Source organism: Lentibacillus sediminis, from assembly GCF_002763455.1.
In the GTDB taxonomy this organism is placed as follows: Bacteria; Bacillota; Bacilli; order Bacillales; family Amphibacillaceae; genus Lentibacillus_D; species Lentibacillus_D sediminis_A.
The window spans coordinates 57672-254457 of sequence record NZ_NIXK01000007.1 but is presented as its reverse complement, the minus strand read 5'-3'; the positions used below and the strand labels follow the sequence as shown (position 1 = coordinate 254457).

Genomic DNA, 196786 nt, shown 5'->3' with positions numbered 1-196786 from the left:
CCCACACCTTTAAGACTTCCATCTTATATTCTGGAGTAAAAGCTCTTTTAGACACAAAAATCCCCCTAAGATAAACAAGTTTTATTTTTTAACCTGTCTACCTTAAGGGGAGCATATCAATCTTTTATTGTTATTAAGTCGAAGAAGCATAACTGATTGGCAACTCTTGGAGGGATCTAGTTGGTACAATACTTCTATGACACGAGTTTAAATGGTAATACAACAAAGCCCTTAGATATTTATCGCGGTACTGAAAAAATAGGCGTTGTTCGTGGTTCTTACGACAATATAATTAAAAAATTTATTGATGAATTCGGTGATAGTAAGTTTTCACCTTCATTTCTCAAATATGAACTAAAGGATAATCCTGGACTGGTGCGGATTATCACAAAACCGTTGGGCTTCATGAAGGGTAAGATTGCCGTGTCATACTTGGATAGTGACGACAATAAACATGAAATTCTTATGAAGGATATGAAGAATGTTAGCTTTGGTTCAAAACAAGTGGAGTTTGAGTACAGGGAAACCAATTGTTTGATATATAAAGAGCGTTCAACTAATCCCCTAAATCCAAAGCCGGCTGAAATGTATATTGGCGAAAGATTAATTGCCGATTGGAAAATAGATGTTAGTAATAAACAAGTTGTTGTAAATATACTTGATCTAGATTTTATGGGAGAAGAGTATTTAATACTGGGGCTCTTCCATGCTTATCTGTATGCTACAAAAGGGTGAGGATGGTACTTGGAATAGAGCAATTAAAACAAGGAGTAAACATGAATCTATATGCAAATTTATTGAGTTTCCTTATTTTGTTAACCACGATTATATTGTTTTTCATTTTTTGCGTCAGGCTATTATACTCTTAAATTAAAAAAACATCTTTTCCGAAGAAGCTCTTGGTCGCCACTCTGGCAGGTACGGTTTTGTCTATGGGCCTCTTTGTAATTCGATTGTGGCCCCTCAAGAAGAACTTTAAAGAAAAGACCATATGGACGAAATAAAAAGGGGGATAGAACAAAAAGGTCGAAATCCCCAACCCAGTGCGCGGGAGGTGCAAAATAAAATTTGATAGGGGACATACATATGGAATTTATGGGTTTTTTCGAGGGGCTTTTAATGGGGCCGGACTTGTTGTGGTCTATATTAACTGCTGAGCCTTTATTAACTGTATCTCTTTTCATTTTCTTTGGAGGAGGAGTCTTATTTGCACTGGCGGTAAGAGCCTATAGGGAATACAGATTAAGAAAGTCGGGTATGCCAGAAGTGGACAAAATGTCTGGTGCTGCATTTGAAAGATACCTTCAAGTTCTTTTTAAAGCAAGGGGTTACAAGGCAAATCTCACACCAGCGACAGGCGATTATGGTGCAGATCTTGTATTATCATTTCAAGGGAAAAAGATTGTTGTTCAGGCGAAGCGCTATAAGAAAAAAGTTGGTGTAAGAGCCATTCAAGAGATATCATCTGCCAAAAGTTATTATAAAGCGGATGAATGCTGGTTGATTACTAATAATTATTACACCTCTCAGGCTATTAAGCTGGCGAGTTCAAACACAATCAGATTAATAGATAGAGACGAATTAATGAAGTGGATGATCCAACAGAAGAAAAGTGCATAACGGAGGAGTATATGTATGATCAAAGCAATCATTTTCGATTTCGATGGGACATTAGCGGATACGCTGCCGATTTGTTATCATGCGTTTCAGCAAGTTTTCAAGACATTTGATAAAAGGGAGCTTTCCGATGAGGAAGTGAAAGCGATGTTCGGGCCTTCTGAGACTGGGATTATTCGGGAGAACCTTCGTCATAAGGATAAAGCAGCGGCTATTGAATTGTTTTACAAAAGCTACACCGAAAACCACGAGGAGTTTGTGAAGCCGAACAAACAAATAGCTGATATGATTGCGGGCTTGAAGGAGAAAGGGTTTCAAGTAGGGATAGTTACTGGGAAGGCGAGAAGGAGTCTGGATATTTCATTAGAGGCGCTTGGGATTGATCTTCCTTTTGATGTGGTGCTCACGGGGGATGATGTAACGGAACCAAAGCCGCATCCGGAGGGGATAAAGAAGGCTTTGACGATTCTGGGCGTTTCGAGCGAGGAAGCGATGTATCTTGGCGACAGTGATGCGGATATCGAGGCAGGTAAGCAGTCTAATGTCCGGACAGCGGGCGTGCAATGGCTGCCTGAATTTCAGACTAGTGAATTCACTGTTAAGCCGGATGCTATTTTTGCCAGTGTTTCGGAGTTTTTGGAATCGATAAAATGAGTGGAGTTGAGATAGCGTATTTTTAGACCCGTAATGTGGCGATCGCTTCAGCGGTTTGGGGAGGACTCTATTGGACAAAACTACTAGATGAAGCGCTCCAAATGTCCAGTAGAACGTCTCTACTGGACAAAACAGCCAGTCGGAGCGTTCGAAATGTCTAGTAGAAGGGCGCTACTCGACAAAACAGTCAGCCGGAGCGCCAGAAATGTCCAGTAGAAGGCTGCTACTAGACAAAACAGCTAGGCGAAACGTCTGAAATGTCTAGTAGGCTGTACCAGTGATCAGAGAGAAAACTTCAGCGCGATCGGATCCCTGCCCACTAAAGCTGGAGCCCCGGTCATCGCTCCCCGCGCCTAGAAGCTAATTCATCCCTAACCCTGCGCACCTGCACCTCCAACTCCCTCACTTCCTGATCGCTCACATCCTCATCCCCATACCTGACTTTTTGATAGACTTCCGAATCCAGCTCCAATGGAATCCGCTTTATCCAATCTTCTAATGTTTCAAATGGATGCCTGCCTTTATTTTGCCTGGCAGCCTGTTGTTCCAATTCCATAATACTCCTGCGTACTGGATGATCGGGCTTCTTTCGCCAGTTTTTCATGAGTCTGCCGGCGAGGGATGGTTTCTTTCCATTTTCTTTGTCCAAATCCACATGGGGAGTCTCGGTATCCTGCTTTTTGTCTACCTGATCAAACGTTTGTTTGAACTTTCGTATGATGAGGAAGACAATAATCCCCAAAAGAATAGCAGCTATCACGATTGCTACATATGGAGGGGAACTTTCATTTAATGTATTCACTTGCTGGGCCATTTGATCCTGATCGGGAGGAGGGGCCCCCTCTTCCAGCTCCATCGTCCCGTCTGTCCCGTTCAGTCCTTTCAGCTGGTCAAAGGGCAACAAAGAGAAAAGTCCACCTAACACCATTCCAAGTAATTGTGCGAATCCTTGCCAGATAATCGTGATCAAATAGCGTCCTTCTTCAAAAAAGTAGAGAAAGATAGCGGAAGCAGCGGCAAAGATTCCAGCCGCGCCCAGCCACATAGCGGAATTTGCCTTCTTTCGTTCCTGTTTTTCCATCACCGCAAAAAGGCTGATATAATACCCTGTGAGCAAGAGAAGTGCTTGGGCTATCACCAAAAGAAAAATTTCCGTATCCTGAATGAGAAGAGACATAAGGGCGCCTAACAGGATGGTATAGAAAAGGTAGTTATTTTCTGTTCCTCTGTCATCCGCCCCGCGTATCTTTATATAACGCCATGTCAGCAGCAAGGTGAAGACCAGTCCTGCCTCCATAGGGAATCCAGCCATATAAAACAGGACAAACAGAAAAGGAATAAATAAAAAATACCAGGAATAGTTGGCCGTGACTTTAGTAAACAGCGAAAATATCAAACCGGCAGCCCCAACAATCGCCAAATAACTCCAATAGGGGATCCATTGATAGAAAAAATGGAACACAGGAATGGCCAGCAGAAAAAGGATAATAGCTTCACTCAGAAAATAGTAGGTGAACGTGACCTTTGGATGTTTAATTAGCATAATCCATCGCCTCCGCCTCCTGCACCCATCGCTTTAAGACAGCACCTTCATCTGTATGCATCACATGGTAAACAGTCTTTTGCTCACTTTTCCATTTCCTCATCATGTTATCTGAGCTTGCTGGCATTTCCCCGATGATGATAATCGTCGCAGGCTTGTGAACCTGCTTGCCGAGTGAATAAAGCATGTGGGGAAATGGCAGGATTGAAGGGTTTTGAATACGTGCCAGTACCTCCAGCGTAGACCTAAGATGATCCTTGCCTACCCCTTCCGGCAGATGGATATAGGGTGCCCCTCCTGTCTTCTGAACATTAATAAATAATTCAAATGGACGCCCTTTTTCCGTCAGATAGTGGCTGAGATATGCCGTATAGGATAGGAACGCCTCCAGATCTTCACTGAATTTCCCTTTGGACGGTCCAGATTCTCCCCCAAATTCACTACCAAAATAAATGACATATCAGTGACTTTCTCATACACATTGGTCTGCAGCTGCTGGGTCTTAGCTGAGGCCTTCCAGTTGATATGGTGGAACGGATCGCTGTATTGGTAATCTCGTGTGCCGCGAGTGCTCAGAATATCCTCAAACGGCGAAAAGTTTGTCCGGTTTTGTCCCGGTACTGGATGGACGATTGTTTCTATTCCATTTACAGGGAGGAGCCTCGGAAAGATAAGAAATTCACCGCGAACCGCTGGAGCATATTTTAAAAATACCGTATCAAAATTGAAAAGGTGCGGCAGGTCCAGAACGATTTTATCCAGTCTTGATGTTCCGCGATGCTTGGCGACCACCGAAAATTCGATAAAGGTTTTTCTTTTGCCCATTAATGTTAGTGGCACACGGCTCAGGTTCCAAATTTTCCCGGTTGTTATCAGGTACTTCTGTTCTCTTAACACGGGAGCAGTTTGGAACTCGAACCTGCTGCTGAAAATGGGTATGATCGATCGGTTTTCCAGTTGGAATGTTAATTTGACTTCTTCATCGGGAAACGCTTTTATTTTGGTGGCAGGCGTATGTAAGGTTAATTTATTGCCGAGGTACTTATTGTACAGTTGATTCAGGATGAAATAAGCGGTGAATATACCAGCCACAACAAACCCGGCAGGCTGTTGAAAAAACGTGCCAATCGCCAGGAACGCAATGATTGCTACCCACAGGTGATTCGCATGTTCTTTGAGGTCTGTTTTGAATTCTTTACGCCAGATGGCCGCCACTCCTTCCCATGGTCAAGCAATTGATTAAGCAAATTTTACCAAAATGTATTGGAATAGTCAAAATTGGATGGGAAGTTTTATTTAAAACATAAATACCTTGTAATACGATGTACATAGTGATAAGCTATATTCAATTATTGAGGTGGAGGTTTCCAATGGATAAAGAGATCATGAAAGGCAGCATTGATATTCTGCTGTTATCGTTAATGAACCAAAGGGATATGTACGGTTATGAAATGGTAAAGATCTTAAAGGAAAACAGCAGAGAACTGTACAGCATGAGTGAGGGGACCCTTTACCCGGCTTTGAAACGGCTGGAAAATAAGAATCTATTAGAGTCCTACTGGGGAAGTTCGGAACTGGGTGGCAGACGAAAGTATTACAGAATTACGCTTGATGGCAAAAAGGAACTCAGCAGAAAACTTCAGGAATGGGATCAAATTAACAATCTAATAAAGGTATGTTCGGAGGGAGCAGCATGGATCAAAAAATGGAATCCTATGTCCGCCAAATCGTAGACGGACTGACCGGAAGCGAAAAGGATAAAAAGGAAATAGCAGATGAAATGAAAGATCATTTGAATCTGCTGAAACAGGAGTATTTGGAACAAGGATTTACGGAGAGGGAAGCAACTGATAAGGCTTTGGAGGGTTTTGGAGAGCAAAAACAATTAAAGAGCGGTTATCAGGCATCGCTATTTCCTTATTACAGGGAAATGAATCGTATGGCGTGGGTATTTTTCTCTCTTTACTCCTCTGTCATTTTATTTCAATTGCTTGGTCAGCGCATCATCATACGAATTAGAGATTACATATTTACAGACCAATTTGATGAACAGATTTTTAATCGTTATTTTTTCTATCCCTCTGATTCACACAGTTTCTTTGATTTAGAGGTTTGGCAGATGAATACAAATATCATTCCGTTTCAAAACACGTTTGGATACCTGACTGGGTGGGATCGGTACAACACAGACATCATCCTCCATAACACATTGGGGAATGTGCTCATTTTCCTGCCTTTAGGAATTTTTCTGCCCCACTTGTTTAAAAGGTATCAACGCTTACTGCATATCATGCGGAGTGGATTGGTGATCAGTTTATCGATTGAAGTCCTGCAATTCGTCTGGCAGGTCGGTCAGTTTGATATAGATGATGTACTGCTGAATACGATAGGTGCCGTTTTAGGTTATGGGATTCTGAAGTTTTGTTATAAAATATCTGGCTTGGCGGAGCGATATCAGATGCGGGATTTGGTTGAGTAAAAGATTGAGTAAAAACAGGTGGAGAGAAAATGAGAAAAATATTAAAGGTGCTTTTTGGTGTCAGTTTCATCATATATTTATTAGCCTTGGTAATGCTGTTATTCTTGGGGAGTAATAGAGGTCATATATGGACAGATCTTTCGCTGCTAGAATATATAAGAAACTCTTCAAATTTTGTGCCATTTAAAACGATCAGTACATATTTGCAGGCAATTTTTGATGGCAGTATGAATTTTGGTATACCTTTAAGAAACCTTGTTGGCAATTTAGTAATGTTTTTACCAATGGGTATTTATCTGCCGTTTTTCATTAACAAAATAAATAAAAAAAGCACGTTTAATATTACAATGGTTGTCGTGTTATTCCTTATCGAAGCTATACAATTGGTTACTAGAAGAGGAATTTTTGACATAGATGATTTCATCCTTAATATGCTTGGTGCTTTGATAGGTTTTGGTATCTGGGAAACGAGGCTTGTTCAGAGATTACTTGAATAACAATTGGCTGCTGTCTTCAGTTAGTAATCTGCTATAATAAAAGTACAGATTTTTGGCAAGGAAATATAAAATTTCAACACCACCAAGGAGGCGTATGTATTGACCAGTCCAATCAAAAACCAAATTAACACCATTTTTGTGCATGTGAGTGATTTGCAGCGGTCGGTTGCATGGTATTCCGAGTTGCTAGGTCAGGAAGTGAGCCCGCAGGATGTGAGGAGGCCGGTGTATAATGTGAAGATTAATGATCATACCGGGCTGACGCTTGATGCAGGGCCTGAGGGAAGTTCCAAACCAAAAAAGGTTTCCTCCCATCCGTTGTTTAATTTCCATACGGATGACATTGAACTGGCTTATCAGTATGTGAAAGAGCAGGGATTTTCCATTGATTCGGAAATTGTACGGTTTGAGGATTTTGCTTTTTTTACGATCAGTGATCCGGATGGGCATGTGGTTATGATTTGTACGGGATGAGAGGCGAGCTGTAGGCTGAAAAGGAGTGATCGAATTGGCGATAGTGGAGAGAATAGATACGATCTGTCTTAAGGTTGCAGATATCGAACAATCGAGCAGGTGGTATCAGAACGTGCTGGGGTTTAAAGAAGCTTTTCGAGGAGAGGATCACTGCATTCTTAACATCGGGGACAGCGCAGTTCCGCTGACAATTGAAAAAGACAAGGAACAAGCAGGGGAACCTCGGCAGAGTCAGGTCTATCCAATTTTTTACACAAAAGATATAGAAAAAACCTGCAGGCAGTTGCAGAAGCAAGAGGTCAAAACCGGAGAAATTCAGTACGACGGGGTAAATAAATTCGTTGATTTCTTTGATTTGGATGGCAATAGGCTGCAGGCTTGTTTTTGGGAGTAGAGGGTTACATATGTAAAATGGAGGGATACATTGCATATTTCAGATCCGATTTACGGAGCATTTAAGGTGGAGCCTGTGCTGGAAGAATTAATCGGCAGCAAGCCTGTGCAAAGGCTTCGGGGAATCCATCAGGGAGGTGCCAGCTATCTCGTTAATGAAAAGTGGAACGTCACCCGGTTCGACCATTCCATTGGCGTCATCCTGCTAATCAGAAAGCTTGGTGGTACGGTGGAGGAGCAGATTGCGGGCCTCTTGCATGATGTCTCCCACACCGCTTTTTCCCATGTGGCTGATTATGTTTTCGATAATCAAAAAGAGGATTATCATGAGGAAATATACCGTTCCGTCGTGGCAGACTCGGAGATACCTTGGGTTCTGGACAATCACGGGTATGACTACCAAACTATTTTGTATGATGAGGCAAGATGGACATTGCTGGAGCGGCCAGCGCCTGAATTATGTGCCGACAGAATCGATTACACATTGCGGGATATGTATGTATATGGGCATATTTCGCTGGAGGATGCGCATCAGTTTTTACTGGATCTGATCGTGGTCGATGGGAAAATTTGTCTTCAGCATGTAACAGTTGCTGAATGGTTTGCCAATACCTATTATAAAGAGGTTATTGGCTTGTTTATGGATCCGCTGAACATTTATGGCAATGAAATGCTGGCGAGGACATTAAAACATGCGCTGGAAAAGCAGGTACTTGATCGAAGCGATTTTCTTGGCGAAGATGAGGAAGTGATTAGTAAATTGAAATCATCACAGGACTCAGAAACTCATCGTTTTCTCAAAAGGCTGCACCCAGACGTGCGATTAGAGGAAGACCAAAACGGCTACGACTTTCACCGCAAAAGCAAGGTGCGGCTGATCGATCCATTGGTTATTAATGGCCAGAAGGTAGTCAGCGCTTCCTCGTTGTCCAATGAGGTGAAGCGGATAAAGCATGAGACGTATGAGAGGGCGATGGCTGGTGTTTATGTAAAACATGAATAGTTTATAGGTTGGCAGCCGCATTTTTCTAAAAGGAAAAATACGGCTGCTTTCTTTTTATGGAATTTTTCACATTCATTTAAGAAAATTTTTTAAAGTAATTATTGACGTAAATACTGCGTATATATATACTTAGTAAATAGTTACTGAGTATATATAAAAGTGAGGTTCATCCAATGATCAATTTGCTCGTCCAATATCAATGGGAATTGTTTATTTTCGCGGAAGTATTGTCCGTGATCTCTCTCTTCCTTTTTGGCATCGTGCGCTATCTTTTTGGAAAACAGCGGCTTAGTTTATTTTTCCTTCTTGCTTTTCTAGTTTTGTTGGTATTCGAGGCATTACTGGCCATGTTAATTTACCAGGAAACCGGGGAGATTTCCACGTTTCAGATAGTTATTACCATTTTTGTGATTTATGCATGCACATTTGGTATTGCTGACTTTCGAAAGCTGGATCGCTGGATGCGCAGCAAAATTGGAAAGTGGCGCGGGGTGAAGCTTCTCACGGACAAGGATATAGCAATAATGTCCAAGCAAAAAGACCCAGGATACATAGCGAAAAAGTATCGACGAAGTGCCATGTTGCATTTGGCTATTTTCACTGCAGTTCAGCTGGGGATATGGCTGTACACCTCAAATAGTACAGAGCAATTTATGCAATACATTACGGATTTATCGTGGGTGAGCATGGAAGGAACGGAAAATTTGGCGGAAACACCTTATCCAAATGAATTATTGTATGGATTATCGCAATTATGGGCGCTGGTGTTTGTGATAGATTTTCTTTACTCCTGGTCCTACACCGTGTTTCCAGCAAATCGAAAGGGTGAAAAGGCATGATTAAGGTAGCTGATGTGACAAAAGAGTTCAAAAATGGAAAAGAAGTAACTACTGTTTTGAAAGGGATTGATTTCTCCGTTAAAGAGGGGGAATTTGTGGCGATCATGGGGCCAAGCGGATCCGGGAAAAGCACCCTCCTTCAATTGATCGGAGGGATGGATATTCCATCAACTGGCCGGATAGAACTGGACGGGGAAGAGCTGCAAACAAAATCAGAGAAACAGCGAACCATCATCAGAAGAAAAGATATAGGTTTTGTTTTTCAAAATTATCAGCTCCTGCCGACACTCACTGTCTATGAGAATATTACGTTTCCTCTGCATGCGGATCGGCAGAAAGTAAATCCGGATGAGGTTCAGGAACTGTTGAAGGCTGTGGCTCTCACAGACTATGAAAAGCGATTTCCTCATGAACTGAGTGGCGGACAGCAGCAGCGTGTGGCGATAGCGCGTGCACTGATCCATAAGCCGGCGATTCTGCTTGCAGATGAACCAACCGGAAACCTGGACAGAGAACGTTCCAGTGACATTTTGGATTTATTGTCTTCTTTTCATCAGGAAAGGGGGCAGACGATTGTCATGGTAACACATGATATGTTTGCGGCAGGGCATGCGGACCGGATTGTGTTGTTTAAAGATGGCGTTATAGAGACGGAAGTGCAAAGAGAGGATGAGGACTATGCAGAATTCCTTTCTCGTTTCATGGCGTAATATTACGTGTCATAAAAAACGTTTCTTTTTTACGCTGGCTGCTCTTGTTCTTGGTGTCGCTGTAATGACGAGTATGCTCATTTCAAAGTCTACTTTTTCCAATTTAATTGATGAACAGGAACAGTTAAATGCAGGCGATGCCGATTTTTGGGTTCAAAGTAATGATGGCACTTTTTTTGAAAATGACCTGGCTTGGCTGCAGGAGCATGAAGAAGTGGAAGAGCAGGTGTCGCTACTTAACCAAAAAGGCTTTGCGGAGATGGAAACAGATCATCCAATGCAATCCTCTGTCCGGTTCACGGGGGTTTCTGATTTTGATAATGATCTAATTAAATTATCTGTAAGCGAGGGAGATGTTACAAAAGAAGGGCTCATTATAACGGAAAATACAGCAGCGCTTTTCGAAAAAGAAATAGGGGATCAAATTTCTTTTCAGGATATGGGAAGCTTAGAAATTACAGCTATAGTTCATGAAGGAAGCATGTTAAACAGTCCCGAAACGTTAGAGTCTGCAATGTTTCAGGATATTCAAGTAATGGTTCCTTTAGACAAACTTCAACAATCGACAGGGATGGAAAACCAGATTTCCAATTTAAGATTTAAAGTAAATGAAGACACAGGTGAGGATCAACTTTTAGCAATTTATCAATCAGAATTGGAAGGTTCGAATTTATTTGTTCAGCCGATTGTTGCGGATAGTCAGCAAAATAATGATGTGGAAGGACTTTATTATGTGTTCGACCTGATTGCCATACTGTCCATCTTCATCAGCTCATTTATCGCTTTTAATATGATCAATACGAGTATTATTGAGAGAAAAAGAGAAATCGGGATCATGAAAAGCCTCGGATACACAGGCGGAAATGTCGTGGGACTTATTGTGAAGGAAATTGGGTTTCTGGCTGTGATCGGAACTGTTGTAGGTTTGGGTCTTGGAATTTGGTTCGGGCTATACTTCCAGGAAATGCTGGTTTCCTCTATTGTCACCCAAAATATTGATTATGATGTCATCATCACGGGACCGGTAATCATCTCTATCATCGTCGGAATCCTATTTCCATTTTTGGCAGCAGCATGGCCGATGTACAAAGCAGGGAAAACGCCGATTTTAAAAGCGATGCTCGGCACAAGTGCAGCACAAAGCAGTTTTAACAAACTCAATAAATGGAGAATCATACTGGGAGTTGTTTTTACTGGAATTGGATTGATTGATAATGTGTGGGCATTTTTGTTTTTATTCGTCGGGCTTGTGTTATTATTCCCATTGTGGGTAAGAGGTATGCAAATCATTGTCCGCCCTGTATTGACATTCATCTTTCGTTTTTCCGGAAAACAAGCGCTTCGCTCCATCAAACAATTTGAAAGAAGAAATGCAAATACGGCAGCAATGCTCGCGATTGGTGTGAGTCTGGCCTTGTTTATGAGTGCAGCACTGACATCATTACCTGAAGGCATGGAGGATGAAATCGATGCAACCTTTGGCGGGGATATCATTGTTGAAAAAGAAACACCATGGACGGACACGGCTCTGGAAGTCGTAAGGAGTCTGGAAGGTGTGGAGAATGTAAATCCGTATACAGAAATCCCCAATGTAACATGGCATACAAAGTCCGGGGAACTGCGGGAGTTTTCCATCATGTCTTTTCCCGATATAAGCAGTGCTGAGACATTTGCAGTTGTAGAGGAAGCGGAAGGAAACAGTGACCATCCTTATATTTATGTTGGGGAACGGGCGCTCATGGAATGGGGCGGCGGTGCAGGTGATATCCTGACGCTGAATACGCCAGCCGGTGAGCAAAACTTTTTTGTGAAAGGGAGTGTCCAAACCTCCCATAATACAAGTTATGTTGCCTTCGCGGAGGAAAATGTAGTGAAAAATGAACTCAATTGGCCACATGACTATCATCTTGCATTGGATGTAGTGGATGAGGATACAATTTCTGCTGCGGTATTGGCTTTGGAAAGTACTTTCGGCCTGGAAATTAACAGGATAAATACGATTACTTTAACCAAAGAACAATATACAAGCGGGGTATCAGGAATGGAAGAATTGATGCAAGGTCTGTTACTATTAATCATTGCCATTTCAGCCATTGGTACTAGCAACACATTATTTATGAATACCATGGAACGGGTGAAAGAAATAGGGACAATGCGGGCGATTGGTTTTACAAAAAGGCAAGTCCAATTTATGATTATAGCGGAAGGTTTATTTATCGGTATTGCTGGTGTGATTGTTGGGGTGCTATATGGAATTTTAGTTATTTATTTGAATTCCATTTCAGCTGATGCGCTGGGTTTACTAAGCTTTATCATTCCTTGGAATAGCTTACTTATAGCAATTGCGGGTGGAATTTTGTTTACACTACTTGCTTCCTGGCTGCCAGGCAATTCAGCATCACGTATTTCGATAAAGGAAGCGATATCCTATGAATAAGCGGGGATCTTTATGTCAGTAAAACACTCACTACTTGCATTGCTATATGAAAGACCAAGACATGGTTATGAGCTGAAAACCGGATTCGACGAGCTTGTCCAGAGTATGTGGCCGCTGAATGCCGGGCAGGTATACACGACACTAGACAGGCTGGAGAGGGATGACCTGATTGAATCCCCGGGAAATGACCAGAAGGACCGAAAACTATATACGATTACGGAAAAAGGTGTGGAAACGCTTTGGTCCTGGTTGGAAGAGCCAGTCGAGCGTTCGTTGCTCAAAGATGAATTTTACTTTAAATACCTTTGTGCGAGCCATGTTGACTATGAAGATAAACAGCAAATGATCCAAGCTCAAAAGCAAACGATGATAAAGGACGTCCTCCACCTCACCCAGATGAAACAGCAAATGAATCGATCCGGGAATGATACCATGCGGATGCTGGTAGAGGGGGCTTTGCTTCATCTGGAGGCAGATATTAAGTGGCTGGATATGATCGCAAAGGATTAATGTTTTGTTTATGGAGGTACCTAATGATTTATATAGGAGTAACAGGCTGGGGGGATCACTATTCCCTGTACCCTCCGCAAATCAAAGCGGGGGATAAGCTAGAAGAATACGGCAGTCATTTTCCTGTGGTGGAAGTGGACGCATCCTTTTATGCGGTGCAGCCGGTACGCAATGCGGCCAAGTGGGTCAGGGAGACGCCGGAGAATTTCCGTTTTGTCGTAAAGGCCTATCAGGGAATGACGGGTCATCAGCGCGGCGAGATTTCTTTTGAGACAAAAGAGGAGATGTTTGCAGCATTCAAGGAGTCGCTGAAACCGTATCAGGATGCGGGGAAACTGGCGATGGTGCTGTTTCAATTTCCACCATGGTTTGATTGCAAGAAAGAGAATGTGGATTACTTAAGATACTGCAAGAAAATGATAGGTGATATCCCGGCAGCGCTGGAATTCAGGAATCAGTCCTGGTTCAGCAGCAAATTCCGCGAGAGCACGCTTTCCTTCATGAAGGAGGAAGGATGGATTCATGCTATTTGCGATGAGCCGCAAGCGGGCGATGGCTCGGTCCCGATCGTGCCGGAAGCTACGAATCAGAGTTTGACGCTGGTTCGCATGCATGGCCGGAATGTACATGGATGGACGAAACCAAATAGCGCCGATACCAATTGGCGGGAAGTTCGTTATTTGTATAAGTATAATAAGGAAGAGTTGCTGGAGTGGAAAGAGCGGGTTCTTAAGCTGGCGGAAGCATCAAAAGATGTTATTGTGCTATTTAATAATAATTCTGGCGGGGACGCAGCCGGGAATGCCAAGGATTTTCAGGAGCTGCTTGGAATTGAGTATGAAGGGCTCGCGCCGAGGCAGTTGGGTTTGTTTTAGCTCTTCGGGGTGAATTCTGCACTCTGCAACTTTGAAGTTTACAAATTCTGAAAACGTGGTATACTCATAGTAAGCTGGCTGGCGAAAGCGTTTTAGAGGTTAGTTTTTGTTTATCTTGGAAACGACAAATGCAATTAACATGCCGAAAACGATCATCAGCATCATTGCATGGAGTAGTAAATTTTCATTTGTTACTCCATACAAAAACATGGTATACTATCAGAAGAAACCCATAAAATAGTAAAAACCGTCCCATGCTGGTAACATGGAACGGTTGCAATAGACCGAACCCCATCAAGAGGGGCTAGGCACATTAGGACAATAATCCCTCAGTAGCCTTCCTAAGCATATGAGGGGTTATTTTTTGTTTTGATCAGAAACGACAAATGCAATTAACATGCCGAATGATATCATCAGCATCAATACATCATTAGTTTCCATGAACAACACCTCCTCCTTGGGAAGAATCCCAGAAGGTAAAACAGTGTGCCCAACCCCTCATGCGAAGCCAGTCTATTATTCTCCCATTATATCACAATCGATCACACATTCCTTTAGACTTTTAATATATTTCTGATTTCTTCTTTGCTAGCAGACCGACTGAAAAGAAAATTCTGATTGAGTTCCTCTCGCTCTAATGGTACTATTTTCTCAAGGGGGAGTCGATGTGATAGAAGAGAGAACCATGCCAGAAACAAGGAAGAGAAGGAAAATCAGCAAAAAGAAGATAGCGTTATACAGTCTGGGGGCGACCATTCTCCTGGTACTTTTTTTGCTTTTTCTTGGAAACGCATACATAAACAAATCGCTGCCGGAACTTGAGGGAACGCTGACTTTGCCGGTACTGGAAAATGAAGTGACGGTGGTGACCGATGCGAACGGGGTTCCGCATATTAAAGCGGAAAATGAGCATGATCTATATGTTGCTCAGGGTTATGTGCAGGCACAGCACCGGTTGTTTCAGATGGAGCTTTCCCGGAGACAGGCGTCGGGGACATTGAGTGAAGTGGTTGGCGAGGGAATGGTGGAGCAGGATAAATATTTTCGCTCGCTCGGTTTGCGGCGAGCGGCAGAGGAATCCTATGATACGTATTCAGAGGAAAGTAAAGATGTATTGCAGGCCTTTGCCGATGGGGTGAATACCTATATCCAAGAGGCGAAGGAAACGGACAGTCTGCCGGTTGAGTTTACCCTGATGGGAACAGAGCCGGCAGATTGGACGCCACTTGATTCCCTTACCATTGGGAAGTACATGGCATTTGACCTTGGCGGGCATTGGGAGCGGCAGGCGTTCAATTATTATCTGCTGAATCGCTACGACGAGGAAAAGGCGTATGAGCTGTTTCCGAGCTATCCGGAAAATAAACCGACCATCATCGGCGAGGAAGAGGTGGATGTGGCCAGCAGCTTTGAACATGCGGTGATTCCACATTCGTTTAATGGAAGCAATAACTGGGTGGTCAGCGGGGAGAAAACTGAATCAGGACTGCCACTGCTGGCAGATGATCCACATTTGGGACTGGCGACGCCCTCCATCTGGCTGCAGATGGATCTGGAAGCGCCGGATGTGCAGGTGAGCGGGGTTATTTTTGCCGGAGTGCCTGGGATAATTTTGGGGCATAATCAGGACATCGCATGGGGTGTGACCAATACCGGTCCGGATGTGCAGCAGCTCTATTTGGAAAAGCGCAATCCGGATAACCCGGAGGAATTTTTGTTTGAAGGAGAATGGGAGCAGGCCGAAATTATTGATGAACCGATCCACGTAAAAGACGGCGAGACCATCGATTATCAGGTAGTAGAAACCCGGCATGGTCCGGTGATTTCCGAATTCGCCGGGGACAGCGGGCAGGGTACTGTCATGTCTTTAAGATGGACGGCATTGGAGGCCACGACAGAGCTTGAAGCCATTTTAGAGATGAATAAAGCAGGCAACTGGAATGAGTTCGAAGAAGCCTTGGAAAAATTTCACGTCCCGGCACAGAATTTTGTCTTCGCTTCAAAGGATGGAACCATTGCTTATAAGGCCAACGGGAAAATCCCAATCTATGAAAATGGTGATAATGCATTGCTGCCGCTTGAAGGCTGGGAAGCGGAAAATGAGTGGGATGGATATATTCCGTTTGATGAATTGCCAACCGTTGTCAATCCGGAGAAAGGGTTTATTGCCACCGCGAATAATAAAATTGCCGGGGAGGACTACCCGTATCACATCAGTAATGTGTGGGCACAGCCTTACCGATATGAACGGATAGCGGAAGTGCTGGAAGCTGGCAGTGATTTGACCATAGAGGATATGCAAGCATTGCAAATGGATCAGATGAATCTGCAGGCGCGGGAGTTTGTCCCTGTTTTTATTGAAGCATTGCAGGGGGTGGAACTTGCTCACGGAGAAGCAGAAGCACTTGAGTTACTGGGAGAGTGGGATTATCAGGATGCGGTGGGTAAGGCCCAACCGTTAATTTTCCACCACTGGATGGATGAGATTGAGAAATTAATGTATCAGGGAGGAATTGGCATCCCCCCAGATGTGATGGAGCTATTTAGCGGTCGGGCGCAAACGACAGATCAACTTTTACGTGAGGCGATCAGCGGGGAAGGATCAATTTGGGTGGAAGAAAGAGGCGGATTGCAGGAATTGCTGCTAACATCGTTGAGCGAAACTGTGGATCATCTCGCTGAAGAGTATGGAGAGGAACTGACAGCCTGGCAATGGGGCAACTATCATCAGGTACAGTTCTACCATCCATTATCAGGCATTCATCCGGTATTGGCTTACTTCTTTAACAATGAGGATCCGATTCCGGTTGGGGGAAGCAGTGTCACCCCGATGGCAGCCAGCTATGATCAGGAAACCGGAGAAGTCGATCATGGGGCGTCCTGGCGATTTGTCATTGATGCAAGCAATATGGAAACGGGTTACCATATTGTTGCTCCCGGGCAATCTGGTCATTTTAAAAGTGATTGGTACCATGACCAGATGGATGACTGGGTGGAAGGGAATCATCATGAAACCAGGATGGGAGCGGATGAAGGGATGGAATTGCTGCTGGTTCCCGGGGAGTGATGATGGCGGCTGCTCCTTGATATTGAACCAAGGAGCGGCTGTTTTTCATATAAAATAACTAATCAATTATTTCCATAAATACTGAAACCTTTTGCTTAGTCAATCGGTATTACATATATAACCGCCTATTTTACATATAGTGATTGTGGAATGGGATGGATAATATTAGAGGGGGAATTTTACTTATGCAGGAAACGTTATTATTTATTATTCTTGGAGTTGTTGGAGCGGTGGTGCTCCTTGGCGGGATTGTTACGCTGATTATTTTCCGGATGCGCTATAAGACGGCCAGCTCCAATGAGGCGCTGGTGGTTACAGGGCCGAAGCTTGGCGATCCGCAGAAGGAAAAGAATGTGTTCGAGGATAACAATGGCCGCTCGGTGAAGATCATCCGCGGCGGCGGGTATCGTCTGCGCATGTTTCAGACTTCCACGCCGATTGATCTGACTTCTTTTCAGCTGAATGTCAACTCGGAGAAGGCTTATACAAAAGAGGGTATTCCGGTTCGGGTAGCAAGTACGGCTGTTATCAGTATTGGCAGTGAGCTGGAGATTATGGCCAATTTTGCTGAGAAATTTCTGGGGAAAGAACAGCGCGAACGGGAATCGGAGCTGAAGGATGTGCTGAACGGGCATTTGCGCTCGATCATTGCGTCCCTGCCGATTGAGAAGATTTACAATGATTTCAAGGAAGTCAACACACAGGTGAAGCGGATTGCCGAGTCTGATTTAAAAGGCATGGGCTTTGAAATCACTTCGTTTGCCCTGAATGATGTGGAAGATGTCGATAAAGAGAATGGCTACATTGATGCCCTTGGGCGGCCGCATATTGCGGAGGTTCAGAAGAAGGCGAATAAGGCGGAGTCCGATGCTGACAGGGAAACGCGGATTTATCATGCGAGAAATGATCAGGAGGCAAAGGACGAAGAAATCCAACGCCTCACAGAGGTTGCCGAATCGAGAAAAAATAAAGACATTAAGGAAGCGGCATTTGAAGAAGAAACGAACCGGGCAAGAGCGAAAGCGGACCAAGCAGGAGAATTGGAACGCCATCGTCTTGCCCAGCAGGTGAAAGAAGAAGAGCTGCAAGTCCAGTATATTGAGAAGCAGCGCGCTGTTGAACTGGAAGAAGAGGAAAACAAACGGCGCCGCTCCATTGCTGATGCCGAGGCATACGAAACAACCAGAAGGGCCCAGGCCGAAGCGGAAAATGAGCGGATCAAGGGTGAGTCCGAGGCAGAAGTTATCCGCCAGCGCGGTCTGGCCGAAGCCGAATCCAAAGAGCGCATGGCCAAGGCAATGGAGCAATACGGCGAAGCGGCTGTTTTGGAAATGCTGCTCAATGTGCTGCCTGATTATGCGGAAAAAGTCTCTGCGCCAATTTCACAAATTAAAGATATGAAGGTAATCGATATGGGTGGAGAAAATTCCCGAGGCGGCTCGGCGAAAATAGCTGGCAGTGTGACCTCGACGATGCTCGGTATTCAGGAATCCCTAAAAGAGGCGACAGGTATGGATTTGAAAGCAATGCTGGAAAGCTATGTATCGCGCGGGACGGTCAATAGCTTTGATTCCGGGCAGGAGCAGGTAGGCCATTATCAGGAGGCTTCGGCGGAGGAAGCGGCTGAGGACGTTGAGTCGCTGGCAGAAGAATCTCAGCAGTATACAGATGAGGTTGAAAAGCCTGACAGCAAGACACAGGAGACAGAGGAAGAATAGTTGGATTATGACGGATGTGTAACTGTAATAACATTGAACCCCTTTAGGTGAAATTTGTCTAAAGGGGTTCTTATGATAATAGTAAAATAAGGTTATACTGCAAGTTGGATTTTCCATGTCAGCTTTTTTACCTTTTGGAGGATGTTCAAAAAGCTCCGGTGAAAATGACACATCGAATTTCTTCGTTGGCTTGCTTTTCCGCTACTCACGTATTTAAAAGCATATGCTCCGCCCGTCAAAACTATGCCGCGATCTGGACTTCTCGGTCCTTTTCATCCTCGTTTTTGACACACACTTTTAGATATTTTGATCAAACTTTATTTTAAAGCTACAATATGTATGAAAGATACATAATATAGGGAGTAGAATATGAAACGTATATCGATTTTAATAGCCGATGATGAGAAGGAGATTGCAGATCTTGTTGCAATCCATTTGGAAAAAGAAGGTTTTAGTGTGATAAAAGTAGCTGATGGTCAAGAAGCTATTCATTATATCAAGACTCAGCCAATTGAGTTGCTGATTTTGGATATTATGATGCCAAAAATGGATGGATATGAGGTAGCCCGTCATGTTCGGGAACAACATAATATGCCCATTATTTTTTTGAGCGCCAAAACATCTGATTTCGATAAGGTACATGGATTAGCGATCGGAGCAGATGATTATGTAACCAAACCGTTCATCCCTATTGAATTGGTTGCTCGTGTAAATGCTCAATTGAGACGCTTTATAAAGCTGAATCATCGTGAAACAGATAGTGAAACAACCTTGGAATATGGAGGGTTGGTTATTTCTCCTGATCAACGTATCGTTACTGTATATGGCGAAAACATTGAACTAACGCCGAAGGAATTTGATATCCTGTATTTATTAGCCAGTCATCCAAAGAAAGTTTATAGTGTCGAGAACATTTTTCAGAAGGTATGGGGAGAAGCATACTTTGAAGGTGGTAATACTGTTATGGTCCACATTCGTACGATACGGAAAAAACTGAAAGAAGATAAACAAAAGAATAAATGGATTAAAACGGTGTGGGGTGTCGGGTATGCCTTTTATGGGTAAAATAGCTGGAAGTTTTCGCACAAAAATGGTCCTGTTATTTGGGTTAAGCATGCTTTGCTCTGGTGTTATAACATTTCTAATCTATAAGGGCCTTCAATTTTATTATCGAACAATGGTTAGTTATGGGGATCCGTTAGCTCAGTTCCGATTATTCATAGGCAATATTGGTGAAATCAACTTTTTTTTACTGCTATTTATCCCACTTTCGATATTGTTCTTCTTTTTACTGACGAAGCGTTATTCGGTATATTTTAAAGAGATTTCAAACGGAATTCATAATCTTGCTCATGGTGACTTTAATCACCGGGTACATATCCAATCAAACGATGAACTTAGTGATATTGCACAGGATATTAATTTAGCAAGTGAAAAATTGAAAGAAGCAATAGAGAGAGGAGATTTTTCAGAAAGCAGTAAAGATCAGTTAGTCGTAAATCTGGCTCATGATTTGCGAACACCACTTTCTTCTGTTTTGGGTTATTTAGATTTAATCTTAAAAGATGAAAATCTGACGAGAGAACAGACCAGACATTATTTAAAAATTGCCTTTACCAAATCACAGCGGTTGGAAGGACTTATTAATGAATTATTCGAAATTACGAGGATGAACTATGGTATGCTGCCAGTGGAAGAAAAGCATATTAATTTAAGTGATCTGTTAAAACAACTAAAAGAAGAATTATATCCTGTCTTTGAGCAAAATAGTCTAAAAGCTCGAATGAATATGACTCCCGATTTACCTATTTTGGGTGATGGAGAGTTATTGGCACGTGTATTCGAAAATATTCTGATTAATGCAAATAGATATGGAGGCGATGGTGAGTTTGTAGATATTAATGGATTTAATGATCCAGGGGAAGTGGTTGTTCAAATTATCAATTATGGAAATAGCATTTCTTCGGATGATCTCCCATATATCTTTGATATGTATTATACCGATGACAAAGCAAGAACGTATCAGGATGATGGTACAGGTCTTGGCCTGTTCATTGCAAAAAATATAGTGGAACAGCATAATGGAACAATTACTGCTGACAGCAGCATAATACGTACGATATTTGAAGTTCGTTTACCTCAGGATAAAAATAAAATGGACAATGTTTAAATCCAGGCTTAGGATTTAAGAAAAATTTAAAGTTTGCCCCACTCTTTTTTTAAAAAGTTTTTCCTATCCTTTAGATAAGTCAGGAAAAGGAGGAAACTAAAAAATGAAGAAGTGGTTTTTTTATTGTTTTTTACTATTGGCCCTGGGTTTTGCCGTTTATCATATCACACCTTTTTTCGAAGATCCAAGGGATATTAAAATAAATCAGGGAGAGCAAAAAGAAGGTGAATTGATCGAGGGGGACTCGGAAAACACTCAAAAGATTAAAATCACAGAAAAACAAATATATAAAGGAAAATTGTTGTTGGTTAACAGGGAGTATCCCGTTCGAAAAGAAAGTGTTAAAACAGATATTATAAATTTATTTAACCATAGAGAATTGACGAAGGGATATGGGTTACTAGATGATACTATTCACTTGTCAAAGGTGATGGCGCAAAAGTTTTCAAAGATGGTTGATGCCGCCAGAGAAGATGGGGTTAATAATTTTTTGATCAGCAGCGGTTTTCGGAGTTTTGAAAGACAAAATGAGCTTTACGAAGAAAAGGGAGCTGACTATGCCTTGCCAGCAGGTCATAGTGAACACAATCTTGGGTTGGCGGTTGATGTAGGGTCCACCACCCAAATGTCCATGTACAACGCACCTGAAGCAGAGTGGATTGATAAAAACGCCTGGAAATACGGTTTTATTTTACGCTATCCAGCGAATAAAGTTGACATCACAGGAATCGAATACGAGCCTTGGCATATTCGATATGTTGGTTTACCGCATAGTGCGATTATGAAGGAAAAGAATTTTGCTTTAGAAGAGTATTTGGATTATCTTAAAGAGGAAAAGGAGGTTTCTGCTGAGGTGGAAGGTGAAAAATTTACTGTTACTTATTACCCTTTTTCCGAAAACATGACTATTAATATACCGGAGGATCTTGACTATGAGATTTCAGGAGACAATATAGATGGTGTAATTGTGACCGTACACGAATGATAGATGCATAAGAGGAGGGAACAATCGAAATGTCAATGACCAGCCAAAAGAATTATTGTAAGAGAAAAAACAAATTAAATAGTTTCTGCAATAACAGGGAGTTTCGAAATTTGTGTTAAATTAGGACATAATTTGAGATATAATCCTACTGATTGGAGGGTTAAACATTGAAACAAAACAAGTATGATGACCCTGAATTTTTCAAACAATACAGTCAGATGAATCGATCCGTGGAAGGCTTAAGTGCAGCTGGAGAGTGGTCGGCCTTTCGTAAAATGTTTCCCAATCTTAAGGACAAGCTTGTGCTCGACTTGGGCTGCGGCTTTGGCTGGCATTGCCGCTATGCGCGACAGCAGCAGGCCCGCTCGGTGGTGGGGGTGGATATTTCTGAAAAGATGCTGGCGCGTGCCAGAGAATTGACCGATGATTCGGCTATTGAATACTACCGGCTGGCGATGGAGGAGGTTGATTTTCCGGCAGATGAATTTGATGTGGTGGTCAGCTCGCTTGCGCTTCATTATGTGGAGGATTTTCAAAGCATTTGCCAGAAAGTCTATCGTTATCTGATGCCAGGCGGCAGTTTCGTCCTCTCGGTGGAACATCCAATTTTCACAGCACGTGCCGCTCAGGACTGGTATTACAGTGCGGAAGGGGAGCGGCTTTATTGGCCGGTTGATGATTATCAGAAGGAAGGACTGCGGCAGACACAGTTTCTCGGAATGGATGTGGAGAAATACCATCGCTCGATTGCCACCTATTTTAATACAGTAATTCGGGCAGGTTTTCGCGTGACAGAGGTTTCTGAACCCGAGCCAACTCCGGAGGCCATGGCGAAATATCCGGAAATGCAGGATGAATACCGGCGACCGATGTTTTTGATGATGGTGGCGGTGAAAGATTGAAGGGATTTTTCTGAATTTCGGATCGTTGTTCAGTCAATATCTGTTATACTATAGTTGAATACGTCTGCCATAGACGCAACAGGAGGAAAAAGTTTGACTAAAAAACTGTTCACCGCTCGTGCCGGATAGGGGACGGATGCCATTGTCAGTGATTGCGGAGGAGCACGTACCAGTGGAAGGTGGAGCCGCTCCGTCTTACAGTGGTTGGCACATTAACATAAAACCAATCGGGGTCCGGATCTTGAGATGAAACAAGTTCAAGTGAAGCAGGAACTTGAAGTAATCGCCGGGCAGAACCTGGCGGTGAATGAGTAAAATCGCCGCAAAAGCCTGAAACTGCATCTGCAGGAAAACAAAACGGAACCCTGCCTCCAAGATAGATAAATTCATCTTGGAGGAGTGGCACGTGAGCAGAAAAACAGAAAATACACCGTTTCAATGTCGGCAATGCGCCTCGCATGTTCAACCAGTAACAAATGGAAGTTTTCGCAACCATTGTCCATATTGCTTGTATTCCAAGCACATGGATCAGCAGCCCGGTGACCGCGCCAGTGCGTGCGGCGGGTTGATGAAACCGATTGGAATCGATTACAGCAGCAAAAAAGGATATCAGCTTATCCACCAATGTGGTAAGTGTGGCAAGGTCGGTAAAAATAAAGCAGCTGTTGATACAGAGCAGCCTGATCAGTTAATTGATTTGATGAAATTGCTTAGTTTATAGGTTTGTGTTAGACGTATTCGATTTGAGGAGAAGAGAGTCTATAGCAGGGCTCTCTTTTAGTTATCATTAAATTGTTGTTTTTGTTGGATTTGTTGACTTTTTGTGATATAATTTAAACATCAAAGGGAGGTGGCGAAAGTGATGTACATGTCTAAGCAGGAACGCGCTCAAATGTGGGAAAGTGTAGAAATTCTTTCGCAGATTGATGAGGATAAAGCAAAAACGATATTTAAAGTTACCATTGAGCAAACTATCCAGCGCTTTCATATAGACTCTCCCATATTTTCAAACGTGCCATTACGTTTTCCCGACTTGAAGCATCTTGCCTTGCTCCGGGAGACGGAAGAAAAAATGGAGCAGGCTTTTGCCAAGCAGGAAAGGGAAAGAGCTTATGAATATTTGATTGAATATGTTGAACTGATCAGCCAATTGGCAGAAGGGGACCCAGTGATGTGGCAGAAAAAAATACTGGCCTCCTTATTGGCTGCCAGTAAAAAATCCAACTGGTCGATTACTGATGAACAAATAAGAGAAAGTCCTGTACTGTATGGGCAACGAGAAACGAGGTTTTATACGACAAACCAAACCGCGAAGAAATTGGGGCTGAGTGATCAGACGATTCGCCGGATGTGTGAAAATGGCAAATTTACCGGGGCTTATAAAACGGAAGGCGGACATTGGCGCATACCCGGTAGTGAATTTATTACTTCAGATGCACAGGATAAGGAAGCTGAAGAAATATTAAAGCAAATAGATAAGAAGAACCGGGAAGCGGGGGATGTAGATGAATTTAATCTTTGATTCCCCGAGGCCTCCCGTAGTGTTTATTGATACAACCGTTTTGTGTGGAGCCTTACGCAAGAACGGCATCAACCGCAAGATTCTAAAAGCAGCCCGGAAACCTTATTTGTTTCACCCGGTTGTATCAACTGTCTGCTTGTTTGAATTTGTCAGAAATGCCTCACAGGGGCTGGGGAGAGGAAAAAGTTTGTTGAAATATAATCACCAGGAAATTGAAGCATTTTTAAATAAATTTGTATATCCAATTCTGGAATACTACCAAGGTTTGCCTGCTAACAGTAAGATTGGTCGATACAATGTGGAAACAATTCTACGGGAGCATCGTCCTATTGGAGAAGTTTTAATAGAATTAAGCGGGTGTGATAATGAAATGGCACAGCAAATTGCTTCGACACAAGAGATGGAGGAGCCACTTTATCATTTCGATCAGGATGACTTCCATGTTTGGATAACTGCAATTCAAGAAGACTGTGATTACATACTTACTACTAATGATCGACGCTTCCCTTCTTCGATCGGTCTGATCCAGCGCATTCACCCAAGAGATTTCTATACCCACTTAACGTAAAGTGGAGAATATCGAGCATCTCGAGCTGATTCTTGAGTACTACCGGAAGCACGGCTTCAGATATGCGTGGATGATGTCGGAAATCAGATATAATAAAATAGAAATGCGAGGGGAACTGGAACCTAATTTTATGATTTGTTTCAGGGATATTATTTTCCAAGCCGGTGGCAGAGCCACTGAAGGTTATTTCGTAATAAATAGCGGTTAATCCTTTTCTGTTGCAGGAGAGGGTATATTTGCGATATATTATATCGCGAAATAAGATATATTCGCTTTAAACGATGTAAAGGAGCGGGTTTCTGTGTCATCAGAATGGAAAAACATGAATATATATTGGACCGATATTTATTATCATTTACACTACCCTCATCAAGAAAAAATTACTCACCAAGTAATCCGCATTTTGCAACACGTGGAAAAGCGGGACAAGGTGGGAGTAAATGATATTGCGAGTTATTTAAAAGTCTCGCAAAATACCGCATCGGAACATATTAAACGGGTTATCCAGAAAGGACTATTAATTAAAAACAGAGATACAGAAGATGAAAGGAAAATCATACTTCAATTAACGGATGAAGGGAAGAAAGTGGTTTATAGAAATACCAGTCTTGATGAAAATAAGCTGGATAAACTGTTTGCTGCTTTGACGAAAAAAGAACAAGAGCAGGTTCATGATGCATTCCAATTAGTAAGTGAGCGTGCAAAGCAATGTATGTTGTAATGAAAATCTTGGTGTCTGCAACTGTAATTGCCATTGTAACAGAAATTGCAAGGAGATTTCCTGCTTATGGTGGAATTATAGCGGCCTTGCCCTTAGTCAGTTTACTGAGCATTATTTGGCTTTATGTGCAAGGAGAGGGGTCAGGAACATTAAGCCAGTTTGCGTTAGGTGTACTGTGGGGATTCCCGGCCACAGCTGTCTTGATTTTAATTGTGTGTTTATCATTAAAGAATGGTTTTGCTTTACTGTTGTCCATTGGATTGGGAATAGGGGGCTGGCTGTTATTATTAATGCTTCAGGATTATGTAGTGAAGTTATTTAGGGTGTGATTAAAATGAAAAAGCAAAAAGAAATAGCTGCGGAATATATGCATAGGTTTGAATCCATTTTTCGCTGTCCCGTTTGCTCACGTCCAATGCAGGTGGCTGGCAAGGGAAGTGTGGTTTGTGAAAAGCGGCATACATTTGATATCGCGAAGCAGGGGTATGTCAACTTCCTGACGAGTCCGGCTAATTCCAAATATGACAAAGCATTATTTGACGCGCGGCGAACAGTGATACAGGCAGGAATTTATCAGCCGCTTCATGAGCGAATCGCTGACTGGGTGACTCAAGAAAAGCATGAGCATGAATTGGTGAGAATGCTTGATATGGGGAGTGGGGAAGGATCTCATTTGGCCCGCATCCAGCAGACTGCCGCTTCGCTTTTCGACGGGGAAATTGCAGCAGCAGGAATGGATATCGCAAAAGACGGTGTGTTGGCCGCTACCAAACAATACAAAGAGATGATCTGGTGTGTCGGTGATTTGGCGCGACATCCGTTTGCCGCAGATGCATTTGATGTAGTGCTCAATATCTTTTCTCCAGCAAATTACGTGGAATTTAAGAAGATCTGCAAGCCGGATGGCATGGTGGTGAAAGTTCTTCCTCACGCGGGATATTTGCAGGAACTAAGAAATTTATTTTATGAGGATGAAGAGAAACAGCACTACACCAACGAGCTTACGGTGGAGCGGTTTATGGAAAGCTTTGCGAAAGTGGAGAAACAGCGGCTGACGTATAAAGCCGAGGTGGATCCATCTTTTTTACCAGCACTTTTACAGATGAGTCCGTTGTCCTGGCATCAGGATGAGAATACGCTTCGAGATATACATTTGCCGGAGATTACGATTGATGTGGAGATTTTGCTGGGTCAGGGGTGAAGTGGCAATGACTAATATTTCGACCCAATCGTAAAGGAGCAACCCAGTCGAGACTGCTCTATTGCTGCTCTAAGAATTATTGTACACCTGAGAAATCTCTTTTTTCGCAATAACTTCATTGGCGGACTCCAGCTTTTTGTGCTGATCGACCGAGTTGCCAGCTGTGTTATCTTCCGCATGGAAAGGGTGATTTGCCTTCACTTCATCTTGTACGCCTAAAGTCCCGTTCTGATTAGCTTCCATTGGAAGAGGGGATTTTTTCTTGGGCTGATTTTGCATGTGGATCACCTCCATGCTTAGTCTGTGACTGGTGGCGTATTTTATCCGAGGGGTTATGAGTGTGGCAGTCAAAGTTCACAGCCATCTATAAAAAAAGAAAGACTTCTGCCAGACCTCACCGGCAAAAGTCTTCTCTTTCCATCACGATATGTAACTCAACACCTGGTTAATCGACTGCTCGCCAGCCTCTTCCCATTGGTTCTTGCGATGAATTTGCCCGTCTTTATCCAGCGGATCCTGAAATTGATTGACTAATCCAGATCCAGTAGAGAATAGGGAATCTTCATCTCGGTCCAGCCCGATATGGACGACATGCTTGATCACAAAAGGGATGCCGAATTCCAGCAGAGCATTTGGGCTATCGAGTCCACCCTCCACGACATGAAAAGGGATCCTTACATAGATGCTCTCCCCATTTTCCCGCCAAAGCAGCGAGTCATAGAAGCCGCCGTCATATTCCCAACTGCCGCATAGTGTGTACCCGCACGGCTTGCAGAGCTTTTGCATCTGTCCAAAATACGCGCGCTTTCCCTCAATTTCGCTTTTTAGTTTAATCATCATCTTCCTCCTTGTTTCGATGAGATATCTGCTTTTGGTTAGTATGCTCGGAAAATCGGATGAGAATACGTGGGAAGGGGTGTTTTTGTAGATGGCATGAACGCTTAAGACGCGATGAAATCACGAACGCCGAAGAAAACACCTCATTCGTGCCCTCATCAAGGGTATGAAGACACGAACGCGCAAGAAAACCACTCATTCGTGCCTTCATCAAGGGTATGAAGCCACGAACGCGCAAGAAAACCATTCATTCGTGCCCTCATCAAGGGTATGAGGACACGAACGCGCAAGAAAACTTCTCATCCGTGCATTCATCCACGAAAGCAGATGAAAGCAACCCATTCATGCACTCATCACATGCACGACAGCCCTTGAAAGCCATTTCATTGTCAGTACTCACAACCAATGGTATATTTATAGAATCATTAAAAAAATCCCTACATCTTCTACGCCAGCTTTCCGCTTCAACAACATGATGGGGGTGAATGTTTGAAAGGAAATCGCGTTTTTCAGAAGTTTTACTACGGATGGGTCATCGTATTTATTGGCGGCCTTGGGGTTTTCTTTTCAGGGCCTGGCCAAACGTATTCGAATTCAATTTTTATCGATCAATACATAAATGATTTTGGTTGGTCACGCACGGAGGTGTCCAGTATTTATTCAGGGGCGACGCTGATTGCGGGGCTTTTGATGATGCTGGTCGGGCGTTTTATTGACCGGTTTGGACAGCGGACGATGATGGTGGCAGTGGGGTCTCTGTTTGCGCTGGCCTGTTTCTTCAATAGTATGGTTTCGACGATTTGGATGCTTGCTGTTGGTTTCTTTCTGGTACGGCTGCTGGGTCAGGGAAGCATGTCGCTGATCCCGAATACTCTGGTGGCGCAATGGTTTGTGGAAAAAAGGGGGCGGGCGATCAGCATCAAGACATTGGGCAGTTTTGCCAGTGCGATGCTGTTCCCGATTATTAACATCTGGCTGATCAGTAATTGGGGCTGGCAATTCGCCTGGCAGTTCTGGGGCATTTTGCTGCTGATTATCTTTGTCCCGGCTGCGCTCTTTTTTGTACGTAACAAACCAGAGGATATGGGACTTGTTCCCGACGGCCTAAAGCAAAAGAAAGCCTCGAACACCAAGCCGGTAATGGGAGCAGCCGTTCAGGCAGCAGAACAGAACTGGACGTTGGAGGAAGCGAGGAAAACACGTGCTTTTTGGGCGATCCTTGTATGTGTAGGAATTCCAGCCATGGTTAATACAGGCATCACGTTTCACATTATATCGATTTTCGGTTCCAATCAGCTGTCAGCGGGAACAGCCGCGATGGTATTGAGTTTGATGGCGGTCGTTGGTATTCCGATGTCGCTTGTATCTGGGTATATTACCGATAAAATTCAAACCAATTATTTGCTGTTTGCGATCTTTTTCATCGAAATCATTTTACTTTTGATGCTCTTGGTCACGACCAGTTTTTGGGTGGCCGTGCTGTTTGGCACCATTTGGGGAATTGCCAACGGGCTGGAGCGGATCAGTATTAATGTAATTTGGCCAAACTATTTTGGCAGAAAGTATATTGGCAGCATAAATGGGGTGGGGGTTACGATGACTGTCATTGGCTCTTCCCTGGGACCACTGCCGTTCGGGGTAGGGTTTGATTTGTTTAACAGTTATACACCGGTGCTTTTGGCAACGCTGATTTTCCCATTGATTGGCATGGTTTGTGCTATAATTGCTAAAAAGCCGGATAAAGCCGAGGTGTTTGGCACGGAGAATTAGTTCCTCTAACTTGTGCATCGAAAAAACGCTTATAAACGTGCATCATTTTTATTATCAAAAAGGACCCCTGATCGTACCGGCCGTAATTACGGAAAATAGACGATATCTGCAGGACCCCTTAATAAACATGAAAAGCTGATCTTTCCTAATACGGAGGTCAGCTTTTTACGTAAAAACAGAAGCAGCATACACGCTGCTCCTGCAATTAAGATGGGATATTTTCCTCCAGATAAGGTTCTTTAGAGGGTTCGAGAAATTGTATAAGTGCGGTGTGTTTCTTTTCGGCATCCTGATAGCCTTGGAGGTAGAGCTGCTGCAGTTTATCGCCGTTTCGCTCGATTCTGCTGGCGGTTAAAGGATGCTCTGGCTGAATGATAAAAACTTTACCCTTTTTTTCCAACTGCCGAAGCTCAAGCATCGTTTTGTTATACAGCTCATGGCGGGTCCTAAGCAGGTCCGCAAATTGGGGATGTTGTTTAAATGTACGTTTAAACAGCCAATTGAGCCTTGTCGGTTTCTTAATATACCCTTTGTCTCGCGTTAAGACAACGACATGTTTTTTATTGCCGCTTTCGACGGACGGTTTCAAAGGAATTGCCTCGCCGATTCCGCCATCCATCAGTTCATTTCCCTGAAAAGGAATGCTCGGGGCAAGAACAGGCAGCGAACAGGAGGCACGAATCAGCTGCAGTAAATCCTGCTTTGTCTCAAAGGACTGATGGTAAACGGTCTGCCCGCTTTTTAAATCGGTGGTGCCGATGAAAAAAGTGGCCGGGGACTTACTGAACGCATCAAAATCGAGCGGTATCAATTCATTTGGCAATTTATCAAAAATGAAGTCCATGCTGAACAGTTCCCGTTGCTTGAGCATACGCATAAACGAGATGGCGTCGCGTCTCTTTCCCAATTCGGTTAAGATTTGATGATTACGGCCGCGCTGCATGGCGATATAGGAACTTCCAATAATGGCGGCTGAAGATGCCGAGGTGACCAGTGGAAACTGGATTCCCTTGTCATGAAAGAAATCCAGCACGCCCGCGGTGTACGCGCCCCGCATGCCGCCGCCTTCCAGCACAAGTCCAATATTGTCTTCCAATACTTCCACTTCCCTTGCTTTCTCTATTCTGCACGAGGATATTCAGCGATTATGTGAACACCTGTTATTAGTATAACATTTTCTTTAGGTTTATCACAGGTCACGTTTCTATCCCGCGTGGTAAAAATTAGGCAGTTTTGCATACTCTTGGCATTTGTAGCAGTTTATTCAGGGTGGCGGGAAAAGTTGCAGCGGAAAACGTGCTTTGTTTGATGCAAAGCGGGTTTGACCGTTAAGTTCAGCGATTCCTGTCCGACTTCAGCTTCCCCGGCTATAAACCTCTCACAAAAAGAAATTCCTATGCTGCCAAGAAACCATCTAATCCACATGCCTCGGATACCCAGTAAACTTAAAATCAGGCCCGATTTTCACCATATCCGTATCATCGAGCTCAACAGCGTCCTCCATCAATTCTATCCCTGTTCCCTCAAGAAAGGTGGGGGCATCCCGGCCACCTATCAGTTTTGGTGCCATATACAGTACCACTTTGTCGACTAATCTTTGCTCCAAGAAGGAAGCATTCACGTTACCCCCGCCCTCAATAAAAACAGAAGAAATGCCTTTTTCCCCAAGTACCTGGACCACTTGATCAGGATCCACAACACTGGAACCACTCGTCTCAAAAACCGATACGCCGGCTGTTTCCAGAGCACGCCGTTTCTCTTTATCATGCTCTGCAGTTGTAAAAATCCAGGTATCTGCCTGTTTATCAGTGACCAGCTGTGCATCCAGCGGTATTTTTAACGATGAATCAAGGACGATGCGGAGCGGATTCCGACCATTGGGAATCCTTGCCGTCAGTGCCGGGTCGTCCTGTAAAACCGTGTTGCTGCCAACAAGGATCCCCATGTGCTCAGACCGGAGCTGATGGACATCCTTTCTTGCTTCTTCTGAGGTAATCCATTTGCTGCTTAATGTGTGGGAAGCAACTTTGCCGTCGAGGGTGATCCCGGCCTTTACTGTCACAAACGGCGTTTTGCGTACAATAAAAGCATTGAACACCTCATTCATTCGCCGCGCTGTTTCCTCGCGCACGCCGATCATCACCTCAACGCCTGCTTCCTTCAATATTTGAACGCCATTTCCTGCGACAATCGGATTGGGATCAAGCGTAGCGATCACGACCCGGTGGATTCCTGCCTCAGCAATTGCCATGGCGCAAGGACCTGTCCGCCCATAGTGCGAACAAGGTTCCAATGTGACATAGATCGTGCCGCCTCTTGCCTGTTCCCCGGCCATTCTCAGGGCGTGGATTTCCGCATGCGGCTCCCCGGCTTTCAGGTGGCTGCCCACTCCGACAATCCGGTTGTGGTTCACAATGACAGCACCTACCAGCGGGTTGGGGTCTGTCTGCCCTTTCATTGCCTGTGCGTTGGCCAGTGCCAGGTCCATGTAAAATTCGTGGCTAGTCATTCAGGCAATCACCTGCCTCGAGATGCCCCGACTTGTTGACTTTTGTCTGCAGGTACTTTCGGTTGTATTCAGAAATGTCGCCCCAAAGCGGCGTTCTCCCTGCCACAGCCAAACCAGCTTTTTCCACAGCCTCCAGCTTTTTCGGATTATTGGTGATCAGTGTCACCGGTTTGGTGCGCAATGTCCTTAGTACATGAATCGCATCTTCATAATTCCGCGAATCATTGACGAAGCCAAGTCGTTCATTTGCTTCGACCGTATCGTAGCCATTTTCCTGCAACAGGTAGGCCATTGCTTTACTGAACAGCCCAATGCCGCGGCCTTCATGATTGGCCAGGTAAAAAAGCGCTCCTGTTCCATGCTCAGTGATTTTCTTCAGTGATTCTTTGAGCTGAAAGCCGCAGTCACAGCGTTTGCTGCCGAAAATATCCCCGGTGTGACAAATGGAATGCATGCGGATCAGTGCATCCTCTGCTTCGGCAAAATCACCATAAACGAGTACACTGGACTGCTGGTATTCCGCCAGGTTGGAAGACGATAATTTTTCAATGATCTTTTCATAATCCTCTGTGACCTCGTCATAATTCAGCCAGCAGTACCATTGGAAAACAACCGTTTCTCCATATAAATTAACAGGGAGCTGGACCGGCCCCACTAGGTATATTGCGCGATCCTGATTTTCGATCAGCCGGATTTTATCTTTTAAAACAGAAAATACCTCGGATTGAAGCTTCATTTCCATCGGATGATTCTCCTTTCGATAAACTTAAGTATAAGCAAAAAGAATCCTGTCATCAATTTATCTTTCTCGGGGAGCGGGGGAGATGTTTTCTTAGTGTATGAAGATTTTCGAAAATCGTTTGGATGGGGCTCCGACCACTGGACATGATGCCACGCATCATTTTATACTATTAGGGATTAACAAAACAGGAGGACAACCATGGGAAAACGCGCATTTGGACAATTTCGAGTGATGGGCCTCATAGAAGGTGCCTCACTAATCATTCTGGTATTCATTGCTATGCCGCTAAAATATATGTGGAACATCCCCGAAGCGGTCTCTATCGTTGGCGCGGTGCACGGCGGTTTATTTTTGCTTTATTTGCTTTTTATTGTGTATGCCCAAATTGTCGTCAGGTGGCCGTTCCGCTTTTCTATTGGCGCATTCCTTGCTGCCTTCGTGCAATTCGGGAACCTGATCCTGGACTACCGGCTGAAAAACTGGAAACAATATGGCGGTACAGAGCCGGCTTTGGCAAAGTGATATTCGTACGGAATCAGCCATCTTCTACTTCATTACTCCCCGCCCCAAACCGGGGAGTTGCTTAATTCCCCTACTCTACTCCTGCAATCGTCAAAAAACAGCCATAGGTGGCATGATTTCTTCAAAAAACCATCCCACCTTTTCCCCACTTCTTTCGATTATAGAAAAAACTCTGAGGTGTAGGACAGCTATAGTCAGGGTATAAGCTAAAAAGGAGGAATGTCATTGTATTGTCAATCCCTAAAGGCGTAAATCATGCTAAAATAGACATATACACTGCATAGTATCCTCACCGGAAGTCAGACTATGAAAGGAAACACATAGCTGATTCATCCTAAGCAATTTTCCGCTTGCTCAGTATTGAACTTTCGGATAGTGAAGTGTAAAGATAATACAAGTCTTCTTAAAAAGGGGAGGTTGACTCAGGTGGAATTAGATACAGTCCTGATGAGCAGACTGCTAACCGCATTGACCCTCGGATTTCATATTATATTTGCGACCATTGGGGTAGGGGTTCCGTTAATGATATCGATTGCCGAATTCATTGGCATCCGAAAAAAGGACCCGCATTATACCATGCTGGCCAGGCGCTGGACGCGTGGATTTATCATTACTGTTGCCATTGGTGTGGTAACAGGAACAGCAATCGGGCTGCAGTTATCCCTGGTATGGCCGAATTTCATGCAGGTCGCCGGGAATGTGATTGCCCTGCCGCTCTTTATGGAAGTATTCGCGTTTTTCTTTGAAGCTATCTTTTTGGGTATTTATTTATACACATGGGACCGGTTTAAGCCGTTTACCCACTGGCTGATGTCGCTGCCGATTGTACTCGGAGCTGGGATGTCCGCTGTATTCATCACAACCGTCAACGGATTTATGAACACACCGGACGGTTTCGAGGTTGAAAATGGTCAATTTGTCGCGGTCAATCCGATTGAAGCAATGCTGAATGCTGCCACGCCAACGAAGGTTTTCCATGTGCTGAGTTCGGCGTATTTAACAGCTGCCGCGCTCCTCGCAGCAATTGCCGCGTTCATGATTTTGAAGAAAAAGGCTTCCGATTATCATAAAAAATCCTTGAAGCTGATGATGACAATGGTCTTTCTGTTTGGTGCGTTGAACGTACTTGCCGGCGATGTGTCGGCGAAGTTTTTGGCAGAGCATCAGCCGGAGAAACTTGCTGCGGCGGAATGGCATTTTGAAACAGAAGAAGGGGCAGACCTGATTTTGTTCGGCTGGCTGAATGATGCCCATGAAGTGAGGGGGGAGATACGTATTCCGAATTTCCTCAGCTTCCTCGCTCATGGTGATTTCAATGCCGAAGTGACAGGGCTTGAGGAAACTCCACAAGAATATTGGCCACCGCTCTGGGTGCATTATATGTTTGACTTAATGGTAATGATCGGATTTGCCCTTGTCGGTATTTCGCTGCTGTTCCTTGTTTTTTCCTGGTTCAAACGATGGAACGAGCATAATCGGCCGCTGCTGTGGCTGATTGTGGCGAGTGGTCCGCTGGCATTTCTGGCGATTGAGTTTGGCTGGATTTATGCAGAGGAAGGGAGGCAGCCATGGATTATCCGCGGCTACATGACGGTGGAAGAAGCAGCCACCACTTCGCCGTATATCGGATGGATGCTGCTCTTGTTTCTTGGTTTATATATCGTACTGGGGACAGCGTGTGTTGTGGTTCTCAGGAAGCTGTTCCGCAACAATCCGGCAGAGGATGAACTGGAAAAACACTACCCAGGCATAGAAAAGGGTGATCATTCATGAGCTATGAGTTAATCGGAATTGCCGTGCTGTGGATTTTTCTATATGGGTACCTAATCGTTGCTTCGATTGACTTCGGTGCCGGGTTCTTTGCTTTTTATGCCAAAATCACCAAAAAGGATCACATTGTCAGCCAGCTGATTTCCCGGTATCTGTCGCCAGTGTGGGAGATCACCAATGTATTTTTCGTTTTCTTCTTTGTCGGGGTGGTTGGTTTCTTCCCGGACACGGCCTATTATTACGGGTCTGCATTGCTGGTGCCGGCAAGCTTTGCCATTGTGCTCCTGGCGATCCGCGGGTCGTTTTATGCATTTGAAAATTACGGTTCTAAACAAAGTACGGTCTATCTGTTTTTGTATGGTGCGACTGGGCTTCTGATTCCTGCGTCGCTGTCCGTGGCACTGACCCTATCGGAAGGCGGCTTTATTGTGGAGGAAAATGGCGCGGTTCGCCTGCAGTATCTGGAACTGTTCACCAGCCCGCTTTCCTGGAGTATTGTAGCGCTGGCACTGGTGTCTGTCCTGTTTATCAGTGCGACCTTCCTGACGTTTTATGCCAACCGGGCAAATGACCAGCCGGCACTGAATCTGGTTCGGAACTATGCGCTGTTTTGGAGCACACCGACTATCATTGCGGCACTCACGGCATTTATTTTTCTGAGCCAGCACAATGAGCGTCATTTCAATAACATGATGGACCTGTGGTGGATGCTCGGATTGTCGGTCGGATTCTTTATGGTCGCAATGTGGCTGCTTTATTCCGAGCGAAATTACGGACTGGCCTTTGTCAGTGTGATGCTGCAGTTCTTTTTCGCCTTCTTCGCGTACGGAATCGGACATTATCCATACATTCTGGATCCGTATATCACGATTCAAGAGGGGGCGACGAATCCGGCGATGGGAATAGCCTTGGTAGTAGCATTTCTCGGCGGTCTGGTACTCTTGATCCCGTCCTTGATCCTCGTGTTCCGGCTATTTCTGTTTGATGCCGATTATGTAAAAGGAAAAAAATAAGCATCTCCACAAGGCTTTGGGAGGAATTGCGATGAATGAATTACGGAATCGACTGAGGGAACAGAAGGGAAGCATGCTTTGGCTGCTTCTCTCTTCTGTGTTTGCAGGTGCTGCGGTCATTGGCCAGGCTTATTTTCTGGTAGCAGCGGTTGATGGCGTGTTTTTGCAAGGGGAAACGTTTGCCGAAGTTCTCCCGCTGCTGGGTGGTCTGCTTTTGATGCTTGCGGCTCGTGTCTTTTTTCAATATACAAGTGGCCGGACTGGGGTGAGAATGGCGGCCCGGGCAAAGCGGGGTCTCCGCCGTTCGCTGCTGGAGCGGTTTACCAGCCAGCCGGTCCAGGCATCAATGCGCGGGCAATCCGGGCAAAAGGTGAGTGTGATGATGGATGCGGTTGATGAGGTGGACAGCTATTTCAGTGAGTATCTGCCACAGCTTGTCAAAACCTCATTTCTTCCGCTGGTGGTGCTGATTGTGGTCTTTACACAGCATGTCAATTCTGGCCTCATTATGCTGATTACTGCACCGTTCCTCCCCATCTTTATGATCATCATCGGCATGCAGACACAGAAAAAATCGGAGGAACAGCTGGAGAAGCTGGGTGCTTTTTCAGGAACATTTCTTGATACATTGCAAGGTTTGGTAACGCTGAAGCTGTTCGGGCGCGCCAGGCAGCAAAAGGAAAAAATTGAATCGAGCAGTCTGGGCTTTCGCGATGCGACGATGGAGATTCTCAAAGTGGCATTTACCCAGTCGTTTATGCTGGAAGTCGTGACCATGCTCAGTATTGGGATTATTGCCCTGGAGCTGGCGATTCAGCTGATTATCTATGAAAGTATTTCTTTCTTTACGGCGTTCCTGGTGCTGGTGCTTGTGCCGGAGTTTTATACCTCGCTGAAGGAGTTGGGCAGTGCTTTCCACAATGGACGGAGCAGTATGGGGGCTGCGAAGAAAGTGGAGGAAGAACTGCAAGAGCCGGAGGAAGGAATTAACTGGGGCGATCAGTCGTTAACTTCTGCTCCCCCGGAAATTCGGATGAAGGACGCAAGCTATAGCTATGGAGAGGACCGGTTTCAGCTTGGCCCGCTTACGATGGAGATCCCGCCATACAGCCAGGCAGCGATTGTCGGCCATAGCGGCTCGGGAAAATCAACGCTGCTTCATTTGCTTGCAGGGCTGGTGGAAGCGGGCCGCGGTGAAATGCTAGTTAATGGCAGTCCGCGTCAGACCTATAAGGAAGTGGGCTGGTTTGCCCAGTTGAGCTACATCTCCCAGCATCCGTATATTTTCTCCGGGACGATTGCGGAAAACATCGCGATTGGTAAGAGCTCTGCTGTGAGTCGGGAAGAGATCACCCGAGCGGCGGAGAAAGCCGGACTCGATAGCATGATCCGGGAACTGTCTCATGGGTATGACACACCGGTTGGTGAAGCAGGGAGAGGGCTTTCCGGAGGCGAACAGCAGCGCCTTGCCCTGGCCCGTGCTTTTCTCAAACAACCGTCTGTGGTGTTATTTGACGAGCCGACGACAGGGCTTGATCTGGGGACAGAGCGAATGTTGCAGGAATCAATCCGGGAACTTGGGAAAACGGCTACGATTATTACGGTGGCGCACCGTTTGCATACGATCAGAGGTGCTGACCAAATCTTTTTACTGAGCGACGGGAAGCTCCAAGCTAGCGGAACACATGAAGAGCTTCTTGAAAGCACTGCGGATTATCGTGCAATGGTGGGCACGCAGAAGGGAGGCGACGTGTCATGAAGGAATTGGCGGCAGTTACAAAGGTAATGATGGCCGAAAAAAGAGATATTCTTTTGTCCATTCTCGCCGGTTTTATTGCCGGGATCGCGGCAGTCGGTCTGTTTGCGGCAAGTGGCTACCTGATTTCAAAATCAGCCTTGGTCCCTCCGTTGTATGCGTTGATCGCACTTACCTCCACGGTGAAGCTGCTCGGTTTTGTCCGGGCGCTCAGCAGATATGGGGAGCGGTATTTTTCTCACCGGGCAACCTTTACGATTTTAAGCAATCTGCGTGTCTCCTTTTTTGAACGGCTTGAACCGCTCGCACCAAGGATTTTTCAACGCTACCGGAGTGGTGACTTGCTTGCCCGTATTGTCGGGGACGTCGAGAGCCTGCAGGATTATTTCCTTCGGGTCTTTTACCCGCCGATTGTGCTGGTGATGGTCTTTTTGGCGACGATTCTGTTTACGATGTTTTTCTCGGTATATACTGCGCTGGTGCTGCTCGTGGGCCTCGTGTTGACGGTGTTTGTCGTTCCGGCTTTGTTTTCATTGAGGCAAGCCAGGATTGACAGCCGTGTGCGGGAAGGCCGCGGGGCGTTGTCGACAGATGTGACGGAGTTGTTCCAGGGCTTTCGCGACTTGAAAATTTACCGGCAGCTGGGAGAGAAGGAAGAGGCTTTGCTGCGATCATCCGATGACTATGTTGCTGAACAGGAGCGGGAAGGTGTGCAGAAGCTTTTCAGTCAGTCTGTCAATACCTTTGTGACATTTATTGTGACATGGTTTGTCCTGGCATTGGGCGCTTATCTTGTGTCAGACGGCCAGCTTGAGGGTATTTTTCTGGCGATGCTGCTGATGATTTCCTTGACTGTGTTTGAAGATGCCGGCCCCATGGCGGTTTTCCCGATCCATATGCAAAACACAAGACGTGCTGCTTCCCGGCTTTTCTCCGTGGTAGAAGAGGATGGAGCGGATCGTGAAGTCGAAGGGACAGAAAAACTTTCACAAGAATTGCCACCAGCCATTGAAATGGAAGATGTAACGTTTCGCTTTGCAGAGGAAGACAGGGCAGCGGTAAAAGAGCTTAACTTGAAACTTGCCCCCGGCACGAAAACGGCGATCGTCGGTCCAAGCGGTTCCGGGAAATCCACTGTTCTGCAGCTGATATTGTCAATGGGTACTGCTGCAGAGGGGGAGATTCACTTGAGTGGTGTGTCTGTGAGGAAGCTGCAGCCACAGAGTATCTGGCAGGCAGCCAATGTTGTGCTGCAGGAGAATCACTTCTTTTATGGAACAATTCGGGAAAACCTGCAGCTGGCTGGTAACGACCTGACCGATGAACAAATGGAGGCAGCGCTGGATCAGGTCGAGCTCGCTCATTTTGCTTTGGGTGATTCGGTGTTTGAAAAAGGAGAAAACCTCTCCGGCGGCGAAAAACAACGCCTCGCCATCGCCAGGGCGATGCTGAAAGGCGGACGGCTCTGGCTGCTGGATGAGCCAACTTCTTCTGTGGACGCGGTAACGGAAAAGGCGATCTATGAGCGTTTGTTTGAGCAAGCGAAGGCGGATACGCTGGTGCTGATCAGCCATCGTTTGCAAGGGTTGGAGAAGATGGATCAGATTGTTGTTATGGAGCGTGGAACGGTTGTGGAAGCTGGGACGTACTCGGAGCTGATGGCGCGGAAAGGGTATTTTTATGGGATGAAGGAGATTGAGAAGGGGATGTTGTAGTGAGAGTTTGCTGTGTGTGGTCTGGTCGCGCGATTTGGCTGGGGTGCCGCGCGATCAGGGGCGGTGCTTGCGCGATTTGACGTCTTCAGCGCGTGATTACAGGCGATGCATGCGCGAATTGATGTGGGGTTCGCGCGTTTTGGATGATTCCACGCGCGATTTGGTCGTGAATTCGCGCGACTAGGACCGAAACACGCGCGATTCAGTCCTGGCTCCTCGCGATTTCGCCCCGCCGCTAGAATTCAGTCGCACCAATATAAAGTCTGAAGTAATCTCTAACGGGTCCTTTCCACCCATACTTCACTAAGTGTCGACTTTTTTATACTTTACTAAGTAGGGTGAAAATAAAGAACAGACAATGGGAATGATTAACAGTAACAGTAGATTTATATACAATTTATTAGAAATCAATAGTGGAGTTAAATAAAATCCAAAAATCAACATAGGTAATATAATCAAAGAGACACATATGAGCCGCGAAGTAAAGGTTATCTTGTATTTGGAATTACATTTTTCACATTGAACAGGTTCATAACCTAACCAAATTGATTTGAAGATTTTATTCCATTTAAATGGAGCGCCGCAAACACTACATTTCTGCAAATCAACCGCCTCCCGCATATTTTAAAGCCAGTTAGTTTCATCTTAAGGCAAGTATACCAACACAGCTGGAAATTTTCCAATAAACTGAAATATCCCTATTCGGTTTTTCCAACAATTCCATAAAAGAACAGCTTCGTAAGCTCTTCCGTCATCGGCAATACTGCTTTCGCTACATCATCTCGTTTCATATATTCTGTAAACATCTGGATATAAAACAAAATTGCTTCATTTGAAATTGATGGATTTATATATCCCTGTTCCTTTCCCTCATCAAACAGGTTAATCATTTCCGGGATTACTTTTTCAGCATAAAGCTTTTCTAAATAAGTGTTTCCACCCGTATATTCCTTCATAAAATGATTGAAAAAATCCCCACTTATTTCATTTGCGGCATCTGTTTTTTCAAAAATAACCTGTTTTATCTTGTCCGGAAAAGGGATGTTGCTTTTTAATAAATGCTCGTATTCTTCCCATACATTATCGATATAAAAAATTATAACCTGGTCGATTAGATGGTCTTTACTTCCATAATAATTATAGATCGTCACTTGTGAAACATTCGCTTCTTTTGCTATTTCTGCAACGGAAACTTTTTGTATGCCATATTTCATAAATAAAGCTAACGCAGCTTCAAGTATATTTGACTTTTTTTGCTCTCGGCGACGTTCAAATCCGTCCATTATTGCTCACCTCCATGTTAGTGTAATGTAAATTTTGTAATAAGACAATGATAATAGTTCATAAACTGTTGCAAAATGATCTATTTATATATATTATGAACTATATAGGTTAAAATATTTCATAAAAAGAGGAGAATGAAATATGGCTATATTAGAAACGACCAATTTAACAAAAAAGTTCGGGAAATTCACCGCATTGAATGGTGTGAACATCGAAGTGAACAAAGGGGAGGTATATGGTTTTATTGGGCCAAATGGTGCTGGGAAATCAACGACGATCCGTGTGCTCTTAGGGATGTTAAAGGCAACAGAAGGCGAAGCGACGATTTTTGGCAAGGATGTTTGGGCTGATGCAGTGGCTATTCATAAGCGCATTGCTTATGTTCCTGGGGATGTGAATTTATGGCCAAATCTGACTGGCGGGGAAGTTATTGATCTCTTTATGAAAATGAATGGAAATGTTAATGAACAAAGAAGAGATGAGCTGATTGAGAAATTTAATTTTGATCCAACGAAGAAATGCAGAACGTATTCAAAGGGGAACAGGCAAAAGGTAGCTCTTATTGCAGCATTTGCATCAGAATCAGACCTCTATATTCTGGATGAACCTACTTCAGGGCTTGATCCGTTGATGGAGAGTGTATTCCAGGAATGTGTGATGGATGCAAAAAGGGAAGGGAAAAGCGTGTTACTTTCCAGTCACATCTTATCTGAAGTTGAAAAACTGTGTGATAAAGTAGCGATCATTCGGCAAGGGGAAATCATAGAAACAGGGACATTAAGTGAGCTGAGGCATTTAACTCGTACCAATTTGACTGTAAAGACGAAGGAACCGATGCCAGATTTGAATGAAATAAAGGGAATCCATAATGTGGAAGAGAATGACGGCGAGCTTAAATTCCAAGTAGATACGGAAGAATTGGATGAGGTCATTCGTTATATCAGCCAATTTGGTATCTTAAAATTGGAGAGCGCACCTCCAACCCTGGAGGATTTATTTATGCGTCATTATCAAGGGGCAGGGCACGCTGATTCTGGGGGTGCGCTGTAATGTATGAACGATATTTCAAAGGGACTGGAACATTAATCAAGCTACTTCTCAGGCAACAGCGATTCAAAATTTTTGCCTGGCTAGGTGGGTTGGTGATCGTAACGTTGGCTGTTGCTTCGGCCTACCCAAGTATCTATAAGGATGAACAATCTAAGCAGGCTTTTGCTTTGACGATGGATAATCCTGCGATGGTGGCAATGCTTGGTCCTTTACACGAAATAGAGAATTATATCCATTCCATTGGGGCTGTGTTTGCTCATGAAATGCTGCTCTTTACGGCTGTTGCAGTTGGGATCATGAGTATTTTACTTGCTGGAAGATCCACTCGTGCAGATGAAGAAGAAGGTCTTACGGAAATGATTCATGCACTTTCTGTGGGACGCTTGTCTTATTTAAGTGCGGCAATGATTGTGCTCTTTTTAACGAATGTTCTTTTAGCTGTACTAACAGGATTTGGTTTGGCTGTATTGGGAATTGAAGAGATGGGTTTAGAAGGCTCATTGCTATATGGAGTTATCCTGGGGTCAACAGGTTTTGTTTTTTCAAGTTTTACCGTTCTGTTTGCCCAAGTTGCAGAGACTTCGAGAGGGGCTACCATGCTGTCCTTTGCCGTTTTAATTCTAGCGTATCTTGTTCGGGCAATAGGTGATGTAAGCAATGAGACGCTGTCACTTATTTCCCCACTCGGCTGGACGGTAAGAACGGAAGTATTTGTAGAGAATGACTGGTGGCCCATTCTATTAAAGATTGCAGCAGCGATTATCATCACCATTCTGGCATTCTACTTAAATACCATTCGCGATTTAGGTTCGGGATTTATTGCGTCAAAAGGCGGCAAAAAACATGCTTCTGCCTTTTTAAAAACGCCATTTGGGCTTAGCTGGAGGCTGGGAGGCACGAATATTATTGCGTGGGCTATCGGTGTCTTTGCCTTAGGTGCTTCGTTTGGTGCGATTCTGGGGGATTTGGAAACCTATTACGCAGAAATGGATGTCATGCAGGCCTTTATAGCGGAGGATGCAGGAAGTTCGATGACCGAACAGTTTATTGGATTGCTGATGGCGATTATGGCTTTGATTAGCGTGATTCCAGCTGTGATGACGGTATTAAAATTAAAGGGAGAAGAAAATCGGAATCGTACGGAGAACTTGTACAGTCGTGCTGTTTCCCGTGGAAAGGTGCTTGGCAGTTATTACATTCTGGCAGTTATCGTGACGATCGTTATGCAAGCCCTCGTAGCAATTGGCTTATGGTCTGCTGGATTGGCTGTGATGGATGAGGCGCTGGAATTTGGTACCATCTTCACTTCAGCACTCGTCTATTTGCCTGCGATGTGGGTCGTGGTAGGCATAGCAGTTTTGCTGGTCGGTACGTTGCCGAAAGCAACTGGATTTGTTTGGTTTTATGTCGTCTACTTATTTATCGTACTTTATCTTAATGGGATTCTTGAGTTTCCGCAGTGGATGGTCAGTCTATCTGTTTTTGAACATGTTCCAACTATCCCGACGGAAGAAATGGACTGGGCAACGATGATCATTCTGACTGTTATTGCTATGATTATAGCTGTCATAGGGTTTATTGGTTATAATAAGCGGGATTTGGAAGGGTAGTCAATAACAGTGTAAAATTATGGTATAATTCAACATATACCAAGTAGAATTTCATCCGTTTATTAGGAGGTGGTGAGAAATGTTTGAACAGCTTGATCAAAAGAAGGCTCTTCTGGATAAAAATCGGCCTTTACCAGAATATACTTTAAGAAGTTTACGTGAAAAATTATTGCTTGAATGGACATACCACTCAAATGCTATTGAAGGTAACACATTAACCTTGAATGAAACAAAGGTAGTCCTTGAGGGTATAACAGTTGGCGGTAAAACAATGCGTGAACACCTGGAAGTAATTAATCATCGTGATGCTATAGCTTATGCTGAAGATATTGTTCAAAACAGGGAGCCTTTATCTGAATGGCAGGTGAAGAACCTGCATCGGCTCATATTAAAAGGTATTAACGATGACTATGCGGGTGTCTATCGTGACCAGCAAGTGTTTATTTCGGGTGCAGAACATATCCCGCCAGCGCCTTACTTAATTAAGGAACAAATGGAAGAATTGGTGAATTGGTATGAACAAAATACGATAGAAATGCATCCTGTTGCCCGCGGCGCCATGTTACATGCAATTTTTGTCGGCATTCACCCATTCGTCGATGGAAATGGACGTACGTCACGTTTGTTGATGAATCTGGAGTTAATGAAAGCAGGATTTCCGCCGATTGTCATCAAAGTGGAAAATCGGCTTGAGTATTATAAAGCTTTAGAGAGGGCGCATACTCAGAAAGATTATGGCGACTTTATTCAACTGGTCGCAAAAGAAGCGGAGGATTCTTTGGATCTGTATTTAAGTGCATTGAGATAAATAGCACCTGATAGCAGAAATGATAGCTTGTGGTGGTTACAAAAATAGGACGCGAATTTACAGGATTAGTTCGTGTCCTCTAATAAGAAAAAATGTTAATCCTCTTCATCATCGTATACTAGAACTGAAAAGGCACACTTGGCTTCTCCTTTAATTTCATTATCCCACGTTATACTCAATGAATAAAAATGGCGGCCAGGTTCTTCAGGTACATTGAAACGTTTACCTCTTACCTCTGGCTCATGTTCTTCATCTGTCCCCATCCTTGTGATTTGATAACCATTATGATCGAATAAGTTCTCATTATCGAAGTACTCGCTCATTGACAAAGAAAAATCAATAACCTGTTCTGGTTCCGCTCTTAAAGGTGACATTCCTAACAATCTATCCTGAATTTCTTTCAGTGAATCGCGCTCAACGTCACATGAATTCTCATCAGTTATCCAGCAAGCGGTATAAACTTTAGCTTGAAAGGAGCTTGAATTAGGACCGGAACCGGCATTTACTTGAATGTTCGGAGGGGTCAGGTTATCCGTCATTTCTTCTTCCTCAGGCGGACTTGGCTGAGCTTCCTATTTTTATTGCTGGTTCAGGAAAAAGACGAGCAATGATAGACTCCTCCAGCTAGTTCTGCTGTATATAAATATATAAAGTTGAGAAACTCCCATCCGAATTCGCCAATATTACTAGAGTTTACCCACTCATTTTCCCAACTTTACTATCTATTATTTTCTGACTTTTCATGTTACGATAAATGGAGAAGTACTTCATTTTATTGCCATTTTTGTTCGTCATATTTAAAGGAGTGAGAACATGATTGTAAAGGTGGAGAATTTAAAGAAGCGATACAAGAAGCAGATGGTGTTGAAGGGCATCGATATTACGATCGACAAGCCGCAGATTATTGCCTTGGTGGGTCCTAATGGCTCCGGGAAAACAACGCTCCTCAATTGCATGACCAACCTGATTTCCATTAATGAGGGGACAGTCGAGCTGCTCGGGAAAAAGCATACCGATACATCGCTTTTTTACGAGCTGGCGTATTTGCAGGATAACCGGATTTTGTATGGCAGTCTGACCGGATACGATCATTTGAAATTTATCTGCAAGATGCAAAAGATTCCTTTGACTGAAATCGATGCCGTCGCCCAGCGTGTAGGGATGGAAAGTTATATGAAGAAAAGGGTGAGGAGCTACTCGCTCGGGATGAAGCAGCATTTGCTGTTGGCCATGGTGATTATTAATAAGCCAAAACTGCTGCTGTTGGATGAACCGCTCACCGGTTTGGACCCGACCAGTGCGATCACCATGAGACGGATTTTGCTGGAATTGTATGAAGAGGGGACGACCATGATTGTTTCCTCCCATAACCTGGATGAGATTGACCGGCTGACCAATACAATTTACTTCATGAAAGATGGAGCCCTCTTAAAGGAATCGCTCGAGCATATTGCCACAACGCATTACTATGTCACGGTCAATGACGTGGACAAGGCAAAAGAGGTTCTGACAGAAGAAGGTCTGTCATTTTCTGTCACGGAGGAAAACCAAATCCATTTTGTCGAGTCGGATATGGAGTTGGGATCCTTTATTGAGAATATGAACCAGCACGGAGTTGGGATTGCCAATATTGAAAACGAAAAAGTGGGAGCGGAGAAACGATACCGCGAATTATTTGAAGGGACGCCTAGCTGATGAAGCTGTTGCCCTTTGAATTACGGAAGATGTTTTTCAGCAAGAAGTTCCTGTATCTGCTGCTGTTTTTAGTCATTGGTATCGTCGTTCTTTTTGGACGCAACGTTATATTTCAATCTTATATTGAAACGGAAGAGATGGAGGAGGTAGAGTCCCTTCTATCGACGGCTCAAAACAAAGCACGAATGCACCAGTATGAGGTGCTGCAGGATCCGGAAGATGAAGAAGCGAGGGAAAAGTCGGTTGTCAGCGGCGGCATTGTCGATCTTCTATATGATCTGCGGCAATCGGTAGGTTCGGATGACTGGCAGAATAGGCTGGTGACGGAAAATGCCATGTTTGCAGAGATCATGAATTATAAAGACATGGGAGAAGATTTTCCCCTAAGCTACAAGGAGATCGATCAGTCGGTTGCGTTGAATGAGAATCTGCTGGAGGAGAATATCCGGCCGGAGCATGATACATACAGCCTGGCTTTGCCAAATTTCGTGAAACAGGTGGTCGATTTATATGTGACATTTGGTGCCATTATTATCATGCTGCTGATCATCGGGGAATCCATGTCCGGCGAGTTTGAAAACCGTTCGATTAATATGCTGTACATGCAGCCGCTGAAAAAGACACATATCGTGATAAGCAAATTCTGGAGTTCAGTGCTCTTATACTTGCTGACCACAGGGGTTATTCTGGCAGGTGCTTTGCTCATTGGAGCGGTGCTCGGGGAGGACGGGACATTTGCTTATCCGCTTCTGGTGGAACAGAACGGCGCGATTGCTTTTATGACAATAACAGAATATATGGCCCAGGCATTGCTTGTTCTGTCTGTAACCATCGGGCTGGTGATCGCTTTATATTTGTTGTACAGTCTGTTTTTCAAGCACACCCTGGCGACATTGTTCGTCTTGCTGGCGACACTGGCCGCGGGATATGCGCTGTTTGGCGCGCTTCCATATGCCGGAGTGGCCTGGTTTAATCCGTTTCAATACGTGATGCCGGAGGATACCATTCTGATTCAGAATATGCGGGTTTGGTATCAGGGCATTTTGGCAGTCCTCGTGCTGACTGCTGTGCTGTATGTGATTTCACTGCAGAAAATCAAGACGAGTAAGATAGATAGTTAGGCAGGGGCCCTTCCCGGCTGTTATGTCCTGACGGAGATTAACAATGTTCATGATTAAAGTTGCAAAATTAGCCGGGAAGCGCTACACTTAAAACATCAAACAACGAAACGGAGGTGGGTAAAGATGTTTAATCAAGCTGTTTTCGTGCACGGAAATTGGATGGAATTCCTGTATTTTTGCCGTGCAAAATTTGCTGTCTCAGCTGCTGACGGGATACGTATGTCCTTTTTTAGCAGTTGAATAGCAAGCCGAAAACGGTGAAAACATCTCTTGCCCACATTATATAAAGAAGGTTTGAAGAGAGCGTTTCCTGCGCTTTTTTTTACTTTCAGCAGTCATGGGGAGTGTTTTTTCTTCATGGCTTTTTTGTGTTTTCAGAAGACTATTTTTCGGCTTGCAGGCAGATGGAGCAAAACATACACATCAGGAGGAATGACAAATGATTGCCTGCAGTGTCAATCAGATAGGAAAAATGTATGGAGGAACGTCCATTTTTGAAAAACTGACATTTGAAATTCAAGAGGGAGACCGGGTTGGCCTGATCGGACGGAATGGAAGCGGGAAAACCACCTTGCTGCAGCTGCTGGCCGGAGAAGAAAAACCGGACAGTGGGCAGATTCATTGGAAAAAAGGAACGCGAATCGGCTATCTTGCACAAATCCCTGACTTTCCCGGAGAGTATACTACAAGAAAGGTGCTGCGTACGGCTTTTTCGCAGCTGCTGGAAACCGAAGAACAGATGAAAAAAGTGGAAACAGCGATGGCGGATCCCGCAAATGGGGGCAGGATGGAGAAATTGATTGCCAATTATGGCCAGCTGCAAGAGGCTTTCTCACAAGGAGGTGGCTATGAAATCGAGTCCAGTATTGAGCGGGTTGCCAGCGGGTTGAATATCACCGGTTTATTGGAGAAGTCATTTATGCACTTGAGCGGAGGAGAAAAAACTAAGGCGGCACTGGCGCTCGTCCTCCTGCAAAACCCTGACTTTCTGGTTTTGGATGAGCCGACCAATCACCTGGATTTGCAAGCCGTGGAATGGCTGGGCGACTTTCTCAAGCATTACCAGGGAACGGTGGTCGTTGTCTCACATGACCGTTATTTTCTGGATGAAACAGTGACCAAAATTCTCAATCTGGAAGACGGGGAAATCACCAGTTATCATACAGACTTTTCCGGGTTTGTAAAAGAGAAAGAAGCACGCCTCCTCAGGGAATTTCAGGCTTATGAAGAACAGCAGAAGAAAATAAAAAAGATGAAAGAGGCGATCAAACGACTAAGGGACTGGGCAAATCGTGCCAATCCGCCGAATGAGGGGCTGCATAAGCGGGCGCGGAACATGGAGCGGGCATTGGAAAGAATGGAAAAGCTGAATCGTCCTGTTCTGAATCGCAAGAAGATGAACCTGGAAATGGAAGCTGCCAATCGGAGCGGCAAAGATGTGGTTATGCTGCGAGATGTAGAGAAAAGGTTTGGCGGCAGATCGCTGTTTAGCGACGTGAATATGCATATCCGCTACCAGCAGCGAACCGCGATAGCAGGGGAAAATGGAACAGGGAAATCCACCCTGATTAAATTGATCCTTCAGCAATTACAGCCCGATGCCGGTGAAGTAAAGGCTGGCAGCAATGTGAAGATCGGCTACTTGTCCCAGCATATTTTCCCCGATTTTCAGGAGGAGACGGTGCTGGAAGTGTTCCGCAGTGAAGTGCAAGTGACAGAAGGGAAGGCGAGACATGTACTGGCGCGGTTTATGTTTTATGGGCATATGGTCTTCCGCAAAGTCTCGCAGCTGAGCGGGGGAGAGAAGATGCGCCTACGTTTGGCCCAATTGATGTATCAGGATATCAATCTGCTGATCCTCGATGAACCGACGAATCACCTGGACATCGAATCACGCGAAATCCTGGAAGATGCACTGGAAGACTATGATGGAACGATCCTGGCTGTCTCGCATGACCGCTATTTTCTCGATAAACTGTTTGACAGAATCTATTGGATTGAGTCGCAGCGCGTACATTGCTTTGAAGGTAATTATACGTGGGCGAAGGAGAAATTGGGAGAAATGAGGTCAGAGTAATATAGGGGAGCGCCTGTGGATGGCGCTCTCTTTATTGATTATGTGCCCTTCGCTTATCAAAGCTGTATATCCTGAAAAGACTGATATATAGCATTGTGCCTAACATGAAAGTTAGCATACTCGCTGACACCTATGAAGCGAGCGCAAAATATAAGCTTGCTTCTTTTTATTACATTAACCAAATGCATTTTTGTTGAGAGCACAAAATATAAAAAGTCTGGAGGAATTAGGATGATCAGAAAAGCTGTATTAGCATCAGGATGTTGTTTTGTTTTCTTTTTATTTGGCGGGGGAGGATACTGTGGAGACGGAGTTGGATTTGGCGGAGATTATTGATGGAGAGGAAGCTCAGCCATAGATAAATAGATTGGAAATTTATTGAAACCTTTCCTGGAGCATTCCGTACTACTGGTAACAACAAAATCTAGGAGGCAAACAATGAAAAAATGGTTGATGCCGGTAATTATGCTGGCCGTGGTAATAAGTTTATCCGCTTGTGGCGATGTGGAAAGCACAGGAGACTTGGATGCAGAAGAAGTGTATCAGAATGCGGTAGCTGCTGCTGAAGAGATGGAGAGTGCCGAAGTTATTATAGAGACCACTTCGGAAATTGAGGGCGGAGGAGACACAGAAGCTCCGGCCATGACAATGGAAGCGAAGATGGAATCGAAAACAACGATGGATCCCCTTACCATGCATCAAACAGGCACAACAACGATGACGCTTGGAGAGATGCCAATCGAGACGGATGTGGAATTATACATGGCTGAAGATGAAATCTACATTTATAATGGAACCTCCGATCAGTGGATGAAGCCTGCTGAAGGGGAAGCATTGATGAATATGGCGGGCAGCATGGAGCAAGACCCGAACAAGCAATTGAGTATGCTCGAAGAATACACCGATGAGCTGGAGCTGAGTGAGAATGAAGAGGCGATTGTGCTGAACATGTCGGTGAATGGCGATGCGTTCAAAGAGCTTACCCAAGAAATGATGCCTCAGGAATTGCTGAGCGGTTTGGGCGAGGAAGGCAGTGAACTCCTTGAGAACATGACAATTCACGAGTTGAATTATGAGATTCAGCTTGATAAGGAAAGCTACCATGTTACTGCCACGGATGTTTATCTGGACATGTCCATGGGCACAGAATCGGAAGAAGTACGGATTAAACAAGAAGTGAAGACAGAAAATAAAAATATCAATAATGTTGAGCCCGTGGAGATCCCTCAGGAAGTGAAGGATGCGGCGGTGGAAGCTTGATAAAGTATGTTTGAAACCCTTTCATTGTGGAAGAATAACAGCAGACAGGTATAATATCCTGATTCAATGGACCTGCTTTGGTTATTTTTCAGGTGAAAAGGAGTTATGATAAGATGGCAAGATTAGAAGGCAATGCAGCGCTGATTACCGGTGGAGCTGGTGTAATCGGCAAGAAAACGGCAGAAGTGTTCCTCAAAGAGGGAGCAAAAGTATCACTTGTCGATATGAATGAGGACGCCCTAAATGATGCCAAGTCTGAGCTGGAGCAATACGGTGAAGTGCTCACCATTCAGGCGAATGTAACAAATGAAGAGGATGTCAAAAACTACGTGAAGCAGACCAAGGATGCGTTTGGCAGCATCGATATTTTCTTCAATAATGCCGGAATTGAGGGGAAAGTTGCCCCAATTGCGGAGCAGACAGCTGATGACTTCAGCAAAGTCTTGAATGTCAACGTGCTTGGCGCCTTCCTTGGATTAAAATACGTGATACCTGTAATGACGGAGCAGCAAAGCGGCAGCATTATCAACACATCCTCTGTCGCCGGCCTGATGGGATCACCGGGAGTTTCTCCGTATACTTCTTCCAAACACGCTCTTGTCGGGCTGACCAAATCTGCAGCGCTGGAAGTGGCAGACTCCCAAGTTCGCGTCAATTCCATCCACCCATCGCCAGTGGATTCAAGCATGATGCGTTCACTCGAAAAAGGCTTTAACCCGGATAACGCGGAACAGGCAAAACAGCAGCAAGAAAGCCAGATCCCATTGGCCCGTTACGGTGAAGCAATCGACATTGCCAATCTTGTGTTGTTTCTCGCGTCGGATGAGAGTAAATTTATTACGGGTGCACAATACCGTGTAGACGGTGGTATGGGCGCCAAATAATCGAACAGATTGGAAAGAAGGCCATGGAGTTATGGCCTTCTTTTTATGCATTTTTTTCGTCCCTATTATATAAAGTGGAAGTGGCAGGGGAAAAATCAACCATTTCGTTAAAAAATTTCGTGGGCGAGGGATCATGAGACATTTGAATATCGGCGGGTACCGCTCTCGGTATCGTATGAATCCCGGATTTCGTTAAAAACTACTTCTTACCGGGTACAGGAAGGAATAACAACGATTCGCAATGGAGGATAACATCATGAGCACCTTGATCGTTACCGACGAAATCATTATCCATGCACCGCCTGCCAGGGTATGGACTGTTCTGGCCAAGCCTGCATTTATCCGGGAATGGGATGACCTGCCGGCAGATTTTCCGGAAGACATGATGAATGTCGGGCGGGAGGTCGTGTGGCGTTTTCCGGACGGGCGCGTTACCAGGAATACTGTCATCAAGGCAGAGGCGCAAAAAGAATTGCAGCTGTCCCTGTATGTCTCGGATTGGAAGGGTTTGCCCACGGAAGAGGTCATATATGGATATGAAATCCTCATGCATGAGGATAATTCCCGGCTGCGAATGCGCCATGGTGACTTTGCCTATGTGCCGGATGGCGAAAAATATTATGCCGCATCCGCCGAATTTGCTGATGTGGCGAAACAGCGGATCAAGCGGTTGGCAGAGAGGACGTGAACTTCAAAACACGGGCTTCTTTGCCACCTGATCACAACAAAAACCCTCGTTATGCAAAAACGAGGGTTTTTAGATGAAGAGGGATGTACCTCCTATTTCCTAGTACGGATCCGCATCGTGGCCTTTCTCTACCGCTTGTTCCGGTGCTTTTTCAGCATCTTCATTTCCGAGAGGATGTCCGGTCTCGTTCTTGTCCATGCTTTTCTTCGCTTCGGACAGTCCTTCCCGGAGGCGGCGGCCGTATTCCTCATCCGCCGATTCTGCGAGTTCCGTCCATTTATCCTGGATGCGCTGATCACATTCGGACAGATCGCCGACCAGATTGGAAATCAGCTCATCCTTTTCCCAATCCTCAAACTGCCGAAATGTTTCGCCGGCCTGTTTGGTGTTGTCATTGCGGTCAATGGATTCCTGTACCAATTTTCCTTCTACATGCGGCGTATATTCTTTGCCGTTCTGCTCGGCTTCTTCATAGCCACCGAGAATCGAAGGCTCGTAATTGATGCTCGGATTTTTCTCCGAGGTGCGCTCGGTTTCATAACGCATCCCGCCGCCTTCGTGATTGGTATTTACCTTCGTTTTCGCCTTGTTGATCGGCAGCTGCAGGTAATTGGCTCCGACTCGATAACGCTGCGTATCAGAATAGGAGAAGGTCCGCCCCTGCAGCATTTTATCATCGGAAAAGTCCAGCCCGTCCACGAGTACCCCTGTACCAAAGGCGGATTGTTCAACTTCAGAGAAATAGTCATCCGGATTTTTATCCAGTACCATTTTCCCTACCGGCAGCCACGGAAATTGATCCTCCGGCCATAATTTCGTATCATCCAGCGGGTCAAAGTCAAGCTCCGGATGCTCCCCATCGCTCATGACTTGGATGAACAACTCCCATTCCGGATAATCGCCCTGCTCAATTGCTTCATAGAGATCCTCTGTCGCATGGTTGAAGTTGGTGCTCTGGATCTCATTGGCTTCTTTTTGCGTCAGGTTCTTAATGCCCTGCTTCGGCTCCCAGTGGTATTTAACCAGTACGGCCTCGCCCTCCTGGTTGACCATTTTGTACGTATTTACCCCGGACCCCTGCATCATACGGTAATTCGCCGGGATGCCCCATGGCGAATATACAAATGTTACCATATGGAAGGATTCCGGAGAGCTCGCACAGAAATCAAAAAAGCGCTGGCTGTCCTGGATGTTCGTTACCGGGTCTGGCTTAAAAGCATGGATCATATCCGGAAACTTCATCGCATCCCGGATAAAGAAAATCTTCAGGTTGTTCCCGACCAGGTCCCAGTTGCCGTCTTCTGTGTAAAATTTCACCGCAAAACCGCGCGGGTCACGCAGTGTCTCCGGCGAATGCGTCCCGTGAATAACTGTAGAAAAACGCACAAAAAGAGGTGTCCGCTTGCCTTTTTCCTGAAAAAGTTTTGCCCTGGTATACTTGGAGATCGGGTCATCACCAGCCGTGCCATAGGCTTCAAAGTAGCCATGCGCTCCGGCCCCGCGGCCATGTACCACACGCTCCGGCACGCGCTCGCGGTCAAAGTGGCTGATTTTCTCAATGTAATCGTAGTTCTCCAGTGTTCCCGGTCCGCGGTTTCCCACGGTTCGTATGTTTTGGTTTTGCGTGACCGGATGCCCCTGCCTGTTCGTCAGTTTTTCTTTGCTTTTTCCTTGCTTCCTTTGATTCTTGGATTGATCTTCCGCCATCGATTACCCTCTTTTCTAATGAGTTTTGGTATGCGCCGCTGTTATCTTCCCACAGGCACACTCTTCTTATTATCTATCGTTTCCCGTTGTTGGGAAAAATAATCAGGGAATTATGGGGTGGGAGGGGGTGAGTGATGTGAAATCCGTCCGCTTATTAGCGGAAATCCATAAAAATTTCAGGGGAATAAGTTCCGGCACTACATATTTATGGTAAAATAAAAATAATTAAAAAATTATATTAGAAAATGACAGGGGGTGAAGTCGGATGCGTAAGAGATCTTTGCTTTTTTATTTGCTGATCGTAGTGATTTTGACTGGTTGCGGGCAAAACACCATTGATTTTTCAGGGGAAGGCGAAAACTGGTCTGCGGAAATGAAGGTGACCCATCACGGTGAGGATTGGCAGGAGGAAGAATATCTTCTGCAGTACAGGGGAGATGCAGATTCAGTGGATCAATTTGAATATAAATGGGAAGCAGTCGGCAGCTCCAGTGGAACCGGGGCAACGTTAAATGAACACGGGGTGTGGAGAGGTGACGGCTCGTGCGGCGGCTGCGCGTTCACGAGGGAAGACACAGAAGTGACTGTGACGGTGGAGTGGGGTGATCAGGTGGAAACGTTTGGTTTGGAGGTAGAGTGAGGGACTGACAATCGAACGGATATTTAACAAAGGAGCAAGGTGAATATGCGTTTCTCAGTTTTTCTGCTGGTTATGATGTCCCTATTATTCGTTGGGTGTTCAGGTATACCGGGGCAAAATGAAGGGGGTCTTTTGGATAAAAACCAAGTGCTAACATTGGACCCTGATGCAGACTACTTTGAGTTAAATGGCCGTGTATATAAAACAGGAGCGGATTGGATAGAGGATGAAAAGTTAACAAAAGGGGAAAAAGCAGGGGAAATTCAACAGGGGATGGCCAACCAGTTACCGGTTGGTGCAGAGATTTTCGCTCCAAAGGGAAGAACAGACATTTTAATTGTTGAATATGAGGGCAGGGAAAAAAGGTACTTGCTGCAAGCGGGTGAATGATGGTTTATTCCTCCCATTCTTTAATTCGCAGCCCAAGCAGTCTGGCAAAACCGATAGCTTGCTCAGAAGAAACAATGCATCCTTCCAGATCGTCGGCGGAGGCCTGCAGTTGCTCGAACCGACTGTCACTCAGGTCAACGCCCGCCAGCGGAGTGTTGGCGAAATTCGTTTCATTCAGATCACAGTCTGTGAATTGTACATTTTTAAATTTGCATTCGTAAAAATCACTGTTTTCCAGAGACGTGGAGGAAAACTGAACCTGCTTCATCCGGGAGAACCCAAAGGAACTCATATTGGCAAGACAGCTGGTAAACAAAACATTCCCCAGCGTGGCTTCCGACAGATCAATGCCCAGCATTTTTGAATGGCGAAATGCCACACGGTGAATAATCCCGCCGCTGAAATCAGCATTGGACAGGTCGCATTGTTCAAATACAACATCCGTCAGCTCGATATCCTGGAAAGAAACCTCCTCAAATTGTACGTTCTGAAACTTTACCTGCTCCAGCCGTAGACGCTGAATCTCCTCCCCAGTAATCAGGCAGTCCTTGATTAAGCAATTGCTAAAGAAAGGCTCATCCGCTATATGAAATGATACCTCAGGCAGGTAGTCAGGAAGCCTTGGCTGCTGGATGGTAGGCTTTTTGGGCATAGTGATTTCCTCCTTGGTATGGGATTGCGGTGGGGGAGGTGCTTAAAATCGAGTGAGCTGGCATCGGATCGGGCGAGTGAAACTGGAAACGGGCGAGTAACAGTTCAAATCGAGCGACCACCATCGCAAGTCGGGCGAGCCTCCCGCCAAATCGGGCGGTCACCGACACAACTCGGGCGAGCACACCTCCAACTCGGGCGGGTAAACGTCCAAATAGAGCGACCAAACCTCAAGTCACCCCCGCACACCTCGAATCTCCACTAACACATCCTCTACCTCAGCCTCTTCATAACTGCTGATCAGTCCCGCATCCCTAATAGCTGCTCTCGAAACGACCCTCTGCCGGAGTTTGACAGTTACAGGCCGATCAAGAGGGTACTCCTCAACCATAACCGTCCGATCATCTTCCCACCAAAGCTGGATTTTTTCCTGGTTAAATTCTTCGACTGCCGTGGGAATAGGAATGCCTTCACGGAAAAAGGGATGCTCTTCCTCTTTTTTCGCGCCAGGTTCATTCAGACATAAATATAAAGAAAGATTATCGCCAAGCTGAACCATCGCATAATGAAAGTTAAACAAACGTTTGTTGAAATCATCGAGACTGCTGATAAGCCGCTGCTGGCGCGCCTCTTCCTGTTGGACAAAAGCCTGTGCCTCCTCGGACGTATTGTTCAGCAAAAACCGTTTGTAATGTTCACTGCATAAAAGTGCCGCATAGGGATCTTCCTTTTCCACCACGTCGATGCCGTATGTATAGAGCACAATTTTCGGCAGGGTGGGGAAGTTGGCAAATGTGTAGGGAGCCTGTTCTTCATCATTCCAAAATGGCTGCTGGTCAAACGGCTTCCATCCAATATCATGCTGGTCCACAGCATATTCCACCGATTTTCTCCACTCTGAACCAAGGAAGTTATCATGATTCCATTGTTTGATCAGTTCTCCCGACACCTTGGCATGGTCGTCCTGCTCTATCATGACGAACGCATCCGCTCGTTCCCTGACGATCATTCCTCTCGCATCCTTTCCATTGTTTCCGTAATTGTTGTATCATTCTATTATAACCAAATAGAATGGAGGAACAAAATAGAATGAGTCAATCATTGATAGTTCGTGACGAAATATTTATCCAGTCGCGGCCGGACCATGTATGGAGAGTACTGGTGAAGCCCGAGTATGTTAATCAGTGGGACGAGCTGCCGGAGGACTACCCGGAAGAAGATATGACTGTGGGAAGCGAAGTTGCCTGGGACTTGCCGAATGGGGAAGTAAGCAAAACGACAGTCACGAAGGCGGACGAGGGAAGAGAGTTACAAATTTCACTCTATGTTTCAACTTGGGACGTAACCCCGGCACCGGAGGATATTGCCTATACGTACAAACTCCAGCAGGAAGAAGCTGGCACCAGACTGACGATTGAGATCGGCGATTTTTCCATTTTGCCGGACGGAGAAAAATACTATGAGGCATCCGTGGAGTTTGCTGCGGAAGCGAAGGAAAAGATCAAGCGCCTGGCAGAATACGGTTGATTTTTTCAATCAATAAGAAATGTCACCATCGCTCGAGACAGCGATGGTGACATTTCTCTATTATAGCATCTGGTTAAATTTCACCTGTTTATTCAATGCAAATATAATTGGGATCCCGATTGCCATGACAACCAGCTCGCCAATGGCTGTGGTCTGCCAAGTCAACAGAAATGGAAATCCTAATGCCAGTTTCAATTCGAATGCAATGATAAACATATTAAATGAAAAGATGATCGTATTGGCGACAAGCAACACCCAGATATTTTTGATGTATTTTGCCAGCAAAATGATGAGTCCTAAAGAAATGGCTGAATGTCCCACACCGAAGACGATATCATATAGTCGCATCGGCGAGAATAATAAATTCGTCAGGAAAACCCCGAAGATGATCCCGAAAAAGAATTTCTTATTGAATACCACGAGATGGTTGAACATCTCCGGAATCCGGAATTGAATGCTGGAAAATCCAATTGGCTGGATAACCGCGGACACAGCGACATACAGTGCCGCCAACACACTGTTTACCACCAGCGTACGTGTTTTCATAATAAAATCTCTCCCTTAGTTTTTTTGCGTGGGATGGTTTCGAACCACGTGAAGCACGAGATTAAGTATAATAGAAAACCAGGAGAAAGGGAAGAACTTTTTTGAGTGGAAACGGCTTGAGAGCTTGTCCAATTGGAGCCGGGCGCACAAGGCACAGTTAAAAAAACTGCTCACCCAATGATCCACATTGACAAACACACCCACATCCAATATACTTACATAAAGTAACCAAGTTTCTTTTTACAATAAAACAAACGAGAAAGGTGACTATATAATGGAAGAGAAATTTTTTCAACCCCCAGCAACCTACGTAAATGAGCTCAGCTTGAAAGTAACAAACCTGGAGAGATCCGTGGTGTTTTACCAAAATATTATCGGTTTCCGTGTCTTGGAGCAAACGGACAGAAAGGCAATCCTGACCGCCGATGGCAAAACTCCCTTATTAACGCTAGAACAGCCTGAAGGTATTCAGGCAAAAGAGGAGAGGAAGACCGGCTTGTTTCATTTTGCCATTCTGCTCCCGACACGCGCAGATTTGGCGAATTTCTTGCGGCATGTCGTTCAAAAAGGCGTCCGGTTAGGCGCATCTGACCATCATGTGAGTGAGGCATTATACTTGAACGATGAGGACGGCAATGGCATTGAGGTATATCATGATCGTTCCTCCGAGCAGTGGAAATGGTCGGGTGACCAGGTTTTCATGAACACAGAACCACTTGATGCAGATGATCTGATTAAAGAAGTCAACGCGGAGTGGAGCGGGCTGCCTAGCGATACAGTGATTGGACATATCCACCTGCATGTTGCCAGCCTGCCCGAGACGGAGACATTTTACCGGACGTTGAACTTCCAAGTCGCCACTAACTATCCTGGCGCGCTATTCATGTCTACCGCCAGCTACCATCACCATCTCGGGTTGAATATTTGGAATGGAGAAGGTGCGCCTGCCCCAGCCAAGAACAGTGCTGGGCTAAATTGGTACAGTTTGAAGTTTCCTAGTGTGGCTGAAAGAGAAGAGGTCATTGCAAGATTGGAGCAGGCCGGAAATCAAGTGAGCAAAGATGGAGTGGATTATTTCGTGGAAGACCCAGCGGGGAATTTGATTCGGCTGCAATAATTTCTAGGTGAAAGAAACTGCGATAACGACTGCAGTTTCTTTTTTTATGTAAAATGCAAAGCATGCTTGACGTTAAGTGTGCTTGACATTTATAATGAATGTAACTCATGAGGGAAGTGTCTCAACTGAAAAATAACCTTAAAGAATTTCGTGATCGTAAAAGTTACTCTCAAGAACGATTAGCTAAAGAGCTGGGCGTTTCCAGGCAAACAATTATCTCAATTGAGAAGGGAAGGTATAATCCTTCGCTTCCACTTGCCTTGCAAATTGGAAAAATATTCGATGCATATGTGGAAGACATTTTCCTATTAGAAGAAAACGAGGAGCGATGATTATGTACAATCGATTAGCGTTTATTGTAATGGGCGTGTTGTTTTTGCTGATGGGGATCTTATATGCTGTTGTTGCGATTATGGCCAATAGTGCTCCTGTGCCGCAGATCTATATAATATTTGCTATGGCCGTCATGTCTTTCTGTTTAAGTTACTTATTTCCCCAATCCAATCAAAAAGACGAAAGGATGAAGTTCATTCGTCAAAAGGGAATGTTTATCTCCTTCTTTGCGTTCTTAATTTACTCACAGGTTTTTACAGGTTTAATTCAATTTGATGTGGTCCATCTGTCCGCAATGGCAGCCATAAACATGTTGACTGCTTTAATGATTAGCACTGTATTTATTTCCTGGGTGGTTTTAGCCCGAATCTATTAGAGAAAGGGGATTTGGATGCAGCCGTACATTTCCATAATTTTGCTTATTGCCGGGTACGCTGGCCTCTACCTGCTTATCCGGAAAGATGTGGATGAAGAGAAGAAGATGACGAAAAGAGGGTTTGTGAAGTTACTAGGAGGAATGGCCGTTATTTTTGTTGTCACTGTTTTATTCGTAACTATTATGGAGAACTAACTTTTTAGTTAGAATCAAAGAAGGGGAAGGAGGTGATCTGTTCAAGTGTCTCCTTCCTGTCTATGGCCTTGCCCAAATATAATCTGATAGAAAATCTCGGAAAGAAATGTAAGCTTGCTTTTTTGATTGTAGAGTATCTATTGTAACTCACCAATAATCATAGTATGATTGCCGATGAAGTCTATAACAGGAGGCCATCATCATCAGTGAACATAACAAAATCACCCTAAGCGGCACACTGACATTCAACGAATTCAAGTGGAATAATTACTATCATTTAAAGAGGTTTTTCATCTTAAGCTCTGTTCTCAACTTGTTGCTTGTATTTCTGATCATTCTACTCGTAATATCGTATAGCCACTCATTCTTTATACTTACACTTTATCTATATGAAAATACAAACTTGAGTTTGCTAATTATTGACCTCCTCACCGTAGCAGGCGCTTTAGCAATTGCATTTATTTTTGCCGGACCTGCGACGCTTGGCAGCATACTCTTAAGGAAGCGGAGGCTGCGCAGGGAATTTGAAAGCGATAAGCAGGCGCAAAATGAAGTGACTTTCACCATTAATGAAGAAAGAATTCATCAGAAAACCATTAATTCCACAACTGAAATTAATTGGTCTGATATTTTTTCAGCCTATGAACACAAGAAAATGTTTCGCCTCTATGTTTCCAGAAACAAGGTCATTGTTTTGCCGAAAAGATATTTCCATTCTCAGCAGGAAATAGAGCTATTTCGAGATATTGCCAAGCAGTATGTGAAATTAAAATAAATTAAAGCCAGTCAACGAAGGGTTGACTGGCTTTAATTTGCACGACTACTCCATAAACCTTAACAAATCCCCCAATATAATCTTATCCGACATCTCCAGTTCTTCCCTAGCTTTCTCCTGATACGGCGCACAATGTTCGCTTTCTACCGTCTCTCCCGCATCTCTGTCATAACAAGTATGATTAAAGTACATATAGTCATCCGTAATCATGCTTCCATCCCTGAAAACTACCGGTTCTTCAGGATCTCGAGTGAACAAATCATGGCTGAACGACACCCTGTCATCAGTGGATATGCCCAGCAAATGAAGCAGTGTCGCCTGGATGTCGATTTGTCCTCCCGCTGTATTAATGATACGGCCTTCCTGACCTGGGATATGGATAATCAAGGGAACCTGCTGCAGTTTGATATGGTTCAGCAGAGTATCTTCCTGCTCAAGCAGCTCATGAACACCTGCTTCGTACTGCTCGGAGATTCCATAATGATCGCCATATAACACGAAGATCGTACCCTCATACATGCCCGCTTCCTTTACCATGTCAAAAAACCGCTTCAGTGCCGCGTCCTGGTAGCGCACTGTCGTCACATATCGATCCACCACACCAACCCTGGTGTCAGCTGGTTCAATCAGTTGATCCTCTTCCTCCAGCAGGAAAGGGAAATGGTTGGTCAGTGTGATAAATTTGGCCATATACGGTTCGTTCAGCCCAGTAAGTTTATCCATCGATTGTTCAAAAAAAGGGATGTCTTTGATGCCGTAATTCACGGAATTCTCTGCGGTCACATGATAATCAGCTTTTGAAAAAAATTCTTCATAGCCGAGTGACTGATACATTTCCTCCCTGTTCCAGAACTCCCGGTCATTCCCGTGAAACGAAGCTGCGGTATAACCGGAGTCCTCGTTCAAAATATGGGGGAGGGAGTTGAACTCATTTTCCGGTCTGCGCACAAACACCGAGCCACTCGATAGCGGGTATAGCCCGGTATCAACCATAAATTCCGTATCCGATGTTTTACCCTGAGCCGTCTGGTCATAGATGTTAGGGAAATAGAAGCTCTCATGAATCAAATCATTTAAAAATGGCGTAATTTCTTCCCCGTTGACGGTTTGATTAATGACGAAATTCTGGGTCGATTCCATACTGACCATGACCACATTTTTGCCCTCAGCCAGGCCAAACACTTTACTGTTCTCCGGCTCCCTCTCTTCCATATACTGACTCACTTTTTGTGTGTCTGATGGGTCAGCCATTACTTTCTCCATTGGCGACTTTATACTGTGAGCCATATTAAGCAGCTGATAATTAAACAGCCCGAACGATGCGACCTGTTGCTCCCGGTCATATCCGGTGAGCAGGGCATGTGGGTTGGCAATAGATCCCAAGCCAATCGTTAAAGCAATGAGTGCGATACTGGTTAACCCATATTTCCTCGTGTTTGGTTTCGCCACTGTCCGCTTGCCCCTTTTAGCCGAAAAAGCAATCCAGCCAAGCAAAATGACATCGATAAAAAGCAATACATCAAAAGGGGAAATTAATTCCGCCGTGCTGGCCCCGAGACCGCCAACATTATCAAATTGCAGAAGAACAGAGACCGTAACAAAGTCTATATAGAAACGGTAATAAAGTAAATTGCCGTATAAAAGCCCTGTGCACAACACGAGGATAATGAAGACTGCAATTGGACGAACCCGCTTCCCGAAAAAGAAACTGCAGCCCAAAAACAGCATGATGATTCCGATTGGGGCGAGAATGACCAGCATCACACCCCACCAGGAACCAACTGGTAAATCAAATCCAATAAACGTAACGATCACAGTTTTCAACCATAACAACAGGGCGGCAGCAGGGATCATATGGTCAGATAAAAAGGCGGTCAGTTTTCTCATCCGATGCCAGCTCCTTGCTCCATCTGTTGAAATTGCTCCGTAATGATACGAATGGACTTCATTACTTTTTTCCTTTCCTGTTCTCCCATCAAAGCAACTTGGAACCAGTTTCTCTTTACCAGATAGTCACTTTCATAGCTGACAAATACACCAGAGGATTTCAATTGATCGCCAAATTCCCTCGATGATACATGGGCCGGCAATTGGACGGAAATAACGCCGGGAGAATAACCTTTTCCTCTTAAAACATCCATCCCCGCATCAGCTAAAGCCTGACACACCGATTCAGCCAGTTCTCCTTTGAAAGAACAGGGGTTATCCAAGGCGGTCTTCAAAGCAGATAAACCATTGGACGAATGAGTGAAGGGAACGCTGCCCGTTTTCTGGTATACCCCGACATCCAAGCTGCTGGGAAGGTGCTTGTTTGGTGAAATTTCCTGCTCATGAAAGACAATCGCAAGTCCCGGAAAGGAAGCCAGCCCCTTGCCGCTGACCGTCGTTGCTAAATAAACATCCGATAAATCAATTGGAATCACGCCAACGCTGCTGGCTGCATCGACACAGATATGCACCTGATGCTTCTGGGAAATTTCTTTTAACTGCTGTAATGGGTAAACATACCCCGTGGATGTCTCACAATGCACGGTCCAAAGCCAGGTGATATCCGGATTGGCTGCTAAAACATGATCCACTTCCTCAAGGGTGATCGGTGTATTCCATGGTTTTTCCAGTTGGTCAAACCTGAGGCCAAAGCGATTGGCATGACCAATTAAACGCTCGCCGAATTCCCCGTTTGTTAAAATTAACCCTTTTCCTGTGAAAGTAGATAGCTGTGCCGCGACCATGTCATTCGCCAGCGTTCCGGTTCCGACAACGATCTCAGCATGATTGGCTTTGGTTAATGCACACAATTTATCCTTCGCAGCTTGCATCGTGTGATGAAAGTCAGCGGAGCGGTGGGAAATCGCTGGCTGCTGCCAAGCTTTCTTTACCTCGCCGCTTATCGGCACCGGTCCTGGGAGTAAATAGGGGCAAAAAGCTTTTTCTTCCCGCTGAATCAGCTTTTGGAAAACCTTCGAGGAGGCTTCAAATTGCTGCTTTGTGATGTACATTGGCTGATAAGGAGCTTCTTCTGTTCCGACAAGCGGACCGAATGGTTGAAAGCCAACATGCCTATACAGCTTTGTCTGCCTTGGTGTTCCGGAAATCAGCGCAACGGTATATTCTTTTTCCAAACAATGGGAAACAAGCTTTTCACACAACCCATAGAAAATCCGTCCACCCCGGTAGTCCGGTTTAATCGAGAGCAGTCTTATTTCACAGGGGGTGTCCGTCTCTGACAAATAGTCATCAAGATTATCAAGCTTCTGATCCAGAGAAAATGGTCTTTTCCCCCTCACAGCAATCATGCCAACAACCTCGTCGCCCCGTTTTGCGATTACATAAATATTCTCTTCATGAAACCGGTCAATCAGCATTCCTTCCTCATTCGTCTGATGCTGCGGAATCTCCTCGACAAACGTTTCATAGTTTAAACGGTAGATTTGATCCATCTCGTCCTGACTATCTGCAATTTTATATGTAAAAGTTGTGGAATAATTCATCTTACTTCCCCTCTCTGTGTGCCAATAAGACAATGATGAGCATGATCAAGAAAATACCTGCCAGGAGAAACGCTTTCAAGATTAGCAGTGTTACTGGAATCGTTGCCAAAGCAATCAAACCAATGAGGCTGAAATTTCGTTTGATCATTCGCCCGATTAGCACCGTTATGCCGACTGCCAGTAAGGTTAAGGTCGCAAGAACCAAAGCGGTGGCCAGATAGACCACAACGCCCTTGCCACCCCGGAACTTTAGCTGAACCGGCCAAAGATGACCAAGTAAAACAGCAATCGCAGTCATTCCTGCCAGCAGTGTGGGAACATCCAGAAAATGAATAGCGACTAAAAGCGGAAGGACCGTTTTTAATGCATCGATAACAACCGTGTAAACAAACGCCGACCGGCCGAAGACTCTCCCTGCATTCCTCGCACCGGCATTGGAACTGCCATGCTCTCTAATGTCCTGATTGGACCGGAATCTTCCTATATAATAAGCCCCATTTATGCACCCGAATAAATAAGCGATTACGAGTAAAACAATTTCACCCAGTTTCCTCACCCTGCGTTCTATTAAAATTCGTGTTATTGTATGTATTTTCATATTCATATTACCAAAATATTACACACAAACCAATCCCTAAAAAAAGCTGAAATTCTATTGTTCTCTCAATAAGCCTCTGCTATTCTTAAAGAAAGATAGATAAGATATAAGGGGGAAGCAGATTGTATAGATGGTTAGCAGCGGGGGCTCTCTTTTCTGTGATTGCATTGTCGGCTTGTGGGACAAGCGAGCAGGGCACAGAGGAAGTAGTCGCCGAAAAGGAAAGCGCTGTCGCAGCAAAAACAGAAGTGAGCCAGAAGGAAGAACGGGAAAAAGAGGAAATCACCGTTGAGGAGCAAGAAGAAGAGGAAAAAGCCAAGGAAGCAGATAAAGCTGAGCAAGATACAGCAGAAACGTCAAAAGAAGTGACGGAGGAAGAAACGGCAGAAGCGCCTGTCGAGGAAACAGGACCAGCAAGCGAGCCGGCGGAAGTTCCTGTTGAGGAAGAACCAGTGAGCGAACCGGAAACCGATGAGCCTGCCAAAGAGGAACCTGTCGAGGAAGAAAAACCGGAAAGTAAGCCTGAAGAAAAAACTGTTCCAGAGAAAAATACGGAACCAAAAGCTTCTGAGAAAGAAAGCGAAGAGCCGACAGAAAACCTTAACCGCTATTCACAAGGACAGTTTGCGGTCGATGGCAGTCCCGGTCAAACAGTGGAAAACGATATAGGCGTTTTTACAATTGAAAAGGCTGCAACTCCAGGCACGGTAAATGCCGGGCCTATAAACATTCAGATTGAAAATGTCAGCCTTGTCAGCGGGGATGTGACAGCTGAGCATGTAGCCGGGATTGCAGGCGATGAGGTGCGGTTTTTGAAAATGAATGCGACATTGCAAAACACAAGTGAGCTTCCCATTATGTTCTATTTCGCGGGGACGACAATCAACGTAAATGGCCATCAGCTAATCGCACATGATATGTTCAGTGGCAGGACGAACGGTGATTATACGAGCACGACACCAAAAAATGTTACATTGGTATACATGCTGAATGAAAGTCACCCGCCTTCTGAACAGATTAGCAACATGACGATTGATATAGTACCAATTCCAAAGAACGCAGAGACAGATGAAGTATTAGGGAGTGGAACGTCAGTGAATGTTTCGTTATAAAAATTTTATTAAAAAGAGAAGCACGAATTCAGCTGGGTTCTGCCCTAGTGTGGATTCGTGTTTTTTTATAGAATATATCGGTGAATAGGAATACGCGCAATTGGGTAAAGATGAATAGAAATAATATCAAGAAAGGGAAGTTGATTATGGTTACGATTAAGCAAGGGAAAGGGAAATATTACGCAGGAGAAGATGAGGCAAACCCTTTAGCGGAGATCATCTTTAGTCAATCGGAAGAAAAAAACCTCGTGATTGAACACACCTATGTATCGGACGAATTACGCGGGGAAGGGGTTGCCGGCCAGCTTATCTCTCAAGTAGTAAATATAGCCAGGGAGGAAGATAAAAAGATCATTGCTTTATGCTCCTTTGCGAAAAGCTATTTGGAAAAGCACCCGGAATATCAGGACGTTCTTGCTGTATAACTTGGGAAGGGTTTGTCAAATAAAGTGTGTAAGTTAAAATTTACTCAAGATATTTTAAAACCCTATTTTTAAGCGTATCATGGAGGAGGAGTTGGTTCATAACCATTGCCCAGTTTTGGATATGGCCCCCTTCCCATTTTTTCTCAAGTTCCGTCACACGTAAATATAATACTTTTAAAAGGGCGTTTTCGTTGGGGAATGCCCCTTTTTTGGTTACCTTTCTAAAGCTGGAGTGAATACTCTCGACCGCATTTGTGGTGTACATAATTTTACGAATCGCACTGCCGTAGTCGAAGAGCTGCTCGACGTGATGAAAGTTTCTTGTCCAAACATCAATCGCTCCTGGATAGGCAGACCATTGCTGCTTAAAGGAGTCGAATGCACTATGGCAAGCCTTAAGGCTTGGTGCTGCATATACTTTCCTTATCGCTTGTGTGAATGGTTTGTAATCCTTGCTTGGTACATATTTAACGGAGTTTCGAATCAAGTGAACGATACAACGTTGGTTGATCACGTCAGGGAAAATAGAACGTGCTCCTTCCTCTAAGCCACTCACGCCATCCATGGAGATAAAGAAAATGTCTTCCACCCCTCTCGCTTTGATTTCATCAAATATTTGCATCCATTTATGCTTACTCTCCGTTTCATTCAGCCATAATCCCAGAATGTCCTTAGAGCCTTCTAACGTGTAGCCAAGAATGGTATAGACGGCATATTTCTTCGTCTCATATTGATTGCGGATCGTTGTGTACATGCAGTCTACAAACACAAATGGATAACAGTTACTCAGCGGTCTTGTCTGCCATTCTTCCAACTCCGGAAGTATACTGTCCGTAATGTCAGAGATCATTTCATGGGAAACCGAAAAACCGTAAATATCCTCCACCGTCGAAGAAATATCGCGTTGGGACATCCCACGGGCGTACATGGATATCACTTTATCTTCAATCGCAGAAACGTCCTTCTGGCGCTTTGGTATGAGTTTTGGATCAAAGGAGCCATCACGATCTCGAGGCACCTCAATACCTACTTCACCTGAACTGGTCTTTACTGTTTTATTACCGTATCCGTTTCGTCTGTTTTTTGTATCCTTTTCATTTTTGTCATTTGATTCATAACCTAAATGGTGATTCATTTCACCCTTAAGCATCGTTTCAAACATCGGTCCGAAAATATCCCTAAGGGCATTCTGCATGTCTTCTACAGACTCCGGTTGATATTCCTCAATGATTCGGTTCGCTAGATCAACAGATTTGGAATCTCGTTTTGGCTTGGCCAATAGAATAACCTCCCGTTTGAATTATTTTAATTGTAACAATAAAAAACTGAACTGCGAAGTAAGAGCCGTACGCTCTCTTACTTACACAGTTCAGTTTACACTCCCCTTGGGAAAGGTTTGAAGCTTCAGTTATCTAAGAGCTTCATGCGTTAAGAGAAGTTTTTGCCATGAACATAATCCGTCTTAAAACTCCCCTTTAATAAAAGAAGAGCCTGATCTAATAAAAAAAGATCAGGCTTTAATCAGATGAGATATTGGATTGGTACCATTTGACTGGCTGCGATTTGGTTGGGAGTTGTTTATGCTACAGAAGTAATTTGTTATCTTTCTTATCTCTACACTACTCGCCTTTATCTTCTTGCTCCAGCTTTTCTTTCTCTTCTTTTACGAATTCATGCAATCCCGGCACATCGTCATAGTCAACGTTATCAATCGATTTTACAATCTTCTCCATCAAGTCCTGTTTCACATCTTCCTGATACTTTTCAGGTATGGAAGAAATACGCTTATTTATCTTTGGCTGGAAATGCTGCAACAGTTGCTGATAAAAGTCCTCACTGTGTTTCATTAGGCTGCCCCCATAATTGCTCCTTTAATGATAATAACGCCCGCTTATGAAGCTTAGAGATATTCTGTTCACTTTGTCCAAAGTACTTTGCTGCTTCCTTATTCTCTTTTCCTTCTACATATATCATTTCTAACACTTTCATTTGTTTGGCTGGCAGAGTGGATAGTGCGCCGTGCAGGTTTTCATCCTCGATAGATGCAATGAGAGAAGTTTCCAATACTTCCTCCGGTTTGTGAGTGTCGCTTTCCGTAAGCAAGTCCATCAGTGGCATGCTTTCCTCATTATCGGATGAGGCTTCTTCGTCTAAAATTGATACATTCCGCTTATGAAAACGTTCATACCTGTTTTTAATTTCGATCGTATAGTAATGGATAACATTGGCTACGTAGTTGATTATTCTGACTTTGTAGAAATGATCTCTAAATGCTTGATCCAGTTTTCTTTTGCATTCAATACTCTCCTCCTCTTTTGCCTGCAATATTAGCGCCACATTTTTTTTAGAGGATAAAAAGCGGCTGATAACTGGATTATTCAAAACACGATAGCTGCAGTCAAAGTAGTCTGAAATGGCTGTACTCTGATGCATGGTAATCCCCATCGTAGAACCCTCCTTACAAATTTTATAGAACACATATTCGGGAATGTGTATTCTATTTTAATGGCTATCCTAGTATTTGTAAAGGCATCTATAAAATTAATTTCTATTGCAAAACAAAAAAGGTTAAAGCAATTTGCTTTAACCTTTGTAGGCCCCTATCTGTTATTCATTTTCTGTTCTACTATTCTTGCCATGGAATTAACCTTCTCTGTAAGCTCGCCAATCTTTTGTTCAAATCGAACAAGAAGATAGACAGAAACAAGAATAGGGAAGCCGAAGTTACCTAGCAGCATGGCAATATCATTAGCGTGTTCCATTATTTATTCCCCCCTTGTTTCCTAAAGAGAGATGAATACGGAAAAAATCAACTTTGAATTTTTTTCTTTCTATGGTTGATTTTTATCACATGAATACCTCTTTAGGGGGTGTAAGGCAAAACAAGGAGGGATGACAATGGTGCAAGCATAATAAAGCACACAGGAAGAAATTCAGGAAATTTTGGAACACGGTTGATTTTCAACTGAGTTATACCTCTTTAGAAGGTAGAAAGACATTACAAAACATTAAGGAGCTGAAGGAATGAGTGCACGAAGAGTTTTACGTTTAACTAGTCCTTATATGCAGGGAGAAAATGTAAGAGAACTGCAGGAAGCATTGGTGGCTAACAATTTTTACCCGGATGTTAATGCTCCCGATTATGGGATTGATGGGTATTATGGCCCAGCTACAGAAGATGCCGTTCGCCGTTATCAGTCCGTACATGGATTGTACGTGGATGGAATCGCAGGTGCTGCGACTTTCGCTTCTTTAGGGCTTACGGATGATACGTCCACTGGAGGCAGCAGTAAGGGTTATTTGACTGTAGGGGATACCGGTGAAGATGTGCGGAGATTGCAGCAGGCATTAGTAGATAATAATTTTTATCCCGAGATTGATTCGCCGGATAATGGCGTAGACGGAGTATTTGGCCTGGCTACAGAGGATGCTGTTCGTCGCTATCAAACAATTCATGGCTTAACTGTCGACGGTATTGCAGGTCCGGCAACACTAGCCTCTCTGGGCATTACTTTGGGAGGTGGAACTGGCGGCTCTGGCGACTATGGAGATAACGTCTTAAGCCGAGGAGACTCAGGCCCAGCTGTACGGGAACTCCAGCAAGCATTGGTAGATAATAATTTCTACCCGGATATTGATGCACCGGATAACGGGGTAGATGGCGTGTTTGGTCCAGATACAGAGGATGCGGTGCGTCGCTATCAAACGATTCATGGTTTAACGGTAGATGGTATTGCCGGTCCAGAAACACTCGCCTCTCTCGGTCTCAGTGGAGAAACAGGCGGGTCCGGTGGTTATGGAGATGGCGTACTGAGCCGCGGAGACTCCGGTCCTGCTGTAAGAGAATTGCAGCAAGCGCTGGTAGATAATAATTTCTATCCGGACATCAATGCTCCCAATAATGGTGTGGACGGTGTGTTTGGTCCAGATACAGAGGATGCAGTGCGTCGTTATCAAACCATCCATGGTTTGACGGTAGATGGTATTGCCGGTCCAGAAACATTAGCGTCACTTGGATTAAGTGGAAATAACAGCGGCGGTGGCAGTACTCCTAGTAATCCAGGCGGTTCAGATGGCTTGGTTGGTGGTGGTAATATTGGTGATCTTGTTATTAGGCAAGATTTTATCCCTATAACGAGAGCTAACCGAGTTGGTTTAATGATGGAAAAAGGTTTCCCGACTCATATTACTATTCATGAAACTGCCAATACAGACTTTGGAGCAGATGCTGCTATGCATGCACAGTATGTTAAGACGACTGATAGAGCAGTATCATGGCATTATACTGTGGATGATGGACAAATTATTTATCAGCATCTTCCAATTTACGAAGTAGGATATCATGCTGGAGACTATGAAGGTAATTATAACAGTATTGGCATTGAGTTGTGTGTGAACAGAGATGGGAACTTCGCACAAACCAGGCGCAATGCAGCTGCATTGGTTCGACAACTGATGGCTGATTACAGTATTCCTTTATCTAATGTGGTAACGCATAATTATTGGAGTGGAAAAAACTGTCCTGCCAATCTTTTAAGTGTATTTGATGATTTTAAAACACAGGTGGAGAATTCCTTTTATGAGCAAACACCTGAACCACCTATGGTAGGTGGGGTTCATGGAACTTCTCAAATTCCAGGGCATCAGCCTCCTGAAATTACTTGTTGGACTCAAAATGTTAGTCACGCAGAAGCTGAAGAAATACGAGAAGCTGCTTTTAATGACACAGTAGCTGGGATAGCTCTGGCCCTATTAGGGATTGCTTCGGTCCAAGGTTTTGTGGCACGAGGATTAGCGCGGTCTATACCTTGGGTAAGAAATAATGAAAAAACAACTGAAGTAATTGGTTATACTATTGTTGGTCTTAGTTTAAATGATGCAATTGGTAGTGATGAATCGATTATTGGACCAGCCGGTGACTATGAGGTGTGTGAGTATAAACACTTAGTAGATCCGGATAGTGATTATTGGGATCACTGGACCGACCATGCACATTATTTGGGACAGATAATGTACAAAACAACGAATAATAATACAGGACAGGTATATTATTCGGATGCCGTTAAAATTACAAGATAATAGAAATATATGTGACCCAAATGAGAATGTGTAAGGTTTTTCCTTCTAAATAAGAAGCTAGACTTCTTATTACCCATATAAAAAGCACGAACCAGCAGTAAAATCATATCTGACTGGTTCGTGTCTTTTCTTTGCATAACAATAGGAGATTTATAGAGAAACAGCTACCGAATTACCGCTTTTTCTCTATTCATGATGGAAAGGTATAGAAAAAAATCAAAGGGTAAAGAAGTTACTGGTAAGAAAACGGTCTTTTTCCAAGATATAGCACTAGATACTATTAGGCAAGTATACAATATAAATGAATTTGCGAAAACCAAAATCAAAACCAAAAATTGAAATCTAACGTCATTTGTGGTAAATTTTCAATAGAAGAATCCTTTCTGTCGTTTATTTCTCTATGCGCTTCAACTCCATCAGAAATGGATTTTTTTCATTTATTGATTAACTATTGAAATGAGATCGAACCTTGACAGTCACACATTATTAGATAATTTTCAAAGTATTTATGCATAATTCATATTACCATATATTTGGCTTATATTTGGAGGGGTTTTTAATGTTGGAGGAAGAAAGTAATATATATACAAAATTACAGAAATATATTTTTACTACAAAATTTCTGTTTGGTCTTGTAATTTTGCTTATTTGGGCTATTTTCAACCCTAGTATTACCATTATTTACTGTTTGGGTGGATTGTTGTTTATATTAATAGTTGCACAAGCGATTATAGATTTTAAATTACATAATAAATTTTTGAAAGCAAATTTAATTGAAACAGCAATATTGATAGTCTTTATGAGTATTATTGCGTCCCTTTTGCAATAATATGCTTAAATGTAGTTGATTTAGCTTTGAGTTGTATTTAATGGTGGATGAAGAGAGAACTATATACCAAATTACAGGAATATATTTTTATTACAAAATTAATGTTCGGCCCTGCAGTCTTGTTTATTTCGGCTATTTTCAATCTCAGTAATACTACTGTTTATTGTTTGGCTGGGTTGTTTTTTATGTTAATAGTCGTTCAAGCGATTCTAGATTATAAAATACATAATAAATTTTTTAAAACAACGTTAATTTGTATCACAATGTTGTTAGTCGTTAGGTATATTATTGTGTTCCATTTGCAATAAAACTTTTTAATGTGGTTGATATAGTACAAATAAAAATCCCTTTATTTAGTAACAGATTAAAGCTGAATAACTGAATAGAGGGGTTTTTTATGGCAGACCGGATTCTGTTTTTACAGATGAAAGTTCTTTATTTAATGCTAGCTAATCCGGAATATGAATACGATATTTCAATTGGAGGTTAAACGGAACTCTGACTGGAACGCTGGTCTTAGCCGGTAATGTTCCATGGTCAATTGAGGAAGTAGTAGACGAAATTGATGAAATTATGTTTTGCATGATTCCCAGTTGGGTGATGACATAAACGAGATGCTAAATATGATGAGGACTCGCAGCGAATTGGTTGCATATTGGAGGGTGAGTGAAACGCGTAATGAACTTGAAGGGATACTAAGGTGAAGTGCTGGAGCAACTAGAAATTTAGATAGTAAATTCCTGATGCTAAATTCATAATATCCTATAGTACAAATCAGTTAAATAGGACTAATTAAAATTGAAGCCATCTAAGATTTGGCCTTGTTAATTTTAATTACTATTGAATAAAAGTTTAATCCACAAATTAACAATGAAATAAGAGCTAATAGAAAAACAATATCATTAAATATAATACCCCAAACACAGCCCCGGTTAATAAACACAGTAAAGAACCCTTTTTCCACAGTGTAAGGACACTGCCCCCTTCTTTTTGTAACAGAAAAGCGGAAACGATAAAGATGAAGCACCACTCAACTCATTAAATGATAGGACAATGGCCTGTGCAAAGTTGGATCCTCCGGTAAAGTTTGCCCGGTAATTACCATGCAAAGAAATATCCCTATTACTACTACAAGGTATAGAAGTGGATGCTAACTTTTTATCTGTTATCAAAAGGGTGCGTTGATACGTTATTATGAAAATGTGAAAATCTGAAATGCTATTGCCCTTATATTTTTTGATAATGTACACACTTACTTGGAATAATCCGAGACAATACGCTAGCAGCCCTGCTGTTAATATAGAGTTCCCCCATAGAAGTTCAATCATGAAAAGTCCTCCTTTCGATTTGTATATAATTTATTTGATAATAATGTAACCGGATTTTACCATCCTAACATAAAAAATCTTAAATTGGGTTACTTTTTTGGTGGCGTTTTCTGGTTCACTAAGAGTGGTTTTCCTCTAAACTAAAACACTCAAAAGCATTACTGTTAGAATGTCTATTGTACGTCCAATCTATCACTGGTATTCTGTATAACAGATAAAATAAACAGGGAGCCCCCTCAAATAATGAAATAATCCTTAGCAATAAGGTGTCAAAGCGGATTTCATTTACACCTTCGAATGATTACTCCTAATTGGAATTAAAGCTTTCCAATATTGGAAATAGATTACAAGGGTTAAAGAAATTGAGGTGAAATGTTAGGAGAGTGGCATGATGTATAAATATTTATCAGTGTTATGTGCAGTGATAGGGATTATAGTATATATCACTTCTTTTTGGTCATTGCTAATTCTTTTATTTGGATGTGTATTCGGTGTTTTAAGCATAAAGGATAAAGGAAATATATTAGGAATAGTTTCTTTAATTGTAAATGGGATTGCGTTAATAATTGGGCTTATAATCCTCATTATTATTTTAGCAGGGGAGTTATATATACGGAATTTCTATTAAGTTAAAGTTAGAGGATATTAATTCACAAATGGATTAGCGAGGCTGAATCCAAATGAAACTCAAAATTATTTTACTTATGATCATACCTTTAATTGTTTTGGTAGGATGCCAAAACAAACCAAGTAATATAATAGAAGGAAGAAGTGTGAAAGACGTTTCTATTTATGAAATTGATAGCGGAAGCATTGTTACAACATTAAATGAAGAATTTGAAGAAGCTGTATACAATGTTAATAGAGTTCAGGTAGAGGATATTAGTGTGGTACCTACATCTAACTTTAGCATAAAATTTAAATATGCAAGCAATGATAGAGGAGTAATTGGTTTGCAGTTAAGTAATGAAGGTGAAAAAAGTTATTTTATTCGTGGTAAAGACTCCAATAGTGATCCTAGAATATATGAAATATCAGCAGAGCAAACCTCCATGTTAAGAGAATTGATTAAGGAATAAATGGAAAAATAAACAAAAGGATTAAGAAAAATTACGGCATAGTTATAACTGTCTAGAGAGCCTTGGCAGTCTTTATGTTGGTACATAAGATACAAAGAGTTTATGATAGCTGGTGTTTACTAAAATTTCCAAGGAGGATCTATGGTTCGAACAGCAGAGAAAGCAGCACTCAGAATTCTTAAGGGAAATTGGATTAGCTCAGTCATTTTTATTCTTCTATGTTATGTTGGAATGTTCTTTCTAGGGAACGTATATATGTCGTCGGTACATTTTGGAGAGGATGGACTGTCAGCAAGTCTTTTTTCCTTCTCAACCGCTGATTTTATTCGGATTATCCCAGGTTCCTTTGTTAATAGTATTTTGGTATTTGCTATTATTGATTATGTTTATGGTATCACAAACGAAGAGAAACGCTTTTTCCGGCCTTTTTTGTACAGTTTTAAACACCCGAGCCTTTTATATAAAGGGTTTATTGTTACTGGTGTGATTGGATTACTTATGTATTTTATCGGGATTGTCGGCGGGATCTTGATTTTGTCCCTAATGATAAATGGACCTGCCATTTTCATTGATTATGGGTTTGTGACTGTTTTGCTCCTTTTCGCTCTTTGTGTATGGATGTTTTTGGGATTGTCCCAGGCTATGTATATTCTTTATGAACAGCCAAAAGTGGGGATGTTCCGAAGCATCCGGCGGAGTTTTCAATTGACAAAAGGGCATAAACGGTCCCTGATGGGATTATTCGCCCTTTTTATCCTGTGGTTTATGGTTGGCTTTATTGTCGTTATTATTGGAATTACAGTAAGCTTGGCTTTTTATCATGTTACTCGAGTCGAGTATTTTAAATTACTGAACAGGCAACACGTCTGGAAGGATCAACAAGCGGAATGGCAGGATATATACAATACAACCAAATAGGTCGATGACAAAGCCGTATCTCCATAGAGGCACGGTTTCCCTCATTCCAGCAATTTTGAAACCTTCTCTCATTTGACTCGTATATATCTGGAGGAATATTCATCCAGAATTCGGGTATGGATAAGGTATGGAATTTTAACCAGAAAAGGAAGAAGTTATGATGGCATATGTGTTGTTGATTGCTGGATTTGCTTTACTTATCAAGGGAGCGGATTATTTCGTGGATGGATCCTCGAATATTGCGAGGCTCTTGCGTATTCCGCCCATCTTGATCGGGCTGACAATCGTAGCGTTTGGTACCAGTTCTCCTGAGGCTACGGTCAGTATTATTGCCGCATTGGAAGGGAATGCGGAGGTTTCACTGGGAAATGTGGTCGGCAGTAACATCTTCAACATTACCCTGGTCGTCGGGGTGGCTGCATTTTTGTATCCATTGAAAGTGGAAAACGAGACGATAAGGAAAGAGATTCCGTTTACCCTGCTTGCCAGTGTGGTGCTGCTCGTTCTGATGGGAGATATTATGCTGCAGGGTGTTGGCGAGAATCTGTTGACCCACAGTGACGGGTTGATTTTCCTGCTGTTTCTGTCGATTTTTATGTATTATGTGATCGAGATTGGTTTGCGGAGCCGGAATAACGCAGAAGAAGATACTGGCTCTAAGGATTTGAAGTGGGGGAAAAACATACTTTTTACGCTGCTGGGTCTAGCCGCGATTATTTTCGGCGGGGATCTGGTCGTGGACAATGCAACGGAAATCGCTTATTCCCTTGGGATGAGTGAGACGCTGGTCGGGCTGACGATTGTTGCCGTCGGTACATCGCTGCCGGAATTGGTGACTTCCATTTCCGCTGCACTGAAGAAAGAAAGCGAGATTGCGCTGGGAAACATTGTTGGGAGCAATATCTTTAATATCCTGTTCGTCCTTGGTGCCTCTTCGGTAATCAGTCCGCTTGCGGTGAACGGAGTAGTATTCACTGATGTCCTTATTATGATTGGGCTCACTGTGTTGCTCATGGTATTTTCCCGGACCAACTTCAAGATTGGCAAGCGGGAAGGGTTGATACTAGCAATTATCTACATCGTTTACCTGGTGTATATTATTATTCGGAATTAGAAAAAACCGTTTTGCCTGTGGGGCAGAACAGTTTTTTCGTTGAGGGGCTGTTAAGTTGGGTGAGCGCCACTCCAAGTCGGGCGAACGAAACTCCAAGTCGGCCGAGTGTCATCTAAAGTCGCGCGAGGAGTGGCCCAATTCGCGCGGCACCGCCACAAAATCGCGCGGCCACCGCTTCAAATCGCGCGACACCACCACAAATCGCGCGGCATCAACGTCCTATCGCGCGAACATCGTCCAGAGTCGCGCGCCCCGTACGACAACTCGCGCAAAAAGTTTCCGAACAAGGCTGGCTTCACCGGTCTGCTAACCCTGGAAAGCATTTTCTATTCACCTTTTGCCTTGCCCTCCTGTTTTCCAACTTGTTTCAATAGATCAATAAGCTGTTCTTTTTCGGTGTCGGAGATATCTGTGAAAATTTCCTCAATCACCTGCTGATGTTGGGGGAAGATTTCATCCATCAGCTGTGTGCCTTTATCGGTTATGTGAATATAGACAACGCGACGGTCCTCTCTGCAGTGTTTCCGCTCAAGCAGCCCCTTTGCTTCCAGCTTGTCAATTACATAGGTGATCGACCCGGTGCTGATCAGTACAGCCTCGGAGATTTGCCGGATAGTTTGCCGACCCTTATGGTACAGGGCTTCCAGCACGGCGAAATCCGAGATTTTCATGCCGTGGCTGCTGATGTCTTTTTTGACGATTTCCTGCATGTATTTCGCGGATTTCATTAAGACAACGAAGGATTTCAGGGATAAGTTTTCGCTCATACGCTCTTTCGCTCCATTTACTCCGAATTATTTTACTCTGAATTATATTAATGTTATCGGGCTGTCGGGATCATGTCAATAAATCAGCCGAGCGACCGGCTCATCAGCAGGCGCTCGGCTCCGATTTAAGAAAAAATTTCCCCGATTTGTTGGATGTCTGCCTCTGTCAGTTGAACATCCAGTGCTTTCAGATTGTTTTGCACCTGCTCCGTCCGTTTGGCGCCTGGAATGACGGTATCAATCGAACCCCGTGTTAAATACCAGGCAAGGACTACATGTGCTACCTCCGCCTGCTTAGCATCAGCAATTTCACGCAGTTGTTCCACTTTTTTCAGGTTCTTTTCAAAAGCTTCCCCTTGGAGATGCGGCATGTTGGAACGGAAATCGTGAAATTCGGTGTCTTTGGTGTATTTGCCGGCAAGCAGTCCGGATGCGAAAGGGAAGAAAGGCACAAAGGAAATCTGCTGTTCGGCGGTGTATGGCAGATAATCGTTCTCTGCTTCCCGATTGATCAGATTATATTGCCCCTGATACACATCGACATAGCCGTCCTGATTGGCCTCTTTTAACTGCTCCATGCTCAGATTGGAGACACCAATCGCGCGGATTTTTCCGGCATCCTTTAACTCCTTCAGCGCGCCGACTGCTTCATATTTCGGTGTATTTTCATCCGGCGCGTGAATGTAAAACAGGTCAATATAATCGGTTTGCAGCCGGGCGAGACTTTCATCCACGGTTTTTTTCAGGAAATCAGGGGAGTTGTTGATAACGGTGTCTTCCCCGACGAACCGCTGCGCTCCCTTTGTTGCGATGACGATCTCCTGGCGCTGACCGGTTTCTTTCAGTACTTCACCGATCAGTTCCTCGGAGCGGCCGTAGCCATAACTGAACGCCGTATCCATATAATAAACGCCAGAACGGATGGCTCCCCGTACCAGCTCGCGCCCAGCTTCATCTACGGTATTTGGATAAAGGTTGTGGCCGCCCACGGCATTAGCGCCAAGGCCAACCGGGTTTACGTATAGATCTGTTTTGCCAATTCTTGTTTTTGTTGTCATGCTGTGTGCCTCCTCGTGTTGGATTCCATATTCCTATTTTAGAAAATTCCCGTGTGCGGCACCAAATAAACGACTTTAATCTTCTTTTTCAAATCGCAAAAGCTGCATACGGTCATTGAACAGGGTCGGGTAGGATAAAAATCCAAGCATAATGCTCGTGACGACCGCAGTGGTAAGAAGCAGGAACAAAATCAGCAGCTGAAATTGCACGGCCTGCACCGGGTCGGCACCGGCGATGATTTGCCCGCTCATCATACCCGGCAGTTGCACGAGTCCGATGGTTTTCTGACTTTCAATCGTCGGGATCGTACTCGCTTTAATTGAAGCAATCAATTGATTATGAATCGCCTGCTTTGGTGTGCCGCCAAGAGAAAGGACGAGCTCGGTTTCATCCTGATGGGTCTCGATTTCCGATGTAAAGCGGTTGAGAAACAGAATGCCAAGCACCATCGAGTTGCCGATCACCATGCCGCTGATTGGAATGATGTACTGGGGCGTCGCCGGAGTGATTTGCAGGCCGAGCAAAATTCCCTGGGTGAGCACTTCAACAAAAATAAATGTAACCACGAGCTTCCAGGTGATACCTTTAATCGATGCGCCTTTTCGCCGGGCATTCTGTGTCGCAGCAGCAATCATCAAGAGGATCATCAGCACAATATAAATGAAGTTGTCGGCAGCGAATACGTATTGCAGCAAGTAGCCGACGATCAGCAGCTGGATAATCGAGCGCACCGTGGCCACGATCGTGTCCCGTTCCAGTCCAAGATTCAGGGTTTTCGACAGCACGAGTGGGATGATAACGAATATCAGAGTGATGGACAACGTGAGATAACTCATTCGATTTCCCCCTTCACAAACCGCTGCACCCTTTCTGTTTTCGGAGCGTTTAACAGCGAGCTTTCGCCGGTTTCCACTACCTCACCGGCCATCATCACCCAGGTAAAATCCCCGACGTTGAGCGCCTGATGCAAGTTGTGGGTGATCCAGATGATCGTCGTGCCGTAACTGTGATTGATTTTCGCAATCAGTGTCTCGATATCCTGCTGAGACACGCGGTCAAGCGAGGACGTGATCTCGTCCAGCAGCAGAATCTTTGGCCGGTTGACGAGTGTCCGGGCAATCGAAACTTTCTGCCGCTGCCCGCCTGATAAGTCCTTTGTGCGGTGGTGAAGAAAACTTTCTTGCAGTCCCACGTGGTAGAGCAGCTCTTTTGCCTCTGCTTCGGGAAGTTCCTCGCCTTGCAGCTGCCGGGGCATGTTGAGATTGTCCATTACTGTGCCACTCGTCATCGTGGCGCTTTGCAGGGCCAGGCCGACTTTGCGGCGCAGTTCGGTCGGCTCATAGTCGTGAATCGGTTTCCCTTTAATGAGGATTTCGCCGCTGTCCGGCGAAATGAGGCCATTGCATAATTTAATCAGCGTTGTTTTCCCGGCACCGGAAGGACCAACTAATGTGGTGATTTTTCCCTCGGGGAAGTCTCCGCTAATCGAGCGGAGGATTTGGTCGCCTTCAGCGGAAAAACTCACATCATTGAATTGAATAGCGGTTGTTGAGGCTGTTTCCATTTTGCATCACTTCCTTGTAAAACGAATAAAAGCATTTGATGACAGTAATTCCTATTGTTAATTTCCCTAGTTTTGGTCATTCCATTCTTGGTGCTTTTCTATTGTATCGGAAAGTGGGTGGGGGAGGGAAATGATTGGCAGATGTATTTGCAAAAAAAGAAAAATGGTAGTTTTGGCATATGATAATTGTCCTACTTAAGGTAAAATGATAATAATTCATACCAAAAAAGGGTTGTTATAGATGAAAAAAATAATAATTGATCCAAATGCTGTAACATATCAATTAGTTGGTGTTATTCCTGAATGTATTATAAAGTACTATGGGATTCAATGTAATTCTTATGAAGTACATATGGCACCTGGTTTACGGAAACATTTAAAAAGCGCGGGCACTGGGATGAATTTCTGCTATACTATCAAGACATACCATATATGATTTCTAATCCTGATTACGCAGGTCAAAATCCAAGAGAGCCAAATAGTGTCGAGCTATATAAAATGGTCGATGAATATGTATTGATTGCCATTAAGTTAAACCCCCGCACTGGTTTATTTCTCGGGTCATTTTTTAAACTCGATAACGGACCTCAAAAGATCAGAAAGAGACTGAGATCAAAACGTATTTATGAGTTTTCTTTTTTTACTTAAAATGTAGACAGGGATAGCAAAACGTTATTGTATGTTTACAAAAGTACAAAATTGGGGTACAATATTATTACAGAAGAATAATACAAATTCATTAACAGCATAATAATTAAAAGTAAAGGTTTTTGAGGTGGGAAAGGTGCCCCACGCGCTGCAGTTATCTGTAGTTACCAGAGATCAGGATTGCCGCCCTGCTTAAACCTTTACTGTGATCCCCCTTTCCTTGGAGAGGGGGTTTTCTATTGTATCCGAAATTGGTTAGGTTAGGGAAATGATCGGCGGAAGTGTTTCGTGCGAGGTGGGTCGCGAGCTCTTGTTACTGATCGCGCCCATCCGTCGATTCTGTTTTTTGTTGCGCCCTTCGCCGGCGGATGAATTCCAGCTGTTTCCCCTCTCATCCTTTGACTACGCTCTCCACAGTAGTCTCAAGCTGTTTCGTACGAGTGGTGACGATAAGTCGCTGAATCGGGCTATGTTCTTATTATACCACTCCTTACATATATAAATTTATGTTAAGTATTGACGTTATTTTCTTACACTTTTAAAATAGAAATATCTTCAAAGAAAGTTGATGCGTGTGGCTGATCGAGGGAATAGGCAAAAACCTTATTTTAAAAAGGATGAATAAGAGATGATTTTATTTTGGGCTCAGGTTGGCATAGTAATTGTTATTTTTTTGCTTTCTACGATGGCATCATGGTATGAAGGGAGTAATATTTTAACAGACTCATGGGAGTGGGAATATTCAACGCCATTTTCTACATGGTTAAATGGGGAAGTGACTGGGCCAAATGATATTTCTGGTCTGGATTACTTTATATATGCAGCTAAATTCTCCCCAACTTTTCCTGTTATAATGATGGTGAGTATGATATATCTGTTGATTTTAGTTGGATACTATTTCTTCAGAACAAAACCAAGATTTTTAGCTGTTTATAGTATATTGCTTGGAGTGGTCTTATTACTGGGAAGTATCGCTACAGCTATTTCCTTTACAGTAGGAGGACAGGTGTTTTTTTATCTCTTATTGGTTTTTGCTGCTCTTTGCTTTGTTGCCTCTATATTCCTTTATAAAAGAGGCTGGGACAAAACTCCAGTCAATTAAAAAATAAGCGTGGTATCTCACTAATCCATGATAGTGGGTACCACGCTTATTTTTAGTAAACAAAAGGATACCTTTTGAAAAACTTCAACCGGAGAGCGAGAACTTCAACCGGAGAGCAAGAACTTCAACCCAAGGGCGAAAAACACTCCCAGTTAATTTTGATCCATAACCCTTTACCCTCTCAGATCCCTCTTCCTCGCCAACAACTCCTGAAATTCCTCCTCCAGCTCATCCGTTGGCTCAATGCTGAGCTTCCCAAGCACCTCAGACAATCTGGTTTCAACAACCATTAATTCTTCTTCCGCAACATCCCGTTCTTCCGGCGCCCCCGCTTGTTTATAATCGGAATACGATCCTTCAAACAAACCAATCTCCTGCTGTTCAATAACCAAAACCCGCTCAGCAATATGCTCGATGAAACGCCGGTCGTGGGATACGAGTAAGATGGTTCCAGGATAACCAGCCAGCAGTTCCTCTAATGCTTCCAATGCCTCAATATCGAGGAAGTTGGTCGGTTCATCGAGAATAAGCGTATTGATGTCGCTCACAAACAGCTTGGCTAACCCCACTTTAACCCGCTCTCCACCGCTGAGCAGCTTCACTTCTTTATAAACATCTTCACGGAAAAGATGCAGCCTGGCCAGCACGGTGCGGATAAATGTTTCACTCTGGCTGGAAGTGGTACTGACATTTTCCAGGATGGTCCGCACCGGATCGAGAATGTCGAGATTCTGGCTGAAATAACCAATTTTCACAGCAGGAGAGAGCGTGAAGCCTGGTTGTTCGCTTATCATTTTTTTCAGCAGTGTCGTTTTCCCGCTGCCGTTATTGCCGATGATGGCCAGGTGGTCGCCTCCCTTAATGTGAAAAGTCGTTGGGTGCCATAGAACCCGCTCATTAATTTTCCCCTCGGCGTCTTCCGCTCGTAAAACCACCTTGCCATGAAGTGTTTCCTGATCGGGGAACGCCATTTTCACCGGAGCTGTTTCTTTTACTTTCTCGACTTTTTCCAGCTTCTCCAGCCGTGTTTCCATTGCTTTGGCCGATTGCCTTAGTTTCTTTTGTTTGTTGGCAAAATAAGGTTTGGCGCCGGTGATTTTCGCCTCAGAGGAACTCACCTTCTTCGGCTTTTTGGTGGCTCGCTGTGCTTTTTGCTCTTTCAGTTTCAGGGCCTGCTCCAGTTGCCGTTTCTTCTGGGTGTATTGCTCATAGGCTTCTTGTTGTTGGCGGATCTCCTGCTCTTTTTGCTTGGTATAATCAGTGTAATTCCCTTTGTAAGCTGTGATTTTCCCTTCGTCTATCTCCCAAATCGTGGTGCAAAGTGCGTCAAGAAATGCGCGGTCATGCGAGACGATCACCAATGCACCCTGCCAGCGCTGCAGCTGTTTTTCCAGCTTTTCAATATGGCTGGTGTCCAGGTTCGTTGTCGGCTCATCGGCAAGCAGGATATCCGTCTTTTTGGCAAGGGATTGGTTGATATAGTCCTGGGTAACCTCCCCGCCGCTTTTCGTCGTGTTGGTTTCCTTCAATTGCGGGAGCAGCTCACATGTCGCTGTGGAGCTGACGATGCCTTCACTTGGCTCCCTGACACCGGCAAGCACTTCCAAGAGCGTCGTCTTTCCGCTGCCGTTTCGCCCACCGAGCCCGATCCGGTCGCCCGCTTGAATCCGCAGCTGTTCTGCATCGATCAGCAGCCGGTCTTTCACATAGATTTTCAACTGGTTCGCTTCGAGTAAAATCATGGTTCATCCCCCGTTTCATTTGCTTTTAAGCACAGAAAAAGCCTCCCGGTCCTTTTCAGAACAGGAGGCTTGGGACGCAGCGGGCAAAGTGGGAGAGAATTCCGCTCTGCGCCAGATGCGAATGGGAAGAAACTGCTTTTTTCGGGTGAAAAAGGCTAAATACCTTCTTCAGGCAAATTCTCCCACCATCTAACCATTTTAATACCAACCCTGTTCCGAAAGATTCATCTGAAGGCACACAAAAACACGCAGATATCCCTGCCAATTTTCCGGTGCTTCATTTGAATGTTTTCTTATAAAACAGGATTAGTACTTCATTTTAGAATGGTTCACCCTTCCGTTGGTTGTTATTGCCATTATAAAGAATGGGGGAGGATTTGTCTATGGGGAGGGGCATTTTGATAAATAAGAAGGAATTTCAGGATAGCCTATAGAATTAATAATAAATTAAGGAGTTTTCCGGGGGTTATGTAAATGACAATTCCAAAGCACATTGTTTCTGCAGCAGCAATCGTTTTAAATGATAAAGGAGAAATTTTACTAATCAAGGGACCGAGACGAGGATGGGAAATGCCAGGAGGTCAGGTGGAAGAAGGGGAATCAATAAAGGATGCAGCTGTGAGGGAGACAAAAGAAGAATCAGGGATTGATATTGAGGTCATAAAGTTCTGCGGGATATTCCAGAATGTAAAGGGCGCTATTTGTAACACGTTGTTTGTAGGAAAACCGATAGGCGGAGAACCGACCACAAGTCCTGAAAGTCTGGAAGTCGGCTTTTTTCCTGTAGATGAAGCATTAAATATGGTTACTGTCGGGAATTTCAGGCAGAGGATTGAGTATTGCTTGAACGAAGAACGTCAGCCGTTTCTTATTGAGTTCTAAAAATTAATAATGGAGTTGAAGAGATGAAAAGGCTGGTAATCATCACAGTAGGTAAAACCCACAGCGGGAAAACAACATTCGCAAGAGCGTTAGAAAAAGCGCTGGACAACTCATTTGTTATGGATCAGGATAATCACGCTGAATTTATCAACACCTATTATAATAACTTACAGCCAAAATGGGGGCCTAATACGCTTAAACATGCCCTTTCAAAGCTGATTGTTGATTACGCTAAAAAGAACACGGATTTTCATTTAATAATCTGCAACTCAAATCGAACTCGACAAGGCCGTTTGTATTTGCTTGAAGAGTTGTTTCGTAAGGAAGAGTTTGTCCGTGTTCTCGTTCACTTTGATACACCGGATGATGTTTTGCGGGAGCGGGTTGCTAAAAGCAGCCGGAGTACCAATATATTTAGAGCTGCTTCTAATTTTGAAGAAGTGCTTGCTCGGCAGCAGGCTGATTCTTTGAAAGAAGATGTAATAGATCCGGCAGAGGGCGAAGCAGACTATTTATTTGTAGTCAAAGACGATGAAGGAGTTCACTCGGTTATTAAGGAAATTGCTGATATTGCTGTGGCTTATGATTAATCTCATTAATGAAATGGAGAAATAATAAATGATTATCATGATAAATGGAGCATTTGGTGTGGGGAAAACCACTGTTGCTAATGAACTCTTAAAGGAAGTTAGCAAAAGTATGATATATGATCCTGAAGAAATAGGTTTTATGTTACGAAATATTATCCCTGAAAATATAAAGCGATGTGAGGCTGAGACAGGAGATTTTCAAGATTTACAGCTTTGGAAAGTTTTTACTGTTAATGTCGCGGATTTCTTAATTGAGAAATATAGAATGAACTTAATAGTGCCAATGACTATTCGAAACCAAGATAACTTCCAATACATTGTAAATGGATTCAAGAATATCGATAAACATACTTACCATTTTTGTTTAACAGCAAGTAAAGAGGCCATTTACGAAAGACTTAGGAATCGCGGAGAGGAAGAAGGTAATTGGTGTTTTCAGCAGACGGACAAATGTTTAGATGCCTTTAAGGAAAACGATTTTGGAGAATACATAGATACCGAAAATGCAAGTGTGATCGAAATTATTGAGAACATAAAGGGTAGGATTATTTTATGACATGCCAAGGGGAGGAAGTTGCATGGCATTTCCGGAGCTGGAGACAAACCGGCTGAAATTAGTTCAAGTTAAAGAGGAGCATACCCAAAGTTTTTTTGAAATTATGTCAAAAGACGAAGTAACGAAATATTACGGGATGGATAGCTTGAAAAATATAGAAGATGCTTCAAAAGTAGTAGATTCTTTCCAAAGCGCTTATGAGAGCAAGAGAGGCATAAGATGGGGGCTTGTATTAAAAGAGACAGATGCTTTTGTTGGCACAGTGGGTTGAACAACCTCAGTAGCTGGAGTGAAAAAGCGGAGATTGGTTTTGAACTGCATCCTTCCTATTGGAGAAAAGGGTTTATGACCGAAGCGGTAAAAGAAGTATTGCGTTATTCTTTTGAAGATCTTGAGATATTCAGAATGGGTGCGATAACTTATCCGGAAAATGAGTCATCAATACAACTATTAAAACGTTTAGGTTTTATGAAAGAAGGGTTGTTAAGGGCGTACCTCTATCAAAATAAACAGTCACACGATGCGCTGATTTTTTCGTTTTTGGGAACAGAATGGAAATAGAAGAAACCAGCCCAGAAAACAAATCACTCTGAACTGGCTCTTTAAAACTACTTCTGCTTGGCGGCCTCCGTCATTTGAGCCCAGATCGATCCTTGAGCTTCTTCCCCGCCTTCAATACGGGCCAGGGCCATTTTCACCTGCATGCGGACTTCAAATTCCGGATCATCTGCTGCATTTGTCAGGGCGGGGATGGCTGTTTCGTCGCCAGTTTCGTATAAAAACATGGCGGCCCGCCAGCGGACAAGTCTGCTTGGATCGTCCAGCGTGCGGATCATTTCCGGCATGGCTTCCTTGAATCCGAGGTCGGAAATACAGTCTCCTGCCGTGCGCCGCACATTGATTGCTTTGTCTTTTAGGGCTTTGTATAAATATGGGAGAACTTCCGGCTCCTCAATCATTCCGAGAAAGGCGGTGGACAGGCGGCGGACGGATGCTTTGGAATCGTCCAATGCCTTATCCAGTACGGGCAAATCCTCGAGCGTTGGCTCGATAATCCGGTCGAGCGCTGCGTAGCGTTCTTTCCATTCCGGACTGTCCAGCATTTCTACGGTAACGCGGTCTCTTTTCTTGGTGGAAAGGGACTCTGGAGCTGGACTGCCGCTGATCGCCTGGTTGACTAATTCTTTCAACCTGTCTGGATCGTAACTGGCATCAATCTCTTCCGCTACGTCACTCCCCATTTCCTGCATATCCCCATATCGCGGGCTTTGTTCCACCCATTTTCGTTCAAACAGCATATTTTCCGAGGCGGTGGACGCTTGCATGGCCGCATCGGCAAACCGCTCCGGCAGGCCAAACCGTTTCTCCTCGTCTCCATCCTGCAACTTCACCTGCATTGGGATGCCGCGAAATTCCTGAATAAATACCTTCACCTCGCCAAATGCATCGTCTGGCTCTGTCTTTTGTGCGGTTAAGTCCACCGGTTTCTCTTCAGCGGATCCCAGCACCTCGCGCACCTGGGGTAAAATATCTTCCCAGGCGCTTTTCGGATGGCGTTCCAATGCGATAAAATCAATCACATGGTACAGTCCCTTCACGCCCTCGATGGCAAACAGTTTCTGCACATATCCCGGACTGTTGCTGTTGTCCTCTTTCAGCTTGTAATCGCGCGTTTCGCCGTCCGGAAGTTTTTCGTCCAAGTTGATTTTCATGGAGTGAGGGCTGGGTGTCGGCTCAATCGATGTGATCTTCATGGATATCCTCCTTGTGATTTTGTATGGTTTTCTGAAGCAGCTCTCTGAATTTCTCACGGTCCGCTTGGGTAAATGCTTTTGGGCCCTTGGTGCGCTTGCCGCTTTTCCGGGCCATGGCACTGGCGTAACGAGATTCCAGCAGCTGATCGATGTTGCTTGAGGTATAGGCAAATCCTTTATGATGCAGCACCAGGCATCCTTTGGCCAGCGCGAGCGAGGCGAGGCCATAATCCTGTGTAATAATGATGTCGTTTTTCCGCGCCAGCTGCATGATCCGGTAATCCGCCGCATCCGCACCACTGTCGACATACACTGTTTCCACCCCTTTTGTTTCTTCGTCATGGGAAAAATGGGAAAAGCTCATCACCAGCACGACAGGGATTTTTTTCTCTTGTGCTACCTCTGTCACGACAGCTTTTACAGGACTGGCATCTGCATCGACGTAGATTTTCATAGGGTTTCCTCCAGGTTCGTGTCACTGTTGCATTTCTTCTATTGTAAAGGGTTTTGTGATTTATATCAAAAGTGTTATCCAAAAATTGCAAGCAACAGACAGGAAGGATTATGGTAAGATGATGGAAGATATTTTACTGAAAAAGGTGATCGAATGGAAAACGGGATAATCATTGAAAACATGAAAAGTACAGACTGGGAGCAAATCCGCGAAATTTACATAGAAGGGATACATACAGGAAACGCCACGTTTGATACGGAAGCTCCTGAATGGGGAGGATGGGACAATAAATATTTGCCGGAGTGTCGGCTGGTCGCGCGGGAAGGCGATGCGGTTCTTGGCTGGGCAGCATTGCTTCCAACATCCAGCAGAGCGGCTTATGCCGGGGTGGCAGAACTAAGTATCTATCTCCGTGCTTCTGCAGCGGGAAAAGGCCTGGGCACGAGGCTGATGCAGGCGTTAATTGAGGAAAGTGAGGCAGATGGTTTCTGGACACTGCAATCTGGTATTTTTCCAGAAAATGAAACCAGCATTCGACTGCATAAGCGTGCTGGTTTCCGTGAGATTGGTGTCCGCCAGCGCGTCGGCAAATTAAACGGCGCCTGGCGGGATGTAGTTATGCTGGAGAGGAGGAGTACGGTGGTTGGGGTGGATTGAGTGGGGCGGGGACTTCAGCTGGAGAGAGCTTCCGTCCGAGAGGGAGGACTTCCGTCCGAGAGGGAAAACTTCCGTCCGAGAGGGAGGACTTCCGTCCGAGAGGGAAAACTTCCGTCCGAGAGGGAAAACTTCCGTCCGAGAGAAAAAACTTCCCGTCCAGAGGGAGAACTTCCGACCGAGCAGAGCACACATCAACTGAAGAGCCGAAAACACACCGTCCCACACCGCACACCATAACCAAACAAGCGGCATCCAAAAATGTCCCACTCCAGGGGCATTTTTATATTGCTCTCACTTAAAATATGTAGTATACTACATTACACGACTAATGCACTGGTTCAGTTGTAGGAGGTGGCAAGCTTGATTCTGAATTCCGATGGGGGAAAACCAATATACATACAAATTGCGGAGTGGCTGGAGGCGGAGATTCTGAATGGAAATTTTCAGCCGGATGAAAAAGTCTATTCTCAATATCAGCTTGCCGAGATGTTTACTATTAACCCGGCAACAGCAGCGAAGGGTTTAACCAAACTTTCCGATGAAAAAATCCTCTACAGCAAGCGGGGCCTGGGGAAATTTGTTGCCAAAGAGGCAAAAAGCATCATTACGGACAAACGAAAGAACCAGACATTAAAAGGTTTGCTACGGGAGACGGTGTTGGAAGCGGAGCGGTTGGATGTGAGCGAAGAGGAACTGATCACGATGATGCGAGCGATGAATAGTGAGCTTAACAAGGGGGATGAATCATGAAGGCGATTGAGTGTACAGATCTAGTGAAAAAGCAGGGGTGGCATCATCACGTATTTAATGGGCTTTCTTTCCATATCGAGGAAAATACCATCACAGGTCTTATTGGCCGGAATGGTGCGGGGAAAACGACCTTGATGAAAATTTTAGCCGGATTCTGGAGGGAGACGGCCGGTGAAGTGAAAGTATTTTCCGAGCGGCCATTTAATAATATTTTTGCCTCCGCCAATACCATCCTGATCGATGAGCAGGTAAATTTTCCTACCGCCTTGACGTTAACGGAAATTTTTACTGCAGCAGAGCGGTTTTATGCAAATTGGGATATGCAGCTGGCTATGCGCCTGTTCCAACATTTTAACTTTCAACCTGATCAAATTCACCAGCGGCTGTCCAAAGGGAAGAAAAGCACGTTTAATATGATTATCGGGCTGGCTTCCCGCTGCGGATTGACGATGTTTGATGAGCCGACAAATGGGATGGATGCGGCAGTAAGGAGCGACTTTTACCGGGCTTTGTTGAAAGATTACATCGCCCATCCGCGGACAATTATCGTTTCGAGTCACCATTTGGAGGAACTGGAGGATGTGCTGGAAGATATATTGCTTATCGATGAAGGGAGGCAGCTGCTGCATGCGCCGATCGATGAATTCAGGGAATATGCCGTGGGACTGACAGGTAGAAGGGAGATTTTGACTCCATGGGTGAACGGTAAACGTGTCTTATTTTCAAAAGAGATAGACAAAAATACTGCCTATGTTGTTATTCGTAATCAGGATATTTCCCTGGAAACAGCAGAACGAATAGGCCTTTCTGTTTCGCCGGTTTCAGCGAATGATGTGTGCATTTACCTGACAAATAAACAGAGGGGAGCGATAGATGATGTCTTTAAATAGTCCGGGGTTGGGCGGTCTGGTGTGGAACCAGTTTATCTATAAATTACAGGCGTATTCCGGCATATTTTTAACGATGGTGATTGTTCAGCTATTTGCGTTTCTTTTCGGTAACTCGGGTATGATGGGCATGGGGTCAGGTAATGTCAGCATTAACATCCATTTTTATTCGGCAGATACTGTTTTCATGCTTACGATGGTATGGATGTTTATCAGTTCGATCCTTCTTACAACAAGGGCTTACAAAGAGGACGATTTTGTTTTCGTCACCTCGCGGCTGAGCAGCAATTTATCGAACATCCTGTTTCTGGTGGCGGCGAGCCTCATAGGTGCCGTTACGGTGTTATTGTCAGGATTCCTGGTGCGCACAGTGACGTATCTTTTCTCAAGTGAAAACTTTGTAAGTGCGGGAATGCCTGCAGGAGCCGGAGAATTATTCAGCGGAATGGCGGCAATATTTCTGTATCTGCTGCTGTTTGGCGGAGTGGGATACCTGATCGGGTCGATTGTGCAATTGCATCGCGGGTTGATCGTTGTCGTGCCCGTTGTCCTCGTTGGTGGATTTATCTTTGGGATAGACCAAGAGAGATTTTTTGAACAAATAAGACTGTTCTTCTTCGCTGAGCACTCCTTTTTCCCATTTCTGTTAAAAACATTGCTTACCACGGGGCTGTTGTTTCTTTGTTCTATTTTAATCTCATTAAGGAAGGAGGTTAGACCATGATGGCGTTTATGCCAATTATAATTGTTCTTACTGTCTTCGTGTTAATTTATTTCGCAGCTAGCAAGATAGGAAAATATACTTATTTTTACCGTAAAGGAGCTGCTTGGGCAATCATTTGTTATTTTGCCGTTTTGGTGCTTTCGCCAGTGGTGTTTTTGTTCCTTCCTATTGATCGTGCCACGGAAAGTGCGGAGGGCAACCAATACACAGTTGAACCTACTCTTAATCAGCTTATTTCGGATGGCAGAAAGGATGAAATCAATCCGGACTATTTGCGAAATCAATGGACGTTTCCCTTGGAGCAGGAGGAACTGCAGATAACTGCCCCTGGAAACGATGTTAACGGCATTCCTATCATGGTCAAGCGTACGGATGAGCTTTCTCAGGAAGTGGAAGTGCTATTTTATCAGACGCCAATTTTTATAAATGGAGAGCGCATAACCGAACATATTAGAGAGCCAAGGGTGCAATCGGAGGAAGGCCGGCTAACGGTTATCAAGCCGGAAACTGTCGAACTGGATTTTACGTCATTTCGTCTAGAAATGCCATATCGGCAGTTCAGCGGCTCAGGTAACGAGGACACTCGGGATCCCTATAATCCATCTGGCGGTCTGGGATCTGGAAATGTTTTACATGTAGAGACAACTATCCTTGTCCGAGTGCCGGAACAGCTGGAGCTCGATATGGGAACCTATGTTAATATGATTGTGAGTCCTGAATAAGCAGGAAGAAATACTCCCCTGCCCGGGCATGATATTATGGATGCAGGAGGATGATAATAATGGAAGAAAAGGTCCTGATTAATAATAGAACTTTCCACGTGCGCAATTTACAGGAAAACCAAGGCAAACAGCTTAAAATCAGCTTTGATTTCACCGTCACAAACGAAACTTCTCACGATGTAACCACACTGCTGTATGAAAATGATTTTGTCGTACAGATACCGGGACGGCAGCTGGAGTTTCCTGCTACGATTCATCGCTATTACACCTCGATCACCAATTTATACGAGGCGGGAGCAGTTGGGGAGTTTCATCTGGAGTTAATCGAGAATAAATGAGATAGGATGATACGATGGCAAAAGTCATAACATGGCAAGTGAAGCCAAATTTCGTCAAACAGTACCAAGCAGGCTATCCGCTGATCCGCCGGGATACCATCGCGCAGGGCGCGGATTCTGCCGAGGAGGGAAGCATTGTCCATTTGCAGGATGAGCAGGGTTCCTTTATTGCTAAGGGATATTGCGGTATGCAGAATAAAGGGATTGGCTGGGTGCTCACCAATAAGGAAGGGGAAAAGATTGATTTCCTCTTTTTCAAGCAAAAAATTCTCGCTGCGATCAATAAGCGGCAGGGCTTTTACCATGACGAAAACACGGATGCGTTCCGGATTTTCAATGGGGAAGGCGACGGCATCGGCGGGTTGCAGATCGATTATTATGCAGGCTTTTACCTTATCAGCTGGTATAGTGAGGGGATTTTTCGCTTTAAGGACCAGGTAATCCGCGTGCTGGATGAGCTGGGGGATTACCGGGGAATTTATGAGAAAAAGCGCTTTGACACCAAAGGCAGCTACATAGAGGATGATGATTTTGTCAAAGGGGAACGCGGCGAATTCCCGCTCCTTGTCATGGAAAATGGCATCCACTATGCGGTGTATTTGAATGACGGGGCGATGACAGGGATTTTCCTCGACCAGCGTGAGGTCAGAAAAGCGATTCGGGATAAATATGCCAAAGGAAAACATGTGCTCAACACGTTTTCCTATACCGGCGCCTTTTCGGTCGCAGCGGCACTTGGCGGAGCGGAAAAGACGACAAGTGTGGACCTGGCAAAACGCAGCAAGAACAAGACAATTGAGCAGTTCAGTGTCAATGGGATTGATTTTGAACAGCAGGATATCCACGTGATGGATGTCTTTGATTACTTTAAATATGCCAGGAGGAAAGGCTTGAGCTTTGACATGGTGGTATTGGACCCGCCGAGTTTTGCCCGCTCCAAAAAACGCACATTCAGCACGGCCAAAGATTACCCTGCACTGATTGAGGATGCGCTCTCGGTTACTGCGAATGGAATGCTGGTGATATCGACGAATAATGCCAGCTTTGGGATGAAGAAGCTGAAAAGTTTTGTGGATAAGGGGTTTCGTGATGCAGGAGCATCTTTTCACATTCTGGAGCAGTTTTCCCTGCCGCCCGATTTTCAGACGAGCAAGGACTATCCGCCGAGTAATTATTTGAAGGTGCTGGTTGTGAAGCGGACGAGCTGAGCGTGCAATTCCCTTTCCTGTTTAACCCTGCTAACAGAGGGTAGAATAAAAGGAAATGTTTCTTTCAGGAGGGGGAATACGTATGTCAGCTAAAGTTCAGCACGCAAAGGAAAAAGGACTCGATCACAGCCTGGATGCACTAAGGGAAGGAAATTTGTACATTTTCAACCGGCGGCACAGCTTTCAATCCGATGTGTTTGAGACCCGTTTGCTTGGGCAAAAAGCGATCTGCATGGGCGGTGAAGAGGCAGCGGAGCTTTTTTATGATACGGAAAAATTTAAGCGGCATGGGGTCGCACCAGGACCGGTCAAGAAAACATTGCTTGGGAAGAACAGTGTGCAGACATTGGACGGGGAGGCGCACCGTCACCGCAAGGATATGTTCATGTCGCTGATGACGCCGGATCGGCTCAAGAAAATGGATGAGATTGTGGAGCGTCAATGGGTGACTGCGCTGGATGCGTGGGAAGGCCAGAAGCAGACAGTTCTTTATGAAGAAGCCAAACTGCTGCTGATGCGTGCGGCCTGTGAGTGGGCGGGTGTTCCGCTGTGGGCCACGGAGCTGAAGCAGCGGACGGCTGATGTCAGTGCGATGTTCGAGGGGCCCGCAACCGTTCGTCCAAAGCACTTTAAAGCCAGAAAAGCACGCGAACGGTCAGAGGATTGGATTCGCGGGCTGGTGGAGCAGGTGCGGGGCGGCGAGCTGTTTCCTGATGAGGATACTGCCCTTTTTACGATGGCCTGGCATGAGGAACTGGACGGTAATCTGATGGATACACACACGGCAGCCGTCGAGATCCTGAACATCATTCGGCCGATTGTGGCGATTTCCATTTATATCAGTTTTACTGCCCTGGCTGTCTTACATTATCCGGAGGAGCGGGAGGAGCTGCGGGCGGGAAAAGAAGGCCATCAGCAGATGTTCGTTCAGGAAGTGCGCCGTTACTATCCGTTCTTCCCATTTCAGGCGGCAAAGGTGAAAGAGAGCTTTGACTGGAAGGGGGTTTCGTTTAAGAAAGGCACCCTCGTACTGCTTGATTTTTACGGAACCAACCATGACCCAAAGTTGTGGGAAAACCCGGAGCAGTTTAACCCGGAACGTTTCGCCGACTGGGAGGAAAGCCCGTTTAGTTTTCTGCCGCAGGGTGGCGGGGATTATATGATGGGCCATCGCTGTCCCGGAGAGTGGATCACCATCCGCGTGATGAAGATTGCGCTCGATTTCCTGGTGAACCGGATGAACTATCAGGTGCCCGCACAGGAATTGAGTTACAGCATGGTGAAAGTTCCTTCGATGCCGGCAAGCAATATTGTGCTCACTGGTGTAAAACGAATATAAACAGGGAATAAAAAAGGCAGCAGCTGTGCTGTCTTTTTCCATGTAAGCAAGGAGGAACTTCGGCGGGAGAGCGCAAACATCGGCGGGAGAGCGGAAGCTTCAGCGGGAGAACGCAAACTTCGGCGGGAGAGCGGAAGCTTCAGCGGGAGAACGCAAACTTCGGCCGGAGAGCGCAAACATCGGCGGGAGAGCAGGAACTTCAACCGGAGCGGGGAAACTTCAACCGGAATGGACAAACAACATCCCATAAGCAAGGAGGGAGAGGACATGACAATTTTGACTAATGACTGGCAGCCAAGGATGGAAGCGGAATTTAACAAAGACTATTATCAGGAGCTGCGGTCATTTCTAAAGAAAGAGTATAAGACAAAAACGGTTTACCCGAAGATGGATGATATTTACAACGCACTGCACCACACAACCTATGAAAACACAAAGGCAGTTATCCTTGGGCAGGATCCCTATCACGGACCGGATCAGGCGCATGGGCTGAGTTTTTCCGTAAAGCCGGAGGTGTCTGTGCCACCTTCGCTGAAGAATATCTATAAAGAGCTTCATGATGACCTCGACATAGCGATTCCGAATCATGGCTGTCTGACAAGCTGGGCTGAGGGAGGCGTGCTTCTGTTAAATACGGTGCTGACGGTAAGAGCTGGACAGCCGGGATCTCATCAGGGGAAAGGCTGGGAGCATTTTACCAATGAAGTCATTCGCCAAGTCAATGCAAAGCATGATCCTGTTGTATTCATTTTATGGGGAAAGAAAGCGCAGGCGAAAGAGGAATTGATTACAGCCGATCACCATCTGATTATCAAGTCGCCTCATCCCAGCCCATTTTCGGCCAGCAGGGGGTTTTTCGGCAGCCGGCCATTTTCACGAGCGAACGCCTTTTTAAAAGAAGCGGGGCGCCTTGAGATCGACTGGTCGATTCCGGAAGAGCGGTAGTGAGACGGAGTGCACCAGCTTCAAAAAGGGCGGTCTGCAGCAGCCGCCCCAGCCTGTGCTCCCGCACAAAAATTCTCCCATTCAAATTCCATTAACCAAACTCGACTGCCATTAATAAACTAATAGAAATCACACAAAATGAGGAGCGGTCATCATGAGTGCTGCAGGTGCGGGGGTTTCTTTTTTCGGCAGTCTGGCGTTGGGGTTTGGCATTGGTTCATTATCCGGAAACATGGAGGTTGGCGGTGCCGTGGGTCTGGGAGCGGGGCTATTGGTTCTGGCTTTTTGCCGGGAGAAAGATGGCTAATGGTTCCTGCGGTGACCCGGCCAAGTCAGCCAATAACACCGCCCGGCGATGAATAACAGGAAATCGTCGGGAATTTTTGTTATAGTGACAGTAGGTGGGTTTTACGGAAGGGGTAACAAATGGTGAAGAATCAAGCGAAACTGCAAAAAGAAGCGATGCAGGTACTGAAAGAAACAAGCAGAACGTTTTATATCCCGATTAAGCTGCTTAAACCAACGCTGAAATTTACGGTCGGCTCCGCATATTTATGCATGCGGGCGATCGACGAAATAGAGGATCACGAACAACTCGATAATGAGACAAAGCAATATTTGCTGCGCTCCACCAGTGAACTTTTGCTTGGACCAACGTTCGACCGTGACGCCTATCAGCTGCTGATCAGCCAGTATGAACCTCTTTTGCCGGAAGTGACCAAGAGGCTTGGTGACTGGATCGATTTTTGCCCGGAAGGCATTGTGGAAAAAGTGAAGGCATCGACCAGTGAGATGGCCGGTGGAATGGCAAAATGGACGGAGCGCAACTGGCATGTCAAAAGCAAAGCCGACTTGGATGATTACACATATTATGTTGCCGGTCTGGTTGGCGTGATGCTCTCCGATATTTGGCAGTGGTATGATGGGACAAGTACGGACAGGGACCTGGCTATCGGCTATGGCCGCGGACTGCAGGCGGTCAATATTCTCCGCAATCAGGACGAAGACAAAGAGCGCGGTGTAAAATTCGTGCCGGACGGATGGACGAGGAATGACTTATTTGCCTATGCAGAAGGGAATCTGCGGCTGGCCGATCAATACATAGCAGACATCCACACCCGCAACATCCTGCTTTTCTGCAAAATCCCGCTGGCACTCGCGCATAAAACATTAAAAGCGATGGAAAGCGGCCGGGAGAAAATGTCCCGCCAGGAAGTGGAAGAAACAGTCGACGGAATCATAAACGACTAACATTTTGAATACAAATTAAAAAATGCTGAAACACCCCATGCGCATGCCGGATGAAGGCTAGCTGGCTTGCTCTAATTTTCATGAAAATTTGACGGACTAGGGAATAATTCCTATAATAAATGACTATGGGAGAAAAAATTGAGCAAGCTGGTGGTTTTGTCATTGGTTATTTTTTAGCACGATATAATAATCATTTGCCATCCAATGGTCTTTAATGACGGGCGTAAGATGATATTATAGACACTTGCTCCTAAAAAACATTAGGAGGAGAAACGTGGATTCAAACAAGAAGAAACTGGATTGGCCGGTATTCTGGATAAGTGGCGGGTTTTTAATTGCATTTATTATTCTTTCGCTGATCAACAATGAGGCAGTGGGAAATTGGGTGAGCACCCTGTTTGCCTATTCCTCTGATTTATTCGGAGCATACTGGCAGATTTTGCTGCTTGCGAACTTTTTCGTTGGCCTGGGACTGGCTTTTTCAAAGTATGGCCGGGTGAAATTAGGTAATCAGGATAAACCGAAGTACAGCTATTTCCGCTGGGTTGCTATGATTTTGGTTACCCTTTTGGCAAGCGGCGGGGTATTTTGGGCAGCATCCGAACCGATGTATCACTACATGACAACCCCTCCTGCATTAGGTGGCGGAGAATTTAATAATGTGATGGGAGCATTTGCAACATCATTTATGCATTGGGGCTTCCTGGCATGGGCAATCCTTGGTACCCTTGCTGTTGTCGTGATGATGTATGTTCATTACAGCAAAGGATTTCCGTTGAAGCCGCGCGGACTGCTGTATCCCATTTTCGGGGAAAAGATTTACGGAAAAAATAATGTACTCGGCTCATCTGCGGATATCTTTTCGATTATTGCCACGGTTGCCGGGACGCTGGGACCACTTGGTTTCCTTGGCTTGCAGATCTCTTATGGGCTGAATCATTTATTTGATGTGCCAAACACCCTCACCGTAAGTATCCTCGTGATTTTAGTCCTTAGCATGGTTGCGGCCATCTCTGCCGCAACTGGTGTTGATAGAGGAATTCTTTTACTGAGCCGCTACAATGTCAGCTTTACGATATTCCTGGCAGCTGTGGTGCTGGTGGTCGGGCCAACGATGTTTATTATTGATGGCTTTGTCGGCGGAACTGGTTACCATCTGCAAAACTTTTTCCAGATGACGATGTACCGCGGGGATGAAGCTTGGCTCTCCGGATGGACAATTTTCTTCTGGGGCTGGTTTATCGGCTATGCACCGATGCTGATTGTCTTTATCAGCCGGATTTCCCGTGGAAGGACGATTCGTGAGCTGGTTATTGCTGTATCAGTTGTTGCGCCATTAGTAAATAATTTTTGGTTTGCCGTTGTTGGCGGAACCGGTGTTCATTTTGAAATGGAAAACCCCGGCTCGATTTCGAATGCGTTGAATGAAAACGGAATGGAAGCTGCCGTGATGGCGATCACCGACCAGCTGCCGATGGGCATATTATTCGGTATCGGCTTCCTGCTGGTGTCGATTGTATTTGTGGCAACGACCGTAGATACCATGTCATATAGCGTGGCTGCGACTTTGGAGGGTCACGATCATCCGAGACGCTGGCTCCGCGTTTTCTGGGCGATGATCTTCGGTGCTACAACGACGGTAATTCTGACCATTGGCGAAAGCAGCATTACCGCAATACAGAACTCGATTGTGATAACCGCTGTTCCGGTATCGCTCTTGTTATTGCCGCCATTGTGGAATGCGCCAAAAATCGCGAAGAAAATGGCGCTCGATCAAGGTTTGATTTGGCAGCGACAAATGCAAAAGGAAATGCGTAAGAAAGTGGATAAGTAATATTAAAAAAGCTCTCTCTTCTATCTTGGAAGGGAGAGCTTCTTTATGAAACAATTCGCGGCTACTTCCAGTTCTGCAAAAGGGTTTTGAAGCCCAGGTGGATCAGCGCTACTGAGAATATAACAATAACAACGACGCCAACTACGTCAAAGAATTCCTCAATTCCTCCGTCAATAAAAGACACACCAGGAAGATGGACGAGGGCAAAGCCTGCCAAAACGGCCGTCAAATACAATAAAGCAGTATGATGCATTGGTTATCCCTCCTTGCTGCATTTTATGAAAGGAGGGCGGTAAAGTGACGGCTATGCTTGGCCTTGGTTATCTGGCCTTAATAACACTGAAAAGATTCTACCCTGTTCAGGTCGACACCGAAATAAACCCAACGGAAACCTCGCCAGCGGAAACCTGCGATGGAGTTACGGCCGACAAAGGTCGGGAAAAACCAGAATGAATCTCCCCTGAGCCAGATATAGGTGAATCGGAACAAGCAACCTCGGATGGCGCCCGGATCAACCGCAAATGTCTGGAACTGCGGTTGTTGTGGAGTAAAAGCTGGTGGCGGGGCAGTCGGGGGTCCTCCACCTGTTTGGCCACCGCCTGGCGGCTGTGGCCATCCTGGCTGTCCTGGTCCCTGCTGTCCTCCCGGGAAAAATTGTCCCCAGATGAATTCAGGGAGATTAAATTGCCTTTCATCATAAAAAGGTGGTCGATTTTGATACATTTTTTTGCCTCCTGTTCAATTTCTTCCCTTTATCCTATGGGCAAACAGGCCAGATGGCGATTCATTTTGCAAGAATGGGCGTTTGCGGAATTACATGCCCTGATAAAAGCACACAGATGCGCGCGAAAAAAAGTTTGTTTCACCCCTATAATCGAAAGAAACACGAAAAAAGTGGCAGATGTATGCCACTTTTTGTTCCTGTCTTTCGATTATTAGAATGAAGCTACTCCATTGACTGGACAGCTTGCCGGATATTGATTGCTCGACTGACAGCAGAAATGAAAGCTACACCACCTGCACCTGCCTCCAGCACCGAGGCAGCGTTTGCTGGCGTAATGCCGCCAATTCCGACAATAGGCAGGTCAGGAAACTGTTTTCTTAAGGAAGTGATCCATTCCGTGCCAACCGCTGTTTTTGCGTCCGCTTTGCTGCCTGTCGCAAATACAGGGCCTGCTCCCGCATAATCGATCAAGGAGAGGGGACTTTGGTCGACCTCATCGGGATTGGACAGGGAAAGGCCGATAAGTTTATCAGGGAATTGCCGGCGAACAGCAGCTGCCGGAGTATCGTCTTGTCCAATATGGATGCCATCTGCCTGCAAAGGTTCAGCCAGTTTAATATCATCATTAATAAAAAAGGGAATATCGTAGTGAAAACAAATCTCCCGAAGCTGTTTGCCTAATTCCAGCTTAGCTTCACCACTTAAGGAGCCTTGGCCCTTTTCCCGGAATTGAAAGGCTGTGATTCCGGCTTTTGCGGCAGCTTCTAAAATTTCCACAGGATCACTAATGCAGTCCTGGCTCCCCATAATGAAATATTTACGCAGCATCTGTCTGATGGGGATCGATGTCATTTGACTTCCTCCAATTCACCGGGATCGAGAGCGAGTGCATCAAGGAATCGCGGCAGAAAGGTGCCGGTTCCGCTGACTTCAGGGCGGGAAGCGGCATGTCCGGCAGCCAGTCCATAAAAAGCTGCAGCAGTTTGCGCCTGTTCGTTTACCGGATGATCTGTTGTTAAGCAGGCAGCCAGCACTGAACCAAGCAGACAGCCGGCACCAGTAATTCGAGTTAACAGCTGGTGGCCGCTTAGATTATAAAAGATTGCTTCTCCCGTATGGATGATATCAGTTTTTCCTGTTAACAGGGCAGTTGTTTGATAAGTCGCTGCAACCTTGCCGGCAATCTCTTCGGTGTTCCCGTCACCGACAGATTCCACCCCTTTTGTTTGCCACGGAATATCCACCAGATGAGCCAGCTCCCCGGCATTTCCTTTGATAACGGTGGGCCGGACATCCTGGAGAATCTGTTGAACTGCCTGGTCGCGAAAAGGAGTGGCAGCTACACCGACTGGGTCAAAAACCACAGGGATGTTGTTCCGGTTTGCCGCCTTTCCTGCTTCGATCATGGCACCGATATCCGGGAGAGTCAGGGTGCCGATGTTTAAGAGGAGGGCGTCTGCCTGGCCTGCCATGTGCGCTGCTTCCTCTTCCGCCTTTGCCATAACCGGGGCACCGCCAAAGGCAAGCAGCCCATTTGCCGAGAAGTTCATCACCACTTGATTGGTAATATGGTGAATCAGCGGCTGCTGTGAGCGGACTTCCTGAATGATTGTGTGATTCATGGTTGTACCCCCTGTTCTCTCAGCGCCCAGTGATTTGTTGGTCCATTTCCCGATCCGAGCGGGAAGGCATGCCGGATAGCAGAAGTTACAAATGTTTTTGCCTGTTTTACTGCTTCAGTCAGCGGCATCCCTTTGCTGAGGCAGGCGGTGATGGCGGCAGAGTAAGTGCAGCCTGTGCCATGCGTGCTGTTTGTTTGGATCCTGGCTTCGGAAAATGTATGCATGGTACTGCCGTCATATAGAAAGTCGACTGCTTCTCCTTCCCGGTGCCCTCCTTTAACCAGAGCGGCGCCTGCTCCATAAACATCGACGATTTGCGAGGCAGCCTGTTGCATATCCTCCAGGGTTTCAATTTTTTCTCCGATGATAAAAGCGGCTTCCGGGATATTGGGTGTGACAAGTGTCGTGTGCGGCAGCAAATGCTCAATTAAAAAATGCCTCGATTCCTGTTCAATCAGTGCATCACCGCTTGTCGCCACCATCACCGGGTCCATCACATAGGGGGCATCCAGCTTTGCAATATGTTCAGCGATAACCCGCATCATCTCCTTATTTGCGATCATGCCGGTTTTCCATGCATGGACAGGGATGTCGGAGCTGACGGATTCAAGCTGTTCTTTTATCATCTCGGCCGGAAGATGGTGAACCTGCTGTACACCAGTCGTGTTTTGGGCAACGACGGAAGTGATCACGGACATGCCATAACACTTTAATTCCTGAAAGGTTTTTAAATCTGCCTGGATGCCGGCACCGCCGCTGGGGTCGGTGCCAGCTATCGTCAGGGCACATGCTGGGTAGTTCATGTTAATCTTCTCCTTTTCGGTAGATTTTTTTGACGCGAGATACAACGAACCAGCCGATGAAGGCGCCGGCTATGCTGCTGATAAGAAAAGGCGGGATAAAAACTAATGCGCCTGCTTCATCTCCCATTAGCAAATTAGCGATTGGCACGGCGATGAGGGCGCCGATGACACCGCTGCCAATGACTTCTCCGACAGCGGCCCAGCCTGTTTTGCCGACCAGCCGGTACAAATAACCGGCAAGCAATGCGCCAACCATACCGCCGGGAAAAGCTAACAAGGTACCAAGCCCCAGCATATTGCGTAAGAGGCCGATCATAAACGCGATGCCGACAGCGGGACCGGGTCCGAGCAGAACAGCCGCCATGACATTCACGGCATGCTGCACCGGATAGGCTCTCGCAACTCCGGCGGGAAACCATAGTAATTGGGCGGTAACAGTTCCAATGGCAACAAAAACAGCCATCGTGGTAATCAAACGTGTTCGATTCATGGTATCCTCCTATTACAGGGGCGGGTTTTGGGCATGAAAAAAGCCAGATCCGCAAGAGAGATCTGGCTTTACATACGACAAATAAATAGACGTATTGCCTGACTACTTCCCTCCGCTGGTATCATCCAGATCAGGTTCATAAGAGTCGGAAAGCTAAAATCGGCTTTCCTCTCAGCCCACTTTCTTTGGGCACCCCTAGTAGTAATATTTGTGCTGGCAAAAGAATCTGCCAACCTATTTGTTTACTTAACTAGCATCTTAACATAAGCAAATGGATTTGTCACAAACCTTCTGGAGAGTACCCGAGCTGGAATGTTTCCGCTGAATTACGGCGCACATCCTCTGAAATAATTCTTGCTTCCAGAAAATAGCTCAGATCCCTGGTTGGGTTCGGCGTTAATGTTACGGCTTGAAAATAAACTTGATGCTGTCTTCATCTTTACGGTCAAAAGTGTCGTACGCTTGTGCCGCCTCTTCCAGTTTTACGCGGTGTGTAATAACGTCGGTTGGGTCGAATTCATTGTTTTCCACCATTTCATACAGCTTTGGCATGATATGAACGACCGGAGCCTGTCCCATGCTCAGGGTGACGTTTCTCGTAAAGAAATCGCCAAGCGGGAAGTTGTTTGCATCTGTGCCGTACACTCCGGTTAATTGGACGTTGCCAAATTTGCGAACTGCCTGGGATGCGGTGATGATTGGGCTAATTGTGCCAAACTGGTTGTCCGATTCTGAGCCAAACTCGGTATTTGGAGGCACGTTTCCATCCATGCCGACACAATCAATGACCACTTCGGCACCGCCTTTTGTTTCTTCATGCAGCAGTTTGCCGATTTCTTCTTTATCTGCAAAACTGTATGTTTCGACATTATTTGTTTTCTTGGCATGCTGCAGGCGATAATCAACATGGTCGACGGCGATAACCCGTTTCGCTCCTTTTAACCAGGCGAATTTCTGGGTCATTAAGCCAATTGGTCCGGCACCGAGCACAATGACGGTGTCACCTTCCTTCACGCCGGCTTTTTCCACGCTCCAATAGGAAGTAGGAATCACGTCAGAGAGCAAGACAACTTGTTCATCATCCAACTCGCTGGACTCCGGAACCTTGAAGGATGAAAAATCTGCATAAGGCACACGCAGATATTCCGCCTGACCGCCGGGATGATTGCCGTTTTGCTCGCCAAACCCGAATAGTCCGCCGACTTCACCGTGTGGGTTGGAGTTATCGCATTGACTTTCCATCTGATGTGTGCAGTAGAAACATTCCCCGCAGCCGACATTAAATGGAATCACAACACGGTCACCTTTTTTGCGGTTTTTTACATTGGAACCGACTTCTTCCACAATTCCCATGGGCTCATGTCCTACGACATAATCTTGCTCTGGCATGATGCCACCTTTATATAAGTGAAGATCCGAACCGCAAATGCCGCTTGCGGTAATGCGCACAATCATGTCACTCTGATCCTGAAGCTGGGGGTCTTCAACATTTTTCGTTTCCATTGCTTCTTTGCCCTGAAATGTTACTGCCTTCATTCCTTCACATCCTTTTTATTGAGTTATAAAAGGGTATTTCCGTGAAATGGCTGGGCTAAACATGAGGCAGCAGCGAAGGACAATCTATTGATTTAGACGGATGGCTTCCTGGATCAGGGCGGTGAACTTTTCCGGCTGGATATCTTTGGGGTTCTTAATGCGAATATGGCGCATCGTCTTGCCTGTTCCTTGCAGCAGACTGTCCGGGTCCTGGAGACTCGCGCCATGATAGAACCCCAGGTTGACATGAGCTTTCGCTGGCTGAAGATAGCACACATTGCCATTTTCCAAGTAGCAGGGCATGTTCCATTTAATTTCCTCTGTGATTGTTTCTGAGCTTTCCAGCAGGATTTTACGAAGACGGTTCATTAATTGCCGGGGGTGTTCCGGTTGCTCCTGAATAAACTGATCGACTTTTTCGCTTGTTTGTTGGGTCATCGGTGTTGCCCCTTTCTGCCTTTAGCGGCTGACCTTTTGTTCTCTCTAGTATATAATGGGTTTAAAAAAATTACGAATCTCGCGGGGAGGATGGCGGATGGAATTAACAGAAGCAGTGCATAAATGGGTGGAACACCAGCTTGGAGAAGGGGCAGTTATTCAGAAGGCAGAACAGTTAAAAGGCAGTACATCCTCGACGCTGCACCAGATCAGCTATCGGTCTGGCGGAGTGGAGCAGCAAGTGGTGGTTCGGCAATTTGATAACAAGGAATGGCTGGAGGAAGAGCCGGATCTGGCGGAGCATGAAGCGGAAAGTCTGCGGATGGGTGAAAAGGCAGGAGTACCGTCACCTGAAGTGATCGCATATGAGGAAGACGACAGGGCATGCGGTGTGCCGGTCGTATTGATGACGAAGCTGGATGGGCGCGTGGAACTTTCGCCACAGAATCAAAGTCGCTGGCTGAAAGAACTGGCTAGAGCCCTGGCTGCTATACATAGAGTCGAAGCACTGGAATTTGAGCGAGCATATTTTTCCTATTCCAATTTGAAGGACCCGGTGTTGCCGGCTTGGTCGAGGGTCCCAGATGTCTGGGAGCAGGTGATTCAATATGTAAAAGCTACAGATCCAGTGGAGGAAGCGTGTCTCATTCACCGGGATTTTCATCCAGCGAATGTGCTTTGGGAAAATGGCCGGGTCAGCGGTGTGGTTGATTGGGTCAATGCCTGCAGAGGGCCAGTAGGGGTGGACGTGGGACATTGCAGGGTAAATCTGGCTCTATTGTATGGAGTGGACCAGGCGGATGCGTTTCTTGAAGCCTACAGGGAGGAGAGAGGAGCGGCGTTCTCCTATACACCATACTGGGACATTGCAGCAGTATTGGACTTTCTCTGCGGTGAACGTCCGCAAGTTTACCCCGGATGGGCGGCTTTTGGGATGACTGGGCTGACAGATAGGATGATGGAGGAGCGGCTGGATGCGTATGTTTGCAGTCTGCTTAAGCGATTGGAGGAAGAATGAAAATATGATCAGTTTAATAGATAACATGTCGAGGGATTTGTGTTATAATGAACCAAATATTTGAGGGAGGTGATAGAATGGATGGTAAACTGGATTTGATTTTGGAGAAGATAGAGAAACTTTCAGCAAAACAGGAGCAACTCTCAACAAATCAAACGAAATTAATGGAAGGGCAAGCTCGGTTTGAAGGAAGGCTAAATTCTGTAGAAAAAGGACAGGAGCGACTCTCAACAAATCAGACTCAATTAATGGAAGGGCAAGTCCGATTTGAAGGAAGGCTAAACTCTGTAGAAAAAGGACAGGAGCAACTCTCAGCGAATCAGACTCAGTTAATGGAGGGGCAAGCCCGATCTGAAGAAAGATTAGATTCGTTTGAAAAAGGCCAGAAACAATTTGCAGAAAATCAGAAACAATTTGCAGCAAACCAGGAGCAATTCGCAGCAACCCAGGATCAATTACTGGAGGGACAAGCCCGGTCTGAAGGAAAATTAGATTCGTTTGAAAAAGGGCAGGAACAACTCGCAGTTACTGTGGCTCAAACAATGGAAAAGCTGGATAATTTCATCTTGGAGACCAGAGGTCAGTTTAAGGATGTGCACTCTAAGCTGGATAATTTCACCAAGGAATCCAGAAGTCAGTTTAAACATGTTCATTCCAAATTAGATGAACATACAAGATTATTTCAGCATTTGGAAAGAAGGTATCAGGAAGAAAGATACTGACCATTTGTGATGTGTTCTGCGATTACCCTCAGGAAAAACACCTCGACATCCTAGCTTCTCAGACTAAATTTCCTGCGAAAAACGTAAAAAGGTTAGCCGGACTGCGTACAGTCGGCTAACCTTTTTCTTCGTTAGATGGAGCATAGCGGGCTCGAACCGCTGACCTCTTGCATGCCATGCATCAAGAAGCAAAAAAATGATCCGGGTTCTTTTTTGAAACGTTGATTTAATAGGCTTTATTTTAAGGTGTTTAATTTCTACTGGTTTAATTTGATGAATTATTATATTTTTAGTTGAAATTTTCCCCCATTATTTCCCCCAATTCCCCCAAGAAAAAAACACCGTGATTTGGTGTTATATATAATCATCATCTAATTTTTTAGCAATTTTTTGATCGGCTTCTTCTAGATAGTGTAGATATATGTTAGTGGTTACTTTGGTGCTAGAATGACCTAATCGTGCTGAAATAGAATAAGGTTCAATCCCTTTATTAATTAGGTCAGTTGCCGCAGTATGCCTTAGGTCGTGAAAGCTAATTATTTTAAGTTTGTCTTTATTATTTTTTTCTCTTTCTTTATTTACACGGTTGAGAAACCTTTTCCACCATCTATAAGGTACATTTGGATGAAATGGCTTTCCGAATAATATATATTTATTTTTATCATTCTTGCCGTGGGTGGAAAAAACCAGATCTCCAAAAGTTTCATCCCATAACTCAGCAGCAGCCAGTTTGTCTTGCATTTTTTGAAGAATATGTTGTTTTAATTCTGCCATCAGTTTAGCTGGGGGACCAACCTTTCTTGCTTGTTTATTCTTAGTACCATCTAAAATATAACCATTTTTTTTAGTGTAGCTGAGAGAATGACGTATACGAATAGTATTAGTCGCAAAGTCCACATCATTCCATTGTAAAGCCAATATTTCCCCTTTACGCATACCGGTATTTAGTGCCAGCTTTACCATTAGTACTAGTTGTCTATTTTGTTCTTTATTAAGTAGCCTGTGTATTTCTTTAAATTCGCTGGAATTATAAACTTCCCCTTCTGCATATCGGACAATTGGTTTTTCTGCATTTTCAACTGGGTTGTTTTTTATTAAGTAATTCTTTTTTGCGAATTTAAAAATACTCATTAAAACGTTATAATGTTTCTGTATTGTTGATGTAGATGAACCGCCTTCTTTTCCATCTAATCGAGTAGTTTCAAGGTTTTTTAAATAGTCTGTGATGTGCATAGGTAGGATTGAATCTAACCGTTTGTTTATAAATACAGGTAGGATATGATCATCTAGTAAAGTATTGTACAATACAAGCGTGTTATTACTGTATTTTCCTTCAGCGAACTTAGTGCGCCATTCTTCTACAAATGAACCGAATGTCATTCTAGATGGCTCAATATATTCACCTGACAGTACTTCATTTTCCCAAGCAGTAAGTAACTTCTTTGCTTCAGTTTTGTTCTTTGCTTGAACGGTTTTACGTAGGCGTTTATAGTTATCTTTTTCATTCTTTTCCCCAAGTTGAATCTCAAGCCGCCAACTTGTTTTACCTCTTTTTTCAACAGATCCAGCCATTATATGCACCTCTATTCTAATATGGTTTCTAGCATAGTTAAGATTTTTTTCTTCTCTTCTTTTGTCAGAAGTCTGTCTTTATAATGTAAATCAATACCCATGTTCAATAATGAATGAATGTCAAAAAGAAGCTTTTTTAAATCCTCTGGTTTAGCTGAACTTCTGGTTAAGATACCGTCTTCATCTAGCTTTGTTACAAATCTAGGTAGATAGACAGTAACAGGGGTTTCATCAAATGCCCTATCTTCCTTTATTGCTTCTTCTATTTCATCAAGATTTGTTAAATATCCCGCCTCATCCATTAATTCAAGGTAACTGATATCAAGACCTTTAGATATCTTCTGTAATATCTCAGCGCTTGGTTTATTATTTTGTCCTGTTTCTAATTGTGATAAGTATGCTTGTGAAACTCCGGATTTTTCAGCTAGCTTTCTCGCAGAAAGTCCTTTTTTGCTACGGGCATTTCTAATATATACCCCAATTTCCATACCACACCATCCTTTTTTATATACTATTTTACTTGCATTTGATAGATAAGGCAATTGTTTTTCTGTAAATGATTGACATATCAATCAAATAAAATTATAATAACTATAGCAAGTCAAACAAACGATAAAGAATAGAGGTGAATAAAGCTGAAATCAATAGTTGTAGACAAATATATGACAAGCTCACAATAGTGCAAATAGGGTGGAGTTAGTAGTGGTTTCTAAGAAGAATGGAACAAGTCAACACATATTTATCAGGAAGAAATGATTGTAACCCAGTTGTTTTTTTAAAAGGAACTAACTGAAAAGGGGTTATATTTTTTTACAATATTGATTGATATATCAATCAATATTGCGAAGAGATGATCATAGTAAAAGTAATAACTATTTGGAGCAATGAGTGCCGGTTAGAAGCAAAAAACAAAAAAAGATAGGGGGAAATCAAATGAACGAACTAAAAGAACAAGCAATTGAGCTAAGAAAAGCGATCAAAAGGAAGCAAAGAGAAATTGATAATCCGGCTCTAACAATGGGGGTTTTAAACGAACTGGACTTTTTCATTGAGAACCTAATTGAAGTATGATTCCACAACTAATTTCAAGTATTTTGCACATGAATATTGTGTGGAGCAAGTATGATCCTGGAGGACAGGTATCTACTGAACAAGAGAAGTCACTTTAATTTTTGACTATTTATTTCTTAAAAACGCGAGAGAAGGGGAAGATCGAAAATGAACTTAGCTGAAGCATTACAAACTAAAAAAGAAGTGAAAAAGTCTGAATATGTGCCAATCGAAAGAAAGACTATGACGGTAGAAGAAACTGCAGGGTATCTTGGTGTGAGCAAAGACTTAATCTATAAATTGGTACGAAAAAAACAAATTCCTAATATAAAAATAGGTGGAAGAATAATGTTCAAAAAAGAAAGTATTGATCGATGGTTATCCGAAATAGAGCAGGAAAATTATTATTCAGCAGAATAAAAAAAGACTTAGGAAAGGCAATTCCTAAGTCAAATGCTTAAAAATATACTTACAATTATTATTTTATCTTTAAATGTCACAGAAAACAAGGAGTGATACTTTGACCACTATAACAGAAAGCAGATATTTAAAATCTGCTTTGATATATGCAAGTAAATTAGACTGGGAAGTATTCCCACTAGTTCCAAAATCAAAAAAACCAATTACAGAGCATGGTTTCCAGGATGCTACAAAGGACGGAAAACAAATCATTAATTGGTGGAAAAAATACCCCGACGCAAATATTGGAATAGCAACAGGGACAGCGAGTGGTTTTTTCGCTCTTGATGTAGATCCTAGACACAATGGGGATGTAACTTTAGAAGAATTATTAGACCATTACCAGGTCTTTCCAGATACAGTACAAGCCATCACAGGTAGTGGTGGGTCCCATTATCTGTTCAAATATCGGGAAGGTGTAAGAAGTAGGAATGATCTACAGCCTGGGATAGATATAAAAGGAGATGGCGGGTATATTGTGGCCCCGCCTTCCATTCACCCAGATACAGGGGAAACATACGAATGGGAGCTATCAAGCAGACCAATTGAAAATCAGATCACTGAGGCACCGGAGTGGCTTTTAAATATGGTTTTAGAGCCGAAGAAGGATGTAACATCAGTGAAGCCATCTACTTATTGGGAGGGTTTATTCAATAATACAAAAGAAGGAAATCGAACTAATGCAGCAACTTCTTTAGTAGGTCACTTATTTAGAAGGTATGTAGATCCTATATTAGTAGTTGAATTTATGAAGTTATGGAATGAGTCGAAGGTAGCCCCACCATTAGAAGAAGAGAGCCTAATAAAAGTAATAAATTCAATAGCAGGAAAAGAACTAAGAAGGCGAGGGGGTAAGGAATAGTGGATAATGTACTTGCTTTAATGAATGAAGAAAAGAAAGATCCTTCTCAGATAGAGTGGGAAAAGCCAATCAGTTTTGATGAAGATAAGCTACCGGAGTTTGACGTAAGTATCTTTCCTGAGTGGTTAAGAGATTATATAAAAGGTGTTTCAGAATCTACACAGACATCCGTAGATGTTTCCGTGATGGCGAGTATAGCCATGCTATCTACTATTCTTGCAAAGCAGTTTGAAATCAATCCGAGGGGAGATTGGCATGAAACGCTTAATACCTATACTGTTTTGGCTCTTCCTTCAGCAAATAGAAAAAGTGGTGTCTTTAAAGAATTTACTTATCCCATTATTGAGTATGAAAAAAAACAGGGCGAAGAATTAGAAATAGAAATCGCAAAGCAGCTGGGAAAGAAGAAAGCATTAGAAAAAAGGAAGGAACATTTACAAGCTAAATATGGAAAAGAAAAGAAGCAGGAGATATTGAAAGAAATTGATACAGTAACAGAAGAGATTGAATCAGAAAAAATAATCCATAAGCCAAGATATAGTACTTCAGATGCGACTCCAGAAGTATTGGCGGATTTAATGCGAAAAAACAACGAAAAAATAGCTATATTGTCAGCTGAAGGCGGAGAAGCATTTGACATGATGGCAGGAAGATATTCTAGTAGTGGGAAACCAAACATTGACATTTATTTAAAAGGGCATTCAGTCGATGATGTAGCTATTGACAGAATCGGAAGAGAGCCTATCAAACTATATAGTCCAACACTTACAATAGGATTGTTTTTACAACCTGATGTAGTGAAAAATATTCCCGAACAGTTTCAAGAGAGGGGATTAACACAAAGATTTTTATACTCTTTCCCCAGATCTTGGCTAGGATTTCGAAATAAAGAACCTGATCCAGTCTCAAGTAATGTTAGGGAAAAATTTGAATCTAGTATTCAAAAGTTACTACGATTAAAAACCGATAATCCTGTTATTTTGACTTTGTCAGAAGAAGCTAACAACTTGCGAAGGGCAAACAGCTATGAGATTGAAGAAATGTTAAAGGATGAAGATAATACCGATGCTTTTCAAGGGTGGATTGGTAAACTTGAGGGTCAAATGCTTAGGACAATTGCACTAATCCACATAGCTAAATATGCATCCAGTAACTTTTCCGATATACCAACTGTTATAGAAGTGGACATCGTTCAGTATATGAAAGGCTTGAGGGAATATTTCGTTGAACACGCCAAAAAGGCACATGGGATAATGGGTGTAGATAGTGTTGAAACTGATGCAAAACAAGTATTAAAAAAGATAAATACCATTATCCAGAAGAAGAAGGAAAAGACAAATGAATCAATAACAAAAATTGATCATCAAGAGTTATGGCAGCTGGTGAAGAAAATGGTCAAGAAATCATCCAGACTAGATGAAATTCTTATAAATTTAGAGGATAGAAATTTCATCAAAATAGATTGGCAAGGCAGAAAAAAGATAATTCTTATTAATCCAATGTTGATGAGCACAACAGAAAAAAATAACCCTAAAACCCCTAATACTAACTGAACTCAATAGGGATTAGGCTCTTAAATCATTACTTATAATCCGGAAAGGCATGGCTTATAAATGATCGGATGATTTTCAGGAAAGAGTTTGCTTTTGCAAATAGCATGGTATAATGGAGGAAAGGTCTAAAGGGGTTGAGTTTTATAGCTTCCTCGGATTTTTCTTTCTTATCCAATATTAAGCAGGAGAAAGAAGGAATGAATATGATTAAAGCAGTTCAAGGACAAGCCGAGAAAAATCACTTTGAGTGCAGGGAATGTGGCTTGAAAATGGCAGTCACATATCAAACATACAACATATCCTATCATGTAGAGAGTAAGAGGAAAAAGTTCACTATTTTAAACGCACCTGTTTACAAATGCGACAGCTGCCATAATGAAATATTCAGCGTCCTCTTGTATGCAGGTGTGGAAAGCGCAGTCGAAAAGGAAATTTTCATTAGGTTGAACAACAAGCAAGAGATACCTGATGAAATGGACTTTTCCGAACTTGTAACAGAATAAAATTGAATTAATTCATTGATAACCAATATTAGAGCGGAGAGAATTACTGATGCCACAACTCAATGAAAAAGAATCGGGATTAGTTAAATTCCAGGCTCAGGAGGACATAAACAAGAAAAATCGTGAAGAGCGTCGTCGAAAAAAGGAATTGATCTTAGCAAAAATAACGGACATTCTGAATGAGAAAAATAATAAAACCAGGGAGGAATAAATTTACTTCCTGGTTTTTAATGGTTGCATATATTAAGGATGATGTGATCTATATGGAAAAAAACGATAAGACCGCCTTATCTAAGAACAGTGAACTTATAAGTTGCCGATCAATGGAAGAAATTATAGAAGAGTAAATATTGCCATTGGGGTGTTCCACTTGCGGAATTTTTCAGACTAATCAATGACAAGAAATTAACCTACCTATGACTAAGGTGATCCACTTTCTCAGGGACGAATGCATAACCACAGCGGAGCTGCTTGCCCTGCCACTTCTTAGTGATCATTGGGAGGTGTCAGGGCGCCGTCAGCGGGACTTATAAGTGATTGTCCGTGGTACGCTGGTGATGCGGATGGAGCCATAAAGGCTGTTTTTCTCAATCCGCCATAAAAGACACTACCACGGACACAAACAAGTGTTAAATAATAAAAAAGTTGTTTAAGAATCAAGGTGCTTTCGAGAGAAATGTGATATTGTTTTAGCAAATGGTTATTCAGCAATACGATCGGGCCATATCGTATTATGAGGTCAATCGGAATTTATTTTTCCGGTTGACCATTTTAATGGTTTAATAGAGGTAGCCGGAGGAGAACGAACGGGCCAGTGGGACTTGAATTGATCCCGTCCACAAAAATGTTCCCCCTCTACCCGAATATAAAAACGTATTTGGATCGATTTATTCCAATGTTTCATTGCATATGCTTCTGGATTTCCCAACACCGGGCTTCGTATTAAGTGCAAGCATTGAAAAATTGGCGGAATCCATTAAATCTTACTGCCATACGAGATCCTATTCATGGGCATTTAAGAAGGCAACACGATTACATGAAGCAGCTTTAATGGATCCTTTCCAAGAAACGCTTTATCATAGTCCGATTATTAGCCTGAAAATGTACATCAAACTGTTATTTGAATATCAAGAGCACCTTTCCGTCCTGAAACACGAGATAGATGATCAGGCAAAAAAATTGGATGACTATAATCTAATTCAATCCATTCCGGGTATTGGAGACAAGATTGCCGCTACAATTTTGTCTGAAATCGGTGAGATTGAACGATTTTGTCATCCGAAGAAATTAGCTGCATTTTCTGGGATTGATCCCAGGGTTCATGAATCAGGCAAATTCAAAGCAACGCAAAACCGTATGACTAAACGCGGATCAAGCAAGCTTCGTCAAGCCTTATATACCGCTGTATTATGTGGATTGCGCAAATCACGTAACACCAAACTTATCGCTTATTATCAGAGCAAGCGAGAAGAAGGAAAACCACATAAAGTCGTGATGGGAGCCTGCATGAATAAACTGATTCATTGGATTTTTTACATGCTTAAACGAAAAGAAGCATTTGTAGAAACATAAAACGACACGAACAATAGTTCTATTTCACCTTCCGATTAGGAAGGCTATTCGTCGTGGCAAATTTATTGTATCATGTTTTTAGAAACTTTTTTAGTCCTATGGGTTGACTTCTTATTAGCTGGGATTGTGGAGCAAGGATTTTGCGAAGGTATGGTATATTTGATGAATCTACAATTAATAGGAGTAGTTTAATGAATGATGGAAATGAGCAATTGAAAAAGATAATAGAACAATATTTGCAGGAAAAGGAAGAAGAAAGGAGGCAATACTTAGAAAAATACCCTCAAGATATACCGAATAAAAGTTGTCATCATGCTATCATCTCAGGAATTAAAACAGATAATAGCACAGGGTTTAACGTGGGTGACTATACTCCATTATTGAAGTCAGAATTTGAAAAAATATTTATATGGACTCATACAAAAAATAACTATTCATCAATAGTATCAGAAGTTTCAACTGATATTAAAAACATCAGTTATTGGAAGAATATGGGTTACATATTAGAACTAACTTTAACTTATTATTACGCCTTTGAGCATGCTTCAAATATGAAGTATCACTGGATTTATTATTTTAATAGCCTAAAAACAATCGAAGAGAGTGAATTTAAAGTAAGTGATCACTTATATGAAGGGACCTTTAATGGTTCAATTCAAAAGGTTTCTTTTTTTAAAGAAATAATTCCTTTAATAGAATTGCTTTTAAGAGATGATAAATTTTATACTGCATTGAGTATATTTAAAAACTCAGTAGATCATCACTGGTTTTGTTTTGTTTGTGAACTAAGTAGGTCGGGAACTAAAAAACACCCTAGTCATGAACCAATGTTATGGGAAGAGGCGGAAATGATACCCAAAATGGAAGCTGCATTGGTACAAAGCTGTAGAGCTGTGGAAGCAATACTGGGAAAGCCGGGAAAAAAAGATGATAAAGCTAAAGTTATAAGAGCTAAAGAAAGATGGCGGTCTTTGATAAACTTAGAACCAAATGATGCCTTTTATAAAAAAAACATAAGTTATTTTGATTATTATTATGAACTTTTTGAACTTAGAAATATCAGTGCACATAGTTTTGGGGAACTTCCTTTCTCTGTATCCCGAAAATTGACTATTGAAGCTCAGTGCTTTTCTTATCAAGTATTAGAAGCTTATATGGATAAACATATGAAAAGTGTTGAAGAAGCAAGTAAAGAATTACAATTAAATGAAGGATTAATTAATAGAGATCCAAACGACTATTCAACAAAGTTAACTGAGTGATTGGCCAACCAAGGATAAACTTATAAACAGATGGGAGGGGAAGTTATTTGCGTGTACTAGATTGTTCAACAGTTGACACAACTTCAAAGTCTTTATCGGAATTGCTTAGAACTGACGAAGAAACTGTAAATATGTTTATTGAGAGTAATAAGTACAGAGTAACTAATAAAGATAAATGCTGGTATTATGATAATCTCTATATTGAAGACGTTTTAGACTTTTTTAATTTAAGTAAAGATCAGATTCTTCCTGAAAAATTTCTTATGTTCCATCTTACTTCTGGAATAGATGATAGTAGTTTTCGACAGAATGGAATCCTAAATTTACAATCTATAATTAAAAATGATATTTTGTCTTCTTTCCTTACTGCTTCTGGGGTTAAAATTCATTATGAGGAAGGTTCGCCACCATTAATTCATTTTAAGGGAAAAGTTTTCGAGGATGAGATGCTTTTTCATCGTTTTAACTCAGATAAATGTATCAACGGTTTTTTGATTAAGGAAGATGCTGAAAATAATTCAAATGTAAGACATATTAGAGAATGCCCTGAATTTATATGGGATATTAGCAAACTTATTCATATGCCTGGTTTGATAGGAAAGTGGAAAGAAAATGCTAAATCAATGAAACTGACACTCCTAGTAAACTTTGAAGATATCAATTTTTATGAACCTGCGGAGTATGTATTAAAGGCCGTGGAGTATGTTCTATTTAAGAAGACAAATTATTGGGACCCTGATAAAAATTTTATGGTTTTCTTAAATGAAGAAGTTTGTATTTCACCTGAAAATATAACCCAGATAGATGAATTCTAAAATAGTAAATGCATTTTTGGAGGCTATAACGTAAAACCTCGTGGAATGTATTTTAATTTCAAGTAATCTGTAATACGATACCGGCTAAGACTATTCGATAAACTAGTGATTAATTAATATGTTGTTATAATTTAGGGGGCAATTATGAAATTTAATTTAGATCACTTCAGTGTGTTTTATCTCAATTTTGACAAGGTATTTGAAATAGCAATGTTACTTGATAACAAAGTTCCCACTCAAGAAGATCAAAATGAGCAAAACATACATACAACTAAACTAACTGCTAGATTAAAAGCAATGCTTTCTACTATATTTACAGCTGAAGGCGAGGGAGGCTATGAATTTTCGAAGGCTACTGGTTTAAATAAAACTGTAGAAATCAAAACTACAAATGCTGTTATTTTAAGAAGTTTAATTTCTGCAATAAAAATATCCGATAAAGACATAGATAAAGCCAATGTAGGCCAATTAGTCCTAATCGATGATACTGAATTATTTCTATCTAATGAAGAAGAGACACGACAAATGAAACTAGTTAAACAAGGGGTTTTGGATCGCTTTAAACATGAAGATATATCAGTAGGAGAACTAATGAAAACAGTAGGTGAGGATCATTCGTATTTAATTACTGCCAATAAAAATAATGAACAATATCTTTTTAAAATCCCTTCTGAGGTGCAGAATGAATTTGAAAATAACTACACAATCGACGATTTGTTTATCGGAAATGTTTCTCTTATAGGAATTTACAAAGGAAAAAGGCGGAAAAAGGAGTTAAAAAGCACATTCGGTTATTTGACTCAAAACGATAAAAATATTGAAGATGAAATAGAAGACTCAAGTGAAGATGAATCCGGGAAGAGTGATGATAATAACACGAAGTATAGATATTTAGATTTATTAGCAATTGTCCAAAGGCTTGAATTTTAGTCAGAAAGGACCTTTATCGTGAGTGAAGAAACTATTTACGTTTACAAGAAAGATGAATACCAATATTACATAAAAAATAGAGAAGAAGCTGGAATCCCTGTTTTTAGCTTAGCGAAATTCGGTATTGGTCTTGAAATATCAGACGTCGACTTTCAATGTGATATTGACCTTACCAGTACTATAGCCGCACTTACTAATAAGAATTTTGAAACCATAAAATATAATGTTGAGCAAGCGCTTTATCAGATTATAGAAAACTGTGACGGGGTTCGTTTTTTGGTAGAGTCCAAGTACAATCAAATTGTCCTTCAAGAGCTTGGTCTGTTCTTTAGGTACCGTGAGTTCATTAATATGAATAAAAGTTACGACTTAGATACGGTTGAAAAAATACAACCACTTTCCAAATCAATTAATAAAGTAGTTGATTTAAATAAAACTAGACTTAATAGCCTTTTTAAGACCATTGAAAAAGATTTGGTTGGTCATCATAAGTTCAAAGGTATTCTCAACAGAGAAATTAGTATGTTTAAGTTCTTCAATACAAAAGTAAATGATTTACCTATTTTGTCGGTATTTTTACTTGGCCCTTCAGGAGTAGGTAAGACTGAGATTGCACGTATTTTACATAGTTTTCTTGATCAAAAAAATCCCTTAGCGAAAATAAACTTTGCTAACTACAAAAGTGAAAATTCACTAGCAAGCTTAATTGGTAGCCCCCCTGGATACGTGAATAGTGAAGCTGAAAGTGACCTTGTACAAAAGATAAATAAAAGCAATGCAGGGGTGCTATTAGTAGATGAATTTGAAAAGGCTGATCCTGCAGCCCACAATTTTTTCCTTCAATTATTAGAGGAAGGTAAATTTGACGATGCAATGGGACGTGTTCACAACCTAAATGGATACATTATTATATTTACCTCAAATTTAGACAAACACAATTACAAGGAGAAAATCCCACCAGAATTACGATCTAGATTCAATGTAGTAAATCGATTTAACGCTTTGAATTTTGAGGACAAAAAAGAATTTACTAAAAATATCTTAAAGATTTATCAACGGAAGAGTGGTAAAAGAATGACCGATAGTGACAGAGAAGAAATTCTTTCTAAAATAAATATTAAAGGTGAAGATAACCTCAGAAATATACAAAAAAATATTAGGATTACATTTTACCTTTTTCTTAAGGAGAAAGGTAAAATATAAATGAACGTTACTAAGAATAGCGTACCTTGATATACTTTTTCAAAGGAATTTCAACAATACCAGCTAATAGCAAAAAGACTATTCAAGAATACGATCGGGCGCAATTGTTGAGCAAAAGTAAACATCTTTTTAATCACAAATTACGTATGTAATAGCCAGACGAATATATAAAGTAAACAACTATTTCTTGAGACAGCCGCATTTTTCAACGGAATAATGCGGCTTTAGGTCGACAATATTAAACATCTTTATTTTCACTTAACAACAAGCTCAAGGGTGGTGATTTCAGTCGATTTAACAGATAATGATTATGACAGCTGGTGAAGAAAATAGTCAAGAAATCATCTACGCTAGATGAAATTCTTAAACATTTAAAGGATAGAAATTTCATCAAAACAGATTGCAAGGTAGAAAAAAGATAATTCTCATCAATCCAACGCTGATGAACACACCAGAAAAGTAACCCTAATAACCCTAATGCTAATTTACCCCAATAGGGACAAGGCTTTCAACTAGGGCAACCTACTTGCCCTAGTTTACCCTAATACCCCTAAACAGTGATCCTAATAATGCTGGGATAGGGTAATTAGGGGAGACTAGGAAAAAAGAGTTCCTAGATTAAGACCATGTGGGAGTGAATGTTACTGGGGACTAGGGTAACTAGGGTACTGAGTTCAATAATATAAGGGTATTAGTATACTTGAGCAGGTTTGCTACCTACCCCCAAAATCAACGATTAATAGCAAATAGCTCTTATTTACGAATGATGTTCCTATAAGATCTATATAGTTGTAATACATGACACCCCTCTCTTATCGGAATGTAAGTTCCGTTTATGGTTGAAAGAGAAGGTGCACAGAGGTGCACCCAATCCTTATTCGCAAGTAGCAGCTCTTATTTAAACAATGAAAGAAATCCTTTTTTCTTCTTTTTGGAAAGTGGTTTCCCTAACGCTTTTTTCTTAATGTATTTTTTCGGGTCACTTATAGCTGTCGCTCCACCTTTACCGTAGCCAGGTGTAACGGATTTTTTTACTTTTCTTTTCATGTTAGATTTGGCCTTTGATATTGGGGATCTTGGCTTTTTTATCTTCATTCTTATCACCCACTTTTAGTTTTTGCTCACGCACACCCAACATTATTGCAAACTGTCACACGCGATTCCGTCCGTGTCTCGGTTTAGATCGTGCGGATCGCTGGCCGGACCTCCAGCGGCTTCAAAGAATGCCTGCGCTACCGAATGAGAACTAAAGTCTCCACAGTCTCTGTCGGGGCCGAACGGATCAAACGGAAGATCGGTGGCTGGCGTTTCTGTCTCCGTCTCTGGCTCTGGTTCTGTCTCTGGCTCCGGTTCAGGTTCTGGATCTGGTTCTTCCTGATAATTATATCCGCCTTCATCGACCGGATCGGCATAACCGGGAATCGACCATACCCCGATCCCTGCATCAATAGCCGGCTGCTGAGCCGCGTGGAATTCTTCCAGCATGGTCAGATCGTTGTATAAATACGCTGTTTTCGCTAAACCCTCTTCCAGCAGCATTTCTTGTATGGTTTCGCCGTCATGGTAGACGTAGGCCAACAGCCGGCCATAGTTGTCTCTTTCCTCAATACCTACCTGCACCCGGACTTCCTCACCCTGCAACGTATCTTTCACAAATTGGGAGGCCTCTGGCCCAAATGGCTGCACCGGCTCACTCGGGTGCACTGTCTCCGGCGTGTCAATCAGCAATAGTCGCACATCCTCTGTGGTGCCATTCATGTTGATTTCTAGCGTGTCGCCGTCTATAACTTTGGTAACGGTAGCAACTTCGCCGTATTGTTCCTGTTCGGCTTCTTCCGCTTCCTGCTCGGCCTTTTCCTTAGCAACAGCTTCATCCTTCGCTTTCTGCTCGGCAGCAGCTTTTTCTTCTGCTTCCTGGCGTTCTTGTTCCTCACGCTCTTTGCGTTCTTCCTCCGCCTTTGTAGCAGCTTCTTCTTTTTCACGCTGTTCTTGTTCTTTTTGAGCCTGTTCTTCTTCTTGCTCATCGTCTGTTTCGTTATCTACCTTCGCGGTTGCTTCGGTGGTTTCAATATTGCTAGATTTCGTTTGATTGTCACTCGCCACTTGATCTTTCGGCATTGGCACAAACCCTAAGAGCAAAATCGTTACAAACAACACCGCGCTTGCAATTTGTCGATTTGGTATGCTTAATATCGCTAGCTTTCCTTTTATGAGTGCAACAATAGCGGCGATGAAACCTACGCCAGCGATTGTGTTTACTAAGGATAAAATGTTATCTGGGAATGGCCTGGTTGCTTCCGATAAAATATAGAAGGCAAGAAACAGGTAAATAAACCAAGCCAAGATTTTTTTCCAGGTTGTATTCGACCGGAAACCCGGTATTTTGTTCATATTTTCACCCCTCTAATATTTTCTTTTTCTCTGCAGCAAACTCGTCCTCAGTAAGGGTGCCATCATCTTTAAGTTTGGCAATTTGCTCTAGCAGCTTGTATTTATTTTGTGTGGGCTTATTCGATTTCTTAGGAACTTCTGGATTATCGATTTTATTCTGCAATACCTTTATAAAGGTATTGAACTGATCCTTCTTTTTAATTCGATGAAAAATAACCTTTGATTTTCCGACTTCAATTTGTAGTTGATGTGGCTTCAACGGGAATACACCATCTTTTATTCCGTTTATTTTATTGTGCTTCCAGGACTGTTTAAAACTGCTTTTTTTATCTTTTTGAGCGAACAGCAAACGGTCATCTGTTATAATTAGTACGCCGAATATTTTTTTGTTTTGGACATCGCCATAATCAGCACCAACGAACCCTAAAACGCTTTCATATTCTTTTAAAACCTCTTTATCAGCATACAATATAGAGTTTTTATTGCCATAAAGCTGCCTTTCTAGTTTACTGGTATCACTATCCCCGGACCATTTTGCCAAAATGTCATGAATTTTTTTCTCTCGTTCCTGTTTTGCGAGGTATTTTGGCTCATTATTTAGTTCTTCTTCCCTTTTCTCCATAGCTTCCCTGATTTGCCTTTTATTTTCTTTCCACTTTTCCCGCAAGCCCATCTAATCATCCCCTTTTTTAATTTGAATATATCTTATCATATTAATAGCTTCACTTCTCTCTTCGGCGGACATATTTTTCCATTTATTGAACATTGATTCTGTTGGATCGACCAATAACTTATGCAAAATAACCTTCAGTGGTTTGTTTTGGTTTATTAATTTAACCAAGTATATAATCTGCAAAAGGTGCTGCACAATATGAGCATACCAGACCTACAGGGTTTCCCGCTCATAGAAATTTTAAGATAAAACTCTAATATTATGAGCTTAATATTTGATATTTTATTGTCCCCATTGTATGTAATGATAGATATGATTTGATAACTCGATAGCATGCTCTTCTAACATTGGTAAAGATAATGCTTTTAAACACTCCTGCTTAGCTTCATTATCATTTTTTATCATGTTCCACAAGTAGCTAAAATTCCATACTGGGATTGATACTAAAATTTGGTCTTCCATATCTGTGTAATAAACATCTACATTGCCAAAATGCTTTTTTAATACTTCGTAGTTTTTAATATTTAGCTGACAATCCAAGTAACTCCCCTCCTACAGTACAAAACTTTTCATATTATTTTCTATCTGTTCATCAGTAATCCCTATATAGTCAAGTGTAATTCTTGGGTGAGAATGATTTAAGATCATCTGCAATTCGGCTACATCTTTAAACTGTTTATAGTGCCAGTAACCAAATGTTTTACGCATGGTATGAGTCCCAATGCCATCGGGCATATCGACCATATCGGATGCTTTGTTAAGCTGTCTATACGCTTGTATTCTGCTTATCGGCTTGTCCCCTTTACGACTAGGAAAAAGCCATTTTGCACATCCCAATGTCTTTATATATTTGTTTAATTCTTCATATATGTTACTAAGGTGAATAGTCCGGGGCTTTTCTGTTTTTCCTTCCTTAACAATCAACTTCTTTTTACCTTTTATGTCACTAACCTTTAGCTGTAATAAGTCGGTGACACGTAAGCCCGTATTGATTCCTAATAGGAACATTATGTAATCACGTTCGCTGCACCATTTTTTCAGTGACCATTTCATATCATTTAATTTTTCTAGTGATCTGATAGGCTGTACATCTTTAATTTCTTCTTTTTTATTCGGCTTACTTACCATCCCTACAACCCCTTTAAAAACAGCATTTTGAATGTAACATATTTTCAATTAAACTTAATGTACCCTGATTTAAGTTAAAAGTCAATGGATCAAACAAAATGAATGTAACCTTTTAAGTATTTTGTTACATTATTATTCATAGGAAAAGAATGAAATTTCTATAGGTAAGGGTATGAAATTTTTCCATATGTGGATTTATCCACAGTTTTATGGATGTTTTCCCACCTATGGAAATTTCATGGGTGGAGTATGGAATTTCTATACCCACTATAATACGGTATATCCCCGCTATGTCCTGTTATAGAATATTTAATTATTAATTTTCGTTACAGTCGCTTTATCTGCTGATTACGGCCAAGTAAATGTACCAATAAATGACAGGTGGTAATAAAATGTTATACTTGTTGTACTAGTTTGATCGATTTTCAATAAGAACTATATTCGACCAGCGGGTCATATTGTTGGTGCGAAACGTTCCTGACTTAAATGAAATGTGGTCACACAAATTCGGTAAAGGTCAGGCAGTTTAGTTCTTTTTACTGAAGGATTATGTCGAAGGGTCGAATGAAGAGGTAACGTTCTGAAAGGCTCTCCCTGCGTCGAATAGCACACTGTTTAGTAAGAAATAGTGTGTTATAAGCTCGGCCAATAGGCGTGAGAATTTACCGTAACAGTTTGGCTGACGAAACCCTACCCGATGGGGTGGTGTAAATCATGATGCTTGGGTTGAATAGATATGGTGAGAATGCAGTGAAATATAATAAGAAAGTATATTGCTGACGAACTTCTGAATGTACGGGCCTAGACTGGCATGATATAGAAATGTATTTACTACCAAATGTAGGGTTAGCTGTGGATGAGTAAGAATCCGCAATATGAAAATCCACCTTGTGTTATAGGCACATGCAACGCTAACAGGCTCATAGGAAGCACCTAAGTCGGTTCCATAATAGACATAATTCAACGTTGTAAGCTGATAACGCGGAGAGCTTACTCTTGATGAAACGTTGGAAAGGAAAACAGTTGTGAGATTAGCGACTGTATAACTCTTCTTCATATCAGTGAAAGTGGTGGCACAGTACCATTGAAGCGTGTAACGAACGTGGAGGGATAGCCACTAGACTAATAAAAGATTCATTCAACCATGCAAGACAGTTCTTCAACGATTAATAAGGTTCTTGTAAGACTAATAGAGGTTCAGCTCCAAAAGGAGCTACCGACTTGTTAAAACGAAAGAAGCTGAGGCACAACGAGTATTATGATATGCAATATCATTTTGATTCTTTATATGCTCAAAGTGCTAATGGTCAAAATTTTTATGGATTAATTGATTTGATGCAATCTGATGATAATATTCGATTAGCTTACCGCAATATTAAACGAAATACTGGCAGTAAAACCGCTGGTTATGATGGATTAACAATTGAAGATATAAAGCATTTTTCTGTGTCAGAAGTTGTATCTACGATACAACGAATGTTTGAACACTATACCCCAAAAGCTGTTCGACGGGTATTCATTCCGAAGGCAAATGGAAAAACACGTCCATTGGGGATTCCGACTATTTGGGATAGGTTGTTCCAACAGTGTATCCTACAAGTGCTTGAACCGATTTGTGAAGCTAAGTTTTATAAACATAGTTATGGTTTTAGACCGAATCGCAATACACATCATGCGAAAGCTAGGTTTGAGACGCTCATCAATCGTGCATGCTTATATCATTGTGTAGATGTTGACATCAAGGGATTCTTTGACAATGTGGACCACGCCAAATTAATAAAACAAATGTGGTCACTGGGCATTCGTGACAAGGCGCTACTCTCTATTATCTCACGACTTTTAAAAGCTGAAATTATTGGAGAAGGTTTCCCAACGAAAGGTACACCACAAGGGGGTATTTTATCTCCCATTCTATCTAACATTGTATTAAATGAACTAGATTGGTGGGTTAGTAATCAATGGGAAAGCTTTGAAACTCAAAAGCCATATAAAACGAAGCTCGGTAGATATAATGCATTAAAACAATCGAATTTAAAACATTGCTATATCGTAAGATATGCAGATGATTTTAAGATCCTTTGTCGAACTCGTTCACAAGCAATTAAGATGTATTATGCAGTAAAAGATTTTCTTAAAACAAGGCTTCACCTTGAAATTAGTAAAGAAAAATCAAAAGTAGTCAATTTAAAGAAAAACTCATCGGAGTTTTTAGGTTTCCGTCTTAAAGCACATTTGAAAAGTACGAATACAAGGACTCTGTATGTCGCTCGCTCACATATGACAAAGAAAGCACTTAAAAATGCACAGATAAAGTTAAAGCAGGCAATAAAGGTAATTCAAAAACACCAATCACCTGAGAATGTTTGGCGCTTTAATACAGTTATAATGGGAATCCAAAATTATTATTCTGCAGCGTCACGTATTACAGATGACTTAATTACGCTGAACCATCGTCTTCATAAAACATTATACAATCGTTTAAATGAAATGAAAAAAGAAGCTACGCTTCAGGATCTTACCAAATCCTTACAGAAAAGGTATAAGGGATATGAGTGTAAACTCTATAAAATAAAGGGAATGGTTCTTGTCCCAATCCACGCACAACGCTGTAAGGTGAATCTTAATTTTTCTCAAACTATCTGTAATTACACCATTGAAGGTAGAAATAAAATTCATCAAAATCTGCGAGCGATTAATAAGCAAACGCTCACTCATGTGATGAAGCAATTTATTCCTAACCGTTCCATAGAATATAACGATAATCGGATTAGCCGTTTTATCGCACAATATGGAAAATGTGCAGTCACAGGAATTGAATTAGGATTGAACGATTGGCATTGTCATCATAAAACGCCATACCATCTCACAAGGGATGATTCGTACGGGAATTTAATGATACTGCATCAATCTGTTCACCGCCTTATTCATATGAGAAATCAAGAGAAGATACAAGCGCTTTTAAGCGCACTCAAGTTAGATGAAAAGCAACTCAAAAAGGTCAATAAATTGCGTGAGCAATGTCTGAACGAAGCTATCTGATTCTACATTTCATCCTTGCATATACATAAAAACATTGAATGAATTGGATTAGTTGGAACGCCGTATGCGATGAAAGTCGCACGTACGGTGTGAAGTGGGGGAAAAGCTGGCGATAATTTCAAAAGCTTACCTATCACTATAATAAATCAATGGACAGGTTATAGGAGATGTAGTATGGAGATAATTAAAAAGCCACAACTTATAGAAAAGATTAGAGAATATAAGTTAATTCCAGTAGAAGTAAAGGTTCTAGATATATCTAATCGAATTTTTTTAGGTATGGAGGAAATTGAGGAATTCCTGAAGTTTGTAAGTAATTCTAATCTTGGATGTGTCTATTACTATTATACTTACTATAGTTCAGAAAAATATATAATTCCTGAAGATGATTATAATGATAAGTATGAAAAAAAATTAAAAAACGAGGTTCGTCGATATAATAAACAAATAGAAACATTAGATTTTGATTCGCCAAAGAGTTTGATATTATTTGTTCTTCAGAATGGCAGCCTTGTAGGAATTGAATTGTATTATCCTTGGATAGAAAACAAAGGAATCGAAGCAGCAGAATATGCGAGTGATGAAATTGAAAATAAATTCCCTTTTGAAGTTAAAAGAGCGAAAATTCGTCGAAAAGACAATAAAAAAGAAGATGAAAATAAGCTAAGGGAAATTATTTTTGACGATCCCGAGTTTGCTATGCATAGTAAAAACCAAGATCTTAGATACTGGTACTTAGCTGATTTGCTTGATAAAGAAGATATGAAGCAATATAGGTATTTGGTGCATCCGTATGGTATACCAAGTTCCGGTAAAGCAAAGGTGTTTATGGATATCACCTTGATGCTTTATAAGGAAAGAAAAAAGGAATAATCCTTCATAAACGGGTGCTGATCAAGAATAAGTATTAACGCCTTAAACTGGATATAAGGACCATATTGCAGAAGATCAGATTGGTTTCAGGGATATAATTGGAGGGGTTGTTATGGATTATAATTATAGTAAAATGTCACAAGAACAAGCAGAAAATATTGCTTCAAATTGGCACTATGATGGTAAATATTCTTTTTATGATGTTTAGGCAGATGAAGAAGATTTAGTTGAATTTTTGGATTCAAAAAACGGGGAGACTCTCATTACATGTTAAAGAAGACGAAGAAGAAATTGGGTCCTTTAGTTTTAATGACAAGAGTCAGTTGATATTGGGTTAGGAATGAAACCTGAATTGACTGAGAAGGTCTTGGTATGAGCTTTTTAAAGCTGGACTCAGATTTGCGATATCCAAATATAACCCTAAGGAAATAACGCTTTCCGTTGCCACTTTTAATGAAAGAGCCTATAAAAGTCTATGAAAAAGCAGGGTTTGAATCTGTTGAGACCTTTTTGCAACATACAAATGGCAGCGTTTTGAGTTTTGAAAATGAAGTATGAATGCGTAAAGTAAACAGCTATAGTATGTTAAAGTTTCTTACGAACGGGCGCAAGAATTGAATAAGCAAACACCGACTCTATGGGTTTATCAAATAAAAGAGTATAAGTCAAAAAATCACTAAGGAAATTTTTAAGTTCAAGCTCTATTGGTCTATATGCTTATTCAGCATAGGTGAAAATGTATTTATAGAGTCATATAATGTTATAATACTCTTAAATTTAAAAAGAAAGGGGTAAATCCTGTGCCGTTTTTTATACCTGATGAAGATGAGAGTAAGTATAATGATACAATCGATTTATTTAACAAGTTAGGCAAGCTGGAAAGACTTTCTCATGAACAAGGTGAATCATTAAAAGAATATGAACTTAATAGAGATAATAAAACGGACTTTGCAATTGAAATGCCATCTGGACATGGTAAGACTCTTGTTGGTGGACTTATATCTGAATACAATCGAATAAATAATAACTGGAGGGTAGTTTATGCATGTGCTACTAGACAGTTAGCTAATCAAACTCACCAATTACTTGATTTATATGGTATTTCTTCTGTCCTTTTAACTGGAAAGGGAGATAATTTCTCACAAATTGATTTGGGTAAGTACCAAAGGTCAGAAGCAATATGTGTAACAACTTATGGACATATTTTCAATATTAATCCAAAGTTTAATGACTCAAATTTAATAATTTTTGATGATGCACATGCAACTGAGTATGCAATAAATGATTTTTGGTCAGTTGATATTAATAGGCATGAAAATAGTGATATTTTCGAAGCTCTTGTTTCAACATTAGGAGATAGTCTTTCGCCTAATGTGTATGACAAACTAATACACGGTACATATGATCCTATGACTGATGGAGTAGATATTGTTTCTTTTCCACAATGGTACAAAAAAACAGATTCTATTAGAAGTTTGTTAGATTCACGCACCGATGATACCAAGCTTTATTATCCATGGAGTAGAATCAGAAACAGTCTCCATTCATGCCAAATATTCGTTAATCACTCAAATATAGTTATTAAACCTATAATACCACCAAATAAAGTACATCAAGCATTTGTTAATCCTCAAGAAAGAATATATATGTCAGCTACTATTGGTAAATCTGGAGAACTAGAAAGAATGTTTGGTGTGCAGGATATTCATTACATTAATAAATTTTCCAATCATTCAAATAAAGTATCTGGCAGAAGACTCATAATGTTTCCTGAGGATCATTTTGAGGGAGAGGAATTGGAAAGAGTATTAAAAGAAACTGCTATTAAAAGCAACAGAGCTCTCATATTGACTCCTTCAAGAAAAAGCATGAGAAAAGTAAAGGAGAAAAAAGAAAATTTATTACCTGAATTTACTCTTTTCGAGAATAGTGATATTGAAGATGATTTAACTAAATTTACCGATGAAAATAATGCAATATTAGCTCTGACAGGTAGATATGAAGGAATAGATTTAAAAGGCGATGAATGTAAGTTAGAAATCATTCATGACTTACCTGTTGCTATTAGTATTGAAGAAAAGTTTCTTCAAGACCGACTGAACGCCACGGAACTATTAAATAGTAAATTATCCACAAGAATTATACAAGGTTTAGGTAGATGCACTAGAAGTAAGAATGACTCTTCGGTAGTTTTATTTACCGGAAAATACGTTGGCTATTACTTGTATAAAGATGAATTTATAAACCTGCTACCTGCTGATGTTCACGCTGAAATGAACCTTGGTTTTAATCAGATTGATTTTATTAAAGATGTTGAATCATGGCATACTTCAATAGAAGAATTTAATAACGGATCAGAAAATTGGAAAAGGGTTGAAAATCACCTTGAAAGACAAGAAAGTAAGCTGATGGAAGAAAAACAAATGGATCCTTCGAATGAAAATGCTGTCCAATTATATAATTCTACTAACCATGAGATTGAATTTATTTATAACTTGTGGAATGAAGATTATTCAAAAGCTCACATTTCTGCTAATGAAACACTTACAAAACTAGGGAGAAATGAAACCTTAAAAGGTTATAGAGCATGGTGGAATTATCTTATAGCATGTGTATCTACACTGCAACGTGATGAAGACAAGACTAGAAAATATCTAACCAATAGCTTAAATGCATCTGATAATAAAGTATGGTTAGACAAAAGGGATATAAGTTTTAATGATGAAATTCAGGATGAGATTTATTCAGAGGATTTAGAGCTTCAAATTGAGCGAATGAGTAATTACTTAAAATCATTTGGTGATAGGGAGAAAAAATTTGACAAAGAATGGGCAAAGGTAATAGATGGATTGCGAAAAAAAGAAGCTCAATTTTATGAACCTGCACTTAAATCTTTAGGTACTATACTAGGTTTTTATGCAGAAAAACCTCCTAATGAAGAAGGAGTACCAGACGGAGTGTGGAACATTAATAACACATGGATATCTTTAGAAGCTAAGACAAATATAGAAGATGAAGATGCCTATATTCCATTAGATGATATAAGACAAGTGTTTGTGCATAAGAAATGGGTGAAAGAGAAATATAATTTGGAGAATGAAGAGAAGGTTACACTTGTTATGGTATGCCCTAAATATAAGATCAAGGATACATCACAACATGCTGCAGAAGGTATTTACTTAGTTAGTACAGAAGACATTATAGAATTAGCTACTAAATTAGAGGGTGTACTTCGTAGTGGATTAAATGAGTTAAAATACGGAGTTAAATCAAATCTAAGACGCTTACTCATAAGTAGCCTTTATGAGAAACATTTAACATCCGAACACATCTTAAATAATTTTACTAGAAAAGAATTGGCTCAGCTAGTTGATTAAAAGCCTTTAGATAAATATGTTGAGTAAGGTTGAGAAAAGTAACCACCGTTATTTGCTTATACTAGCGGTAGTTACTTTTTTATTATGGCGATAATTCAGTAACAAGAAAAGTACGAGGCGTTAACCTGTAGAGCTTAGAAAAGGATACAGGAAAAGGAACTTATGATAAGAACTTGATTCACTTTTGCTAATCTGTACAGCAGAGATAAAATTGAGTTGCTGAGGACATAAAATATATTGATAAATGTTAAGCCAAAATTTAGCCTCGAAAAGTGTTCACTCTTGTCTAGGATTAATGGTATTATTTAGTAAATAAACTTTTTTTATGGGAAGGTTGCTGCTTAAATTGTATACTTCCCTGAAAAGGCAAAATCTTTTTAGGAGGCTAATTCTTAATGAGTAAATTCGAAGATAGTTACACACAGCTTTCAGTATACATTGAAAAATCATTAGTCGATAAACTCCAGCAAGTTCAAAAAAAGAAAGAGGATAATAGGAATATCTTTAGTGATGCTCTAAAAATGTACTTCAATCGTAATGAGCAAATTCAACCTTTATTTAATTTATTGGATGAGTTGGTTTATAAGCAACTTGATTTAAATCGAGTTACTGAGGTTTTAGGTGCTGATGAAAATCATTATTTGCTGAATGAAGCTATTGTACAAGTTGAATTACTGATTGTTAAGGCATATGGAGGAAATGAAGAGCACTATAGACATATTAGTAGCACAGAGCTTTTTCATAACTATGAATGGTATGCAGGTGAAGAACATAGAAAAGAATTAGTTGAATACATAAAACTAACAGTTGAAAATAATTGGACTAACGAGGTTGGTATTACGATATTATAATGTAACTCCAAATAATCTTCTGCGTGGAAAAAAGATAACTCTGGCTACTTTTTAATATGTTTGATATACTATACTCGTATAAATTTAATTTTAAGTTTTTTGGCGATCATTTTTTAATGATCGAGGTGAAGTCTTAAAAACAATGCAGCCTTTGGGTTGATTTTTACAGTAGGGAAGAAAAATGGGATAATATGCCCTTTTTCGAACGAATGTAAAAATCAGCCGATGGGCTGCATTTTTATTTTCTAAAAGGAAGGAGGTACTAAGATGTTTTTTATTGATGGAGAACATGAGAATAAGAGATGCTATTAAAATTACCAAATGCGAGGAGATTATCAGTATCGGGTTGGATGTTACGTAACGGCTCATCCAGAGCTGTACAATAAGACAAATTCCTATATCGAGGTTAGTCCTGTTGGTTAGGCTTATGATGTACTCAAGGGAGAGATTAAAATAGATCTTACTAGTGGTGAAAAGCTATTGGATGAAGCTATTATTGATCCTTTTGTATGGAACTTCTGGTTTCGATATAAATCATGCTCTAAGAGTGTATGGGATGAATCAAACTACAAGGTGTTTTTAGAATCTCTGCGAATTGTAAGAGAATAAATAAAAAACTACATATGTAGTTAAAGGGTAAGCGAAGTGTTCCCCTGGACCTTCGCTTTTTGCTTGCTCAAAAACAGGGTTTATATATATTAAAATCCATGGAAGTCTGAAAGAGAGAAAATGGTAGACATGGTACTGGATTGTTAGAGAGAAAGAAAAATCTGGTAGTAATTATTACTGAATCCTTGGGACACATTCAGTTCGGTTCCAAAAATAGGCTTGGTAAGACAAGTTCAAAATCTAAGAAACTGACACTGTTTAATATATGACGTGACAGTGAGGAAATAAAACGTCAAATACACTTCGTTTCTAAAACATCAGTAATTACTGGATTAAGTGTATTGCACCTATCACCTGTGGTGATAACAAGCGAAGCTTGAAGTGTGCACATTCATACTTAACAATTTAAATTTAAATGGACGCTGACACTGTAGCCGCTGTCTATATGGTGATTGCAAAATCACCATATAGACAGCGGCTACAGGGAGAGTCTCCATCCTTGGTAAATAAGGGTTTGTAACGCTGATATCAGGGTGGGTAATAAAAATTGCGTAAAAACACAGCAATTTGCCAATGGGATAACTATGTTCTTTTATAAAAATAAAAACAAAAAAAGGTGAAGATTAAATGAGTGGAAAGCGTGGATGGATCAGAACTCCCCAAGAACTTAAAAAACATTTAGTTAGTGATCCAGAACTTGTGAACAACAAAGGAACTTATATGAATTTAATGAAACAAACCAATAAAATAGCAAAACATGCAAAAGGTATTTCTATAACTTCGCAACGTCAATATTACAACCACTTTGACCAGTTTTGCCGTTTTATTGCTGACAATTACAACTTAAAAAACATAAAAAACATACAAGATAAGCATCTTGCGGCATTTGTACAGGAAAGGCAGAACGAAGCAAAATCTGCAGCATCTATTAAGCAAGATCTAGCCGCCGTCCGATATTACCATGACCAGATACCGAATACAAAATATTTTCTAAGTGACAATAAGACATTGGGGAAAAAGTTTGAAGGATTTTCATTAGAAAAAAGACAATTTGGTGGGATTAACCGGCGCGCAACTGAGTTTGAATACAAATCGTTGCTAAATATAGCAAACCAACGAAATCAACCTCAAATAGCTCAAATAATTCAACTTGCACGTGAGCAAGGGTTAAGAGTGCATGAAATAGTTAGGTTAAATCGTGCAGATGCTGAAAAAGCATTCAGAGAAAACCAGTTGACCGTTAAGGGGAAGGGGGGACTAATTCGTACTATCCCACTTCATGAAAAGTCCAAAGAAGTTTTAAAAGCAGCAATGTCTCATGTGAATAGGGGTGATAAATTATTTGTTAAAAGAGATGAGAAAGCTCATACGGTCATTCAAAGAACAAAAGACTTTATACGTTACCACCGATCCAAGGTACATGATCCAGCGAACAATCGGCTTCCAGGTGTCCATATCACTATGCACTCCTTCAGGCATGCTTATGCTAAAGAGCAATATGATCGCTTTATTGCTTTGGGGATGCAAGTAAAAGATGCACGTCTAGCAGTAAGTAAATTGATTGGACATTCTCGCGAAGACGTCACTAAAATTTATTTAGGAGAGTAAAGGATAATGCTAGAGCATGAAAATACATTAAAAATTAGAGTTAAAAAATCACCACATTAATAAAAACTGCCTAGTTATAGGTGTTAAATTTCTAATGTGTAGTGGTTTGTAAGTATACAACCTATGGCATATACCCAGATTTTGTAATGGATGGAAAAATCGTGGGAGTTGCAAACACAACCTATCTCTCGTATAATTTAGAAACAGGTTAAATTATCTTCTGTTAAAGAAACAGGTGTGATCCTTCCAATAGACTAACCACTATAGCGATGGTTGCGGACCATTGGCCAGTTGTTAGTCCCAGGAAGGTTTTTTCTTTTTGTTGTGGTTTTCAATCAGTTTTTTGCTCCAAGTTCCCACTCTCATCTTAACTTTCACCCTTTAATATTTCCTCTATTCGCTTTATCAGTTGTTCATATTGCTGTTTTCTCTTGTTTCGCTGTTCTTCATTAATTTCTTCCATTGATCGAAATTTTATCAGGCCACTGTCTTTTGATGAACCATTTGCCTTTTCGTTTTCCCTTTCCATGTAGATCACCTCAATATTAATATATGCAGTCAACAAGAATATTGCAAGGTAGCTTTACTTGTTGACAATATTCAAATTTAGTATTATAGAACTATAAAATTTTGAAAAAGGTGTAAGTATAATGACCCAGTCAGTGAGCAAAGTAAAAGATAGTTTGTCACAAATAATTGAAGAGAAAAGAAAGGAAATGCTTGATACAGCTAATATTTTTGGTATGAGCAATGCAAGAACATTGAAACATAGTCAGGACCTTGATGAGTTAATTCTTGAATACCAGAGATTGACATCTAAAGATTGATAAAAGCATAAATAGGGTGAAAGGAGGATTCAAATGACTGACTTATACAAGGAAGAACAAGAACTCTTAAAAAATCTTGTAGAAAGTGAAACCAATAAGGAATATCAAAATGCTCTGAAGAGAACGATCCTCAGATTAAATAAAGAGATGGAGAACCAGGAAAAGAAGAAAGAAACCAGTGAATAATTTTAATTATCCCGACCTTTTTTGAACCGTGAAATCCATAGTTCAATAGGTCAATAGTTCAATAGGTCATAGTTCAAAAATGAAATATATTCATATCATAAAGTAACCATGGTCAAAAATGAATCTGCGCCGTGGGTAGATATAAAGTTTAGACTAGGTATTCCTTCATCTTTTTTTCTACATTAGCCCTTAAGATAGAGTAGAGCCAACCCATATTATAGTGATATTTGTGGTATTTATATTTTAGCTCTAAGCCTTTATCTGTCTGATCTTCTTGATAAACATACATACCGATCCGCCGCATTGCTCTTCTTGTATTTGCTAAATCCTTTGTAACTGTCTCCATTTTTTGATTAAGCCAGTATTCATACAGATGCGGAAATTTGAAAGAGACACCCTGCAGATGCTTCTTGTCCCTTTCCAACACGGCCAATACATACGGAAGCACAATATAATCATGAAGTAGCTTATATTCCTCTTTACTAGGTCGAACGATTGGTTTAGATTTTGTCACGAAAGTGCCCCCTCATCAAATATGGCTACCTACTATCGAAATTTTGGATACCCCCATCCTGAAATTGGATGGGGGCTCACCCACAGATATGATTAGTTGGTTATTTTGCAAAACCTAGAAAGCAAAACTTTATTATTATCTTCTTCTGAAAAGGTTATTTATATTGTAACACAGGAAAAGAACATAAGTTCTGTTTAGGGATTAATTTTATTATTCAATTTCTGAAATTAGCTATTTCTTTTCGAAGTCTAAAATTCTATGTAATAATTAGAAGAGCATTGACTAGATTTCTTGGAGAGGGAATTGAAATGAGCCAAAAAAAGCGATCCAATGATAAAAAAGTTATTCAAACCAATGATTTAATCGAATCGATCTATGATACGGACCTTACAGCAATGGAGAAGAAGATCATTCGTTATGCTGCGAGCAAAATCGAAAATAATCCGGGAAATTTCCCTGATGTTGAATTAACAGTGAACGAATTTACAGCTGCTGCAGGAATAAAAGGCAAAGGGTATTATAGCCGAGTTATTGAAATTGCGGATGAATTAACAAAGAAACGGATTAAAGTACAGGATGATGATGGTATAGGATGGTTTCCATGGTTATCTGGTATTGTTTATCATGATGGTGTGGTATATGTCACCTTCAATAATTTAATAAAAAAGCAATTGCTTGAGTTAAGCAGAGAATTCACGGTGTATGACTTTCCTCATTTGGGCGATACGCAAGGTGGAGGAACAAATTGAATACTTATAGGAGAGAACATAAGGCAGATAACCAATTAGTTAATAGGTGTTAGCAATTAAGCTTAAAGGAAAGGAGTGAGAAGATTTATGTTGGATCCTAAACAACAAGCAAAGTATAACGAATTGAATGATTTACTAAAAGAATCTTCATCCAGGGAAGAAATTCAAAAATATTCTAATGAAATAATGGAGCTGTTCGATGAAACTGATATTAATGTAAGCACAAAGAATGATTCCTTCTCAGAAGTTGATCGAGACTTGTATAAGGAATACAAGGAAAAGATGCTTGAAGCGGAAACGACAGCTGATATTCATTATTATGAGGAAAAGATAATGGAACTCTTTAACAATCATTGAAGTTGATTGATCGATCACATACTTGATACAAGTATGTGTATCACTTCAAGGCTTTTTTTGTTGCCAATTTTACATTCAAATGTGGGTTTAAAATAAAGTTTAACCGTTTGAAAAAAGTTCGACCGTTTATAAAGAAGTTGTACCGTTTTTCCCCTTTGAATATGTTTTGACTAGAGGGTTTCTTGTGGTAAAAGTAATACAAGTTATACCGCATTACGATCGGGCCATTTAATTGAATAACTTGAGGATTAGACAACATAATTTTAAATAATCATTTTATGTAAAAAGGAACCTTTTATATGGTAATTTGCTATGTAAAAGGTTCTTCTTTATTTGTAATTGTGCTACCATTAGAAATAATAGGGAGTTAAGGGGGAGATTATTATGAAACGGGATATGGAAATTATTAAGCGTCTAATGTTATTAATCGAAAATCAAGTTGATGACAGAAAGGAATTAAAGATACCCGAAGATATAGATAGAGATGTCGTGGCGTATCATTTAAAGATATTAGACCAAGCAGGATATACTGTTAGTAAAATTCAGTATGCAGATAACTCACCAATGTGGATACACAGTTCCCTTACATGGGATGGACATGAGTTTTTAAGTGTTTTAAAAAATGATCAAGCTGTTAAAGTTGCAAAAGTAGAGGCGGAAAAGAAAGGTACCAAATTTAATGAATTGCCTTTTGAAGTTATAAAAGGGTTATTAATAGCAAGTTCGAAACAGTTATTAGGATTGTAGTGATTATAAGGGGGCGTAAAGTTGATGGAAGTTAGCAGGAGAAGATTGAGATATTCGGTAATTAAAGAGTTCGATAAAGGTAAACTACCTACTCATGAAACGTTTGATATTAAACCGGAAGATTACGTCGAATTTCTTCGTGAGTTACAAAATGATGGCTATATTACAGGGATTACCTTTACAAAAACATCACTTTTGGGAAGACCAAGGCCGACTCTGTTGGGTGAACAGTATGTAGACGAAAATTCAGGATTAGCAAAAACGTACAGAGTAGTTAAAGAGTTAAGGGACTGGATAAGGCTATAACTCTTCAAATAATTTCAGTTTGTGTTGGTTGAGGTTAGGTATCTAACTGAAAATGGAACATGGGTTTATTATGGATATAAGTTCGTAAAGTTGGCTACAGATAATTTGAAGTTGTTTTATAAACCATATAAAGAATGGGATTTGTCTATCTAAAAAACTTTAGAACAATCTTGTTTTATACGATAGGGCGAATTTCTTAAAGAACGAGAAATGCTCTTTATTGTTGAATTTAAAGAATATCCAGTAAAAAAACGATTCGAGAAAGTGTAAAACAATGAACATTGATAAGGATAGATGTTTTTTTGAGACATTGGAAGAGGCTGAACTAGCTTTAATGGAAAATACATACCCATTAGGTGCCGTAATTGTTGAAGAAAATATAATTTAATTGCCAAAGGGAGAAACAGGGTATATCCACAACAAGACGCAATGGCACATGCTGAAATCGATGCTATACGAAATGCTGGCCAAGCGATTTTTAATGCGAAGATTAACCGTGAGAAATTCACCATATATACCTCTTTAGAGCCTTGTCCAATGTGCATAGGTGGAATATTATTTGCGAACATAAAAAAGTAGTCTGGTTATTAAACGATGATATAGGTTTTGGTGGGTACAGAAAAATAATAGCTACGAACGTGTTTGACGAAAGATTTAATGAAGTTGAACTAAATGAAGAGCCGTTTGAGGACTTAAAAAGAAGACAGATGGAATTAATGAATAATTGGTCAACACAAATCCAAATAACATTGTTAACCTACGAAAGGCTGTTAAAAACATAATTTTTTATTAACGAAAAGGGCGCCTATCTTGAATAAATATCGGTGTCTGATACTGCGGAAAAGGATCATTTGAATAAGTGGATTTTTTATTTAATATGTAGTTCTTAAAGCAACGGGATGCTATCCTGGAAAAATTTTAGGAGGGGAATTATTATGCAATTAGATCCAAAGTTTTATTCTTTTGATGAATTACTTCAAAAGAGACTTTTTGAAATTCCTGAATATCAAAGAGCTTATAGTTGGACTACAAAACAAAGGAAAGATCTATTTAATGATATAGAGAAACTTTACAATTATGAGGATTATAAAGAAGGTAGAACTCATTTCATGGCAACGGTAGTGTGTCATGATAAGGACAAAGTTGAGGAATATGAAACTGATATATATAGGGTGCTTGATATAGTTGATGGGCAACAAAGGATAACAACCTTAATAATCCTTTTAAAAGCCCTACATATGAAATTGACTGAATTGAACAACCCCAAATATAGAAGAACCATTATGAATCTTGATGAGATATTAGTAAAAGATGAGGACAACAGATTAATTTTAATCCAAGCTAATCATGATAGTTCTTTGGCGCTAAGAGATTATTTGACAGATGGAAGACATCCTTCTGGCAGTAGGGTAACTACACATGCTACAAAAAACCTAAAAAAGGCATTTGAAGAATGCGAAAGTTTCGTAGAGGAATGGAACAATAAATATAATTTATTAGATTTGTTAATTTTACTTAAAAGTAAGCTGTATTTTATATTACATATTATTGATGATGAGGGTGCGGTTTATACTGTCTTTGAAGTACTAAATAGTAGAGGTTTAGAAGTTGATTGGCTGGATAAATGTAAAAGCATATTAATGGGTATTGCATTTGAGAAGCTGAAGGGAAAAAGTGCAAATTTTAATGGCAATCTTGAATGGTTACATAAATATTGGTCACAAATATATAAGGCAATTGGTATAACAAATCTTAACGGTGGGGAAATAGTCAAATTTACAGCTACTCTTTTCCATCCAGACAAAAAAAATAAGCCTTTAAAAGAGGAAGATGCAATTGAGTTTTTCAAAAGCATTTGCACAAGAAATCCCGAAAAAGTAGTTGATGTTTCAAAATGGATATTAGATGTTGCTACAGAATTAAAAGAAATCTTTACAAATCCAAGGATTGAAGCTGTTTCACAAATATCTCATGCCCGACTTGCAGCAATTGCCATAAAACTTTCAGAACATATAGATGAAGTTCAAAGAGAAATGCTATTAGATCAATGGGAAAGGGTTACATTCCGGATATTTGGTCTATTCCAAAAAGATTCAAGATACAAAGTAGGAGAATATACGAGGTTGTCAAACTTTATTATGGGTATAAAGGACTTGACGAAAAAGGTTATAGATGAAAATTATCGCTTTAAAAAGGCAATGGAAGAGTTTATAAAGATAAGTGAAGATTTCTCTATGAAGCAAATGATAAAAGAGTTAAACGAAAAAGATTGTTACAATTCGTGGGGAAAAGAGTTAAGATATTTTTTCTATCATTATGAAGAATATCTAGCTAAAAATAAAGGTTACCATTTTCCAGTTAGAACTTGGGAATCTATCTGGAGTGCATCTGCAAATGAAACGATAGAGCATGTTTATCCCCAAAATGAAAGTGCAGCTTGGAAGGGTAAGGTAATAAAGAGAAAGGAATTTCATGCAAATAGACTAGGTAATTTGATGATATTGCCTCGAAAATTAAATAGTAAAATTAAAAATAATGGTTTTAATGATAAAAAAATAGAATACGCCCATTCGGAAATGCTATCTACAAAGGAAATATTGAACTATAACGATTGGGATATAAGAACAATAGAGAAAAGAACGTTTAATTTATTAGAATGGGCCTCTGTAAGATGGGAAAATATTTTGAAAGAAGAATATATGAAGGTCTGTAAATAGTCCGTAAAAAATTATTCCTGAATCGGGCGCGATTGTTGAGCAACACAAAGCAGAAAATGAAAAAATTTTTATAAAAAATAATCTCATATCTGCTGAATAAGTATCCATTTTGATTAATCTTTTTTCAAAATGGGTACTTTTTATTTAATGTAAAATGTGGATTTGGGTGGTGTTTATGATCGAACTTTTTATAAAGTTACATCAATACCTAAGTAAAACAAACACGTTGTAACCGTCATAATAATTCGCGTGATGTGTTATAAAAAAACCATTTCCCCCAGTTTTCCCCCAATTGGCCCGTTACCTTCAATAAGCTGACAATCTGTATCTAATGAAAGAAGCGTTGAATCCCTTACACAGCAAGGGTTCAACGCTTCTTTAAATTGATGGAGCATAGCGGGCTCGAACCGCTGACCTCTTGCATGCCATGCAAGCACTCTCCCAGCTGAGCTAATGCCCCGTGAATAGTATGGAAGAACAGCTAGGTTTTTATTATATAACCTTTTGCATGGTTTTTCAAGAGGAAACTTTTGATTCCGAGGATACCCAGCTGTCAGCACAAATTTTCCTTAATACGGGTATCTCTTCTTCTCATAGGGCTTTATAACCATTTTGCTAAAAACCTAGTAATATAGTAACGGATTTGTGTTATCTTTACAAAAAATTTATAGCAAAAAGGCAGACAGTGTGTAATAGTATGAGTGACTCATAGATTACATACCAAAAGATGGAGGGGAAGCATGAAACAATTCAAGGGGAAGATGCTGAACTTGCTGCTGATTGTCACATTGGTCATGATGAATGTGACACCGGTTTTTGCGGCGGAGGGATCGGCAGAAGATGGTACAAGAGCAACAAATTTATTTATCTCCGAGTATGTGGAGGGAAGTTCCTATAACAAAGCAATAGAGATTTATAATGGAACCGGAGCGGCAGTGGATTTAGCTGATTATCAGATCCACCTCTACAGCAATGGAGCATCGGAAGCCAGCCGGACGCTGGAATTATCCGGGGTGCTGGAGCATGGTGAAGTGTATGTGATTGCACATTCACGGGCCGGCGAGGAAATTTTAGCAGAAGCCGACCTGGAAAACGGGGCTGTGATTAATTTTAACGGCGACGATGCGTTTGCTCTGGCGAAAGATGGCAGCAATATCGATGTGCTCGGGACGATTGGCGAAGCATCGGATTATGCACAGGATGTGACGCTCACCAGACAGGCAGGGGTGACTGCGCCGAACTCCAGCTACATCGAAACGGAGTGGGCGGAATATGCCAGTAATACGTTTGCATATCTTGGCAGCCATACCATGGATGGAGTGCCGCCAACAGATCCACCGGAAGAGCCTGAAGAACCGCCTGCAACCGGTGAGTATGATATTGCCGAGGCACGCGAGCTGAGTGACGGCAGCGCTGTTACAGTAGAAGGAATTGCCACAGCGGACAGCGAAGCAATCAGCAATGGCGCGCAATTTTCCACATATATTCAGGATGAAACCGGCGGCATTAATCTGTTTGCTTTTGAACAGGGAGAATTGCCTGATCTGGAAAAAGGTGATCGGGTGCAGGTAGCCGGGGAGCTGGATTCCTATAACGGCCTGAAGGAAGTCATTCCGTCATCAGTAGAGATACTGGAAACCGGACAAAACCTGCCAGTCGCGCAACAAATCACACTCGAGGAGCTGGAGGATCCGGAGATAGCTGAACAGTATGAAGGCGAACTTGTGGAAGTCAATGGTTTTATTAACAACATTCCAGAAAGCCCGGCAGGCGGCGGCTACAATGTCTCGCTGGTTGACGCTGATTTTCACGGCACGACGTTAAGGGTGATGGAGGAGGCCCTTGATATTTCCCAGGTTGCACAGAACAATTGGTATGATATTACGGCGGTTGTGAGTCAATATAATGACTACCAGCTGATTCCGACCGAACAGGCGGATATCCAGCTGGCCGAGGAACAGCCGGAGCCTCCATCTGCTGCAGGATACTATGAAACAACAGTAGAAAGAGTGACCGACGGCGATACCATCCGAGTGGAAGATCCACTATTCGGAGAGACAAGTGTGCGTTTCCTGAACATGGATACACCGGAAACCTATACGGCGCACAATGATGACCCGGCAAGAGATGAAATTAATGAGAATCAGCAGTATCACGGTAATGCCGCGACGGATTATATCAGCCAGCTGCTCCAGCCGGGGGATGAGATCTATTTGAAAGTCGGGGAAGAGCCGACCGATGATTATGGCCGAATTTTGGCAGAGGTCATTCGCAAAGATGATGACTTGAATGTCAATCTGGAGATGGTCAAACAGGGGTATGCATCTACCTATTTCCTTGCCCCGATTGATGAGGAGGCCTATCCGGCGTATCAGCAGGCGGTTAGGGAAGCAAAAGATGCGGAACTGGGAATCTGGAATCCAGAAAATCCGTTGATGGAGTTGCCATTTGCCTTCCGGGCGAATGATGATGAGAAAGGCTTCCTGCGCTATGTCGGAAATTCAGATACCATGGAATATGTGGTTCCCGATGAGTGGGCGGAAGTTCCTGTTGACAAACGGATCTTTTTCACCAGCGCGGAAGAGGCGGAATCATATGGATTTGTCCCTGCAGAAGAGGAAACTCCGGGAGAAGGTAACCTTGAAGTGCAGCTTCTCGGCATGAATGACCTGCATGGCAAAATTGACCAGCAGTATGAGCTCGATCCAGATGGAGATGGGATTTCTGAGATGTATGGACGGATGGATTACACGGCTGCTGCGTTGAAAGAGCGGGAAGCAGAAAACCCGAATACCCTGACAGTGCATGCAGGGGATATGATAGGAGGAAGCTCTCCGGTATCGGGACTCCTGCAGGATGAGCCGACCGTGGAAATTATGGAAGAGATTGGCTTTGATGTCGGCACGGTTGGAAACCATGAGTTTGATGAGGGGACCGATGAGCTGCTGCGCATGGTAGAAGGCGGCGAACATCCGGAAGGGACGCCGAACTATGATGGCATGAATTTTCCATTGCTTTGTGCCAACTGTGTGTATCAGGACAGCGGGGAAACAATTCTTCCTGCCTTTCATGTGGCTGAAGTGGATGGAGAGGAAATTGGTTTTATCGGGGTGAACACCAAGGAATCAGCAAATATGGTGATGCCTGAAGGGATTCAAGATATTGAATTTACTGATGAGGCAGAAGCTGTCAATGGCGCGGTGAGTGAGCTTACCAGTCAGGGAGTCGAGGCGATTGTTGTTCTGGCCCACATGCCGGCCAATCAATCCGGAGAATCAGCAACTGGCGCGGCGGCAGATCTGGCACTCGCGGTCAATGACGCAGTGGATGTCATTTTTGCAGCACATAACCACCAGGTCGTTGATGCGGAGGTTGATAATAAGTTAATCGTTCAGGCATCGGAATATGGCAAAGCGTTTGCCGATGTTGATCTGGAAATTGACCGGAGCACCGGCGATATTGTGGAAAAAGAAGCCGAGGTTGTATTTGTCAGCCAGGAGGATTATACGTCGGATACGGCAGTGCAGGGCATTCTAGATCATTATTCTGAGCAGATTGCGCCAATTATGAATGAAGTCGTCGGTTTCAACGCACAGGATTTGACTGGCGATTACACAAATGATGGCGATCACGGACTGGGAAATCTGATTGCTGATGGCATGAACTGGGCTATGGACAGTGATTTTGCGATGATGAATGGCGGCGGAATCCGTGATGATCTGCTGGCAGGGGAAATTACCTGGGGCGATCTGTACAATATTCAGCCATTCGGTAACACACTGATGACGGTGGAGGTAACCGGAGCGGATATTTACGCGATTATCAATGAGCAGCTTTCCCCGATTTATGGGCCGGATTACAGCATCAGCGGTTTGCATTATACCTGGAATCCGGAGCTAAATGAGGTCGTTGATGTGACCTTCCCGGATGGGACGCCTATTGGTCTGGAGGAAGTCTACACCTTGACGGTTAACAATTACATGGGCACATCGGATGGTCCAATTAAAGATTTGGGTGAAAATCCTGTCATGGGGCCGGCCGATATTGATGCAACGGTGGACTTTGTGGAAAGCCTCAACACGTCGGAAGCGAACCCGCTTGTTTATGAAGCGGAAGGAAGAATTACCGAAACGAGTGATGAACCGGGTGAAGAAGAGCCGGTGATGACGGAAATTGAACCGAAGAAAAATAATGGCACTGCGACTGTTCACACACGGGATCTGCGAGCTATAGAGCAGGGTGCCCATGTGCTGATCAATGTGTACAATGAGAAGAAACCGAGAAAGCTGCTGCTGAACAAGAAGCAGGTGGATCTGTTGAAAGAAAAAGACGTGACATTGACGGTGACAAATGGAAGTGAGTCGGAAACGTTTGTTATGGTTGATGTGAGGGATAAAGTGTTAAAAGTTAATTTGCAGGATTAATAGAAAGATTTAAGCAGGCTGCCGGGGAACACTCGGCAGCCTGCTTTTTCCTGATTCATCTAGTATTTTTAACATACTTTTCAAGGTTTCAGTCATCGATAGCTGAATCTATTTTTGATAATCTTCTTACATTTACAAGGGGACTTATTTGCGTTATATTGTTATAGGATATGTCGTTTTTACATAGTTATCATCAATTGTTGTCATGAGACTGATATGGCAAAAGGGGGAGAGCGCGATGAAGCATGAACGTCCGGAGAAGGTGGATTACCGTTATCGGATCGCCAACCGGGAAGCGTTGATCGGTGTGGGGCTGGCTGTTTTTAACTTTATCTGGTGGTTTGCCTTTGCTTATGGGCTGGGGAGCAAGGATCCGGAAGAGTATACATATGTTCTCGGATTTCCAGCCTGGTTTTTTTACAGCTGTATAGCAGGGACAGTGCTGATGGCTGTATTGGTCACGATCGTAGTAAAGAAATTTTTCGTGGAAGTTCCATTTGATGATGAAGGGGAAGAAAAATGAACTGGCAGGCAACCATTCCGTTAATTTTAATTTTGGTCGTTATGTTCGCGATAGGAATATTGGCAAGCCGGCGTGTGCAGTCCTCGAAGTCGTTCCTCGATGAGTATTTTCTTGGGGAGCGGAGTCTGGGCGGCTTTGTGCTGGCAATGACAATGACCGCCACTTACGGGAGCGCCAGCAGTTTTATCGGTGGACCGGGAACGGCGTATACCGAGGGGCTGGGCTGGGTGTTGCTCGCAATGTCCCAGGTAGTCACGGGTTATTTTGTTTTAATGATATTAGGGAAAAAATTTGCGATTGTAACACGAAAATATAAAGCGGTTACCATGGTGGATTTTTTGAAGGCCCGCTATGATTCCAAATGGGTCGTGCTCCTGGCTGCTGCCAGTATTATTATTTTCTTGTTTTCTGCCATGGCAGCACAGTGGATCGGTGGCGCAAGATTAATAGAATCCTTGACCGGTATGAATTATACATCGGCGCTGTTTATTTTCGCCTTATCGGTGCTGGTGTATGTAACGATCGGCGGTTTCCGGGCGGTTGCGCTGACGGATGCCGTTCAGGGAAGCATCATGTTTGTCGGAACGCTGGTCCTTTTGATCGCGACGATTGTTGCTGGTGGCGGAGTTCAGGAAATCATGAACGATCTATCGGCGGAAAACCCGAATCTGATTACTCCATTTGGGGCAGAGGGAACCCTGAGTCCGGCCTATGTGTCCTCTTTTTGGATACTGGTCGGTGTTGGTGTCGTGGCACTGCCGCAGATTACGGTGCGAGCCATGTCCTATAAAAGCTCCAAATCGATGCACCGCGCGATCATTATCGGCACGATTCTAGTCGGGTTTATTATGCTGAATATGCATTTAATCGGTGTTTTTGCCCGGCCCATTTTGCCGGGAATTGAAGTAGGGGACCGTGTCATGCCGCTGATTGCACTGGAGGTGCTGCCGGCATGGGTGGCCGGTGTGGTGCTGGCAGCGCCAATGGCAGCCATTATGTCAACAGTCGATTCGCTGCTGTTATTGGTGAGCTCCACCGTGGTCAAAGATGTCTTCCTGAATTATGTGAAACCGGAAGCTTCACATAAACAGGTGATGCGACTCAGCATTGGCGTCACAGCCATACTTGGGATTATTGTCTTTTTGCTGGCACTGGACCCGCCTGACTTAATTATCTGGCTAAATCTGTTCGCATTCGGTGGCCTCGAAGCAGCATTTATTTGGCCGGTGGTGATGGGGCTGTACTGGCAAAAAGGGAATAAATATGGGGCACTTGCCTCGATGATTACCGGGGTAGGTCTGTATATTTTGTCAGACAGCTTCTTCCCGCAGCCATTTGGCCTGCATTCAGTCGTCCTGCCCGTGGTGCTGTCATTTGTGGCATATGTCCTGGCCAGTCTAGCTACTCAGAAGAAACAGCAAATCGCACAAAACTAACTGGAAAATCCGTCTTCAGGCTGAGGAAAAGATCAGCCGGGGGGCGGTTTTTTCTTTTGCCGAAATCACTGTACACTAAAATTAACAACAACTCAAAGGGTGTGGAGGCATGTTTAAGGAAAAGTCGATCGAACAAACGGAAACTATTGATACGGGAAAATTACGCGAGATAACAGTAGAAGCTGCAAGTTCGGATGTGGAAATAACGGTACATGAAGCTGCCAGAGTGGATGTGACACTGCTGACAAGCAAAAACGGGCCGGAACTGGTTGTGGATCATAGTGGGGACAAAGCGTTGATTCAAGCCAAACGGCCAAAGGAGCAGCGGTGGTTGTTTGGGATATATCCGCAGTCCAGGCTGCTGATTACGGTGCCGAAAGACGTGGCAGAATACTGGAATGTGCGCACGGGTTCCGGTGATATTTGTTTGAATAATGTCGAGACAAAGGAGCTTTCTCTGATGGCTTCATCCGGGGACGTGCAGCTGGAAGAAATCACGACTAAAACGGCTGAAATGAAAGTTTCCTCCGGGGATGTGCAGGCGTACCGCTGTGTGACTGATCAGGTGAAAGCAGCCATTTCTTCCGGAGATTTGGATTGGGATGGATTTGTCGGCGAATTGAGCGCGCGTGCTTCATCGGGCGATATCGATCTGACCAATATCGGTGTTGCCGATCTGGATCTTGTGGCTGCAAGCGGCGATGTTACGCTGGTATTTGCCGAAAAGGAGTTGAATCTGGAACTTGATGCGATGATCGCGTCCGGGGAAATGGATGTGGATCTTCCACTAAAGATGCAAAAGCTATCCAAGCGCAAAGTAACCGGTATCGCGGGCGATGGTAGGAATCGGGTGCGGGTGAAAGTTGCTTCGGGGGATGTGCGGATTTGTTAGGAATTAGGAGTGTCACTCATTGGGTTCTGAGGTTAATAGTTTTAATAAAAGCCATCTTCCACGGGATGGTTTATTTTTTACAGTCAATGTAATGTATAAATTGAATTATGTAACATATAAATTACATTATGTAATTTATATGTTACAATAAAACCAGGAGGTGTTCAAAAACCTTGAAAAACAATCTTAAAATAGCTCGTTTCCAAGTTAATTTAACCCAACAGCAATTAGCTGAGGAAGTAGGCATTACTCGGCAAACAATTAGTTTGATTGAAAAAGGGAAATACAACCCAACTTTAAAATTATGCCTTAGCATTTGTTATGCAGTAAACAAAACGTTAGATGAAGTTTTTTGGGTAGAAAGGGAAGGATCAGAAAATGAAGATGATGCAGCCAATTAATGATGAACGCCTGATAATAAAAAATATGAAAAACATACGTATCATCTATGCTCTTCAAACACTTGGAATAGTGGCCATACTAGGATACGACTTTGTGATCATTGGAATGGATGGAATAAAAGAAAATCCTTTGTGGCTTGTGTTTATAGCATCGACAGTTCTATTGGCATTTTTGTCCATGACCTCCGATGAACGCCTCGCATTGAAAAATCTGCAAAAGTTACGTATTGCATATGGTGTTCAAATCCTTGGTATAGTAGGCATATTAGGGTACGACTTTATTACTTCCGGGATGGACGGAATGAGAGAAAACCCATTGTCGTTTGTTTTTATAGTATCAATGACTATAGGGGCATTTTTATCAATGAATGTTAATGTAGATCATGAGAATAATAAAACCTCTGCAAAAAAAGAGCTAATCATTTCACTTATTGTAGTAGCATTGATTAGTATCATTGTTGGCATTTTCACCTCGTTTAGTGAAGGATTTACTGCAATTGGTGGCCTTCTCGCGGGAGTAATAATTTTAATATGCGGTTTAATTCCATTTACGTTTCTTTTTTACTTAAGGAAAACAAAGGATGATGATAATGATGCCTAAATAGCAAAGGATCTTTTGGGGAATTATTTATTTAATTCCTATACCCTTACTGTATTTTTATTGGGACCATATATTAGGGGGGATTGGTGGATTATTCTTACTTTATTTAGCTTATTTTATCTTTTTTAAGGATCATTCTTCCAATATAACGAATTCCCATATGGACAATAACAAATTAAGATAAGGGTTTCCTATACTTTTGGTCAAACTGAATGAGAATAATTAGATAGAAATAGAAATTCCACTACCAATTCAGCATCAAACACTTAAAAAACGAGCCTGCCATTGCAAGCTCGTTTTCTTAACGTCTAGCCGTTCTCCCGCTCATTCTCCGCAAACGCCACAAACGGATCAAGCGACGCCTCATTGCTGAGAGAGCCTTTATTAACAACACTCTCCACCGGTTTTCCCATCAATATTTTCTTCACGGGTATCTCCAGCTTCTTCCCGTTCAGCGTTGTCGGCAATTCCGGCACTTCGTAAATTCCGGTCGGCACATGTCTTGGAGAGCATTCGCTGCGGATTTTTTTTTTGATCGTCTGTTTCACCTCATCCGTCAGCGCATGGCCATCCTTCATCACCACAAATAATGGGGTGCGGGAGTCGCCATCAGCGGCAGGGACATCAACAATCAGGCTGTCGGCGACTTCTTTGATATAGTCAACCGCCCGGTAAATTTCGCTTGTGCCGATGCGGATGCCGCCCCGGTTGATCGTGGCATCTGACCTCCCGTAAATCACCGCTGTGCCTTTTTCAGTTACTTTCACATAATCGCCGTGGCACCAGATGCCTGGAAAGACATCAAAATAGCTGTCGTGCAGGCGGCTGCCGTCAGGATCATTCCAAAAATAGATTGGCATCGAAGGGAGCGGTTCGGTCAACACCAACTCACCGACTTCTTCGATAACTGGCTGGCCAACAGCGTCAAAGCTTTCCACCTTGGCGCCAAGCCCACGGCATTGCAGCTCTCCTGCATATACTGGAAGCACCGGAGCTCCGAGTAAAAATGCCGTGCAGACGTCGGTGCCACCGCTTACAGAGGCAATCCACAAATTTTCCTTTACATTTTCATAGCACCACTGAAAACCTTCCGGAGGCAACGGCGACCCGGTGGAACCGATGCATTTCAGCTGTGCCAGATCAAATTCTTCCCTGGGCTCGATCTCGTCCTTCATGCAGGCAGTAATGTAGCTGGCACTCGTGCCAAACACGGTCATACCGGTTTCTTCGGCAAATTTCCACAGCGCTCTCGTATCCGGATAGGCGGGATTGCCGTCATACAGGATGATCGCACTGCCTGTCAGGAGACCGCCGACCAGGAAATTCCACATCATCCAGCCTGTGGTGGTAAACCAGAAGAAACGGTCATCCGGCCCGAGATCGGTGTGGAAGGTCGAGGCTTTCAGATGCTCGAGCAAAATCCCGCCCTGGCTTTGCACGATTGGCTTGGGTTTTCCAGTTGTCCCCGAGGAATAGAGCACCCAGAGCGGATCATTAAAAGCGACATGAGTATACTTCAGCTGAAGACCATCCCGTGCCTTCACCACATCTTCCCAGCGATAAAGATTTTTCAGCCCGCTGAAATCCGGTTCGCTGTTCAAATAGGAAATGCCTATCGTTGCCTCCACAGTCGGCAGCTCTGCCTGAATCTTTTCCACTACTGATGTGCGGTCAAAAGCTTTCCCGCCATAACGGTAGCCGTCCACCGTAATCATTACTTTCGGTTCAATTTGCTTAAACCGGTCAATTACACTCTGTGTGCCGAAGTCCGGTGAGGCACTCGACCACACAGCACCAAGGCTAGCCGTTGCTAAAAATGCCACGACAGATTCATAGATATTCGGGACATAGGCAGCGATGCGGTCTCCTTTTTCGACACCGAGTTCACGGAGCGTAGACGTGAGCGCTGCCGTGTCCTCATACAGCTGCTGCCAAGAGACTTCGGTGGTGTCTCGGGCTTCCGATTTATGGATGATGGCCGGCTGCTGCTGATGCCGGTGGCGGAAAACATGCTCCGCGTAATTGATGGTCGCTTCCGGAAACCAGCGTGCTCCCGGCATATCATGGGAGCTTAACACTGTCTGATAGGCTTGAGCAGATTGAATATCAAAGTATTCCCACTGTGACTCCCAAAATGCTTCCACCTCATCGACCGACCACTCCCAAAGTGACTGGTAATCAGCGAAGGAAAGCTGTTTGTTTTCCTTCAGCCATTTCATATAATCATAGATATTGGACGTTTGTTTTCGTGAAATATCCGGTTCCCATAAAAGGGTGCCTTCCTGCACGTGAGTCATTGCATTCCCTCCCGAATCATTTACTAAGTAACTCCATTATAATGAAATCGCTTACCGTATGTAAAGCTAACCTGTTTTGCGGGGCAAGGCAGGCAGGGTTGAACCCATAGAAAAAGACCCCTGCTTCATCTGGCCGGCAGGGGGCCCTTTTCCATAGTTACCGCGTGTTGGCTTCTCCCGCCAGCACATCTGCAAAAACTTTCACATATTCCGGCAAATCCGGCGGGCGGCGGCTGGAAACAATGTGGCCGTCAACCACTACCGCTTCATCACTCCATGTAGCGCCGGCATTGGTCATATCATCTTTGATGCCAGGTGTGCTGGTGACTTTCCTGCCGCGCAGAATATCGGCAGAAATCAGCACCCAGCCTGCGTGACAAATTTCCCCGATTGGCTTTTTCGCCTCGTCCATTTCCTGCACCATCTTCAGTACTTCAGGATAGCGCCTTAGTTTATCCGGCGCCCAGCCGCCAGGGACCAGGATGGCATCATAATCGGCCGCTTGAATGTCCGCAAATGCATAGGATGATTCTGCGGGTACCCCATATTTTCCAGTATAGGCTTTATTCGCTTCTTTGCCGGCCAGGTCGACTTGTGCGCCTTCTTCCCTGAGGCGAAGAACCGGATACCAAAGCTCCAGATCCTCAAAGTCCTCCTCGACCAGGGCAATGACTTTTTTATGCTTAAGTCTCATGTAATCCCTCCAAATGGTATGTTTCCATTTTAACAGAGACATGAGCGTATATCGATTGGGATGCTGATACGAATAGTGGGTTATTGCTTGCAGTGGTTCATTGAAGCTTTAATCATGCATCATAAGAAGCACCACCTGTCTCCAAGTGATGCCTCTAAAAGTTATTTCTGCATATACTCTCCAAACTTTATAAACGTTGTTTCATCCTCAATCAATCCGCACGAACCGCACTGTACCCGGTATTTGGGACCTTTATATACCGTATGAAAGACTTCAGCTGTACCGTCGGCATAGGTCTCCAGCACCTCGCCTGTCTGTGCGTCCAGTTTGACAGGGGTCGACACTTGCTCGATCCGGTTGAAGCGGGAGCGGTTGGTCTTGCAATTGGGACAGCAATAGGCTTGATTCATCGTTAACACCTCCATTTTCTATTATTCCTATGTTCCTGACAGAAAATGCGAAATTTCGCGGGATAATTGTTAGTACTTTCGAGAAAGTGTGTTACTATAAAGAACAGATAATAGAAATACATAAGAGGTGAAAATGTGAAGAGCGTAACGAGTGTATTTTGGTATTCTCTCGCAATTTGTTTAGCTGTTGTAATTTGGGGATCCGTTGCCCCTGTGCAATTGGAAGAATTCACAGCTTCCGTGACATCCTATATTTCCGTTAGTTTTGGCTGGTTTTACTTATTAATTGTTGTCCTATTTTTGGCGTTTTGTATTTATCTGATATTTTCCCGCTATGGCAAGGTGAAATTAGGAAAAGAACATGACAAGCCAGAATTCAGTCTGCTTTCCTGGTTTGCCATGCTGTTCAGCGCCGGAATGGGCATGGGGCTTGTGTTTTGGACAACAGCCGAACCGATCTCCCATGCGTTTACCAGTACGCCTACTGCTGAACCGGGCTCAGATACAGCTATCAAAGAAGCTCTGCAGTATTCCTTCTTCCACTGGGGGATTCATGCGTGGGCGGTATATGGCGTTGTAGCATTGGTGCTGGCCTATTTCAAATTTCACAAAGATGCTCCAGGGCTGATCAGTGCGACCCTCGTTCCTATATTTGGGGAGAAGAGCATGGCAGGAACCCCTGGGAAATTAATTGATATTCTCGCTGTTTTTGCCACGATTGTCGGAGTTGCGGCAACGCTTGGATTCGGTTCCGGCCAGATTGCCGGGGGGCTTTCGTTCCTGTATGATATTCCGAACTCGTTTACTGTTCAGCTGATTGTTCTCGTTGTCGCGACGTTCTTGTTTATCGGGTCGGCTTGGTCGGGGATTGGACGAGGCATTAAATATTTGAGTAATATTAATATGGGCCTCGCTGGAGTGCTCTTATTGATGCTGTTCATTGTAGGGCCGACGCTATATATTTTAAATATGTTCACGCACACACTAGGCAGCTATATTACCGAATTCTTTGATATGAGTCTGCGTCTGGCTCCGCTTGATGAAGGCAACCGGCAATGGATCGACAGCTGGACGATCTTTTACTGGGCCTGGTGGATTTCCTGGGCACCGTTTGTCGGTATCTTCATCGCGAGGATTTCCAAGGGCCGGACAGTTAAAGAATTTATGCTGGGCGTACTTTTTGTCCCGTCACTGGTATGTTTTATTTTCTTCGCCGTGTTCGGTGTATCGGCGTTGAACCTGGAGCAAAACGGAATTGCCCAGATCTCCCAGCTTTCCCTGGAAACATCGACCTTTGGCGTATTGGCGGAATATCCGCTCGGCACATTGATGTCGATCATTACCATTTTTGTTGTGGCGATATTCTTTATCACATCGGCTGACTCGGCGACGTTCGTATTGGGGATGCTCACCACCAACGGTATGCTGAATCCGAGAAACTCCGTGAAGATTATATGGGGAATTACCCAGGCTGCCGTAGCGGCGATCATCGTTTATTTTGGCGGGACACAAGGTCTGCAGAATATGCTGATCATCGCGGCACTGCCGTTTTCCATTGTCATTATACTGATGGGTGTTTCTTTCTTTAAAAGTGCGCATGCTGAATATGGACCAAGGAAGAAAAAGCCATAATAAAAAACCGGTCAAGCTGCTGATATGCTTGACCGGTTTTCATTAGCTGAACCAATTTTTGATTTTTGATAAAAAGGAGTCGTTTTTATCGTTGCTGGTATCTTGTTGTTCCTCAGCAGGCTCTTCTTCGTTAATAAAAATTTCCTCTTGATCAACGGCGTAGTCATAGGCGAGAACGGCACCGATGTCGGTAGGCTTTTCTTCATTGCTGATGGTCGTATAGGAAATATTGTATTTGTCGGCCAGCTGTTTTTCCTCTTTCAGAAACCGGTAGCCAACATCCCCATTAATCAGCAATTTGGCATCACGGTGCTGCTGCATCGCCTCTTCCAATTTCGCCAGTCCCTTGTCGGACATGACCTGGCCCTTTGTTAGAGCAAGGACGATCCGCTCCCTTAGTGTCCCAAGAAACTGTTCGCGCTCTGCTTCTTTGGGCCGCCTTTTGCCATAAATTCCTTCTGTAATATAATCATCTACATTTTTATCGCTCATCATGGATTCCTCACTTTATCCCTTTGCTCCAATTGTAGCGAAGTTGGGTGGAGGGTTGCAACTAAGGGGCGGTGTGGTGTTGTGGGGTCAAGAAGGTTGAGTCTGAAACCGAGCGACTTTACTTTAAATCTGGCGAGTGCAACCCTGAATCGAGCGAGTTTTTTTCAAATCGGGCGAGCAATCACCAAGGTCGGGCGACCCGCAACCGAAGTCGGGCGACCGCATGCCAAATCGCGCGAGTAAAGCCTCAAGTCGCGCGTCCACCGCCTCAAATCGCGCGGGCCACACATCAAGTCGCGCACCCCACACATCAAGTCGCGCGACCCGCACATCAAATTGAGCAACCAACACAACCCCCAGACACCCACATTACTTCCGCTTCGCCCGCGCATCAGCAGCCCGACTTCTCGCTTGAGCCTCTCTGTCCGCATGGTCAGCAAACTCCTCAGCATATTCCACATCCTCGCCGTCCCGCAATTGGTTCTTCGGCGTCTGTGCCATCACACTGTTTTTCTTATGACGATGCTCATCTCTTCCCATTGATTCCACCCCTTTCTTGATAAATCTCTTCCTTAGTATGTGTAAATCGCACAACCATACTACCGGAAAATTTGTCATATAAAAAAGCAAACATGCAGATACTACGAGCAAAAAGGGAGGTCAACACATTGCCAAAACGTGATAATATTTGCCGCGCCTGTGAGGGAGCTGGCATCCTGTCTGATGATGAAGGCTGGCAGTACCAATGCAGCGTCTGCCATGGCGACGGGCTCCACAGCAGCAAGGAAACAGAAGCAAGAGTGATGAATGTCGATGAAAATAACCGCCTGCTTGATTAGAAAAAGGGTGACCCGCTCATGTGGGCCACCCTTTTAAACAACCCGCTTAGTGCGGCATCGTTCCCGGAACCGGGGCAAAACTGTTGATATATGCCTGCATATCCTGTTGTTTCAGTTGCGGCACTTGATAGTATTGATGTTTATTTTGATACAAAAATACCTCATAGGCCATCTCGATTAGATTCGGGATGCTGTCGGCAAACACTCGACGCATGACCGGGTTGGTCGCTTCCAATGCTGACATGGTGAAAGATGATGCTGATTGTTTCAATACTCCCATCATATAGCTGGAAACGCATTGGTCATTAATCTCATTGACGGACTGGGCAGGTGTTTTTGGCGGTGATGGCTGCATACCGTACGTGACATCATTGGTCTGTGTCATATTGTAAGTGTAGGTCTCCACAGTCGGCTCCTGGCCGGTCTGCAGTGTCTCAACAAGTGTGTTATACAGCTGCGTGATATAGTCATTATGCTGCTGGTGCATGGTTTTCAGTTCCGGATCCTGGATATGATCCGCATAGAGCATATATTGTTCCATTCCGCCAACAAGGCCGCCGATTGCTTCATGTGCGTCAAATAGTTCATGACCGCCGTGACTTTGCTGGGCAGGCATTTGGGCAGAACCTTGAAATTGCTGCTGTTGTTGGTTGTCCAATTCAATAACCTCCTTTTATTGGTTCTTGATTATTTTAGGCCAAACCGGCCACCATATACCTGTAAAAATTTAACCGTGAACAGCCTATCCGCTTTTGTTTCTGACATTTTCAAAAAGTATGCTATTATGAAGTAAAAGAACAAAAAGGAGAGGCAGCAAATGAGAGGAAAAGAGCCAATTCCATTAGATGCCAGGATTCACTTGCTGGATGGGTTTGATTTGGAAATGCCGCAGCGGACGGGAAGTTATGTCATAGCGGAGGAAGCATTGACTATTGTGGAAACAGGGCCGAGTCCCTCTGTGAAATTTGTGAAGCAGGGACTCGAACAGCTTGGATATACGCTTGATCAGGTTCGATACATCATTGTAACACATGTACACCTCGACCATGCAGGCGGTGCGGGCCTATTGGCAAAAGAATGCCCCAATGCACAGGTTGTTGTGCATCCGCGCGGGGAGCGGCATCTGGCTGACCCAAGAAAATTGGCTGCGGGGGCACGTGCTATCTATGGAGAGAGTTTTTCGGATTTATTTGACCCCGTCCTGCCGGTGCCAGAGGAGCGACTGCTGGTAAAAGGGCAGGGGGACATACTGGAAATTGGGCCTTCTTGCTCGTTGAAATTTTTAGATACACCTGGCCATGCCAAACATCATTTCAGCATATATGATCCCATCAGCAACGGGATGTTTACAGGGGATACAGCGGGGATTCGCTATGAGCAGCTGATTGAAGAGGGAATCGATCTGTTTCTTCCTACCACCTCCCCAAATCATTTTGACCCGGAGGCAATGCAGGCATCGATTGATCGTTTTGCCGCTATGGATCTTGACCGTATCTACTTTGGCCATTTTGGGATGACAGTCAACCCTGCGGATGCTCTTGAGAAAGTTTCCATATGGCTGAAGGTGTTTGTGGAAGAGGGCAGGAAAGCTGTTGAGGAAGGCAAAAGATTCGATGAACTGGCGAACCGTTTACTGGAGCACATAAAAGAAGAACTACGGGAGAATGGCATTCCAGATGACCATGAGGCTTATGTGATGTTAAATCTCGATATGCAGGTGAGTGCCTTGGGGATTCTTGACTATTTTTCACGTCAGAATAAATAACAGAATTTAGGGAGAGCAGGCTAAATCCAAAACCTCTCCCTTCTTCTGTAAAAATGGCCATAATCGATAAATACAATCTTTTCCTTGCTGGTTACGGCAAGGTTCTCCCTTTTCAAATCCTTGGGGAAAATGCTTTCCTTCTGAAACTGTTTCACCACATTACCAAGCTCTTCTCGTACAGGCGGCTCAGGGGCTTCCGTCATTTTTTTCATAATCAGCCAGCCATCCCCATACTCTTTCACAGAGCAAAGGTGTTTTCGCAAATGCACTGGTGAACGATGATAAATGTCTACTTCGGCATCGTTGGAAATAAAACCGCCTTTGCGTGTGACCACTTTGAGAACATGACCGTTGCCAAGGTCAAATACAATGCGATAGGAACCATATCCGAGCACCGGGTGGTCCAGATTCAGGACTTCTTCTGCAGTTTCGGCCATCCACCGGGGGTGTTCAAAAACGTATCTATGCGTATAGGGGAGCCAGTGATGGATCGCGTCCAGTTCCTTTTCGTTCAAAAAAGATTGCTTCTTGGCAGTCTGTTTATGTCTTTCCTGGGTAGCCATGACAAAACGGCTCCTTTCTCACGTTTGAATTGATGTACAGGGTCAAGGTTCTGACCCTGCCAAATATTCTGGAATTAGCTGTACCCACCGCCGCCATTCCAGCTTGCTCCAATGATAATTAAGAGAATAAACAGCACGACAATCAGCGCAAATCCTTCACCTTGTTTCTGGTATCCCATGTAGCACACCTCCTGTCTTAGCTGAATTGTTCAGCTTTTACTGTAGCTTATGCAAGAAACCACGGGAACGTAAAGGCTACTGTTTTGTCAGGAATATAAATTATTCCCCTCACTTATTTTTTTAGTTTTATGAAAAAAACTATTTTAAAAGGTTGTCAGTATAAGTCATATAAATTATAATATTTTCAGATGATTAAAACGACATAATAAAATCAATCTGCTATTAAAGAATTACCACATTGGCCATCAGGTTTTCTCGATATGGGGAAAGTGGGAGGAAATTGATCCTAAAAAATTGGGAACTCGAAAGCTACCTTGAATTCATCACAGAAAAAGCAAAGAAAGGACATCATGATTAACACACCAGGATTTTTTGGTGTGCTTTTAATTTATAAAGGAGGAATTGCAAAATGAGTAAGGATTTTAAGGAAGTAGAACAGTATCGAATGTTTACTTCAAAATCAGAAGTACATAAGGCGATTAACGCACTAATTGGCATCATTAAAGGTGTTGAATTTGATGGAATGGTTAGTAATACTGAACTAGCTGAAATTACAAATTGGTGTAATTTGCATCGGCATCTGAAGAAAAAGTCACCTTTCAAAGAAATAATTCCTACATTGGATGAAGCATTAGAAGATGATCATTTATCACAAGAAGAAATTCAGGATATATTGTGGCTATGCAACAAAGTAGTGAATGGTGACGACTTTGAAGACTTCTATAACTTAGTCACTTCTTCCATTCAGCAGCTGGAAGGCATTTTGCACGGAATGCTGGCAGATAGCGAGCTCTCAGAATCAGAAATTCACCAGCTATCAGACTGGATGGACGAAAATGAGACCTTAAAAGGTACTTACCCATTTGATGAAATTGACAGTCTGCTTTTGGAAGTGTACAAAGACGGCTTCATAAGTGAAAATGAAAAACAACAGCTCACTGGGTTTTTCGGTAGCTTTATTGATATAAATATGTCCTGCAATATCAATGAACCCGAAATTAAAGCATTACAACAAAAATATTCAATTGATGGTATTTGTGCAGTCAATCCAGAGATATCATTCGCGGATAAGACCTTTTGCTTTACAGGTACATCCACCAAAGCTACACGGAATGAAATCGCAAAAATTATTGAGGAAAAAGGCGGCCGGTTTAATAATAACGTCACTAAAAAGACTGAATACCTTATTGTGGGTGGGGACGGTAATCCTTGCTGGGCATTCGCTTGCTACGGCCGAAAAGTGGAAAAAACGATTAAACGAAGAAAAGAAGGCCAAAAAGTGGTTATAGTGCATGAAAGTGATTTCTGGGATGAGACATACTGAGACCTGAAACACCACTTTTGCGAGGAGATGACTTTCCGTGACGTTGAAATACAGGGAAGTAATGGATTACGGTCAGTGTTGCTTCCGCAGCAAAAAAGCCGGGAAGCCCCGGCTGGAGTAAACAACTTAGAATATGATAAATCATACTATTTTACTATACGGACTGCTGGCTAAAATGTTCTCTATTTCTTCAAGGTCATCATGCGGAACAAGTTCACCTTGCTCATGCTGCGGTTCATTGATTCCTGTCAAAAGAATGGTATCTCCCGGTGCGGAGTATTGAATGCACTTGCGAATTGCTTCTTTCCTGCTTTCAGCGGTATCCATTTTGTTTGAGCCGATAGCAGGATCAAGCCCCTTGCGCATCGCGGTAATGACTTTCTTGGGATCAACGAATCCGACTTGCTCTGCGCCCATGACAACGAAGTCAGCGGAAGTATCAATTGATTCGCTCATCAACTTTGCTTTTTCAAGTCCCCTTAAGCCGATCCCATTTACCATGGCAATAAGCCGAGAGGGGGTGAGTAATCGCGCTGCTTGCATGGCCTTTTCCACTGCAACCGGTGTGTGGGCAAAATCAAGAATAAACCGGCGTTCTCTTACATAAATAATCTGAAAACGATTATGCAAAGGTGAAATGGAAGATAGCTTACGGGCGATCGCTTTCATTTTATAACCCATCAACAGCAGGACAGCACAGGCACTTAAGATATTGTAAACATTGTGTTCACCTATAAAAGAAGTACGGATTCGATACCTCTTTTCATGATAATGGAGCGTAAAGCTGGTGCCTTTCTCACCAAACAGGATCTGCGTTGCATACAGATTGGCCTGTGGATTTCTCAGGCTAAATGTCAATGCAGGTTTCTGCCATTTGGAAAGGGGCTGAAAAGCTGGCTCATCCAGCGAATATACCAATGCTTCAGCCGACTCTGCAAGCATCATTTTGCTCTTCAGGTAATGCTCCATACTGCCGTGATAGTCCATATGATCTTTGCTGAAATTGGTAAAAACACCGATATGTACCGGGAAAAAACCAACTCTTTTCTGATCCAGCGCAACAGAAGTGGCTTCAAAGGCCATGGTCTGATAGTTTTTTTCATGAAAATAACGAATTATATTTGCCAATTCCGGAGCTTCCGGCGTAGTAGGTGTAGTCTTATGATAGTCTACATCTTCCATTTGGTGATCCAGAACACCCTCCGTGCCGACAAAACCAGACTTGTGATAAAAACTGTTTAACAAAGAAGAGATGAGATGTGTTACGGTCGTTTTTCCATTCGTTCCTGTAACACCGATAAACGACATTTGTTCCATCTCGTTTTTATATAAATGGTGCAGTACCTCTGTTATCACTGTTTCCAGTTGGTTTACAACAATGAATGCAGTGTCAGGATGAACCTTTCTTTTTTCCAACACGTCCATTTCATTTGAAATTACGCAAATAGCGCCATTCTCAATAGCCTCTTCTACAAAATTCAAGCTGTTCAACCGGCCTGAACGACAAAAGAATATTCCATTTTCATTCGGCACTGCCGAGTGAATGCTGGTTTGCTCAATAGGCAGTACTAAGGAACCGCGAGAGGCAATGTAATGGTGTTGAATGATTTTTTTCAAATGAATCATAGATATGACATTCCTCCCATTGTGACAGATATGTGAATGTGTTTACCCGGTTCCCGTCCTTTTAAACATGCCTGCCTGGGTCTCCTGAATATCATTCTATATTATCCGTTTAACTTGAAAAGTTTTCTGTGAATTATACCTCATCCTCCGTCTTCAAAAACGTCAGCACCAAAAAGATGGCAAAGCTGATCAGCATAATCGTACCACCAACAATAAAAAACACCGTAGTAAAGCCACCCCCTATGCCAAACGGGCGGGTGTAGTACAGCCACATGCCGCTCGTCAGTCCGATGGAGCCAATTATTGCCGAGTAAACGTGTAGAGCAGCTAGCGTTTTGTTTGCCGGGGTGAACACTTTATAATAGACCGCCCAGGCAAACAGGGAAAGCCAGCCAACAGCCAAAATATGAGCGTGGACGGTTCGCAGCTCAGGCCCGCCGGCACCAGCCATATGGGAGCCGATAAATGCCCCGATCAAGGCAAAAATTGCGGAAATACGGAGTAAGAGTTTGCTGTATCCATTCATTTTCATTCCTCCAGTTGTTAAGACAGATTTGCTATCTGTTCTTCAATAGGTTCGTTCATCTTCAGCATCACCGGACAATGATCGCTTCCCAGTATCTCTTGATGAACCTGCGCATCAACCAAATAATCCGTCAGTCTTTTAGAAACAATAAAATAATCAATCCGCCACCCAACATTGCGCTCCCGGATCGTTTTCATGTACGACCACCAGGAATAAAGGCCATCGGTATCCGGGTAGAAATACCTTAAGCTGTCCGTAAATCCCGAACCCAGCAGGCGGGACATCTTGCCGCGTTCTTCCATGGTGAATCCGGAGTTGCCATGATTGGTCTTGTCATTTTTCAGATCGATTTCCTTGTGAGCAACATTCAAATCGCCGCAGTAAACAACTGGCTTTTCTGCATCCAATCGCTGCAAATAACTGTACAGCTTGTCCTCCCATTCCAGCCGGTAATCGAGCCGTGTCAAATCCCGCTTGGAATTGGGCGTGTAAACATTGACGAGGTAAAAGCTGTCGAATTCCAGGGTGAGGATACGTCCCTCATCTTCTGTATCGTCATCTCCTACGCCGTATCTCACGGACAGCGGCTGTTTTTTGCTAAATACTGCCGTGCCGGAATAGCCTTTTCTCTGGGCATAATTCCAGTATTGATGATAACCAGGCAAGTCCAACTCCAATTGCCCTTTTTGCAGTTTTATCTCCTGAAGACAGAAGATGTCTGCATCCACTTCATGAAAGTAATCCAAAAATCCTTTTCGCACACAGGCGCGCAGCCCGTTGACATTCCAAGATACCAGTTTCATAGATCTGTTTCCTGCTCCTTTGTTAAGGTTTCTTTTGTTTATTTTATCATACTAAACCTTTCTAGGGAGTCCTTGTACGTAATCTGTCGGAATGTATTTCCCGGGAAATATTTTAGCGGATTATCGGATAGAAACCCCGTATTTTGTAGAAATAATATTTTTAAAAAAACAGCTTGACTTCACACTGTATTAAGCCTATAATACACAAAGAAGCGTATTACCCGGTTAATACACATGTTTTTTTGTCATTAGCGTATTAACCGATTAATACAGTTACATCTAAGATGAACTTAGAAATTTAGGAGCTGCTGCTTATGAAAGTGAAGTTTAATAATCGCGACCCGGTTTATGTGCAGGTCATTCAGCATTTTAAACAGCAGATCGCCGCAGGGCTGATGGAGCCAGGGCAGGAGGTTCCATCGCGCAGGGAACTGGCAGGCAGGCTGAAAATAAATCCGAATACGGCACAGCGGGCTTATAAGGAAATGGAGGAAGAGGGATTGATCTATACCGAACGGAATTTGCCAAGCAAAATCACCAGGGATGAAAAAATCCTCGGAGCAGTCAGGGAGGAACTGATGCTGGAAGCTGTGGAGAATTTTATAACATCCGTTCAATCCATTAACGCACCACTTGATGAAGTGGTCGAGCTGATTCAGAAGAAATACAAAGAAAAAGAAGCAGGCGAGGGGGGATCGCATGATTGAAGTAAAAGAGATCAAAAAACGTTTTGGCCGGAAGAAAGTGCTGGAAGGGGTCAGTTTTGACGCGAAAAAGGGTGAAATCACTTGTCTGATCGGCATTAATGGGGTAGGGAAGACAACGGTGCTGAATGCCATCATGAATCTCACACCACTTAACAGCGGACAAATCCTGATTGATGGAGAAAGAATCAACAAAAACAGTTATGAGAAAATCACCTTTATTCCTGATGCCGTCACGATGCTGCCGCGAATGAAGGTTGCTGATGCCATCCAGTTTATGCGTGATTTTTATCAAAGCTGGAACGATGAGCGGGCAAGCGAGCTGCTGGAATTTTTCCGTTTAAATGAAGAGGACCGGATTTCCGATCTTTCCAAAGGGAATGCCGCAAAGGTCAATCTCTTGCTTGGTTTGGCGCTGGACGTAGACTATCTGCTGATGGATGAGCCGTTTTCCGGCATTGATATTTTCAGCCGCGAGCAAATCGCCGAAGTATTCACCAGTCATTTGGTGGAAGACCGTGGTGTGATCATTACTACGCACGAAATTAACGACATTGAGCATTTAATCGATAAAGTCATTCTACTCGACAACGGCAACGTTTTAAAAGATTTCCGGACAGAAGTCATGCGGGCAGAAGAAGGAAAATCGGTGGTCGATGTGCTGAGGGAGGTCTATAAAAAATGAAGCATTACTTGAAATTAGTAAACTTTGAACTGGGCCGGTTTATTAAAGTGTATCTGGTTCTAATCGCGATTACGATTATCTCCCAGATTGCTGGCATTATTGTTCATTCGAATAATTTTGTTGGCCGGGCTAATGAATCGATGACCACAATGGAACAATTTGCCGCGCAAAACGGAACATTGATGATGTCTGATTTTATGCTGACCTTATGGTTCCTAGGGCCGATTGCACTTTGCATTGCCGCTTTGATTTTTTATTGTTTCCTTATCTGGTACCGCGACTGGTTTGGAAAAAACACTTTCGTTTACCGGCTGCTTATGCTTCCGACGGCGCGTCTGAATATCCTGCTCGCAAAAGCTTCGGCCGTTTTCCTGATGGTGCTTGGGCTGGTTTCGCTGCAGCTGGTCCTGCTGATTGCTGAGCAGGCGTTATTGCAAACGATCGTCCCTGACGTGCTTCGAACCGATATGAGTATTGCAGAAATGGGTAATCGGACCGGTTTCCTGCAAGTGCTGATACCGGAAAGTTTCACCGGATTTTTGTCTAATTACGGTATTGGGTTTATGATGGTTTTCATTCTGTTTACGGCCATTTTATTTGAACGAAGCTATCGCTGGAAGGGAATTCTACTCGGCGCGGTCTACGCTGCATTAGCTGTGACTGTTTTTCTGCTGCCGCTGATCATTCAGCTTATCCTCGGGATGAATTATCTTTATCCGATGGAAGTGTTTCTTGCGATGCTAACACTTGGCATTCTCGTAACTGGCACATCAATTTGGCTGAGCCATTACTTATTAAACCGGAAAGTGACTGTATAAAGAAAAGGGGAGAAAAGTATGCGTTACTGGAAGTTAATTTTAATACCAGCCATGGTATTCGTGATTATGGGAACCTATTATATTCAATCCGCAATTGCAGGTAGCGGCAAGCCTGAATTTATCCTGCAGGAAAATGGTGGGGATAGTGAATTGGCAGAAGATCTGCTGCTGCGCGGTCATTTTGTCGCACAAAGGAATGTCGCGCATATGGACAATCTGCAAATCACAGCGGAGGGCACGCTTTATTCGGAAGAGTTGCCCAGCTACAACCAGCGCGCTTTTTACACGGATCCTTATATTGCAAATCTGCAAAACGAACATCGGAATTTCATGCGTGGGAAAGTGGAGGATGCTAATCAGTATTATGAGAGCAGTTCAATGCTGGTTCATGCGACAACAGACAACCCAGCGAATTTCACCATTGGCAAAATAGAACTCTCTATTGAAGTGATGCAAAAAGACAGCGGAGAGACGAGCGGCTTGACGATAGATATTCCGGAGAACTATGTATATATGTATGTGGAAGATGTGAGAGTTACAAATGGAGAATTGAAGGTAGCTACGCAAAACCACATTGAAGGGCCTTCTGAATACCATGTTTACACTATTGACATCGGGCAGGAAAAGCTGGTGGAAGATACGCTGATCGGTATGGAAACAGAGGAACAGTCGGAAACCGAAAATATCGATTCTCTTACAATGCTCCATGGTCCGTCTGATTATCTTGTTTTCCAGCAGACAAAACGGATGGAAGTACCACAGGAAAATGGCGAAATTCATATAGAACCTTCTGGCACGGAATTCATCACCTATAATCTGAAAACCGGTGAACAGGCAAAACTTGAAGTGCCTGACAGCCTTCAAGGGAACATCCAGGATACCTCAGTCATTGGATCCAATGTTTATTTCCTTGCAGAAGCAGAAAGTGGTACTGAACTGGTAGCCTTGGAGATCGATACAGGAGAAATTGCCTTTCAAACGCCTGTCGAACTTCCAGTAGCCGGAGAAGAGATGAGATCCCATATGATGCGGGTAACAGAGGATCATATTTATCTTGCAACCCCTTATCATAATAAAGCAAACCAGGCTGCTATTCTGGCTATTGATGCTGCAACAGGCGAGTTAGTATACGAAGGAACCATCGCAACGGAGCAGAACCAAGAAGAGCTGCCGGATTATACGGTTGAATTTTACCAAATGGCAATTCAATAAGCGAGGGACGAAAATGATTCAAGTAAACGGGCTTTCCCACGACTTTGTCCTGGGAAAGAAAAATCAGCGAACAACACTATCAGTATTAAAAGATATTTCCCTGCAAGTAGATAAAGGAGAAATAGTGACCGTTGTAGGGAAGAGCGGTTCGGGGAAATCCACCCTGCTGAATTTAATCAGCGGTTTTATCCGTCCAACAAAGGGAGACATATGGATCGACGGAAATCATGTGTCGGATTTTTCCGAAGCAGCATTTGCCGACCTTCGTTTAAATAAGATGGGGTTCATTTTTCAAAATTTCCAGCTGCTCCCTGCGATGACAGCATTTCAGAATGTGGAACTGCCTTTGACGCTTTCGGGAATGAGTGCTAAGAATCGCAGGCAGCTGGCAGGAGAGATGATGGAAAAGGTTGGGTTAAAAGCGTATCAGGAACATTATCCAAGCGAACTATCGGGTGGCCAGCAGCAGCGGGTCAGCATAGCAAGAGCCATGGTGCTGAACCCGCCGCTGATTATGGCGGACGAACCAACTGGGAGCCTGGACAGCGATACAGAAGCCGAGCTGCTTGCATTGATCCGGCAGCTCAATAAGGAAATAGGTATTACGTTTATGATTATTACCCATGATGAAGAGGTTGCCAGGATTGGCGACCGGACGATTATCATTAAGGATGGCAGTTTAGTCGAGGCAGGTGCGTCGGTATGAAGCGAAAAGATCAGCTTCAATTTGTCATTCAAAACTTAAAAAAACATAAGATCCGCACACTGATGACAGTGATCGCCACGGCAATGGGGTGCGCGTTTCTCATCGTGCTGGCCTCTGTTGGGTTCGGTCTTCAGCAAACTGTCGTAGAGGATACCTTGGAACAGCAAGCTGTTACCGAAATTGATATTCATGGAAAAGGGAAGCCAGAAGAAGGATTTCAGCCACTGACCATGGAGCACGTACAGAATATAGAAGAGATCGATGGGGTTAAAGCAGTTACAAGGAGAAATCATCTCGGGCAAGTACCGGTTTTTTTGGTTGATCAGCATGAAGGTCAGACTGGGGCTGTATCCGCCCATTTTCCTTCTGAAATAGCCTCAGGGATGGAACTTGCGGAAGGAGAGTTTCCCGAGGAGCCGAATGAAGTGCTTATTGGGCCACATTTTTCCCAAGCGCTTATTCCCACGGATGCAAATGAGCAAGAGGTTTATGATGAACAAGGTATGGTGAAAGAGGAATACCAATACGAGGGCAGCCTTTTAGGGAAAACCATTGATATGAAAGTAACCAAGCAGATAGATGGCGAGGAGGAAACGACCACCATCCCCGTTGAGGTAACAGGAATTCTCCAAGAGCCGACACGGGAGTGGATGCAGGATCGGAAAGTATATATGACCACTGACCTGCTTGACGAGATTGCGGCATTTACCGGCACGCCAAAAGGATCTCCGGTTATTGGTGAGGGCATGGAAGCAGATGACACGATTAGCGAGGTAAAAGTTTACGCCCAAAATCTGCAAGCCGTTGAGGGAATAACCGAGCAATTAGACGAGAAGAATTATGCCACCTACTCGGTGGTAAGCGAAATGAATCAGATTAATGTACTGTTTACGATCGCCAAGGCTGGCTTGATTCTGATAGGAACGATTGCCATTGTGATCGCTTCAATCGGTATTTATAATACGATGACCATGGCAGTGACGGAACGTGCCCCGGATATTGGGATCATGAAAGCAATCGGGGCAAACCCCAAAACGATTAAGCGGGTGTTTTTACTGGAAAGCAGTTTGATTGGAATCGCCGGAGCAGTCATTGGCACAGTGACCGCCTATATTGTTAGTTTTGGTGTGAACCTCGGTCTTCCTGCTATTATTGAAGCATCCTTTGGCGAGGAATTGCCGGAAGGACTGCAGTTTTCCGCTATTCCGCCAATGCTGATTTTTATAGCAGTGGGGATCTGTCTGATCGTGACCATTCTTTCTGGTGTACGACCGGCTAAGCGAGCGACGCAGATTGACGTGCTGAAGGCGATGCGGCGGGAAATATAACTTGGGGGGAGGAATGCATAATGAAAGCAGAAACTATGTGGAAGAATTATTTAGCGAAATTGCCCGAGAAGGAGCGGACAGGCAAAACTTACACAGCCTGGCCATTTGGCGCGGACCCTGATATGGCACGGGAACTCGCTGATTTGGTAATAGCCGGCGAAAAAACGGCAACCGCCTCCTTACATGCGATGTATGAACTGGATGGGGATCCTCTGCCAGAAATCGGAGAATACAACGTGATAACCGATTGGGAGGGCGAGGCAAAAGTGGTAACGGAAACGATCGATGTTCGCGTGCTGCCCTTTAAGGAAGTTAGCCCTGAATTTGCCGCTAAAGAAGGGGAAGGCGATAAAAGCCTGGATTACTGGCGGAGGGAACATATTCGCTTTTTCAAAAATGAATTGGCGGAAACAGACAAGGACTTCAATGAAGATATGCTAGTTGTCTGCGAGGAATTCACCGTCGTATATCCATGAAGCACGCGGCAACAGCATGTTTAACAACCTGCGAATACGGATATAGTTCTAAAAAGGAAATTGAGGTGAATACCCATGACCGAAAATAAACAGAAATCACCGGAAGAAAAGAAAAAAGTCCGTGACGGAGATAAAGAAACAAGCTTAAGCGATTTTAAAGAACAGCAGCTGAACGATGAGCCGCCGCTTGAGGATATGAAGATTGAAATGAGAGAGGAAAAGAAAAAGGATAAATCCCAGGATGCTTCGCAAAGTGAACGCGAATTGGATCCTAAAAAGAAAAAGGGATCTCCCTAATTGATGAGCGATCCTGGAGAACAAAGAAAGGTAAAGGTCGTGTTTGCAGCAGGAAAACTGCTAGACACGGCCTTTTTGCATTTCGTTTAGTTCGTCTATAATACGAAAAAACTCCGTGATAACCAATTGTTTGACAGGTTTTGTGTTTTATGGCGGAGATGAAAAATATGAGAAGTATATTTTCTTAACGTACTTGTAAAAATAACATAATGAGAAAGCAAGACCATAAGGAGATTATCATGGATTATATCGCCGTTCAGTTAGTAGATATCAAAGAGGCGCAACAAAAACTAAGTGAATTAAGGGGCGAGTACTGGCTGCAAGAAGTAGTTTTTTCCTTCCAGTGGTGGTTTCTGCTTATATCTATGCTGCTGATTGGCTTGCTATGGTTGAGAATAGTGGATCGGAAAATGCTCCGAGGTATTACCTTGTATGGGGTTATTACATTGGGAATTGTGATGTTTCTCGATGTTTTTGGGGCAGAGCTTGTGTTGTGGGACTATCCGGCAATGGTATTACCGTGGGGCTCTCGAATTATTTTTATCAACATGATCATTTCTATCGTTTACATGCTCTTATATCAGTGTTTTCCTGCATGGAACAGGTTCATTCTTGCCTCCGCGGTGACAGCTCTTATCTTTGCATTTGTGCTGGAACCGCTAGCCATTTACATGAATATTTACGAACCATATACATGGGAGCATATCTACTCTTTTCCTATATATATCTTGTTGCCAATTATCATTAAATGGGTGGTAGATAAGATTTATTTAATTGAAAGGACAAATCAAGAGAAAATGAACTAACGAGGGTAAACACGCATATTTTCACTTAAAAAAACAATAATAGTAAAATCTCTATGTACAAAAAGGAGCTATTACATATGAATCATCATGAAATGCCACAGTACCCTGAGCCCTATTGGCGGGCTTCCGTAAACCTTCCAACCTTTCCAAAATTAGAAGAATCTATAACAGCAGATGTTGGAATTGTCGGTGGTGGCATCACCGGTATTACCGCAGCATACCTGTTGGCAAAACAAAATTTGAACGTTGTACTGATTGATGCAGGTGTGATTTTGAATGGAACGACTGGGCATACCACCGCAAAGATAACAGCACAGCATGGTCTTATTTATGATGAGTTAATCCAGCATTTCGGAATAGAAAAGGCCTCCCAATACTATCAGGCAGCGGACGAAGCAAAAGCTTTCATTGAACAGACAGTGAACGATCACCAAATCGATTGTGATTATCAGGAAGAAGATGCGTATATTTACACGAATGCCGCGTCTTATCTCAGCAGTATGGAGAATGAGAAGAAAGCCTATGATCAGCTTGAAATTGATAGTGAATTGACGGACAACATCCCTCTCAATATGCCAGTCAAATCAGCGCTAATCATGAAAAATCAGGCCCAATTTCACCCATTAAAATATTTGAAGGCACTTACGGAAACCAGTGTGAATGAAGGTGCCCAATTTTTCGAACAAACAACAGCTGTGGATGTTGAATACAATAAACATCCTGCAATTGTTACAAAAGACGGCCATCGTATCACCTGTGATTACGTCATTGCGGCTAGTCACTTCCCTTTTTATGACAAACAAAGTTTCTTTTTTAGCCGAATGTATGCGGAGCGGTCTTATGTTATTGCCATAAAATCGGCTGAAAAATTTCCTGGTGGCATGTACATTAATGCAGAATCTTCGACAAGATCGATAAGAAATACAAACCTAAATGGGGAGGAGTTATGGCTGGTTGGCGGAGAAAATCATAAAACCGGCCAGGGAAAATCCACGATTGAACATTATAATGCACTAAAGGAATTTGCCGAAAAACAGATTGGCATCAATGAAATTGCCTATCGCTGGTCCGCACAGGATTTAACGACATTAGACAAAGTGCCGTATATTGGGCCTGTCACCAAAAAAGAAGAAAATGTTCTGGCAGCGACTGGTTTTCGTAAATGGGGAATGACAAACGGAACGATCGCTGCAAAAATATTGAGTGACAGAATTACAAATAAGGAAAACCCTTATGAAGATTTATATTCGCCATCAAGATTTCCGGCCGACCCAAGTCTTAGAAAGTTTGCGAAGTCAAATGCTGATGTTGCAAAGCACATGATTAAAGGGAAACTGGAATACACGGGGAATAATCCAAAGGAACTTGCTGCTGATGATGCAACCGTAACCCGCATCAACGGTAAACGCACAGGGGTATATAAAGACAAAGAGAATAAACTTCACATGGTGGATACCACATGCACCCATATGGGCTGTGAAGTCACATGGAACTCAGGTGACCGTACATGGGATTGTCCGTGCCATGGATCGAGATTTTCCTATACTGGAGAGGTTATCGAGGGGCCGGCTAAAAAACCGTTACCACAGGTCGACCATCGTGAATAAACATTTTGCGCTAAATGAAATCGAAAGGCCAGGTGGAAGAGATTCATCCAGGACAAGTTGTCTACGTTATAATACGAAACCCCCATGCACAGGAGGTGGCGAATGTACAGGAAGCAGCTGTTGTTCAGGACCTGGAAGACCCAAACCAGCTAGCTCTATTTTTGTATGAAACGTACTATCTTGATGCCAAGCATAATGGCAGAACACGTTTCCGTTTCAGTATAAACGACAATTATATTATAAAATACTTTGAACCAGGGAGATCTCGACTACACGACAGAATTGAGGCAGCAGTCAAAATAGCCAAGGCCGGGTTATCCACTGGGATTTATTATTGCTTCAATTTACTTGCATGACGGCTGGAAAGAAGGCTATGATGAGATGCTAAAAAAACTGACAGAGAAGCTCCCAGCATCCGTAAAAAAGGATTTAACTTTTGAGATGATTCAACATCGGTTTACAAAGCCTGCCAAACGTGTCATTCAAAAGAATTATCCAATGACCAAGCTCGAACTTGATGAATCAAAGCGAAAATGGAAATGGGGAAGGTACGGGAGTGGCAAATATGTCTATACAAATCAGGAACAGGAAGATATAAAAGATACAATCGGTGGCTATATCAACAATTATTTTCCAGAGGCTAAAATTGAATATTTCACTTGATTTCATCTGCATTCAGGAATTCAGGAATTCAGGAATAAGAAGCTGTCGCATTAAAGGTTTTGCGACAGCTCTACATGGACGAAGGAAAAACTGTAGGATAGAAAGGATCTTTTTAACAGTAGCCTTAGAAATTATGTTCTTGCAATGATTGCAAGAACGAAGAGACACAGCTTTCTTCAAGCAGATTTTAAATAATCTCCGTTAATTTATCCGCTTCCTCCCCAAGAGACTCTGCTGCAACCACAACATCCTGGTAGCCATTGGAAGCGGTTTGAATTTGCTGAACGCCTTCTTTTACGTCCTCTTGAATTTGCTTTGCTCCCTTGGTGATATTGGAAATCTCTTTGGTAATATTCTCTGTTTTCGTTCGTACTTCGCCTATGGATTCTTCTACTTTCGTGGAGAGCTTGCGAATTTCTTTAGCTACAACATCAAACCCCCGCCCATGCTCTCCTGCTCTTGCTGCTTCAATGGCTGCATTTAATGCAAGTAAATTTGTCTGTGCTGCAATATCACGTATGGTTTCGACAACCCCCTGGATGTCATCGGCCTGTGATTTCAAGCCAGCCAGCACCTGTGTATTATTTTCCGCAACGGCAGCAATCTGGTCGACTTTTTTGTTGATATCCTCATGCTGCTTGATGCCTTCTTCTGCTCGGAGGTTTAGTGTGTTAGACGTCTCTTGCAGGCTGTCCACAACATTTTTTATATTGTTTTGCCGCTGTGTAATATTAGTAGCTACCTTCAACACCCCAATGATTCTATCTTCTTCGTAAACTGGCATATAGGTAGCCTCCAGCCATACTCGATTACCATAAGCATCTTTTCTCTCAATTTTATCCTGGAAACTGCGGCCTCTCAATAAATCGTTCCAAAACAATTCATAATCAGCATGATGAACAAAGTTGTCAAAGCATAAATGTTTATGGTGTAATCCAATCATCTCATTGGCATTATGGTATTTCATCGTTTCTGCAAAAATCTGATTGACATAACTTATGCGCCGGTCTGTTCCAAATTGAATAATAGCAAGGTTTTGGTTCATCGCTTTAAACATAAAATCTGTTTGAAAAGTTTCACTTAACATAACTATCACCCTTTCTCATATAATACAACATCAGGATTTTTTTACTGATAGGAATTGAGTAGTCCATTTCATAACATATAGAAATTCCATAATAATCCATCGTTCTCGAGTTACTTGCACCTAAAGAATAAATTTCGTTAGATAGCTTTCGTTTAAGAGCTAGCAAAAAGGACAGTAGCTCAGGTCGATGATGAATAAATTAATGAGCTGCAGATAACACTTTGCAGCGCAACTTTGATCCGGGTAACTAACCTAAACATCAATTTTGCGACCTTTCCACTTAACGGAATGCAGTACATTTGTCCGGTACAGGGAATATACATGTATCCCCGTGAAAAATAAAAATAAGAGCGGATGAAATAAGAATATAATCCATCTGAAATTACCGCACCTCCGAGCAAAAAACAACGTTTGAAAGGCATACAGGAGATACACCAAGCCAGAGAGTAAGATTGCCATCGAATCCAATGCTGTAATGGAAAAAATCAGCGCTGCGGCACTAACGAAACTGCCGGATATCCAAATGATGGACATCAGCATAACTGCAGGATGAGTTGATTTTGATCCAACGGCAAAGCTTTTGCACAAGCCTTCGATAAGAGTTTTCATTCCTTCCGGGTACATACGGAAAGATATGACACCTTTTCCGCCCATACAATAAACCGGTAAGTTATTTTTAAGGAATGCCTGTCCCAGTTCCAAGTCGTCCATAATGGCTTCCTGGATTTTTTTATGCCCTCCAGAAGAAAAATAGTCCTCTCTGTTGCAAAGAATACATGGTCCGAACGAGCCGGCGGTTTTAAACCGACGTCCCCAAATTGTGAATATATTCATTCCGACAATTACAATAATGTTAAAGATTGCCGAAAGGTTTTCATAGAGGTTGCGCACTGTATGAAAGGGCTGGAGCGATAGAATTCCTCTAGCACCTTTTTGCTTAAAAAAGAATAGTAAATCTTCCAGACTGCCGGCATTGGTGAACTGTGTATCTGCATCCAAAAACAGCAGCCATTCACCTTTCGCATGCTGTGCACCACGCCAACAGGCCATTGACTTTCCAGCTTCGGCTTCTTCACTGTTATTCTTCAGAACCTTCGCCCCAAAAGATTCTACGACAGTTGCGGTATTATCTGTTGATTGATCGTCAACAACGAGAATTTCAAATGCTTTAAAGTGCTGTTCCTGCAATGATTGCAGTAACGGAGAAATCCGGCTCTCTTCATTTCTTGCGGGAATGATGATGGATAGGAACGGGAAACGGGCATTTTTATCCCGAGATGCAGGTATAGGTAAAGACCAGAACGTAAGGAAGCCGACAAGAATTGCAACAGCACCAATGATAAGATTAATTACAACGTAGATGGTCATCTGTTTTCCTCCTTTAAACCCGTTTCAATCCATGGCTTCACACGTCTGTATAGTCAAATAAAATCCCTTTGTCGTCATGCATCAGTTCCTGGGCGGCAATTCTCGCTGAGAGAAGAACAATCGGCACGCCGGCTCCTGGATGTGTACTGCTCCCGTTAAAATACAGATTGGAACAGTTTGGTGCCTTACTTTGCGGTCTCAAGTGGTTGCTTTGATTAAGTGTGGGCTGTAAACCGAAACCGGCACCATTGTATGCGTTGAATTTAGACTCGAAATCCAATGGTGTTATACATGTTTCCGTAATAATCTCTTGATCCAGATTCTCAAATCCAGGTATTTTCTTTAGTGTGTCCAGAATGTAACTGCGGTAATAGTCAATCGTTTGCTGGTTCCATTCATAATCCGCCGTAGCGATATTGGATACTGGCATCAGTATATAAAGGCCATCTTTTTCTTTGGGGGCCAGGGATGGGTCAAGTTTGGATGCGATATAGACGTAAAAAGATGCATGCTCAAGCTTTTTCCCTGCAAAAATGTCCTTCAGGTTCTTTTCCAGTTTCTCATTGAAAATAAAATTATGAACATGTTCGATCGCCTCATATTTCTTGTTCATGCCAAGATATAACATGAAACAAGAACAGGAGTACTTCATGCTGTCAATCTTTTTGTCGGTAAATTTCCCTTTGACTTTTCTGTCGGTTATCAGGTTTTTTATTGCATACGGGAAGTCGGCGTTACAGACCACAAAGTCGCCAGTGACTTTGTGGTTATTTACTCTAATTCCCGTTGCGTTCTGATTTTCTATGCAAATTTCCTGCACGTTCTTATCATAGAAGATTTCACCACCAAGTTCTTTGAAGAGCTTTTCCATCGACGAAGCCATGGTATACATGCCGCCTTTTATAAACCAGACCCCGTACAAAAATTGCATCATGGGGATCATTGTATAAAAAGAAGGCCCTTTAAGTGGGGAAATCCCAATATATAATGTTTGAAAGCTGATAATCTGCCTTAATCGTTCGTTTTTGATATATTTGCCGATAAATTGGTCTGCAGTATCGAATAGGTTCAGTTTTCTTGCCTTCTTTAACATGGAAGGGTTAAAGAAGTCACTGGGTTTACGAAATGGGCGCTGCAAAATGTCGTGCTTGGCAAACGTATAGTGCTTGTAAATTTCCTGGAGATAGCGAAAAAAACCTTCTGTGTCTGCTTCACTGATGGACTCAATCGTTTTTGTCAATTCGGTAAGGTCTGAAGAGATGTCGAAAGGGTGATCGGGAATATCACCAAAGTAAACCCTGTACATCGGGTCCAATTTTTGCATGGGAATATAGTCGTCAGGGTCACGTCCGCAAAGTTCAAATACTTCCCGATATATTTCCGGCATCATAACGATGCTTGGTCCGAGGTCAAATTTATAACCGTCCATTTCAATTTGGTTCATTTTCCCGCCAGGTGTGGATTCTTTTTCATATACTTCTACCTGATAACCGGCGTGCTGCAGTCTTATGGCACTGGCAAGCCCCGCAACACCTGCACCAATTACAAGTACCTTCTTTCTCATATACCATCCCTCCATCCGTTTGACTATTGATTTCGCTCATCTCACTTATTTAAGAACTCACGATAACGCTCCTCATCAGTCATTGGGTTATCTCGCTGAACAATTTTATCGCTTACATGCTGGCCGCTCAGTGTGACCATTGGCATCCCGCCACCTGGGTTTACCGTTCCTCCGACGAAATAGAGGTTATCATAACGGTCGCTCTGTTTCGGATGTTTAAACCCTTTATTTTTCTTCCGGTCGGATAGCGTGCCATAGATTGCACCGCGGTCTGAACCATAGACTTGTTGGATATCTTCCGGTGTCCATATATCTTTTGTTACAATATTTTCCCGTAACTGATCTAGACCCATCTTCTCCAATTTGATCAGTACCTTCTCTGCAAAGCGGTCATAGTCCTCCTTCGTGAAAGGTTTATCCTGAATGTATGGGATATGGGGCAGCACTTTCAGATTCTCATATCCTTCGGGCGCTTGTGTTGGATCTGTTTTATTCACATTCACCAGATAAATGACCGGATCATCCGGCAGTTCATGGCGGTGAAATATTTTATTCATTTGCTTCTTCATGTTTTTTGCAAAAAAGAAATTGTGGTGACCGAGCTGCGGATACGTTTTCTTTACACCCAGGTGCATCACAAGTCCGGAGCTTGCAGGTTCAAATTTCTTTTTTAGTTTCTTGACGTAATGCTTCTTTTCCTGGAGCAAATGCTCGTAAGCGGGAATCACTTCCATGTTGGAAATATAGTAATCTGCCGTCAGTTTTGTACCGTCCTCCAAAAGTGCCCCGGTAATTTTTCCTTTCTCTTTTTGAAGCTGCGTAATATTTTTTTCCGTATGAATGGTCACGCCGGTTTCCTTAGCCAGCATCACCAGTCCATTGGCAAGATGATGCATGCCACCAGGTACATACCACACACCCTGGTCATGTTGCATATATATCATCATATTTAAGACAGCTGGCGCATCGTAAGGAGAAGAACCGACATACTTGATGAAATAAGAAAGCATGTCCTTAAATTGTTTATTGCTGATCCGCTTATCAATGGCCTGATGCACCGTTGAAAACAGATCGAAGTTTTTCAGGGCACTGAACGGACTGTGATATTGAATAAGGTCTTTTGTGTTATCGGCTCCCTTAAAATAGCTCTTCTCTGTCATACCATAGAGTTTTTTAGAGTACGCAAGCAGTTTCTTATATTGGCGTATATCCCTTTTTTTCAGGGAGGAATTTTTCTCCTGCATTTCATTTACATCCTCATACAAATCAATGACATTGCCATCTGGAAAAAAGGAACGCCATTGATGCCCCAGCCTGACAGTTGGGACGTAATCCATCATGTCTTTTCCGCTTGCGGCAAACAATCGCTCAAACGTTTTTGGCATCGTCAAAATGGATGGGCCAAGATCGAAACCAAAACCATCCTGCTCCAACCGGTTGAGTTTACCGCCCAAGTGGTTGTTTTTCTCATATAGAGAGACATCATACCCGCTTTGCGCTAAGGAAATGGCTGCAGATAGTCCGCCCAATCCGCCGCCAATGATCAATACGCTTTTATTATTCATTAATTCACACAACACCCTTCCAAAAATTCTAAGAACTTTTCTTAATAGCAGCGCTGATTTCCGTCATTTTTTTCCTGGTCACATAATTCCGCTTGTTTAAACAGTCATATCCATTGTCCCGCACAGCACCCAGTATACTTCTGTAGACTTGAGCAGACAGAGAAACAGGCAGGCGGCTGTCTTGGTCAAACTGGTTAACGTTATGTAAAAACTGGGCATATAATAACTCCGCACGTTTCGCCAACTTTTCCCACAGTTTAATAAACTGCACATTAACGACACCGTTTACTAAATCATTTACCGTGTATTGAAAATGACTCAATTCATCTTCAGGGAGATATGTTCGCTGTTTTTGGTGAAAATCTTCACCCACATCCCGCAGTATATTTGTTATTTGCATAGCAACACCAAGGTCGATTGCTGCAGCGTGCAGTTCAGTATGGTTTTCCGAAGCGATGATAGGGAGCAGCATCAAACCGACAGATCCAGCTACATAATAACTGTATTCTTCCAAGTCATGCATCGTTTTCGGTGTGATAAAGTTGATGTCCATCGACTGACCGGTAAGTTGGTCATAAAATAGTTGGATATCCATGTCGTAGTCAGAGAATACTTGTCTTAGCGCACGCCATAATGGTTTATCCACTTCATTTTGCTCTTCGAATAAAATCAGTTCTCTTTTTAATTGTGCCAGAGCCTGTTGCTTTTCCGTCTGCAAATGATTTCCATCCGCGCAGTCATCAGCAGTTCTGCAAAACGCATAAATAGCATAGACGGCGTTTGCTTTTTCAGAAGGGAGTTGTGAAAAAGCATAATAAAAGCTTTTGGATCTGCTTTTTATTATCTGTTCACAATAATAAAAGTCCGCTTGCATTTGCTTGGCATCCATAACGATTTCCTCCTGAGTTATTGATAGTCAAATAAGATCTCCTTATCATCATGCATTAATTCCTGCGCAGCGATTTTCGCTGACAGCAATACGATTGGGACTCCGGCTCCAGGGTGGGTACTGCTTCCGGTGAAATACAAATTGTCACAGTGCATTGCTTTGCTTTGTGGTCGCATATGGTTGCTTTGTGTAAGCGTTGGCTGCAACCCGAAACAGGCACCATTGTACGCATTGAACTTAGACTCAAAATCTTTCGGTGTCATATAGGTTTCTGTTACAATTTCCTGTTCTATATTCTCAAACCCCTCGATTCTTTTTAGAGAGTTTAAGATATAACTGCGATAATATTGAATCGTATCCTCATCCCACGTGTATTTGGCTGTCGATAGTTCGGAAACAGGCATCAGGATATAAATACCATCTTTTCCTTCCGGTGCGAGGGAAGGATCCATTTTAGAAGCGATGTGTACATAGAATGATGCACTTTCCAGCTTGTTTCCGGCAAAGATATCATGCAGATTTTTTTCCAGATCCTCATTAAAAACAAAATTGTGAACGTGGTCGATCTCATCGTATTTGCGATCCATCCCTAAATACATCAAAAAACAAGAGCAGGAGTATTTCATGCTGTCTATTTTTTTGTCCGTGTATTTTCCCTTGGCCTTCTCATTTTTCACGAGATGTTTCATGGCAAAAGGGAAATCGGAATTGCATACGACAAAATCAGCGTCCACTTCTTTGTCATTTACCAGAATACCTTTTGCCGTACCATCTTGGATACGTATCTCTTCAACGTTCATGTTGTAATAAATCTTGCCGCCGAGCTCCTGGAACAATCGCTCCATCGCAGTCACCATTGTATACATCCCACCTTTGATGAACCATACACCATAAAGAAATTCAATCATTGGGATCATCGTGTAGAGTGATGGTCCGTTATAAGGGGAGACACCGATATATAAGGTTTGAAAACTAATCATCTGCTTTAACCGTTCATTTTTTATGTATTTTCCAAGGAATTGGTCGGCGCTGTCCAGTGTTTTTAGTTTCATGGCTTGTTTTAACATGAAAGGGTTATAAAAATCTTTTGGATCACGGAAGGGACGCTGAATGAAATACTTTTTGGCTACCGTGAATCGTTTATAAATTTCCTGAAGGTAATCAAAGAATCCATTGGCATCTTCTTCACTAATTTGTTCAATTGTTTTTGTGAGTGCGGTTAAATCCGAAGAAATGTCGTAAGGATTTTCTGCATCATCACCAAAATAAACACGGTACATCGGGTTAAGCTTGTCCATTGGAATATAATCATCAGGGTTGCGTCCGGAAATTTCAAACACTTCCCTGTATAATTCTGGCATCATGACAATTGTCGGCCCAAGGTCAAACGTATAGCCGTCTTGTTCGATACGATGCATTTTCCCTCCCGGCATCGATTCTTTCTCATAAATTTCTACTTGATAGCCTGCCTGCTGCAGCCGGATGGCACTCGCCATTCCGGCAACACCAGAGCCTATAACAATTACTTTCTTTTTCATAAGGAATGCTCCTGTTTTTTGTTAGTTTATCCATTTGTTGGCAAATCACAAACTAAATAAAAACTATACCATTGAGTATAATTTTATTTAGAACAATGGTATACCAAAATATAACAATTGTCTAATCTAACATTTGCATAACGCACTTGTTTTTATGCATAGTTGGTTTATGCTTCAAAGAGTATGTCACCATAGTCATCCTTCTCTGGATGTATTGTCGTCAAAATTTCTTTCTGTTGAAAACTAACTAACCAGTATATATAATAATAATATACCAGAATATGTTTTATGATAAAAAATGCAAAAAATAGCTGAATTGATGTCGCAATCCTTGAAAGGCAGTGTTCAGTATGTGTAAGAAGCTCCAAAATGAAAAAATAATTTTAAGAGCTGCAGAATCTGTTTGGGCAGCAAATAAATATTTTGTGTTAGCATGCAGCCAACAACAGTATCGTGAAATTCGGGAGCTTTTTCGTCCGGAAAAACGTGATTTAGTTACTGCTCATGCGCGCCTAAAGGAAATCGACAGCATGTCCCATTCGGTACCCAGTGCAGAATTGCCTGAGCTTTCTAATGCGTTGTTTCACGTTGCGGGCTATTTCAAAAAGATATTTACTTCAGTGGAAAGGCAGGATTTGAATGCGATGATTTTGGGAAATCCTTCCCGGGCTTTAGCCGAATTGGAAAAACAAACTTTCCATTACCAAATAGATTATTTGTTACCATGCCGTTTATGGTCACTTCAGAGGGGAAGAGGTTTTAATGAAATTCCAGTCTCGTTAAATGAACAAGGGCAGCGGTATCATCCTTATTCACTTGCATGGTGTGGAGATCATCTGATTTTCCTTCCGCAGTAAATAAATGCACTAAATTAATAGATCAATACAATAGTAAAAGGAATAGAGGTGGATATTATCAAAATACTTCTTAAAGAATTAAACGACACGGAATTACTATCTCTTCAGGAAGAAGAGCAAAGTTGTACAATAGGCAACGAAAGCTACCAAATTATTGACAGATCTGGCGCTCTTGAATCAAATGGGTTTGTGGTCTTAAACTACGTAACTGTAAAACTTGAGGGTCACATGAAATTTGAAGAAAGGTTTTTGAATAGACCGAGAAAAATAGAAAATGAAATTGGGTTTAGAGCTATTCGGGTAATGAGACTAATGAACGGCAACACCTATGTCATCCTTTTTCAGTGGGATTCGAAGAACTCATTCAGAAACTGGCAAAACTCCACAGCTTATTCCCATGCCCACAAGCATCGTGGAACGAAAAACGGAATTGATCAGGAAGAAGGCGTGTTGAAGGGCAAGCCATATCACCGAATTTACCATGTAAGTGAGAATGAAAAAAACTAAGTCTCAATCAATAAGGAGAAGAGCAAAAGTTTAACCTCATCTCCCCGCATGGCAGGAAACGATGTCAGGTTCTTCTCCTCTTCGCTTTTTCATGGAACAAGGAGAATTAGCCAACAGATTTTTGATGTTGAGCACAACACCACAACACTATATTTGCAACCCTCCTCCATTTTTTTAATTTCCCTCTAGGTTTAGGGATCTTTTCGAAATTGTTCCAAATTCTATTTCGACATAAGAATATGGTTACATGTATTGGTTAATTAATTATGAAGGCGTATAATATGATGTAATTTCTTATTAGTAACCATAAGGAGCGAGCAATTTGAAAAAGAGAAATCAACGTCCGCTGGGAAGACCCCGTACAAGCGACCAAACAAAGCCAACAGAAGAACTTATTGTTCAGACAGCTTCTCGTCTTTTCGTGGAAAAAGGGTACCCAAATATTTCTGTTGATGACGTCGCAAAAGCGTGTAATGTAACTAAAGCGACTATTTATTATTACTATGCCAGTAAAGCGGAGTTGTATACCGAAGCAATAGTACAGATGATGATTCGCATTCGTGAAAAGATGAACAGCATGTTGAAAGAGAAACTCCCCTTAAAAGAACGACTTGTAAACATTACAAAAGCACATTTAAAAGCTACCACTGATGTGAACACCAATGGATCAACAAAAGGAATGAATAATGCATTAACTCCTGACCAGCAACAAAGAATACAGCAGGCAAAAATGGATATGCATCAAGCGTTGGAATATGCTTTTGCCGACGCTATGGAACGGGGGGAAATACGTGGTGACCAACCAGTTTTTGCCGTTCATGCCTATTTATCTTTATTGAGGATGGGCAATGTGGAGGAAAAGATATTTTCCGATACAGACAAATTGGCTGAAGAGATTGTGGGCCTGTTATGGCAGGGGATCAGTCCAAGTAATGAGATGGAGGAAAAATAATGCGATTGTGGCATGAACAACTTCTTACCAAATTACCACGTCAACAGTTGTTGGGGCAGCACCGCGAATGCTGTGCACTGCGAGGGAATGGCTGGGGTAAACAGCATGCGACGGTTAATTATGTCTTCCATCATTCACCATATATGCTCTATTTGTACCATATAAAAGTGATGAATGAAATGAAACGAAGAGGATACTGTCCTGACGCACAATGGGAAGAACCCTATTACCGGGGAAAATCTTGTCCGCCCTTCCTTGAACAGGATTTTAATAAAACAAATGATCATCCTGACCATCCGATTTACCCTGAGCATGATGAGAAATATCTACAGGAATGCATCGAAAACCTTCGAGAAAAGGGAATATGTTTGTAAGCACGAATTCCGAAGACTTAAGCGCATATCATAATGGATACTACTCCATTTCTCCCAAACTTTCTTCCTATTAATTGTGCTACGCATCCTCCAGTTTCGCTGCAGTTTTTATATTTAGGGAAACCTGTCCTAACCGGTTTAGCTATCTTACTATGAGGTGTTGTGGTTCCCTCCTTTAAAACTATAACTTTCGAACCACAACTAAAGAACCAGTTTAAATTGCCGATAATATGGTTAATGAAGGAGGGGTTTTATGCGAAATGGATGTGACATCTGTATGCCGCAGCACCGGGGGTATTCTATTTATTTTAAAGATGAACAATCTATAGGACAGTTGGAGAAGTACTTCAGGTCTTTCCCGGAGGATCAGTGGACAGTTGTGGAGGACAAGCTTTACTGGGCGGAAGAAACCGTATTCTTTGATTTACTGGATTATTTGGAAGCGCATATGGATGCCGAAAAGGTATTGGCTGTTGGTTCGAAGCGAACGGAACCACAGAAGGATATGGAAGATATGAGACCCATCGCCACATTCCAATTGGAGAAGCAGGCCAGTTGGATTGACGATTTGATTAAGCAGCGGGCTATAAAAACACATTATCAGCCGATTGTGACGGTTAAAAATCAAAATGTCGAGGTCATTGGACATGAACTGCTATCAAGGGGGATAGATGAAACAGGGACTCTTATTCCTCCTTTTAAAATGTTTGAAGCTGCCAGAGTCCGCAACCGGTTGTTTGCGCTTGACAGGGTCTGTCGTCTTGAATCCGTGAAAAATGCGCAACCTGCCACCGATAAGCTTATTTTTATCAACTTCATTCCAACGGCGATTTATGTGCCTGAACATTGCCTTGCGACTACATTCAAATTAATTAAACAATTGAATATGAAGCCGGAGCAAATCGTCTTTGAAGTGGTTGAGACAGACGAAGTCAAAGATATTGAACACTTGAAATCAATCTTGCGCTATTATCAGGCGCATGGTTTTAAATACGCGCTTGATGATGTCGGTACCGGGGTAAATGATCTAAAAAAGTTAAATGATTTGAAGCCACATTATGTCAAATTAGCACGTGAATACGTTGACGGTGTCAGTACCGACCCGGAAAAACAATCTGTTGCAAAATCGGTGTTGGAAATGGCAAGAAATATTGGCTCACGTCCGTTAGCCGAGGGGATCGAACGACCGGAAGACCTGACTTTTTTGACTGATATAGGATATGAATTATTCCAAGGGTACTATTTTGCAAAGCCTCAGGAAAATCCAGTTGAGCGTATTACATTAAATGATGATATCAAAACTTAAACTTAAAGCTCCTGGAATTTCTTATATGCTTAAATTGTTCGAGACCCGTAAACAGGTGGTTCTGTTATATACCATTTATACCCTATTTGGTCTCTTGCTCATATTGGACAGCTACTACCTTGTAGATTTTTCGTTAAGTGTCATGATTCTCTGGGGCATCTACGTCGTGATGGGCATCTGGTTCATCAAAAGTGCACTTCAATATAGCAAAACAAATGGCTTATGTTATTATTTGGTTGGCAGCTTCGTGTGGTGGTCAGGGGCGATGTTTTTCTCGGGAGGGTTATCGAGTCAGCTCTTTTATTTCGGTGAAGTTCTTTTGATTTTATTCGCGCTTTCAGGTTCTATTCTCATGAATGCTATTGCCGGTGTTCTTTACATAGCAGCGGTGACTGCAAGTGCCATGATTTCAATACAGACCATCGATAACCTGTCCATGCTTACGACGGTGATAGTAGTGAACTTGTTAACCCTTGCTGCCGGTTTTCTCGCTTCGCACGCGATTGATTATCACCGTAAGTCTGTCGACCAATGGCAGAAGCGTGCCTTGACAGACTATTTAACCGAACTGTCAAACCGGGAAGGATTGTTGATCAGCATGAAGCTCTCCCCGCTTGGTAAACATAAGCACGACAGCGTTCATAGTTCAAGTTAGACACGAAAGTGGACGGGTAAGGGGCACTGACTTGTAGCGTAGCACTTTGATGGACGTAATGAACAAACTCATTTATCTCGAATCCAGGAAAGGCTAGACCGAGAGCCATGTAATACTTGGCCAGTTCACAAGATACTGCCTCTGGTCCCCTGACTGTATCTAATCAAAAACGATATTGATAACGATAAACAAAACGAAGGTAACGGTGGAAAAACAACTCTCCAGTCGTTATGAAGACCGTTGAAATAAACGCAGCTATTTCTATTAAAGTAACACTCTCCCCCAATAAACAGATTCCAATGAAAGTAAATGCTGCATCCATTATTAAGGCCACTGTACTTTCAACTTTTGGGAGTACAAACACGTCCATGGAAAACATAATAATTGTTATGATCAAACTTATTGATAATACATCACGAAAAGACAATCCAAAAGATACGGATAATACAAACCATAATACTGCGATATGCATGATGAATTTAGTTAAAAGTGCCGTTGTATATTTCATTAACTCCTTCTGCTCCTTTAAAAATGCTTAATACGATAACCATGTTGCCCACTTTCTCTTCTTTCATACAGGAATTATTCACTTCCAGCGAGTATGGAGGGGAACCCCCTTTCTTGTTTAATAGTGCATCATTTTATATACTGATATTAATGAACAAGTTGAGGGGACAAAGCGATGAAAATATATGTCTTACAATCAACCCAACAACTTCCGATATCGTTAGAAGAGCTTGGCATTTCTTTTCAGATGCAAGCAAATTGGCAGACATAACGCCATCGTGGATGAAGTTTCAAGTTACTGGTTTCTTGCCGGAAAAGATGTATCCTTGAATGATCGCAACTTAGCGTTTGCAACCGATACTGGCGATCTCAGTCAATTGAGTGACGGAAATTACTCACCTGAAGAATATGAGGTCTTTGTGGATGAACAGCGGTTTGACCCTTATCGTTTTTGGAACCATCAACATATTTTTAAAGAAACAGGAAGAGGAATAGAAATGACGGATATTGTCCACTATGCGCTGCCATTTTCCTGGTTAGGAAGAACGGCTCACAAATTAAACATTGAAAAAAAGCTGCAAGATATTTTCTCTTTCAGACGCAATAAATTGGATGAGCTGTTTGGACAACTGGCACTTAATTATTAGAGACAGGGGACGAAACACAAAATGAACATTCTCGTACTAGGCGCTACCGGCAGAGTTGGGCAAATGACCGTACAAAGGGCATTGGGCGACCAACATAGTGTAATCGCCTTTGCTCGCACTCCAGAAAAATTAAATCTTAACTCTCCAAATTTAACTGTCTTTCAAGGAAACGTTTTAAATCAAAATGATATTTCACATGCCATGGCATCTGCGGACATCGTGATTAGTGCATTAGGTACAGACAAAAACAATACACTTTCACGAAGTATACCGTTTATTCTTCAGGCAATGGAAAAGCATAAACTTTCAAGGATTATTACGATCGGTACAGCCGGGATTCTAAACAGTCGCACACAAGACGGCATGTTTCGTTTTGAATCAGGCGAATCAAAACGAAGAACGACGAAATCTGCTAAAGACCACTTAGCTGCCTATCAATATTTGAAGGATTCCAATTTAGAATGGACCGTTGTTTGCCCAACTTATTTGCCGGATGGGGAAGCAGAAGGAAATTACCGTGTTGAAAGAAATGTACTTCCTGCAGGCGGAAAACGGATCTCGGTGGGGGATACGGCTGCTTTTGCCTATTCACAATGCCATAATAAAGATTTTATCCAAACTCGTGTGGGAATTGCGTATTAACTAACACCGATTATCGACATCCATACTAAAGAGTGAATGCCCTAAAATCACCCATTTTAGAGGAACTCCTTTAGCAAGATTCCCAAGGTTTCTAAATGGCAGTGTATTGTCCGACCGATTAAAAGATAACCTTATGTGTTAAAAAAACAGAACGCCTATTTTGCCAAGTAGAGGAATAACTGTTACAATAAATTTTGTATATTTAATATAACAGTTTTCCGCGAAGGGGTGTATAGGATTGAGAAGTGTTAAGTTATTCCTTGTTTTGCTAGTTTCTTCATTTTTTTTAGCTGCATGTGGGAACTCCGGCAGTGAAGAAACAAATGGCGATGAAAATAGTAGTACAGATGACGGGAAGTGGGCAGAAATTCAGGAAGCAGGTAAGCTTGTTGTAGGGACTTCTGGTACACTATTCCCTGCATCGTATTATGAGGGGGAGGAAGGGAATCTGGACAACCTGACTGGTCATAATGTGGAGGTGATTCGAGAGGTAGCGAATCGGCTTGGACTGGACATCTCTTTTGAAATTATGGGTATAGACAGCATGCTTCCAGCTGTTCAGAGTGGGAGAATTGATGTAGCAATCAATGATATTGAACCTACAGAGGATCGTTCCGAAGCCTTTAACTTCAGTGAGCCTTACAAATACTCGTACACTACGATGGTGGTTCGGGAAGAAGATAATTCAGGCATTGAGTCCTTGGAAGATTTGGAAGGTAAGAAAGCAGGTGGCGGTGCGACCACGGTCTACAGTCAGATCGCCGAACATTATGGCGCCGAAGTGGTAACCTATGGAAATGCCCCCAATGAAGCCTATCTGCGCGATGTACATAATGGGCGCACAGACGTTGTAATCAATGATTATTATCTACAGAAATTTGGGATTGCCGAGTTTCCTGAGTTTGATATTCATCTGCATCCAGATTTGCGTTTTCGTCCAACAGAAAATGCTATCGTCATCCCTAAAGGTGCGGACAGTCTGACGGAGGAAATCAACCAGACATTGAATGAAATGCGTGAAGATGGTACGTTGTCGGACTTGGCCATTCAATTCTATGAAGAAGATGCATCACAGCCACCTGAGGGTGATATTCAAGAGATTAAAGGTCTGGATCTCTAGGGAGTTCTTCTCATGAATTTTAACGGTTTGATTTTGGAGATTTATTTGATATTGAACTGACGCTGGAAGGTTTGCCAAATTCTTGACCTCTGATATCCCATTTTTGACCCTGCATATGCGCCTGAACCCCAGAAGTTGGCGGCTCTACCAATTATGAAGCTTCTCAACTTCTGTGGGGTGGCGCAGGTGTGAATTACATTGGATTTGTTCTTAGACTATATCATTCAGTTACTTTTGACTGCTGCAGTTGGATTTCGCCATCCGTGATTTGATAAACCTTATCACAGTAATCAAGCAGCCTTGTGTCATGTGTTACCACAATCGTTGTTTTATTCCTTTTTTTGGTCAAATCCTGAAGAATTTTCATCACTTCGAAGGCCCGGTCGGTATCAAGTGATGCAGTCGGCTCATCTGCCAAAAGGATACTAGGATCACTGTACAGCCCTTTCGCTATGGCGACACGCTGCCGTTCACCGCCGGAAAGTTCAGAAGGATACTTATTTCTTAGTTGTTCGATGCCCAGTGATTGATATAAATCCTGCAGTCCCTCTTTTGGGAGGTTCTGCTGTTTGACTTTATCCAGCAATTGCATTTGTTCATCCACCGTCAAAAATGGCACCAGATTCGATGTCTGAAGCACGAACCCTATTTCATTCAAACGGACAAGGGACCGTTTCTTTTCCTTGAGCCGTGTGATGTTATTCCCGTTTATGGTTACTTCTCCATTACTCGGCGTTTGCAACCCTCCGGCTACTGTTAAGAATGTACTTTTCCCGGAGCCAGATGGTCCAATCACGACAATTAATTCTCCATTTTCCGCGGTAAAATCCGTCGTTTTTAAAGCTTCTACCATCGTGTGCCCGCTTCCGAACACTTTATTCACCTGGCGCATTTCGAGTGCTGGCATCATTTTAACCTCCTATCGCTCTTAGTGGATCTATTTTCATAATCGTTCTTACTGAAAACAATGCCCCAAGTACAGATACCCCAACCAATACCATCCCATACAGCAGCATCATGAGATAATTAAACCCAACAGGTACAGCTGGCGGAAGGAATAAACCGGTCAGGATGGTCAGAAGAAAGCCAATGATGACACCGGCAAGCGCCAACATAAACGTCTGGGCAACAACAGAATTCGCCAAGTACTTGCTGGAAATCCCTTGAGCTTTCATGACCCCGAACATGCTTATTTTTTGTATGGTCAACACGTAAAGGAAGATGGCCAGGATGACCGCTGAAATAATAAACAGGAAATAAATCATAAATGTTAAAGTCAGGTTCTGTGCCGTATAGCCAGGCAAGTTTTCGATAAAAGTCGAAGTTGCCACCATCTGGAGGTCGTCACCCGTCGAAACATCTGCAATACTGTCATCACGAACGACAAAGCCATTAATCTGTCCCTCATTCGATTCTGCTGCTTCCCCGAAACGAATCTGCTGCAATGTATTCATATCAGTGTATAACACAGGAGCTGCATTGAATCTGGCATTGTCTGTAAATCCTGTAATGGTTAATATTTCATCGGATGCGGATATTTCCAACTCATCTCCAATTCCAAATCCTTCTTCCTTCAACGTATCATCTGCAACTACTTCTCCTTCAGCGTCAAAAGGCTCTCCTTCTGTCACCTCTGGCATAATAAATTCATCTTCTTTGATGCCGAAAATCGAAACATTGGATTGGAGCTCTCCGACACTGGCAATTGCATTCAATTGGCCCAGCGCTGCATGAGCTTCTACCTCATCACCATTAAAATCATCGATGTTCATCGTCGACCTGGGGAGATTTACATCCGATTCCTCTGTCAGGATAATGCCATCCGCGTCCCATTTATCGACTGCTTCCCGGTTTAATTGTTCCAATCCATTTGCCAGACCGGATAAAAAGAACACAAGATACGATACAAGTACCAGTACTCCGGTGATCAGTATATAACGCAGCTTATTATATTTAATTTCTTTCCAGGCTAAGAACATTCTCCCAACTCCATTACATTGTAAGTTAATTTTTCATCATGTAAGCCTTCTCCTTAAAACTCTTTCTAAACGTGCTCGGTTGTAGCGTTGCAGCACAATAATCGGCAAGTTAGCAAAAAGTGCATAGGCAATCATTACCCAACCTGCCCATGGCGGGTTCCACAGAAAAAAGAAAATTGCAGGTGGTATACAAAGCCAATGGGTCAATTCAGCTCTTCGTGATTCAAGAATAAACATCTTTATGAAAGCATCATCTTGTCTATGTAATTTGCTTTTCTGAAACCCCTTTCTAAATAGTTTGGCACCATCAGGCACGAGGGATTTCCATTTAGGCACGAGAAAAGTATTTTTCCAAAATCGGCCATCCTGCTCCCAATTATTGATTTTGTATGGAAACGAATTATTTTCAAAATAGCGATCAGGCATTTTTAATGTGAAGAACGATATTGCTACATGGAAAAAAACCCAAGCGATAATATCAATAATGGTCGTCCATATGGCAGGGAATTCGATAATCTGCATGTTTATCTCACCTTAAACTTTCATTTCACGACTGCGCCAACGGTTATGATCAATACAAGGGAAAAAATCATCTATTACTCCTCGTGATTCTTCTCATAACTTCAAGTTGTAAAGGGTGAAGGAAAGGATTCCATGCCCGCCAAACTCATGGGGCATTTTCACTCTTTTCCTGGTGTATCTTCGTCATGACTAATGATATTGCTAATAGAAGCTCAAATCCATTTGTTATCGCAGAACTATTTATAGGAATCGGAACAGCGCTGCCTAGTGTCATGATGAGAGCCCCGATAAACATCCATGGCCAGTTCGTGTACTTCCACAAAATAATTCCAGAAATAATAAGTACTAAAGTAACTAACAGTATCATCAAGGGCGGTCCGCCAGAAGTCTCGACTGGTATGTATCGTAACACTCCATACTCCCATGAAGCCTTTAACTCAAGCCCGAAAACTTCGGTAACCATTTCAAGAATTATTAGTGTACTTGTAAATACCACTGCAATATAAAAAGAAAACGTATTGTTTATTCCTCTTAATCCAGCAGTTCTTAAAATACCAAGTGAAAAAAGCACTAATGTAGGGGTGATCATTGCATGAATCCAGTAACGCAGTTGGTTTAGCGCTTCTAAAAACGACCCTTCTCCGATAAACTTTCCAGCTGCAACCACTGTGTTATCAAAAATTAAGCCAGCCAGAACTAAATAAAGGAATGAATTTAATGACCGCAAGTGAGCTTTTGGTGAAGCGTTTAAACTCCAAATAAATAAAGCAATGTAGGCGGCTGAATAGAATAAGTAAAGAAATGTATCCATATTACATACCCCTTTACCCAAATGTATATCGCCATAATCACAAAGCACTTATCAATTGATAAGTGTTAATTCATTTATAACATGGAGGTATAAAGCTTATCAATTGATAAGCTTTATGTATAGAAATAACTTTATCAAGACTTCTTCGTCCCATGCAAAATCAAATCGACAAGCAGGGCATATTGACCGGATAAAGATTCAGGGTTATTTCCCCATGTTGACATAGTTTGTCCCATTGTAAGCAGACAAAAACGCGCTGCTTCTTCCGGGGAAATAGCATCCCTTAGTTGCCCGTCTTCTTTCATCTCTTCAAAAACATGGACAAATGGTTCTAAATACGTTTTTTTCCATAACATATAAATGTGACGGCGGTTCTCCTCTTTGAATTCAACAAAAATGTCATGAATCATCATCATGATGCTTGTGGGATGCTCCTTTGATAAAACATTCAGCATGGCTTCCAAGCGTTCAGGAATTGTTTCTTCAGATATGGACTCTATTTTAGCCTGTATGTTTTTAACAAAAGCTTCCAGCATTGCGATATACAGTGATTGCTTGTCGGGATAATGGTAATAGAGGGCAGGTTGGGTAATGCCGCACTTTGCAGCAATTTCTCTGGTAGTCACTGCTCGGTAGCCTTTTTCCATGAACAACTGCTGCGCTGTTTTCAGTATTCTTTTTTTTGTTTGTGCCTGATCTTCATTTTTTGGCTGCTGCTTTTTCATAAAATGTTCCCCTTATATAAACCCTTTTCATATATATAAAGAAATACAAAGGAAAGAATGCCATGATAATAGTAACGGTTGAGTGACAGTAAAGTTCTTTCCTTCACAATAATGTTGTTTACTAATCGGGTTGTTTTATTATAATAAAATCGTTTTACTTTTCCCAAAATGTCGATATGTTTAATTTTTAAACGCATAAAGTATTATACTCTACATGCATGCCAAACAGCAAGCAGCGCCAGTGCAACCTGAGATACATTGATTATGAGCACCCCCACCAAATCAAAGCATCTCCAGAAAGTACTTAAAAGATATGTCAACACGTGCACGTTCCACTAGATCTGCATCTGATAAATTATAAATTGTTTTTAAATGGAGGTATTTAAACATACGGATCGGGTGCACGGCGTTTCGCCCGTTATCATGGAATACTTATCTTTTGACTGATCATAGATAAAGGTAAAATCAACAAGTTCGTTGATGTTTCTTAGTAAATGATTTTCTGGAAAAATGGCATCGTAATAATCCTGTATAGTTACTCAGATTCATCGACAGTTGACGTTCAATCATCCAATCCTTCATTTGCATTACTTTTATTGTACAAGAAATCAACCCATCTTTCTCCCGATTTGGATGAAAAATGGGTTGATAGTTAAAATGATTGGACTTTTTCAGTGGCTTCATTCAATAACCAGAGTATTTCATTCTATTTTGCTCAATTGTAGGAACAAAACGTAATTTATACTGCTGCAGAAACGGGGAAGCGAACAAAATTAATAAAGTCTACTGCGACGTAAATTCTATCATTTAATCCATAGTAGCCATTAACGACGTTGATAACCAGGAAGTCTTCTGTAACATTTGATAAAACTCCCTCTATAAATTGTTCATCTGTTGCTACCTCAATTCTTGAACCCACACGCGTTAAAAGTTCAGCGACAAAAGTTTCTTCAAACATCTAAATTCCTCCTCCTGGTAATGGATTGACAAGTACAACACTGTCGATACGGACCAGTACCTGTTCTCCGGTACCTTCGATAATAACGATATAGTCGCATCTAACAGCAATGAGTGTTCCAGTGATCGGAGCAAAGGGCGTAGTAACCGTAACTTGTTCACCGACTAAACTGCACAATAGCTCCCTCCTTGTTCTAGGGGCATGTGGGGGGCAATCGAAATGGGAATGATCGCACTTATCGTTGTGGCACTTACCATTGCACTTTTTGTCACATTTAGATCCACATTTATCCATCGTAGCGGGTCTACCGTGGCAACTATTCTTTGCATTTTTATATGACCTCGTTGCATATGACTTCGACATATTTTCTATTCCTCCTTATTTGGGTCTAATTTATCTTATTCTAAGGGGGTAAAAGAGTAAGGGTGATTGTCCGAAAGCAAACACCTATTTATTAATAGGATAGGAAAAATTAATGTTCGCATAACAGAAAAACTGGTGATCAAAGTTGATTTAACGGGGATTATCACTATATTTTAGACTATTACCACATGCTATAGATGCCTAAATAGAGACTCACCTAGATTTGATAAAATGATATAATTGTCCTGCTTAAACGTCAGATTTTCAAACTTTGTCTACATACCAACGCCTAGATCGGTCGGAAGTATGACCAAACTAATTAACTCAAATTTTGTTTTAATTTGTGAGATATGTGAAACAGATTCTAACGATCAAAGACTTGTTTCTTGTTTTAGACAGCATCCCTTCCTAAGCTTCCTATTCTTGGATGGCAATGAATTTACAGTGTCTGACGTATTAGAGCAAGAACAAGATGGAGTTGTTCTTCAAGGATGAGATAGTGCCTGCCGAGGTCACCCCTTCGAAGCATGTTATCAAGCACCATCCAAAGAAGAAAAGCTAAAGCCTGAACCAAAAAGCGCGGGCGCAAATCGAAAGAAGAGCGCGATCAATGGCAGAAAGAACAAGCGGAAAAAAAGCCAAACTGCCTCTTTACGAAAAAAAAGAAGCCCAGCTTGGCGCTTCTTTAGGTGAATTACGTGGTGAAGTTTCTCAAGCCCCAAAATGGGGTGTGAGGAAAGACGCGGAAGGAAAAAATGTCCTGGTATCGCTATAAATGACATCATGGCTCTGTCTCGTTAAGTACATCTAACAGTCCTTGTTTTCCTCAGGGATCCCTTTAATCAGTATTTAGCGTTTTAAAAAATTCCTCCCACTTTAAATAATTATTTCTTGTGATGCTCTCATTATGTTCCCGTACATTATATACAGTAAAATCGCGATAACAAAATTGATTGTTTTTTATTAATCGGTTTAACACACTTACGTCTTCATAAAGCCTTCCATTTTCAAACTCAATTACCGGAAACCCACCTTCTTCTTTTAAAGTTGATGTTCGGTATACTCGTGGTCCAAGAGGAAAACGATAAGATAGTAAGTCAGCTGTTCCGTTGATGGAAACACCTTTAGAAATCCCCTTAAAAAGAACATCTTCGGTTAATTGTTTCCACTTTCTAAGATTACCATACAATACGGCAACTTCTTTTGGAAGATCTGATAAATTCTTTTTAATAACAGAAACAGCATCAGGATCAAGCCAATCATCAGCATCAAGCTCTAATATAAATTCAGATGTAACATGAGGTAACAATTCATTTAAAGCCTTTGCCTTTCCCTCATTCTTTTTATTAAATAATTTAACCCTCTTTTTATCATCCCATCGTCGAAGTTGTTGATAAGAGTTATCCGTGGAACCATCATCGATGATTAGTAACTGTTCACTTTGCTCACTTTGCAGGAGGCAGGAAGCAACGGCAGCTTCTACATACTTTCCCATATTATAATTTGAAATCAAAATGGAAATCGTAGGGTGTTTCGTTTTGATTTTTTTTAGTTGGTATTTCTGTATTATTTTTTCCCTTTCAATGATGCTTGTGGAACTATTTTTATTTGATTGTTTCACTAAGTCATCTTTCATTAGTTGGCGGGAGGCTTCTACATTTGAAAGCCAAGCGGGAAAAAGAGCATCCTTGAGTGGCAGTTGGAAGATTGACAGAAACTTTTCCTCTTTCAATAAAGAAGTAGAAACTAACAATGGACGGTGGATAACAATATTTCGATTATGGTATAAGGTTCCTAAAACTGATTTTTGGTGGGGAAGATGAAGATCATCAACACTTATAGTTGGCGAAAGGTAGTCCGTACCATTAAGAAATAATACATAAGGGGTATCTAGCTTATCGATGGTATCATTTAGTATTTGCCCTGGGTCATTAATACTGGTATTAATAAATTCAACCTGGTCAAACCAATCATATCCATGGTCCTCATTTAAAGTCATTTTTGGTTCCTTGAAAACCATAATGTGTTTTAATCTGGAACTAATTTTTTTTAAAGAGATTAAAGCCTTATACATCATTGCCTGATCAGAATAATCAACAAGAATGACAGTTATATCTTTCAACATTAATTCCTCCGTTCCTTAAAGATTTCTTGTATTACATAATTATGAATAAAAAACGATTTCATACCTATAAGACAGTAAGACAGTTCCATTGCTAAATAATCTTGCCTTTTGCAGGAGGTAATTCTACAATTTGTTGTTTTCCTTAAATGTAAAATTTCACTTTATTTCAGATTGGATTTTCAAAATTGCTTCAGATGCATAAACTGCATAAAATGCGTTGCATGACTTGTTTGGAAAAGTGGGAATGCATGCCCATAAAGCCTTATTGTTAGCCCCTTGACCTTATTCACAAACTTTTTTTAATTAGTATTTGCATATATTGATAGGTTGAATTGTTGCTTTATCACGGTGTCCATATATGTATATGCACTTGAAGCTAATTATGCATTTTACTCATTTTTTGAATGGTTGGGACTCCTATACAGGTCCTTATAAAGGACTTACATATATAAATAGAGAAAGAAAAAAACGGGGATCTTAAGAAGTAAGTAAACCGAAACACACCTCTGATAATTGCGTATGTGGCGTAGTAAGAAAAATTATTGAGGCACAGAATGAAGTGGCAGCTGAAGATTGTTTGACTAGCTGTGAGCGTTCAATTCAAGAATTACGAGGAAATAGATTTGGTCACCAAAATACGACTATTCCATTTATTCTACATTGTAGTGGAACCTGTGAACCATTTATAGGGAGTGGGGTATTTAAACGTCGAGCAGACGAAACTTTATAGGTACTGGCATTTGTTTGACAGTTAATTTAGACCACTTCCTTGGTATTACGTGCCTAGATCCTATTAATCCAATGTAGTAAACGGTGAAATTTAATAGCCCGCAAATTGATAGAAGAGAGGCACACAACGGTTAAAAGGAGTGGCGTTCAATGGATAAAGTATCTATCATTATTCCGTTTTATAATGATCCATATGTAGGTAGGGCAATCAAAAGCGCGTTGGATCAGACTTATGAAAATAAGGAGATCGTTGTGGTTAACGATGGTTCAACGTCCCATTCGGAGAAAATAAAGCCCTTTTTAGATAAAATTATTTATATCGAAAAGGGGAATGGCGGGACGGCAAGTGCATTAAACACAGGTATAAAAAGTGCAACAGGGAATTATTTCTCTTGGTTAAGTTCCGATGATTTATATGAACCAGATAAAATTAAAAAACAACTGGCATTTATGAAAAGCTCAAAGGCATCTATAAGTTATGGTAATTATTATCTCATTAATGGTGAAGATAAAGTGATAAGTCTGCCTGCTGGTATTGGTATCTCAAATAAAAAGAGTTTCCTTGAATATATGTTAGGTGGATGTATTATTAACGGCTGTACCGTTATGGTGGAGATGTCGGTGTTTAAAGTAGTTGGCTATTTTGATGAAGGTTTGAAGTATGCACAAGATTATGATATGTGGCTGCGAATTCTTCCATTCTATGACTTTCATTATTTTAACGAACCATTAGTCAAGTATCGCGTTCATCAAGGAATGGGCAGTAAAAAATATGAGCGTGAAATTCCAAGGGAAATAAATATTGTCAAAAAAAGACATGGCAAAAAACTTTTTTTTCTTATTCAAAAAATAAGAAAAACCAAAGTTTCTGCTCAAATTTATTAGCTTAAGCAAACTCAAAATGTGAGTAAATTCACTCTTAATCCTGAGTTTTCGTCTCCACCTTCATTGAATTGATTTGTTATATAATTTCTTATTATCTCTGTTATTGTACCAACTTCGGCGTAAAAGAATCCCCTCTCCCACAAATGTGGCCTCCAATATTTCTTTTTGAGCTCTGAAAATTCATCCTGTAGTAATCTTGATGATTGTCCCTTTAGATACTGCAAAATTTTACTTTGAGCAATACTTGGGCGGTGTAGTTAGATCGCGCATTTTTAAGTTAAAATAGTTAATTGCATTATTCAAATCGTATAATGATCGCATAGTTTACTAACAATTAGAGTTGGTCACTTATTTTCACAAATTGAAAAGGTATTGGAGGAAAGTTTTGTGACGAATATTAAACCCCATGGAGGAATACTACAAATCAGAAGGAAAAGTGAAAGTGATACTAGTGATATTAATAAAGAAATGACGGTATCCAAATGGACAATATCCGACATTGAGTTAATTGGTATTGGTGGATTCAGTCCCCTTACAGGGTTCATGGGTGAGGAAGACTATCAAAGTGTTGTTAAGAATTTGCGGCTTTCTGATGGGACAATATGGAGTATTCCAATTACTCTTCAGGTTTCTAAGGAAGATGCAGATCTAGTAGACATTAGAGATAGGGTTGCTCTAAAAGGCGAAGATGGCATAACTTATGGTGTATTAACTCTAGAAGCGAAGTATACGCCCGATAAGCAAATGGAAGCACAATGCGTTTATGGTACAACCGATGAAAAGCATCCGGGTGTTAAGCGTTTGATAGAGAGTGGTGATGTATATTTAGCCGGGCCAATTGTCATGGTGAACCGCCCAAACCATCAAACGTTTGAGAATTTCTATATGACCCCTAAGGAAACCCGGGCGATGTTCTCTGAACTTGGATGGCAGACTATTGTTGGATTCCAAACTCGTAATCCTGTACATCGCGCACATGAATATATCCAAAAACTGGCCTTAGAAAGTGTCGATGGCTTGCTTCTTCATCCGTTGGTCGGGAAAACTAAAAAGGATGATATTCCAGCAGATATCCGAATGGAAAGCTATCAAGTACTGTTAAAGCATTATTATCCTGAAAGTCGTGTCAAGCTTGCAATCTACCCAGCATCAATGCGCTATGCCGGCCCTCGTGAAGCTATTTTACACGCAATTGTTCGTAAAAACTATGGATGTACACACTTTATTGTGGGGCGTGATCATGCAGGAGTTGGCGATTATTATGGAACATATGAAGCGCAAGAACTCATCAGTTGGTATGAAGAAGAATTAGGTATGCACATCTTCAAATTTGAACACAGCTTTTATTGTAAAAAATGTGACCAAATGGCTTCGATGAAGACGTGCCCACATACAAATGATGAACGATTTATCCTTAGCGGTACTAAGGTTCGTGAATTGCTGCGGAATGGCAAATGCCCTCCCCCACAATTTACTCGCCCAGAAGTGGCCGAGATACTTGTGAAAGGTATGCGCTGGAAAGGGTGAAGTAACATGACGTGGGAAATGTGGTTTGTTTTATTGTTGGGAATTACTATGCTAGTGGGGTTAATATTTGAGATAGCACGCCCAGATCTAGTGGTGTTTGCTTCGCTCGTCATTTTGCTAATCACGGGGATCATAACACCAGAAGATGCCCTTATAGGATTCTCGAACCAGGGAATGCTGACCGTTGCATTACTATTTATTGTGGCGGGTGCTATTCAAAAAAGTCATTTGTTTTCAAGATCAATTAACATGCTAACGAATAACCATCGAAGTCCTAGAAACGCATTGTTAAAAATTTTGGTACCCGTATCATCACTATCCGCTTTCTTAAATAATACCCCCATTGTAGCTACTTTCACACCGTTTGTTCGAAAATGGTGCGAGGATCACAAAGTTCCGCCATCCAAATTCCTTATACCATTATCATATGCCACCATCATTGGCGGTATGATGACGCTAGTAGGAACTTCCACCAATTTAATCGTTCACGGTATGATGATTAAAGACGGTTATCATGGATTTTCATTTTTTCAGCTAGCCATAGTGGGTATTCCGGTTACGATCATTGGTCTCATATATCTTACAACCATAGGTTATAAGATATTGCCTTCCTATTCGTTAGTTTCCGGTGATGTTACGTCGCAATCAAAAAAATACTTGGCGGAATTAGGGGTTTCTTCGCATTTTCACCATATAGGAAAAACAGTTGAAGAAGCAGGGTTGCGCAAGTTAAAAGGGCTTTTCCTTATTGAAATTTTACGGAACAATGAGAAAGTCACGCCTGTAAAATCAACCACTGTTATTCATCAAGAAGATAAACTTATTTTTACTGGTGATGTTTCCACTATTGCAGAATTACAAGGGAAGAAAGGCTTAGATTTGAATCCGAATGCAAATGTACCAGTGGAGACGTTAATCGATAAGAATAGTCGCGTGATCGAGGCTGTGGTTTCAAGTCATTCAAGCTTATTAGGAAAACCAATCAAGAACACAAATTTCCGCAGTAAATTCGATGCAGCGGTGATTGCGGTCCATCGACATCAAGAGCTCATCAAAGGGAAAGTCGGAAATATTATATTAAAGCCTGGAGACACGCTGCTGTTGCTGGCGGGTTCAGACTTTGAAAGTCGCCAAAGTCATTTTCATGATTTCTTCGTTGTCACACCACTTGAAAATCCCTTTGTATCAAACAATGAACTGAAAAAGGGTTGGTTCACACTTGCAAGCTTTGTAATCATGTTAGTCCTTGTTGTTTTCCAGGCACTCACAATATTTAAAGCTATGGCTGTGGAAGTCTTGATTTTATTGTTTTTCAAAATTATTACAGTCCAAGAAGCCAAGAATTCGATTCATTTCGATGTTTTGCTTCTAATAGCATCAGCTTTTGGTATAGGGGTAGCTATAACCAAAACAGGATTAGCAAACTACATTGCAAATGGCTTGGTGACGTTTACGCAGCCGTTTGGAGTTGTGGCCGTTTTAGTTGTTATTTATTTTTTGACCAATATCTTTACAGAAATGATCACAAACAATGCGGCGGCGGTTATTATGTACCCGATTGCAATGGCTGTGGGAAGTCAAATAGGTGTTCATCCCATGGGTATGGCAATGGTTGTTGTAATTGCGGCTTCAGCAAGTTTTTTAACACCGATTGGTTATCAAACGAACATGATCGTGTATGGACCAGGAGGTTATAGGTTTACGGATTATTTTAAGGTAGGGTTTCCATTAAGTCTGATTGTGATGGTTATCACTGTGACAATCGTTTC

205 protein-coding genes, 1 tRNA gene, 8 pseudogenes and 2 riboswitches (1 of these 216 running past the window's edge) are annotated in these 196786 nt (G+C 42.5%); of the genes and pseudogenes, 138 read left to right on the top strand and 76 right to left on the bottom strand.

What is annotated here, in order from left to right:
- Positions 1-180 precede the first annotated feature (180 nt).
- From CEG13_RS13590 to CEG13_RS13580, 3 genes are all read left to right on the top strand, one after another.
- Complete coding sequence (locus CEG13_RS13590; RefSeq protein WP_100012427.1) at positions 181-735, top strand: tubby C-terminal domain-like protein; 555 nt, start codon at positions 181-183, stop codon at positions 733-735.
- Between the two features lie 351 nt (positions 736-1086).
- Positions 1087-1620: a restriction endonuclease gene (locus tag CEG13_RS13585; RefSeq protein ID WP_239984652.1), complete on the top strand. Its 534-nt coding sequence runs from the start codon at positions 1087-1089 to the stop codon at positions 1618-1620.
- Between the two features lie 15 nt (positions 1621-1635).
- Positions 1636-2271 carry an HAD family hydrolase gene (locus tag CEG13_RS13580; RefSeq protein ID WP_100012426.1) on the top strand — a complete coding sequence of 212 codons (636 nt, stop codon included), beginning with the start codon at positions 1636-1638 and terminating at the stop codon, positions 2269-2271.
- A gap of 337 nt (positions 2272-2608) precedes the next feature.
- Here CEG13_RS13580 and CEG13_RS13575 read toward each other — a convergent pair whose 3' ends face one another.
- Together CEG13_RS13575 and CEG13_RS13565 are read right to left on the bottom strand one after the other, a co-directional pair.
- Complete coding sequence (locus tag CEG13_RS13575) at positions 2609-3814, bottom strand: hypothetical protein (protein WP_100012425.1); 1206 nt, start codon at positions 3812-3814, stop codon at positions 2609-2611.
- A 345-nt stretch (positions 3815-4159) separates the two neighbouring features.
- Entirely contained in the window at positions 4160-5029 is an 870-nt protein-coding gene (locus tag CEG13_RS13565; protein WP_100012423.1) for a DUF58 domain-containing protein, read from the bottom strand.
- 155 nt (positions 5030-5184) lie between these two features.
- Between CEG13_RS13565 and CEG13_RS13560 the strand changes: the two genes are divergently transcribed.
- The 11 genes from CEG13_RS13560 to CEG13_RS13510 all read left to right on the top strand — a co-directional run bounded on the left by CEG13_RS13560 (position 5185) and on the right by CEG13_RS13510 (position 14031).
- A complete protein-coding gene (locus CEG13_RS13560) occupies positions 5185-5547 on the top strand; it encodes a PadR family transcriptional regulator (protein ID WP_100012422.1) in 363 nt (120 codons plus the stop codon).
- Positions 5508-6293: a VanZ family protein gene (locus CEG13_RS13555; protein WP_100012421.1), complete on the top strand. Its 786-nt coding sequence runs from the start codon at positions 5508-5510 to the stop codon at positions 6291-6293. The genes CEG13_RS13560 and CEG13_RS13555 overlap by 40 nt, the downstream gene beginning before the upstream one ends.
- Before the next feature lie 29 nt (positions 6294-6322).
- Complete coding sequence (locus tag CEG13_RS13550) at positions 6323-6790, top strand: VanZ family protein (protein WP_100012420.1); 468 nt, start codon at positions 6323-6325, stop codon at positions 6788-6790.
- A gap of 99 nt (positions 6791-6889) precedes the next feature.
- On the top strand, positions 6890-7264 hold the full coding sequence (locus CEG13_RS13545; RefSeq protein ID WP_100012419.1) for a VOC family protein: 375 nt from the start codon (positions 6890-6892) through the stop codon (positions 7262-7264).
- 43 nt (positions 7265-7307) lie between these two features.
- Positions 7308-7658, top strand: a complete 351-nt coding sequence (locus tag CEG13_RS13540) for a VOC family protein (protein ID WP_239984657.1) — start codon at positions 7308-7310, stop codon at positions 7656-7658.
- Positions 7659-7688: 30 nt separating this feature from the next.
- Positions 7689-8660 (top strand): HD domain-containing protein, encoded by a 972-nt coding sequence (locus tag CEG13_RS13535; protein ID WP_100012417.1) that lies wholly within the window; start codon positions 7689-7691, stop codon positions 8658-8660.
- A 173-nt stretch (positions 8661-8833) separates the two neighbouring features.
- Positions 8834-9499: a hypothetical protein gene (locus tag CEG13_RS13530; RefSeq protein ID WP_100012416.1), complete on the top strand. Its 666-nt coding sequence runs from the start codon at positions 8834-8836 to the stop codon at positions 9497-9499.
- Complete coding sequence (locus tag CEG13_RS13525; RefSeq protein WP_100012415.1) at positions 9496-10209, top strand: ABC transporter ATP-binding protein; 714 nt, start codon at positions 9496-9498, stop codon at positions 10207-10209. The genes CEG13_RS13530 and CEG13_RS13525 overlap by 4 nt, the downstream gene beginning before the upstream one ends.
- Positions 10178-12646 (top strand): ABC transporter permease, encoded by a 2469-nt coding sequence (locus CEG13_RS13520; protein WP_158234695.1) that lies wholly within the window; start codon positions 10178-10180, stop codon positions 12644-12646. The genes CEG13_RS13525 and CEG13_RS13520 overlap by 32 nt, the downstream gene beginning before the upstream one ends.
- A 12-nt stretch (positions 12647-12658) precedes the next feature.
- Complete coding sequence (locus tag CEG13_RS13515) at positions 12659-13156, top strand: PadR family transcriptional regulator (protein ID WP_100012413.1); 498 nt, start codon at positions 12659-12661, stop codon at positions 13154-13156.
- Positions 13157-13179: 23 nt separating this feature from the next.
- Complete coding sequence (locus CEG13_RS13510; RefSeq protein WP_100012412.1) at positions 13180-14031, top strand: DUF72 domain-containing protein; 852 nt, start codon at positions 13180-13182, stop codon at positions 14029-14031.
- Positions 14032-14388: 357 nt separating this feature from the next.
- Here CEG13_RS13510 and CEG13_RS19140 read toward each other — a convergent pair whose 3' ends face one another.
- On the bottom strand, positions 14389-14472 hold the full coding sequence (locus CEG13_RS19140; RefSeq protein WP_239984656.1) for a putative holin-like toxin: 84 nt from the start codon (positions 14470-14472) through the stop codon (positions 14389-14391).
- Positions 14473-14716: 244 nt separating this feature from the next.
- Here CEG13_RS19140 and CEG13_RS13505 point away from each other — a divergent pair, with 244 nt between their 5' ends.
- The 12 genes from CEG13_RS13505 (at position 14717) to CEG13_RS13445 (ending at position 26885) form a co-directional block, all read left to right on the top strand.
- On the top strand, positions 14717-17098 hold the full coding sequence (locus tag CEG13_RS13505; RefSeq protein WP_100012443.1) for a penicillin acylase family protein: 2382 nt from the start codon (positions 14717-14719) through the stop codon (positions 17096-17098).
- 185 nt (positions 17099-17283) lie between these two features.
- Positions 17284-18816 carry a flotillin family protein gene (locus tag CEG13_RS13500; RefSeq protein WP_239984651.1) on the top strand — a complete coding sequence of 511 codons (1533 nt, stop codon included), beginning with the start codon at positions 17284-17286 and terminating at the stop codon, positions 18814-18816.
- A gap of 369 nt (positions 18817-19185) precedes the next feature.
- Positions 19186-19881, top strand: a complete 696-nt coding sequence (gene vanR / locus CEG13_RS13495; protein WP_100012410.1) for a vancomycin resistance response regulator transcription factor, VanR-F/VanR-M family — start codon at positions 19186-19188, stop codon at positions 19879-19881.
- On the top strand, positions 19874-20986 hold the full coding sequence (locus CEG13_RS13490) for a sensor histidine kinase (protein WP_100012442.1): 1113 nt from the start codon (positions 19874-19876) through the stop codon (positions 20984-20986). The genes vanR and CEG13_RS13490 overlap by 8 nt, the downstream gene beginning before the upstream one ends.
- Positions 20987-21089: 103 nt before the next feature.
- Entirely contained in the window at positions 21090-21971 is an 882-nt protein-coding gene (vanY, locus tag CEG13_RS13485) for a VanY-A/VanY-F/VanY-M family D-Ala-D-Ala carboxypeptidase (protein WP_100012409.1), read from the top strand.
- A 167-nt stretch (positions 21972-22138) separates the two neighbouring features.
- On the top strand, positions 22139-22873 hold the full coding sequence (locus CEG13_RS13480) for a class I SAM-dependent methyltransferase (protein ID WP_100012408.1): 735 nt from the start codon (positions 22139-22141) through the stop codon (positions 22871-22873).
- A gap of 406 nt (positions 22874-23279) precedes the next feature.
- Positions 23280-23594, top strand: a complete 315-nt coding sequence (locus tag CEG13_RS13475; RefSeq protein ID WP_239984650.1) for an RNHCP domain-containing protein — start codon at positions 23280-23282, stop codon at positions 23592-23594.
- 141 nt (positions 23595-23735) lie between these two features.
- Complete coding sequence (locus tag CEG13_RS13470; protein ID WP_100012406.1) at positions 23736-24395, top strand: helix-turn-helix domain-containing protein; 660 nt, start codon at positions 23736-23738, stop codon at positions 24393-24395.
- Positions 24379-24963, top strand: a complete 585-nt coding sequence (locus CEG13_RS13465; RefSeq protein WP_100012405.1) for a PIN domain-containing protein — start codon at positions 24379-24381, stop codon at positions 24961-24963. Before CEG13_RS13470 ends, CEG13_RS13465 begins: the two co-directional genes overlap by 17 nt.
- A 301-nt stretch (positions 24964-25264) precedes the next feature.
- Entirely contained in the window at positions 25265-25684 is a 420-nt protein-coding gene (locus CEG13_RS13455; protein WP_239984649.1) for a MarR family winged helix-turn-helix transcriptional regulator, read from the top strand.
- Positions 25672-26013, top strand: coding sequence for a DUF3147 family protein (locus CEG13_RS13450; RefSeq protein ID WP_100012403.1), 342 nt, complete (start codon positions 25672-25674; stop codon positions 26011-26013). The genes CEG13_RS13455 and CEG13_RS13450 overlap by 13 nt, the downstream gene beginning before the upstream one ends.
- A gap of 5 nt (positions 26014-26018) precedes the next feature.
- The gene (locus CEG13_RS13445; protein WP_100012402.1) at positions 26019-26885 is read left to right on the top strand and encodes a putative RNA methyltransferase; all 867 of its coding nucleotides are present in this window, start codon (positions 26019-26021) and stop codon (positions 26883-26885) included.
- A 69-nt stretch (positions 26886-26954) separates the two neighbouring features.
- Here the strand turns inward: CEG13_RS13445 and CEG13_RS13440 are convergent, their stop codons facing one another.
- A complete protein-coding gene (locus CEG13_RS13440; RefSeq protein ID WP_100012401.1) occupies positions 26955-27164 on the bottom strand; it encodes a hypothetical protein in 210 nt (69 codons plus the stop codon).
- A 141-nt stretch (positions 27165-27305) separates the two neighbouring features.
- Positions 27306-27722, bottom strand: coding sequence for a YugN family protein (locus CEG13_RS13435; protein WP_100012400.1), 417 nt, complete (start codon positions 27720-27722; stop codon positions 27306-27308).
- Between the two features lie 489 nt (positions 27723-28211).
- Between CEG13_RS13435 and CEG13_RS13430 the strand changes: the two genes are divergently transcribed.
- Positions 28212-29492: an MFS transporter gene (locus tag CEG13_RS13430; protein WP_100012399.1), complete on the top strand. Its 1281-nt coding sequence runs from the start codon at positions 28212-28214 to the stop codon at positions 29490-29492.
- A gap of 205 nt (positions 29493-29697) precedes the next feature.
- On the opposite strand, the gene CEG13_RS13425 is transcribed toward CEG13_RS13430, so the two are convergent.
- From CEG13_RS13425 to CEG13_RS13415, 3 genes are all read right to left on the bottom strand, one after another.
- Positions 29698-30597 carry a patatin-like phospholipase family protein gene (locus tag CEG13_RS13425; RefSeq protein WP_239984648.1) on the bottom strand — a complete coding sequence of 300 codons (900 nt, stop codon included), beginning with the start codon at positions 30595-30597 and terminating at the stop codon, positions 29698-29700.
- Between the two features lie 309 nt (positions 30598-30906).
- Entirely contained in the window at positions 30907-32001 is a 1095-nt protein-coding gene (ribD, locus tag CEG13_RS13420; protein ID WP_100012397.1) for a bifunctional diaminohydroxyphosphoribosylaminopyrimidine deaminase/5-amino-6-(5-phosphoribosylamino)uracil reductase RibD, read from the bottom strand.
- Positions 31994-32743 (bottom strand): GTP cyclohydrolase II, encoded by a 750-nt coding sequence (locus CEG13_RS13415; protein WP_100012396.1) that lies wholly within the window; start codon positions 32741-32743, stop codon positions 31994-31996. Before CEG13_RS13415 ends, ribD begins: the two co-directional genes overlap by 8 nt.
- A 198-nt stretch (positions 32744-32941) precedes the next feature.
- Between CEG13_RS13415 and CEG13_RS13410 the strand changes: the two genes are divergently transcribed.
- From CEG13_RS13410 to cydC, 5 genes are all read left to right on the top strand, one after another.
- Positions 32942-33265 carry a DUF3817 domain-containing protein gene (locus tag CEG13_RS13410; RefSeq protein WP_100012395.1) on the top strand — a complete coding sequence of 108 codons (324 nt, stop codon included), beginning with the start codon at positions 32942-32944 and terminating at the stop codon, positions 33263-33265.
- Positions 33266-33691: 426 nt separating this feature from the next.
- The gene (locus CEG13_RS13405; RefSeq protein ID WP_239984647.1) at positions 33692-35038 is read left to right on the top strand and encodes a cytochrome ubiquinol oxidase subunit I; all 1347 of its coding nucleotides are present in this window, start codon (positions 33692-33694) and stop codon (positions 35036-35038) included.
- On the top strand, positions 35035-36048 hold the full coding sequence (locus tag CEG13_RS13400) for a cytochrome d ubiquinol oxidase subunit II (RefSeq protein WP_100012394.1): 1014 nt from the start codon (positions 35035-35037) through the stop codon (positions 36046-36048). Before CEG13_RS13405 ends, CEG13_RS13400 begins: the two co-directional genes overlap by 4 nt.
- A gap of 31 nt (positions 36049-36079) precedes the next feature.
- Entirely contained in the window at positions 36080-37807 is a 1728-nt protein-coding gene (gene cydD, locus CEG13_RS13395; protein WP_100012393.1) for a thiol reductant ABC exporter subunit CydD, read from the top strand.
- Positions 37804-39519: a thiol reductant ABC exporter subunit CydC gene (cydC, locus tag CEG13_RS13390; protein ID WP_100012392.1), complete on the top strand. Its 1716-nt coding sequence runs from the start codon at positions 37804-37806 to the stop codon at positions 39517-39519. Before cydD ends, cydC begins: the two co-directional genes overlap by 4 nt.
- Before the next feature lie 303 nt (positions 39520-39822).
- Here the strand turns inward: cydC and CEG13_RS19385 are convergent, their stop codons facing one another.
- Positions 39823-40140: a TIGR04104 family putative zinc finger protein gene (locus CEG13_RS19385; RefSeq protein WP_100012391.1), complete on the bottom strand. Its 318-nt coding sequence runs from the start codon at positions 40138-40140 to the stop codon at positions 39823-39825.
- 77 nt (positions 40141-40217) lie between these two features.
- On the bottom strand, positions 40218-40802 hold the full coding sequence (locus tag CEG13_RS13380; protein ID WP_100012390.1) for a TetR/AcrR family transcriptional regulator: 585 nt from the start codon (positions 40800-40802) through the stop codon (positions 40218-40220).
- 142 nt (positions 40803-40944) lie between these two features.
- Between CEG13_RS13380 and CEG13_RS13375 the strand changes: the two genes are divergently transcribed.
- The 3 genes from CEG13_RS13375 to CEG13_RS13365 all read left to right on the top strand — a co-directional run bounded on the left by CEG13_RS13375 (position 40945) and on the right by CEG13_RS13365 (position 44271).
- A complete protein-coding gene (locus CEG13_RS13375; protein ID WP_100012389.1) occupies positions 40945-41853 on the top strand; it encodes an ABC transporter ATP-binding protein in 909 nt (302 codons plus the stop codon).
- Entirely contained in the window at positions 41853-43463 is a 1611-nt protein-coding gene (locus CEG13_RS13370) for an ABC transporter permease (RefSeq protein ID WP_100012388.1), read from the top strand. Before CEG13_RS13375 ends, CEG13_RS13370 begins: the two co-directional genes overlap by 1 nt.
- 79 nt (positions 43464-43542) lie before the next feature.
- Positions 43543-44271 carry a Fic family protein gene (locus CEG13_RS13365; RefSeq protein WP_100012387.1) on the top strand — a complete coding sequence of 243 codons (729 nt, stop codon included), beginning with the start codon at positions 43543-43545 and terminating at the stop codon, positions 44269-44271.
- Positions 44272-44366: 95 nt separating this feature from the next.
- Here the strand turns inward: CEG13_RS13365 and CEG13_RS13360 are convergent, their stop codons facing one another.
- Positions 44367-44810, bottom strand: a complete 444-nt coding sequence (locus tag CEG13_RS13360) for a hypothetical protein (protein WP_100012386.1) — start codon at positions 44808-44810, stop codon at positions 44367-44369.
- 274 nt (positions 44811-45084) lie between these two features.
- Here CEG13_RS13360 and CEG13_RS13355 point away from each other — a divergent pair, with 274 nt between their 5' ends.
- The 7 genes from CEG13_RS13355 to CEG13_RS13330 all read left to right on the top strand — a co-directional run bounded on the left by CEG13_RS13355 (position 45085) and on the right by CEG13_RS13330 (position 51996).
- Complete coding sequence (locus tag CEG13_RS13355; protein WP_100012385.1) at positions 45085-45966, top strand: ABC transporter ATP-binding protein; 882 nt, start codon at positions 45085-45087, stop codon at positions 45964-45966.
- Entirely contained in the window at positions 45966-47087 is a 1122-nt protein-coding gene (locus tag CEG13_RS13350; protein ID WP_100012384.1) for an ABC transporter permease, read from the top strand. The genes CEG13_RS13355 and CEG13_RS13350 overlap by 1 nt, the downstream gene beginning before the upstream one ends.
- A gap of 123 nt (positions 47088-47210) precedes the next feature.
- Positions 47211-47327 (top strand): RAxF-45 family protein, encoded by a 117-nt coding sequence (locus CEG13_RS19295; protein WP_338033014.1) that lies wholly within the window; start codon positions 47211-47213, stop codon positions 47325-47327.
- A 199-nt stretch (positions 47328-47526) separates the two neighbouring features.
- Positions 47527-49164, top strand: coding sequence for a ribosomal protection-like ABC-F family protein (abc-f, locus tag CEG13_RS13345; RefSeq protein ID WP_100012383.1), 1638 nt, complete (start codon positions 47527-47529; stop codon positions 49162-49164).
- Positions 49165-49602: 438 nt separating this feature from the next.
- Positions 49603-50424 (top strand): DUF6612 family protein, encoded by an 822-nt coding sequence (locus CEG13_RS13340; protein WP_100012382.1) that lies wholly within the window; start codon positions 49603-49605, stop codon positions 50422-50424.
- 113 nt (positions 50425-50537) lie between these two features.
- Positions 50538-51308: an SDR family NAD(P)-dependent oxidoreductase gene (locus CEG13_RS13335; protein WP_100012381.1), complete on the top strand. Its 771-nt coding sequence runs from the start codon at positions 50538-50540 to the stop codon at positions 51306-51308.
- A 256-nt stretch (positions 51309-51564) separates the two neighbouring features.
- Positions 51565-51996: an SRPBCC family protein gene (locus CEG13_RS13330; RefSeq protein WP_100012380.1), complete on the top strand. Its 432-nt coding sequence runs from the start codon at positions 51565-51567 to the stop codon at positions 51994-51996.
- Between the two features lie 99 nt (positions 51997-52095).
- Here CEG13_RS13330 and CEG13_RS13325 read toward each other — a convergent pair whose 3' ends face one another.
- On the bottom strand, positions 52096-53703 hold the full coding sequence (locus CEG13_RS13325) for a catalase (RefSeq protein WP_100012379.1): 1608 nt from the start codon (positions 53701-53703) through the stop codon (positions 52096-52098).
- A 265-nt stretch (positions 53704-53968) separates the two neighbouring features.
- Between CEG13_RS13325 and CEG13_RS13320 the strand changes: the two genes are divergently transcribed.
- Entirely contained in the window at positions 53969-54343 is a 375-nt protein-coding gene (locus tag CEG13_RS13320) for a hypothetical protein (protein ID WP_100012378.1), read from the top strand.
- A gap of 132 nt (positions 54344-54475) precedes the next feature.
- On the top strand, positions 54476-54733 hold the full coding sequence (locus CEG13_RS13315; RefSeq protein ID WP_239984646.1) for a hypothetical protein: 258 nt from the start codon (positions 54476-54478) through the stop codon (positions 54731-54733).
- Positions 54734-54737: 4 nt separating this feature from the next.
- Here the strand turns inward: CEG13_RS13315 and CEG13_RS13310 are convergent, their stop codons facing one another.
- Both CEG13_RS13310 and CEG13_RS13305 read right to left on the bottom strand, forming a co-directional pair.
- Entirely contained in the window at positions 54738-55385 is a 648-nt protein-coding gene (locus tag CEG13_RS13310; protein WP_100012376.1) for a pentapeptide repeat-containing protein, read from the bottom strand.
- A 234-nt stretch (positions 55386-55619) separates the two neighbouring features.
- The gene (locus CEG13_RS13305) at positions 55620-56393 is read right to left on the bottom strand and encodes a DUF3891 family protein (protein ID WP_100012375.1); all 774 of its coding nucleotides are present in this window, start codon (positions 56391-56393) and stop codon (positions 55620-55622) included.
- A gap of 80 nt (positions 56394-56473) precedes the next feature.
- On the opposite strand from CEG13_RS13305, the gene CEG13_RS13300 reads away from it, so the two are divergent.
- Positions 56474-56911 (top strand): SRPBCC domain-containing protein, encoded by a 438-nt coding sequence (locus tag CEG13_RS13300; RefSeq protein ID WP_100012374.1) that lies wholly within the window; start codon positions 56474-56476, stop codon positions 56909-56911.
- A gap of 60 nt (positions 56912-56971) precedes the next feature.
- Here the strand turns inward: CEG13_RS13300 and CEG13_RS13295 are convergent, their stop codons facing one another.
- Positions 56972-57457, bottom strand: coding sequence for a QueT transporter family protein (locus tag CEG13_RS13295; RefSeq protein ID WP_100012373.1), 486 nt, complete (start codon positions 57455-57457; stop codon positions 56972-56974).
- A 9-nt stretch (positions 57458-57466) separates the two neighbouring features.
- Positions 57467-57511, bottom strand: a riboswitch (PreQ1 riboswitch).
- A 220-nt stretch (positions 57512-57731) separates the two neighbouring features.
- Here CEG13_RS13295 and CEG13_RS13290 point away from each other — a divergent pair.
- The 5 genes from CEG13_RS13290 (at position 57732) to CEG13_RS18795 (ending at position 60253) form a co-directional block, all read left to right on the top strand.
- On the top strand, positions 57732-58574 hold the full coding sequence (locus tag CEG13_RS13290) for a VOC family protein (RefSeq protein ID WP_100012372.1): 843 nt from the start codon (positions 57732-57734) through the stop codon (positions 58572-58574).
- Between the two features lie 125 nt (positions 58575-58699).
- Positions 58700-58906 carry a helix-turn-helix transcriptional regulator gene (locus CEG13_RS13285; RefSeq protein ID WP_100012439.1) on the top strand — a complete coding sequence of 69 codons (207 nt, stop codon included), beginning with the start codon at positions 58700-58702 and terminating at the stop codon, positions 58904-58906.
- Between the two features lie 2 nt (positions 58907-58908).
- A complete protein-coding gene (locus CEG13_RS13280) occupies positions 58909-59283 on the top strand; it encodes a permease (RefSeq protein WP_239984645.1) in 375 nt (124 codons plus the stop codon).
- Positions 59284-59298: 15 nt separating this feature from the next.
- Positions 59299-59478 (top strand): DUF3976 domain-containing protein, encoded by a 180-nt coding sequence (locus CEG13_RS13275; protein ID WP_100012371.1) that lies wholly within the window; start codon positions 59299-59301, stop codon positions 59476-59478.
- A 403-nt stretch (positions 59479-59881) separates the two neighbouring features.
- Positions 59882-60253, top strand: coding sequence for a YcxB family protein (locus CEG13_RS18795; protein ID WP_158234693.1), 372 nt, complete (start codon positions 59882-59884; stop codon positions 60251-60253).
- Positions 60254-60298: 45 nt separating this feature from the next.
- Here the strand turns inward: CEG13_RS18795 and CEG13_RS13265 are convergent, their stop codons facing one another.
- The 3 genes from CEG13_RS13265 to CEG13_RS13255 are packed head-to-tail and all read right to left on the bottom strand — an operon-like array spanning position 60299 to position 64342.
- Entirely contained in the window at positions 60299-62140 is a 1842-nt protein-coding gene (locus CEG13_RS13265; protein WP_100012369.1) for an LTA synthase family protein, read from the bottom strand.
- Positions 62137-63744 carry an aminotransferase class V-fold PLP-dependent enzyme gene (locus CEG13_RS13260; RefSeq protein WP_100012368.1) on the bottom strand — a complete coding sequence of 536 codons (1608 nt, stop codon included), beginning with the start codon at positions 63742-63744 and terminating at the stop codon, positions 62137-62139. Before CEG13_RS13260 ends, CEG13_RS13265 begins: the two co-directional genes overlap by 4 nt.
- Before the next feature lies 1 nt (position 63745).
- The gene (locus tag CEG13_RS13255) at positions 63746-64342 is read right to left on the bottom strand and encodes a glycerol-3-phosphate acyltransferase (protein WP_239984644.1); all 597 of its coding nucleotides are present in this window, start codon (positions 64340-64342) and stop codon (positions 63746-63748) included.
- A gap of 122 nt (positions 64343-64464) precedes the next feature.
- Between CEG13_RS13255 and CEG13_RS13250 the strand changes: the two genes are divergently transcribed.
- Together CEG13_RS13250 and CEG13_RS13245 are read left to right on the top strand one after the other, a co-directional pair.
- A complete protein-coding gene (locus tag CEG13_RS13250) occupies positions 64465-65454 on the top strand; it encodes a hypothetical protein (protein WP_100012367.1) in 990 nt (329 codons plus the stop codon).
- 146 nt (positions 65455-65600) lie between these two features.
- A complete protein-coding gene (locus CEG13_RS13245; protein ID WP_100012366.1) occupies positions 65601-65879 on the top strand; it encodes a GNAT family N-acetyltransferase in 279 nt (92 codons plus the stop codon).
- A gap of 40 nt (positions 65880-65919) precedes the next feature.
- On the opposite strand, the gene CEG13_RS13240 is transcribed toward CEG13_RS13245, so the two are convergent.
- The 4 genes from CEG13_RS13240 to CEG13_RS13225 all read right to left on the bottom strand — a co-directional run bounded on the left by CEG13_RS13240 (position 65920) and on the right by CEG13_RS13225 (position 68641).
- On the bottom strand, positions 65920-67158 hold the full coding sequence (locus CEG13_RS13240) for an IS256 family transposase (protein WP_100012365.1): 1239 nt from the start codon (positions 67156-67158) through the stop codon (positions 65920-65922).
- Between the two features lie 340 nt (positions 67159-67498).
- Entirely contained in the window at positions 67499-67726 is a 228-nt protein-coding gene (locus CEG13_RS13235; protein WP_100012364.1) for a hypothetical protein, read from the bottom strand.
- The gene (locus CEG13_RS13230) at positions 67713-68324 is read right to left on the bottom strand and encodes a sigma-70 family RNA polymerase sigma factor (RefSeq protein WP_100012363.1); all 612 of its coding nucleotides are present in this window, start codon (positions 68322-68324) and stop codon (positions 67713-67715) included. Before CEG13_RS13230 ends, CEG13_RS13235 begins: the two co-directional genes overlap by 14 nt.
- Positions 68325-68479: 155 nt before the next feature.
- Complete coding sequence (locus tag CEG13_RS13225; RefSeq protein WP_100012362.1) at positions 68480-68641, bottom strand: YvrJ family protein; 162 nt, start codon at positions 68639-68641, stop codon at positions 68480-68482.
- A 262-nt stretch (positions 68642-68903) separates the two neighbouring features.
- Between CEG13_RS13225 and CEG13_RS13220 the strand changes: the two genes are divergently transcribed.
- Both CEG13_RS13220 and CEG13_RS13215 read left to right on the top strand, forming a co-directional pair.
- The gene (locus CEG13_RS13220) at positions 68904-70958 is read left to right on the top strand and encodes a peptidoglycan recognition protein family protein (RefSeq protein WP_100012361.1); all 2055 of its coding nucleotides are present in this window, start codon (positions 68904-68906) and stop codon (positions 70956-70958) included.
- 559 nt (positions 70959-71517) lie between these two features.
- A complete protein-coding gene (locus CEG13_RS13215; RefSeq protein ID WP_100012360.1) occupies positions 71518-71787 on the top strand; it encodes a hypothetical protein in 270 nt (89 codons plus the stop codon).
- 932 nt (positions 71788-72719) lie between these two features.
- On the opposite strand, the gene CEG13_RS13205 is transcribed toward CEG13_RS13215, so the two are convergent.
- Complete coding sequence (locus CEG13_RS13205) at positions 72720-73115, bottom strand: hypothetical protein (protein WP_100012358.1); 396 nt, start codon at positions 73113-73115, stop codon at positions 72720-72722.
- Between the two features lie 680 nt (positions 73116-73795).
- Between CEG13_RS13205 and CEG13_RS13195 the strand changes: the two genes are divergently transcribed.
- The 3 genes from CEG13_RS13195 to CEG13_RS13185 all read left to right on the top strand — a co-directional run bounded on the left by CEG13_RS13195 (position 73796) and on the right by CEG13_RS13185 (position 76226).
- Positions 73796-74194 (top strand): hypothetical protein, encoded by a 399-nt coding sequence (locus tag CEG13_RS13195; protein WP_100012356.1) that lies wholly within the window; start codon positions 73796-73798, stop codon positions 74192-74194.
- 141 nt (positions 74195-74335) lie between these two features.
- Positions 74336-75112, top strand: coding sequence for a DUF975 family protein (locus CEG13_RS13190; RefSeq protein ID WP_100012355.1), 777 nt, complete (start codon positions 74336-74338; stop codon positions 75110-75112).
- Between the two features lie 160 nt (positions 75113-75272).
- A complete protein-coding gene (locus CEG13_RS13185) occupies positions 75273-76226 on the top strand; it encodes a calcium/sodium antiporter (protein WP_100012354.1) in 954 nt (317 codons plus the stop codon).
- A gap of 326 nt (positions 76227-76552) precedes the next feature.
- On the opposite strand, the gene CEG13_RS13180 is transcribed toward CEG13_RS13185, so the two are convergent.
- The 4 genes from CEG13_RS13180 to CEG13_RS13165 form a co-directional block, all read right to left on the bottom strand.
- Positions 76553-76993 (bottom strand): MarR family winged helix-turn-helix transcriptional regulator, encoded by a 441-nt coding sequence (locus CEG13_RS13180; RefSeq protein WP_100012353.1) that lies wholly within the window; start codon positions 76991-76993, stop codon positions 76553-76555.
- Positions 76994-77118: 125 nt separating this feature from the next.
- Entirely contained in the window at positions 77119-78051 is a 933-nt protein-coding gene (locus CEG13_RS13175) for an aldo/keto reductase (RefSeq protein ID WP_100012352.1), read from the bottom strand.
- 75 nt (positions 78052-78126) lie between these two features.
- Positions 78127-78888: an ABC transporter permease gene (locus tag CEG13_RS13170; RefSeq protein WP_100012351.1), complete on the bottom strand. Its 762-nt coding sequence runs from the start codon at positions 78886-78888 to the stop codon at positions 78127-78129.
- On the bottom strand, positions 78885-79616 hold the full coding sequence (locus CEG13_RS13165; protein WP_100012350.1) for an ABC transporter ATP-binding protein: 732 nt from the start codon (positions 79614-79616) through the stop codon (positions 78885-78887). The genes CEG13_RS13170 and CEG13_RS13165 overlap by 4 nt, the downstream gene beginning before the upstream one ends.
- Positions 79617-80021: 405 nt before the next feature.
- On the opposite strand from CEG13_RS13165, the gene CEG13_RS19380 reads away from it, so the two are divergent.
- On the top strand, positions 80022-80264 hold the full coding sequence (locus CEG13_RS19380) for a PBECR3 domain-containing polyvalent protein (protein WP_420843801.1): 243 nt from the start codon (positions 80022-80024) through the stop codon (positions 80262-80264).
- A gap of 628 nt (positions 80265-80892) precedes the next feature.
- Positions 80893-81366, top strand: a complete 474-nt coding sequence (locus CEG13_RS13160; RefSeq protein ID WP_100012349.1) for a YjdJ family protein — start codon at positions 80893-80895, stop codon at positions 81364-81366.
- Between the two features lie 173 nt (positions 81367-81539).
- Here CEG13_RS13160 and CEG13_RS13155 read toward each other — a convergent pair whose 3' ends face one another.
- The gene (locus CEG13_RS13155) at positions 81540-83108 is read right to left on the bottom strand and encodes a Vga family ABC-F type ribosomal protection protein (RefSeq protein ID WP_100012348.1); all 1569 of its coding nucleotides are present in this window, start codon (positions 83106-83108) and stop codon (positions 81540-81542) included.
- Between the two features lie 474 nt (positions 83109-83582).
- Between CEG13_RS13155 and CEG13_RS13145 the strand changes: the two genes are divergently transcribed.
- The 4 genes and pseudogenes from CEG13_RS13145 to CEG13_RS13130 all read left to right on the top strand — a co-directional run bounded on the left by CEG13_RS13145 (position 83583) and on the right by CEG13_RS13130 (position 85697).
- A complete protein-coding gene (locus CEG13_RS13145; RefSeq protein WP_100012346.1) occupies positions 83583-83990 on the top strand; it encodes an NUDIX hydrolase in 408 nt (135 codons plus the stop codon).
- Between the two features lie 23 nt (positions 83991-84013).
- A complete protein-coding gene (locus CEG13_RS13140) occupies positions 84014-84580 on the top strand; it encodes an ATP-binding protein (protein WP_100012345.1) in 567 nt (188 codons plus the stop codon).
- A 28-nt stretch (positions 84581-84608) separates the two neighbouring features.
- Positions 84609-85136 (top strand): AAA family ATPase, encoded by a 528-nt coding sequence (locus CEG13_RS13135; RefSeq protein ID WP_100012344.1) that lies wholly within the window; start codon positions 84609-84611, stop codon positions 85134-85136.
- A 22-nt stretch (positions 85137-85158) separates the two neighbouring features.
- Positions 85159-85697 (top strand): annotated as a pseudogene (locus tag CEG13_RS13130) (GNAT family N-acetyltransferase).
- Between the two features lie 47 nt (positions 85698-85744).
- Here CEG13_RS13130 and CEG13_RS13125 read toward each other — a convergent pair.
- Positions 85745-86890, bottom strand: coding sequence for a conserved virulence factor C family protein (locus CEG13_RS13125; RefSeq protein WP_100012343.1), 1146 nt, complete (start codon positions 86888-86890; stop codon positions 85745-85747).
- Positions 86871-87344 carry a YaiI/YqxD family protein gene (locus CEG13_RS13120; RefSeq protein ID WP_100012342.1) on the bottom strand — a complete coding sequence of 158 codons (474 nt, stop codon included), beginning with the start codon at positions 87342-87344 and terminating at the stop codon, positions 86871-86873. The genes CEG13_RS13125 and CEG13_RS13120 overlap by 20 nt, the downstream gene beginning before the upstream one ends.
- A 153-nt stretch (positions 87345-87497) precedes the next feature.
- Here CEG13_RS13120 and CEG13_RS13115 point away from each other — a divergent pair, with 153 nt between their 5' ends.
- From CEG13_RS13115 to CEG13_RS13060, 12 genes are all read left to right on the top strand, one after another.
- Positions 87498-88001 carry a GNAT family N-acetyltransferase gene (locus tag CEG13_RS13115; protein ID WP_100012341.1) on the top strand — a complete coding sequence of 168 codons (504 nt, stop codon included), beginning with the start codon at positions 87498-87500 and terminating at the stop codon, positions 87999-88001.
- Between the two features lie 360 nt (positions 88002-88361).
- Positions 88362-88751: a GntR family transcriptional regulator gene (locus tag CEG13_RS13105; protein WP_100012339.1), complete on the top strand. Its 390-nt coding sequence runs from the start codon at positions 88362-88364 to the stop codon at positions 88749-88751.
- Positions 88748-89641 carry an ATP-binding cassette domain-containing protein gene (locus CEG13_RS13100; RefSeq protein WP_100012338.1) on the top strand — a complete coding sequence of 298 codons (894 nt, stop codon included), beginning with the start codon at positions 88748-88750 and terminating at the stop codon, positions 89639-89641. Before CEG13_RS13105 ends, CEG13_RS13100 begins: the two co-directional genes overlap by 4 nt.
- Positions 89625-90362 carry a hypothetical protein gene (locus CEG13_RS13095; protein WP_100012337.1) on the top strand — a complete coding sequence of 246 codons (738 nt, stop codon included), beginning with the start codon at positions 89625-89627 and terminating at the stop codon, positions 90360-90362. Before CEG13_RS13100 ends, CEG13_RS13095 begins: the two co-directional genes overlap by 17 nt.
- Entirely contained in the window at positions 90359-91084 is a 726-nt protein-coding gene (locus tag CEG13_RS13090; RefSeq protein WP_100012336.1) for a hypothetical protein, read from the top strand. Before CEG13_RS13095 ends, CEG13_RS13090 begins: the two co-directional genes overlap by 4 nt.
- A 59-nt stretch (positions 91085-91143) precedes the next feature.
- Entirely contained in the window at positions 91144-91422 is a 279-nt protein-coding gene (locus CEG13_RS13085; RefSeq protein WP_100012335.1) for a DUF3219 family protein, read from the top strand.
- A 14-nt stretch (positions 91423-91436) separates the two neighbouring features.
- Positions 91437-92630 (top strand): class I SAM-dependent rRNA methyltransferase, encoded by a 1194-nt coding sequence (locus CEG13_RS13080; RefSeq protein ID WP_100012334.1) that lies wholly within the window; start codon positions 91437-91439, stop codon positions 92628-92630.
- Positions 92631-92712: 82 nt separating this feature from the next.
- Positions 92713-93969, top strand: a complete 1257-nt coding sequence (locus CEG13_RS13075) for a CYP152 family fatty-acid peroxygenase CypC (protein ID WP_100012333.1) — start codon at positions 92713-92715, stop codon at positions 93967-93969.
- 267 nt (positions 93970-94236) lie between these two features.
- Positions 94237-94914, top strand: a complete 678-nt coding sequence (locus CEG13_RS13070; RefSeq protein ID WP_100012332.1) for a uracil-DNA glycosylase — start codon at positions 94237-94239, stop codon at positions 94912-94914.
- A 154-nt stretch (positions 94915-95068) separates the two neighbouring features.
- Complete coding sequence (locus tag CEG13_RS18785) at positions 95069-95221, top strand: hypothetical protein (RefSeq protein ID WP_158234691.1); 153 nt, start codon at positions 95069-95071, stop codon at positions 95219-95221.
- A 122-nt stretch (positions 95222-95343) separates the two neighbouring features.
- The gene (locus CEG13_RS13065) at positions 95344-96165 is read left to right on the top strand and encodes a squalene/phytoene synthase family protein (protein ID WP_100012436.1); all 822 of its coding nucleotides are present in this window, start codon (positions 95344-95346) and stop codon (positions 96163-96165) included.
- Between the two features lie 274 nt (positions 96166-96439).
- The gene (locus CEG13_RS13060; RefSeq protein ID WP_100012331.1) at positions 96440-97999 is read left to right on the top strand and encodes a BCCT family transporter; all 1560 of its coding nucleotides are present in this window, start codon (positions 96440-96442) and stop codon (positions 97997-97999) included.
- A 61-nt stretch (positions 98000-98060) separates the two neighbouring features.
- Here CEG13_RS13060 and CEG13_RS13055 read toward each other — a convergent pair whose 3' ends face one another.
- From CEG13_RS13055 to CEG13_RS13015, 8 genes are all read right to left on the bottom strand, one after another.
- On the bottom strand, positions 98061-98252 hold the full coding sequence (locus tag CEG13_RS13055; RefSeq protein ID WP_100012330.1) for a hypothetical protein: 192 nt from the start codon (positions 98250-98252) through the stop codon (positions 98061-98063).
- 77 nt (positions 98253-98329) lie between these two features.
- Positions 98330-98722 carry a hypothetical protein gene (locus CEG13_RS13050; protein ID WP_100012329.1) on the bottom strand — a complete coding sequence of 131 codons (393 nt, stop codon included), beginning with the start codon at positions 98720-98722 and terminating at the stop codon, positions 98330-98332.
- Between the two features lie 223 nt (positions 98723-98945).
- A complete protein-coding gene (thiE, locus tag CEG13_RS13040) occupies positions 98946-99575 on the bottom strand; it encodes a thiamine phosphate synthase (protein WP_100012327.1) in 630 nt (209 codons plus the stop codon).
- A complete protein-coding gene (gene thiM, locus CEG13_RS13035; RefSeq protein WP_100012326.1) occupies positions 99572-100345 on the bottom strand; it encodes a hydroxyethylthiazole kinase in 774 nt (257 codons plus the stop codon). The genes thiE and thiM overlap by 4 nt, the downstream gene beginning before the upstream one ends.
- Entirely contained in the window at positions 100342-101148 is an 807-nt protein-coding gene (gene thiD / locus CEG13_RS13030) for a bifunctional hydroxymethylpyrimidine kinase/phosphomethylpyrimidine kinase (protein WP_100012325.1), read from the bottom strand. The genes thiM and thiD overlap by 4 nt, the downstream gene beginning before the upstream one ends.
- A gap of 1 nt (position 101149) precedes the next feature.
- The gene (gene thiW, locus CEG13_RS13025) at positions 101150-101638 is read right to left on the bottom strand and encodes an energy coupling factor transporter S component ThiW (RefSeq protein WP_100012324.1); all 489 of its coding nucleotides are present in this window, start codon (positions 101636-101638) and stop codon (positions 101150-101152) included.
- Between the two features lie 90 nt (positions 101639-101728).
- Positions 101729-101845, bottom strand: a riboswitch (TPP riboswitch).
- 195 nt (positions 101846-102040) lie between these two features.
- Positions 102041-103174: an alcohol dehydrogenase catalytic domain-containing protein gene (locus tag CEG13_RS13020; RefSeq protein ID WP_100012323.1), complete on the bottom strand. Its 1134-nt coding sequence runs from the start codon at positions 103172-103174 to the stop codon at positions 102041-102043.
- An 84-nt stretch (positions 103175-103258) separates the two neighbouring features.
- Entirely contained in the window at positions 103259-103612 is a 354-nt protein-coding gene (locus tag CEG13_RS13015; protein ID WP_100012322.1) for a DUF1801 domain-containing protein, read from the bottom strand.
- A gap of 97 nt (positions 103613-103709) precedes the next feature.
- Here CEG13_RS13015 and CEG13_RS13010 point away from each other — a divergent pair, with 97 nt between their 5' ends.
- Both CEG13_RS13010 and CEG13_RS13005 read left to right on the top strand, forming a co-directional pair.
- On the top strand, positions 103710-104630 hold the full coding sequence (locus tag CEG13_RS13010; RefSeq protein WP_100012321.1) for a phosphotransferase family protein: 921 nt from the start codon (positions 103710-103712) through the stop codon (positions 104628-104630).
- A gap of 77 nt (positions 104631-104707) precedes the next feature.
- Positions 104708-105352 carry a hypothetical protein gene (locus tag CEG13_RS13005; RefSeq protein WP_100012320.1) on the top strand — a complete coding sequence of 215 codons (645 nt, stop codon included), beginning with the start codon at positions 104708-104710 and terminating at the stop codon, positions 105350-105352.
- Positions 105353-105706: 354 nt separating this feature from the next.
- Here CEG13_RS13005 and CEG13_RS13000 read toward each other — a convergent pair whose 3' ends face one another.
- Together CEG13_RS13000 and CEG13_RS12995 are read right to left on the bottom strand one after the other, a co-directional pair.
- Positions 105707-106924: a tyrosine-type recombinase/integrase gene (locus CEG13_RS13000; protein WP_100012319.1), complete on the bottom strand. Its 1218-nt coding sequence runs from the start codon at positions 106922-106924 to the stop codon at positions 105707-105709.
- A gap of 11 nt (positions 106925-106935) precedes the next feature.
- Positions 106936-107412 carry a helix-turn-helix domain-containing protein gene (locus tag CEG13_RS12995; protein ID WP_100012318.1) on the bottom strand — a complete coding sequence of 159 codons (477 nt, stop codon included), beginning with the start codon at positions 107410-107412 and terminating at the stop codon, positions 106936-106938.
- A gap of 445 nt (positions 107413-107857) precedes the next feature.
- On the opposite strand from CEG13_RS12995, the gene CEG13_RS18780 reads away from it, so the two are divergent.
- The 11 genes from CEG13_RS18780 to CEG13_RS12950 all read left to right on the top strand — a co-directional run bounded on the left by CEG13_RS18780 (position 107858) and on the right by CEG13_RS12950 (position 117133).
- Positions 107858-107995 (top strand): hypothetical protein, encoded by a 138-nt coding sequence (locus CEG13_RS18780; RefSeq protein ID WP_158234690.1) that lies wholly within the window; start codon positions 107858-107860, stop codon positions 107993-107995.
- Between the two features lie 147 nt (positions 107996-108142).
- Positions 108143-108394, top strand: coding sequence for a helix-turn-helix domain-containing protein (locus CEG13_RS12990; RefSeq protein ID WP_338033013.1), 252 nt, complete (start codon positions 108143-108145; stop codon positions 108392-108394).
- Positions 108395-108494: 100 nt separating this feature from the next.
- Positions 108495-109295: a bifunctional DNA primase/polymerase gene (locus CEG13_RS12985; protein ID WP_158234689.1), complete on the top strand. Its 801-nt coding sequence runs from the start codon at positions 108495-108497 to the stop codon at positions 109293-109295.
- A complete protein-coding gene (locus tag CEG13_RS12980) occupies positions 109295-110848 on the top strand; it encodes a YfjI family protein (RefSeq protein ID WP_100012316.1) in 1554 nt (517 codons plus the stop codon). Before CEG13_RS12985 ends, CEG13_RS12980 begins: the two co-directional genes overlap by 1 nt.
- 197 nt (positions 110849-111045) lie before the next feature.
- Positions 111046-111351, top strand: a complete 306-nt coding sequence (locus tag CEG13_RS12975; RefSeq protein ID WP_100012315.1) for a hypothetical protein — start codon at positions 111046-111048, stop codon at positions 111349-111351.
- A 49-nt stretch (positions 111352-111400) separates the two neighbouring features.
- The gene (locus CEG13_RS18775) at positions 111401-111562 is read left to right on the top strand and encodes a hypothetical protein (protein ID WP_158234688.1); all 162 of its coding nucleotides are present in this window, start codon (positions 111401-111403) and stop codon (positions 111560-111562) included.
- Between the two features lie 698 nt (positions 111563-112260).
- A complete protein-coding gene (locus CEG13_RS12970; RefSeq protein WP_100012314.1) occupies positions 112261-112923 on the top strand; it encodes an IS110 family RNA-guided transposase in 663 nt (220 codons plus the stop codon).
- A gap of 191 nt (positions 112924-113114) precedes the next feature.
- Entirely contained in the window at positions 113115-114185 is a 1071-nt protein-coding gene (locus CEG13_RS12965; RefSeq protein ID WP_100012313.1) for a hypothetical protein, read from the top strand.
- Between the two features lie 47 nt (positions 114186-114232).
- The gene (locus tag CEG13_RS12960; protein WP_100012312.1) at positions 114233-115000 is read left to right on the top strand and encodes a hypothetical protein; all 768 of its coding nucleotides are present in this window, start codon (positions 114233-114235) and stop codon (positions 114998-115000) included.
- Positions 115001-115144: 144 nt separating this feature from the next.
- Positions 115145-115930 (top strand): hypothetical protein, encoded by a 786-nt coding sequence (locus CEG13_RS12955; protein ID WP_100012311.1) that lies wholly within the window; start codon positions 115145-115147, stop codon positions 115928-115930.
- Positions 115931-115948: 18 nt separating this feature from the next.
- The gene (locus CEG13_RS12950) at positions 115949-117133 is read left to right on the top strand and encodes an AAA family ATPase (RefSeq protein WP_100012310.1); all 1185 of its coding nucleotides are present in this window, start codon (positions 115949-115951) and stop codon (positions 117131-117133) included.
- A gap of 894 nt (positions 117134-118027) precedes the next feature.
- Here the strand turns inward: CEG13_RS12950 and CEG13_RS18605 are convergent.
- From CEG13_RS18605 to CEG13_RS12925, 5 genes are all read right to left on the bottom strand, one after another.
- Positions 118028-118228, bottom strand: coding sequence for a hypothetical protein (locus CEG13_RS18605; protein WP_192869553.1), 201 nt, complete (start codon positions 118226-118228; stop codon positions 118028-118030).
- Positions 118229-118270: 42 nt separating this feature from the next.
- The gene (locus CEG13_RS12940) at positions 118271-119524 is read right to left on the bottom strand and encodes a thermonuclease family protein (RefSeq protein ID WP_100012309.1); all 1254 of its coding nucleotides are present in this window, start codon (positions 119522-119524) and stop codon (positions 118271-118273) included.
- Between the two features lie 4 nt (positions 119525-119528).
- Positions 119529-120197, bottom strand: a complete 669-nt coding sequence (locus CEG13_RS12935; protein WP_100012308.1) for an SHOCT domain-containing protein — start codon at positions 120195-120197, stop codon at positions 119529-119531.
- Positions 120198-120479: 282 nt separating this feature from the next.
- A complete protein-coding gene (locus CEG13_RS12930; protein ID WP_100012307.1) occupies positions 120480-120737 on the bottom strand; it encodes a YueH family protein in 258 nt (85 codons plus the stop codon).
- Positions 120738-120749: 12 nt separating this feature from the next.
- A complete protein-coding gene (locus CEG13_RS12925) occupies positions 120750-121325 on the bottom strand; it encodes a site-specific integrase (RefSeq protein WP_100012306.1) in 576 nt (191 codons plus the stop codon).
- 1221 nt (positions 121326-122546) lie between these two features.
- On the opposite strand from CEG13_RS12925, the gene ltrA reads away from it, so the two are divergent.
- From ltrA to CEG13_RS12895, 6 genes and pseudogenes are all read left to right on the top strand, one after another.
- Positions 122547-124364 (top strand): group II intron reverse transcriptase/maturase, encoded by a 1818-nt coding sequence (gene ltrA / locus CEG13_RS12920; protein ID WP_100012305.1) that lies wholly within the window; start codon positions 122547-122549, stop codon positions 124362-124364.
- Between the two features lie 174 nt (positions 124365-124538).
- Complete coding sequence (locus CEG13_RS12915; protein WP_100012304.1) at positions 124539-125237, top strand: hypothetical protein; 699 nt, start codon at positions 124539-124541, stop codon at positions 125235-125237.
- Between the two features lie 112 nt (positions 125238-125349).
- Positions 125350-125795, top strand: a pseudogene (locus tag CEG13_RS12910) (GNAT family N-acetyltransferase).
- A 242-nt stretch (positions 125796-126037) separates the two neighbouring features.
- Positions 126038-128614, top strand: a complete 2577-nt coding sequence (locus tag CEG13_RS12905; RefSeq protein WP_100012303.1) for a helicase C-terminal domain-containing protein — start codon at positions 126038-126040, stop codon at positions 128612-128614.
- A 395-nt stretch (positions 128615-129009) separates the two neighbouring features.
- On the top strand, positions 129010-129465 hold the full coding sequence (locus tag CEG13_RS12900; RefSeq protein WP_100012302.1) for a hypothetical protein: 456 nt from the start codon (positions 129010-129012) through the stop codon (positions 129463-129465).
- A gap of 1236 nt (positions 129466-130701) precedes the next feature.
- Positions 130702-131682, top strand: coding sequence for a tyrosine-type recombinase/integrase (locus CEG13_RS12895; RefSeq protein WP_100012301.1), 981 nt, complete (start codon positions 130702-130704; stop codon positions 131680-131682).
- 367 nt (positions 131683-132049) lie between these two features.
- Here CEG13_RS12895 and CEG13_RS18770 read toward each other — a convergent pair whose 3' ends face one another.
- The gene (locus CEG13_RS18770; RefSeq protein ID WP_158234687.1) at positions 132050-132211 is read right to left on the bottom strand and encodes a hypothetical protein; all 162 of its coding nucleotides are present in this window, start codon (positions 132209-132211) and stop codon (positions 132050-132052) included.
- A 121-nt stretch (positions 132212-132332) separates the two neighbouring features.
- On the opposite strand from CEG13_RS18770, the gene CEG13_RS12890 reads away from it, so the two are divergent.
- Positions 132333-132509 carry an aspartyl-phosphate phosphatase Spo0E family protein gene (locus CEG13_RS12890; protein ID WP_100012300.1) on the top strand — a complete coding sequence of 59 codons (177 nt, stop codon included), beginning with the start codon at positions 132333-132335 and terminating at the stop codon, positions 132507-132509.
- A 33-nt stretch (positions 132510-132542) separates the two neighbouring features.
- Complete coding sequence (locus CEG13_RS18765) at positions 132543-132695, top strand: hypothetical protein (RefSeq protein WP_158234686.1); 153 nt, start codon at positions 132543-132545, stop codon at positions 132693-132695.
- Between the two features lie 148 nt (positions 132696-132843).
- On the opposite strand, the gene CEG13_RS12885 is transcribed toward CEG13_RS18765, so the two are convergent.
- Positions 132844-133209 carry a YhjD family protein gene (locus tag CEG13_RS12885; protein ID WP_100012299.1) on the bottom strand — a complete coding sequence of 122 codons (366 nt, stop codon included), beginning with the start codon at positions 133207-133209 and terminating at the stop codon, positions 132844-132846.
- Between the two features lie 308 nt (positions 133210-133517).
- Between CEG13_RS12885 and CEG13_RS12880 the strand changes: the two genes are divergently transcribed.
- From CEG13_RS12880 to CEG13_RS12855, 6 genes and pseudogenes are all read left to right on the top strand, one after another.
- The gene (locus tag CEG13_RS12880; RefSeq protein ID WP_100012298.1) at positions 133518-133958 is read left to right on the top strand and encodes a replication initiation protein; all 441 of its coding nucleotides are present in this window, start codon (positions 133518-133520) and stop codon (positions 133956-133958) included.
- A gap of 87 nt (positions 133959-134045) precedes the next feature.
- Complete coding sequence (locus CEG13_RS12875) at positions 134046-134315, top strand: hypothetical protein (RefSeq protein ID WP_100012297.1); 270 nt, start codon at positions 134046-134048, stop codon at positions 134313-134315.
- A 384-nt stretch (positions 134316-134699) separates the two neighbouring features.
- Positions 134700-135062 carry a DUF2513 domain-containing protein gene (locus tag CEG13_RS12870; RefSeq protein WP_100012296.1) on the top strand — a complete coding sequence of 121 codons (363 nt, stop codon included), beginning with the start codon at positions 134700-134702 and terminating at the stop codon, positions 135060-135062.
- 24 nt (positions 135063-135086) lie between these two features.
- Complete coding sequence (locus CEG13_RS12865) at positions 135087-135368, top strand: YjcQ family protein (RefSeq protein WP_100012295.1); 282 nt, start codon at positions 135087-135089, stop codon at positions 135366-135368.
- Positions 135369-135642: 274 nt separating this feature from the next.
- Positions 135643-136161, top strand: a pseudogene (locus CEG13_RS12860) (nucleoside deaminase).
- Positions 136162-136303: 142 nt separating this feature from the next.
- Positions 136304-138085: a DUF262 domain-containing protein gene (locus CEG13_RS12855; RefSeq protein WP_158234685.1), complete on the top strand. Its 1782-nt coding sequence runs from the start codon at positions 136304-136306 to the stop codon at positions 138083-138085.
- A 387-nt stretch (positions 138086-138472) separates the two neighbouring features.
- Here CEG13_RS12855 and CEG13_RS12850 read toward each other — a convergent pair.
- Positions 138473-138545, bottom strand: a tRNA-Ala gene (locus CEG13_RS12850).
- A 280-nt stretch (positions 138546-138825) separates the two neighbouring features.
- Between CEG13_RS12850 and CEG13_RS12845 the strand changes: the two genes are divergently transcribed.
- The 6 genes from CEG13_RS12845 (at position 138826) to CEG13_RS12820 (ending at position 146362) form a co-directional block, all read left to right on the top strand.
- Complete coding sequence (locus CEG13_RS12845) at positions 138826-142509, top strand: 5'-nucleotidase C-terminal domain-containing protein (RefSeq protein WP_100012293.1); 3684 nt, start codon at positions 138826-138828, stop codon at positions 142507-142509.
- A 238-nt stretch (positions 142510-142747) separates the two neighbouring features.
- Positions 142748-143032 (top strand): YhdT family protein, encoded by a 285-nt coding sequence (locus CEG13_RS12840; protein ID WP_100012292.1) that lies wholly within the window; start codon positions 142748-142750, stop codon positions 143030-143032.
- Positions 143029-144468 carry a sodium/pantothenate symporter gene (gene panF, locus CEG13_RS12835; RefSeq protein ID WP_100012291.1) on the top strand — a complete coding sequence of 480 codons (1440 nt, stop codon included), beginning with the start codon at positions 143029-143031 and terminating at the stop codon, positions 144466-144468. Before CEG13_RS12840 ends, panF begins: the two co-directional genes overlap by 4 nt.
- Positions 144469-144577: 109 nt before the next feature.
- On the top strand, positions 144578-145360 hold the full coding sequence (locus CEG13_RS12830) for a DUF4097 family beta strand repeat-containing protein (RefSeq protein WP_100012290.1): 783 nt from the start codon (positions 144578-144580) through the stop codon (positions 145358-145360).
- Positions 145361-145533: 173 nt separating this feature from the next.
- Positions 145534-145761 (top strand): helix-turn-helix transcriptional regulator, encoded by a 228-nt coding sequence (locus CEG13_RS12825; protein ID WP_100012289.1) that lies wholly within the window; start codon positions 145534-145536, stop codon positions 145759-145761.
- A complete protein-coding gene (locus CEG13_RS12820; RefSeq protein ID WP_239984643.1) occupies positions 145739-146362 on the top strand; it encodes a hypothetical protein in 624 nt (207 codons plus the stop codon). Before CEG13_RS12825 ends, CEG13_RS12820 begins: the two co-directional genes overlap by 23 nt.
- Before the next feature lie 308 nt (positions 146363-146670).
- Here the strand turns inward: CEG13_RS12820 and CEG13_RS12815 are convergent, their stop codons facing one another.
- The 3 genes from CEG13_RS12815 to CEG13_RS12805 form a co-directional block, all read right to left on the bottom strand.
- Positions 146671-148659, bottom strand: coding sequence for an acetoacetate--CoA ligase (locus CEG13_RS12815; protein ID WP_100012288.1), 1989 nt, complete (start codon positions 148657-148659; stop codon positions 146671-146673).
- A gap of 157 nt (positions 148660-148816) precedes the next feature.
- Positions 148817-149353, bottom strand: a complete 537-nt coding sequence (locus CEG13_RS12810; protein ID WP_100012287.1) for a type 1 glutamine amidotransferase domain-containing protein — start codon at positions 149351-149353, stop codon at positions 148817-148819.
- 161 nt (positions 149354-149514) lie between these two features.
- Entirely contained in the window at positions 149515-149763 is a 249-nt protein-coding gene (locus tag CEG13_RS12805) for a DNA alkylation repair protein (RefSeq protein WP_100012286.1), read from the bottom strand.
- Positions 149764-149898: 135 nt separating this feature from the next.
- Here CEG13_RS12805 and CEG13_RS12800 point away from each other — a divergent pair, with 135 nt between their 5' ends.
- Positions 149899-151395: a BCCT family transporter gene (locus tag CEG13_RS12800; RefSeq protein WP_100012285.1), complete on the top strand. Its 1497-nt coding sequence runs from the start codon at positions 149899-149901 to the stop codon at positions 151393-151395.
- A 42-nt stretch (positions 151396-151437) separates the two neighbouring features.
- Here the strand turns inward: CEG13_RS12800 and CEG13_RS12795 are convergent, their stop codons facing one another.
- Together CEG13_RS12795 and CEG13_RS12785 are read right to left on the bottom strand one after the other, a co-directional pair.
- Positions 151438-151890: a YueI family protein gene (locus CEG13_RS12795; protein ID WP_338033012.1), complete on the bottom strand. Its 453-nt coding sequence runs from the start codon at positions 151888-151890 to the stop codon at positions 151438-151440.
- 366 nt (positions 151891-152256) lie between these two features.
- Positions 152257-152427, bottom strand: a complete 171-nt coding sequence (locus CEG13_RS12785) for a YfhD family protein (RefSeq protein WP_100012282.1) — start codon at positions 152425-152427, stop codon at positions 152257-152259.
- Positions 152428-152555: 128 nt separating this feature from the next.
- On the opposite strand from CEG13_RS12785, the gene CEG13_RS12780 reads away from it, so the two are divergent.
- Entirely contained in the window at positions 152556-152726 is a 171-nt protein-coding gene (locus CEG13_RS12780) for a hypothetical protein (protein WP_239984642.1), read from the top strand.
- A 46-nt stretch (positions 152727-152772) separates the two neighbouring features.
- On the opposite strand, the gene CEG13_RS12775 is transcribed toward CEG13_RS12780, so the two are convergent.
- Positions 152773-153384 (bottom strand): spore coat protein, encoded by a 612-nt coding sequence (locus CEG13_RS12775; RefSeq protein ID WP_100012281.1) that lies wholly within the window; start codon positions 153382-153384, stop codon positions 152773-152775.
- A gap of 159 nt (positions 153385-153543) precedes the next feature.
- Here CEG13_RS12775 and CEG13_RS12770 point away from each other — a divergent pair, with 159 nt between their 5' ends.
- Positions 153544-154491, top strand: coding sequence for an MBL fold metallo-hydrolase (locus CEG13_RS12770; protein WP_100012280.1), 948 nt, complete (start codon positions 153544-153546; stop codon positions 154489-154491).
- 20 nt (positions 154492-154511) lie between these two features.
- On the opposite strand, the gene CEG13_RS12765 is transcribed toward CEG13_RS12770, so the two are convergent.
- The gene (locus CEG13_RS12765) at positions 154512-155054 is read right to left on the bottom strand and encodes a bifunctional isocitrate dehydrogenase kinase/phosphatase (RefSeq protein WP_100012279.1); all 543 of its coding nucleotides are present in this window, start codon (positions 155052-155054) and stop codon (positions 154512-154514) included.
- A 74-nt stretch (positions 155055-155128) separates the two neighbouring features.
- On the bottom strand, positions 155129-155233 hold the full coding sequence (locus CEG13_RS12760; protein WP_100012278.1) for a YjcZ family sporulation protein: 105 nt from the start codon (positions 155231-155233) through the stop codon (positions 155129-155131).
- 410 nt (positions 155234-155643) lie between these two features.
- Here CEG13_RS12760 and CEG13_RS12755 point away from each other — a divergent pair, with 410 nt between their 5' ends.
- A complete protein-coding gene (locus CEG13_RS12755; RefSeq protein ID WP_100012277.1) occupies positions 155644-156558 on the top strand; it encodes a BRCT domain-containing protein in 915 nt (304 codons plus the stop codon).
- A gap of 141 nt (positions 156559-156699) precedes the next feature.
- Here CEG13_RS12755 and CEG13_RS12750 read toward each other — a convergent pair whose 3' ends face one another.
- From CEG13_RS12750 to CEG13_RS12740, 3 genes are all read right to left on the bottom strand, one after another.
- Positions 156700-158184, bottom strand: coding sequence for a UDP-N-acetylmuramyl-tripeptide synthetase (locus CEG13_RS12750; RefSeq protein ID WP_100012276.1), 1485 nt, complete (start codon positions 158182-158184; stop codon positions 156700-156702).
- Positions 158185-158317: 133 nt separating this feature from the next.
- Positions 158318-158710 carry a hypothetical protein gene (locus CEG13_RS12745; RefSeq protein WP_100012275.1) on the bottom strand — a complete coding sequence of 131 codons (393 nt, stop codon included), beginning with the start codon at positions 158708-158710 and terminating at the stop codon, positions 158318-158320.
- Between the two features lie 17 nt (positions 158711-158727).
- Positions 158728-159513, bottom strand: coding sequence for an exodeoxyribonuclease III (locus CEG13_RS12740; RefSeq protein ID WP_100012274.1), 786 nt, complete (start codon positions 159511-159513; stop codon positions 158728-158730).
- 314 nt (positions 159514-159827) lie between these two features.
- Between CEG13_RS12740 and CEG13_RS12735 the strand changes: the two genes are divergently transcribed.
- The 12 genes and pseudogenes from CEG13_RS12735 to CEG13_RS19130 all read left to right on the top strand — a co-directional run.
- Positions 159828-160220 carry a GntR family transcriptional regulator gene (locus CEG13_RS12735; RefSeq protein WP_100012273.1) on the top strand — a complete coding sequence of 131 codons (393 nt, stop codon included), beginning with the start codon at positions 159828-159830 and terminating at the stop codon, positions 160218-160220.
- Positions 160213-160902, top strand: coding sequence for an ABC transporter ATP-binding protein (locus tag CEG13_RS12730; protein ID WP_100012272.1), 690 nt, complete (start codon positions 160213-160215; stop codon positions 160900-160902). The genes CEG13_RS12735 and CEG13_RS12730 overlap by 8 nt, the downstream gene beginning before the upstream one ends.
- Positions 160899-161720 (top strand): hypothetical protein, encoded by an 822-nt coding sequence (locus CEG13_RS12725; protein ID WP_100012271.1) that lies wholly within the window; start codon positions 160899-160901, stop codon positions 161718-161720. The genes CEG13_RS12730 and CEG13_RS12725 overlap by 4 nt, the downstream gene beginning before the upstream one ends.
- A gap of 18 nt (positions 161721-161738) precedes the next feature.
- Complete coding sequence (locus tag CEG13_RS12720) at positions 161739-162932, top strand: PQQ-binding-like beta-propeller repeat protein (protein WP_100012270.1); 1194 nt, start codon at positions 161739-161741, stop codon at positions 162930-162932.
- A gap of 13 nt (positions 162933-162945) precedes the next feature.
- The gene (locus CEG13_RS12715) at positions 162946-163638 is read left to right on the top strand and encodes an ABC transporter ATP-binding protein (RefSeq protein ID WP_100012269.1); all 693 of its coding nucleotides are present in this window, start codon (positions 162946-162948) and stop codon (positions 163636-163638) included.
- Positions 163635-164966 carry an ABC transporter permease gene (locus CEG13_RS12710; RefSeq protein ID WP_100012268.1) on the top strand — a complete coding sequence of 444 codons (1332 nt, stop codon included), beginning with the start codon at positions 163635-163637 and terminating at the stop codon, positions 164964-164966. The genes CEG13_RS12715 and CEG13_RS12710 overlap by 4 nt, the downstream gene beginning before the upstream one ends.
- A 20-nt stretch (positions 164967-164986) precedes the next feature.
- Positions 164987-165442, top strand: a complete 456-nt coding sequence (locus tag CEG13_RS12705; RefSeq protein WP_100012267.1) for an ASCH domain-containing protein — start codon at positions 164987-164989, stop codon at positions 165440-165442.
- 75 nt (positions 165443-165517) lie between these two features.
- On the top strand, positions 165518-165739 hold the full coding sequence (locus tag CEG13_RS12700; RefSeq protein WP_100012266.1) for a hypothetical protein: 222 nt from the start codon (positions 165518-165520) through the stop codon (positions 165737-165739).
- A 239-nt stretch (positions 165740-165978) separates the two neighbouring features.
- Positions 165979-166545, top strand: coding sequence for a CBO0543 family protein (locus CEG13_RS12695; protein WP_100012265.1), 567 nt, complete (start codon positions 165979-165981; stop codon positions 166543-166545).
- A gap of 77 nt (positions 166546-166622) precedes the next feature.
- Entirely contained in the window at positions 166623-168152 is a 1530-nt protein-coding gene (locus tag CEG13_RS12690) for an FAD-dependent oxidoreductase (protein WP_100012264.1), read from the top strand.
- Positions 168153-168166: 14 nt separating this feature from the next.
- Positions 168167-168274: pseudogene (locus CEG13_RS19135) on the top strand (transcriptional regulator SplA domain-containing protein); the annotation flags it as partial.
- 36 nt (positions 168275-168310) lie between these two features.
- Positions 168311-168815: pseudogene (locus CEG13_RS19130) on the top strand (spore photoproduct lyase family protein); the annotation flags it as partial.
- 187 nt (positions 168816-169002) lie between these two features.
- On the opposite strand, the gene CEG13_RS12680 reads toward CEG13_RS19130, so the two are convergent.
- From CEG13_RS12680 to CEG13_RS12655, 6 genes are all read right to left on the bottom strand, one after another.
- Positions 169003-169902, bottom strand: a complete 900-nt coding sequence (locus tag CEG13_RS12680; RefSeq protein WP_100012263.1) for a methyl-accepting chemotaxis protein — start codon at positions 169900-169902, stop codon at positions 169003-169005.
- Positions 169903-170154: 252 nt separating this feature from the next.
- Entirely contained in the window at positions 170155-171270 is a 1116-nt protein-coding gene (locus CEG13_RS12675) for a glycosyltransferase (protein WP_100012262.1), read from the bottom strand.
- A gap of 37 nt (positions 171271-171307) precedes the next feature.
- On the bottom strand, positions 171308-172834 hold the full coding sequence (locus CEG13_RS12670) for a phytoene desaturase family protein (RefSeq protein ID WP_100012261.1): 1527 nt from the start codon (positions 172832-172834) through the stop codon (positions 171308-171310).
- 41 nt (positions 172835-172875) lie between these two features.
- Positions 172876-174399 carry a phytoene desaturase family protein gene (locus tag CEG13_RS12665; RefSeq protein WP_100012260.1) on the bottom strand — a complete coding sequence of 508 codons (1524 nt, stop codon included), beginning with the start codon at positions 174397-174399 and terminating at the stop codon, positions 172876-172878.
- Between the two features lie 28 nt (positions 174400-174427).
- Complete coding sequence (locus CEG13_RS12660; protein WP_192869550.1) at positions 174428-175288, bottom strand: phytoene/squalene synthase family protein; 861 nt, start codon at positions 175286-175288, stop codon at positions 174428-174430.
- A gap of 17 nt (positions 175289-175305) precedes the next feature.
- Positions 175306-176826 carry a phytoene desaturase family protein gene (locus tag CEG13_RS12655; protein ID WP_100012258.1) on the bottom strand — a complete coding sequence of 507 codons (1521 nt, stop codon included), beginning with the start codon at positions 176824-176826 and terminating at the stop codon, positions 175306-175308.
- A gap of 350 nt (positions 176827-177176) precedes the next feature.
- On the opposite strand from CEG13_RS12655, the gene CEG13_RS12650 reads away from it, so the two are divergent.
- The 6 genes from CEG13_RS12650 (at position 177177) to CEG13_RS12625 (ending at position 181477) form a co-directional block, all read left to right on the top strand.
- Complete coding sequence (locus tag CEG13_RS12650; RefSeq protein ID WP_100012257.1) at positions 177177-177683, top strand: DUF1722 domain-containing protein; 507 nt, start codon at positions 177177-177179, stop codon at positions 177681-177683.
- A 48-nt stretch (positions 177684-177731) separates the two neighbouring features.
- Complete coding sequence (locus CEG13_RS12645) at positions 177732-178190, top strand: antibiotic biosynthesis monooxygenase family protein (protein ID WP_100012256.1); 459 nt, start codon at positions 177732-177734, stop codon at positions 178188-178190.
- 322 nt (positions 178191-178512) lie between these two features.
- Positions 178513-179142, top strand: a complete 630-nt coding sequence (locus CEG13_RS12640) for a TetR/AcrR family transcriptional regulator (protein ID WP_100012255.1) — start codon at positions 178513-178515, stop codon at positions 179140-179142.
- Positions 179142-179516 (top strand): TIGR02328 family protein, encoded by a 375-nt coding sequence (locus CEG13_RS12635; RefSeq protein ID WP_100012254.1) that lies wholly within the window; start codon positions 179142-179144, stop codon positions 179514-179516. The genes CEG13_RS12640 and CEG13_RS12635 overlap by 1 nt, the downstream gene beginning before the upstream one ends.
- A 253-nt stretch (positions 179517-179769) precedes the next feature.
- Positions 179770-180822 (top strand): EAL domain-containing protein, encoded by a 1053-nt coding sequence (locus CEG13_RS12630; protein WP_100012253.1) that lies wholly within the window; start codon positions 179770-179772, stop codon positions 180820-180822.
- 25 nt (positions 180823-180847) lie between these two features.
- Positions 180848-181477 carry a hypothetical protein gene (locus CEG13_RS12625; RefSeq protein ID WP_143469675.1) on the top strand — a complete coding sequence of 210 codons (630 nt, stop codon included), beginning with the start codon at positions 180848-180850 and terminating at the stop codon, positions 181475-181477.
- A 163-nt stretch (positions 181478-181640) separates the two neighbouring features.
- Here the strand turns inward: CEG13_RS12625 and CEG13_RS12620 are convergent, their stop codons facing one another.
- Positions 181641-181985, bottom strand: a complete 345-nt coding sequence (locus CEG13_RS12620; RefSeq protein ID WP_100012251.1) for a DUF2512 family protein — start codon at positions 181983-181985, stop codon at positions 181641-181643.
- A 229-nt stretch (positions 181986-182214) separates the two neighbouring features.
- Here CEG13_RS12620 and CEG13_RS12615 point away from each other — a divergent pair, with 229 nt between their 5' ends.
- From CEG13_RS12615 to CEG13_RS12605, 3 genes are all read left to right on the top strand, one after another.
- On the top strand, positions 182215-182631 hold the full coding sequence (locus CEG13_RS12615) for an SRPBCC family protein (RefSeq protein ID WP_204758490.1): 417 nt from the start codon (positions 182215-182217) through the stop codon (positions 182629-182631).
- Between the two features lie 21 nt (positions 182632-182652).
- The gene (locus CEG13_RS12610; RefSeq protein ID WP_100012250.1) at positions 182653-183273 is read left to right on the top strand and encodes an NAD(P)-dependent oxidoreductase; all 621 of its coding nucleotides are present in this window, start codon (positions 182653-182655) and stop codon (positions 183271-183273) included.
- A 238-nt stretch (positions 183274-183511) separates the two neighbouring features.
- Positions 183512-184393 carry a transporter substrate-binding domain-containing protein gene (locus CEG13_RS12605; protein WP_100012249.1) on the top strand — a complete coding sequence of 294 codons (882 nt, stop codon included), beginning with the start codon at positions 183512-183514 and terminating at the stop codon, positions 184391-184393.
- A gap of 220 nt (positions 184394-184613) precedes the next feature.
- Here CEG13_RS12605 and CEG13_RS12600 read toward each other — a convergent pair whose 3' ends face one another.
- The 8 genes and pseudogenes from CEG13_RS12600 to CEG13_RS19375 all read right to left on the bottom strand — a co-directional run bounded on the left by CEG13_RS12600 (position 184614) and on the right by CEG13_RS19375 (position 189682).
- The gene (locus CEG13_RS12600; RefSeq protein WP_100012432.1) at positions 184614-185300 is read right to left on the bottom strand and encodes an ABC transporter ATP-binding protein; all 687 of its coding nucleotides are present in this window, start codon (positions 185298-185300) and stop codon (positions 184614-184616) included.
- Positions 185301-185304: 4 nt separating this feature from the next.
- Positions 185305-186372: an ABC transporter permease gene (locus CEG13_RS12595; RefSeq protein WP_100012248.1), complete on the bottom strand. Its 1068-nt coding sequence runs from the start codon at positions 186370-186372 to the stop codon at positions 185305-185307.
- Positions 186373-186408: 36 nt separating this feature from the next.
- Positions 186409-186894: a glycosyl-4,4'-diaponeurosporenoate acyltransferase CrtO family protein gene (locus CEG13_RS12590; RefSeq protein ID WP_100012247.1), complete on the bottom strand. Its 486-nt coding sequence runs from the start codon at positions 186892-186894 to the stop codon at positions 186409-186411.
- Between the two features lie 145 nt (positions 186895-187039).
- Positions 187040-187705, bottom strand: coding sequence for a hypothetical protein (locus CEG13_RS12585; RefSeq protein ID WP_100012246.1), 666 nt, complete (start codon positions 187703-187705; stop codon positions 187040-187042).
- Between the two features lie 134 nt (positions 187706-187839).
- A complete protein-coding gene (locus CEG13_RS12580) occupies positions 187840-188430 on the bottom strand; it encodes a TetR/AcrR family transcriptional regulator (RefSeq protein ID WP_100012245.1) in 591 nt (196 codons plus the stop codon).
- A gap of 288 nt (positions 188431-188718) precedes the next feature.
- A pseudogene (locus CEG13_RS19125) lies at positions 188719-189000 on the bottom strand (transposase); the annotation flags it as partial.
- A 169-nt stretch (positions 189001-189169) separates the two neighbouring features.
- On the bottom strand, positions 189170-189388 hold the full coding sequence (locus CEG13_RS12565; protein WP_100012242.1) for a hypothetical protein: 219 nt from the start codon (positions 189386-189388) through the stop codon (positions 189170-189172).
- Positions 189389-189682: a DUF2642 domain-containing protein gene (locus CEG13_RS19375; protein WP_420843800.1), complete on the bottom strand. Its 294-nt coding sequence runs from the start codon at positions 189680-189682 to the stop codon at positions 189389-189391.
- A 588-nt stretch (positions 189683-190270) separates the two neighbouring features.
- Here CEG13_RS19375 and CEG13_RS19370 point away from each other — a divergent pair.
- Positions 190271-190527 (top strand): annotated as a pseudogene (locus CEG13_RS19370) (IS5/IS1182 family transposase); the annotation flags it as partial.
- A gap of 62 nt (positions 190528-190589) precedes the next feature.
- On the opposite strand, the gene CEG13_RS12555 reads toward CEG13_RS19370, so the two are convergent.
- Positions 190590-191876 carry a glycosyltransferase family 2 protein gene (locus CEG13_RS12555; protein WP_239984641.1) on the bottom strand — a complete coding sequence of 429 codons (1287 nt, stop codon included), beginning with the start codon at positions 191874-191876 and terminating at the stop codon, positions 190590-190592.
- Positions 191877-192384: 508 nt separating this feature from the next.
- On the opposite strand from CEG13_RS12555, the pseudogene CEG13_RS12550 reads away from it, so the two are divergent.
- Together CEG13_RS12550 and CEG13_RS12545 are read left to right on the top strand one after the other, a co-directional pair.
- Positions 192385-192606: pseudogene (locus tag CEG13_RS12550) on the top strand (CotY/CotZ family spore coat protein); the annotation flags it as partial.
- A gap of 149 nt (positions 192607-192755) precedes the next feature.
- Positions 192756-193490: a glycosyltransferase gene (locus tag CEG13_RS12545; protein ID WP_100012239.1), complete on the top strand. Its 735-nt coding sequence runs from the start codon at positions 192756-192758 to the stop codon at positions 193488-193490.
- An 11-nt stretch (positions 193491-193501) separates the two neighbouring features.
- Here the strand turns inward: CEG13_RS12545 and CEG13_RS12540 are convergent, their stop codons facing one another.
- Entirely contained in the window at positions 193502-193732 is a 231-nt protein-coding gene (locus CEG13_RS12540) for a transposase (RefSeq protein ID WP_100012238.1), read from the bottom strand.
- Between the two features lie 145 nt (positions 193733-193877).
- Between CEG13_RS12540 and sat the strand changes: the two genes are divergently transcribed.
- Positions 193878-195017, top strand: a complete 1140-nt coding sequence (gene sat, locus CEG13_RS12535) for a sulfate adenylyltransferase (RefSeq protein ID WP_239984640.1) — start codon at positions 193878-193880, stop codon at positions 195015-195017.
- Between the two features lie 6 nt (positions 195018-195023).
- A protein-coding gene (locus tag CEG13_RS12530; protein WP_100012236.1) for an SLC13 family permease crosses the window boundary here: on the top strand, positions 195024-196786 show its 5' portion. The gene runs 16 nt beyond the window's last position; the window shows 1763 of its 1779 coding nt (coding positions 1-1763); it begins with the start codon at positions 195024-195026; the stop codon falls past the right edge of the window.

Bases quoted from the DNA above. Each gene is read 5' to 3' on its own strand.
- CEG13_RS13585 (WP_239984652.1), top strand. From the start codon at position 1,087: ATGGAATTTATGGGTTTTTTCGAGGGGCTTTTAATGGGGCCGGACTTG.
- CEG13_RS13580 (WP_100012426.1), top strand. From the start codon at position 1,636: ATGATCAAAGCAATCATTTTCGATTTCGATGGGACATTAGCGGATACG.
- CEG13_RS13575 (WP_100012425.1), bottom strand. From the start codon at position 3,814: ATGCTAATTAAACATCCAAAGGTCACGTTCACCTACTATTTTCTGAGT.
- CEG13_RS13560 (WP_100012422.1), top strand. From the start codon at position 5,185: ATGGATAAAGAGATCATGAAAGGCAGCATTGATATTCTGCTGTTATCG.
- CEG13_RS13555 (WP_100012421.1), top strand. From the start codon at position 5,508: ATGGATCAAAAAATGGAATCCTATGTCCGCCAAATCGTAGACGGACTG.
- CEG13_RS13550 (WP_100012420.1), top strand. From the start codon at position 6,323: ATGAGAAAAATATTAAAGGTGCTTTTTGGTGTCAGTTTCATCATATAT.
- CEG13_RS13530 (WP_100012416.1), top strand. From the start codon at position 8,834: ATGATCAATTTGCTCGTCCAATATCAATGGGAATTGTTTATTTTCGCG.
- CEG13_RS13525 (WP_100012415.1), top strand. From the start codon at position 9,496: ATGATTAAGGTAGCTGATGTGACAAAAGAGTTCAAAAATGGAAAAGAA.
- CEG13_RS13520 (WP_158234695.1), top strand. From the start codon at position 10,178: ATGCAGAATTCCTTTCTCGTTTCATGGCGTAATATTACGTGTCATAAA.
- CEG13_RS13515 (WP_100012413.1), top strand. From the start codon at position 12,659: ATGTCAGTAAAACACTCACTACTTGCATTGCTATATGAAAGACCAAGA.
- CEG13_RS13510 (WP_100012412.1), top strand. From the start codon at position 13,180: ATGATTTATATAGGAGTAACAGGCTGGGGGGATCACTATTCCCTGTAC.
- CEG13_RS19140 (WP_239984656.1), bottom strand. From the start codon at position 14,472: ATGGAAACTAATGATGTATTGATGCTGATGATATCATTCGGCATGTTA.
- CEG13_RS13505 (WP_100012443.1), top strand. From the start codon at position 14,717: ATGCCAGAAACAAGGAAGAGAAGGAAAATCAGCAAAAAGAAGATAGCG.
- CEG13_RS13500 (WP_239984651.1), top strand. From the start codon at position 17,284: ATGCAGGAAACGTTATTATTTATTATTCTTGGAGTTGTTGGAGCGGTG.
- vanR (WP_100012410.1), top strand. From the start codon at position 19,186: ATGAAACGTATATCGATTTTAATAGCCGATGATGAGAAGGAGATTGCA.
- CEG13_RS13490 (WP_100012442.1), top strand. From the start codon at position 19,874: ATGGGTAAAATAGCTGGAAGTTTTCGCACAAAAATGGTCCTGTTATTT.
- vanY (WP_100012409.1), top strand. From the start codon at position 21,090: ATGAAGAAGTGGTTTTTTTATTGTTTTTTACTATTGGCCCTGGGTTTT.
- CEG13_RS13470 (WP_100012406.1), top strand. From the start codon at position 23,736: ATGTACATGTCTAAGCAGGAACGCGCTCAAATGTGGGAAAGTGTAGAA.
- CEG13_RS13465 (WP_100012405.1), top strand. From the start codon at position 24,379: ATGAATTTAATCTTTGATTCCCCGAGGCCTCCCGTAGTGTTTATTGAT.
- CEG13_RS13450 (WP_100012403.1), top strand. From the start codon at position 25,672: ATGTATGTTGTAATGAAAATCTTGGTGTCTGCAACTGTAATTGCCATT.
- CEG13_RS13445 (WP_100012402.1), top strand. From the start codon at position 26,019: ATGAAAAAGCAAAAAGAAATAGCTGCGGAATATATGCATAGGTTTGAA.
- CEG13_RS13440 (WP_100012401.1), bottom strand. From the start codon at position 27,164: ATGCAAAATCAGCCCAAGAAAAAATCCCCTCTTCCAATGGAAGCTAAT.
- CEG13_RS13435 (WP_100012400.1), bottom strand. From the start codon at position 27,722: ATGATTAAACTAAAAAGCGAAATTGAGGGAAAGCGCGCGTATTTTGGA.
- ribD (WP_100012397.1), bottom strand. From the start codon at position 32,001: ATGACTAGCCACGAATTTTACATGGACCTGGCACTGGCCAACGCACAG.
- CEG13_RS13415 (WP_100012396.1), bottom strand. From the start codon at position 32,743: ATGGAAATGAAGCTTCAATCCGAGGTATTTTCTGTTTTAAAAGATAAA.
- CEG13_RS13410 (WP_100012395.1), top strand. From the start codon at position 32,942: ATGGGAAAACGCGCATTTGGACAATTTCGAGTGATGGGCCTCATAGAA.
- CEG13_RS13400 (WP_100012394.1), top strand. From the start codon at position 35,035: ATGAGCTATGAGTTAATCGGAATTGCCGTGCTGTGGATTTTTCTATAT.
- cydD (WP_100012393.1), top strand. From the start codon at position 36,080: ATGAATGAATTACGGAATCGACTGAGGGAACAGAAGGGAAGCATGCTT.
- cydC (WP_100012392.1), top strand. From the start codon at position 37,804: ATGAAGGAATTGGCGGCAGTTACAAAGGTAATGATGGCCGAAAAAAGA.
- CEG13_RS19385 (WP_100012391.1), bottom strand. From the start codon at position 40,140: ATGCGGGAGGCGGTTGATTTGCAGAAATGTAGTGTTTGCGGCGCTCCA.
- CEG13_RS13380 (WP_100012390.1), bottom strand. From the start codon at position 40,802: ATGGACGGATTTGAACGTCGCCGAGAGCAAAAAAAGTCAAATATACTT.
- CEG13_RS13375 (WP_100012389.1), top strand. From the start codon at position 40,945: ATGGCTATATTAGAAACGACCAATTTAACAAAAAAGTTCGGGAAATTC.
- CEG13_RS13370 (WP_100012388.1), top strand. From the start codon at position 41,853: ATGTATGAACGATATTTCAAAGGGACTGGAACATTAATCAAGCTACTT.
- CEG13_RS13365 (WP_100012387.1), top strand. From the start codon at position 43,543: ATGTTTGAACAGCTTGATCAAAAGAAGGCTCTTCTGGATAAAAATCGG.
- CEG13_RS13360 (WP_100012386.1), bottom strand. From the start codon at position 44,810: ATGACGGATAACCTGACCCCTCCGAACATTCAAGTAAATGCCGGTTCC.
- CEG13_RS13355 (WP_100012385.1), top strand. From the start codon at position 45,085: ATGATTGTAAAGGTGGAGAATTTAAAGAAGCGATACAAGAAGCAGATG.
- CEG13_RS13350 (WP_100012384.1), top strand. From the start codon at position 45,966: ATGAAGCTGTTGCCCTTTGAATTACGGAAGATGTTTTTCAGCAAGAAG.
- CEG13_RS19295 (WP_338033014.1), top strand. From the start codon at position 47,211: ATGTTTAATCAAGCTGTTTTCGTGCACGGAAATTGGATGGAATTCCTG.
- abc-f (WP_100012383.1), top strand. From the start codon at position 47,527: ATGATTGCCTGCAGTGTCAATCAGATAGGAAAAATGTATGGAGGAACG.
- CEG13_RS13340 (WP_100012382.1), top strand. From the start codon at position 49,603: ATGAAAAAATGGTTGATGCCGGTAATTATGCTGGCCGTGGTAATAAGT.
- CEG13_RS13335 (WP_100012381.1), top strand. From the start codon at position 50,538: ATGGCAAGATTAGAAGGCAATGCAGCGCTGATTACCGGTGGAGCTGGT.
- CEG13_RS13330 (WP_100012380.1), top strand. From the start codon at position 51,565: ATGAGCACCTTGATCGTTACCGACGAAATCATTATCCATGCACCGCCT.
- CEG13_RS13325 (WP_100012379.1), bottom strand. From the start codon at position 53,703: ATGGCGGAAGATCAATCCAAGAATCAAAGGAAGCAAGGAAAAAGCAAA.
- CEG13_RS13320 (WP_100012378.1), top strand. From the start codon at position 53,969: ATGCGTAAGAGATCTTTGCTTTTTTATTTGCTGATCGTAGTGATTTTG.
- CEG13_RS13310 (WP_100012376.1), bottom strand. From the start codon at position 55,385: ATGCCCAAAAAGCCTACCATCCAGCAGCCAAGGCTTCCTGACTACCTG.
- CEG13_RS13305 (WP_100012375.1), bottom strand. From the start codon at position 56,393: ATGATCGTCAGGGAACGAGCGGATGCGTTCGTCATGATAGAGCAGGAC.
- CEG13_RS13300 (WP_100012374.1), top strand. From the start codon at position 56,474: ATGAGTCAATCATTGATAGTTCGTGACGAAATATTTATCCAGTCGCGG.
- CEG13_RS13295 (WP_100012373.1), bottom strand. From the start codon at position 57,457: ATGAAAACACGTACGCTGGTGGTAAACAGTGTGTTGGCGGCACTGTAT.
- CEG13_RS13290 (WP_100012372.1), top strand. From the start codon at position 57,732: ATGGAAGAGAAATTTTTTCAACCCCCAGCAACCTACGTAAATGAGCTC.
- CEG13_RS13280 (WP_239984645.1), top strand. From the start codon at position 58,909: ATGTACAATCGATTAGCGTTTATTGTAATGGGCGTGTTGTTTTTGCTG.
- CEG13_RS13275 (WP_100012371.1), top strand. From the start codon at position 59,299: ATGCAGCCGTACATTTCCATAATTTTGCTTATTGCCGGGTACGCTGGC.
- CEG13_RS13265 (WP_100012369.1), bottom strand. From the start codon at position 62,140: ATGAGAAAACTGACCGCCTTTTTATCTGACCATATGATCCCTGCTGCC.
- CEG13_RS13260 (WP_100012368.1), bottom strand. From the start codon at position 63,744: ATGAATTATTCCACAACTTTTACATATAAAATTGCAGATAGTCAGGAC.
- CEG13_RS13255 (WP_239984644.1), bottom strand. From the start codon at position 64,342: ATGAAAATACATACAATAACACGAATTTTAATAGAACGCAGGGTGAGG.
- CEG13_RS13245 (WP_100012366.1), top strand. From the start codon at position 65,601: ATGGTTACGATTAAGCAAGGGAAAGGGAAATATTACGCAGGAGAAGAT.
- CEG13_RS13235 (WP_100012364.1), bottom strand. From the start codon at position 67,726: ATGAAACACAGTGAGGACTTTTATCAGCAACTGTTGCAGCATTTCCAG.
- CEG13_RS13230 (WP_100012363.1), bottom strand. From the start codon at position 68,324: ATGGGGATTACCATGCATCAGAGTACAGCCATTTCAGACTACTTTGAC.
- CEG13_RS13225 (WP_100012362.1), bottom strand. From the start codon at position 68,641: ATGGAACACGCTAATGATATTGCCATGCTGCTAGGTAACTTCGGCTTC.
- CEG13_RS13220 (WP_100012361.1), top strand. From the start codon at position 68,904: ATGAGTGCACGAAGAGTTTTACGTTTAACTAGTCCTTATATGCAGGGA.
- CEG13_RS13215 (WP_100012360.1), top strand. From the start codon at position 71,518: ATGTTGGAGGAAGAAAGTAATATATATACAAAATTACAGAAATATATT.
- CEG13_RS13205 (WP_100012358.1), bottom strand. From the start codon at position 73,115: ATGATTGAACTTCTATGGGGGAACTCTATATTAACAGCAGGGCTGCTA.
- CEG13_RS13195 (WP_100012356.1), top strand. From the start codon at position 73,796: ATGAAACTCAAAATTATTTTACTTATGATCATACCTTTAATTGTTTTG.
- CEG13_RS13190 (WP_100012355.1), top strand. From the start codon at position 74,336: ATGGTTCGAACAGCAGAGAAAGCAGCACTCAGAATTCTTAAGGGAAAT.
- CEG13_RS13185 (WP_100012354.1), top strand. From the start codon at position 75,273: ATGGCATATGTGTTGTTGATTGCTGGATTTGCTTTACTTATCAAGGGA.
- CEG13_RS13180 (WP_100012353.1), bottom strand. From the start codon at position 76,993: ATGAGCGAAAACTTATCCCTGAAATCCTTCGTTGTCTTAATGAAATCC.
- CEG13_RS13175 (WP_100012352.1), bottom strand. From the start codon at position 78,051: ATGACAACAAAAACAAGAATTGGCAAAACAGATCTATACGTAAACCCG.
- CEG13_RS13170 (WP_100012351.1), bottom strand. From the start codon at position 78,888: ATGAGTTATCTCACGTTGTCCATCACTCTGATATTCGTTATCATCCCA.
- CEG13_RS13165 (WP_100012350.1), bottom strand. From the start codon at position 79,616: ATGGAAACAGCCTCAACAACCGCTATTCAATTCAATGATGTGAGTTTT.
- CEG13_RS13160 (WP_100012349.1), top strand. From the start codon at position 80,893: ATGATTTTATTTTGGGCTCAGGTTGGCATAGTAATTGTTATTTTTTTG.
- CEG13_RS13155 (WP_100012348.1), bottom strand. From the start codon at position 83,108: ATGATTTTACTCGAAGCGAACCAGTTGAAAATCTATGTGAAAGACCGG.
- CEG13_RS13145 (WP_100012346.1), top strand. From the start codon at position 83,583: ATGACAATTCCAAAGCACATTGTTTCTGCAGCAGCAATCGTTTTAAAT.
- CEG13_RS13140 (WP_100012345.1), top strand. From the start codon at position 84,014: ATGAAAAGGCTGGTAATCATCACAGTAGGTAAAACCCACAGCGGGAAA.
- CEG13_RS13135 (WP_100012344.1), top strand. From the start codon at position 84,609: ATGATTATCATGATAAATGGAGCATTTGGTGTGGGGAAAACCACTGTT.
- CEG13_RS13125 (WP_100012343.1), bottom strand. From the start codon at position 86,890: ATGAAGATCACATCGATTGAGCCGACACCCAGCCCTCACTCCATGAAA.
- CEG13_RS13120 (WP_100012342.1), bottom strand. From the start codon at position 87,344: ATGAAAATCTACGTCGATGCAGATGCCAGTCCTGTAAAAGCTGTCGTG.
- CEG13_RS13115 (WP_100012341.1), top strand. From the start codon at position 87,498: ATGGAAAACGGGATAATCATTGAAAACATGAAAAGTACAGACTGGGAG.
- CEG13_RS13100 (WP_100012338.1), top strand. From the start codon at position 88,748: ATGAAGGCGATTGAGTGTACAGATCTAGTGAAAAAGCAGGGGTGGCAT.
- CEG13_RS13095 (WP_100012337.1), top strand. From the start codon at position 89,625: ATGATGTCTTTAAATAGTCCGGGGTTGGGCGGTCTGGTGTGGAACCAG.
- CEG13_RS13090 (WP_100012336.1), top strand. From the start codon at position 90,359: ATGATGGCGTTTATGCCAATTATAATTGTTCTTACTGTCTTCGTGTTA.
- CEG13_RS13085 (WP_100012335.1), top strand. From the start codon at position 91,144: ATGGAAGAAAAGGTCCTGATTAATAATAGAACTTTCCACGTGCGCAAT.
- CEG13_RS13080 (WP_100012334.1), top strand. From the start codon at position 91,437: ATGGCAAAAGTCATAACATGGCAAGTGAAGCCAAATTTCGTCAAACAG.
- CEG13_RS13075 (WP_100012333.1), top strand. From the start codon at position 92,713: ATGTCAGCTAAAGTTCAGCACGCAAAGGAAAAAGGACTCGATCACAGC.
- CEG13_RS13070 (WP_100012332.1), top strand. From the start codon at position 94,237: ATGACAATTTTGACTAATGACTGGCAGCCAAGGATGGAAGCGGAATTT.
- CEG13_RS18785 (WP_158234691.1), top strand. From the start codon at position 95,069: ATGAGTGCTGCAGGTGCGGGGGTTTCTTTTTTCGGCAGTCTGGCGTTG.
- CEG13_RS13055 (WP_100012330.1), bottom strand. From the start codon at position 98,252: ATGCATCATACTGCTTTATTGTATTTGACGGCCGTTTTGGCAGGCTTT.
- CEG13_RS13050 (WP_100012329.1), bottom strand. From the start codon at position 98,722: ATGTATCAAAATCGACCACCTTTTTATGATGAAAGGCAATTTAATCTC.
- thiE (WP_100012327.1), bottom strand. From the start codon at position 99,575: ATGACATCGATCCCCATCAGACAGATGCTGCGTAAATATTTCATTATG.
- thiM (WP_100012326.1), bottom strand. From the start codon at position 100,345: ATGAATCACACAATCATTCAGGAAGTCCGCTCACAGCAGCCGCTGATT.
- thiD (WP_100012325.1), bottom strand. From the start codon at position 101,148: ATGAACTACCCAGCATGTGCCCTGACGATAGCTGGCACCGACCCCAGC.
- thiW (WP_100012324.1), bottom strand. From the start codon at position 101,638: ATGAATCGAACACGTTTGATTACCACGATGGCTGTTTTTGTTGCCATT.
- CEG13_RS13020 (WP_100012323.1), bottom strand. From the start codon at position 103,174: ATGAAGGCAGTAACATTTCAGGGCAAAGAAGCAATGGAAACGAAAAAT.
- CEG13_RS13015 (WP_100012322.1), bottom strand. From the start codon at position 103,612: ATGACCCAACAAACAAGCGAAAAAGTCGATCAGTTTATTCAGGAGCAA.
- CEG13_RS13010 (WP_100012321.1), top strand. From the start codon at position 103,710: ATGGAATTAACAGAAGCAGTGCATAAATGGGTGGAACACCAGCTTGGA.
- CEG13_RS13005 (WP_100012320.1), top strand. From the start codon at position 104,708: ATGGATGGTAAACTGGATTTGATTTTGGAGAAGATAGAGAAACTTTCA.
- CEG13_RS13000 (WP_100012319.1), bottom strand. From the start codon at position 106,924: ATGGCTGGATCTGTTGAAAAAAGAGGTAAAACAAGTTGGCGGCTTGAG.
- CEG13_RS12995 (WP_100012318.1), bottom strand. From the start codon at position 107,412: ATGGAAATTGGGGTATATATTAGAAATGCCCGTAGCAAAAAAGGACTT.
- CEG13_RS18780 (WP_158234690.1), top strand. From the start codon at position 107,858: ATGAACGAACTAAAAGAACAAGCAATTGAGCTAAGAAAAGCGATCAAA.
- CEG13_RS12990 (WP_338033013.1), top strand. From the start codon at position 108,143: ATGAACTTAGCTGAAGCATTACAAACTAAAAAAGAAGTGAAAAAGTCT.
- CEG13_RS12975 (WP_100012315.1), top strand. From the start codon at position 111,046: ATGAATATGATTAAAGCAGTTCAAGGACAAGCCGAGAAAAATCACTTT.
- CEG13_RS18775 (WP_158234688.1), top strand. From the start codon at position 111,401: ATGCCACAACTCAATGAAAAAGAATCGGGATTAGTTAAATTCCAGGCT.
- CEG13_RS12970 (WP_100012314.1), top strand. From the start codon at position 112,261: ATGCTTCTGGATTTCCCAACACCGGGCTTCGTATTAAGTGCAAGCATT.
- CEG13_RS12965 (WP_100012313.1), top strand. From the start codon at position 113,115: ATGAATGATGGAAATGAGCAATTGAAAAAGATAATAGAACAATATTTG.
- CEG13_RS12955 (WP_100012311.1), top strand. From the start codon at position 115,145: ATGAAATTTAATTTAGATCACTTCAGTGTGTTTTATCTCAATTTTGAC.
- CEG13_RS18605 (WP_192869553.1), bottom strand. From the start codon at position 118,228: ATGAAGATAAAAAAGCCAAGATCCCCAATATCAAAGGCCAAATCTAAC.
- CEG13_RS12940 (WP_100012309.1), bottom strand. From the start codon at position 119,524: ATGAACAAAATACCGGGTTTCCGGTCGAATACAACCTGGAAAAAAATC.
- CEG13_RS12935 (WP_100012308.1), bottom strand. From the start codon at position 120,197: ATGGGCTTGCGGGAAAAGTGGAAAGAAAATAAAAGGCAAATCAGGGAA.
- CEG13_RS12925 (WP_100012306.1), bottom strand. From the start codon at position 121,325: ATGGTAAGTAAGCCGAATAAAAAAGAAGAAATTAAAGATGTACAGCCT.
- CEG13_RS12915 (WP_100012304.1), top strand. From the start codon at position 124,539: ATGGAGATAATTAAAAAGCCACAACTTATAGAAAAGATTAGAGAATAT.
- CEG13_RS12900 (WP_100012302.1), top strand. From the start codon at position 129,010: ATGAGTAAATTCGAAGATAGTTACACACAGCTTTCAGTATACATTGAA.
- CEG13_RS12895 (WP_100012301.1), top strand. From the start codon at position 130,702: ATGAGTGGAAAGCGTGGATGGATCAGAACTCCCCAAGAACTTAAAAAA.
- CEG13_RS18770 (WP_158234687.1), bottom strand. From the start codon at position 132,211: ATGGAAAGGGAAAACGAAAAGGCAAATGGTTCATCAAAAGACAGTGGC.
- CEG13_RS12890 (WP_100012300.1), top strand. From the start codon at position 132,333: ATGACCCAGTCAGTGAGCAAAGTAAAAGATAGTTTGTCACAAATAATT.
- CEG13_RS18765 (WP_158234686.1), top strand. From the start codon at position 132,543: ATGACTGACTTATACAAGGAAGAACAAGAACTCTTAAAAAATCTTGTA.
- CEG13_RS12880 (WP_100012298.1), top strand. From the start codon at position 133,518: ATGAGCCAAAAAAAGCGATCCAATGATAAAAAAGTTATTCAAACCAAT.
- CEG13_RS12875 (WP_100012297.1), top strand. From the start codon at position 134,046: ATGTTGGATCCTAAACAACAAGCAAAGTATAACGAATTGAATGATTTA.
- CEG13_RS12870 (WP_100012296.1), top strand. From the start codon at position 134,700: ATGAAACGGGATATGGAAATTATTAAGCGTCTAATGTTATTAATCGAA.
- CEG13_RS12865 (WP_100012295.1), top strand. From the start codon at position 135,087: ATGGAAGTTAGCAGGAGAAGATTGAGATATTCGGTAATTAAAGAGTTC.
- CEG13_RS12855 (WP_158234685.1), top strand. From the start codon at position 136,304: ATGCAATTAGATCCAAAGTTTTATTCTTTTGATGAATTACTTCAAAAG.
- CEG13_RS12845 (WP_100012293.1), top strand. From the start codon at position 138,826: ATGAAACAATTCAAGGGGAAGATGCTGAACTTGCTGCTGATTGTCACA.
- CEG13_RS12840 (WP_100012292.1), top strand. From the start codon at position 142,748: ATGAAGCATGAACGTCCGGAGAAGGTGGATTACCGTTATCGGATCGCC.
- panF (WP_100012291.1), top strand. From the start codon at position 143,029: ATGAACTGGCAGGCAACCATTCCGTTAATTTTAATTTTGGTCGTTATG.
- CEG13_RS12830 (WP_100012290.1), top strand. From the start codon at position 144,578: ATGTTTAAGGAAAAGTCGATCGAACAAACGGAAACTATTGATACGGGA.
- CEG13_RS12820 (WP_239984643.1), top strand. From the start codon at position 145,739: ATGAAGATGATGCAGCCAATTAATGATGAACGCCTGATAATAAAAAAT.
- CEG13_RS12815 (WP_100012288.1), bottom strand. From the start codon at position 148,659: ATGACTCACGTGCAGGAAGGCACCCTTTTATGGGAACCGGATATTTCA.
- CEG13_RS12810 (WP_100012287.1), bottom strand. From the start codon at position 149,353: ATGAGACTTAAGCATAAAAAAGTCATTGCCCTGGTCGAGGAGGACTTT.
- CEG13_RS12805 (WP_100012286.1), bottom strand. From the start codon at position 149,763: ATGAATCAAGCCTATTGCTGTCCCAATTGCAAGACCAACCGCTCCCGC.
- CEG13_RS12795 (WP_338033012.1), bottom strand. From the start codon at position 151,890: ATGATGAGCGATAAAAATGTAGATGATTATATTACAGAAGGAATTTAT.
- CEG13_RS12785 (WP_100012282.1), bottom strand. From the start codon at position 152,427: ATGGGAAGAGATGAGCATCGTCATAAGAAAAACAGTGTGATGGCACAG.
- CEG13_RS12770 (WP_100012280.1), top strand. From the start codon at position 153,544: ATGAGAGGAAAAGAGCCAATTCCATTAGATGCCAGGATTCACTTGCTG.
- CEG13_RS12765 (WP_100012279.1), bottom strand. From the start codon at position 155,054: ATGGCTACCCAGGAAAGACATAAACAGACTGCCAAGAAGCAATCTTTT.
- CEG13_RS12760 (WP_100012278.1), bottom strand. From the start codon at position 155,233: ATGGGATACCAGAAACAAGGTGAAGGATTTGCGCTGATTGTCGTGCTG.
- CEG13_RS12755 (WP_100012277.1), top strand. From the start codon at position 155,644: ATGAGTAAGGATTTTAAGGAAGTAGAACAGTATCGAATGTTTACTTCA.
- CEG13_RS12750 (WP_100012276.1), bottom strand. From the start codon at position 158,184: ATGATTCATTTGAAAAAAATCATTCAACACCATTACATTGCCTCTCGC.
- CEG13_RS12745 (WP_100012275.1), bottom strand. From the start codon at position 158,710: ATGAATGGATACAGCAAACTCTTACTCCGTATTTCCGCAATTTTTGCC.
- CEG13_RS12740 (WP_100012274.1), bottom strand. From the start codon at position 159,513: ATGAAACTGGTATCTTGGAATGTCAACGGGCTGCGCGCCTGTGTGCGA.
- CEG13_RS12735 (WP_100012273.1), top strand. From the start codon at position 159,828: ATGAAAGTGAAGTTTAATAATCGCGACCCGGTTTATGTGCAGGTCATT.
- CEG13_RS12730 (WP_100012272.1), top strand. From the start codon at position 160,213: ATGATTGAAGTAAAAGAGATCAAAAAACGTTTTGGCCGGAAGAAAGTG.
- CEG13_RS12725 (WP_100012271.1), top strand. From the start codon at position 160,899: ATGAAGCATTACTTGAAATTAGTAAACTTTGAACTGGGCCGGTTTATT.
- CEG13_RS12720 (WP_100012270.1), top strand. From the start codon at position 161,739: ATGCGTTACTGGAAGTTAATTTTAATACCAGCCATGGTATTCGTGATT.
- CEG13_RS12715 (WP_100012269.1), top strand. From the start codon at position 162,946: ATGATTCAAGTAAACGGGCTTTCCCACGACTTTGTCCTGGGAAAGAAA.
- CEG13_RS12710 (WP_100012268.1), top strand. From the start codon at position 163,635: ATGAAGCGAAAAGATCAGCTTCAATTTGTCATTCAAAACTTAAAAAAA.
- CEG13_RS12705 (WP_100012267.1), top strand. From the start codon at position 164,987: ATGAAAGCAGAAACTATGTGGAAGAATTATTTAGCGAAATTGCCCGAG.
- CEG13_RS12700 (WP_100012266.1), top strand. From the start codon at position 165,518: ATGACCGAAAATAAACAGAAATCACCGGAAGAAAAGAAAAAAGTCCGT.
- CEG13_RS12695 (WP_100012265.1), top strand. From the start codon at position 165,979: ATGGATTATATCGCCGTTCAGTTAGTAGATATCAAAGAGGCGCAACAA.
- CEG13_RS12690 (WP_100012264.1), top strand. From the start codon at position 166,623: ATGAATCATCATGAAATGCCACAGTACCCTGAGCCCTATTGGCGGGCT.
- CEG13_RS12680 (WP_100012263.1), bottom strand. From the start codon at position 169,902: ATGTTAAGTGAAACTTTTCAAACAGATTTTATGTTTAAAGCGATGAAC.
- CEG13_RS12675 (WP_100012262.1), bottom strand. From the start codon at position 171,270: ATGACCATCTACGTTGTAATTAATCTTATCATTGGTGCTGTTGCAATT.
- CEG13_RS12670 (WP_100012261.1), bottom strand. From the start codon at position 172,834: ATGAGAAAGAAGGTACTTGTAATTGGTGCAGGTGTTGCGGGGCTTGCC.
- CEG13_RS12665 (WP_100012260.1), bottom strand. From the start codon at position 174,399: ATGAATAATAAAAGCGTATTGATCATTGGCGGCGGATTGGGCGGACTA.
- CEG13_RS12660 (WP_192869550.1), bottom strand. From the start codon at position 175,288: ATGGATGCCAAGCAAATGCAAGCGGACTTTTATTATTGTGAACAGATA.
- CEG13_RS12655 (WP_100012258.1), bottom strand. From the start codon at position 176,826: ATGAAAAAGAAAGTAATTGTTATAGGCTCTGGTGTTGCCGGAATGGCG.
- CEG13_RS12650 (WP_100012257.1), top strand. From the start codon at position 177,177: ATGTGTAAGAAGCTCCAAAATGAAAAAATAATTTTAAGAGCTGCAGAA.
- CEG13_RS12635 (WP_100012254.1), top strand. From the start codon at position 179,142: ATGCGATTGTGGCATGAACAACTTCTTACCAAATTACCACGTCAACAG.
- CEG13_RS12630 (WP_100012253.1), top strand. From the start codon at position 179,770: ATGCGAAATGGATGTGACATCTGTATGCCGCAGCACCGGGGGTATTCT.
- CEG13_RS12625 (WP_143469675.1), top strand. From the start codon at position 180,848: ATGCTTAAATTGTTCGAGACCCGTAAACAGGTGGTTCTGTTATATACC.
- CEG13_RS12620 (WP_100012251.1), bottom strand. From the start codon at position 181,985: ATGAAATATACAACGGCACTTTTAACTAAATTCATCATGCATATCGCA.
- CEG13_RS12610 (WP_100012250.1), top strand. From the start codon at position 182,653: ATGAACATTCTCGTACTAGGCGCTACCGGCAGAGTTGGGCAAATGACC.
- CEG13_RS12600 (WP_100012432.1), bottom strand. From the start codon at position 185,300: ATGCCAGCACTCGAAATGCGCCAGGTGAATAAAGTGTTCGGAAGCGGG.
- CEG13_RS12595 (WP_100012248.1), bottom strand. From the start codon at position 186,372: ATGTTCTTAGCCTGGAAAGAAATTAAATATAATAAGCTGCGTTATATA.
- CEG13_RS12590 (WP_100012247.1), bottom strand. From the start codon at position 186,894: ATGCAGATTATCGAATTCCCTGCCATATGGACGACCATTATTGATATT.
- CEG13_RS12585 (WP_100012246.1), bottom strand. From the start codon at position 187,705: ATGGATACATTTCTTTACTTATTCTATTCAGCCGCCTACATTGCTTTA.
- CEG13_RS12580 (WP_100012245.1), bottom strand. From the start codon at position 188,430: ATGAAAAAGCAGCAGCCAAAAAATGAAGATCAGGCACAAACAAAAAAA.
- CEG13_RS12565 (WP_100012242.1), bottom strand. From the start codon at position 189,388: ATGTTTGAAGAAACTTTTGTCGCTGAACTTTTAACGCGTGTGGGTTCA.
- CEG13_RS19375 (WP_420843800.1), bottom strand. From the start codon at position 189,682: ATGGATAAATGTGGATCTAAATGTGACAAAAAGTGCAATGGTAAGTGC.
- CEG13_RS12555 (WP_239984641.1), bottom strand. From the start codon at position 191,876: ATGTTGAAAGATATAACTGTCATTCTTGTTGATTATTCTGATCAGGCA.
- CEG13_RS12545 (WP_100012239.1), top strand. From the start codon at position 192,756: ATGGATAAAGTATCTATCATTATTCCGTTTTATAATGATCCATATGTA.